General features: G+C 51.2%; 224 protein-coding genes, 3 tRNA genes and 2 pseudogenes (1 of these 229 running past the window's edge). 145 read left to right on the forward strand and 84 right to left on the reverse strand.

The window, feature by feature from the left end; genetic code table 11:
* Window positions 1-439 carry the 3' portion of an autoinducer synthase gene (locus RIN69_RS08635; RefSeq protein WP_313856845.1) on the forward strand. It extends 170 nt beyond the left edge of the window, so only the last 439 of its 609 coding nucleotides appear in the window; its start codon lies off the left edge, out of view; it ends in the stop codon at window positions 437-439.
* Between the two features lie 145 nt (window positions 440-584).
* Here the strand turns inward: RIN69_RS08635 and RIN69_RS08640 are convergent, their stop codons facing one another.
* The gene (locus RIN69_RS08640; protein WP_313856846.1) at window positions 585-809 is read right to left on the reverse strand and encodes a DUF2594 family protein; all 225 of its coding nucleotides are present in this window, start codon (window positions 807-809) and stop codon (window positions 585-587) included.
* A gap of 506 nt (window positions 810-1,315) precedes the next feature.
* On the opposite strand from RIN69_RS08640, the gene uvrY reads away from it, so the two are divergent.
* From uvrY to RIN69_RS08670, 6 genes are all read left to right on the forward strand, one after another.
* A complete protein-coding gene (uvrY, locus tag RIN69_RS08645; protein ID WP_313856847.1) occupies window positions 1,316-1,975 on the forward strand; it encodes a UvrY/SirA/GacA family response regulator transcription factor in 660 nt (219 codons plus the stop codon).
* A gap of 61 nt (window positions 1,976-2,036) precedes the next feature.
* A complete protein-coding gene (uvrC, locus tag RIN69_RS08650; RefSeq protein WP_313857658.1) occupies window positions 2,037-3,803 on the forward strand; it encodes an excinuclease ABC subunit UvrC in 1,767 nt (588 codons plus the stop codon).
* 71 nt (window positions 3,804-3,874) lie between these two features.
* Window positions 3,875-4,423 (forward strand): CDP-diacylglycerol--glycerol-3-phosphate 3-phosphatidyltransferase, encoded by a 549-nt coding sequence (gene pgsA / locus RIN69_RS08655; RefSeq protein WP_313856850.1) that lies wholly within the window; start codon window positions 3,875-3,877, stop codon window positions 4,421-4,423.
* A gap of 151 nt (window positions 4,424-4,574) precedes the next feature.
* Window positions 4,575-4,650: transfer RNA gene (locus RIN69_RS08660), tRNA-Gly, on the forward strand.
* Window positions 4,651-4,707: 57 nt separating this feature from the next.
* Window positions 4,708-4,781: transfer RNA gene (locus RIN69_RS08665), tRNA-Cys, on the forward strand.
* Between the two features lie 11 nt (window positions 4,782-4,792).
* Window positions 4,793-4,878: transfer RNA gene (locus tag RIN69_RS08670), tRNA-Leu, on the forward strand.
* A 195-nt stretch (window positions 4,879-5,073) separates the two neighbouring features.
* On the opposite strand, the pseudogene RIN69_RS08675 reads toward RIN69_RS08670, so the two are convergent.
* A pseudogene (locus RIN69_RS08675) lies at window positions 5,074-5,292 on the reverse strand (DNA-binding transcriptional regulator).
* A gap of 92 nt (window positions 5,293-5,384) precedes the next feature.
* On the opposite strand from RIN69_RS08675, the gene RIN69_RS08680 reads away from it, so the two are divergent.
* The 4 genes and pseudogenes from RIN69_RS08680 to RIN69_RS08695 all read left to right on the forward strand — a co-directional run.
* Window positions 5,385-5,957 carry a phage repressor protein CI gene (locus tag RIN69_RS08680; protein ID WP_313856852.1) on the forward strand — a complete coding sequence of 191 codons (573 nt, stop codon included), beginning with the start codon at window positions 5,385-5,387 and terminating at the stop codon, window positions 5,955-5,957.
* A 159-nt stretch (window positions 5,958-6,116) separates the two neighbouring features.
* On the forward strand, window positions 6,117-7,148 hold the full coding sequence (locus tag RIN69_RS08685; protein ID WP_313856853.1) for a phage integrase: 1,032 nt from the start codon (window positions 6,117-6,119) through the stop codon (window positions 7,146-7,148).
* Window positions 7,145-7,501 (forward strand): hypothetical protein, encoded by a 357-nt coding sequence (locus RIN69_RS08690; RefSeq protein WP_313856854.1) that lies wholly within the window; start codon window positions 7,145-7,147, stop codon window positions 7,499-7,501. The genes RIN69_RS08685 and RIN69_RS08690 overlap by 4 nt, the downstream gene beginning before the upstream one ends.
* Window positions 7,398-7,898, forward strand: a pseudogene (locus RIN69_RS08695) (ATP-binding protein); the annotation flags it as partial. The gene RIN69_RS08690 and the pseudogene RIN69_RS08695, both read left to right, overlap by 104 nt.
* Window positions 7,899-8,120: 222 nt before the next feature.
* Here RIN69_RS08695 and RIN69_RS08700 read toward each other — a convergent pair.
* Window positions 8,121-9,026 (reverse strand): LysR family transcriptional regulator, encoded by a 906-nt coding sequence (locus RIN69_RS08700; protein WP_313856855.1) that lies wholly within the window; start codon window positions 9,024-9,026, stop codon window positions 8,121-8,123.
* A gap of 121 nt (window positions 9,027-9,147) precedes the next feature.
* Here RIN69_RS08700 and RIN69_RS08705 point away from each other — a divergent pair, with 121 nt between their 5' ends.
* The 3 genes from RIN69_RS08705 (at window position 9,148) to RIN69_RS08715 (ending at window position 12,597) form a co-directional block, all read left to right on the forward strand.
* The gene (locus RIN69_RS08705; RefSeq protein ID WP_390902503.1) at window positions 9,148-10,470 is read left to right on the forward strand and encodes a serine hydrolase domain-containing protein; all 1,323 of its coding nucleotides are present in this window, start codon (window positions 9,148-9,150) and stop codon (window positions 10,468-10,470) included.
* 90 nt (window positions 10,471-10,560) lie between these two features.
* On the forward strand, window positions 10,561-11,457 hold the full coding sequence (locus RIN69_RS08710) for a LysR family transcriptional regulator (RefSeq protein ID WP_313856856.1): 897 nt from the start codon (window positions 10,561-10,563) through the stop codon (window positions 11,455-11,457).
* Between the two features lie 543 nt (window positions 11,458-12,000).
* The gene (locus RIN69_RS08715) at window positions 12,001-12,597 is read left to right on the forward strand and encodes an NAD(P)H-dependent oxidoreductase (RefSeq protein WP_313856857.1); all 597 of its coding nucleotides are present in this window, start codon (window positions 12,001-12,003) and stop codon (window positions 12,595-12,597) included.
* A 53-nt stretch (window positions 12,598-12,650) separates the two neighbouring features.
* Here the strand turns inward: RIN69_RS08715 and RIN69_RS08720 are convergent, their stop codons facing one another.
* A complete protein-coding gene (locus RIN69_RS08720; RefSeq protein ID WP_313856859.1) occupies window positions 12,651-13,523 on the reverse strand; it encodes a LysR family transcriptional regulator in 873 nt (290 codons plus the stop codon).
* 185 nt (window positions 13,524-13,708) lie between these two features.
* On the opposite strand from RIN69_RS08720, the gene RIN69_RS08725 reads away from it, so the two are divergent.
* Window positions 13,709-14,806, forward strand: coding sequence for an NADH:flavin oxidoreductase (locus RIN69_RS08725; protein WP_313856862.1), 1,098 nt, complete (start codon window positions 13,709-13,711; stop codon window positions 14,804-14,806).
* 94 nt (window positions 14,807-14,900) lie between these two features.
* Here the strand turns inward: RIN69_RS08725 and RIN69_RS08730 are convergent, their stop codons facing one another.
* On the reverse strand, window positions 14,901-15,914 hold the full coding sequence (locus RIN69_RS08730; protein WP_313857662.1) for an alpha/beta hydrolase: 1,014 nt from the start codon (window positions 15,912-15,914) through the stop codon (window positions 14,901-14,903).
* A gap of 279 nt (window positions 15,915-16,193) precedes the next feature.
* Window positions 16,194-16,601 (reverse strand): winged helix-turn-helix transcriptional regulator, encoded by a 408-nt coding sequence (locus tag RIN69_RS08735; protein ID WP_313856863.1) that lies wholly within the window; start codon window positions 16,599-16,601, stop codon window positions 16,194-16,196.
* 113 nt (window positions 16,602-16,714) lie between these two features.
* Here RIN69_RS08735 and namA point away from each other — a divergent pair, with 113 nt between their 5' ends.
* Entirely contained in the window at window positions 16,715-17,791 is a 1,077-nt protein-coding gene (namA, locus tag RIN69_RS08740; protein WP_313856864.1) for an NADPH dehydrogenase NamA, read from the forward strand.
* A gap of 209 nt (window positions 17,792-18,000) precedes the next feature.
* Here the strand turns inward: namA and RIN69_RS08745 are convergent, their stop codons facing one another.
* A complete protein-coding gene (locus RIN69_RS08745) occupies window positions 18,001-18,315 on the reverse strand; it encodes a LysR substrate-binding domain-containing protein (protein ID WP_313857664.1) in 315 nt (104 codons plus the stop codon).
* The gene (locus tag RIN69_RS08750; RefSeq protein WP_313856865.1) at window positions 18,204-18,872 is read right to left on the reverse strand and encodes a LysR family transcriptional regulator; all 669 of its coding nucleotides are present in this window, start codon (window positions 18,870-18,872) and stop codon (window positions 18,204-18,206) included. The genes RIN69_RS08745 and RIN69_RS08750 overlap by 112 nt, the downstream gene beginning before the upstream one ends.
* A 191-nt stretch (window positions 18,873-19,063) precedes the next feature.
* Here RIN69_RS08750 and RIN69_RS08755 point away from each other — a divergent pair, with 191 nt between their 5' ends.
* Entirely contained in the window at window positions 19,064-19,489 is a 426-nt protein-coding gene (locus RIN69_RS08755) for a VOC family protein (protein ID WP_313856866.1), read from the forward strand.
* An 87-nt stretch (window positions 19,490-19,576) separates the two neighbouring features.
* Here the strand turns inward: RIN69_RS08755 and RIN69_RS08760 are convergent, their stop codons facing one another.
* Together RIN69_RS08760 and RIN69_RS08765 are read right to left on the reverse strand one after the other, a co-directional pair.
* A complete protein-coding gene (locus RIN69_RS08760) occupies window positions 19,577-20,320 on the reverse strand; it encodes an SDR family oxidoreductase (protein WP_313856867.1) in 744 nt (247 codons plus the stop codon).
* A gap of 70 nt (window positions 20,321-20,390) precedes the next feature.
* The gene (locus RIN69_RS08765) at window positions 20,391-21,536 is read right to left on the reverse strand and encodes an NADH-dependent flavin oxidoreductase (RefSeq protein WP_313856868.1); all 1,146 of its coding nucleotides are present in this window, start codon (window positions 21,534-21,536) and stop codon (window positions 20,391-20,393) included.
* Window positions 21,537-22,291: 755 nt separating this feature from the next.
* Here RIN69_RS08765 and RIN69_RS08770 point away from each other — a divergent pair.
* Window positions 22,292-22,924, forward strand: a complete 633-nt coding sequence (locus RIN69_RS08770; protein WP_313856870.1) for a TetR/AcrR family transcriptional regulator — start codon at window positions 22,292-22,294, stop codon at window positions 22,922-22,924.
* 181 nt (window positions 22,925-23,105) lie between these two features.
* Here RIN69_RS08770 and RIN69_RS08775 read toward each other — a convergent pair whose 3' ends face one another.
* The 4 genes from RIN69_RS08775 to RIN69_RS08790 form a co-directional block, all read right to left on the reverse strand.
* Window positions 23,106-23,489 (reverse strand): nuclear transport factor 2 family protein, encoded by a 384-nt coding sequence (locus RIN69_RS08775; RefSeq protein ID WP_313856871.1) that lies wholly within the window; start codon window positions 23,487-23,489, stop codon window positions 23,106-23,108.
* 378 nt (window positions 23,490-23,867) lie between these two features.
* Window positions 23,868-25,268 carry a M24 family metallopeptidase gene (locus tag RIN69_RS08780; protein ID WP_313856874.1) on the reverse strand — a complete coding sequence of 467 codons (1,401 nt, stop codon included), beginning with the start codon at window positions 25,266-25,268 and terminating at the stop codon, window positions 23,868-23,870.
* Window positions 25,269-25,287: 19 nt separating this feature from the next.
* Window positions 25,288-26,037, reverse strand: coding sequence for a DeoR/GlpR family DNA-binding transcription regulator (locus tag RIN69_RS08785; protein ID WP_313857665.1), 750 nt, complete (start codon window positions 26,035-26,037; stop codon window positions 25,288-25,290).
* Window positions 26,038-26,303: 266 nt separating this feature from the next.
* A complete protein-coding gene (locus RIN69_RS08790) occupies window positions 26,304-26,939 on the reverse strand; it encodes a carbonic anhydrase (RefSeq protein WP_313856876.1) in 636 nt (211 codons plus the stop codon).
* Window positions 26,940-27,448: 509 nt separating this feature from the next.
* On the opposite strand from RIN69_RS08790, the gene RIN69_RS08795 reads away from it, so the two are divergent.
* Entirely contained in the window at window positions 27,449-27,994 is a 546-nt protein-coding gene (locus RIN69_RS08795) for a helix-turn-helix domain-containing protein (protein ID WP_313856877.1), read from the forward strand.
* 58 nt (window positions 27,995-28,052) lie between these two features.
* Here RIN69_RS08795 and RIN69_RS08800 read toward each other — a convergent pair whose 3' ends face one another.
* From RIN69_RS08800 to RIN69_RS08820, 5 genes are all read right to left on the reverse strand, one after another.
* A complete protein-coding gene (locus RIN69_RS08800) occupies window positions 28,053-29,666 on the reverse strand; it encodes a fimbrial protein (protein WP_313856878.1) in 1,614 nt (537 codons plus the stop codon).
* Window positions 29,656-32,196: a TcfC E-set like domain-containing protein gene (locus RIN69_RS08805; RefSeq protein WP_313856880.1), complete on the reverse strand. Its 2,541-nt coding sequence runs from the start codon at window positions 32,194-32,196 to the stop codon at window positions 29,656-29,658. Before RIN69_RS08805 ends, RIN69_RS08800 begins: the two co-directional genes overlap by 11 nt.
* Before the next feature lie 10 nt (window positions 32,197-32,206).
* Entirely contained in the window at window positions 32,207-32,884 is a 678-nt protein-coding gene (locus RIN69_RS08810) for an EcpB family pilus assembly chaperone (RefSeq protein WP_449361565.1), read from the reverse strand.
* Between the two features lie 61 nt (window positions 32,885-32,945).
* Window positions 32,946-33,536, reverse strand: coding sequence for a common pilus major fimbrillin subunit EcpA (gene ecpA, locus RIN69_RS08815; RefSeq protein WP_313856881.1), 591 nt, complete (start codon window positions 33,534-33,536; stop codon window positions 32,946-32,948).
* Window positions 33,537-33,611: 75 nt separating this feature from the next.
* Entirely contained in the window at window positions 33,612-34,226 is a 615-nt protein-coding gene (locus tag RIN69_RS08820) for a helix-turn-helix transcriptional regulator (protein ID WP_313856882.1), read from the reverse strand.
* Window positions 34,227-35,897: 1,671 nt separating this feature from the next.
* Here RIN69_RS08820 and RIN69_RS08825 point away from each other — a divergent pair.
* The 17 genes from RIN69_RS08825 (at window position 35,898) to RIN69_RS08905 (ending at window position 55,069) form a co-directional block, all read left to right on the forward strand.
* Complete coding sequence (locus tag RIN69_RS08825) at window positions 35,898-38,441, forward strand: two-partner secretion domain-containing protein (protein WP_313856884.1); 2,544 nt, start codon at window positions 35,898-35,900, stop codon at window positions 38,439-38,441.
* Between the two features lie 57 nt (window positions 38,442-38,498).
* Entirely contained in the window at window positions 38,499-40,157 is a 1,659-nt protein-coding gene (locus RIN69_RS08830; RefSeq protein ID WP_313856885.1) for a ShlB/FhaC/HecB family hemolysin secretion/activation protein, read from the forward strand.
* A 16-nt stretch (window positions 40,158-40,173) separates the two neighbouring features.
* Window positions 40,174-40,542, forward strand: coding sequence for a holo-ACP synthase (gene acpS / locus RIN69_RS08835; protein WP_313856886.1), 369 nt, complete (start codon window positions 40,174-40,176; stop codon window positions 40,540-40,542).
* 24 nt (window positions 40,543-40,566) lie between these two features.
* Window positions 40,567-41,322 (forward strand): SDR family oxidoreductase, encoded by a 756-nt coding sequence (locus tag RIN69_RS08840; RefSeq protein ID WP_313856887.1) that lies wholly within the window; start codon window positions 40,567-40,569, stop codon window positions 41,320-41,322.
* 3 nt (window positions 41,323-41,325) lie between these two features.
* Window positions 41,326-41,889, forward strand: a complete 564-nt coding sequence (locus RIN69_RS08845; RefSeq protein WP_313856888.1) for a 3-hydroxyacyl-ACP dehydratase FabZ family protein — start codon at window positions 41,326-41,328, stop codon at window positions 41,887-41,889.
* A gap of 5 nt (window positions 41,890-41,894) precedes the next feature.
* Window positions 41,895-42,179: a phosphopantetheine-binding protein gene (locus RIN69_RS08850; RefSeq protein ID WP_313856889.1), complete on the forward strand. Its 285-nt coding sequence runs from the start codon at window positions 41,895-41,897 to the stop codon at window positions 42,177-42,179.
* A 31-nt stretch (window positions 42,180-42,210) separates the two neighbouring features.
* Window positions 42,211-43,371: an aminomethyltransferase family protein gene (locus tag RIN69_RS08855; protein WP_313856890.1), complete on the forward strand. Its 1,161-nt coding sequence runs from the start codon at window positions 42,211-42,213 to the stop codon at window positions 43,369-43,371.
* A 133-nt stretch (window positions 43,372-43,504) separates the two neighbouring features.
* Entirely contained in the window at window positions 43,505-46,063 is a 2,559-nt protein-coding gene (locus RIN69_RS08860; protein WP_313856891.1) for a beta-ketoacyl-[acyl-carrier-protein] synthase family protein, read from the forward strand.
* Window positions 46,064-46,067: 4 nt separating this feature from the next.
* Window positions 46,068-47,285: a beta-ketoacyl synthase gene (locus RIN69_RS08865; RefSeq protein WP_313856892.1), complete on the forward strand. Its 1,218-nt coding sequence runs from the start codon at window positions 46,068-46,070 to the stop codon at window positions 47,283-47,285.
* A gap of 18 nt (window positions 47,286-47,303) precedes the next feature.
* Window positions 47,304-48,284, forward strand: coding sequence for an ATP-binding protein (locus RIN69_RS08870; RefSeq protein ID WP_313856893.1), 981 nt, complete (start codon window positions 47,304-47,306; stop codon window positions 48,282-48,284).
* A 22-nt stretch (window positions 48,285-48,306) separates the two neighbouring features.
* Window positions 48,307-49,014, forward strand: coding sequence for an ABC transporter ATP-binding protein (locus tag RIN69_RS08875; protein WP_313857667.1), 708 nt, complete (start codon window positions 48,307-48,309; stop codon window positions 49,012-49,014).
* Window positions 49,015-49,066: 52 nt separating this feature from the next.
* Window positions 49,067-49,651 carry a hypothetical protein gene (locus RIN69_RS08880; RefSeq protein WP_313856894.1) on the forward strand — a complete coding sequence of 195 codons (585 nt, stop codon included), beginning with the start codon at window positions 49,067-49,069 and terminating at the stop codon, window positions 49,649-49,651.
* Window positions 49,652-50,965, forward strand: coding sequence for an ABC transporter permease (locus RIN69_RS08885; protein ID WP_313856895.1), 1,314 nt, complete (start codon window positions 49,652-49,654; stop codon window positions 50,963-50,965).
* A gap of 10 nt (window positions 50,966-50,975) precedes the next feature.
* A complete protein-coding gene (locus RIN69_RS08890; protein WP_313856896.1) occupies window positions 50,976-51,758 on the forward strand; it encodes an outer membrane lipoprotein-sorting protein in 783 nt (260 codons plus the stop codon).
* Window positions 51,758-53,125: a hypothetical protein gene (locus RIN69_RS08895; RefSeq protein WP_313856897.1), complete on the forward strand. Its 1,368-nt coding sequence runs from the start codon at window positions 51,758-51,760 to the stop codon at window positions 53,123-53,125. The genes RIN69_RS08890 and RIN69_RS08895 overlap by 1 nt, the downstream gene beginning before the upstream one ends.
* A gap of 10 nt (window positions 53,126-53,135) precedes the next feature.
* Entirely contained in the window at window positions 53,136-54,056 is a 921-nt protein-coding gene (locus tag RIN69_RS08900; protein WP_313856898.1) for an ACP S-malonyltransferase, read from the forward strand.
* Window positions 54,057-54,073: 17 nt separating this feature from the next.
* On the forward strand, window positions 54,074-55,069 hold the full coding sequence (locus tag RIN69_RS08905; protein ID WP_313856900.1) for a hypothetical protein: 996 nt from the start codon (window positions 54,074-54,076) through the stop codon (window positions 55,067-55,069).
* A gap of 102 nt (window positions 55,070-55,171) precedes the next feature.
* Here RIN69_RS08905 and RIN69_RS08910 read toward each other — a convergent pair whose 3' ends face one another.
* On the reverse strand, window positions 55,172-55,855 hold the full coding sequence (locus tag RIN69_RS08910; protein WP_313856901.1) for a fimbrial biogenesis chaperone: 684 nt from the start codon (window positions 55,853-55,855) through the stop codon (window positions 55,172-55,174).
* Window positions 55,856-56,723: 868 nt separating this feature from the next.
* Between RIN69_RS08910 and RIN69_RS08915 the strand changes: the two genes are divergently transcribed.
* The 9 genes from RIN69_RS08915 (at window position 56,724) to RIN69_RS08955 (ending at window position 66,308) form a co-directional block, all read left to right on the forward strand.
* Window positions 56,724-57,536: a winged helix-turn-helix domain-containing protein gene (locus tag RIN69_RS08915; RefSeq protein ID WP_313856902.1), complete on the forward strand. Its 813-nt coding sequence runs from the start codon at window positions 56,724-56,726 to the stop codon at window positions 57,534-57,536.
* The gene (locus tag RIN69_RS08920) at window positions 57,533-58,036 is read left to right on the forward strand and encodes a hypothetical protein (RefSeq protein ID WP_313856904.1); all 504 of its coding nucleotides are present in this window, start codon (window positions 57,533-57,535) and stop codon (window positions 58,034-58,036) included. The genes RIN69_RS08915 and RIN69_RS08920 overlap by 4 nt, the downstream gene beginning before the upstream one ends.
* A 435-nt stretch (window positions 58,037-58,471) precedes the next feature.
* Window positions 58,472-59,020 (forward strand): fimbrial protein, encoded by a 549-nt coding sequence (locus tag RIN69_RS08925; RefSeq protein WP_313856905.1) that lies wholly within the window; start codon window positions 58,472-58,474, stop codon window positions 59,018-59,020.
* Between the two features lie 204 nt (window positions 59,021-59,224).
* Window positions 59,225-59,887, forward strand: coding sequence for a fimbria/pilus periplasmic chaperone (locus tag RIN69_RS08930; RefSeq protein WP_313857668.1), 663 nt, complete (start codon window positions 59,225-59,227; stop codon window positions 59,885-59,887).
* On the forward strand, window positions 59,871-62,441 hold the full coding sequence (locus RIN69_RS08935) for a fimbrial outer membrane usher protein (RefSeq protein WP_313856906.1): 2,571 nt from the start codon (window positions 59,871-59,873) through the stop codon (window positions 62,439-62,441). Before RIN69_RS08930 ends, RIN69_RS08935 begins: the two co-directional genes overlap by 17 nt.
* Window positions 62,442-62,451: 10 nt before the next feature.
* On the forward strand, window positions 62,452-63,780 hold the full coding sequence (gene stbD / locus RIN69_RS08940) for a fimbrial usher protein StbD (protein ID WP_313856907.1): 1,329 nt from the start codon (window positions 62,452-62,454) through the stop codon (window positions 63,778-63,780).
* A 22-nt stretch (window positions 63,781-63,802) separates the two neighbouring features.
* Window positions 63,803-64,480, forward strand: a complete 678-nt coding sequence (locus tag RIN69_RS08945; protein WP_313856909.1) for a fimbria/pilus periplasmic chaperone — start codon at window positions 63,803-63,805, stop codon at window positions 64,478-64,480.
* Between the two features lie 100 nt (window positions 64,481-64,580).
* Window positions 64,581-65,180: a helix-turn-helix transcriptional regulator gene (locus RIN69_RS08950; RefSeq protein ID WP_313856912.1), complete on the forward strand. Its 600-nt coding sequence runs from the start codon at window positions 64,581-64,583 to the stop codon at window positions 65,178-65,180.
* Window positions 65,181-65,411: 231 nt separating this feature from the next.
* The gene (locus RIN69_RS08955; RefSeq protein ID WP_313856913.1) at window positions 65,412-66,308 is read left to right on the forward strand and encodes a substrate-binding domain-containing protein; all 897 of its coding nucleotides are present in this window, start codon (window positions 65,412-65,414) and stop codon (window positions 66,306-66,308) included.
* Between the two features lie 95 nt (window positions 66,309-66,403).
* Here RIN69_RS08955 and RIN69_RS08960 read toward each other — a convergent pair whose 3' ends face one another.
* Complete coding sequence (locus RIN69_RS08960; protein WP_313856914.1) at window positions 66,404-67,618, reverse strand: sugar transporter; 1,215 nt, start codon at window positions 67,616-67,618, stop codon at window positions 66,404-66,406.
* 162 nt (window positions 67,619-67,780) lie between these two features.
* A complete protein-coding gene (locus tag RIN69_RS08965; protein WP_313856916.1) occupies window positions 67,781-68,230 on the reverse strand; it encodes a DUF4385 domain-containing protein in 450 nt (149 codons plus the stop codon).
* 290 nt (window positions 68,231-68,520) lie between these two features.
* Between RIN69_RS08965 and RIN69_RS08970 the strand changes: the two genes are divergently transcribed.
* The 3 genes from RIN69_RS08970 (at window position 68,521) to RIN69_RS08980 (ending at window position 71,298) form a co-directional block, all read left to right on the forward strand.
* Window positions 68,521-69,261: a YoaK family protein gene (locus RIN69_RS08970; RefSeq protein ID WP_313856917.1), complete on the forward strand. Its 741-nt coding sequence runs from the start codon at window positions 68,521-68,523 to the stop codon at window positions 69,259-69,261.
* 144 nt (window positions 69,262-69,405) lie between these two features.
* A complete protein-coding gene (locus RIN69_RS08975; protein WP_313856919.1) occupies window positions 69,406-70,218 on the forward strand; it encodes a hypothetical protein in 813 nt (270 codons plus the stop codon).
* Between the two features lie 84 nt (window positions 70,219-70,302).
* Window positions 70,303-71,298 carry a LacI family DNA-binding transcriptional regulator gene (locus tag RIN69_RS08980; RefSeq protein ID WP_313856921.1) on the forward strand — a complete coding sequence of 332 codons (996 nt, stop codon included), beginning with the start codon at window positions 70,303-70,305 and terminating at the stop codon, window positions 71,296-71,298.
* A gap of 3 nt (window positions 71,299-71,301) precedes the next feature.
* Here RIN69_RS08980 and RIN69_RS08985 read toward each other — a convergent pair whose 3' ends face one another.
* Window positions 71,302-72,741 carry a glycoside hydrolase family 32 protein gene (locus RIN69_RS08985; protein WP_313856923.1) on the reverse strand — a complete coding sequence of 480 codons (1,440 nt, stop codon included), beginning with the start codon at window positions 72,739-72,741 and terminating at the stop codon, window positions 71,302-71,304.
* Window positions 72,738-73,988 carry an MFS transporter gene (locus tag RIN69_RS08990; protein WP_313856926.1) on the reverse strand — a complete coding sequence of 417 codons (1,251 nt, stop codon included), beginning with the start codon at window positions 73,986-73,988 and terminating at the stop codon, window positions 72,738-72,740. The genes RIN69_RS08985 and RIN69_RS08990 overlap by 4 nt, the downstream gene beginning before the upstream one ends.
* Before the next feature lie 301 nt (window positions 73,989-74,289).
* Between RIN69_RS08990 and RIN69_RS08995 the strand changes: the two genes are divergently transcribed.
* Complete coding sequence (locus tag RIN69_RS08995) at window positions 74,290-75,018, forward strand: HPP family protein (protein WP_313856928.1); 729 nt, start codon at window positions 74,290-74,292, stop codon at window positions 75,016-75,018.
* A 55-nt stretch (window positions 75,019-75,073) separates the two neighbouring features.
* Here the strand turns inward: RIN69_RS08995 and RIN69_RS09000 are convergent, their stop codons facing one another.
* Together RIN69_RS09000 and RIN69_RS09005 are read right to left on the reverse strand one after the other, a co-directional pair.
* On the reverse strand, window positions 75,074-75,838 hold the full coding sequence (locus tag RIN69_RS09000) for an SDR family NAD(P)-dependent oxidoreductase (protein ID WP_313856929.1): 765 nt from the start codon (window positions 75,836-75,838) through the stop codon (window positions 75,074-75,076).
* A gap of 193 nt (window positions 75,839-76,031) precedes the next feature.
* Window positions 76,032-76,265 (reverse strand): hypothetical protein, encoded by a 234-nt coding sequence (locus RIN69_RS09005; protein ID WP_313856931.1) that lies wholly within the window; start codon window positions 76,263-76,265, stop codon window positions 76,032-76,034.
* Window positions 76,266-76,550: 285 nt separating this feature from the next.
* Between RIN69_RS09005 and RIN69_RS09010 the strand changes: the two genes are divergently transcribed.
* Window positions 76,551-76,676 carry a hypothetical protein gene (locus RIN69_RS09010; RefSeq protein WP_313856933.1) on the forward strand — a complete coding sequence of 42 codons (126 nt, stop codon included), beginning with the start codon at window positions 76,551-76,553 and terminating at the stop codon, window positions 76,674-76,676.
* A 35-nt stretch (window positions 76,677-76,711) separates the two neighbouring features.
* On the opposite strand, the gene RIN69_RS09015 is transcribed toward RIN69_RS09010, so the two are convergent.
* The gene (locus RIN69_RS09015; protein WP_313856934.1) at window positions 76,712-77,665 is read right to left on the reverse strand and encodes an MBL fold metallo-hydrolase; all 954 of its coding nucleotides are present in this window, start codon (window positions 77,663-77,665) and stop codon (window positions 76,712-76,714) included.
* 81 nt (window positions 77,666-77,746) lie between these two features.
* Here RIN69_RS09015 and RIN69_RS09020 point away from each other — a divergent pair, with 81 nt between their 5' ends.
* Window positions 77,747-78,679, forward strand: a complete 933-nt coding sequence (locus RIN69_RS09020; RefSeq protein ID WP_313856935.1) for a LysR family transcriptional regulator — start codon at window positions 77,747-77,749, stop codon at window positions 78,677-78,679.
* 495 nt (window positions 78,680-79,174) lie between these two features.
* Window positions 79,175-79,312 carry a hypothetical protein gene (locus tag RIN69_RS09025; RefSeq protein ID WP_313856936.1) on the forward strand — a complete coding sequence of 46 codons (138 nt, stop codon included), beginning with the start codon at window positions 79,175-79,177 and terminating at the stop codon, window positions 79,310-79,312.
* Between the two features lie 133 nt (window positions 79,313-79,445).
* Here the strand turns inward: RIN69_RS09025 and RIN69_RS09030 are convergent, their stop codons facing one another.
* Both RIN69_RS09030 and RIN69_RS09035 read right to left on the reverse strand, forming a co-directional pair.
* On the reverse strand, window positions 79,446-80,882 hold the full coding sequence (locus RIN69_RS09030) for an amidohydrolase family protein (RefSeq protein ID WP_313856937.1): 1,437 nt from the start codon (window positions 80,880-80,882) through the stop codon (window positions 79,446-79,448).
* Between the two features lie 75 nt (window positions 80,883-80,957).
* Window positions 80,958-81,812, reverse strand: coding sequence for a LysR family transcriptional regulator (locus RIN69_RS09035; protein ID WP_313857669.1), 855 nt, complete (start codon window positions 81,810-81,812; stop codon window positions 80,958-80,960).
* Between the two features lie 198 nt (window positions 81,813-82,010).
* Here RIN69_RS09035 and RIN69_RS09040 point away from each other — a divergent pair, with 198 nt between their 5' ends.
* The 26 genes from RIN69_RS09040 to RIN69_RS09165 all read left to right on the forward strand — a co-directional run bounded on the left by RIN69_RS09040 (window position 82,011) and on the right by RIN69_RS09165 (window position 108,011).
* Window positions 82,011-82,883 carry a lipid kinase gene (locus tag RIN69_RS09040; RefSeq protein WP_313856938.1) on the forward strand — a complete coding sequence of 291 codons (873 nt, stop codon included), beginning with the start codon at window positions 82,011-82,013 and terminating at the stop codon, window positions 82,881-82,883.
* A gap of 169 nt (window positions 82,884-83,052) precedes the next feature.
* Window positions 83,053-83,487, forward strand: a complete 435-nt coding sequence (locus RIN69_RS09045) for a MarR family winged helix-turn-helix transcriptional regulator (RefSeq protein ID WP_390902504.1) — start codon at window positions 83,053-83,055, stop codon at window positions 83,485-83,487.
* 55 nt (window positions 83,488-83,542) lie between these two features.
* The gene (locus RIN69_RS09050) at window positions 83,543-85,171 is read left to right on the forward strand and encodes an MFS transporter (protein ID WP_390902533.1); all 1,629 of its coding nucleotides are present in this window, start codon (window positions 83,543-83,545) and stop codon (window positions 85,169-85,171) included.
* A gap of 2 nt (window positions 85,172-85,173) precedes the next feature.
* Window positions 85,174-86,259, forward strand: coding sequence for an HlyD family secretion protein (locus RIN69_RS09055; RefSeq protein WP_313856940.1), 1,086 nt, complete (start codon window positions 85,174-85,176; stop codon window positions 86,257-86,259).
* Window positions 86,259-87,641, forward strand: a complete 1,383-nt coding sequence (locus RIN69_RS09060) for an efflux transporter outer membrane subunit (RefSeq protein WP_313857672.1) — start codon at window positions 86,259-86,261, stop codon at window positions 87,639-87,641. Before RIN69_RS09055 ends, RIN69_RS09060 begins: the two co-directional genes overlap by 1 nt.
* A gap of 178 nt (window positions 87,642-87,819) precedes the next feature.
* A complete protein-coding gene (locus tag RIN69_RS09065) occupies window positions 87,820-88,206 on the forward strand; it encodes a hypothetical protein (protein ID WP_313856941.1) in 387 nt (128 codons plus the stop codon).
* A gap of 142 nt (window positions 88,207-88,348) precedes the next feature.
* On the forward strand, window positions 88,349-89,077 hold the full coding sequence (locus RIN69_RS09070; protein ID WP_313856942.1) for a beta-ketoacyl synthase chain length factor: 729 nt from the start codon (window positions 88,349-88,351) through the stop codon (window positions 89,075-89,077).
* On the forward strand, window positions 89,070-89,900 hold the full coding sequence (locus RIN69_RS09075) for a lysophospholipid acyltransferase family protein (RefSeq protein ID WP_313856944.1): 831 nt from the start codon (window positions 89,070-89,072) through the stop codon (window positions 89,898-89,900). The genes RIN69_RS09070 and RIN69_RS09075 overlap by 8 nt, the downstream gene beginning before the upstream one ends.
* Window positions 89,875-90,135 carry a phosphopantetheine-binding protein gene (locus RIN69_RS09080; RefSeq protein ID WP_313856945.1) on the forward strand — a complete coding sequence of 87 codons (261 nt, stop codon included), beginning with the start codon at window positions 89,875-89,877 and terminating at the stop codon, window positions 90,133-90,135. The genes RIN69_RS09075 and RIN69_RS09080 overlap by 26 nt, the downstream gene beginning before the upstream one ends.
* Window positions 90,136-90,166: 31 nt before the next feature.
* Entirely contained in the window at window positions 90,167-90,415 is a 249-nt protein-coding gene (locus RIN69_RS09085; protein ID WP_313856946.1) for an acyl carrier protein, read from the forward strand.
* A gap of 15 nt (window positions 90,416-90,430) precedes the next feature.
* Window positions 90,431-90,994, forward strand: coding sequence for a COG4648 family protein (locus RIN69_RS09090; RefSeq protein WP_313856948.1), 564 nt, complete (start codon window positions 90,431-90,433; stop codon window positions 90,992-90,994).
* Window positions 90,994-92,340 (forward strand): AMP-binding protein, encoded by a 1,347-nt coding sequence (locus tag RIN69_RS09095; protein ID WP_313856949.1) that lies wholly within the window; start codon window positions 90,994-90,996, stop codon window positions 92,338-92,340. The genes RIN69_RS09090 and RIN69_RS09095 overlap by 1 nt, the downstream gene beginning before the upstream one ends.
* Window positions 92,327-92,674 carry a 3-hydroxyacyl-ACP dehydratase FabZ family protein gene (locus RIN69_RS09100; RefSeq protein ID WP_313856950.1) on the forward strand — a complete coding sequence of 116 codons (348 nt, stop codon included), beginning with the start codon at window positions 92,327-92,329 and terminating at the stop codon, window positions 92,672-92,674. The genes RIN69_RS09095 and RIN69_RS09100 overlap by 14 nt, the downstream gene beginning before the upstream one ends.
* A gap of 53 nt (window positions 92,675-92,727) precedes the next feature.
* Window positions 92,728-94,365 carry a glycosyltransferase family 2 protein gene (locus tag RIN69_RS09105; RefSeq protein WP_390902534.1) on the forward strand — a complete coding sequence of 546 codons (1,638 nt, stop codon included), beginning with the start codon at window positions 92,728-92,730 and terminating at the stop codon, window positions 94,363-94,365.
* A 2-nt stretch (window positions 94,366-94,367) separates the two neighbouring features.
* Window positions 94,368-94,790, forward strand: coding sequence for an acyl-CoA thioesterase (locus tag RIN69_RS09110; RefSeq protein WP_313856952.1), 423 nt, complete (start codon window positions 94,368-94,370; stop codon window positions 94,788-94,790).
* On the forward strand, window positions 94,787-95,392 hold the full coding sequence (locus RIN69_RS09115) for an outer membrane lipoprotein carrier protein LolA (RefSeq protein WP_313856953.1): 606 nt from the start codon (window positions 94,787-94,789) through the stop codon (window positions 95,390-95,392). Before RIN69_RS09110 ends, RIN69_RS09115 begins: the two co-directional genes overlap by 4 nt.
* Entirely contained in the window at window positions 95,367-97,685 is a 2,319-nt protein-coding gene (locus RIN69_RS09120; RefSeq protein WP_313856954.1) for an MMPL family transporter, read from the forward strand. The genes RIN69_RS09115 and RIN69_RS09120 overlap by 26 nt, the downstream gene beginning before the upstream one ends.
* Complete coding sequence (locus RIN69_RS09125; protein WP_313856955.1) at window positions 97,682-98,251, forward strand: DUF3261 domain-containing protein; 570 nt, start codon at window positions 97,682-97,684, stop codon at window positions 98,249-98,251. Before RIN69_RS09120 ends, RIN69_RS09125 begins: the two co-directional genes overlap by 4 nt.
* On the forward strand, window positions 98,248-99,420 hold the full coding sequence (locus RIN69_RS09130; RefSeq protein ID WP_313856957.1) for a beta-ketoacyl-[acyl-carrier-protein] synthase family protein: 1,173 nt from the start codon (window positions 98,248-98,250) through the stop codon (window positions 99,418-99,420). The genes RIN69_RS09125 and RIN69_RS09130 overlap by 4 nt, the downstream gene beginning before the upstream one ends.
* Entirely contained in the window at window positions 99,398-99,874 is a 477-nt protein-coding gene (locus RIN69_RS09135; RefSeq protein ID WP_313856958.1) for a hotdog family protein, read from the forward strand. The genes RIN69_RS09130 and RIN69_RS09135 overlap by 23 nt, the downstream gene beginning before the upstream one ends.
* Window positions 99,871-100,602 carry a 3-ketoacyl-ACP reductase FabG2 gene (locus RIN69_RS09140; protein ID WP_313856959.1) on the forward strand — a complete coding sequence of 244 codons (732 nt, stop codon included), beginning with the start codon at window positions 99,871-99,873 and terminating at the stop codon, window positions 100,600-100,602. Before RIN69_RS09135 ends, RIN69_RS09140 begins: the two co-directional genes overlap by 4 nt.
* Complete coding sequence (locus RIN69_RS09145) at window positions 100,602-101,828, forward strand: beta-ketoacyl-ACP synthase (RefSeq protein ID WP_313857673.1); 1,227 nt, start codon at window positions 100,602-100,604, stop codon at window positions 101,826-101,828. The genes RIN69_RS09140 and RIN69_RS09145 overlap by 1 nt, the downstream gene beginning before the upstream one ends.
* 153 nt (window positions 101,829-101,981) lie before the next feature.
* Window positions 101,982-102,875: a Fe(3+)-hydroxamate ABC transporter substrate-binding protein FhuD gene (gene fhuD, locus RIN69_RS09150; RefSeq protein ID WP_313856961.1), complete on the forward strand. Its 894-nt coding sequence runs from the start codon at window positions 101,982-101,984 to the stop codon at window positions 102,873-102,875.
* On the forward strand, window positions 102,872-104,812 hold the full coding sequence (gene fhuB / locus RIN69_RS09155) for a Fe(3+)-hydroxamate ABC transporter permease FhuB (RefSeq protein ID WP_313856964.1): 1,941 nt from the start codon (window positions 102,872-102,874) through the stop codon (window positions 104,810-104,812). The genes fhuD and fhuB overlap by 4 nt, the downstream gene beginning before the upstream one ends.
* A gap of 140 nt (window positions 104,813-104,952) precedes the next feature.
* Window positions 104,953-107,145, forward strand: a complete 2,193-nt coding sequence (locus tag RIN69_RS09160; RefSeq protein WP_313856965.1) for a TonB-dependent receptor — start codon at window positions 104,953-104,955, stop codon at window positions 107,143-107,145.
* A gap of 692 nt (window positions 107,146-107,837) precedes the next feature.
* Window positions 107,838-108,011: a hypothetical protein gene (locus tag RIN69_RS09165; protein ID WP_313857858.1), complete on the forward strand. Its 174-nt coding sequence runs from the start codon at window positions 107,838-107,840 to the stop codon at window positions 108,009-108,011.
* Here RIN69_RS09165 and RIN69_RS09170 read toward each other — a convergent pair.
* Complete coding sequence (locus tag RIN69_RS09170) at window positions 108,008-109,162, reverse strand: beta-glucosidase (RefSeq protein ID WP_313856966.1); 1,155 nt, start codon at window positions 109,160-109,162, stop codon at window positions 108,008-108,010. The genes RIN69_RS09165 and RIN69_RS09170 overlap by 4 nt on opposite strands.
* A 183-nt stretch (window positions 109,163-109,345) precedes the next feature.
* Between RIN69_RS09170 and RIN69_RS09175 the strand changes: the two genes are divergently transcribed.
* Window positions 109,346-110,818 carry a phospholipase D family protein gene (locus tag RIN69_RS09175; protein ID WP_313856967.1) on the forward strand — a complete coding sequence of 491 codons (1,473 nt, stop codon included), beginning with the start codon at window positions 109,346-109,348 and terminating at the stop codon, window positions 110,816-110,818.
* A 58-nt stretch (window positions 110,819-110,876) separates the two neighbouring features.
* Here the strand turns inward: RIN69_RS09175 and mdoC are convergent, their stop codons facing one another.
* Complete coding sequence (gene mdoC / locus RIN69_RS09180) at window positions 110,877-112,040, reverse strand: glucans biosynthesis protein MdoC (protein ID WP_313856968.1); 1,164 nt, start codon at window positions 112,038-112,040, stop codon at window positions 110,877-110,879.
* 270 nt (window positions 112,041-112,310) lie between these two features.
* On the opposite strand from mdoC, the gene mdoG reads away from it, so the two are divergent.
* The 3 genes from mdoG (at window position 112,311) to RIN69_RS09195 (ending at window position 116,715) form a co-directional block, all read left to right on the forward strand.
* Window positions 112,311-113,846, forward strand: a complete 1,536-nt coding sequence (gene mdoG, locus RIN69_RS09185; RefSeq protein WP_313857674.1) for a glucans biosynthesis protein MdoG — start codon at window positions 112,311-112,313, stop codon at window positions 113,844-113,846.
* On the forward strand, window positions 113,839-116,403 hold the full coding sequence (mdoH, locus tag RIN69_RS09190) for a glucans biosynthesis glucosyltransferase MdoH (RefSeq protein WP_313856970.1): 2,565 nt from the start codon (window positions 113,839-113,841) through the stop codon (window positions 116,401-116,403). The genes mdoG and mdoH overlap by 8 nt, the downstream gene beginning before the upstream one ends.
* 69 nt (window positions 116,404-116,472) lie before the next feature.
* Complete coding sequence (locus RIN69_RS09195) at window positions 116,473-116,715, forward strand: YceK/YidQ family lipoprotein (protein ID WP_313856972.1); 243 nt, start codon at window positions 116,473-116,475, stop codon at window positions 116,713-116,715.
* Here the strand turns inward: RIN69_RS09195 and RIN69_RS09200 are convergent, their stop codons facing one another.
* Entirely contained in the window at window positions 116,716-117,129 is a 414-nt protein-coding gene (locus RIN69_RS09200) for a MysB family protein (protein WP_313856974.1), read from the reverse strand.
* 365 nt (window positions 117,130-117,494) lie between these two features.
* Here RIN69_RS09200 and RIN69_RS09205 point away from each other — a divergent pair, with 365 nt between their 5' ends.
* Together RIN69_RS09205 and RIN69_RS09210 are read left to right on the forward strand one after the other, a co-directional pair.
* Window positions 117,495-118,451, forward strand: coding sequence for a hypothetical protein (locus RIN69_RS09205; RefSeq protein WP_313856975.1), 957 nt, complete (start codon window positions 117,495-117,497; stop codon window positions 118,449-118,451).
* 408 nt (window positions 118,452-118,859) lie between these two features.
* Window positions 118,860-119,054, forward strand: a complete 195-nt coding sequence (locus tag RIN69_RS09210) for a hypothetical protein (RefSeq protein WP_313856976.1) — start codon at window positions 118,860-118,862, stop codon at window positions 119,052-119,054.
* 279 nt (window positions 119,055-119,333) lie between these two features.
* Here the strand turns inward: RIN69_RS09210 and RIN69_RS09215 are convergent, their stop codons facing one another.
* Both RIN69_RS09215 and RIN69_RS09220 read right to left on the reverse strand, forming a co-directional pair.
* A complete protein-coding gene (locus tag RIN69_RS09215) occupies window positions 119,334-120,254 on the reverse strand; it encodes a Kdo(2)-lipid IV(A) acyltransferase (protein WP_313856977.1) in 921 nt (306 codons plus the stop codon).
* 187 nt (window positions 120,255-120,441) lie between these two features.
* Window positions 120,442-121,536 carry an NADH:flavin oxidoreductase/NADH oxidase gene (locus tag RIN69_RS09220; RefSeq protein WP_313856979.1) on the reverse strand — a complete coding sequence of 365 codons (1,095 nt, stop codon included), beginning with the start codon at window positions 121,534-121,536 and terminating at the stop codon, window positions 120,442-120,444.
* Window positions 121,537-121,742: 206 nt separating this feature from the next.
* Between RIN69_RS09220 and trhO the strand changes: the two genes are divergently transcribed.
* On the forward strand, window positions 121,743-122,801 hold the full coding sequence (gene trhO, locus RIN69_RS09225; protein WP_313856980.1) for an oxygen-dependent tRNA uridine(34) hydroxylase TrhO: 1,059 nt from the start codon (window positions 121,743-121,745) through the stop codon (window positions 122,799-122,801).
* A 58-nt stretch (window positions 122,802-122,859) separates the two neighbouring features.
* Here the strand turns inward: trhO and RIN69_RS09230 are convergent, their stop codons facing one another.
* Together RIN69_RS09230 and RIN69_RS09235 are read right to left on the reverse strand one after the other, a co-directional pair.
* A complete protein-coding gene (locus RIN69_RS09230) occupies window positions 122,860-123,432 on the reverse strand; it encodes a YceI family protein (protein WP_313857675.1) in 573 nt (190 codons plus the stop codon).
* A gap of 24 nt (window positions 123,433-123,456) precedes the next feature.
* A complete protein-coding gene (locus RIN69_RS09235) occupies window positions 123,457-124,011 on the reverse strand; it encodes a cytochrome b (RefSeq protein ID WP_313856982.1) in 555 nt (184 codons plus the stop codon).
* 701 nt (window positions 124,012-124,712) lie between these two features.
* Here RIN69_RS09235 and proP point away from each other — a divergent pair.
* Entirely contained in the window at window positions 124,713-126,188 is a 1,476-nt protein-coding gene (gene proP, locus RIN69_RS09240; protein WP_313856984.1) for a glycine betaine/L-proline transporter ProP, read from the forward strand.
* A gap of 139 nt (window positions 126,189-126,327) precedes the next feature.
* On the opposite strand, the gene solA is transcribed toward proP, so the two are convergent.
* The 7 genes from solA to grxB all read right to left on the reverse strand — a co-directional run bounded on the left by solA (window position 126,328) and on the right by grxB (window position 131,370).
* Entirely contained in the window at window positions 126,328-127,443 is a 1,116-nt protein-coding gene (solA, locus tag RIN69_RS09245) for an N-methyl-L-tryptophan oxidase (RefSeq protein WP_313856985.1), read from the reverse strand.
* A 104-nt stretch (window positions 127,444-127,547) separates the two neighbouring features.
* Complete coding sequence (gene bssS / locus RIN69_RS09250) at window positions 127,548-127,802, reverse strand: biofilm formation regulator BssS (protein ID WP_313856987.1); 255 nt, start codon at window positions 127,800-127,802, stop codon at window positions 127,548-127,550.
* 216 nt (window positions 127,803-128,018) lie between these two features.
* Complete coding sequence (locus RIN69_RS09255; RefSeq protein WP_313856989.1) at window positions 128,019-128,294, reverse strand: hypothetical protein; 276 nt, start codon at window positions 128,292-128,294, stop codon at window positions 128,019-128,021.
* Between the two features lie 174 nt (window positions 128,295-128,468).
* Window positions 128,469-128,714, reverse strand: coding sequence for a DNA damage-inducible protein I (gene dinI, locus RIN69_RS09260; protein ID WP_313856990.1), 246 nt, complete (start codon window positions 128,712-128,714; stop codon window positions 128,469-128,471).
* 92 nt (window positions 128,715-128,806) lie between these two features.
* Window positions 128,807-129,853 carry a dihydroorotase gene (pyrC, locus tag RIN69_RS09265; RefSeq protein ID WP_313856991.1) on the reverse strand — a complete coding sequence of 349 codons (1,047 nt, stop codon included), beginning with the start codon at window positions 129,851-129,853 and terminating at the stop codon, window positions 128,807-128,809.
* 137 nt (window positions 129,854-129,990) lie between these two features.
* The gene (locus tag RIN69_RS09270; RefSeq protein WP_313856992.1) at window positions 129,991-130,554 is read right to left on the reverse strand and encodes a lipoprotein; all 564 of its coding nucleotides are present in this window, start codon (window positions 130,552-130,554) and stop codon (window positions 129,991-129,993) included.
* Window positions 130,555-130,722: 168 nt separating this feature from the next.
* Window positions 130,723-131,370 carry a glutaredoxin 2 gene (grxB, locus tag RIN69_RS09275; protein ID WP_313856993.1) on the reverse strand — a complete coding sequence of 216 codons (648 nt, stop codon included), beginning with the start codon at window positions 131,368-131,370 and terminating at the stop codon, window positions 130,723-130,725.
* A gap of 382 nt (window positions 131,371-131,752) precedes the next feature.
* Here grxB and rimJ point away from each other — a divergent pair, with 382 nt between their 5' ends.
* From rimJ to murJ, 4 genes are all read left to right on the forward strand, one after another.
* The gene (gene rimJ / locus RIN69_RS09280; RefSeq protein WP_313856994.1) at window positions 131,753-132,346 is read left to right on the forward strand and encodes a ribosomal protein S5-alanine N-acetyltransferase; all 594 of its coding nucleotides are present in this window, start codon (window positions 131,753-131,755) and stop codon (window positions 132,344-132,346) included.
* A gap of 22 nt (window positions 132,347-132,368) precedes the next feature.
* A complete protein-coding gene (locus RIN69_RS09285) occupies window positions 132,369-133,022 on the forward strand; it encodes a YceH family protein (RefSeq protein WP_313856996.1) in 654 nt (217 codons plus the stop codon).
* A gap of 1 nt (window position 133,023) precedes the next feature.
* On the forward strand, window positions 133,024-133,950 hold the full coding sequence (locus RIN69_RS09290; protein WP_313856997.1) for a Gfo/Idh/MocA family protein: 927 nt from the start codon (window positions 133,024-133,026) through the stop codon (window positions 133,948-133,950).
* Window positions 133,951-134,080: 130 nt separating this feature from the next.
* Window positions 134,081-135,619, forward strand: a complete 1,539-nt coding sequence (gene murJ / locus RIN69_RS09295; RefSeq protein ID WP_313856998.1) for a murein biosynthesis integral membrane protein MurJ — start codon at window positions 134,081-134,083, stop codon at window positions 135,617-135,619.
* Between the two features lie 103 nt (window positions 135,620-135,722).
* Here murJ and flgN read toward each other — a convergent pair whose 3' ends face one another.
* From flgN to flgA, 3 genes are all read right to left on the reverse strand, one after another.
* A complete protein-coding gene (gene flgN, locus RIN69_RS09300) occupies window positions 135,723-136,151 on the reverse strand; it encodes a flagellar export chaperone FlgN (protein WP_313856999.1) in 429 nt (142 codons plus the stop codon).
* Between the two features lie 5 nt (window positions 136,152-136,156).
* A complete protein-coding gene (flgM, locus tag RIN69_RS09305) occupies window positions 136,157-136,456 on the reverse strand; it encodes a flagellar biosynthesis anti-sigma factor FlgM (RefSeq protein WP_313857000.1) in 300 nt (99 codons plus the stop codon).
* A 93-nt stretch (window positions 136,457-136,549) separates the two neighbouring features.
* Window positions 136,550-137,209, reverse strand: coding sequence for a flagellar basal body P-ring formation chaperone FlgA (gene flgA / locus RIN69_RS09310; RefSeq protein WP_313857001.1), 660 nt, complete (start codon window positions 137,207-137,209; stop codon window positions 136,550-136,552).
* 156 nt (window positions 137,210-137,365) lie between these two features.
* Between flgA and flgB the strand changes: the two genes are divergently transcribed.
* The 11 genes from flgB to flgL all read left to right on the forward strand — a co-directional run bounded on the left by flgB (window position 137,366) and on the right by flgL (window position 147,285).
* Window positions 137,366-137,779: a flagellar basal body rod protein FlgB gene (gene flgB / locus RIN69_RS09315; protein WP_313857002.1), complete on the forward strand. Its 414-nt coding sequence runs from the start codon at window positions 137,366-137,368 to the stop codon at window positions 137,777-137,779.
* 3 nt (window positions 137,780-137,782) lie between these two features.
* Window positions 137,783-138,187: a flagellar basal body rod protein FlgC gene (gene flgC, locus RIN69_RS09320; protein WP_313857003.1), complete on the forward strand. Its 405-nt coding sequence runs from the start codon at window positions 137,783-137,785 to the stop codon at window positions 138,185-138,187.
* A 12-nt stretch (window positions 138,188-138,199) separates the two neighbouring features.
* Window positions 138,200-138,865, forward strand: a complete 666-nt coding sequence (flgD, locus tag RIN69_RS09325; RefSeq protein ID WP_313857004.1) for a flagellar hook assembly protein FlgD — start codon at window positions 138,200-138,202, stop codon at window positions 138,863-138,865.
* Between the two features lie 34 nt (window positions 138,866-138,899).
* Window positions 138,900-140,105, forward strand: coding sequence for a flagellar hook protein FlgE (gene flgE, locus RIN69_RS09330; protein ID WP_313857006.1), 1,206 nt, complete (start codon window positions 138,900-138,902; stop codon window positions 140,103-140,105).
* A 20-nt stretch (window positions 140,106-140,125) separates the two neighbouring features.
* Complete coding sequence (locus RIN69_RS09335; protein ID WP_313857007.1) at window positions 140,126-140,884, forward strand: flagellar basal body rod protein FlgF; 759 nt, start codon at window positions 140,126-140,128, stop codon at window positions 140,882-140,884.
* A 17-nt stretch (window positions 140,885-140,901) separates the two neighbouring features.
* Complete coding sequence (gene flgG / locus RIN69_RS09340; protein WP_052897830.1) at window positions 140,902-141,684, forward strand: flagellar basal-body rod protein FlgG; 783 nt, start codon at window positions 140,902-140,904, stop codon at window positions 141,682-141,684.
* 71 nt (window positions 141,685-141,755) lie between these two features.
* Window positions 141,756-142,460, forward strand: coding sequence for a flagellar basal body L-ring protein FlgH (locus RIN69_RS09345; RefSeq protein ID WP_313857009.1), 705 nt, complete (start codon window positions 141,756-141,758; stop codon window positions 142,458-142,460).
* A 9-nt stretch (window positions 142,461-142,469) separates the two neighbouring features.
* On the forward strand, window positions 142,470-143,579 hold the full coding sequence (locus RIN69_RS09350; RefSeq protein WP_313857010.1) for a flagellar basal body P-ring protein FlgI: 1,110 nt from the start codon (window positions 142,470-142,472) through the stop codon (window positions 143,577-143,579).
* Complete coding sequence (gene flgJ, locus RIN69_RS09355) at window positions 143,579-144,517, forward strand: flagellar assembly peptidoglycan hydrolase FlgJ (protein WP_313857011.1); 939 nt, start codon at window positions 143,579-143,581, stop codon at window positions 144,515-144,517. Before RIN69_RS09350 ends, flgJ begins: the two co-directional genes overlap by 1 nt.
* A gap of 127 nt (window positions 144,518-144,644) precedes the next feature.
* The gene (flgK, locus tag RIN69_RS09360) at window positions 144,645-146,297 is read left to right on the forward strand and encodes a flagellar hook-associated protein FlgK (RefSeq protein WP_313857013.1); all 1,653 of its coding nucleotides are present in this window, start codon (window positions 144,645-144,647) and stop codon (window positions 146,295-146,297) included.
* 25 nt (window positions 146,298-146,322) lie between these two features.
* Complete coding sequence (flgL, locus tag RIN69_RS09365; protein ID WP_313857014.1) at window positions 146,323-147,285, forward strand: flagellar hook-associated protein FlgL; 963 nt, start codon at window positions 146,323-146,325, stop codon at window positions 147,283-147,285.
* A gap of 95 nt (window positions 147,286-147,380) precedes the next feature.
* On the opposite strand, the gene RIN69_RS09370 is transcribed toward flgL, so the two are convergent.
* The 6 genes from RIN69_RS09370 to rne form a co-directional block, all read right to left on the reverse strand.
* Window positions 147,381-149,180, reverse strand: coding sequence for a hypothetical protein (locus tag RIN69_RS09370; protein ID WP_313857015.1), 1,800 nt, complete (start codon window positions 149,178-149,180; stop codon window positions 147,381-147,383).
* A gap of 127 nt (window positions 149,181-149,307) precedes the next feature.
* Complete coding sequence (locus RIN69_RS09375; RefSeq protein WP_313857016.1) at window positions 149,308-149,625, reverse strand: phage holin, lambda family; 318 nt, start codon at window positions 149,623-149,625, stop codon at window positions 149,308-149,310.
* 32 nt (window positions 149,626-149,657) lie between these two features.
* A complete protein-coding gene (locus tag RIN69_RS09380) occupies window positions 149,658-150,068 on the reverse strand; it encodes a winged helix-turn-helix domain-containing protein (protein ID WP_313857017.1) in 411 nt (136 codons plus the stop codon).
* Window positions 150,069-150,200: 132 nt separating this feature from the next.
* Window positions 150,201-151,349, reverse strand: a complete 1,149-nt coding sequence (locus RIN69_RS09385) for a hypothetical protein (RefSeq protein ID WP_313857019.1) — start codon at window positions 151,347-151,349, stop codon at window positions 150,201-150,203.
* Window positions 151,350-151,433: 84 nt separating this feature from the next.
* On the reverse strand, window positions 151,434-157,079 hold the full coding sequence (locus RIN69_RS09390; protein WP_313857020.1) for a hypothetical protein: 5,646 nt from the start codon (window positions 157,077-157,079) through the stop codon (window positions 151,434-151,436).
* A gap of 495 nt (window positions 157,080-157,574) precedes the next feature.
* Window positions 157,575-161,009, reverse strand: coding sequence for a ribonuclease E (gene rne / locus RIN69_RS09395; protein WP_313857022.1), 3,435 nt, complete (start codon window positions 161,007-161,009; stop codon window positions 157,575-157,577).
* 572 nt (window positions 161,010-161,581) lie between these two features.
* Between rne and rluC the strand changes: the two genes are divergently transcribed.
* Window positions 161,582-162,532 (forward strand): 23S rRNA pseudouridine(955/2504/2580) synthase RluC, encoded by a 951-nt coding sequence (gene rluC / locus RIN69_RS09400; RefSeq protein WP_313857023.1) that lies wholly within the window; start codon window positions 161,582-161,584, stop codon window positions 162,530-162,532.
* Window positions 162,533-162,577: 45 nt separating this feature from the next.
* On the opposite strand, the gene RIN69_RS09405 is transcribed toward rluC, so the two are convergent.
* Window positions 162,578-163,168 (reverse strand): Maf family protein, encoded by a 591-nt coding sequence (locus RIN69_RS09405; protein ID WP_313857677.1) that lies wholly within the window; start codon window positions 163,166-163,168, stop codon window positions 162,578-162,580.
* A gap of 144 nt (window positions 163,169-163,312) precedes the next feature.
* On the opposite strand from RIN69_RS09405, the gene yceD reads away from it, so the two are divergent.
* From yceD to ptsG, 14 genes are all read left to right on the forward strand, one after another.
* Entirely contained in the window at window positions 163,313-163,834 is a 522-nt protein-coding gene (gene yceD / locus RIN69_RS09410; RefSeq protein WP_052897865.1) for a 23S rRNA accumulation protein YceD, read from the forward strand.
* Window positions 163,835-163,848: 14 nt separating this feature from the next.
* Window positions 163,849-164,019, forward strand: a complete 171-nt coding sequence (gene rpmF / locus RIN69_RS09415; RefSeq protein WP_072133164.1) for a 50S ribosomal protein L32 — start codon at window positions 163,849-163,851, stop codon at window positions 164,017-164,019.
* 26 nt (window positions 164,020-164,045) lie between these two features.
* Window positions 164,046-165,080 carry a phosphate acyltransferase PlsX gene (plsX, locus tag RIN69_RS09420; RefSeq protein ID WP_313857025.1) on the forward strand — a complete coding sequence of 345 codons (1,035 nt, stop codon included), beginning with the start codon at window positions 164,046-164,048 and terminating at the stop codon, window positions 165,078-165,080.
* A gap of 6 nt (window positions 165,081-165,086) precedes the next feature.
* Window positions 165,087-166,040 carry a beta-ketoacyl-ACP synthase III gene (locus RIN69_RS09425; RefSeq protein ID WP_313857026.1) on the forward strand — a complete coding sequence of 318 codons (954 nt, stop codon included), beginning with the start codon at window positions 165,087-165,089 and terminating at the stop codon, window positions 166,038-166,040.
* Window positions 166,041-166,056: 16 nt separating this feature from the next.
* Entirely contained in the window at window positions 166,057-166,986 is a 930-nt protein-coding gene (gene fabD, locus RIN69_RS09430) for an ACP S-malonyltransferase (RefSeq protein ID WP_313857027.1), read from the forward strand.
* Window positions 166,987-166,999: 13 nt separating this feature from the next.
* Window positions 167,000-167,734: a 3-oxoacyl-ACP reductase FabG gene (fabG, locus tag RIN69_RS09435; RefSeq protein WP_052897871.1), complete on the forward strand. Its 735-nt coding sequence runs from the start codon at window positions 167,000-167,002 to the stop codon at window positions 167,732-167,734.
* A 154-nt stretch (window positions 167,735-167,888) separates the two neighbouring features.
* Window positions 167,889-168,125, forward strand: a complete 237-nt coding sequence (gene acpP, locus RIN69_RS09440) for an acyl carrier protein (protein WP_052897872.1) — start codon at window positions 167,889-167,891, stop codon at window positions 168,123-168,125.
* Between the two features lie 87 nt (window positions 168,126-168,212).
* Window positions 168,213-169,454, forward strand: coding sequence for a beta-ketoacyl-ACP synthase II (fabF, locus tag RIN69_RS09445; protein ID WP_313857028.1), 1,242 nt, complete (start codon window positions 168,213-168,215; stop codon window positions 169,452-169,454).
* 137 nt (window positions 169,455-169,591) lie between these two features.
* Window positions 169,592-170,389: an aminodeoxychorismate lyase gene (gene pabC / locus RIN69_RS09450; protein ID WP_313857029.1), complete on the forward strand. Its 798-nt coding sequence runs from the start codon at window positions 169,592-169,594 to the stop codon at window positions 170,387-170,389.
* Between the two features lie 15 nt (window positions 170,390-170,404).
* Window positions 170,405-171,427, forward strand: a complete 1,023-nt coding sequence (gene yceG, locus RIN69_RS09455) for a cell division protein YceG (RefSeq protein WP_313857031.1) — start codon at window positions 170,405-170,407, stop codon at window positions 171,425-171,427.
* Window positions 171,417-172,049: a dTMP kinase gene (gene tmk / locus RIN69_RS09460; protein WP_313857032.1), complete on the forward strand. Its 633-nt coding sequence runs from the start codon at window positions 171,417-171,419 to the stop codon at window positions 172,047-172,049. The genes yceG and tmk overlap by 11 nt, the downstream gene beginning before the upstream one ends.
* A complete protein-coding gene (holB, locus tag RIN69_RS09465; RefSeq protein WP_313857033.1) occupies window positions 172,049-173,053 on the forward strand; it encodes a DNA polymerase III subunit delta' in 1,005 nt (334 codons plus the stop codon). Before tmk ends, holB begins: the two co-directional genes overlap by 1 nt.
* A 4-nt stretch (window positions 173,054-173,057) precedes the next feature.
* Window positions 173,058-173,861 (forward strand): metal-dependent hydrolase, encoded by an 804-nt coding sequence (locus RIN69_RS09470; protein ID WP_313857036.1) that lies wholly within the window; start codon window positions 173,058-173,060, stop codon window positions 173,859-173,861.
* A gap of 292 nt (window positions 173,862-174,153) precedes the next feature.
* On the forward strand, window positions 174,154-175,587 hold the full coding sequence (gene ptsG / locus RIN69_RS09475) for a PTS glucose transporter subunit IIBC (RefSeq protein ID WP_313857038.1): 1,434 nt from the start codon (window positions 174,154-174,156) through the stop codon (window positions 175,585-175,587).
* Window positions 175,588-175,661: 74 nt separating this feature from the next.
* Here the strand turns inward: ptsG and bglB are convergent, their stop codons facing one another.
* Complete coding sequence (gene bglB / locus RIN69_RS09480) at window positions 175,662-176,801, reverse strand: beta-galactosidase BglB (RefSeq protein WP_313857039.1); 1,140 nt, start codon at window positions 176,799-176,801, stop codon at window positions 175,662-175,664.
* Window positions 176,802-176,810: 9 nt separating this feature from the next.
* Window positions 176,811-178,403 (reverse strand): MFS transporter, encoded by a 1,593-nt coding sequence (locus RIN69_RS09485; RefSeq protein WP_313857040.1) that lies wholly within the window; start codon window positions 178,401-178,403, stop codon window positions 176,811-176,813.
* Window positions 178,404-178,770: 367 nt separating this feature from the next.
* On the opposite strand from RIN69_RS09485, the gene hinT reads away from it, so the two are divergent.
* From hinT to RIN69_RS09525, 8 genes are all read left to right on the forward strand, one after another.
* Window positions 178,771-179,121: a purine nucleoside phosphoramidase gene (gene hinT / locus RIN69_RS09490; protein WP_313857042.1), complete on the forward strand. Its 351-nt coding sequence runs from the start codon at window positions 178,771-178,773 to the stop codon at window positions 179,119-179,121.
* Window positions 179,122-179,141: 20 nt separating this feature from the next.
* Window positions 179,142-179,510, forward strand: coding sequence for a YcfL family protein (locus tag RIN69_RS09495; protein WP_313857043.1), 369 nt, complete (start codon window positions 179,142-179,144; stop codon window positions 179,508-179,510).
* A 43-nt stretch (window positions 179,511-179,553) separates the two neighbouring features.
* A complete protein-coding gene (lpoB, locus tag RIN69_RS09500; protein WP_390902535.1) occupies window positions 179,554-180,120 on the forward strand; it encodes a penicillin-binding protein activator LpoB in 567 nt (188 codons plus the stop codon).
* Window positions 180,104-180,931, forward strand: a complete 828-nt coding sequence (gene thiK / locus RIN69_RS09505) for a thiamine kinase (protein WP_313857045.1) — start codon at window positions 180,104-180,106, stop codon at window positions 180,929-180,931. Before lpoB ends, thiK begins: the two co-directional genes overlap by 17 nt.
* 87 nt (window positions 180,932-181,018) lie before the next feature.
* The gene (gene nagZ / locus RIN69_RS09510) at window positions 181,019-182,068 is read left to right on the forward strand and encodes a beta-N-acetylhexosaminidase (protein WP_313857679.1); all 1,050 of its coding nucleotides are present in this window, start codon (window positions 181,019-181,021) and stop codon (window positions 182,066-182,068) included.
* Window positions 182,069-182,164: 96 nt separating this feature from the next.
* Complete coding sequence (gene ycfP, locus RIN69_RS09515; protein WP_313857046.1) at window positions 182,165-182,707, forward strand: alpha/beta hydrolase YcfP; 543 nt, start codon at window positions 182,165-182,167, stop codon at window positions 182,705-182,707.
* Between the two features lie 221 nt (window positions 182,708-182,928).
* Window positions 182,929-184,233, forward strand: a complete 1,305-nt coding sequence (locus RIN69_RS09520) for an NAD(P)/FAD-dependent oxidoreductase (protein ID WP_313857048.1) — start codon at window positions 182,929-182,931, stop codon at window positions 184,231-184,233.
* A 261-nt stretch (window positions 184,234-184,494) separates the two neighbouring features.
* Window positions 184,495-185,034 carry a glycine zipper 2TM domain-containing protein gene (locus tag RIN69_RS09525; RefSeq protein WP_313857049.1) on the forward strand — a complete coding sequence of 180 codons (540 nt, stop codon included), beginning with the start codon at window positions 184,495-184,497 and terminating at the stop codon, window positions 185,032-185,034.
* Between the two features lie 88 nt (window positions 185,035-185,122).
* On the opposite strand, the gene RIN69_RS09530 is transcribed toward RIN69_RS09525, so the two are convergent.
* The 4 genes from RIN69_RS09530 to RIN69_RS09545 form a co-directional block, all read right to left on the reverse strand.
* A complete protein-coding gene (locus RIN69_RS09530) occupies window positions 185,123-185,368 on the reverse strand; it encodes a YmjA family protein (RefSeq protein WP_313857050.1) in 246 nt (81 codons plus the stop codon).
* Between the two features lie 115 nt (window positions 185,369-185,483).
* Window positions 185,484-185,966, reverse strand: a complete 483-nt coding sequence (locus tag RIN69_RS09535; protein ID WP_313857680.1) for a cold-shock protein — start codon at window positions 185,964-185,966, stop codon at window positions 185,484-185,486.
* 327 nt (window positions 185,967-186,293) lie between these two features.
* On the reverse strand, window positions 186,294-189,737 hold the full coding sequence (mfd, locus tag RIN69_RS09540; RefSeq protein ID WP_313857053.1) for a transcription-repair coupling factor: 3,444 nt from the start codon (window positions 189,735-189,737) through the stop codon (window positions 186,294-186,296).
* A gap of 136 nt (window positions 189,738-189,873) precedes the next feature.
* On the reverse strand, window positions 189,874-190,083 hold the full coding sequence (locus tag RIN69_RS09545) for a hypothetical protein (RefSeq protein ID WP_313857054.1): 210 nt from the start codon (window positions 190,081-190,083) through the stop codon (window positions 189,874-189,876).
* 254 nt (window positions 190,084-190,337) lie between these two features.
* Between RIN69_RS09545 and lolC the strand changes: the two genes are divergently transcribed.
* Genes lolC through cobB form a run of 5 tightly spaced genes read left to right on the forward strand, consistent with a single transcriptional unit; the run spans window position 190,338 to window position 195,259 of the window.
* A complete protein-coding gene (lolC, locus tag RIN69_RS09550) occupies window positions 190,338-191,537 on the forward strand; it encodes a lipoprotein-releasing ABC transporter permease subunit LolC (protein ID WP_313857056.1) in 1,200 nt (399 codons plus the stop codon).
* Window positions 191,530-192,234 carry a lipoprotein-releasing ABC transporter ATP-binding protein LolD gene (gene lolD / locus RIN69_RS09555; protein WP_313857059.1) on the forward strand — a complete coding sequence of 235 codons (705 nt, stop codon included), beginning with the start codon at window positions 191,530-191,532 and terminating at the stop codon, window positions 192,232-192,234. Before lolC ends, lolD begins: the two co-directional genes overlap by 8 nt.
* Window positions 192,234-193,478: a lipoprotein-releasing ABC transporter permease subunit LolE gene (lolE, locus tag RIN69_RS09560; protein WP_313857061.1), complete on the forward strand. Its 1,245-nt coding sequence runs from the start codon at window positions 192,234-192,236 to the stop codon at window positions 193,476-193,478. Before lolD ends, lolE begins: the two co-directional genes overlap by 1 nt.
* 24 nt (window positions 193,479-193,502) lie before the next feature.
* Entirely contained in the window at window positions 193,503-194,411 is a 909-nt protein-coding gene (nagK, locus tag RIN69_RS09565; RefSeq protein ID WP_313857063.1) for an N-acetylglucosamine kinase, read from the forward strand.
* A 14-nt stretch (window positions 194,412-194,425) separates the two neighbouring features.
* Entirely contained in the window at window positions 194,426-195,259 is an 834-nt protein-coding gene (gene cobB / locus RIN69_RS09570; protein ID WP_313857064.1) for a Sir2 family NAD+-dependent deacetylase, read from the forward strand.
* Window positions 195,260-195,360: 101 nt separating this feature from the next.
* Here cobB and potD read toward each other — a convergent pair whose 3' ends face one another.
* The 5 genes from potD to potA form a co-directional block, all read right to left on the reverse strand.
* On the reverse strand, window positions 195,361-196,404 hold the full coding sequence (gene potD / locus RIN69_RS09575) for a spermidine/putrescine ABC transporter substrate-binding protein PotD (RefSeq protein ID WP_313857066.1): 1,044 nt from the start codon (window positions 196,402-196,404) through the stop codon (window positions 195,361-195,363).
* Window positions 196,405-196,535: 131 nt separating this feature from the next.
* Window positions 196,536-197,177, reverse strand: coding sequence for a pentapeptide repeat-containing protein (locus RIN69_RS09580; protein ID WP_313857067.1), 642 nt, complete (start codon window positions 197,175-197,177; stop codon window positions 196,536-196,538).
* Between the two features lie 170 nt (window positions 197,178-197,347).
* Window positions 197,348-198,124, reverse strand: coding sequence for a spermidine/putrescine ABC transporter permease PotC (potC, locus tag RIN69_RS09585; RefSeq protein WP_313857068.1), 777 nt, complete (start codon window positions 198,122-198,124; stop codon window positions 197,348-197,350).
* A complete protein-coding gene (gene potB, locus RIN69_RS09590) occupies window positions 198,121-198,981 on the reverse strand; it encodes a spermidine/putrescine ABC transporter permease PotB (protein ID WP_313857069.1) in 861 nt (286 codons plus the stop codon). Before potB ends, potC begins: the two co-directional genes overlap by 4 nt.
* Window positions 198,965-200,080: a spermidine/putrescine ABC transporter ATP-binding protein PotA gene (gene potA, locus RIN69_RS09595; RefSeq protein ID WP_313857070.1), complete on the reverse strand. Its 1,116-nt coding sequence runs from the start codon at window positions 200,078-200,080 to the stop codon at window positions 198,965-198,967. Before potA ends, potB begins: the two co-directional genes overlap by 17 nt.
* 423 nt (window positions 200,081-200,503) lie before the next feature.
* On the opposite strand from potA, the gene pepT reads away from it, so the two are divergent.
* On the forward strand, window positions 200,504-201,730 hold the full coding sequence (gene pepT, locus RIN69_RS09600; RefSeq protein ID WP_313857071.1) for a peptidase T: 1,227 nt from the start codon (window positions 200,504-200,506) through the stop codon (window positions 201,728-201,730).
* A gap of 55 nt (window positions 201,731-201,785) precedes the next feature.
* Here the strand turns inward: pepT and RIN69_RS09605 are convergent, their stop codons facing one another.
* The 8 genes from RIN69_RS09605 to rluE all read right to left on the reverse strand — a co-directional run bounded on the left by RIN69_RS09605 (window position 201,786) and on the right by rluE (window position 209,682).
* Window positions 201,786-202,910, reverse strand: coding sequence for a ribosomal protein uL16 3-hydroxylase (locus RIN69_RS09605; RefSeq protein WP_313857073.1), 1,125 nt, complete (start codon window positions 202,908-202,910; stop codon window positions 201,786-201,788).
* Between the two features lie 68 nt (window positions 202,911-202,978).
* Window positions 202,979-204,439, reverse strand: coding sequence for a two-component system sensor histidine kinase PhoQ (gene phoQ / locus RIN69_RS09610; RefSeq protein ID WP_313857681.1), 1,461 nt, complete (start codon window positions 204,437-204,439; stop codon window positions 202,979-202,981).
* Window positions 204,440-204,442: 3 nt separating this feature from the next.
* Window positions 204,443-205,111 carry a two-component system response regulator PhoP gene (phoP, locus tag RIN69_RS09615; protein WP_313857075.1) on the reverse strand — a complete coding sequence of 223 codons (669 nt, stop codon included), beginning with the start codon at window positions 205,109-205,111 and terminating at the stop codon, window positions 204,443-204,445.
* 125 nt (window positions 205,112-205,236) lie between these two features.
* On the reverse strand, window positions 205,237-206,607 hold the full coding sequence (gene purB, locus RIN69_RS09620) for an adenylosuccinate lyase (RefSeq protein ID WP_313857077.1): 1,371 nt from the start codon (window positions 206,605-206,607) through the stop codon (window positions 205,237-205,239).
* Window positions 206,608-206,657: 50 nt separating this feature from the next.
* Complete coding sequence (gene hflD / locus RIN69_RS09625) at window positions 206,658-207,299, reverse strand: high frequency lysogenization protein HflD (RefSeq protein ID WP_313857078.1); 642 nt, start codon at window positions 207,297-207,299, stop codon at window positions 206,658-206,660.
* 83 nt (window positions 207,300-207,382) lie between these two features.
* The gene (gene mnmA, locus RIN69_RS09630; protein ID WP_313857080.1) at window positions 207,383-208,489 is read right to left on the reverse strand and encodes a tRNA 2-thiouridine(34) synthase MnmA; all 1,107 of its coding nucleotides are present in this window, start codon (window positions 208,487-208,489) and stop codon (window positions 207,383-207,385) included.
* A gap of 41 nt (window positions 208,490-208,530) precedes the next feature.
* The gene (locus RIN69_RS09635) at window positions 208,531-209,004 is read right to left on the reverse strand and encodes an NUDIX hydrolase (RefSeq protein ID WP_313857082.1); all 474 of its coding nucleotides are present in this window, start codon (window positions 209,002-209,004) and stop codon (window positions 208,531-208,533) included.
* A 51-nt stretch (window positions 209,005-209,055) separates the two neighbouring features.
* On the reverse strand, window positions 209,056-209,682 hold the full coding sequence (gene rluE / locus RIN69_RS09640) for a 23S rRNA pseudouridine(2457) synthase RluE (RefSeq protein ID WP_313857084.1): 627 nt from the start codon (window positions 209,680-209,682) through the stop codon (window positions 209,056-209,058).
* A 131-nt stretch (window positions 209,683-209,813) separates the two neighbouring features.
* Between rluE and icd the strand changes: the two genes are divergently transcribed.
* Window positions 209,814-211,064, forward strand: coding sequence for an NADP-dependent isocitrate dehydrogenase (gene icd, locus RIN69_RS09645; protein ID WP_313857085.1), 1,251 nt, complete (start codon window positions 209,814-209,816; stop codon window positions 211,062-211,064).
* 275 nt (window positions 211,065-211,339) lie between these two features.
* Window positions 211,340-211,465: a hypothetical protein gene (locus RIN69_RS09650; RefSeq protein ID WP_313857086.1), complete on the forward strand. Its 126-nt coding sequence runs from the start codon at window positions 211,340-211,342 to the stop codon at window positions 211,463-211,465.
* 50 nt (window positions 211,466-211,515) lie between these two features.
* On the opposite strand, the gene RIN69_RS09655 is transcribed toward RIN69_RS09650, so the two are convergent.
* Window positions 211,516-211,836, reverse strand: coding sequence for a hypothetical protein (locus RIN69_RS09655; RefSeq protein WP_313857088.1), 321 nt, complete (start codon window positions 211,834-211,836; stop codon window positions 211,516-211,518).
* A 208-nt stretch (window positions 211,837-212,044) separates the two neighbouring features.
* On the opposite strand from RIN69_RS09655, the gene RIN69_RS09660 reads away from it, so the two are divergent.
* Window positions 212,045-212,653: a hypothetical protein gene (locus RIN69_RS09660; protein WP_313857089.1), complete on the forward strand. Its 609-nt coding sequence runs from the start codon at window positions 212,045-212,047 to the stop codon at window positions 212,651-212,653.
* 43 nt (window positions 212,654-212,696) lie between these two features.
* Here the strand turns inward: RIN69_RS09660 and RIN69_RS09665 are convergent, their stop codons facing one another.
* Entirely contained in the window at window positions 212,697-213,971 is a 1,275-nt protein-coding gene (locus tag RIN69_RS09665; RefSeq protein WP_313857090.1) for a cytosine permease, read from the reverse strand.
* 290 nt (window positions 213,972-214,261) lie between these two features.
* Window positions 214,262-214,441, reverse strand: coding sequence for a DUF2158 domain-containing protein (locus RIN69_RS09670; RefSeq protein ID WP_313857091.1), 180 nt, complete (start codon window positions 214,439-214,441; stop codon window positions 214,262-214,264).
* A gap of 137 nt (window positions 214,442-214,578) precedes the next feature.
* Here RIN69_RS09670 and RIN69_RS09675 point away from each other — a divergent pair, with 137 nt between their 5' ends.
* Both RIN69_RS09675 and RIN69_RS09680 read left to right on the forward strand, forming a co-directional pair.
* Window positions 214,579-215,010, forward strand: a complete 432-nt coding sequence (locus tag RIN69_RS09675; protein ID WP_313857092.1) for an OsmC family protein — start codon at window positions 214,579-214,581, stop codon at window positions 215,008-215,010.
* Window positions 215,011-215,493: 483 nt separating this feature from the next.
* On the forward strand, window positions 215,494-215,670 hold the full coding sequence (locus RIN69_RS09680; protein ID WP_313857094.1) for a hypothetical protein: 177 nt from the start codon (window positions 215,494-215,496) through the stop codon (window positions 215,668-215,670).
* A gap of 59 nt (window positions 215,671-215,729) precedes the next feature.
* Here RIN69_RS09680 and RIN69_RS09685 read toward each other — a convergent pair whose 3' ends face one another.
* From RIN69_RS09685 to RIN69_RS09695, 3 genes are all read right to left on the reverse strand, one after another.
* On the reverse strand, window positions 215,730-215,987 hold the full coding sequence (locus RIN69_RS09685; RefSeq protein ID WP_313857095.1) for a biofilm development regulator YmgB/AriR family protein: 258 nt from the start codon (window positions 215,985-215,987) through the stop codon (window positions 215,730-215,732).
* A gap of 311 nt (window positions 215,988-216,298) precedes the next feature.
* Window positions 216,299-216,634 carry a hypothetical protein gene (locus RIN69_RS09690; RefSeq protein WP_313857097.1) on the reverse strand — a complete coding sequence of 112 codons (336 nt, stop codon included), beginning with the start codon at window positions 216,632-216,634 and terminating at the stop codon, window positions 216,299-216,301.
* A 103-nt stretch (window positions 216,635-216,737) separates the two neighbouring features.
* On the reverse strand, window positions 216,738-217,061 hold the full coding sequence (locus RIN69_RS09695; RefSeq protein ID WP_313857099.1) for a hypothetical protein: 324 nt from the start codon (window positions 217,059-217,061) through the stop codon (window positions 216,738-216,740).
* 248 nt (window positions 217,062-217,309) lie between these two features.
* Between RIN69_RS09695 and RIN69_RS09700 the strand changes: the two genes are divergently transcribed.
* The 3 genes from RIN69_RS09700 (at window position 217,310) to RIN69_RS09710 (ending at window position 219,051) form a co-directional block, all read left to right on the forward strand.
* Window positions 217,310-217,534 carry a YgdI/YgdR family lipoprotein gene (locus tag RIN69_RS09700; protein WP_313857100.1) on the forward strand — a complete coding sequence of 75 codons (225 nt, stop codon included), beginning with the start codon at window positions 217,310-217,312 and terminating at the stop codon, window positions 217,532-217,534.
* A 393-nt stretch (window positions 217,535-217,927) separates the two neighbouring features.
* The gene (locus RIN69_RS09705) at window positions 217,928-218,338 is read left to right on the forward strand and encodes a GNAT family N-acetyltransferase (RefSeq protein ID WP_313857101.1); all 411 of its coding nucleotides are present in this window, start codon (window positions 217,928-217,930) and stop codon (window positions 218,336-218,338) included.
* Between the two features lie 26 nt (window positions 218,339-218,364).
* Complete coding sequence (locus tag RIN69_RS09710; protein WP_313857102.1) at window positions 218,365-219,051, forward strand: helix-turn-helix transcriptional regulator; 687 nt, start codon at window positions 218,365-218,367, stop codon at window positions 219,049-219,051.
* 113 nt (window positions 219,052-219,164) lie between these two features.
* Here the strand turns inward: RIN69_RS09710 and dld are convergent, their stop codons facing one another.
* Window positions 219,165-220,859, reverse strand: a complete 1,695-nt coding sequence (dld, locus tag RIN69_RS09715) for a D-lactate dehydrogenase (protein WP_313857103.1) — start codon at window positions 220,857-220,859, stop codon at window positions 219,165-219,167.
* A 163-nt stretch (window positions 220,860-221,022) separates the two neighbouring features.
* Here dld and RIN69_RS09720 point away from each other — a divergent pair, with 163 nt between their 5' ends.
* Entirely contained in the window at window positions 221,023-222,045 is a 1,023-nt protein-coding gene (locus RIN69_RS09720; protein ID WP_313857105.1) for an alpha/beta fold hydrolase, read from the forward strand.
* Window positions 222,046-222,079: 34 nt separating this feature from the next.
* Here the strand turns inward: RIN69_RS09720 and RIN69_RS09725 are convergent, their stop codons facing one another.
* Together RIN69_RS09725 and RIN69_RS09730 are read right to left on the reverse strand one after the other, a co-directional pair.
* Entirely contained in the window at window positions 222,080-222,802 is a 723-nt protein-coding gene (locus RIN69_RS09725; protein WP_313857106.1) for a dienelactone hydrolase family protein, read from the reverse strand.
* Window positions 222,803-223,003: 201 nt separating this feature from the next.
* Window positions 223,004-223,216 (reverse strand): KTSC domain-containing protein, encoded by a 213-nt coding sequence (locus tag RIN69_RS09730; protein ID WP_313857107.1) that lies wholly within the window; start codon window positions 223,214-223,216, stop codon window positions 223,004-223,006.
* Window positions 223,217-223,425: 209 nt separating this feature from the next.
* Here RIN69_RS09730 and RIN69_RS09735 point away from each other — a divergent pair, with 209 nt between their 5' ends.
* Complete coding sequence (locus RIN69_RS09735; RefSeq protein WP_313857109.1) at window positions 223,426-223,809, forward strand: hypothetical protein; 384 nt, start codon at window positions 223,426-223,428, stop codon at window positions 223,807-223,809.
* A gap of 33 nt (window positions 223,810-223,842) precedes the next feature.
* Window positions 223,843-224,262: a GNAT family N-acetyltransferase gene (locus tag RIN69_RS09740; protein WP_313857110.1), complete on the forward strand. Its 420-nt coding sequence runs from the start codon at window positions 223,843-223,845 to the stop codon at window positions 224,260-224,262.
* Window positions 224,263-224,277: 15 nt separating this feature from the next.
* On the opposite strand, the gene RIN69_RS09745 is transcribed toward RIN69_RS09740, so the two are convergent.
* Window positions 224,278-224,940, reverse strand: coding sequence for an MBL fold metallo-hydrolase (locus RIN69_RS09745; protein ID WP_313857111.1), 663 nt, complete (start codon window positions 224,938-224,940; stop codon window positions 224,278-224,280).
* A 27-nt stretch (window positions 224,941-224,967) separates the two neighbouring features.
* The gene (gene ldcA / locus RIN69_RS09750; RefSeq protein ID WP_313857113.1) at window positions 224,968-225,894 is read right to left on the reverse strand and encodes a muramoyltetrapeptide carboxypeptidase; all 927 of its coding nucleotides are present in this window, start codon (window positions 225,892-225,894) and stop codon (window positions 224,968-224,970) included.
* 251 nt (window positions 225,895-226,145) lie between these two features.
* Between ldcA and emtA the strand changes: the two genes are divergently transcribed.
* From emtA to RIN69_RS09770, 4 genes are all read left to right on the forward strand, one after another.
* Window positions 226,146-226,754, forward strand: coding sequence for a membrane-bound lytic murein transglycosylase EmtA (gene emtA / locus RIN69_RS09755; RefSeq protein WP_313857682.1), 609 nt, complete (start codon window positions 226,146-226,148; stop codon window positions 226,752-226,754).
* A 230-nt stretch (window positions 226,755-226,984) separates the two neighbouring features.
* Window positions 226,985-228,214, forward strand: a complete 1,230-nt coding sequence (locus tag RIN69_RS09760) for an MFS transporter (protein WP_313857115.1) — start codon at window positions 226,985-226,987, stop codon at window positions 228,212-228,214.
* A gap of 23 nt (window positions 228,215-228,237) precedes the next feature.
* A complete protein-coding gene (locus tag RIN69_RS09765; RefSeq protein ID WP_313857117.1) occupies window positions 228,238-229,293 on the forward strand; it encodes a sugar phosphate isomerase/epimerase family protein in 1,056 nt (351 codons plus the stop codon).
* 63 nt (window positions 229,294-229,356) lie between these two features.
* Window positions 229,357-230,337 (forward strand): LacI family DNA-binding transcriptional regulator, encoded by a 981-nt coding sequence (locus RIN69_RS09770; protein ID WP_313857118.1) that lies wholly within the window; start codon window positions 229,357-229,359, stop codon window positions 230,335-230,337.
* 7 nt (window positions 230,338-230,344) lie between these two features.
* Here the strand turns inward: RIN69_RS09770 and RIN69_RS09775 are convergent, their stop codons facing one another.
* Complete coding sequence (locus RIN69_RS09775) at window positions 230,345-230,659, reverse strand: SelT/SelW/SelH family protein (protein ID WP_313857119.1); 315 nt, start codon at window positions 230,657-230,659, stop codon at window positions 230,345-230,347.
* Window positions 230,660-230,686 lie beyond the last annotated feature (27 nt).

Raw genomic sequence — 230,686 nt, forward strand, 5'->3', positions numbered from 1 at the left:
GATCGCCTGGAGCCAAAATCATGGCATTTGTGGTTGCGCGCGCCTGATGAAGTGGCCAGAAAGTGATCATCCTCAAGGTGCTTCATTGGCGGTTGATCGGCATATTACCTGGGAGATGTCGCGTTTTTCTGCGCGTCTGGATATCGACAATGAGCTGCCGCTGAAAATTCTCTGGCATGCATTGCGGATGGCGAAACAGGCTGGTATTCAGTATGTCGCCAGTGCCGCGACGCCGATGATGGAAAAAATGTTTGAACGTCACCAGATTATTTTTGAACCCTTAACGCCAGGATTGATCCAGTCGGAAGATAATCTGTTTGCGGTGAGACTGGCGGTCAGGCAACCGGCGCTGGTGGAAAAGTTTCAGGGATCGCGCCATTTCAGCCCGGAGGAGGTGTTGCCTTCGTTGGCGATGTCAGTTAACTGGGACGCCGGCTGATCGCGTCTGTCGTCCAGACACAGACATCATCCAATAGTGCGTTGCTATAAAAGCCCATTGCTTCTTTCTGTCTACCCTAAAGATAACACGTTGGGTTAATTCAGCTGGAAAATCAATGGGCTTACAAACTAAAGCAGTAAAACGCTTACTGACGGTAAGCGAACTTGATCTGTTTGATGGTATTACTGAAAACGTCCGCCTGCTGCTGGTCTTCCAGCTGCGCGATAAACCTTTCCATATTGATAATCACTTTACCGGCGTCTGCCTGACCCATGCCTTTCAGCATCAGAGTGACCATCGCCTTAAGACAGGCCACTTCATTGGCCAGCGCCTGAGTTTCTTCAGAGGTAGTAAAGTCAATCTGACTCATTGATGTCTCCTTGATAAGATTAATCCCCCACATATCGCTTGCGTTATGTGAATAAAAAAAGTGCTGTAAGTATATCACAACTCGTCCGGCCGCTAATGGCTGCAAGAGGAAACGCAGCGGATGAGCACGCCAGCCAGTTCAATGAAAGATAAACATTAACCAGAGATTTTACTGCCTGACGGCAATTTTCTGCTCGACGAGGAGGTAATTGACAGCTAATGATTGATAACAGATGTTACTAATTTAACTCGTTGAATTGTCATGTTTTGTCATTTTATGTGGCGCGACTGCCGCAACATTAAATTAGCTATATGCATAATTAACCGCACGTTACCTTAAAAAAAATATAACTTTTTAATCTCAATTATTTCTTCATGTAAATAGTATCGTTCAGCGGCCTCAGCCATATGATTTGTGTTCATTCCTGAACGAAAAAAGAGTAACATTACCCTCTAAATTTGCCGGTTTACTTTATTCCACCTTCGACTTTTCTGGAGAGATCTCTTTTGATCAGCGTTCTTCTTGTAGATGACCACGAACTGGTACGCGCAGGGATTCGTCGCATACTGGAAGATATCAAAGGCATTCTGGTTGCCGGGGAAGCAAGCTGCGGCGAGGATGCGGTTAAGTGGTGTCGTGCGAACAACGTTGATGTCGTGCTGATGGATATGAACATGCCGGGTATCGGCGGGCTGGAAGCCACACGTAAGATCGTGCGCTTTAATCCCGATATTAAAATAATCATGCTCACCATTCACACAGAAAATCCGTTGCCGGCTAAAGTGATGCAGGCGGGAGCCGCTGGCTACCTGAGCAAAGGTGCGGCACCGCAGGAAGTGATCAGTGCAATTCGTTCAGTTAATTCGGGCCAGCGCTATATCGCTTCTGATATCGCGCAGCAAATGGCGCTCAGCCAGATCGAACCACAAAAAGCAGAATCACCGTTCAGCTGTTTGTCGGAGCGCGAATTACAGATTATGCTGATGATTACCAAAGGGCAGAAGGTGACCGAGATTTCGGAGCAGCTTAATCTCAGCCCCAAGACGGTTAACAGCTATCGTTATCGCATGTTCAGCAAGCTGAATATCAGCGGTGACGTAGAGTTAACGCACTTAGCCATTCGTCACGGCATGTTTAATGCGGAGTCGTTGATAAGCAGTGAGTAGTGAAGCGTTTGACGCAACATCTTTCCTGAAGACCGTAACCAGCCAGCCGGGCGTCTATCGGATGTACGATGCTGGTGGTACGGTTATCTATGTGGGTAAAGCCAAAGATCTGAAAAAGCGCTTATCCAGCTATTTTCGCAGCAATGTTGGCAGTCGCAAAACCGAAGTGCTGGTCAGTAACATCCGGCAGATTGACGTGACCGTTACTCATACTGAAACCGAAGCGTTGCTGCTTGAACATAATTACATCAAGCTGTATCAGCCGCGCTACAACGTGCTGCTGCGTGATGATAAATCCTATCCTTATATTTTCCTGAGCGCGGACACGCATCCGCGTCTGGCGTCTCACCGTGGCGCCAAACACGCCAAAGGCGAGTACTTCGGACCTTTTCCAAATGGTTACGCGGTACGTGAGACGCTGGCGCTGCTGCAAAAAGTCTTTCCGGTACGGCAATGTGAAAACAGTGTCTATCGCAACCGCTCGCGTCCCTGCCTGCAATACCAGATTGGACGCTGTCTCGGGCCGTGTGTCGCCGGACTGGTCAGCGATGAAGAGTATGCGCAGCAGATTGACTATGTGCGGCTGTTTCTCGCCGGTAAAGACGACCAGGTGCTCAATCAGCTGGTCAGCCGCATGGAACAGGCCAGCATTGGGCTAAGGTTTGAGGAGGCTGCACGCCTGCGCGATCAAATTCAGGCGGTGCGCCGCGTCACTGAGAAGCAGTTTGTTTCCAATCAGGGTGACGATCTGGATGTGATTGGTGTCTCTTTTGATTCTGGTATGGCCTGCCTGCACGTGCTGTTTATTCGTCAGGGTAAAGTACTGGGCAGCCGCAGTTATTTCCCAAAAGTGCCGGGCGGCACCGATCTGGCGGAAGTGGTGCAGACCTTTGTCGGACAGTTTTATCTGCAAGGCAGTGAAGCACGTAGCTTGCCCTCAGAGATTCTGCTCGACTTCGCGCTACCCGAACGCCAGCTGCTGGCCGACTCGTTAACCGAGTTGGCGGGCCGTCGCGTCAATATCCAGAGCAAACCGCGTGGCGATCGCGCGCGTTACCTGAAACTGGCACGCACCAATGCCGCGACGGCGCTGGTCACGAAACTGGCGCAGCATTCGACGATACATCAGCGTCTGGCGGCACTGGCTGAATTGCTAAAACTGCCGGCGATTAATCGCATGGAGTGTTTTGATATCAGCCATACCATGGGTGAGCAAACCATCGCTTCCTGTGTGGTGTTTGACAGCAATGGGCCGCTGCGAGCGGAATATCGGCGTTATAATATCAGCGGTATTACTCCCGGCGATGATTATGCGGCAATGAACCAGGTGCTGCGACGTCGTTACGGTAAGGCGCTGGAAGAGAATAAAATCCCGGATGTAGTGTTAATCGATGGCGGCAAAGGGCAGCTGTCGCAGGCGAAAAGCGTCTTTGCTGAACTGGACGTGCCGTGGGATAAAAATCGACCGATATTATTAGGCGTGGCGAAAGGGACCGATCGTAAGGCAGGACTGGAAACGCTGTTTTTTGAACCAGAAGGTGAAGGTTTTTCTCTGCCGCCGGACTCTCCGGCGTTACATGTGATTCAACATATTCGTGACGACTCTCACAATCATGCAATTACGGGACATCGTAATAAAAGGGCGAAAGTGAAGAACACCAGCGCGCTGGAATTGATTGAAGGAATCGGCCCGAAGCGCCGCCAGCAGCTACTTAAGTACATGGGTGGACTGCAACCGCTGATGGCGGCAACAGTGGATGAAATTGCCAAAGTACCGGGCATTTCACATGCCCTCGCGGAAAAAATATTCTATTCGCTGAAACACTAGCATTGAATACCGGGGTGCAATGTAGGAACATACGGGTAAATCCTACTTCGGCCAGACAGTTACCGTAGCATATGCAATTTAATATTCCGACGTGGCTCACCCTGTTTCGTGTCATTCTTATCCCGTTCTTTGTGCTGGCATTTTATCTGCCATTTCATTGGGCGCCCCTGGCCTGCGCGCTGATTTTCATCGTCGCGGCCGTAACCGACTGGTTTGATGGCTTCCTGGCTCGACGCTGGAAGCAGACCACGCGCTTTGGTGCCTTCCTCGATCCGGTCGCGGATAAAGTGATGGTGGCAATGGCGCTGGTGCTGGTTGCCGAACATTTTCACTCCTGGTGGATCACCTTACCGGCTGCAACCATGATTGCTCGCGAAATCATTATCTCGGCGTTACGCGAGTGGATGGCGGAAATCGGCAAACGCAGCAGCGTGGCAGTATCCTGGATAGGCAAAGTGAAAACCACTGCACAGATGCTGGCGCTGTTCGCGCTGTTATGGCGTCCGGACAGTATGGTAGAAGGCGTTGGCGTGGTTGCACTGTACATTGCAGCGGTGCTGACGTTCTGGTCTATGTTCCAGTATTTAAGCGCAGCACGTGGCGATTTGTTTGAACGTTGATCGATACGATTTAAAAAGCAGCAAACAGACACGAAGTGAGGATAATTTTATTGACTCATTTCTACAGGTCAGTAGAATGCAACGCATCGAACGGCAGCTCAGTCGCCAGAAGATAAATTAAATCAGCAGGTTCGGTTGTTTGCTGATGACTGCGGGAATAGCTCAGTTGGTAGAGCACGACCTTGCCAAGGTCGGGGTCGCGAGTTCGAGTCTCGTTTCCCGCTCCAAATTTACGTTATCAGACCTTATCTGGTAACAGCCTGAAAAGGCTAAGCAAGAATTAAGGCGCGTTGGCAGAGTGGCCATGCAGCGGATTGCAAATCCGCCTACCTCGGTTCGACTCCGGGACGCGCCTCCAGTTTACACCTTGCCCGGGTGGTGAAATCGGTAGACACAAGGGATTTAAAATCCCTCGGCTTATGGCTGTGCGGGTTCAAGTCCCGCCCCGGGCACCATATTGAAGTAAGTACTTTTAAATCACAGCGTTAAGCCATGATTTCAGAACCGCCGAAAGGCGGTTTTTTTGTGCCTGTCTCCCAGCCGAATCAACTCGAATGACTACAAAATGACTACATCGAGACTACGGTGGATTTTGGGCATTAAAAAAAACCACCGAAGTGGGTCTGTAGGATAGGGCGCGGGTTAGGTTTCTAAAGCCACATCAGTTGCTGATTATCTCTGCCCGGATGAGGTGGCGCTTTATTAATGGCACCGGGTTACATAATTATTCCAGTAATGGTTTCATGTGATTTAAATGTGCAGCCACAATTAATATTCTGGCACTGGTGATAGCGCTATTTTGTTTCTTAAGATAAATAGCGGCTCGATCTGGCATGAGTAGCATTCTGGCAAAGCGGGCAGTACATCATCTTATAAGTACCTGTTTTAGAGTCGATTCAACTATGTGCAATTTACATTTCAAAATTGAATTTATCGGCGCTATTTTATTGGAAAAGTTGAAATGAAATTCATCGGCGGGCAGGTGGTTGTTGATAGGTTATTGAAAGCATACGGTTTTTCAACTCAGCGAGAGCTGGTTGAAAAGATTGGTGTGGGGCAGGGAACCGTAAGTACCTGGATCAGACGTGAATACTTTCCTGGCGAGGCGGTTGTGCAATGTGCTCTTGATACAGGCGTATCCCTAGAGTGGTTGGTGACGGGGAAAGGTGAGCTATCTATGCCTGATGCTGGTGACAATAGCGCTACGACAGAACTCCGCATTCCGCTGCATATTCTTGATGACGGTCAGCTGCTGCCCGCGCAGACAGTTTCTCTTGATCGCTCCTTGTTGCCTGAGGGAATTAACCAACCAGAGGTTGTTCGTTCTCGTACAGAAAACTGTAGCTATATAGTTGAAAAAGAATTTGTGAAAGCAGTAGATGGAGCCTGGATTATTCAACGATCTGATGTGTTTGATTATAAAAATATACAGAGAATACCGGGTAACTTGTGGCGAATTGATGGCATTGATTGGCCGCACGACGAAATTGAATTGATTGGAAAAGTTGTTGGTTTTATTAAATACAACAGCTGACTTGCGGTTGCTATGAGTAAGAGCTGGCACCGCCAAAGCCATTCAGGTCGCAAAATAATCGATTAATGGTGGTCATGTGTACTCTCCAAAAATCAAACACTGACCACTGTTTTTATATACAGCATTAAGTATCTCAATGAGTTATCAGTGAGATAGATTATGTCTGTACGTAAAGCGGAAAACGGCAAATGGGTATGTGATTTTTATTCTGATGGTCGTGGCAGTAAGCGCATTCGGAAAACCTTTGTCACACGCGGTGAGGCTTTACGCTTTGAGCGAGAACAGCTGGCTAAAGTGGGTGTTGATACCGTTGATACAGTAAATGCCGAAGCACAAACTGTACGGCTTAGCGAGCTTGTGACTGACTGGTATGAACTGCATGGACGAACCCTTAATGACGGGGAGGCGAGGTTGCAAAAGTTAAAGTCACTGTGTAGCCATCTGGGTGATCCCGATGCTTCCTTACTTTATCAGGAAATGTTTGCGGGTTATCGTAAGCAGCGTCTGGTGGGGGAGTTTACACCGAAGCCTAAAACTGGCCTCAAGAAGCTACCGAAGGAATCCACGGTTAACCGCGAACATGCATACCTTCGCGCGGTTTTTAATGAGCTGAAAAGGTTAGGGCGCTGGGAAAGTGAAAACCCTTTAAAGGGCGTTCGTCTGTTTCGCGAAAGTGAAAACGAACTGGCATTTCTCTATGAGGACGATATTAAACGACTGTTGCAGGAGTGCGATGCCTCCTCTAATAAAGATCTTGGCGTCATTGTTCGTATCTGTCTTGCGACCGGCGCACGCTGGAGCGAAGCCGAGCAGCTAAGGCAGTCGCAAGTGATGCCGTTCCACATCACTTATACCAATACGAAAAGTAAAAAGAATCGCACCATTCCGATATCAAAAGAGCTTTATTCGCTAATTCCCAAGCGCCGTGGGCGCTTGTTTGAAAATGCTTATGATGCGTTCAGCTTTGCCATAGAAAGAGCAAAGATTGAATTGCCGGATGGACAGCGCACACACGCGTTGAGGCATACTTTTGCCAGCCATTTTATGATGAATGGTGGCAATATATTGGTGTTGCTACAGATCTTAGGGCATTCAACGATACAGATGACGATGCGGTATAGCCACTTTTCGCCGGAGCATTTAGAAGCGGCTATACAGCTTAATCCTTATGATAGGATACTATTAAAATGATTAATGAAGCCACGGAATTATTAACTGCCTTTGTACAACAAGAGGAAAACAATCTTATTGGTGTTGATATACCGCATATGCCAACACTTGGAAAAGCATACGAAGAAATTACTAAGCATGCAATTAATAAAAAGTTTGTAATACCTGATGGTCTTGACTTAAATATTGTAAGCGGTTTTATTAAGGTTGGGGAGGAGCAAATACCTAATCAAATAGACTGTATGTTAGTTAAGGGCATGGGTCTAAGCCCAGCTGCTGCAACTGGCGCGGGTGGGGCAATCTTTTTCATCGGGAAACTATCAGCGCGTTTCACTGGTTACCGATGTGGTTCGCCCGATGGAAAGCGAGCTTAAAATGATGCTGTCCCAGCATCAGCAGCAGCTTGATCTGGAGATAACTGGCGATGTTATCGTGCGCGGCGATGCGACATTACTTAAAGCGCTATTACGAAATCTGGTTGAGAATGCCCATCGATACAGTCCGGAAAACACCACTATAACCCTTGGTGTCAGGGCGTTGCCCCAGCCTGTTCTTATGGTAGAGGACCAGGGCCCGGGAATAGATGAAAATAAAATCAGTGAGCTGAGTAAAGCCTTTGTCCGGATTGACCGGCGTTACGGCGGTATCGGCTTAGGCTTAAGCATCGTGACGCTTATTGTGCAGCTCCATGATGCGAAATTCTTTCTCGAAAATCGCCAGTCTGCACCAGGTTGTCGGGCATACGTCAGATTTAACCAATCTGACGTATAGCGCGGCGCGAATGATCAGGTTGTGAACCAGATAACCAGGAAGCTGAGGATAACGCAGATGCTCAGCATCACTGAGAGGATTTCAGAAACAGGGCGGGTTAATTTTAGTGTCATTGTCTTCTCCAGAAGTTGTCGGATAATTTTCGCCTGACAACCTTAAGAGAACCTTAAGCCCTGAGCTGGGTTCAAGAAAAAACCAGCGAGGATCTTCCTGCGCTGAGTATCAAAACGATGATTTATTCATTACTTTGCGCCAAATCATCGGTAGCTCTGCTATCAACTCTCCGGTCACGCGCTGTTTAGCCGCTCCCGGCTGCCAGATCGCGACCAGGGTGATATTCAGCCCTTGGTTGCCGACTTCACTGTCCAGCACCCGGACGTTTTTCCATTGGGCAGCCAGAAAATGTTTTGGCAAAAAACCCCAGCCTTGCGCATTCTCCAGCAGATAGCGCAGCGAGCTGCGCTCATTAACGTACAGCGTGCGTCCGGAAATCTGTAGACGACGGACAATCTGCTCATCGTGCGCGCGGTGCATCACTATTTGCGGCACCAGAGAGAGATTAAGCAGCGTAAGAGGTGTTTGCTGGTTGAGAAAGAGTTTTGATGACCCATAGAAATCAAGCTCGATATTACCCAGCGCGCACCACTCCATATCCATTCCCAGCGCGCGGTTGTTGGCCTGACATAGCGCAATTTGCGCTCTGCCGCTGGTTAACGCCGCTTCCGCTTCTTCTCTCGAGGCGCTCCACGCGCTAAAGCGAATGCCCCGGTCACTCATCGCTCTCGTCACCGCTTCAATAAACGAGGGCGCAATAAAAGGATCGTAAACCAGGACGATTTCCCGCTGATCATCTTCCGGCAGCGATTGCACGTAATGCTCGAATGCTCTGGCTTGACGTAACAGTAAATGCGCCTGGCGATGCAGCTGTTGTCCTTGCCCGGTCAGGATTAAGCTGCGGCCCTCGCGCAAAAACAGCTTATAGCCCAGCGCATCCTCAAGATAATCCAGCAGGTCTCTCAGCGTGGTACGGTCTTTACCGAGTGATTGTGCGGCTTTGGATAAACTACCCAATTCAGCAACGCGGGCAAAAGCCTCTATTTGCGCGAAAGAATATCGCAGAGCAGACATTTATTTCAGCTCCTGTATCAACAATTTATACGGGGGATTTTCCCCCGTATAGTGATTTTTTCAAGCGGTTTTTCCTTCTTATAATCTCGCCTGTTATCTAACTCAACAATAAGTGAAAAACATGCGAAATTCTGCTTTCCCAATAATCAAACCCCTGATGCTGGCTGCCACGGTCTGTGCAGCATTCTCTTCTGTGTCTGCTGTTGCTGCGCAATCGCTGCAAAACTGCGGCGGGGTGATGCTCAGTGCTTGCCCGACGCCCTTTGATAAGACGCTGCCTGAGGCGAAAGATATGCTGCAATGGGATCGGGCAGCGCGCGTTGTCGGTTTTCGTAATGATTATCGTAACTATGCTGGCGACGTATTCCAGCATGGCAAATCGACACCACTTCAATTGGCAGAAAAGCAGCTGAAGGGCGCAACTTACAGTGTGAAGGGGAAAACTTATACCCTGAAGGACTACCTGCAGCGTGAAAATGTGACCGGTATGCTGGTGCTGAAAAATGGCAAAGTGGCCTACAAATATCTCGGTGAAGGTAATACCGACAGTACGTTATGGACATCGCGCTCGGTTGGAAAATCGGTGGTTTCGACGCTGGTGGGCATTGCGATTAAGCAGGGTAAAATTCACTCGCTGGACGATCGGGTTACGGACTATGAACCTGACTTAACAGGAACCGCGTGGCAGGATGTTACTCTCAGGCAGCTCATTCAGCATACTTCCGGTGTAGAGTGGAATGAGGACTACACCAATCCTGACTCTGATTTCGCCCACCTGACGCAGTGTGAAGCCCAACCGGGAACCTATGATTGCGTGCGTAATATCATCACTGGCCTGAAACGCGCCCATCCGGCAGGACAGTCGTGGTCGTACTCCTCGGGTGGCGCATGGCTACTGGGTGATGTGTTAGAAAAAGCCACCGGAATGCCGCTGGCTCAGTACCTGGAAAAAACCATCTGGCAACCCTATGGTATGGCGCAGGACGGCGTCTGGCATGCTTACCAGCCAGGTAAACATGATGTTGGCGCGCACGGCTTTAATGCCACGCTGGAGGATTGGGGCCGTTTTGGCGAGTTTGTGTTAAGCGGTGGGCAACTGAAGGATGGGAAAAAGCTGTTGCCAGATAACTGGCTGAAACAGGCATCTGACTGGACCACGGCGAAAAATTCTGTCACAGCGGCGCATCCGGAGGGATCATATGGCTATCAATGGTGGAATAATGCGGTGCCCGCTGATGCGCAGCAGGTTACGCCGGCCGCTGCCGACTCACTGCAAGGTTCGATGTGGGCATTGGGAATTTACGGCCAGGTGATTATGATTAATCCCGCAGAACAGTTGGTGATTGTTCAATGGTCGACATGGCCACAGGCGGAACCTGATTTTAAAGCACAGCCACTTGAGGCTTCGCTGATGTACAGTGCGATTGCGCAGCAACTTCGTTAACTCACCGGGCGGGGAGACACGCTCCCCGTTTTTTGCCATAGCCGCGCCCTGGACGTCTGTATTGCCCAGGCCATTACCACAGGATGAGCAATGCGCCGTAAGAATGTGAACGATTACCTGGCTTTTATCGCGGTTGCACGCGAACAGAGTTTTACTAAAGCGGCGGCACAGCTCGGCGTTTCGCAATCGGCGCTGAGCTATACCATCCGCACGCTTGAATCACATCTGGGGCTGCGGTTACTCACCCGCACCACACGCAGCGTTTCGGTCACCGAGGCCGGTGAACAACTGCTCAACCGCATCGGGCCGCATTTTGACGAAATTGAAAGTGAGATCGCGGCACTCAGCAGTTTGCGAGATAAGCCAGCCGGCACCGTGCGTATCAATGCCGTTGAGCATGCAGCCGAGACGATTCTCTGGCCAAAACTGTCGCCGCTGTTACTCGACTATCCCGATATTAATATCGAAATCATCAGCGAGTATGGGCTTAAGGATATCGTCGCCGAACGCTACGATGCTGGCGTCCGACTGGGTGAACAGATTGATATGGATATGATTTCGATTCCGTTAGCGGCGAATTTTTGCTTCGCGGTTGTTGCGGCACCCGCGTATTTTCAGGATAAACCGCAGCCTGTAACCCCTTACGATCTGAGCAAGCACAGCTGTATCAAGCTGCGATTGCCAACCCATGGGGGTTTTTATGTCTGGGAGTTCAGTAAAGAGGGAAATGAACTAAAGGTTCGTATTGAGGGCCGCGGCGCGTTCAGCAGCATTTCGATGATGCGGCAGGCCGCGCTTGATGGCCTGGGTATCGCTTATCTGCCGAAGGACATTGTGGATACGGCGATAGCAGACGGCAGGCTGATACAGATCCTTGCCGACTGGTGTCCACCACGGCCCGCTTATCATCTCTATTATCCCAGCCGTCGCCAGCATTCACCGGCATTTTCCCTGGTTCTTGAGGCACTTCGCTATCGACGCGCGTGACCCTTGCCAAAAACAAGGCCATTCACCCGCGATTAAGAAAACTCCTTTCTAAGCCTATGCGGAATTAGCTATCTAATCTCTTAATGCAACGGGGATTATGATGGCAGTCTGAATCGGTCACTCTCTGGTTAGGCCAGGGATCGACATCCGATCATAATGGGGTGCTGGCACCTGCGCCGCAGACTACCGGTAAAACAAAACGGGTGGGTGAAGTCACTGTGCAGGGCGTTTCGTTCCGAAACAATGAAATAATATTAGCCGGTAATATTTATCGACCAAAAGATTTCAGCGAGCAGCGCAACTATGCCGCTATTGTGGCTTTTCATCCTGGCAGCCTCGACGCACAAGGAGCTGTTTATTATTTCCGGCGCAACGCATAGGGATCTCTATGATGGCGCGGGCGCAATGGCTGCCGCTAAAAAACTGACGCCGTTCTTTAAGTGTCAGCTGGTTTAGCAGGTAATCGCTTATTTTTCTTTAACCGTAATAAAAATTTAATATTAAAATAATCCGCATTCTGAAGATTAATCAAATAAGGTAATTATGAAAAACGTTTTAATTATCAATGCACATCAGTTTTACGACGGTATTTCATCGGGCGATTTAAATCGGGCTATGGTTAATGCAATTGCGGATAATCTTAACCGACTGGGTTACAATATCAAGCATACTGAAATCGAAAAAGGTTATGACATCGACGATGAAGTTGAAAAACATCTTTGGGCTGATTTGATTATTACGCAATCTCCGGTTTACTGGTTTAGTACGCCATGGATCTATAAAAAATATGTTGATGAAGTATTTACTGCTGGCATGCTGCAACAGCGTTTCCTGACGGGGGACGGACGTACGCGCCAGGACCCCGCGAAGCAATATGGCAGCGGTGGTAAGCTCACTGGTAAAAAATATATGCTCTCATTGACCTGGAATGCACCCGCTGCCGCATTCAATGATGAAGCTCAGCGGTTATTTTCCGGTAAATCTGTTGATGAGATTTTTGCCTATAATACCGCTAACTATAAATTCTGTGGTGTTGATATTTTGCCTTCATTCTCTTGTTTTGATGTGATGAAGTCACCGGATATTACCAATGACTTTCTTCGGCTGGAAACACATTTAAATGTTGTGTTAACTGTCTGAGTTCATTCAACTGTAACAAGTCTGGGCGGTATCTCCGCCCATTGATGACGTTATTATTTCAAAGAGTTTTTTAGCGCATCAATAAACATACTCACCCGCAGCGGAAGATAGCGGGTAGTGGGCAGTACTGCCCAGACGGACAGATCCTGTTGTGTTACATCGGATAACGCAATCGCCACCAGTGAGCCATCATTCAGCTCCTTTTTTACGTCCCAGAGCGTCAGTTGGGCAATTCCCAGCCCCTGAACGCAAAGCTCCCGGACGCTTTCCACATTACTTGAGCTAAAACGCCCATCGACATTGACGCTGATACTTTGGCCTTCTGCCTCAAAGGTCCACTGCAGCACATTGGTCAATTTCAGACAGTGATGGCCGGTTAAATCATTTAACGTTTCCGGCACACCAAACTTATGTAGATAAGCAGGCGACGCGCAGACGATGCGCGGATTGTGGATAATTTTTCGCGCAATAAGGCTGGAGTCCTTCAGTGGAGCAATGCGGATGGCGAGATCAATTCCCCGGCCGACGATGTCCACCACATCTTCAGTAAGCTGAATATCAATCCGTAATTGCGGATTGTCGTCAAGCAGGGCAGGCACCAGCGGCAGAATATTGCGTCGGCCAAATCCCGAAGGTGCCGTTATCCGCAATAAACCCGAAGCCTGTTTAGTTTCCGCAGAGAACAACGCCCTGGCTCCGGCCTCTGCTTCAATCAACGCACGGGCATAAGGCAAAAATTCGCTACCTTCCTGCGTCAGGGAAACAGATCGCGTTGTGCGCTGAAGCAATCGCGCACCCAGCATTTTTTCCAGCGCTGCCAGCCGCCGCGAAACCGCCATCGGCGATATATCGAGTCGTCTTGCCGCCTGCGTCAGGCTACTGGTTTCGGTAATCGTCAAAAAAAGGCGGACATCGTCGAGATTCATAGGTCAGGGTAGTTACTCAGTAAACTGAAGTCAGCGGCGGAAAATTTTCTGCCGTTAACAAGCGGCAGTTTCACGGCAATTATAACTCATTTTGATATACAGGCTTATCAGTTTGCCCTGTTTAAGCCCGCTGGCGCTGCGATTATATTGCCTTATGTTTTTAATCCTTAATAAGGCGGAGTTTAATGCGTTCATCATCGCTGTTCAGTTCAACCCAAATCGGTAATCTGTTGCTCAGTAACCGGCTGGCCGTGGCGCCAATGACCCGCGTGTCTGCCTCAGAAAATGGGCTTCCCGGTGAGCGAATGAGAGCTTATTACGAGGATTTTGCCCGTGGCGGTTTTGCCCTGACAATTACTGAAGGCATCTATATCGATAATGCATGGTCTCAAACCTATGCGTTCCAGGCCGGGCTGATCAATGCCGAACAGGCATCAGCATGGCGTAAAATTACTGATGCCATTCATGCGCAGGATGGCCGAATCTTTGCTCAAATCCAGCATTCTGGCGCGCTTTCTCAAGGAAATGAGTACCTTGATGGCACGGTAGCTCCCTCAGCGGTTCGTCCCAAAGGCCAACAGATGACCTTCTATCGCGGTGAAGGTCAGTATCCGCTTCCACGCGCGCTTACGGATAATGAAATTGTGAGCATTATCGAAAGCTTTGCTGACGCAGCGTCACGCGCGGTTATCGAAGCCGGATTTGATGGTGTGGAGATCCATGGTGCCAACGGCTATCTTCTGGATCAGTTTTTTACCGACTACACCAATCAGCGCAGCGATAAATGGGGTGGCGATATCGCCGGGCGACTCAGCCTAAGCCTGGAAGTGATAAAAGCCGTGCGCGCCCGGGTTGGCAGCGAAGTGCCGGTCGGTATCCGTATTTCTCAGGGGAAAGTGAATGATTTCTTTCACAAATGGGCAAATGGCGAAGAGGACGCACGCGTAGTGTTTACTTTGCTGGCAGAGTCAGGGATTGATTATCTGCACCTGACCGAATATGAAGCCTGGCAGCCCGCATTTTCTGACAATAGTCTTTCACTGGTCGCGCTGGCGCGAAAATATGCCCCGGCGTTGACCCTTATTGCTAACGGCAATTTGCATGAACCACACAGGGCGGAGGCGTTATTAGCCGATGGTGCGGATCTTATCGCACTGGGGCGCGGTGCGCTGGCAAATCACAACTGGCCACAGCGCGTCAGGGACGGGCAGCCACTGAATGAATTCGACAGCAGCATATTGGGCCCGCTGGCAGATATAAAAGATTGCGAAATACCGATGTGAATGAATATTGCTGACAACGAATCTGTTGTTGAGCCAGGTGGTGATTACCGGACGGCGGAGCATTGCGCCATACCGTCCGGTCAATCGCTAGCTGTCAGGTGTTATCATCAGGATTGGTACTCTGCTGGCCTGTCGGTTTCACCGAAGGTTTTCCCAAACTGGAGGCGAACCAGGAAACAACTTTATCGATAACCGGCTGTTGATACCATTGCGCGTCGCCATGCTCAGCGCCTTTAAGCAGAATATAGTCGGCCTGATTACCTTCTTTTTTTAGCGCACGATAAAGCTGAGCGCTTTGCTCTGGTGAAACCAGGGTGTCTGCGCTGCCGTGCATAATAAGAAATGGCGGTTTTTTACCGTTAATGTGCCCCAGCGGGCTGGCGAAAAGCGCTTTTTCTTTATCTGAGTCTATCGGTGCGCCGGCAAAATCACGGAAAGCGGCACCGTTAACCAGCAGCGCCTCTGTCACCGCAGGAGACTGATGAACTTTTTTCACCGACTCAGGAAAACCTTCGCCGATATTTAGCAGATTAGATATGCCATAAATAGTTGCCGCAGCCTGCACATCGGAAGATTGATCGAGGAAATCACCCTTATCGAATGTTTTCTCATCGGCGGTCATGGCGACCATTTGCGCAAGCCAGCCCCCGGCTGAATCACCCAGCACACCAATGCGGGTCGGGTCGATGCCATACTCGCTGGCATGCTGACGCAGATAGCGAACGGCAGCTTTTGCATCAACTAGCGGGGCTGGGAAGGTATCAGGAATAACGCGATATTCAACCGCGGCGACAACAAATCCGGCTTCAGCCAGCGCCATTCGCATCTGAATAAATTTATCCTGTTCGGCAGAGGTAAATCCGCCGCCAGGGAAGTAGAGAATAGCCGGTTTTTTACTGTCGTTTCTGGGAACCAGCAGCGACATAGACATCGGCCGGCTTGAACGGGTTTGTTTAATCTGGGCGTAAACAACATTATTTATCGCGTCAATTTGTCCGCGAGTCACCTCAACCTGCATAATGCTGGCTCCCTCGGTATTGCCCGCTAATTCAGCATCACCGGCAAAAGCCGATGTGGACATTAATCCAATTAAAGACAGGCACCCCATAAAAGCACCACTGCGAAACTTCAACATATCCAACACCTCTTATCTGATTATCAATATCATGGCACAACCGCAGGGGCTGAAATTGATACAACGCAAAGGGGTATCCAGATAATATGTCAGAATGGGTAAAGATGCATGGCCTGAATCCGGCTTGCCTCGCCAGCCTCTGCGAGGTGAGGTTTGATCGGATACCAGCCCAGCAGTGGCTGGTAGCGATAATCGTATATTTTCCTGAACTCAGTGACGGTGTTGGATAAAAGCTTAACGGCCGTTACTCGTTCAACGGCCATCAGAAAAAATATCGTTAACCGCATTGAAAGCATCGAGGTCTTCACCTTCAGCCGTACTCATTCCGCGTTTTTCTAACCATTTTCTGCCCCAGACGCTTAACCCCATAATCAGCGAATGCAACTCTCTTCCTTCATCACTAAGAGAATATTCAACTTTGGGAGGTACCACGGCATAAACCTGACGAGTAATGATTCCATCCTCTTCAAGTTCTCTTAATTGCTTAGTCAGCAGTCGTTGGTTAATCGTCGGCATATGACGATTAAGCTCACTGAACCTTAGGGTGCCATCCCTGAAAAGGTGATAGAGAATTACGCCTTTCCATTTACCCCCCATTATATGAAGCGCTGCTTCCATCGAACATCCTGGTGATGAGTCGTAATTACGCAGCTTTTTCATCAACTTCTCCTGAGTTACCTTTAGGTAACTATGGGCTTTTTCTTACCGTATAAACACATTTTGTTTATATGGTACTTTCTTTGATGTGAATATCAATCCATCCTGGAGAGTAAATGACTACCATGCTATTTGAACCTATCACCATTCGCGGTACCGAATTCCGTAACCGCATTGCCATGTCGCCGATGTGTATGCACTCGGCAACCGCTGATGGCCATACCAGCGATTTCCATGTGGTTCACTACGGCGCCAGAGCGTTGGGCGGGGCGGGGATTGTTATGCTTGAAACGGCCTCCGTACTGCCTAACGGCCCTATTGGCCCTGGCGACATCGGCATCTGGGATGACAGCCACATTGACGGATTATCGCGTGTGGTTAATGCCATTCAACGCTTTGGGGCAAAAGCCGGAGCTCAGATTGGTCATGCAGGCCGACAACTCGGTATTGATCTTGAGTCCATCGCACCTTCAGCAATCCCTTTTACCGCTGATTCGCGCGTACCTAAAGAAATGACGATTACTGAAATCAAAGAAGTGGTCGAAGCGTTTAAACAAGCAACGCGCCGGGCGCGTGAGGCTGGATTTGATGTTATCGAAATTCATGGCGCACATGGCTATTTGTTGAATGAATTCCTGTCTCCTGTGGCAAACCAACGCAATGACGAATACGGTGGCAATCACGAAAATCGCTACCGAATTGTCAGAGAAGTGATCGACGCCGTAAGAAGTGAATGGGATGGTCCACTATTCTTACGCATTTCCTCAACTGATTATGTTGACGGAGGGAATAAGCCGGAGGATTTCCTGATTTACGGCAAGTGGATGAAGGAACAAGGTATCGATTTGATTGATTGCTCCTCAGGCGGCATTGCGATGGTGAATGTGAATACCTACCCAAATTATCAGGTTCCTGCCGCTGAATTGCTGCGAAAAGAACTTGATATCAGGACTGGTGCTGTAGGCCTGATTGAAAGCGGTCGCCAGGCGGAGGAAATTCTACAGAATGGCCGGGCTGACATTGTGTTAATTGGACGTGAGATGCTAAAAGATCCGTTCTGGGCAAGAACAGCCGCTGATGATCTCAAAACCGAAATAGATGTACCTGCTCAGTACACGCGTTATGGTTCAGGATGGCAGCGCGCCTTACCAAGAAAAGATCCTGTTGCTCTTGAGATGACAGTGGAAAATTAAACCCTGCTTAATTGGTATCGGGATAGCGTATGTCAGCCAATAAAGTCACGGCAGACAAATAATACCTGATAAAGAGCCTTTGCCCAGGAGTGACAGACGACAGGCGAATACCGGCACGATCGCTGCCTCAGATGTTGACAATGGCTTCTGTCACTCAAGCGTCAGACGTGCCGGTTCTCTTCTGAACCGTCTTACTTGCCTTGAACTGGTTAATCCGCATCCGCGTTGCCGCACATCATCTCAGCTATTTGCCGCACCTGCTCATCAAGTCCCGACAGATGCCGGTGTATCAGTCCGACATCCCGGTAAAATGTCAGAGGCCCTAAATCAATGGCCCTGACTGCGGCCGGCCATTTTCGCCATGTCGCGGTCTCAGGCAGTAGTGACACGCCGACGCCGTTACTGACCAGCCTCATAATTGCTTCCAGCTCGTCAACTTCGCAGATTTCGCTGACAGATATATTTCTCTCCCTGAGAAAACGATCGACATGCCTGCCGCCAAAAGACGCGCGGTCGTAGCGGATAAATTGATGTTCTGCGAGCAGTGCCAAAATATTATCGCCACTGATGTGACGGGGACAACCAGCCGGAAGGGCTCATGCGTAAGCATGGTCCATTGCAGGCCATTCTGTAAGGGGAAGGGCGGGCACAGCACGGCAGCCATATCGAGCTCACCGGCATCCACCATATTCACCAGTTCCATTGAGAGACCGGGAATAACCCGGACCCGTCCGGCCGGATTCTGTTTAAAAAATCGCGTCAGCACATCTGGCAGTAAACTTCGCTGCACCGAAGCGATCGCGCCAATCGTCACCGGTTTCGCCACCACATTAACGCCGGTCCTCATTCCCAGAGTATCGTAAAGCGCCAGCAGTTCCTGCGCCTGACTGACGAGCTGCCGTCCTTTTAGGGTCAGGCGAGCAGTGCGCCCGGTTCGGTCAAAAAGCGTGACCCCGAGCTCGGATTCCAGGCGCTGCATCTGGGCGCTTACCGCAGCTTGCGTGAGACCCAGCTTATCTCCCGCTGCTGAGAATGTCCCGTTAGCTGAAATCACCATAAAGGTTTTGAGTTCGCGGATCATGGAAGCCCCATTGATAGAGATTATTTGTATAAAACAAAAATTATATTTGTTTTTAATAAATTATTATTGGATATAACCTCCATTGTGACGATTTAGTTAACAAAAATGGCAGGAAGGTTAACGCCTTTTCTGAATGTTAAACAGGCGATGTTTTGTGGCCTGACAGCCAGTCACAACAGGGGGAATTAAACATGGGGCTTTCACCTTTTCATCTTGCCATTCCGGTTTACGATCTGAAGGCCGCGCGACATTTTTATGCAGAAGTATTCGGTCTGAGTGAAGGTCGTTCCAGTGAACAGTGGGTGGACTTCGATTTTTATGGCCATCAACTGGTAATTCATGTGCATCCTAAAACGGCGTCGCAGGACAATGTTCACTCCAATCCGGTGGACGGCCACGACGTTCCGGTTCCTCATTTCGGGATTATCCTGAAATGGGACGAGTGGGAGGCGCTGGCCGAGCGTCTTCGATCGTTTAATACCGCGTTCGTGATTGAGCCCTATATCCGCTTTAAAGGGCAGACAGGAGAGCAGGCAACAATGTTTCTTTATGACCCTTGCGGTAATGCCCTTGAATTTAAAGCATTCAAGGATATGAGCCAGCTTTTCGCGAAATAACTTCCGGGCAATGAAGATAAAAAATAAGGGGAACACAATGTGTTCCCCTTATTTTGCATTTGCTGAACGAGCAGCTGCGATTGAAAATTACCAGTTCTGACGCGTAGGAGAAATAATCAGATCGTTTACCGTGACATTTTCCGGCTGGTTCAGCGCGTAAATCACCGCATTAGCGACATCTTCAGAGCTGATGGCGATCTTGTTCAGTTGCTGGGCGGCTTTGCGGCCTTCCGGATCGACAACTTTATCCGCCCAGCCGGTGTTGATGACGCCAGGGCTGACCGTATTGGCCCGAATGCCGTGATTCACGCCCAGATCCTTGCGCATGGACTCGGTCATCGCCTGAACAAAGAACTTGGTGGCACTGTAGATACCTGCTGCCGCATCAACCTGGTGGCCAGCAACAGAAGCCATGTTCAGGATGTGGCCCGATTTCTGCTTCAACATCAACGGCAATACCGCGGCAATAGCGTTAAGGTAGCCCTTGATATTGACGTCCACCATATTGTTCCAGTCGTTGACCGCCAGGTCTTCCCAGTATGAGAACAGCATCAGGCCCGCATTGTTCACCAGAATATCGACCGAACCGTAGGTTTTACTGGCGAATTCCGCTACGGCTTTCATGGCTTCTGCATCTGCGACGCTGGCGGCATAGCCGGAGATGTTATGGCCCTGTTTTTTCAGCGGCTCGACGAAGTGATTCAGTCGCTCCTCGTTTTGTGCCACCGCCACTACGTTAACATTATTTTCCAGTAGGGTTTTTACCGTTGCGGCACCTATTCCTGAAGAGGCACCCGTCACTATCGCGGTTTTATTTTGAATGTAATTCATATTCTGTTCCTCTCAATTATTCGCCCGGTGTGCGTACCCGGCGTGGAGATTATTTAAACTTGTCGAGTGATTAAATATCCGGAGACTGCCAGTTGGCGTCATCTTTGACCGGTGGCAGATACGACAGGCGCTGCATATTCTGATTCCACAGATTATCCGGGATGCGGTAGCGGTCCTCTTTATGCGGATCGATGGCCGTGACAATCCGCTCTTCCTGACCGGAAACGATAAGGCTGATAAGGTCCGGGTTCATCATTACCGTTTTGCCGGTGGCGATAAACTCAGCCCAGCCCGTCTGGTACGCTGCCAGAATTTGCTCCGCGGTAAACAGGTTGCCAACGCCAATCAGCGGCAGTTTGCCGTTAATACGCTCGTGAATTAACTGCATGCGGGTCAGTGACGTATCGGCCCCACGGCGCGCCTTTTTATAGAAATCCCACAGCGAAACGTGCAGGTACTGCAGCGGTTTTTCGACCAGGGCGTCAATCAGCGCAAAGGTATCCTGCATTGTCAGGCCGTGCTCGCCCGGCTCTTCCGGAGAGAAGCGGTAGCCGACAATAAACTTGTCGCTGGCGTACTGCTGTTTGACTGCCGTTACGGCATCAACGATCGCCAGCGGGAAGCGCAGCCTGTTCTCGATGCTGCCGCCCCAGATGTCGGTCCGGCGATTACTTTCCCCCGAGACAAACTGCTGGATCAGATAATTATTGGCCCCGTGAATTTCGACGCCGTCAAATCCCGCCTGAATGGCTAAATGTGCGGCATTGGCGAAGGCGGAAATCAGGTTGCGGATCTCTTCGTCGGTCAGGGCGCGGGCGCCTGACTTCTCATCTGCCGACGGAGCGACCATCTCACGGCCGTTCAGTAGTTCAGCAATTGACAGGTGGCCGCCGTGATGGATCTGCAGAACCGCCGTGGCGCCCTGTTTTTTAGCGATGCGGGCGACTTCACGCAGGCTGGGCAAGTCTTTCTCACCAATGGCCTCAGGCTGGCCGACAAAGGCTTTACCTTCCGCAGATACCAGCGTGGCGGCGGCAATAAACAGGCCAAAGCCGTCGAAGCGGTCGTTCAGAAAGTGGCGCTCTTCATCGCTGATGCTGCCATTTTCATGAGAGGCAAAATGCGTCATTGGCGCAACGGTAAATCGGTTTTTGATCGTGACACCGTTATTCAGGGTAAAGGGCTCGAATAATGGGGCGTATTTCGGGTTCATCATATTTTCTTCCTGGTAATAATCATCTCGCCGTTTTGCCGTTGGCACCAGCGATATGCTGTCGGTAAGCTTATAAATTCTCTGACCGAAACGGATGATGGAGCCTTATCGTTTCGTGATGTTGTTTGTTCCGCTGCGCGTCAGAAGAGGTTGCTTGCCTATTTATGTATCGATCACTAAGTATTTGTATATTTATAGCGATCGATACATAAAAAGGCAAGCTGATTTTCTTCAATTTTCTATAGAAAAATCTCTTATGGATTTTACGGCTGGATGAATTATTTATCAGGTGGCTGAATTTAAAGATAAAACTGCATTTATCCCCGGGGTGCATGCGGGCCGCGTATTCTACCGTTTCCTCCCGGTCAAGACTTCGCGGATGCCCTTTGAACGGCAGCAAGGCTGGCTGTTGCGTTCGAATTGTCATTGATTAGCTCAATAACAAAACACAAAGCTTATGTATCAATCGCTATATAATAATACTAATATGTAGTGTCCGATACAGTTTAAGGTGCTCCAGAGATTCTTCATGTTACAGGGATCGTTTTCTGTCGCCGATGTCATTGAGATCGATGTGACAGCATCTGCATGATAGACGTTCGGTAGCCAGCAACAGAGTCTGAGAATGAAGCATTGCGCCGTGAGATAATCCTGACCAGCGATGACGGATTACGCTCTTTTATGGAGCGGCGCGATAGCTCCCGTTAAAATCTTGTATAGTGAGCCATTAGTTTTTTCTTTTTTATCAGGCTGGATATATGACAGATTCAACGCACAACACGCCCTCACGACGAGGAAGACCGCGTAATTTCGATCGAGACAAAGCCCTGGTCAGCGCGCTGGGTCTGTTTTGGCGATGCGGATACGAACCGGCTTCGGTCGGTGAACTTTGCCGGATAATGAATATCAATCCGCCGAGCCTGTATGCGGCATTCGGCAGCAAAGCGGAGCTGTTTCTTGAAGCGGTAAACTTTTACGAAAGAACTTACTGGGATGCCCCGTGGGAAAGGATGCTGCAGAAAGCGAATGTGCATGACGCGATTCGTGACTTTTTTGAGGAGTCCGCCGTCATTCTGACGTCGCAGGATGCTCCTTGCGGCTGCCTGGTTGTTCTCGCCGCGATCAATGTTTCGCCAGAATCTAAAGATGTCTACGACGCGGTGAAGGCACTCAGAGAAGAGGGGCGTGTCTATTTCAGGCAGCGCCTGCAGGCAGGCATTGAGTCGGGTCAACTGCCGCCTGATACCGATGTTGATGGCATTGCCCTGACGCTGAATACGCTTCTGGAAGGGATGTCGATCCCGGCGCAGGATGGTATTACGCAGGAAGAACTGAAACGCGTCGCCAGTCAGGCCGTGCTGCTTTTACCTCGCCCGGTAAATCATCGCTGATAAAAGCCGTTCCCTTTGAAAGGGGAGACTGTTTCAGCCTCATGGGATGCCAGCGGGCGCTGATACGCGGCGATACACGTTGTAAATCAGCAAACGGCCTGATGACGGACGAAAATGTTGCCACCCCGGAGTGGACGCCGGGGGGCAACATTGAAGGGGTTACACCCTCAATATCAGAGCATTATGGCGCGACATGGGTGTGGTAGATTTTGCTGACTACCGTCCATTTTCCTTCGACCTTCAGCAGATTGAAAAAATCCGTGAAGCAGAAGCCAGAGATATCGTTGGTGTCAATGCGTGCGCTGGCCGCCGTTCCGACGATATCAATATTTACAATTACGCCCTGTGCCTCAGGCGACGGACGGAAAGCGGAGTCAATGGTGTCAAACAGCCCCTTGATCGCCCCACCGGTCAGTTTACCGTCACCGTCCACACCAAAAATGGTGGCTTGTGGGCTAAAAGCCGGTTTCATAATGCTGCTGTCAGCTTGCTTACCACCTTCATTGTACTTATTCAGTACCCTAACGATTTCGTTATATTCCTGCACATAAACGGGTTTGGTCATGATTCAATCCTCACATCAAAAAGATGTATTACGGTTTGCTGGCTGAACAAGAGGGCGGCCTGCCCCCGCGTTAATCATTCCTTGCTGACGTGTCCGACAGCGCAGAGGTTCATAATATGTAGTGATTGCTATTTAATTATATTTATAGTGATCACTAAATATTAAGTCAACCTGAAAGTGAAAATTTTGCGGCACGTTCAGCCCATTGGTTGTCATTAAAACAGCCGATAAAGGTGACAACGCGTTGATATATAGATGATCAGATGGGGGGGGTATCAGAGGGGGATGAGATTGATATCTCAGCTTTTAACGTGGTCAGGCTTGAGTGGTTAAGGCGCTATTTTTCGCCAGCCACCAATGAGGTAGCTGGCAGCGTTATTATGGCTGTCGAACCAGCGCTCTGTGCTTATCCAGCAGGAAAGGGCGCAGATATCCCACGGTATTAGACAGCAGGATAACGTCCTCTGACACGGTAATATTCAGCACATCATGCAGATAGGCTTTGCGCGTCTCCATGCGCTGCCAGACTTCCGGAAAGTGGCTTTGCAGCTCCTTTCTCAAGGTGGCATCAGCCAGCGCGACAGTATCTTCAATACTGCAGCCGCCATAACCTGGCAACGAAGGAATAATGTCGATCTGAAAAATCATGCCGCTCTCCAGCTTGATCGCTGAATCCGCAGATACCGGTGAGCAGAGCCACTCTTCATCTGCCACCAGATGACCGGGATTCAGATGCCAGTGCCATTTCTCTTTGGGCATGACGTTTTCGATGGTTTGATAAAGTTCACCGCCCGTCAGGCCGGGACGAAGGGTTTCCAGCCAGCTTGTTACCGCACGATAGTAAGGAATGGCCAGCGCTGAAAGATAATCGGCCACGGCTGGGGGCAGTTCATTCTCATCCGCCACGACATAGGCAGCACGGCTGGTCAGTCCGCCCTTAAAACCAACGGTCAGCGAGAATTTATCCCCGCGCTGAATCTGCTTATCCGAGGGATACAAACAGGCATCGGCAAAACGTTCGCCGGTTGCTGCAATCATCACTACGTTGCCCGGTTGCCCGTCGGCAGACAGCCAGTGCCCTATCTGCTTCTCCGTTTTACCCGGTTCAATCTGGTCCAGCGCCGCCATCACGTTGGTCGATGCCAGATTTGCACCAAACTCATAAAAGGCTATTTCGCTGGCGGTATTCAATCGACGCGCGCCATCAGCAGGAGAGATAAACAGTGAGGTCGCATTGACCACCTTTTTCCGGTCGCCAGCGGTTTCAATAATTGCCTCAAGAATAAAAGCAGGCACATCGAACTGATACTGAGTATCACTAAGCTTGCTGGTAAATAGCTTCCAGCCAACTACGCCAATCTGATTTCCGTTCTTCAGGCCCGCCTGAGCCAGCACGTCAGACAGCGGCGCATCGTTATCCATTGGCTGATTCGGCAGCGAGAAGGCCGGAGCATGAAGACACTTTCCGCTGTTTCGCGCATGCGGCACCAGTTTGAGGTTCTCATTCCCCATAACATAACTGAGTTGTCCGTCAGCCGTGAGAATCAACAATGCCTCTTCAAAGCGTGGAATAAAGCCAGCAAGGTATTCAAAATTTCCACCATGTTCTTTATCGGCATAGATAATCACAGCATCGAGTTTATGCTGATGCAGCGCGTTCAGAATTTTCTTCAGGCGCTGGGTCATAACCTCATCGCTAATCACCGGGGTTTTGACGTTGGGAAAGGTTTTGGGTGCCGGAACAGCGATCAGTTCAAAACGGGCTTCGGACGGATTCATGGTCATCCTCACTAAGTGATTAAATAACGGTAATTTGTCTTTTTTGCATTAGCTGGCTCATCTCGCTATCCAGCGTGCCATTGATCAGCAGCGTGCTGGCCAGCGTTAAGTCGCCGATGGTAAAAGGAGAAGCCGAATTTAACTTTTCCGGTGAAGCCATCACCATCGTTTCGGCAGCTCTTGCGCATAACGCCTGCTTTACACAGGCTTCTTCATAATTACCGGTGGTGAAGCCTGCGCTTTGATGAACACCGGTCACCCCCATGAAAAACAGATCGGCATTGATTCGCCTGATGCCTTCCAGCATCGAGGCGCCAACCGTCACCAGAGATTGCTTCATCAGCTGTCCGCCGATCACAATGACTTCTACCAGCGGATAATCGGCCAGTCCCACGGCAATGGCTGGGCTGTGAGTAACGGCGGTGAAGGCAAGATCGCCAGGCAACAGTTTAATCATCTCACCCGTGGTGGTGCCGCCATCAATAATCACGACCTGACCGGGTTGAATCAGGTTTACGGCTTTCTGCGCAATAATCCGCTTTGAGTCCATCTGCACGCTTTTTCTGGTTTCAAACGGCGCGTTTGCCGCTGAAACCGGAAGGGCACCGCCATGCACACGTTGTAATAGTCCTTCAGCGGCTAACTCTCTCAGGTCGCGACGGATTGAGTCTTCGGATATCGAAAATCGCTGGCTGAGCTCGGTTGATAATACCTGCTTATCCCGGGCGAGAAGCTCGAGAATCAGCTTTTTTCTCTGGCTGGAAAGCATAACGGCTCCATTCATGTTTAATCCTGATTTTGCACGATTATGCATGATAATTCGGTTTTGTCATCACAGTAATGTGCGAAATGTGCACCAGGCGTCACAGACTGGTCCGGTTGATGATAGCGTGTTGATCTGTATGCCGAGGGAAGGGACGAAATGGAGGGAATAGATACCTTCAGTCAGGTAATGATGGTGTGCAGCGATGTCGCAGTCATCTCATTGATTTGCTGCTGGTGGAAGTTACAGGGGCGTCCCGGCCCCAAAAAAAATTACTCGAAGCAAACATCCGGATTATCGGACAGAGTAACAAACTCTTTGCTGGTTTTATCCAGGGCACGGATTACGCCGCTTTCAATATCGTAGACCCAGCCATGCAGGCGTAATGTCTTGTCACGTAAACCGACGGCTACCGACGGATGGGTTTTGATATTGTTCAGCTGTGCAATGACGTTTTCCTGCACCATCGCATTAACTTTATCAATCTCACTGGCATAGCTTTTCTTCTCAACGACGGCTTTCGCTGCATCAGCATAATGCAACCAGTGGTCCACTGCCGGCATAGAATCAAGGCACTGGCAGGTAGCAATCGCCTTCATCGCTCCGCAGTTAGAGTGACCGCAAATAACGATATCGGTGACGCCCAGTGCCACAACGGCATATTCGATGGTCGCCGATACGCCACCCGGCTCGGGACCGAAAGATGGCACGATGTTACCCGCGTTGCGAATTACAAACAGCTGACCCGGATCCTGTTGAGTGACCAGTTCCGGCACCAGACGGCTGTCTGAACAGGAAATGAATAACGCTTTAGGATTTTGGCTGGAAGCCAGGCTGCGAAACAGGTCTTTCTGGTCGGGGAAAATGTCTTTCTGGAAGTTTAAAAAACCCTCAACAATATGTTTCATAGCGTTAACTTTTCCTCGTATCAGAGCATCAATTAAATTTCATTATGGCATCGTCATGCCGGGAGATCCAACTGTCGTGGCGTAAGGAAACTGGCCAACCGCGCAGAGTTTAGCCTGGTGGCGGCAGAGCACCTCCGGCATCCCCGATCGGCAGCAGCTATAAAATAGTTATTATTATGTGACAGATGAGGAATTTAACGGGCTGAGAAATAAATATACCTTTTAGATAACCATATTCTGATGCCACTAACTTTGACCTGATGCAATAAAATATGGCTTATTCCTGGATGAATTGTAAGTCATTTTAATGAATGTTTTAAAAGGTAAAGAACCGACGACAAGCAGATTTTTCTTAGGTGAAATCTTTAATGCTGGGTATGGTAAAACCTATTTAAAGATATTCGCGGTGAAACTCAGCTAAGGGGTGATGCCTGGTGACACACACTATAAAAAAAACGTTGAGTTGCATGGGATGCGGGCTCGGTTGTCGTATTAGTTACGATGAAAACATGAAGATAGATTTTTGCACGGATAAAAAACTCTTCGTCTGGCCTGAAGATAATCACTACTTCAGACTGGCATTAAATGAACTGATTTTTAAGCGTTGCCCCTGTTACCTCTCTGAAGGGGTGATTGTTATCGACTTTTCATTCAGGAATGTCGCACTACTTATCAATGATGAGTGGTTGAAGTTCCTCAGTAAAACGGACATGAGTATTGTACTCATTTCTGACAGAAGAATGATCGCAATTGCTAACTACTGGCTTAAACAGTCCAGTAGCATAAAAGCCATCATCAGAACGGACGATGGGATCGCAGGTTTTACCGAAGAGTTGAAAAAAATACTTTGTGGAAGAAGCTGTATACGCGTTAAAGCACCAGCCGCCACTGCGCGTGAGATGCACGTACTAAGCATGATATCTCTTGGCAGAAATACCCACGAGATTGCGACAAAGCTTAACTGCAGTCTGAAGAGCGTTTATGTTCATAAGTCAGCATTAAAGAAAAAAATGGGGAATGATATTACCTTCCATATGCTTTCTCATAAGTACTGAAGCAACATTTTTCCAGCCTTTAAAAAACCGCCCCGACGTGGGGCGGTATCAGTCAGATTTATTTATCCACTCCCACCCAGGTTGCCGTTACTTTGACCTCACCACTGGCGCTTACGGTACCCATCCAGTCATCACCGGCTACTGTCAGTCGTGAGCGGGAGTCATTCATTGGAAACAGCAATTTCAATGTGGTGGTGTAAAAGAAGCCATCATTAACTGCGGCATCCCAGGCAGTCTGTACCCAGTTAGCGGCGGTCATATCAATCGGCGCCTCTGCACAGCTGTTGCGCTCGGTGACGGTGGAGCCGGATTGCGCGGTATAGGATAAATAGGCCGGAATGGGCACGCTATATGTGCCGTCTGTCGAGGTAAACAGGCAGTAAGGTATTCCATTGATCGTGGTGCTGTCACCGGTCACCTGGGCGGTAATACTGTCTGCCTGACGCACGGCCGAGGTCGTGACTTTATATTCAAACTCCACCGGTTGGGCGCTACCAATATTGCCCGCGTTTTTCGGCTTGCTGCTGCCGTCACTCGATATAATACTAATGCCATATTCTCTTGGCGTGATGTTCACCTGATTGGATGCGGTAAACTGGTAGTAGCCGGAGGTTGGATAGGCGGTGTTATTAAATGCGAAGGTAAATAACGCATCGTTATTGGTAATATTATTGCCACTATTCAGCACGTTGCGGAAAAAGGTGTTTGACAGGAAAACATACACATATTGTCCTCCGGTGGTGAAAATATCGGAATAGACTGTATTAGTTGCGTTGTAAAGCTTCCAGTTGGCATTGTCACCGCTAAACTGAATATCACGGTTGCCAGGGGTAAAGCCCAAAGTCGCGGTATCGATAATCATGCTGATAAACAGCTGGTTGGTGACCTGCTGCGTCTGTTGATAGTTATAGGAAACCATTTTGCAGATGACACCGTTAACGTTTCCAACCACGCCAACGTTGCACAAGTCGCCACTGCCGGTGACGCTGGCGCTGCCATCACTGGCAACCATAATTTCAGACATTGAACCGGTGCTCAGCAAATTAAGATGGCCGACTTTGGTTACCGTTTGCGTGTAGTATCGCCAGGTTGCACCGCCGGTAGTGATATCTTTACAGCGTACCCCAGACTCATAATCGTAATTGGTGGTGGTATAGCAGAAATTCAGCTCAAAGGCATTGGTACTGCCAACCGGAAGCTGACGAAAATATTCGAAGGAGGAGGGGCTGAACGTGCCATAGCTGGAGTTACCATTATTAATGCTATTACCGTTCATCGTATGATATAAGCCCTGACTGTCGAGATAGGTCGCCGGAATATGACCAACCGACGGGCAGTTACCGCCATCCTGGCGACAGCGGAGACCGACGAAGGGCGTTGCAATCGGCGAGTCTGTTATCCAGAAATCCACATAGCGATTACTGGCCGCCAGAGCCCACCCCATATATCCCAGTGCTTCCTGGCCATTGTTATATCGCGTCCAGATGTTAGCTCCGCTAAAACGCGGAGTACGGGTATTTGAAGTAATAAAATACTCATTATCGACCGCATTTTCGATAAACAGGTAACTATTTGCACCGCTGCCAGCGTTGCCGGCGGTGGCCGCCAGTACGGACGGTGCCATCAACATACACGCTGAGGTCAGCAGTAGCGATTTAAGATTAATAGACATTATTTTGCTTTTCCTCTGTAAGCGATGCAGTTTGCTGCAATACCTGACACTGAATATCACCCACCCAGACCGCACCACGCGCTTCGCGCAGATCGAGATCGGCTTCACAAGTGCCACCTTTATTGTCAATCAGCGTGATCACCGGATAACGCTTATCAACATCCATCGCAAATTCACCGCGTTCATCGGTCTTACTTTTACCAATGTGGTTATGAATATCAGTGAAAGCGTAAACTCCCCCGGCAGGATTTTTAACCCGACCAAATACGGTGACTAACTGTTTAATCTCAGGATTAAGCACGCTGACGTTCCCAGGGTAGAGCACGACGTTATTAGTCCGTCCGCTAACGATATCGACGCTGTCCTCAGATTTTTTGTCATTCATCAACTCAACCTTGTACTGAGCATAAGGAGGCAGGCTGATAAAGTTTTTCTTACCGCTCAGGGGATATGCGCGGCCATTGATCTGTGCAATCATTTTTCCTGCTTCGCTGAAGTTGGTGTTAACCATCACTCCAGAGGTCTGGGTGCCCTTACCGAGGGCGACATTGTCTTTGGTCCAGGCCACGCTACCCTGTGAGCTAAGGCTGAAGTTACTGCTGTTATTCGAGGTTTGAGTGGCTGACAGCGTACCGGCATTGTATTTGGTGTCATACGAGAGGTAGCCATTGGCAGAGAAATCGTCAGAGCGATAACTGTTATCATTATTACTACTTTTTATACGCTTCGACAGTGAGGCGCCTGCCTGAGTAATCGGGCTGTTATCAAAGTTTTTACGCAGCGTAGCATTGGCCAGCATATTGCCATTTTCGCTGGAGACGCCGGCACTAAACCAGGTGGAAAGCGGCAGCGAGATATCGAGGTTGATGTATTTATCACTAACGCCATCGCGGTTATCATAATAGTAACGCTGGATACCGGCGCGCATTGAAATCGAAGCATAGCGGTTAGCTAACAATGACTGGCTATAATCCGCATTGGTGTATTTGTTACCGTTATACTTATTGTCTGTTCTACTAACGGTAAGTGACCCCAGATACTGTGTGAATTTGCTTAAATTGGCAGTAACACCGACAGAGAAATAATCTCCTTTTTGCATCGGCAAACGATCGCCAATCGAACTGAATTCGCGTGAGGTCCATACTGAGCCATAGCCATTCGGTATGCTCAGATTAAGCGTACTGATACTTTGCCAGCTGGAATCATTGGCCAGCAGCGTCTGTTGGTTGGCGGTCACTAACTCATTAAAGGCAACGTTAACTTCGCTCTCGTTCACCAAATTACGATCAAAACCATACAGCGTGGACTTAAAATTAACCCCGGATAGCCATGGCTGACTGAGCGATGCTGCCACACCGGAGATCCAGGTATCTTTGTCGCCATAATTGATGTTTTTGCGATCGCGATAATCCATTCGTGAATACTGGAGCATACCGCCAAAGAATTGCCATGATAAATCGCCGGTTACGCTGGAACTACGCGCAAAGGATTTATTGATTTGTGCGGTGCGGGAACTGACGATTCTGCCGTTCACCACCACTTCAACATTGACGTTATAAACACCGAAGGGCAGGCGGGACGTATCCACCTCATAACTTCCCATCGAGAAGTTTTGGATGCTAAGCAACCGCTCTTCGCGATAAATACGGACTTCGCCGGCTGCGGGTAAAAACACCGTTATCGGGATCAGAGAAAGCGTATTGTCTTCAATTTGCGTGCTGCTTTTATTACCGTAGCTGACGCCATAGATACGGCTCGAGTTGAGCGCACTCATGCTGGCAATCGACTGTAAGTTCCAGGTGTCGACCATGCCCATCGCCAGGCGACGACCCTGAAAATCGCGTTCATACATGCTGCGATACAGCTGACCGCTGGTACCCCCGGTAGAGCCGATACCATAAATACTGCCGTTTAGATTGAAATGATGTTCGCGCAGGGAAGTGGTGTTATCCAGGGTAATATAGCTGCTGGCATTATCAGAATTGTTGAATTTGCTGTAATAGCTACCGACTGAATAATTCAGTATATTTGAAACATTTTCTGCTGAAGATTCGCCGAGAATGTTAGTACGTGGAAGTACCGCAGCGGCCATTGCTTCCTTGTTTACCGTCATCTCCAGATAAAATGTTCGGGTATCAAGAGATATTGATGCATCTTTACTGATATGGATGATATTGCTTTCACCGAGGCTTCGATTTTTTAGCTCAGCAAGCCCTGATTTGAGGTTTTGCGCTAGCTCAGTGCGGTTGGGTAGTTCATTCAGCGTGATTTGATTAATTTGAAAAGCACCATCTTTGATGGAAATTATCGCGTCCGCAATTTTTTGATTGCTTCGCTGAGTGCCTTGCTCCTCTTCATACCGAATAAATACCGGCACGGTCATACCCTGATTAAGTGCATTAGCGAACACTGCCGGAATAACATAATTATTTATCCGTACTGGCGCATTAATGTTAGCTGAATATGCAGTGCTGGCAGTAAGCAGTATTCCAATGAAAAGCGTTCCCTTTGCCTGATCTAACTTATCCATAAAAGAATCTCTATTCTACGTTTATATACTTCCCGTCATGCCAGATGCCAATGCGGGTTTTTTTATTAGTAAGATCGGTATACTGAATCTTTGTGCTTATTCCTGGCATTAAGTAATATCTTTCACGACAGCCTTTACCGATATCTCTGCTGGCATCACGGCACGGTCCATAGGAAATCACACGAAAAGAAGAGTTGCCGGTATTGGTTATCTTTCCATCCTTGCTGACAAAGTCGAAGCGTTCCTTGCGAGGAGCGACTACCAGAATGGTACTAATAATTGCCGAGGTTGTGGCCTGACCAAGTTTGGCACTTTTACTGGCGTCCTGTTCAGTCACCGGTTCGTCAGTCCAGGAGAGACGGTAATAGCGTTCTTTATCATCTTCTGGCCCTTTATAAATAAACCTGAAGTTCTCACTGGCGTCAGCCGGCATAATCAGACTGGCCGGAGTAGAGAGTAATTCTGACTTGCTCTCCATCGGAATAACGACACCCCCAGCCATTGGGGAGGAAATACGTTCCACACTGAGACTGACATAGCGTGCGGTATCGGTGGTATTTGAGACCTCTTTAGCCAGAATACTGCTATCGGCAGACATCATTGACGTGATCTCTCCGACATTAATTGCCTCGGCTGAAAAGGACATCATGGCGGTAAGAGCCAGACTAATGGAGTATTTTTTTTTCACGGGGAATCCTTAAAAGGAGGCCAGAAGCCCCCTTTTTTTAATTTACTGAATTAAAACGGTATTACTCAGTAGCAGCGGGTACGGTCCAGACGGCAGTGAACTGAACTTTCACATCGCCACTCCAGTAACCGTCAGCCAGCTCGCTGAATGCAGTGGTCTGAGTGCCGTTTGAAGCAGATTCGATAGAGAAGTCAAAATTACCCTGGGTGCTTACGCGCTCAGAACCGGCATATGCGGAGGCAACTGCCAGTGCATCCAGACCTGAAGAAACACCTTCAGAGGTATCAATCAGAGTAACCGGAGCGGTTTTGCTCAGTTTTTCACCGTTCCATGCTACACCAACATCCAGGGTAGAAGCATCGGAAGTGCGTGCAAGGGTGTTAGAGACAATCTGAGAAGTCAGTTCAAAATCAGTTGCACCTGACTGACCTTCGATAGTGACATCAAAAGCACCTTTCTGAGTGTTAAACGCCTGCAGGCCCTGAGCATACTGGAAAGTCAGGGATTTCAGCGGAGTGACCACCAGAATGCTGTTGGTGTCTTTAGTTGCACTTGCATCCCAGCTTGCAGTTGCGCTGGCAGTAACGTCAGCCATGGCGTTGGCAGATAACAGAGCGGTTGCAACAGAAGCAGCTAATACTAATTTTTTCATTATTTAATCCTTAATTAAAATATAGATACATTCCATAGTAGGAATCTTTTCAATGATTTTACTTCGACTTACACTTCAAATAACGCTACAAGATAGAAAAAGTTTGTTTATCTCCCCGCTCAATTTTCTTTGTAAAGAATACTTAGTGTTGTATAACTTCTTTTTATCCAGACCAAGGCGCTCTGCAATATCTTTTACCGAGTGCTCTTTTATTAGCAGAGTTAGCACATCGGCTTCAAGAGAAGTCAGGCTGCGAGACTTGATATCTCTGCGCCAGCGCCCAATGAATACATCTTTTATTTTTCTTCTGATCGTGTATTTGCTGTCGCTGGAATAGATGACTGTTGCAATGCTATGATTTTTCTTCCACCAGTAAGAAGCAAAGTTATCCATCTTATAATCAGATAATAAGATTAAACCGGTGCCGGTTGTGGCTAACTTTTCAATCCACTGCGAATCTGTGAAAAGTTTGATGTTGTAGTGTGAAAAATCAACAAAGATTAAATTGCTATTCAGATGATTGTAATGCTTTTCAATTAGTTTTGAGTAAATCCCAACGCGCAGATAGAGATTGTTATCCGGCCATATAGAATATTTTTTATCTGAATAGTTATTGTTTTCTATTGACGGTTCGCCGCTCGTTTCGGGATTGAAATGATCCCCGTCAATTTCGATTTTTTCACTTTGCATTAGAATCAACATACCCTGTCAAATTTCCATTGAGACGCATAATACAAATCAATAAATAATGTGACAAGATGTGGATATGATATTAATGATTTTTTCCCAGGGGGAAAATTCTTAAAGATTATGTACATGGGGAGGGTAAAAAATTGATCATATTCAATCGGATATGGCATTGAAAAGAACTACATTTGTATAATTAGATAAGATTATTTCCTGCTGATATAAGAATAATTCCTATATTTTCATTGAATTGGTTAAAAAAAAACAGCACAAAAAGTCAAAAATGAGCTATAAAGCGAATTCAGGCGGAGATTTTGTAAATTTATGTTTCAAATTTGTTAATAGGTAAGCAGTTTAATTAACATTTACAATGTTACAAGCCAGACGCCCGTGTTAAGGCGATACCAAGAGGTGGACCAGGGTCTTTCTGATCTGATCACTAAGCGCATCGCAGATAAGATTGATGCCGGACGAAATAGTTCAAATTATTCTGACTGGCCTGAATCAGGATGTTGCGTTTCGATTTCCGTTCTGTCGATTGCAGCATGCAAATCTTTGGCATGACATGAGCAGATGTACTTATGTTGGAGGAGTGCATACGGCTCACGTACAGATGAAGTGCAGGTTGCAAATCCCTGACACGGTAGGATAAACGTTGAGTCGGCCGTGAAATCTGTATTCTCTGCAAGTAATCTCTCCTTTTCTGCCTTCTGTAACCGCATTCATCGCCGGAAATGGCTACCAGGAATATATAAAGCACTGGGCAAGGTAGTGAACCGATCCTCACTGACTTTATTACCGGATGATATAAATCTAGATTACGTAGCTACTAAGAGCCAATTTTATTACTACTCTATTTGCCAGCGCCTGATATAACGCCGATAAACAATTGAAATAAAATGCCAGCTGACTCCAATTAGAGAAATTTGAAGGAGGATGTTTTTTAGATTTACTCTTAGCATTACAAGTATAGTCTGATGTAGGTTAGCAATTGTCTGATTGCGATAACTAAACCTATTCTTAGTCTCAGGATGTCAACGATGGCCAGTATTTCCTGTGGAACGAGGAGAAGAGATTTTTCTCATGGAAATTATTTGTCATTTGCAGTTACCAATTACTTGACATTGGAACGGAAAACATGAAAAGTAATATTGAAAACAGCACAACAAAACAAACAAAAAGAAATCTCAACACATCTTCTGTCCACTGACTGTGCAAGGATGATACAACGACATGGAGTCGATAAATTTAAGCAAAATTCCTAATTTACCCGGCAGTAATCTTAAAAAAACTTATTTCAGTCGCAGTGTTTAGCTGGCTGTAAGAAACTTCTGTGAATATATCCATCATGGATTTCTGACGTGCTTGCTGGCTGTGTAAAACCTTATTTAAATGAAATGTCGATAGGCATAAAGCTATAGCCCGATAATGAGGGTTTATCATGGCAGGCCAGATTGAAGTCAAAAATAGTTTCTACAATTTGAAGCGCGCTTAACCGCACTTCAGCTTTGATGCCCTGACGCTTGCCGGGCATGCTGGCGTTTTAATATCAATTTGAAATTAGTGATTATGTTGAAAAATTAGATACTTAAATATAAGTTTTTCTAATTTTTCGACTGGAAATCACTATTTTAGCGTTAAAAAGTAAACACTAACTTATAAAGTAGGTAAAAAATGAAAAGTAAGCATGGCTTAATGAAATTTAATCCGTTAGCGGTATCGATTCTGCTGGCACTGCCAGTGGTCGTCAATGCTGCCGATCTCAGCATGACAAATGGCAGCACCACCATGGCAAACGGTGTGCCGGTAGTTAATATCAATGAAGCTAATGCCAATGGTATTTCACATAACATTTATGACAAGCTAAATGTCGGTAAAGAAGGCTTAATCTTCAACAACAGCCAGAATGGAGCTAATACTACCCTCGCTGGCCAGATTGCGGGTAACAGCAACTTAGCTTCAGGAACCGCCAAAGTTATCCTGAACGAAGTGACCTCGCGAAATAAAAGTACCCTGAGTGGCATGATGGAAGTGGCCGGTGATAAAGCGCACCTGATTATCGCCAACCCAAACGGTATTACCTGTGAAAGCTGCGGCTTTATCAACACGGATAGAGTGACTGTCACCACCGGTAAACCGGATCTGGATAATGGTGAGCTGAAAGGATATTCAGTTAACGGTGGCATTATTACAACCAATGGCTTAACCAGCGATTCACCAACCGCGATTCTGGCGCGTTCGATTGTGGTTAATGGCGACATCAATGTTTCTGGCGAAGAGCTCTCTCTGATTGCCGGCAATAATTATGTCGATATGGATAATCAGGTAACCGGCACCGTTTCCGCCACTGGTTCCAGAAATACTTATGCGGTTGATGTTGCCAAACTGGGTGGCATGTACGCAAATAAAATCAATTTGATCAGTACTGAAAGCGGTATCGGCGTGCGTAACGTCGGCGTGCTGGCTGCCGGTACCGGTGGCATTCAGATCGATACTAAGGGCCGTCTGATTAATAACGCTGCGCAGATTAAATCTACCGGTGCTATTGGCGTGAAAACGAATGGTGCGATTGATAATATCACCGGTAAGATTGTCAGCGATCAGACCGTTTCTATTGATACCAATAAAAACGCTATCAACAATAGCCGTGCGGGTAACATTATGTCCGGCGCCAATGTCTATATCAGTAGCGGAGCATTTAACAACACCAACGGTAAGGTGGCTGCCGGCAACACTCTGGCGCTTAATACCAATAATAATACGCTGACTAACTACGGCAAGGGAACCACCGTCGGTATGGAAGCGGCAATCGTGGCACTGGAAACCGGTACGCTGAACAACAGTAATGGTCAGATTAAGGGCTATTATGTTGGTTCTAAGTCAACCAGCGTTAACAACACCAGCGGCATTATCGAGTCTGCAGGTAACATTGATATGTCCAGCACCGGTGCAATTAATAATACCGGTGGACTGATCCGCGCCGCAGCGGGATATCTGAAAATTGATGCTTCGAAAAGTACTCTGACAAACAATCGTACCAAAACTGCTGATGCATCAAGTGCCGACTCGCTGGGGCTTGTTGCCGGTGAAGGTGGTATCGAAATTTCCGTAGCAAATCTGAACAACAGTAATGGACAGATAGCCTCTTCTGGCGATATCGGATTACTGGCGACCTCCAGCGTAAATAACGCCAATGGCAAAGTCGCGACTGTGAAGAATGTTTCTATCAAAGCAGCCTCGCTGAACAACAATGAGTCGAGCATTGTTGGCAAGACCGGTATCAACATCGATTTAAGCGGTGACGTTACTAACCGTATCGGTACCATCTCTTCTGAAGATGGTGATGTGAATATTCAGGCTCGTCGCATTAACAACACCGCTGGCCTGGTGTTAGGACAAAATATTAATCTTAATGCGGTTAATAATGTCGATAACAATACCGCGCTGATCGTTGCTAAAAAGAAACTGACCGTTAATGCTGGCGCTACGGTTACCAACCAGGATAGCAAAGGTTTCGCGACCTGGTATGGTCTGTACTTCGGTATGCCTGAACAGCAGGGTGGCATGATTGGTAACGGCGGCGTAGAGATTACTGCAAAAGAGCTGAATAATAATAACAGCCGTATTATTGCCCAATCTGCACCGTTAACTCTGGCTATTACCAATGCTTTATATAATGACCGTAGCATGCTGGTCGGTGCTGGCGAGTCAAGCATTAAGGCTGGAACCATGAGCAGCAACTACTCAACCGTCTACTCAACAGGTGACCTGTCGATTGATACCCGTACTCTGTCTTTATACAGCAGCGGCAATATGATCGATAATAATGCTACCGGTATTATTGCAGCCGATGGCGCACTGACGCTGAATGTCGGCAGCAACTTTACCAACTACGGCTGGATTACCGGTAAAGAAAAAGTGACCGTTAATTCAGAAGGAACGTTGTATAACCGTAATACTATCTACTCAGATAAAGAAACCAATGTTTACGGAAAAACCGCGATTTACAACTACAACGATATGGTTGGTGAAAATAAGTTAACCGTTAACTCCACTGGCACGGTGTATAACTCCGGTAATATGTTCACCGAAGGTACCGCAAGTGTTACGGGTAAAACTGTTAACAACACTGGCAGTTCAGCCGTGCTTGGCGGTCGCCAGGGACTGGAACTGATTGCAAATACCGTTACTGGTAACGGTAAAGTAGTTGGACTGTAATTAAATAGGATAATAAAGCAGCAGCTATGCTGCTGCTTTTATCCTGGCAAAGGCGTTATGAAAAGCACAATAAAACCGTTATTGATTTTTGTTGCTCTGGGTTTTAGCGAGCAATCTGTTGCTGACGTTGATTTAAACCGGCTGATTAAAGCGCAGCAGGACATTGACCGCAGCACGCGTCAGGAAAACAGGGTTGTTAAAAAGGATGTCTGGTCAAAAGTAGAGAGTTTTAAGATCAATAACATTGATTTTCCGATAGAGGAACATTGTATTGAGATCGATGAACTGATTTTAAACAATGATTTTCTGCATGACGCCAGTATTAAAAAAATTAAAGCGGATGTGGCCGGGCGTTGTCTGGGTTCGGTGGGTGTTGGCAAACTGGCGACTGAATTGCAGGATTACTTCATTAATTCTGGTTATGTCACCACGCGAATCGACGTACCCAGTCAGGATTTATCGACGAAGAAATTAATCCTCGATATTGTTCCTGGCCGAATTGAAAGCGTCATCATTGAGGGTAACGATGTTCGCGACTGGATTTTACCGTTTAAATCCGGCGAGATTCTGAACGTCAGGGATATCGAACAGGGGCTGGAAGTGCTGCAGAAAGTGCCTGGCCTTAACGTAAAAATAAATATCGAACCGGGCAGTCAGGGCGGCTACAGCAATGTGCTGATTAATACCGGTCGCACTAAAAACTGGAATGCACGCGCCTGGGTTAACAACTGGGGTGATAAAGGTACCGGTCGAAATTTAATGGGTGGTGCAGGTTATCTCTATAACCTGACCAAAATGAACGACGTATTTTACCTGTCTGGTACCACCAATGCCGAACATGAAAGCGGTCGTTACAACAGCGTCAGTGCTTATTACTCGATACCTTATGGTTACTGGGATTACGAGCTGTTCTACAGTAACAGTAAATCCCGACAGGTCATTAATATTGACCCTTACGCCTTCAACTACAACGGTAACAGTGAGTATTTAAGCCTGAAGGCAGCCAGAACCGTTTATCGTGACATGGACAAGAAGGTCACTCTCAGTGCAGAGTTATTGCGCAGAAAGGTCAATTATAAATTAGAAGACGTTGAGTTAGCGCTACAAAAACGTGATATGAACAACGTGCGCTTTGGTGTTAATTTTAAGAAGAATATGCCAGGTGCGCTGCTGGATACGACGCTTTCGTATCAGCGATTTTTACCCTGGCTTGGCGCTGAGTACACGCCGGACATGGACTCAGGTGACGTCAGTCGACAAAGTAACCTGTTTAACCTGGACGTGAACTACACAAAATTATTGAATTTGCCGTTGGTCGAGAGTTATTACGAACTCCGAATGGGCGGGCAGTATTCTCCTGATGCTTTGACGTTACAGGATCAGTTTACAATAGGTAACCGCTGGAACGTGCGCGGATTTGAGAACAGCGCCGGGCTTTATGGCGATAGCGGATTTTATGCGCAGAACACCGTTAATTTTATTACAGGGCTGAGCAATCTTGAATGGTACGTCGGTACCGATTATGGCGCTATTTTCAATGATCATAATTCGCAGGATAGCTATAATAATAAACAGTTGCTGGGCGCAACCACCGGTTTAAAAGGCAGCTTCAAGTCATTGGGTTATGATATTTCATTATCCAGGCCACTGATCTCTCCAGATGCTTTTAATACCGATAAGTTTACCGCTAATTTTAATATTTACTATCAACTGTAAACGTCAAGGAAAGATAATGTTTGTCGGTACGGATATCGTGGAAGTCGAACGTATTAAGCATGCGATTGTGCGCCTCGATATGGCATTTATGCAGCGAATATTCACCGAGGCGGAAATTGTTAAAATTGATGCTAAAAATCCTGATTATGAAAGGGCATCGGGTTTTTGGGCAGCCAAAGAGTCAATTGTCAAAGCGACAGGCTTAGGATTTCGTAACGGGATTCGTTTTCATGACGCTGAAATTTCTCACGATGAATTTGGCGCGCCATGCTTTCTGCTGCAGGGTCGGCTAAAGGAAATTATTCATGAAAAAGGCTTATCAAAAATATCGTTAAGTATTTCGCATTGTCGAACGCATGCTATTGCGGTCACGATTCTTTCTTAATTATTAACTATCTGAAGTGTAGCTATGTATAAATATAACGACCTTATTGACAAGAATGTCCTGGTGACCGGTGCCAGTGGTGATATTGGCCTGGGAATATGCGCCGAGTTTTTACAGCAGCAAAGCCATGTTTATGCGCTGTATAAATCAAATTCTGCGGATCTGGAGCAGCTGAAAGAGACGCATCCTCATGGTGATCGACTGCATATTCTGCAATGCGATCTGGCTGACAAAGATTCAGTGATTCAGTTATGTCAGCATCTGAGTCAGCAGGCTAAAAAGCTGGATGTTCTGGTTAATAATGCCGGTATCGTGCGCGACAGCTTGTTTGCCTCAATGAGTTTTGATGACTTCAATACGGTCATTGATACCAACCTGCTGAGTACTTTTGTTCTGACTAAAGAAGCGCTGTTGCTGTTAAGAGCATCTGAAAGTGCGGCAATTGTTAACGTGGCCTCTATCGCCGCCATTATCCCCAGTGTCGGCCAGTGTAATTACAGCGCATCCAAGGGCGCATTGCTGGGATTCACTCGTACGCTGGCGGCTGAACTGGCCCCTCGAGGGGTGCGGGTTAATGCGGTAGCGCCGGGAATGATCGAATCAAAGATGGTGAAGAAGGTGCCGCGTACCGTGGTGCGCGATGTGATCGCTTCCGTGCCATTACGACGCCTGGGAAAATGTGAGGAAGTCGCTAATACCATCGTTTATTTAAGCTCTTCAGCTTCCAGCTATATTGTTGGCCAGACCATCGTTATCGATGGTGGCCTGGTGATGCGGTGATTTATGTCTAAATATGCGATTCCTTCCAGAGTATTTCTGGAAATGGGCGGCTGGCGTCAGCCGCTGGTGATGGTCGACAGAATTGATGATTATAAATATGGCGATAATGGCTACATTAAGATTATAAAACATGTAACTTATAATGAACCCTATATGGCCGGGCACTTTCCTGAAGACCCAATTATGCCCGGCGTGCTTATCTCAGAAATATTTGGTCAGGCAAGTGAATATCTCTCTTTCCTGACGGATATCTGTGATATCTGGCAAGAAAAATATCAGCAAGAGATGAGAACGCTGCGCGATATTCATAGCAATATCTACGATGAAAATATGCGTTCGATTATCCGCACCCGACGTTCTCAGGTTCGCGGCGTGCTGGCATCACAAAATTTGAAGTTCAAAGAAATTGCCTGGCCGGGGGATACCATTGAGGTCGTCAGTAAGCTCTCCTTCGCAGACAGCAATGGCTTCAAGCATTATGCGGTATCTGCTCATGTGGGCAAAAAGCTGATTAGTCAGGGTGTAATCATTAATTTTCGAGAAACAAATAACCAAAGTACGGAGTAACAACCATGAATACCATGCAAGAAAATATTGATGAGCGTAAAGCCGTTTTACTAACCATTAAAACGGAAATTATTCAACGTCTGCATATCCAGAAAAATGAGTCGCAGATCGATGATGATACCGCACTGTTTGGTAACGGGCTGAAGCTGGACTCCGTTGACGCCACTGAAATTCTGGTACTGCTGGATAAAATCTTTGGTATCCAGGTCAGCGAAAGCGATGATCCTTCTTATATGAGAAGTATTAACAACCTGGCATCCTTTGTACTGAAAAACCGAACTCAACACTAATTATTTCAATTTAAATCTACAGGATTATTTTATGAGCGCTCTCTATAATATGCATTTAGAAAAGAACGTAAAAATGGGCGTTTACAACGGAAAATCTGTTCCGTCCTCTTATAACGCCCCGGACGTGACTTACAAAGCCGCCAGAGAAAATGCCGTACTGGTTGACTACTCACATATGTCGATCGTTAGCGTGGTCGGCGAAGATGCGTGGTCGCTGGTTAATCACATGGCTTCGGCCGATATTTCGATTATTCGCGACGAACAGGGTATTTATACGCTGATACTGAATGAAGATGGTTCGGTGTGGGGGGACGCTTACGTTCTTTGTACCGATGAAGGCTATTTCATTCTTTCCGAGTCGCTATCTTGCAGCGAAATTATTGAACGACTGAACTGTATTTTAGAAAACGGTCAGGACCTGGATATTCAGGAAACCCCTGAAATCAGTTCCATGGATGCCAAAGAGTGGGGCGCTATCCTGCTGGAAGGCCCGTACGCCTGGGAACTGCTGTCTGAGATTTATGGCTTCGACATTGTTGGCCTGCCGTACCACGAATATATGAATACTGACGATGGCCTGATTACTTTCCGCTGTGGTAAGCACGGTGAATTCGCTTATTTGCTGGCGGGTGAACAGCAGCAGCTGGTTGAGGTATGGAATCAGCTGCTTGATAAGGGTGAAAAGTATCAGCTGAAAACCGGCGGCCTGGATTATCAGGATGTACTGCGCGTTGAGAACCCGTGCTGGGATGCGTCAGTTTATCAAAACTACTCCCGCAATCCGGTTGAACTGCAATTGCAGTGGGCTGTTCAGTATGACAAAGAAGATTTTATTGGCAAATCTGCGGTTGAAGGGCTTTCCAGCGCCGGTGCTGCACGCAAATTAGTCGGCATCGTCCCGCTGACCGACTGCAACGGCATTACTGCCGATGACAAAGTGCTGGTTGATGGCGCTGAGGTCGGAGTGATTGTTAAGGGCGTTTATTCGCCGGCCATGCAGTCTTATATCGCGCTGGCGCTGATTGACAGCCAGTATGCCTGGTCCGACATCGCCGGTTTCGATATTCAGACCCGCAAGGGTGACGTTGCCGCTAAAACGCATAACGTACCGTTCCTGTACAACTTCAGTATGTTGGTTAACCCGACTGAACACAGTTATATCGACGCATCAAAGCCAAAAAGCGCGCTGTGATGTTAATTGCACCTTAAGTGTGTACCAGAGCAACGCTTTAATTTCCCTGGCAGCGTAAATTTTTGCGGCTGTGAGCCATAACAGATTTGCGCTGCCTGCGTGACGTCAGGAATAAAGGTTTAGTGGATTAGTTATGAAGACGAACAGAAAAAGAGTCGTAATTACCGGGATGGGAATTTTATCCTCCCTGGCGGACAATATCGCCGACTTCAGGCAGGCATTACTGAGTAAAAAATGCGGCGTGACTGACAGCGTGCGCTTTTCCCAATGGTTTGAAAATGCCCGCGCTGCAGAAATATTACATGAGATTGATTATTCAGATATTCCGGCAGATATTCTTGAATCACAGGATAATGCCGCGCTTTGGGCCTATAAAGTCAGCAAAGATGCCTTAAGCCAGGCGGGTCTGGTTAACGATCAGGCCAGCCTTGATAACACCGGTTTAGTGATTGGCGTCTCTTCCGCCGGTACCGAAGCATTCCTGCCGCTGTTTGAACAGCGTATTAAAGATTTCTCGCTGAAGAAAGCGATGTATTCCGGCGGCTTCTCTTCCTGCTGCTCCAGCGTATCGACGCTGCTGGGCCTGAAAGGCGGCACGGAGCTGGTCGCCACGGCCTGTACCGCCAGCCCGAACGCGATCGGTATCGCGTTTGACTTTATTCAGAATGGTAAGAGTAAAACCATGCTGGCAGTCGGCACCGAGCCGATCTATCTGCCGACCTTCGCCGGCTTTTATGCGCTGAACGTGATGCACTCTGAATCTTGCACCCCGTTCTCTGGCCGCTCCGGCATGTCAATCGGTGAAGGCGCGGGTGCCATTGTGCTGGAAGAGTATGAGCACGCGGTTGCCCGTGGCGCCACAATTTATGGCGAAATTCTCTCCTACGCGACCTCCTGCGATGCTTATCACGAGACCGGGCCAGACCCGCGTGCCAGCGGGGCGGTGCAGGTAATGAACAAAGCGATGCAGAATGCCGGCGTCACGCCGGATCAGATCGACTATGTCAACGTGCATGGCACCGGCACCGAAGCTAACGATCGTATCGAAACGCTGGCGATGAAAAAAGTGTTTCCGCAGGTGGAAAATCTGCCGGTCAGTTCAACCAAATCTTTCTTTGGCCATAACATTGGTGCCGCCGGTATTGTTGAGCTGATCGGTTGTCTGGTGACGCTGCCGGAAAACAACCTGTTGCCAACGCTGAATTTCACCGTACCGCGTTCAAATTGCGATCTGGACTATGTACCAAACGAGTTCAGAGAAAAAGAAGTTAATATCTTTATGAAAAACAATTATGCGTTCGGCGGTAATAACTGCTGCATGATTGTCAGTACCAAACCAGGCACCACGCCGGTTACCTCCTATAACGCGAAGCGCGTCGCAATTTCTGGTATCGGTGCGGTTTCAGCCATCGGCCACAGCATCAACGAAATCCTCGAACATATCTGGGCTAACGATAAAACCGTTGAGCTGGGTTCGGTGGCGTTCTATGAAGATACGCTGGAAGAGGCCAGAGAGTTACTCGATGTGCTTAACACCACCGGCCAGTTTGAAGCGCTGCTTGGGGCAGATTATGCCAGTGAAGCACACGCGCTGCCGGAAAATGAAGCGAACTTTAAAACCTTCCAGGTTCAGAACCTCGAGCCGCGTAAACACTTACGTCGTTTTGATCCGCGCAAAGCAACGCGTGGCGGTACCTTTGCATTGATCGCCCTGGCCGAAGCACTAAACAGCGCGAAGCGGAAGATCAAGCGCGATGGCGAAGAGCTGGGAATGGTTATGGGGATGTCACGTGGCCCGCAGGAGACAACCTACAAATATCTGCAAAGCCTGAAGCCGGACCCGCGTAAAGTGCGTACCTCCGAGTTTCCTGGATCGCTGATGAACTCGATCGCCACCTTCTGTGGTATCTCTGAAGGCATTAAAGGCTACACCACTACGCTGGCAACCGGCCAGAACGCGGCGCTTGGTGCATTGGCCTATGGCTATGAAATTGTGCGTCAGCAGTTGCAGTCTCAGGTGCTGGTCGGTGGCGCAGATGAATATTTCCCTTCAATGGCGCTGTATATGGATGCGGTAACGCAGAAAATCCAGATGACGTCGGATGCGCGTGAATACCAGGTGTACGGTAAAAATCCGAAAGGTTTTGTACCGGGCGAAGGTGCCTGCATGCTGCTGGTTGAAGACCTGGAAGCGGCTGAGGCGCGTAATGTCGAGGTGCAGGCGGAAATCATCGGCTACGGCAAATCTAACAGCAACAGCTATTTTGACGCGAAGCAGACAGAAGAGAAGGCCGATGCCATGGCACTGGCTATCCAACGGGCGTTTACTGACGCGGGTATCTCGGCGCGGGATATTGACCTGGTCTGCGGTACCACCAGCGGCGCAGATGAGAGCGTGCAAATTGAACTCGGCGCCATTCATCGGGCATTCCAGCAGGAAAATCCGCAGGTGCCGGTGGTTAACTATAACGCCTGCTTTGGTTTTGTAGAATCTTGCGCTGCGCTGATGAACCTTGCGGTGATCGTTGACTGTATTAAGAAACAAGCCGTTCCTGCTATCCCCTATACCGAAACCTTCTGTGACGATCGTATTAACTTTGTTCGTGAGCCTTTGAAGAAGGCCATCAGGCATGTCCTGCTGGTCGGCGCCAATGAAGGCGGGAACTACTATGCGTTTGTGATTAAGGGATAGTATTTTGGATAATGCCACTATCATCTCTGGCTACAGCGCGAGCCTGGCGTTTGCTAACGACTGTGAAGAATTAATCAATAACCTCAAGCAGGGTAGAACGGTTGCGAAGGATTATTGGTTTGAATCTGACAGAGCCGCAATTAAATGCGGAGTAAAAGAAAATAAGCTTGCAGCCAGGCTTGCGCCAGCGAAAGAAAGTTTTTTTGAACGGATATGTGGCCTGATTAATCAATCACTGAAACAAGCAATGCTCGATGAGCATTGCTTATCAGGTGAAAACGTCCGGGTATATCTTACCGGTCTTGGCCCCAGAGCGGACGTGATCGATTATCTGGCTTTTTATGATCACAATGATATTGAAGATGTCACGCTCAATAAGTCGATTACTCATTTACACGTTGGAGAAATGGGTCAGGATAAACTGGCACACCGTCTCACAAAAAAATATCGCCTGAAATACAGTCCTCCGAATTTGCAGTGCACCAGTAATTCGTCTCTGTCTGCGGTGCATCTGGCGATTCAGGCAATAGAGAGTGGTGACATTGACCTGGTTGTGGTGATTAACTGCTCGCAGATCACCACGCAGGATATTGCTTTTCTTGCCGGGCAATCGATGCTGGACAGTGAAGTGGTGCAACCCTTTGGCGAAGAGAGCAAAAGTGTGCTGTTTGCCGAAGGCCACTGCGCGATGGTGCTGGAAAGTGCCAGACATCGCCGTGCCAGAGGGCTGTCGCATGGCATCAGCTTAGCCTCCAGCTATGCACAAATTAGCTCTGGCAGAGGAAACGATGCGACGCAGCTGAGCGCTAATTGGCTAAAAGTGATCAATAAGGCTATCGACAAAGCCGGCATCAGTATTGACAGTCTGTGTGCCATAGTTCCACACGGTAATGGTTCAGAGGCCACAGATAAGGCAGAGGCGCAGGCGATTGCCGCGTTATTAACTGAACACTCTATTCCGGTGCTGGCCTATAAAGGGCAGATGGGCTATACCCCGACCGGATCTGGCATTGTTGATTTAATTATTGGTCACTATTCATTATGCAGCGGTGAATTAATTTCCCCGGTGGGAACCACGGCAATACGTGAAAATATGGCCCGGCATTTGTTGCTGAATAAAGGCATCGTCAAACACGATAAACATCATCTGCTGAAAGTGGGGCTGGGTGTTGATGGTTCGATTATTGCTGTGGTGATGTCTGATAATGACATTGGTCAGTAAACTGATTTAGGAAGTGTGATGTATTTATCTTCATTCTCGATGACGGAACCACAGGAAAGCATTTATTTATACCATCCCTGCTGGTTAAACGTCTGGGAGTCTCATCTGTATAAGAAGGCACTTAAGTCGACAGCGGCGCACGCGTGGGGCTTTAAACGTTTTGGCACCCATAAAGATGCCTATGCCAGAGAGATGATCAGAACTCCTCGCTATAAAGAGTATATCGATGCGATGGAACAAGTTTCTGACGCCGCTTTGCAGCAATTAACTGCTAAACAGCGTATGCAGCTGCTAAAGTCGCGCACCGCATTTATTTATGTTGATAGTTGGGGAGAATCCGGCCCGCTGGAAGATATCTCCAGTGCACTGCATACGGCAATCATCGATACACTACCGAAAAATTTAGTAAAGAAATTTTCGGTAAAAGATTTTACCTGCAAAATCAGAGGGGAAAAACAGTCTCTGGTGCAGGCGATGAGAGTAGCAGAGGACTACCTGAATTGGGGTGTTTTTGACTTTGTGGTGATATTAGCCGCTTATCGGGCGATACCGGTACTGGTTTTCTCTGAAGAAGATATTCCGATTAATAAGAAAGAAAAAATCAGAGACAAGGAATTCAAAATGAACTTGTCTGTTGAGCGAACGGGCTGTTTTATTTTTAGTCATCACGAAAGTGATCTTAAGATTAACTGCGGGCATTACTCGGCTGCTGACTCTGATAATAGCTTGAGCATGGAAATGATGGGAAGGGATTCTGATATTAATCTGATCACCTTCTCCGGTTTAAGAAAAAGCGCCACCGAGCGTGAGTTGCTGAGCAATACGGCTGGATCGGAAATTAAAACGATTAATCTCACTGAACTCTATGGCGGCAGCGGATGCCTTTCGCCTGCGCTGAGCTGGATCTATCTTGACCAGCAAACAGATTGTCACGGCAAAATGCGCACGGTGATACCCGATAATTTTGGCGGCTTTAGCTGGTTCGATACCCGCTATTAACGAATACTGGCAGGGATAAATGATGGCAAGCAGCATAAAAGCACTGCCGGCAATACTATTGATTGATATTTTCAAAAGTTATGGCGTCGGAGATAACAAAGTTGATGCGCTCAGGAATATTAACCTTGAGATTAACAAAGGGGAGTTTCTCGCATTATGCGGCCCATCAGGAAGTGGAAAGAGCACTTTGCTCAATATATTGTCAGGTATAGATAAACCAACGGCTGGATCGACACTGTTTCTGGACAAAGCGCTTAACGATTTAAATGAAAATCAGCTGTCAATAATCAGAAGTAAACACCTGGGCTTTATCTTCCAGTTTTTCAACCTGATTCCGGTACTGAGTGCCTTTGATAACGTTTATTACCCGTTGATTTTGAACGGAAATTACACCAAAAAAACAGCAAAAGAGCAGGCGCTGCATTACCTCGACAGCGTTGGCATTAGCACGCTGCGCGATCGTAAACCAGGCCAGCTATCGGGCGGTCAGCAACAGCGCGTAGCCATTGCCCGAGCGCTGGCAAATAATCCGCAAGTGGTGGTAGCCGATGAGCCAACCGGTAATCTTGATCTCGCAACCGGTGAAGCGATTCTCGACCTGCTAATGAAGATTAATCAGGACACCGGCACCACATTTATTATTTCAACACACTCAACCCAGCTTAAAGACCGGGCCAGACGTGTTATCGAAATTGAAGATGGAGAGTTAGTCCGTGACTCCGCTAAATAAACTTATGCTGTTTTTTTTGCTTGGCTTATTCATTGCTGCACAGAAGATAGCTGTGGCTGCACCGCTACCGGCAGTGGAGAAAGTAATACAACAAGGTTTTCCCAGCCAGGCTGACGCGTTGTTAAACACCAGCAATCAGCTGTTTGATGAATATCACAGCGAAAAAAATATCACCTCACTGATATTTTACTCCTACGCTATGCTGCGACTGGCAAATCACTTTGAAGCGGTTAACGACTACGTCAACGCTTCAGAGTACGCCAAATTGGGATTTTTTTACCTCGATGAAGCGGTGGATTCCCATGAAGAGAATCTGCGCGTTCGTTATTTACGTGCGCGTATCGATGCTTATTTACCGGCAGGTTTGGGGCGCTGCGTGGTTACGTTGAATGATACCGATATATTGTTAAAACAGAGCGATAAGTTTGATGCTGATATCCTTGCGCAGATTAACTATATGCGTTATCGCGCGTTGTCCAGTTGCAAGGAAAATGCACGCGCTGATGCATTGCTGAAACAGATGAAAAACGGCAGCGCGACGCAATTAAGATTATTGGCGCTGGAGGCTGACAGCACGCCTGCATGGGATTTGAATGAAGTCTCACAGATTCTGATGCCTTTGGTAAAAGGTGAGTAAATGAATATTGGAATGATATTAACCAGCATTGCTGTTTTAATGATTTTATGCTTTTTAATGTATAGCGTATTATTCACCGCGCAGGATACCAAATTTGCCTTTCTGAATTTGTTCCGACATAAAAGACGCTCATTTTCGACCATTTTTGCCATCATCCTTGGTGGCGTAGCGATATTCCTCTACGGCGGCTTTATCGACTACTCCTTCTGGATTCTGAAGCAGCAAACGGTACGCACCAATATCGGTCATATTCAGATCTATGATAAGTCATACTTTGAGACCTCGAACAAAAGTAAAAGCATCATTAATAATTATCAGGGGTTGAAAGCCGATATTATTCATGATCCGGAGTTATCGAAGTATATTTCGACCATCTCTGGCCAGCTTGAGTTCACCGGGGTAATTTCACAATATGAGCACGAAACCTCCAGCTATTTTTCCGCACTGGGAGTGGAGCCGTTACCGGCATTAAAACTCGGTTCTTTCGACAAACTGGTTTCCGGTAGCGATCTGTCACGTATTAAACATGACGAAATAACTCTGGGAAGTGGTCTGGCAAATACCCTCAGCGCACGCTATGCCGACTGGGTGGATCTGCTGGTGGTCAACAGTCACGGCGGACAGGGGGCATTATCGCTTAAGGTTCGCGGTATTTTTTCTTCAGGAATCAAAGATTACGATGATGTCGCAATGAAAATGCCGCTGCAAACCGCGCAGCGAGTGATGGCCACTGACGGCGTCAGCAAATTTGTTATTTTGCTGAAAGACGATCGGCAACTGGATGAATTTAGCATCAAGCTGGAAAAATTTATCGCTGATAAGCAGCTGCCGTTGATAGTGAAAAACTGGAAAGAGTTATCGATATTTTATCAGCAGGTAGAAGGTCTGCTGTCAGGTATCTACTTCTTTATCAAAGTGATCGTCGCGCTGATCGTGATCTTTATGATCGGTAATTCGATGAGCATGAACATTCTCGAAAGAACCCGTGAAATCACCACATTGAGGGCTATTGGTCTGCGACCTGCCCATGTCTCGCGACTGTTTCTGTTAGAGGGAATCTTTATTGGCGCGATTGGCGCGATCGGCAGTCTGATTATCGGTTTTGCTCTGGCCGGGATAATTAACCTGAAAGGCATTGCGATGCCGCCGTCACCGGGCCAGTCCCAGGGTTACAACGCCTTTATCAAAACCGATAACTTCGATTTGTACTGGATTACCCTGGTGCTGCCAATCCTGACGGCGTCACTGGCATCAATACTGCCGGCGCTTAAGGCATCCAGACTCAATATTTCAGATGCATTTAAATCAGTCTAGGAACAACCAAATGAAAGTTTGCGCATCTTTATCGTTATTCTCTTCTCTGCTGCTTTCGACGCTGGCATGGGCTGATTCTGCACAAACTACCGCGCTGGAAATTATTCGCCAGTCTGACGATGTACGTTCACCGAATCAACCCTTCCGCTACACCGTTACGGTGCTGGAGTATAAACCGGGCGCGGCCGATCCGACCAACAAGCAGGTTCTGGATGTTTCCATGCGCTTTCTTAAACCTGAGGCGAATAGCGAGGCCGATGCACGCTCGCTGGTACGCTTTATTTTCCCGCCAAGGGACAGGGGGAAAGTGATGTTATCCGACTGGTATGATTTGTGGTTTTACACGCCGGAATTGCGACGCCCAATTCCCATCTCCCGCCAGCAAAGACTGTTAGGTCAGATTTCCAATGGGGACGTCATTGTCACTAACTTTGAATATGCCTATAACGCTAAGCGGCTGGACGACCAACCTTGCGGTGACAATATCTGCTACCAGCTGGCGCTGGAGCGCAAGTCGCCGGATGTAACCTATCCAAAAGTAAACTATCTCGTTGAACAGGGTAGCTATCGTCCGTTTAAAGCCTCCTATTTTTCACTGGATGACAAACTTATGAAAGAGGTGCTGTATCAGGATTATCAGCCGCTGCTTGGTAAGCACAGGCCAGCGAAAATCGTGGTAACCGATGCGCGCCACGGCAGTGGTTATACCGTAATGGAATACAGCAATTTAAGATTTGAATCGCTGCCGCTGTCGCATTTTACTAAGGAGTATATTCAGCGGGGGGGCAATTAATGTCTGTTATTCGCTGGCTGATGCTGCCGATGCTGTTGCTGCCAGCGGAAAGGGTGGCGGCCTGCCTGTCTGACGCCGATCTGGAACTGTTTGGCCAGATCGCTTACGTGCGGAAAATGCCTTCAGCCTGGCAAATAGACGGGGATAATCCATACCGCGCCAATAATGGTTATAACGACCTGGCGGTTAAATACAGTAATCGCTGTCAGCTGATTGAAGATCGGCTGAGTTTCAGTGTTGCTCTGTATGGGCTGGCTTATTATCCGTTCCAGACAACCGGCGCATTTGAAAAAGATGATAACCGGATGAGAGTGCTGTTTGATCGGTTAAGTCTCTCTTACAACCTTTCCGATACTGTCAGGCTGGATGCTGGCAAAATCAGAAATAAGGGAGGGCTGTTTTACCTTAAATCCCCGGCTGGTCTGTTGAATAACGACTATGCAGGATTTAAACCGACGCGGATAAACCATCCCGCTATGAAGCAGGCCTATACCGAGTCCTTCTGGGGCGCAGTGCTGTCAGAGGATAGTGCGGTTCGCTCCCTGTCATTAACGGTAGCGCCAAAATTTACGCACATTGATAAGCGCTATGAGTCCTCCAGTAACTGGTCTGCGCTCGAACGTTCGAACAGCAGCGATCGTTATTTACTGACTTACACCGATTATCGCTTTGACAATTTTACGCCGTCAGCCAGCCTCATGCTGGGTGATTCAAAATCCCTGGCGCTGGCTAACAGTTATAACCTGTCTCCGCAGTTGATCTTCAATGCCGAATTAGCCTGGCATATGCAACAGCAGTGGCGTCATCTGGATAGGGATAGTGCTGAGAGAGTGCAGAATTACGCTTTTCCAGAGGAGCTGTACCGCACCAATGATAAACAGGGAATTGAGCTGGCGCTGGGAATGCAGTACACCACCGACCGCTTCAGCCAGTTTGGCGTAGAGTATTATTTTCAGAGCGAAGGCTATTCTGCTGCGCAATGGCGCAAACAGACCGATTTAATAAAATTTCTCAATCAGAGAACCCATTACGCGCCGCTGGATAACGCCTTCGATGCGTATAAATATTTAATGGCATCTGAAATCTACAACACATCCAGTAAAGGTAACTTGCTGGGCAGGCATTACCTTAACAGTTACGCCAGTATCCTGATGCAGGATCAGTCCAGCCTGAAACCCTGGGTTGTGATTAATATGCTTGATAAGAGTTCGATTGTGGGGATTACCTATACCAAACCGCTGGATAAATGGAGCAAGCAGCTGGAAATCTACACCGGCGTGTATGCCGCTTTTGGCAACAAGGATTCCGAATTCGGCCTGTTTGGCGAAACGCTCGGAAATTATTTAGGTTTTAATTATCATTTCTAAGGTTTTTGTTATGGAAATTAAGCAATCACAGCCGGTCGCCTTTATGTTTGCCGGTCAGGGCAATCCCGTCATCGGTATGGGTTCAGATTTATGGGATATTAATGATGTTACCCGGCAGATCTGGGATTGTGCCAGCGATATTTCTCAGACGGATATTCGCCGTCTTTGTCTGAAAGGGCCAATGAATAAACTGGTGCAAACCACCTGTCAACAGGTGGCGGTTACGGCGATTAATGCCACGCTGTTTACATTGTGTCGTGAGAAAATTGAGACGTCGAAGGTGGTGGGATTATGTGGCCACAGTGTAGGTGAATACGCTGCATTATATGCGGCCAATTCCGTCACGCTCGAAGACCTGTTTAAAATGATCCACTTTCGCTCAACGTTGATGAATGATCTGAGTAAAGTGAATAAAGGTGCAATGTACGCCGTAAAAGGTATTGATTATCAAACGATAATCGACCTGATTGCCCGATCTGACGCAGAAGTGGATGTCAGTTGTGATAATAGTCATCGGCAGCAGGTTATCGGCGGAACCAGTGCATCATTGACGGAATTTTCCCGCACTCTGACGGCTGGCAGCTATGAGACGGCAAAACTTGGTGTCAGCGGCGCCTGGCATACCCGACTGATGGCAGCGGGAGTGCAGCAGATGCGAGACTTTTTAGCCACGGTAGAGATTAAACGCCCACAGTACGACGTGCTGATGAATGTTACCGGCAGGCCAGAAGCCGATCCGGCGATGATTAAAGAGAATTTATCGCTGCACTTAACCCATACCGTTAAATGGACTGAGTCGATGGAGCATTTATTAAACAATCCTATGGCACCATTGCTGATTGAGGTGAGTAATAAAGCTTATCTCGGGCATATGCTGAATGATTTTGACGGCTTCGCGCCGGAAATGACGCTGCATTGCAGAAAGTTTTAAATATTTACTGGTGCGCTATGATTCCCGATTATCTTAAATTTATCCGTTTTCAGGATAAAAGGCTGGTTCTTTTTTTCTATTCTGTGCTGTTTGTTGTTCTGGGTTTTTACTGGAAGAATAATGACTACAAGGTGACACAGCACGATGTGTGGTTCATTAGTGGGCTACTGTCTATTATGCTGTTTAATTTTATTTATGAACTAAAAGCCTGGTGGGCATACAGTTATGTTATAGGTCGTGTCGATGTCGATGCTTTTACAGGGAAACACTGTAGTCCTGCGCTGATTTTTTTCTCACGGCCAACGATTATCAGTGCGCTGTCAATATTCGTCTTTTGGCTCATCGTTAAATGTTGCCTGATGCTACCCTCGATGATCTACAGCGTCATCTGTCTGTATGTCTTGTCACCGCTATATATCTTGTTGATATTTCGTTGGCTCAGGACCGTTTATATCAGGCAGTTGCTGACAACGGTTTCAACTGGAGTACGCTATAGAAATCTTTATCAATATCTGGGATGCTATATTTTACCGGTTGCCTTGATTAACCTGATATCTGTCAGTCCGTTGGCTGCTAATTCGGACTTTTCCTTAACTGAGGGATTCTTTTCAGCCAGGCTAATGATTGCCATGCTGATTTTATGTGCGGTGGTATTGGCGATTAACCTGATATTTTCTTTGTTATCAAAACGGTATGTTTTTCTCGGCCGAGTGTTCTTAAAGGAGATTGACTTTTTCTTCTCGAAATCAATCCCTTTCCATTCGCTGTATGCAAAGCCGTTTATCATCAGAGTTCTGCTATTGCTGCTGGTTGTGGCAGTGTGGATTATCTGTATCAGCAGCGCACTTAGCCTGTTACAGTGGCAGATCGGATTTCAAACCTACTTCATACTCTGTTTTATGCCTTGCCTGGCTTATTACTTCTTGCATACATACTGGCACTGGCATAACGAATTTATGATGTCGTGTGATATGTACTTCCGTTATGAAGAGTTTAATAAGCGTAATAACTGACGGCTAACGGATTTATGACGCAGTCGTAGCTGAAAACACCCCGTAGATGCGGGGCGTTTTTTTCAGCATTCTATCCTGCAACAAGGCTAAACAAGCCAAAAGTTAGCTTGCTGATTTAAAACAACCTTCACCCAGATTTTGATAACGTCCCATGGCGACAATAAACTTCTTATTATTGGCTTTGGCAATGGGGGAGCGGTACTCCTCACCGGGCAGCATATAAAATTGAGTAGAGCTTTCATCATCGCCATTACAGCCTTTTTGAATAATCACCCGAAAAAAGGTGTTGCCGGTGTTACGAATCGTGCCGTTGGCTTCATCAATCTTGAATTCCAGTTTCGCCTTACGCGGTCTGACCACGAGGAAGGTACTCATGGATACCACCGGAATAATATCGGTATTCTGGTTTTGATTCCTGAACGGGAAAATCTGAATGGGTGACTCTTTGAATACTACCCGGTAGTAACGCTCAATATCATCCTGCGGGCCGCGATAGTACAACTTGAAATACTCTTTGCCATCAGGCTGAACGGTAAATTTCAGCGGTGAGTACACCACTTCCATCTCTCCGCCGTCGATACGGTTTTCCCCGTGTTTACCGGGCTTATCGATTTTATACGCCGATACGGTGTACAGATTGGTACGTGATGTGTCATTGACCATCGGGCGAGAGATAAATTTTTCGTCCGGCTGCATATCGAAAACCAGAGAATTAAAGTATGCCGCACCGGCAGGAAATATAAAGCTGTTAAGGCACACCAGTAAGCAAGGCCGGCAGAGTTTCATGTTTTTCTTCTCCATTACAGGTCAACACCCATCCAGCTGGCAGTGACCTTGATCTCACCGCTGGCGCTCAGGGTATCCATCCAGTTAAGAGATGGTAAAATTTGAGCGTGAATAGGTTCAATCATAATATCCATTTGATTTTAGGTTGATATAGTACGAAGTGAAACTGTAATTGGCAAGCTATCAAGCAGATTCACGATATATTTATCAATTAGCAATATTCTTAATATCTCGCGACTAATAAGATCCGATTTATGTATAACTAAGCCGATTGCAGTAAGAAGATAATTTACTGACCAGGATTATCTCTTAGGGGATTAAGAATAATTCCTGAGCAGGAATGCACGTTTTGTGCGAGTGGCGGTAAAATAAACAGAGACTCGACTTCCGCGTTGAAAGAGGTCAGCAAACCTGCTCCGGGTTAAGAGGGCTGAAGAGTTGTCAGCATTTAACTAATTTACTTTAGCAGATTATCCCGTAGAGTGGTGGTATATTAAGGTAATCAACTGGTCGTCATTTTACGTATGGTAAAAAATGTTAGCTTTATCGCCTAATGCCAAACAAAATAGCATTTGCTGTATAGTTTAAAATTGGGAAAATTCCTATTATACTGGCCATGACCTGACTAACAGTTGTACTTAACTTAAATTCACCAATTCTTAAATATTGATTAACCTTTTGCATAAGTTTGCAACGATTCTGGCACATTCATGTTATGTAGTCTATATGTTTAGTTAATGTGACGGGATTGTGGTTGTGGATCTTCGCTATCGAAGAAAATTTAAAATCATTAAGTGCAGTTAACAAGTGAAATATTTATTAATAAATAGTAAATATTAAGTTATTAATTAATTTTAGCAGGTAGCTTGTGGCTATTTATACCATCAACTCTCGTGTTATTTTTAACGATCAAATGGGTTCTTTAAGCCTTACAGAAGGGCGTGAAGACCCAACTATCCTTGCTGCGCCAGCATCAAGGTTATTGACCCTGTTGATTAAGAACAACAATAAAGTCCTCACCCGTGATGAGATACTGACAGAGGTTTGGGAAAATCATGGACTGGTGGCGTCGAGTAATAATCTGTATCACTACATCTCGGTTATCAGGAAATCCCTGGCAAGCCTCGGAGAAGACAATATTATCGTTACACTGCCAAAAGTCGGATTTTCTATGAAGGCTTTATCAATAGTGACCGAAAGTGAAGAGAAAAAAAACGTATTGCCTTATGTGGAAGAGGTTCTTGATAAGCAGGACCTTCACAAGATTAAGTTAACAGAAAACAATACGCATATCAAAAAAAAGCCATTTAATTTTGTAAACTATAAGAGGAATATAGCTATTGCTGCAGGATTTTGTATATTGTTAGTAATCATTTTAGTGATTTTTCTAAGTTACTACAAAAGTAATCAGGTTTATTTTAATTATCCTCCAATTGATAAAATAAATAATTGCAACATTTATCCCTTAAAGAAAGCTTCACCGGGCCAGGATAATCTGACTGTCAATGAGGTGAAATCTAAACTGGAAAAATATAAATTGGATTGCAACAGAGATGCCAATGTATATTTTTCTAATGAGAGAGGATATAAGTTAATATACTACTGTACACTTCTGTCTGGCACCATCCCCAATCCGCAAGACTGCTTTAATATCATTGTCGATGATGAGGTTTCATTATGACATTTTTTAGCAGAAAACTTAAAATTGTAGTTTATATTTTACTTTTTATCTTTTTTGCTTTTTTATTGACTTTCAGTGAAAATAGAAAAGGGAGTGCACCTGGCGTTTTCCCATACAGGATTTGTAAGGCGGAGTTAAAATTAATTGATCTCACAAGTGATAATATAAAAACTGCTAATATCAGGATTTTTTTTCTCTTCAACAGCAATCAATCGGGAAATATGGAGTTCTCAGGTAAAATTTTTAATGAGCAACAGGAATATTTAACGCGCGGAAGGATAGATTTTAACTATCAGTATAATAAGAATATTATGGAAATAACCGGCATACACAGAACGCTCAGTGACCGGGACATGTCTTCATTGCTGGGGGCAACTTTACCCGAATATTTGTCTGTGGATAAAGGCAGCATGATATTCAGCACGCGGATAATAAGCTCTTCGCAAGTGGTAGTTACTCGCTACAACGAACCGATTTATGTTATGACATGTAATAAATAGTCGATACCCCCTGCTTCTGAATGATGCGGGGGTGTCACTGCTTACCGTTAAACCCTTCACAGCCTACACTCTGAACACCCCTTCATCTTGTAATGCTACCCAACCCGCCTGGCTGGTCTGCACCTGTTTATTTCCAGTACTCCCTCCTCTGAGCTGATAAAAAACGCTATTTATCAGCATGATCCGTCGAAAAGACAAGAATCCTCTTAATTAATTCCTTAATATTCTTAGTGTAAAATACTGCTTAAATACTTTTTTTGGTCATTTAAAACATGTATTAACCTTAAATGCAGTTAAATCTGTTGTGTTTTTCTTAATTGGCAATACATAGTTCCAAGCTTTTTTGGCAAAGATTAACATTATGCGGTCAGGTCAAACTAAGTAAATGTGACATTTTTTTATTAATAAGTGCTGGATCAAATTGAGGCGTAAGCAATGAAAGTTAGTCAAAAAGTGATGTGTTTAAGCAGTGTGCTGCTATCAGTTTACTCAGTGAGTGCTGCAGCAGTTTCGGACAACACCATCAGTTTTGAAGGTGAGGTGACGGCGCAAACGTGCACCGTACTGGTAAATGGTCAGGCGAGCCCGGTTGTTTTATTACCAACCGTATCGACTACTGATTTGACCGCGGCAGGCAGTACTGCTGGCACCACCAGTTTTGAATTTAATGTTAGTGGTTGCACAACCTCTGACGAGGCTTCCACTATCGGTGCGAAATTCACCGGTAATGCAGTTGATACTTCTACCGCAGGAGCGGGAACACTCGGTAATACGGGTACAGCAACCAATGTCAATATTCAGCTATTGGACAGTGCAAGTGCACCAATTGATCTCAATTCTACCTGGACAGGCAAAGGAGATATTGCGCTGCCAGCTGACTCTGCGGTCGCAACGCAAACCTATTATGCCCGCTATTTTGCAACGGGTGCCGCTGCTGCAGGTACGGTTAAAGCCTCTGTACAATATGCACTGAATTATCAATAAGCCGGTCTGAACCAGAATATGATGGCGGTTATCCTGCCATCATATTTTATCCAGTCTGAGATTTTTTATTCAGAGTCGACGTGGTGAAGAATAAATTAGGTTGTAAAAATGATTGCTGATACTACTGCGATAAACAGAATTAAGGGCATTGTACTGTTGGTCGCGTTGATGATTTTTTCCACACTGACCAATGCCAGCGTCACCATGATCGGTACACGTATAATTTATCCTGCTGAAAGCGCATCAGTGAATGTTGAGTTCGCTAATAAGGATATTATTCCTTATGCGGTGCAGGTGTGGATTGACAGTGGCGATGAAGAATCGACGCCAGCAACGGCGAAAGCTCCTTTTGTTGCGGCTCCTGCGTTGTTCCGCATTATGCCAGGCAGTGGTCAGGTTTTGCGTCTGGCGTACAGCGGTGGAAAAAACTTACCTCAGGATCGAGAATCGGTTTTTTACTTTAACTTTTTACAGATTCCACCCGCTAACCTGGATAAAGACAGCGAGCAAAAACGTAACTCAGTGCTGGTGATGTTAAAAAATCGCGTAAAGATTTTCTATCGTCCTCAGTCAATCGCTAAAAAAATCAGAAATAATAAAGACGATATTCAGATTGCTACCCGTCAGGCTGGTGATAAAACGATAGTGAAAATCAATAATACATCACCTTTTTTTGTTTCGCTGGTGAATGTTAATATCAAATCAGGAAATAAAAAATATAACCGCAGTGCCGATATGTTAGCACCTTTTTCCCAGACTGAAATTAAATTCGAAAAGTTGCCATCAATGAAGAATTTCAGCGTGGAGCTAACCTCTATTAACGATCAGGGTGCATATGTGAATCATGTATATGAAATCACTGGCTGATAGCTTATTGGCAAAACCTTATTCCTTGATAACGCTTTCAATCCTGGCTTGTTACCAGCCTGTGGCGTTGGCTGAGGACTTTTATTTTGATCCAGGGCTGCTGCAGGGGACCGGGTTATCGATTAATCTGGCGAAATTAAATGAAAAGGTGATAGAAACTGAAGCCGGGCGCTATCGGATTGATCTCTTTGTTAATAACAAGTTAATTAAGGAGAATCTGGAGATCGCTTTTGGTTCTAAGCCCGGTGACTCTGCGGCCGTAACACAGCCCTGTTTTAGCGCAGAGGATATTAAACTGATTCAGCTTAAGCCAGACTCAGTGGCGGCTAATCCTGTAGATGGACAATGTGCATGGTTTTCAGATTTATCAGCAGGTTCTTCATGGGAGCTTGAGCAGTCTACACTGAAATTAAAGTTACTGATTCCGCAAAGCTCGCTGTATCGGCAGCCGCGCGGGTTTATTCCTGTTTCGCAGTGGGACAGTGGCGCATTAGGTTTGTTCAGTAAACATAACACTAACTATTATGAAACCCACAGTAGCGGCGGCTATAAGACCAAGACCCTGTGGAGCAGTATTAATAGCGGTACCAATATCGGTCTGTGGCAACTGAGGAATCTGTCTAACCTACGTTACAGCGAAAATAACAGCGTCAGGAGCCATAGCTGGGATAGCGTGCGTACTTTTGCACAGCGACCGCTGCCCTCAATCAGTTCGTTGGTCACTTTGGGCGACAGTTATACTAAGAGTAGCCTTTTCGGCAGTCTGGCGTTTAATGGCGTTAAACTGGAAAATGATTTGCGCATGTATCCACAAAGTAAACGTGGTTATGCGCCGGAAGTACGCGGCAGTGCGGATACAACTGCGCGGGTGGTCGTGAAACAGTTTGGTAATACCATTTATGAAACCGTGGTTTCACCCGGCCCGTTTGTTATTGATGATTTATATAACACCAGCGGTCAGGGTGATCTTCAGGTAACCGTATTTGAAGCTAACGGCAAGACCTCAAGCTTTACTGTGCCTTACTCCGCGGTGCCGGATTCTGTGCGCCCGGGGATCTGGAACTATCAACTGGCTTTGGGTCGGGTCCGGCAGCATTACGAAGTTGATAACGAGTTCTTTGAAAGTGTTTTACAACACGGGTTAAGTAATCGCTTTACCGGTAATGCTGGCTTACGACTGGCAAAAGATTATCAGGCGTATCTGATTGGCGGTGTGATGGCCACACAGTTCGGTGCTGTCGGGATTAACGCCACTTACTCGCACGCTAAAGCGGAGGATGACCAGACGCAGTCCGGCTGGCGTGCCGAAACCAGTTACAGCCGTACATTTGACAGTGGAACCAACCTGACGCTGGCGGCTTATCGCTATTCGACCAGTGGCTTCAGGGATTTACAGGATGTGCTTGGGGTCAGACGTTACCAGAACGGGGATACACAATATTATTCCGATTCACTGAATCAAAAGAACCGCTTTAGCGCTACAGTAGTACAAAATTTTGATAGTTTGGGATCGCTGTCATTAAATGCCAGTACGTCGGACTATTACAGCAATAATTCACGGATTACCCAGTTTCAGCTGGGTTACAGTAACAGCTATAAAAAAATCAGTTACAGCATCAATGTTGGACGACAGAGAACCAGTTACAGCAGCAGAAATAATTATGTCAGTAATTATGAAGACGATCAAAGCCGACAGAAATATACGGAAAATACAATATCAGTAGGGTTTTCGATGCCGCTGGAATGGGGTGATAGCCGACCGAATATTTCAGTCAATATGAACAAAAATAAGTCTTCAGAGTCGCTAACCACTTCGATGTCAGGAACATTGACCGAAAACAGGAATTTGTCATATTCGCTTTACAGTGGCGTAGAGAATTATCAACAGAGTAGTAATACTATGACGTGGGGCGGATCGTTGCAGCAGAATACTGCGAAGGGGACATTCCGTGGCTCATACTCTCAGGGCAGCGATTATAAGCAATTAGGGCTGGGAACCTCTGGAACCTTGTTGATACATCCTGGTGGTGTCACCTATGGTCCATACGTCAGCGATACTTTTGCGTTGGTAAAAGCGAAAGGGGCTAAAGGAGCTGAAATTAAAAATGGCCAGGGTGCAAAAATAGACAGTTTTGGTTACGCGATTTTGCCTTCACTTTCGCCTTACCAATACAACACCGTCAGTCTGGATCCCAAAGGGCTTGATTCTCAGATTGAGATTCAGGGAGGAAGTCAGCAGGTGGTGCCGTATGCCGGTGCCTTTGTCCAGGTCAACTTTGAAACGTTATCCGGCCAGCAGGTATTAATTAATACCTTACTTGATCAGGGCCAGGTAATACCAATGGGGGCCGATGTTATGGATAAAGATGGCAATAATTTAGGCATGGTTGGACAGGCAGGGCAAATATATGCGCGCATCAGTGAACACTCTGGGGTTTTATTCATCTCATGGGGTGCGACTCAATCAGAGCAGTGCAAAATAAATTATCAATTACCTACAAAATCTGACGGTGAGCTAATTCAGTTGACGTTACCTTGTAAGTTTGAATTGTAGAGGATATATAGTGAATAAAATATTAAATTTTATATTAACTTCGATACTACTTTTACCTCTAACTGCTCAAGCGGCATGTAGTAAAGTGACGAGCACCACATCACTATCGGCTGACATGATTGCGGCGGGCTATACTGCCGCAAGCTGGGCCGGTGCATGCAGAAGTTGTAATGGTCCACTTGGCTTACCGCCAGTGATATCGGTGAGTTCCAGTGATAGTTTTATGCCTGGTGGCACATTACTGGCGAGTTCAGTCGCTAATTTTACTACAGCTGCGACAACGAATGGCTTCAGTGCAAATCAAATTCTGTTTCGTTGTGCACTGGCTGATGCTGATTCTCTGTATGAGGTCTATGCCACACAATCTTATTCTGCTCATGCGGGGGCTAATGAAACGAGTGATATCCCGGGAGCATATCATACTTATGTTAGAGGCGTGGCTATAAGATTAACCAATATGAAATCAGGTAACTACTTTACCGGTTACTGGCAATCAAGAAAAATGACTGCTGATGAATACATCCAGGATGAAACCTATATATATATTCCTGCCAGTGCTTTCAGTGATGTTTTTGTTGAGCTTTTTAAAACAGCATCAACCGTTTATACGGGTGGTAACTCTTCAAACTATTATGTATTCACCAATAATCTCGGAAACGGATTCAGTACCCTCAGAGGTCCAGGTATAAATGCCACCTTAGTTGACGGTGCATGGGAAGGAAATACCTATGGCGGATGGCCTGCTAGTTGGCCGGGAAAATTCGGCATGACTAATGATTTAACTTTTGTGCGGGGCGCAATGTGTTTGATTAAGGATTTTCCATCAGTTGTACTCATGCCGACTATTACCGAGTCTGAACTTAATTCCGGAAGTACAAGTCAACAAAACTTCTCGGTAAATTTAAGTTGTGAGGACAATGCCATATCCAGCGTCAGCAAATCAACTGCTTCAAGCGCCAATGTGGCGATGGGGTTTATGGTTAACCAGCCTGGTTCAGTTGCGGCGGCCACTAATTTAGGCCTGGTACAAACTGGCGGGGGTATAACCTATTTGTTGGATAACAATTATGGTGCTTCCGGCGTGGCCTCTGGAGTGGGTATCAGAATTTTCAATGAAAGTGGTACAGCACTGAATTTATTGCCCAGCAGGACAACCAATACCGGCAATGCCGGCGGTTGGTACGCTTATAAAGATCTAACTACCAGTCAGGGTGATTCTACCGACGGTGTCACAACGTATACCGGAAATTTCACTGCCTCTCTTGAGGCCATCAGTGGTCAAACAGCTACAGCAGGTACCGTCAATGCACAGCTTCAGGTGGTGGTCAGTTTTCAATAAAACCCTTTTTATAATGGGTTTTATGCTTTGCAGCACGGCGTTTAACGCCAATGCAGTGGTGAATGCGGAAAAAACTCGGGTGGTGTTTAACTCGGGTAGCCAGTCTGAATCACTTTCATTAGTGAACTCAGAGAAACAGCCAGTGGTGGTCCAGGTCTGGACTGATAAAGGTGACCCAACGGTCACACCGGATAAAGTGCAGACGCCGATTGTGATTGATCCTCCGGTTTTTAAAATGAAGCCGGGAGAGATACGTAACTTGAGACTGATATTACTGTCGTCGGGTAACTTGCCGCAGGATCGGGAAAGCGTATTTTGGCTTAATATTTTCCAGATTCCCCCTAATACCGCCAGCCAACAAGCCGGAGCGAGGCGGTTGGTGCTACCGCTGAAAATCAGGATGAAGGTATTTGTCAGGCCTGAAAGCATTGGTGAATTAAAAGAGGCCGATGTTAATAAAATGAAGTTTGAAGTGGTCGGCATCGGAGCAGAAAAAAAGCTCATTATTAATAATCCGACCCCCTGGCATATTTCGCTGGCTGGATTAAAACTGGGTAAGGCAGAGTTTTCGCCGCTGATGGTTGAGCCTTATTCAAAGGTTGCATTGCCGATAGCGGCGGGAGTCACGCTCTCTGATAGCGTTGCGTATGAGGCTTTAAATGATCTGGGAACTCGCTGGCAAGGCAGGCAGGCATTATAAGCGCTTAGGTAAATATATTTTTATTACCAATCAAACTTATTGTGGTTGAGATGAATATTGTATTGAATTCCTTATGTATCTTTTTTAAATGAGTTTTAATATGAATATTTCAATAAATACTAAAAATAATTTTTATGCTAATGCGTTACTCGAACTGATCAAAGACGTTTATCATGACACTGTCTGTGAAAGTCCGCTGATAATTTTTGGAGAACAGGGGCGTTTTGAATCTGATATTGTGCTCAGTGAGTCTGAACAGAGCTTAAATTTTCCTGGGATCAGGATTTGTGAAGTTAAAACTCAGGTTTTTGTTCTGCTTGCAAAGGAGAGTGATAGGGATTATTGCGCCGATACTTGTAACCATGCCTGCAATTTGATTATCTGGCGTGACGATGATCTCGCCAGAGCCAGAGCCAAGATATCCCGGGCCATCTCCTTATTTCATGAAGTTTCCGCCGCAGAGTTCTGCATTCCGGATAAAGGAATCATAGCCGACTATTCTGCCTTAAACCAACGAGAGATAAGCGTTATTAAGTATTTTGGTCAGGGACTGAATACCAATTCAATAGCCAAAAAATTATATTTAAATTTTAAAACCGTCAGTCATTATAAACGCTCGGCAATGCGTAAACTTGGCGTGTCAGATGAGGCTGGTTTTTACTTTCATGCGTTAAAAATTGTTGGTCGCTATACATTGTAAACGGTTGTTCTGACCAGAGCAGGGCTGTAACTCTGCTTGCTGATTATGCGGTGACTTAATGCGGTCAGAGAAAAAAATTTGTGACTTGTCACTGTAGTATGCTCCATTTCTGAGGGTTACTTGTGTCTGACTGATAACAGAGAGTCGACAGAGTAATCCCTCTATCCGCCAATCCGATAAATTTGCTATTGTGTTTTTATCAGTCAATTCTGCGAAGAAATCGGATAACGAATGATGAATCACACCCTACAACAGATGCCGCCAAAGCAGAGTAGCAGCCATATCATCGGAGTCGTCAGCGATCAATTCACGCATCCTGCCAGCCTAAAGCTGCTGAATGAGTTGACCCGGCAACTTGATAAGCGTGGCTTTATCACCCTGTTGCTGAACGTCGACTCGCCAGAGAACTATTCATCGCTACTGGTGAACGCGGGAAGGCTACAGATTGATGGGCTGGTTTTCCTCGCCACCGTTTGCAGTGAAGAACTGAATCTCGCTGCCGCTCAGTTACCCTCTGTTCCGGCTGTTTATCTTTGTCGCAGTGAAAACGCCGATGCGCAGGTCGTCAGCGCAGATGATTACTATGCTGGCGCGGAAATAGGCCGTTTGCTGGTTGGGCAGGGGTTTCAGCGCTTTGGCTATATGAAAGGGCGGGATGATTCCAGCCATCAACGGCGGATGGAGGGCTATGCCGCCAGTCTGGCGTCGGCCAACATCATCGTTGATCAGCTTCTGGTGGCGGGCAGCAATGACCGGGAGCTGGCTTATCAGGCGATGATGCGTTACCTGAAACAGGCGCGGGCATCCGAGCGTATCAACGCGCTATTTTGTGAAAATGATCTGCTGGCGTTTGGTGCGATGCAGGCCGTTCGCGATTTTGGCCAGGGTGCGCATATTGCGGTTGTGGGTTTTGATGATGTAGATGAAGCGCGTTCATCAACCTGGCATCTGACCAGCTGGGCGCAGCGACAAGATTTACAGATTACCGAGGCGTTAAACCGCTTGTTAGATAATCGTGCCGATCGCAGCGGCGCATGGCAGCAAGGGGAGTTGCAAATTCGTCATTCGCATCTGGGTAAAACCGTGCAGGGCGAAATGTCAAAATGTGGCTGTGCCAGTCGTCATTGATTGCTTACGGGATTACAGGCAAAGCCGTTAACCAGTGATACGGGTGTTGAGGCAGGCACAACACCCGTATTTTAGGCGATTGTACGCGATACTCGCTATTTAACTTCGCTTACCAGTGATTGTTCATCGTGGCGAGTCTGGCTGGTCGATTTTCGAAACATCAGGAAAGCCACTACCAGCGCCAGCAATGCAGGTACCGCCCCGATATAGCCCACTGAAGCCATTGAGATCTCAGTGCTGACTTTATTACCCAGCAGTGCGCCTGCGCCAATGCCGATATTGAAGATGCCTGAAAACATCGCCATCGCCACATCAGTGGCATCAGGTGCCAGCGTCAGCACTTTCATCTGCATACTCATGCCGATGATCATAAACGCCACTCCCCATAATAAGCAGAGGATCACCATGCCTGTTTCACTGACCGCCGCGCCAGATAACAACATCAGACAGAGCAATAACAGCGCGATCGATCCGGTGAGAATCCGGTTCAGATTAGCTTCGCCATATTTACTGAAAATATAGCTACCAGCGATGCCCGCTGCGCCCAGCACTAATAACAGCAGGGTGGCAAAATTCTCACTGAACCCCGCGACCTTCGCGACAAAAGGCTCAATATAGGTAAACGCGGTGAAATGCGCGGTGACGATGCTGACGGCAAGCAGATAAAGCCCCAGCAGCGCCGGACGGCGAAACAGCGCGTTCAGGCTTCTGATGGAGCCTGCATGTTCGGAAGACAAGTTCGGCATCACTTTTACTATCAGCCATAACAGCAGAAACGCCACGGCGGCGATCGCCAGAAACGTGACGCGCCAGCCGAAACCCTGGCCAATCATTCTGCCGAGCGGTAAGCCGAGTACCGACGCCAGTGCTGTAGCGGTGGCAATCAGTCCGAGCGCCTGCGCCCGCTTACCGGCTGGTGCCAGCCGTACTGCCAGCGAGGCGGTAATCGACCAGAATAATGCGTGAGCCAGAGCGACACCGGCGCGACTGACCAGCAAAATATTAAAACTGCTGGACCAAAATGACAGCAGATGGCTGCCGATAAACAAGCTGAATACCGTAATCAGCAGCGTGCGGCGATTGATATGGCTGGTCATCAGCATCAACGGCAAAGACATCAGCGCCACAATCCACGCATAGACGGTGAGCATAATTCCTGTTTGTGCTGATGCCATACCAAAGCTACTGCCAATGTCCGAGAGCAGCCCTACCGGGATATATTCGGTGGTATTGAAAATAAAGGCGGCCACAGCGAGAGTCAGTACGCGTGTCCAGGCGGTTTTACGTGAAACGGCGTTGATATCAGACATAGGCAATCAGCTCAGGTGGTGAAAAAGAAAGCGGGAGATTTTAGGCCCGCCTTAACAAATTTCAACCTAAATGTGATCTATGTCGCATTTTTCGCTTAGCTGAAGCATTGGCGATAAAAAATTTTTATTGCGCAGCTGCTGCTGTTCTACGGGGCGGCGTCTTCAACCATACTTAGCCTGATGATTTTTTTTACGCGCCAGGTAATCGTTATCCTGACGAATTTTATCCCAGTAAGCCTTAAAGATGGCGGCGGCTTCGGCTTTTTCCTCATTCAGTTGATAAGGCAAAACCTTACCGTCAGCATCATATTTGCGTCCGCCCTGATGATTGGCGTAACGCCGGGCGCGGGTATAGCCCATCTGGATAAACTTGCGCGCCATATCCATACCGACAAACTCCTCAGCCGCGCGATATTCTTCGTATAATTGAAAGATTTTTTTGGCTGATACCTCAGCAATCGCCGGAGTTTTGAACCGCCAGTGCGGCAAGATTTCACTTTTATACGGTTCCACCATCAGTACGCCTTGCTCGCCGCGACCGACCTGATAGCGTTCAGGCTGCTGACGAAAATTAATCGTTTTGAAATCCTGCTGATAGTCAAATTCTTTCACGGCTTATTCTCTGAAGGACAATAGTGGGCTGTTAAGCAACGAGGCCTGAAGCCGTTTTATTTCTGCTATTCCGATAAAAATAAAGCAGATATCAGGCAGGCGTTTTTCATCGTTACTTTGCTGGCTGGCTATTTTAAAAGTAGATGAGAAAGTTAATAAATATAATTTATATCAACACGCTGTCAGCATCGTTTCAGTTTATTCTGCTTCCGCTTCTGTTATCTGAGGCTAAGCTGAATAAGTTATGACTGGAGTACAGGCTTTTTCCCATAACCATAATGGTGAATAATTTGCTGATTAAAAAGAAGAAAGCAAGGTCTCATACTGAAGACCGCTCGCTGGCATTAGTGCTGGCGACAACAGCAGGTGTGCTTAATGCGATGGCCTTTGGTGCATTTGGCTTTTTCCCTTCCCATATGACCGGTAATGCCTCTCAAATCTCCACGGAAGTTTCGGGTTCCGATCTTGATGATCTGCTGTTTCTTGCGCTGCTGATCGGCGCATTTATCGTCGGCTCAACCACTGCCCGATTGAGTGTAGTTGCCGGCCTGAAGAAAAATTTGCGGACGATTTATTGTCTTATTCTGTTGGTTGAAGGGGTGGCATTAACCCTGACGTCAATTTTTGAGACCGCTTTCTACGCGCGAAAAAACAACAATGAAATTTTGATGCTGCTCGGTTTTCTGATGGGCGTGCATAACTCCACCTCGACCCAGCTTTCAAACGGCCGGGTGAGGTCAACACACGTTACCGGTACGCTGACCGATGCGGGTATTGCCTTAGGATCGTTTATCTCGTCACTGGTCACCCATGCAGCTTATGCCGAGCGACGATTGCATCAGAAACAGCTTTATACGCATCTGACGACAATTTTCTCTTTTCTCTCTGGCTGTATTGCCGGATTTTTGCTGTTCAGATGGTTTGGTTTTGTGGCGATGATTGCTCTCGGCGTGGTGCTGATGCTGGTGGCGGTATCAGCCATTGTCGCCACGCTGCATCGGGCAGGTTTACGTAAATCCTCTGATATTTAGTGGCGCGGCTCACCTGTTGTGCAATCAACGGCAGGTGGGCAACAGAATTCTCTGAGATCGCCCCCGCGCACGTTCATCTCATTCGCGATATCCGCTATATTGCTGCGCAGGATCACAAAAAGCCTCTCAGGAAGCACAAGCATCATGATTAACCGATTTACCTTGGCCGCGATTACGGCGGCTGTATCACTTAGCGGATGCGCAAAACATTCAGTAAATGAAACCGTGGCCGATTTTAGCCAGGGTGACACGCTGGTCGAAGTGACGCATCTTCCGGCGCGTACCGCTGATGGGGCAACGATATTTGTTACCGTCGACGGTAGCGAAGCGGGTGCTCTGCCGGTGGGTGAAAGTATGGCGCTCCATGTGCCCGCAGGCGCACATCAGGTAGGAGGCTATGCGCGGTCGCTGATTGGTCGTGTCACTATCCCCTCGGTAAAAATCACTACCGCGCCCGACAGTACTCGTTATGTTGCTTACACCGTGACCAAAAGCAAACCGTTGTTTACTGAACTGAGCGAAGATCCGCATCCAGAAACGCCGCCGGTTCCGGCAGCGACCAAAAGCGAGAGCGCAAAAATATCGCCAACTGTTCAGAAAACAGAGCCGGCGCCGGCGGCGGAAACCGTTCAGAAACCTGAGATAGCTCAGGCAACGTCAGCGGCGGAGACCACCGAAACCGCAGCAGCAGAACCGGCTCAGGCAACGGTAGCGACTCCGGCAGCAGAACCGACTCAGACAACCGAAGCCAGTCCGGCAGCGGAGGCAGCTCAGACCACCGAAACCGCAGCAGCAGAGCCAGCCCAGGCAGCAGAAGCCGCTGCGGCAACGCCAGTGGATCAGACCACCGAAACCATGCAGGCAACGGAGACCCGTCAGGCATCTGAAACTGCAAAAACCTCAGATTCAGCGCCAGTCTCAGAGTCCGCACCAGCCTCAGAGACGCCGCAGTCTTAATCAACGCGGAATGTCATTTTTCCAGGTGCAGCCAGGCGCTTTTTGTGTAGGATCAGGCTATTGGCATTGGTCCCTGGGAGAGTTATGGCTTCGCTGAAAGAAGTGGCAAAGCTGGCATCGGTTTCGCTGATGACGGTATCAAGAGCAATCAATCAACCGCAGCAGCTGAAGCCTGAAACGCTGGCGCGAGTCCAGCGTGCCATTGATGCGCTGAATTACGTGCCCGATTTCTCAGCGCGCAAAATTCGCGGCAAAAGCAGTAAAGTCTCTACTCTCGGCGTTCTGGCGCTGGAAACCGCCACTACGCCGTTTTCCGTTGAGATGCTGCTGTCAATTGAGATGACCGCCAGAGAGTTTGGCTGGAGCAGCTTTCTGGTCAGTATTACTTCGCAGCAGGACAGTGAGCGGGCGGTGAATCAGCTGCTCTCTCAGCGCCCCGACGGAATTATTTACACCAGTATGGGCCTGCGTGAGGTCGATATCCCTGACAATCTGCTGGATAAAAATCTGGTGCTGGCTAACTGCATTAACCGTGGCAAGCCGCTGCCGGGCTATATTCCGGATGATTTTGCTGGCCAGTATCAGGCGATGAAAACGGTTATTCAGCGTGGCTATCGTCATCCTTTGTGCTTTTGGTTACCGCAATGCACGCCCGCCAGCATCAGCCGCCGTGCTGGCGCTGAGCAGGCATGGCGCGAAACCGGGCTGCCTGAGACGCAGTTGCGCCAGGTCCATATGACGTGGGGAGACGAGCATTATCGTGATGTGGTGGCGATACTGGACGCGGCGATAGTGCAGGGCAAAGCGAATTTTGACGTGCTGATTTGTGGCAATGACCGCATCGCGTTTCTTGCCTATCAGGTGCTGCTGTCCAGAGGGATTGCGATACCGCAACAGGTGGCGGTGCTGGGTTATGACAATATGGTCGGAATCGGCGACCTGTTTCTGCCGCCGCTGACGACCGTACAGCTTCCACATGTCGAAATTGGCCGCGAAGCGGTATTGCATCTGATTGAGCAACGCGGCAGTCAGGGGTTAGTAAAAATAGCCTCGCCCCTGCTGGAGCGGGCTTCTTTATAAATCTTAGTTGGCGGCCAGCGTCCAGTGGTCGCCGCTCAGCAATTCAGCCTGACCATTGCGGGCAAACAGCGACAGTGCGCGCTGACCCTGCTGCGGCCAGATGCGGCTGGAGAGCGTCGCTTCACCATGATTAACAAATACCTCTACCGACGAGCTGTCGATAAAGACCCGCAGATGCAGGGTATCCGTCGCCGGTAAAGCCACGCTGCGATATCCCTGAATATCATGCTGCGGATAGTGACGTTGCAGAATCAGCCGCCGGGACTGGCTGTCAACCGCAATGGTCAGGCCATCGCCAAGTTGCAGGCCAAAGCTTTCGGCAGTCGATGCCGTGAGATCCCAGTGGGTAATCAATTCGACCGCATCTGCCTCAGCCACCAGCGGTTGGTCACAATTGCGCAACTGAGCGGCCGGAATGGCGTGATGAGTGCGGCGTAGCGTATCGACTTCAGCTACCGGTGACATTCGGATCTGATTGTGTTGCAGGGTCAGCTCACGCGGTAACGTCATGCAGCCCGCCCAGCCACCGGCTTTTGATGGCATGGTCGATTCCCACATATCCATCCACGCTATCACTATCCGCCGACCATCTGCGGCGATAAACGATTGTGGTGCATAGAAATCATGCCCGTGATCCAGTTCGGTAAATTGATGGCTGACGGTAAAATCACTGCCTGGCTGCCACTGGCCGCGCAGGCAGCCGCTCTGAAACAGGTTGCGATAATCATAACCCTGTGCGGCGATACCCTGCGGCGAGCAAAGTAAAATGTGTTCCTCACCGAGCGGGAAAAAATCCGGGCACTCCCACATATAGCCACACTGATCGTCGGCCTGCGCCAGCACGCGATCCAGCTGCCAGTCGCGCAGGCTGCTGCCGCGATAAAGCAGTACCTGGCCGCGATCGTCAGCGTCACGGGCACCAATAACCATCCACCAGTTGTCGTCTCCACGCCATACTTTCGGATCGCGAAAATGCATAATGCCCGGTGGCGGTGTCAGCACTACGCCCTGTTTGGTGAAATGAATGCCGTCTTCGCTGGTGGCCAGACACTGCACTTCACGAATTGCGCTGTCATTACCTTCACCGTTTAGCCAGACGTGACCGGTGTAAATCAGGCTGAGGATGCCGTGGTCGTCGACAGCGCTGCCGGAAAAGCAGCCGTCAGCATCGTACTCATCGCCTGGCGCCAGTGCGATCGGTTGATGCTGCCAGTGCACCATGTCATGGCTGGTGGCGTGTCCCCAGTGCATCGGCCCCCAGTTTTCACTGAACGGATGATGCTGATAAAACGCATGATACAGACCCTGATGATAGATCAAGCCATTCGGGTCGTTCATCCAGCCTGCTGGCGGAGCCAGATGATAATGGGGATAAAAAGCATCATCACGCTGCTTAACCGCGGTGCTCAGCGCCTGTTCGGCGCGTTCCAGTCGCTGTTTCATAAGGACTCACTCTGTTTCAATTGCAGGGAAGGGGGCATGCTGGCTTTGTCACCCAGCAGCAGGAAGCAGGAGATTAGGGTCAGGCCGAGTACCAGCGTGCCCATGATCATGTAGGTATTGGCAAAACCGATCAGGTCGTAGCCGTGTCCGGCGAGCGGTGACAGCACGCTGGCACAAACCTGAGTGACAAACTGGAAGCCGACCAGATACAGCGTGGCGGAGAGTCGCGCGTCGAAGCGGGTGGTAATGTACTTAAACATCGCGATAAGCAGAATTGGCAGCTCGACCGCATGCAGCAGCTTCATCAGCGAGATGGTCACTGCATCCGCCGCCAGTCCGGAACCAATCACCCGCAGCGCCATAATCATGCCGCTCAGCAGCAGGCCATTTTTGGCACCGATACGGTTGACCACCAGGGGGGCGAGAAACATGCCACCCGCCTCAAGCAACACCTGGAATGAGTTAAGGAAGCCGTACATCTCATTGCCGTTTTTAACGTCAGAAAATAGCGACGAGAAGTACACCGGGAATTGCTGATCGTAAACGTTATACACACTGACGCCGGAGACAAACACAATCAGCGCCCAGAAGCGGGGCAACCGAAACAGAGCGGCGACATCCGCCAGCGTCAGGCCGTCGGATTTGCCATATTCCAGCTGGCTCAGCGCCTCCGTTTTCACTTCGCGCAGGCAGGCTAACAGCAGCAGGAATACTACCGCCGCTGACGACGCCATCCAGAAGTTAAGATTGGGATCGATATTAAACAGAAAACCGGCGAAGAAAGTGGCGGTTGCCCAGCCAAGCGAACCCCACATCCGCGCCTTGCCAAACTCAAAGCCCAGAATGCGGCTGACGCGTTCGGTGTAGGATTCCAGCGCGCCGATACCGGCAAAAAAAGTCGCACCGACATACAGGCCGCCAGCAACCGCGCCCAGCAGAATATTAATTTGCAGCAGCGGCGCGAAGACAAAAATAAAGAATGGCCCGCTGATCAACAGCAACCCGCCGATCATCCACAGCAGGTTTTTGCGCAATCCCAGCTTATCCTGGATAAAACCATACAGCGGTTGGGCGCAGAGCGCCGTCAGTGCGGTGGCGGAAAATATCAGTCCGGTTTCGCTGCCGCGCAACCCAACTTTCTGACTCAGCCATAAGGAGATCAGTGAGAATGCCGAGGACCAGGTGTAAAAAAAGCAAAATAGCAGCCCGCTAAGCAATAGGTAGTGACTACGTTTACTGGTTTTCATGTTGCGCTTTTTTCCGCTTATCAACGAGGTTGGCCGTATTGTTAACGTTAACTTTGTGATTTTTGAAGCATCATAAGCTAAATTATGCGATGTCGATCACTATTGTTAACGTTAACATTAAAGCTTTGTGATCGATTTCACAATAAGCGACCAGGGCAGGGCGTTTATGCATGCTATCAGAGGGTTAAAGCAGGGTAAAAATTAATAACCACAAATTTATTCAGGTTGTTACTGCGCCGTCAATCAGGGAAAATCCTCGCTTTCTGAGATAAGATTTTGTTATGACCGAGCGAATTAAGTAATGGAACAACAATCCCCACCCCGCCTGGCGAAAAAAATGCGCATTTTCTTCGGGCGACTGTGGCCGCATCCGCTGGCGGTGGCACGCAAACAGATACTGCTGGCCAGCCTGGGTGCAGGCATTGGTCTGGCAATCACCAGTTTGTTTAGCCACTGGCTGCTGGGAGAGGTAAATCTCTGGTTTGTGGCACCGATGGGGGCATCTGCCGTACTGCTGTTTGGTGTACCGAACAGCCCGCTGGCGCAGCCATGGTCGGTGGTGGGGGGCAATTTTGTTTCTGCACTGTCGGGCGTCACTGTCAGTATGTGGATCAGCAATCCGGCGATTGCCTGTGGCGTTGCCGCCTGTCTTGCCATTGCGTTGATGTTCCAACTGCGCTGCCTGCATCCACCGGGTGGTGCGGTGGCATTAACCGTGATACTGGGCGGGTCAGCGACGCATCAGGCCGGTTATCTGTTTGCCTTTACGCCAATATTACTTAATTCTGTGTCCCTGGCGCTGTTGGCAATTGTGTTTAATAACCTGGCAGGCCGTCGCTATCCTCATCCGCTGGCCGCAGTTGAAGCCAAACCGCAGCCGGTAGCCATTGACGTACCAATCACGCGTCATGATTTGCATGAAGCGCTGATGCAGGGGCAGTTGATTGATATTGATGAAGATGATTTGCAGGAGCTGCTGCTGCAGGCGGAAAAAATTGCCTTAAGCCGCCAGATTAACCGCGCAGCATAAGTCGGACAGGGCAAAACGAAGGCGACACACTGTGTCGCCCGGGTCATTATGCCGGTTACGCCTGTTTAGGCTGCCCGTTTGAGGCCGTCAGGCCGCCATCAACCGGCAAATTAACACCGGTAATATAAGCGGCATCATCGCTGGCGATAAAGGCGACCGCAGCGGCAATATCGTCAGGCTGACCGGCACGAGCCAGTGGGATGCGCTCGTAAAACTTATTCAGTAGTTGCTGATTACTTTCCACTTCTTCAGTGAGTTCAGTCAGGGTAAAGCCAGGGCAGACGGCATTGATGCGCACGCCATCGGTACCGTAGTCCATGGCCAGCGCGCGGGTAAAGTTGGTTACTGCACCTTTAGCCGCATTGTAGATGCTCATTCCCCAGTCGCCACCTAAACCAGATACCGAAGAAATGTTTACCACGTTACCTTTGCTGCTAAGCAGTGCGGGCATAAAGTAGTGAATGCAGTGAAACACGCCGTCCAGATCCACTTTCATCAACTGCTTCCAGTCGTCGAGTGCCACTTCATGGATACGTCCCTGCACGATAACGCCCGCATTGTTCACCAGCACGTCAACCTGACCATATTTCTCCAGCACGCGGCGTGACAAGGTTTCAACCTGTTCAGCCTCACCGACATCGCAGGGGGCCACAAGGTGGTTGCCGGGAGTGAGTGTGGCAAGGGTTTTTTCCAGCTTTTGTTCAGTGCGGCCGACTAAAACGACTGCCGCTCCCTCACTGGCAAAGCGTTTGGCGGTAGCTGCTCCAATCCCAGAACCGGCACCGGTGACCACCACAACTTTTTGATTAAAACGTGCCATTTTGACTCCTTGTTCGCTGCTGTTATTGGCTAAATTACTGTATTAACCCTGGCAGTCACCTCAAAGAGTGCAAGTGCGGCAGACCGATTCTTCCATAACCTGTTGTTATAGATGATGGTTTCAGACGTTAGAAAATGTTAATGACAAACGGTGGCTATTTATTGCAGGACAAATGACTGGCGGCTGCGTAGCGTTACAACCGGCCATTAATACGCTGATTGTCTCTGAGCACATCAATCGCCGTCTGCATAGCAATCTTATCATCGCGGCGCTTTTGCTTAGCCTGAGCGACTTGCAGATATTCAAGCAGAGTTCGGGTATTGATCGGACGGCCAAGCTTGCAGACCTCAAGGATCGCGTTGCCAAGAATGAGTTTTACCGGTGGGAGCTGGGCTGGATACCAGTCAAGCGTGTCTTCTGATTTCATATGCAAAATTTCCGGGATGGGCAGTATAGCACAGAATATGCTGTATCACGGTAAGTGACTGCCGGATACCACCTTAAATACGGCACTTTTCGCATATTAATTTTGATGTTAGCGTTACATCATTTCAATGCGACTCCTTCGATAGCCGACTGCCGCGCTGGACACCAGGCAGCACGCACTGGCTGTGTCTGGTCATACGGAAAAAAGGTGATAATGAGCATTTTCACTGCCACATTTTCGCAAGTTAATCGCTAACGTTACCGCAGGCAACTGGCGTCAAAAGCGGTGCTGGAAAAAGCGGGATTAGTGCAGAAAGGTACGCTGCGTGAAAACTATTTTCTTTATGGCAAGTGGCAGGATGACTGGGTATTCGATCTATTCAAAGCCGATTTCAGACTGAAGAGTCCGTAATAATTCCCGTGCACCAGCTGATACACGGGAGAAAATCAGTGTGCCAGTTGGGTCGTATAATTCGACGCCACCCAGCGGTAGCCATCAGTTGCTTTCTTCACATGTCCCAGCCCCGGAAAGGCGATATGTGCGGCTGCCACCCAGTAACCTTGATCTGCCGCCTGCGCCAGCACTTTTTCACGGGTCAGCACCGCATCAGGCTGACTGACATCAAAATGAATCGCCACATGCGGGTCAGGCATCTGCACCGCTTTGGCATGGATAATATCACCCCACAGCACCAGTACCTGGCCTTCACTTTCTATCCGGTACAGCACGCTGCCCGGCGTATGTCCGGCGGCCGGAATCGCCTGAATACCGGCAACTACGCTGGCAGGTGCGGTAAAGGTGGAGAAGCGTCCGGCATCAATCACCGGGCGCAGCGTCTGTTCAGACTCGGCGAAGGTGTGCTGCTGGCTTACTTCCACTTTGTTGATATTGTTCTGGTTTAACCAAAAATCTGCATCTTTATTATCTACATAAACCTCGGCATTCGGAAAGGCCGGCTTGCCATCGCGTGACACCCCGCCGGAGTGGTCAGCATGAATATGGGTCAGTAATACCGCATTGATCGATTCCGCCGGGTAGCCTGCCGCGGCCAGATTCTCCAGCAGATGGCCGCCGCTGTGGCCAAAAAGATCGCCGGCACCGGCATCGATCAGAATTCGCTGCTGGCCGTTATCGATAACAAAGGCATTAATTGAGGTTTCTGCCTCTGGAGTCATCGCCTCATTCGCCATCCTTTCCCGCAGTTCTTCCGCAGTGATGTGGGTCAGCAGCTTCTCAAGTGGAATGGTTACCGTGCCGTCAGAGACGGCGGTAATACGCAGTTTGCCGAGCATCATGCGGTAGTATCCCGGAGCCTGGCGATCCAGCGGTGTCTGCGTCTCAGCCGCCAGCGTAGCGCTGGAAAACGTCAGGGTGGCGATCAGCGCCATCAGTAGTTTCATTATTTCCTCATTAACAGTTGTTGTTATCAGCTGACAGGCAGTATCCTGCGGCTATGAACATCATTCAAATCGATTAAAATAATGAACAACATCAGGGAAAGTGATTTTAGTCGCGTTGATCTTAATCTGCTGACGGTGCTGCTGGTGCTGCACCGCGAAGGCAGTGTATCGCGCACCGCAGACAAATTGCACCTTGGGCAGCCAGCGGTCAGCGGCGCGCTGAGCCGATTACGTGAAATGTTTAACGATCCACTGTTTGTTCGTAGCGCGCAGGGGATGATCGCCACGCCGCGTGCCGAGTCGCTGGTGGCTGCCCTGTTGCCGATGATGGAGCAGATGCAGCAGGTACTGTTTCAGCCCCCGAGGTTTTCACCGGCGACGGACAGCCACACTTTTCGCATGGGTATGAGCGACTGGGTAGAGAGCTGGCTGATGCCAGGTTTGCTGGCGCGTACCGCACGGGAAGCGCCGGGGATAACGTTGCAGGTCAGCGCCAGCGATCCTTTCCAGGATGTATTAAGCATCCAGCAGGATAAAATCGAGGTAGCGATTTCGGTCGCTGAAGAGACTCCCGCTGGCCTGATCAGAGAAAACATTCGCCAAATGCGTTTTTGCACTTTATGGCATCCACGCCAGTTAGCGTTGAGTACGCCAATAACTCTTGATGAGTTTGTCGCTGCCGATCATGTACTGGTTTCCTATCGGGGGGCCAGTCACAGCAAAGTGGATGAACAGCTGGCCTTACAGAGAAGGTCGCGCAGGATTCGCTACGTCACGCCGCATTTTTCTTCGCTGCCATTGATGCTTGAACAGATGCCGCTGCTGGCTACGGTACCGGAAGGGCTGGCCGCCAGCTGGAAAGAGCATTATGGCCTGATAAGCAGCCAGGTGCCGGTCAGCATTACTCCTTTCAGGCTTTCGTTACTGTGGCATAAGCGGCGTGATAACGACCCGGCGCTGCACTGGCTACTGGCGCAGCTGCGTTCGCGAATGTCACAAGGAACGGGTCAGTAAACCCATACTAAAGTTATTGAAAAAATACCGCCGGATGGTAGAATGCGCGTCATTATCCGATTGTGTTAACGTCGTGATTAGACAGAATAAATAAAAGCAATGTGTAGTAATGTCGTAACCGCCGAAAGGCGGTTTTTTTATGTCTGAAATTCTCTGTTGTACTATTCCTTCCTCGACGCTGCTTAAGCTATATCGATATAATTGCCCATGCTGATTTAGCTATTTACACCCAGATTAACGACCTGCCTTGATTTTGATTATGGAAAATTGTCAATATTTTCAGTTTAATATGATTTTAACTTACAAATATTTACATAACGCCGCGCGATTAAAACCCCGATATTTATAGTGATGATCTACCTTATACAGATAAGCAATATTTAACAATGTTGCTTATCTGTTAACGACGAAGGGTAAGGGAGCTTTTGGCGCAACAGGTGCCAGAAGGGAATTACTGAGCAGTATTCTCTGACTGAAATTTAGTGAGGTCACACTATGACGTATTCAGCTATCGAAAAATGGGTAACCGGGGCACTGGCGGCGCTTATTTCACTGTTTTTTGCTGCGGTATTTACGCTACTACTGTTACAGGCTTTTGGTATTCCGCATCGCTGGCCTTGCCCGCTGCATTGATCAATCGTCGTTGATGCCGAGGATTTATCCGAACGGGAGCCGAAAACGGCTCCACGATATGCAAAGGTGTTAACCGAACGCGGCGAAGAGTAACGTTGTTACCGCAGCGATGTTGCCGCCGCCCACTTCACTATTACGCTTTTGCCACGCCGCCAAAAACCAAACGGCCCTGGTGGAATGTGGCTTTCACTTCAGAAATACGTGCCACCGCTTCGGCAGAGCAGCTGGCATCCACCAGTATCATCTCCGCATCATCATTGACCGCAGGCCACTGGCGCTTACCGCTGCTATCCAGCGGCAGCACATCACCGGTGGCAATTGCCAGTGAGCGCGTCAGGCCAAACTCGTCAGAGTGGCCGTACAGCTGTGCATACAGGTTAGCTTTCTCCAGCATGCTGCCGCTGCCAAACGGCGACCAGTGATCGATCACGCTGTCGGTGCCGGTCATTACCGTCACGCCTTGCGCACTTAGCTGCGGTAATGGCATGGTCAGTTTGCCCAGTGGTATCGTTGAGGCGACGCTAAACTGCTGCTCAGCCATGTCACGAATCACCGTATCCAGTTCATTGCCAGACAAAGTCGCCAGCGCAAAGCCGTGACTAAGGGTCACTTTACCTTTCAGCGTGGGATTTTCTTTGACGGTCTTAATCATATATTTGATGGCGGCAACGCCAGCCGGGCTGGTTTCATGCAGATGAATATCCACGCCGGTATTAGTATCGAGTGCAATACGGAACATCGCGTCGAGTGATTTTTCCATATCACCATCGACATTGGTCGGATCAAGCCCGCCGACAAACTGCACGCCCATCTGCATCGCTTCACGCATCAGACCATCGACCTTTGAATGCAGTAAGCCATGCTGTGGAAAAGCAACGATTTCACAACTGAAATCATTACGGTGTTTTTCCAGCGCGATTTGCAGATGTTCAAGACTTTTCAGCCCGCTCACCGGATCGATATTACAGTGGCTGCGCGCCACCGTGGTGCCTTTGGCATGTAACAGATCGATGATCGCTTCAGCGCGCGCCACGGAGGTAGGCAGCAACTGTGGGATAAGTTGCTGCTCGCGGGCGATCATATCCATAATCGTCTTGCCTTTGCGCGGGCGCGGCGCCTGCCACGGGCCACCGTAAAAGGTCTTATCCAGATGGATATGCATATCGCGTGTGGCAGGTAACAGCAATAAGCCACCGGCATCAAACACTGGCAGATCGCTGGCTGCGGCAGTCGTCGCGGGCTGAACGGCGACGATTTTGCCGTGATTGATTTCCAGCGTCCACAGCCCGGTACGGGTGCCGATAATCATTTCACCCTCGCGTTCGAATCCCTCTTCGAGTCGCACATTGCGCAGCAGATAGTGACTGGCGTCAAACTGCTTAACGCTGCGCGCGTCATCGGCACATTTTATGCTGCTTGCCGTTGACGGCGCGGCTGCTGCCATACCGGATGCCAGTAACACGCCACCAGCGGTAACTCTGGCACTTTGTGAGAGAAAGTTTCTGCGACTCGGTTGTTGAGGGTTTTGCACATCGATTTCCTTAATCAGGCGAACGGAAAGGGTTTGCATTGCGTTACCACCCTAAAAGAATCGGCGCGTGCTGGCTGTGATATTTTCCACTGGTTATCAGTGGAAAAGACACTGCTAAGCCAGCTGACAAAATTGCCGCAGCTTTTCTGCCAGTTCCAGCTGCGCGGCAGAGGCGTTATCGCGATAAAACAGTGCCAGCTCAAAATTATCAACTGCCGGCAGGGCGCTTTCCGCGCCAAGCACCCGATGCTGGGGTAAACGGCAGCTGGCGGGCAGCAGCGTGACGCCCAGCCCGGCAGCGCTGGCGGCGACCAGTGCGGCAAGGCTGGCGCTGCTGTAACTGATGCGCCAGCGGCGGTCCAGCGCATCCATCGCCTGACACAGCTCATCACGATATAAACCATTTTGTGGAAACAGGACCAGCGGCACCGGCGACTGCTCAAACGTGGGCCATTCGGCGCTGTCCAGCCATAATAATGGCTCAGCGCGCGCCGCTTTCGGTTTGTCCCCTTTGGCTTGTTTAATCAGAATGATATCCAGCTCTTCCCGCTGCCAGGCACTGCGTAGCTCATTGCTTAATCCACTGGAGACATCCAGCCGCAACTGCGGGTGCGTGCGGCTGAATTCGGCCAGCAGGGCGGTAGTGGGGCCGGCAAAATCTTCCGGCATGCCGAGCCGTACCACGCCGTCGCGCCACAGATCCGTCAGCGCGTCATGAGCTTCACCATTCAGCGCAATAATTCGTCGCGCATAGCCCAGCAGCTTTTCACCCTCCTCGGTCAGTAACACCTGATGTGACGAGCGCTCAAGCAGCGCTTTACCCAGCATCTCTTCCAGTCGGCGCACTTGCTGACTGACGGTCGACTGTGAGAGAAAGACGCGCTCGGCGGCACGGGTGAAGCTGCCGCTCTCACAAACGGCAACAAAGCTCAGCAACTGCTGCGGACTGAACATCGGGTAGCGATTCATTTTCTCACTGTTATTTAGTCTGATATTCAATTTGATAATACTAACCGTTGTAATCTGGCTGGCAAGTGATGTCGATACGCGAGGCCATCTGCACGTTAACGTAATGAAATGTCAGCAATGTAAGGCAGTTAAAGCCCGCTTGAGCAGGTTGCGGCAGGAGAGTCTAATTGCGCTTCTGTTATCAGAAGGGCAAGTAACATGTCGCGTCGAGCGCTACTTTTAATTAACCGTCAGTCACGCAATGGCGCCCGTAGTTTCGAAATGGCGATTGCGGCGCTGGGTCGTCATGATATTGAGATTGTGTATCCCGATCCGTCACTGACCCTCAGCGAGGCGATTTATGCCTGCGCCGATCGCATCGATCTGGTGATCGTCGGCGGCGGTGACGGCTCGTTAAACACCGCTGCGGCTGCGTTAATGGCAACCGGTTTGCCGCTGGGGATTTTACCGCTGGGAACCGCAAACGATCTGGCGCGCACGCTGGCTATCCCGAAAGATCTGAACCGTGCGGTGGCGATAATTGCCGCCGGAAATCTGCGCCAGTTGGATGTGGGGATGGTTAATGAGCGACCATTCTTCAATGTTGCCAGCATCGGGTTCTCTGCCTCGCTGGCGAAAAACCTGACGGCTGCTTCAAAGAAGCGTTGGGGCGTGCTGGGTTACGCTTTTGCCGCGCTGAAGCTGTTTCGTCAAAGTCGTCCGTTTACCGTGCAGATTAACCACCATGGTCAGCAGGAAACGGTGAAAACCATGCAGATTTCAGTCGGTAATGGCCGTTTTTATGGCGGCGGTATGACGGTAGAGCAGAGCGCCACGCCCGACGACGGCCAGCTTGATGTTTACAGTCTGGAGCTGGATCACTGGTGGGAGATGCTGGCGCTGGCCCCTTATCTGCGGCGCGGCACCCACGGTAAATGGCGCAAAGTGCGCGCTTTCCCGGCGACCGCACTGACCATCACCACCCGCCGCCCACATGCGATTAATGCAGATGGTGAGATTGTCGGCACCACGCCCGCACAGTTTTCCATTCGCCCGCAGGCCATCAAGGTTTTTGCACCGCCCGCTAAGTGAAATGAGCAGCGAAGCGCTATTTTAGCTTTCGCTGCTAAACTACTTTTATCCACCTGAATTTTGCCACTTTGTGCACAACATCCAGCAACCAGGGACTTCACAACAGGATTTCTGCTTGCGTATAATTGCGGCTATTATTTAGTTAGATATCTAATCATCAGGCCTCTATATGTTGGACACTCAGCAGCATAATTTCTCGCGTTTACTTCATCTCACTGCCCATGCGTGGCGGCTGGCGATCGATCGGCGCTTAAAAGCTAATGGCCTGAGCATGAACAGCTGGTTTGCCGTGGCCACTATCGCCAGCGAAAATGAGCCGATGACGCAAAAGGCGCTGGCGCAGATACTCGGGCTGGAAGAAGCCAGCGTGGTGCCGCTAATCGATCGTCTGGTCAGGCAAAACCTGGTGCAGCGCGTTCAGCCGGAGGAGGATCGACGCAAGCGGCTGCTGCTGGTTACCGAACAGGGCAGTGAAGTGTTTCGTCGGGTGAAAATTGAAGCCGATACCCTACGCGGTGAACTGCTGGCGAACGTCGATGAGCAGGAACTGGCGATTACACAGAAAGTTTTGCAGCAATTGTTGACGGCAACCGGAGCAAGCTGACGTGGCGAAAAACAGTCCTTATGGGCCGCGTGACTGGCAGCCGCATGAAAAACCGATGCTGCCGGGATCGCCGTCAACGCCGATCCACCCGGGCCATAAACGCATTGCCTTTGGCCTGATTGGCCTGCTGATTTCGATTACCGGTGCGCTGAGTAACGCGCTGGTTACCGCCAATCTGACCAATTTACAGGGAACCTTTGGCGCCTATTCAAATGAGATTGCCTGGTTACCGGCGGTCTATGTCATGGGCAATATCTCAATTAACTTACTGTTGGTGAAGTTTCGCCAGCAGTTTGGCCTGCGTATTTTTACCGAAGCTTTTCTGGTGCTGTATGTGCTGGTGGCGTTTTTCCATCTGTTTGCCAACGATCTCAGCTCGGCGATTATCGTGCGCGCCGCGCATGGCATGGTCGGTGCGGCGCTCAGTTCGCTCGGTATTTATTATCAGATTCAGGCGTGGCCAGCGAAGCATCGACTGAAAGCATTGACCATCGGTATCTGCGCCTCGCAGCTGGCGATCCCACTGGCGCGGCTGTTTTCTACCGAGCTGTTGCAGCTTGATGAGTGGCGCGGGCTGTATCTGTTCGAGCTGGGGCTGGCGATGATTGCGCTCGGCTGCGTTTTTCTGCTGAAGTTGCCGCCCGGCGATCGCAATAAAGTGTTCGAAAAAACCGACTTTCTCACTTTTGTGCTGCTGGCACCGGGCATGGCGCTGCTGTGCGGCGTGCTGTCGCTGGGGCGCATTGAATGGTGGTTTACCACGCCGTGGCTGGGTGTCTGCCTGGCGCTGGCGCTGGTACTGATTGTCGCCGCGGTGGTGGTGGAGCATAACCGCACCAACCCGTTAATTAATACCCGCTGGCTCGGCAGCGGAGCGATAGTGCGGCTGGGCATTGTGATGATTATGATGCGCGTGGTGCTGGCCGAGCAGAATACCGGCGCGATAGGCTTTTTACAGCAGATTGGCCTGCAAAACGATCAGATGCGCGGTCTGGCGCTGGCGATTATTGCCGGAGTGATCGTCGGCATCATTGCCAGCGCGCTGACGATTAAGCCGACCCATCTTAGCTGGCCAATTGTCGTCTCGCTGCTGATTATGATGATCGCTTCGCTAATGGATGCTGATTCCAACCCGCTGACGCGCCCGGAAAATATGTATTTCAGCCAGTTTTTGCTTGGCTTCAGCAGCGCCTTTTTCCTTGCCCCGGCGATGCTGCTGGGCGTGGGCGGCGTGGTGACGCAGCCGAAAAATCTGGTCAGCTTTGTGGTGCTGTTCGGCATGAGCCAGAATCTTGGCGGGCTGATTGGCTCGGCGATCCTTGGCACCTTTCAGACCTGGCGGGAGAAGTACCACTCCAGTCTGCTGGGCGATCAGCTGTCGCTGCTTGACCCTAATGTTACGGAACGGCTTAGCCAGTATACCGCGCTGTATAACAGCCTGATTGGCGATGGCATTTTACGCAATGCCGAGGGCGTCGTGCAGCTGCAAAGCGTCGCCACATTGCAGGCCAATGTACTGGCATATAACGATACCTATTTACTGACTGCCGGTATGGCGCTGTGCACCCTGATGTGGGTGCTGTGGCGCTTAACCCGCCTGCGCTATCTCAACTGGCGTCAGGCAAAGCGTAACCAGCAAGCAGCACAACAAACACCAGCAATAACTGAATCTGGCAGGGATTAACAATGAGTCAACAGGAACAGGCGCAAGCCTCCGAGCGCGAGAGAACTAACAAGCTGCGTATTTTATCCATCGCCGTCGGCAGCGGTATCGCTATCGTCGGGGTTCTGGTGATTCTGTACGCCTGGCAGCTGTGGCCGTTTACCAGCAGCGCTCAGAGTACCGAAAATGCCTATGTGCGTGGCCAGATTACCTTTATCAGCCCTCAGGTTAACGGCTATGTCACCTCCGTCGAGGTGCAGGATTTCCAGCCGGTGAAGCAGGGGGAGCTGCTGATGACCATCGACGATCGCATTTATCGTCAGCGCGTTCACCAGGCACAGGCGCAGCTGGATATGAAACAAGCTGCACTGGCGAATAATATCCAGCAGCGGCGCAGCGCGGAGGCGGTGATTGCGCGTAATCAGGCGGCGTTGACCAATGCAAAAGCGCAGGCGGTGAAAAGCGGGCTGGATCTGAAGCGGGTAGAAAATCTGGTGTCAGACGGTTCGCTATCGGTGCGTGAGCGGGATGCGTCGCGTGCCAGTAACAGTCAGACCGAAGCCGACGTGCAGCAGGCCAAAGCCACCCTTGAGGTATCACGGCAGGATTTGCAGACGGTGATAGTCAATCGTGCCTCGATGGAAGCCGATGTTGCCAACGCGCAAGCGGCGCTGGAACTGGCGCAAATCGATCTTGATAACACCCGCATCATCGCGCCGCGTGACGGCCAGTTGGGACAGATTGCGGTGCGGCAGGGAGCTTACGTCACCGCCGGTACGCGCCTGACCTCTCTGGTGCCTGCACAGCTGTGGGTGATCGCCAATATGAAAGAGACGCAGATGGCGCGGGTTAAGCCAGGCCTGCCGGTGACGTTCCGTGTGGATGCACTGGATGGCGAGCGCTTTAGCGGGGAAGTGGAGTATATCTCTCCGGCGGCAGGTTCCGAGTTCAGTGCTATTTCACCGGATAACGCCACCGGTAACTTTGTTAAAATCGCCCAGCGTATTCCGGTGCGAATTAAAATCACCAGTGAAAATCATGCGCGGCTGCGTCCGGGAATGTCGGTGCAGCTGACGATTGAAACTGACGCGGCTAAGGAGAATCGGTGATGCGCTGGCAACCAAAGCTGTTGGCGTTGCTGATCCCGCTGGCGCTGGCGGCCTGCTCTACCAACGTTGAAAAAGCGCCGCAGTCGCTGCTGATTCCGGTCGAATGGCGCAACCAGGTGGGGCCGGCATCCACGCTGGAAGCCAACTGGTGGCGCGCCTTCGGCGACGATAATATGAATCATCTGGTCGAGCAGTCGCTGCGTAATAACCCGGATATTCTGACTGCACGTTCGCGCGTCGATCAGTATCGTGCCCAGTTGCGTGCCGCACAGGGCGATAACCTGCCGACGCTGGATGCTGGCGTCAGCGCCACCCGCGCCCGCACGCTTTCAGCGGCGACCGGGCTACCGGGCGATCACTCGGTGTTTCAGGGATTGCTTCAGGCCAATTATGATGTCGATATCTGGGGCGCGCGCAGCAGCAGCATTGATGCCGCGCAGTATTCACTGGCAGCCCAGCAGGCGGCCGCGTCGGCAGCGGAACTTACCGTCGCCAGCTCGGTAGCCTCAGGCTATCTGACGCTGTGCGCGCTGGATGAGCAACTGCGCGTTACCCGGGCGACGCTCGCTTCGCGCGAAAATTCGTTGCAGCTGGCGAAGCGCCAGTATGAAACCGGCTATACCTCGCGGCTGGAGTGGGTGCAGGCGGCGTCAGAGTATCAGAGCGCCAAAGCCCAGATACCGCAGTTGCAGCATCAGATTACCGAGCAGGAAAATGCCCTGAGCATTCTGACAGGGATGAATCCGCGTCAGATTGCCCGCACCCCAGACTTTAACCAGATTATGCCGCAGCAGTTACCGACGCTGCTGCCTTCGGAACTGTTGCAGCGGCGGCCGGATATTGTGCAGGCAGAACGCCTGTTGCTGGCGGCGGACAAGACGCTGCAATCCTCGCAGGCTAATCTGCTGCCATCGCTTAATCTGACGGCCTCCGGCACGCTGCAAAGTTCAGTGCTGCATCAGCTGGTGGATAATCCGTTCCGCTTATGGAGCGTGGGCGGCAGCGTGCTGGCCCCGCTGCTGAATCGCGAAGCCTTGACCGCGCAGGTGGATGTGTCGATGGCCTCACGTAATCAGGCGCTGTACAACTATGAGAAAGTGGTGCGCAACGCCTTTAGTGAGGTGAATAACGATATTGATGCGATCCAGCGCAACGGCGAACAGCTGCGGGAGTTAGAAAAACAGCAGGAGATCGTCAGCGAAGCGCTGCGCATTGCACGCAATCGCTATCAGAATGGTTATGCTTCTTATCTTGATGAGCTGGATGCACAGCGCACGCTGTTCAGTACCCAGCTCAGCGTGGTACAGCTGAAAAACAGCCTGCTGTTGGCGCAGATCGATCTGTATCGCGCACTGGGAGGAGGCTGGAAGCCAGCGTCATAATTATCAGGGGCGGTGAGAAAACCGCCCTTTGTTCAAATAAGGTTTATCTTTCCGCTTTAAAATGAGTTTTTCCGCCTTTCGTCCACACCGATCATCCCGCGCTTCACCTTTCTTTACATTTGGTGCTATTATGCGCGCGTTTTTTCGCTATATATGACGAATCACTTAAAGGGATATTATGAAAATCCATCACCTGCTGGCGATGGCGTTCGCCATTGCAACACTGACCGCCTGTTCACGCACTGCGCCAGTATTGAATGTTCAGCATCCGGTTAATGCAAAAGTCAGCCAGGATCAGGTCAGAACGGCGATTCTGGAGGCCGGAATGGCGCGGAAATGGGTGATGACGCCGGTGGCCCCCGGGGTAATTAACGGACATCTTGCGCAGCGCGGTCACAGTGCGGATATTCGCATTGATTACACTGCAACTCGTTACAATATCAATTATGTAGGTTCACATAATTTGATGGCCAGCGGCGGCATGATCCATCGAAATTACAATCGCTGGGTAAATAACCTCGATGAAGATATACAGCTGCGACTCTCCGCTCAGGCGCTGAAATAAACGTAATATCGCGATTAAATTCTGTCATTGCTCATTTTGATTAAAGTGCTGGCAAATACGGCGAATTCCGATCGTATTTGTTGCCTGCTGGCGTCATGCTGAGGCTTGCGGCAATCAACGACGTCTGAAGAAGAATAATGGTATGAATCTGCATTTTAATCTCATCGACTGGCAAGCCAGTGCGCCTGGCCTGTCTGAGTCAGCTGACTGGCAGCAGTGGGCGCAGCACGAGGCGATTATTGACGCCGCATTGCCGCTGGCAAAGTGTCGCCAGCTGCCAATGATGACAGCGCGCCGTCTGAGCAGCGGCAGCCGTCTCGCCGTCGATTGTGGTCTGGCGCTGATGCAGCGCCAGCAGGTTGATGCCATTGTCTTTACCAGCCGCCACGGCGAGCTGGAGCGCAACTTACGCATTCTGACTGCGCTGGCGGATCAGCAAAGCCCCTCGCCAACCGATTTTGCTATGTCGGTGCACAATGCGGCGGTTGGCAGCCTGACAATTGCCGCCAGCGCGCCGCGGGTTGCCACCTCGCTGGCTGCCGGAGTGGACTCATTCCAGCAGGGGATGGTAGAAGTGGCGGCGCTGCACGGTGCGGGCTACCAGCAGGTGCTGCTGGTCGATTTTGATGGCAGCGTGCCACAATGCTATCAGCGGTGGTTAGCCGCCGATGCGCCGCGCTGGCCGTATGCTGTTGCGCTGCTGCTGGCAACCGGCAAGCAGCTTAGCTGCACGACGGCGATCGCGGATGAGCCGGCTGACAGCGACTGGCCGCAAAGTTTGCAGTTTCTTCATGCGCGGCTGGCGTCACAGCGTCAGTTTACCCTGCGTGGTGCGCAGCTAAACTGGTGCTGGGAGTGCGATAATGTCTGATTCGGTGCTCAGTCTGGGCGGTGCTTCACGCCTTAACTACGGTTGGCGGCTGCTGATGACCGCCTGCAGTTTTACGCTGTTCAGCATCGGTGGTCTGCTTTTGTCGCTGGTAGGGTTTAATCTGCTGCTGCTTATTCAGCGCGACCGGCATCGCCGTCGCCAGCTGGCACGAAAAAGCATCTCATTTAGTTTTCGCTGCTTTTTGCGTTTTTGTCGGGCGGCGGGCGTCTTCGACTATCAGATTGAAGGTGCCGAAAAGTTACAAGCCGATCGCGGCTGCCTGGTGGTGGCGAACCATCCTTCATTAATCGATTACGTCCTGATCGCCTCGGTCATGCCGGATGTCGACTGCCTGGTAAAGGCTGAACTGCAACATAATATTTTCTTTCGCGGCGTGATTCGCGCGGCGGATTATTTGATAAACAGCCAGGCAGAAACGCTGTTGCCAGAGAGCCGCCAGCGTTTGCAGCGCGGTGACACACTGCTGATTTTTCCTGAGGGCACCCGCACCCGCTACGGCGAGCCATTAAAACTTCAGCGCGGCGCGGCAAATATTGCGGTGCGCTGCGGCTGTGAATTGCGCATTGTGCACATCACCTGCACGCAACGCATGCTGGATAAACAGAGTCGCTGGTATCAGATTCCGGCGGTAAAACCGCTGTTTACTGTCAGCGTGAAACAGCACATCGACAGTCAACACTTTATGGCGCAAAACGACGCAGCACAGCCGCTGGCCGCTCGTCGTCTGACCCGTCATTTGCAGCAAGTATTAACACCAGAACACGTGGAACCACGGCATGAACCCATTAAACCTCGAAATTAAACAGATGATTATCGATACGCTGAATCTTGAAGATATCAGCAGCGATGAGATTGACAGTGACGCGCCGCTGTTTGGTGACGGACTGGGTCTCGACTCTATCGATGCACTCGAATTAGGTCTGGCGGTAAAAAATCGCTACGGCGTGGTGTTATCTGCCGAAAGTGAAGCGATGCGACAGCATTTTTATTCCGTCGCCTCACTGGCAGCCTTTATCACTGCACAACGCAGCGCGTAGTGCGCCAGATACTTTACGATACGAGTGACCTATGAATAAGCAAGAAATCTATCAGGAAGTAAGCGGGCTGCTGGTAACCCTGTTTGAAGTGGATGCGGATGATATCCAGCCGGAGTCGCGTCTTTACGAAGACCTGGAGCTGGACAGCATTGATGCCGTCGATATGGTGGTGCATCTGCAAAAGCGCATTGGCCGTAAGATTAAGCCAGAAACGTTTAAAACGGTGCGTACCGTACAGGATGTGGTCGACGCGGTCGATCAGCTGATCCGCGAAGGCTAATCATCAACCCACTCAATGATGCCATTACTGATGCGTATCCTGCCGTGGCTGATTACGCTTGCCTGGCCGTTTCTGGTCTGGCTGGCGGTGAGCCGCCCACAACTGCACTGGCTGATACCGCTACTGGCACTGCTGTTTTTACTGCGCTGGCGGGGAATTCGCGGCAGCAGCGGGGCGTTTTCGCGCGCCGGACAACTGCTGGCGCTGGCCGGCGCGGCTTTATGCCTCGCCAGTTTTCTGCTGCGCAGCCATCAGCTGCTGCTGTGGTATCCGGTGGCGGTGAGCCTGGTGATGCTGCTGCTGTTTGGCGGATCGCTGTTCAGCAGCATGCCGCTGGTTGAGCGTCTGGCACGGCTGCGTGAGCCTCAACTTTCGCCAGCAGCGGTGCGCTGGACGCGCCGGGTGACGCAAATCTGGTGTCTGTTTTTTGTCTTTAACGGCAGTGTTGCCACTGCCACCTGTCTGGCGGGGAATCTGCACTGGTGGACGCTATGGAATGGCATGATCAGCTATCTGCTGATGGGAGTGTTAATGGCGAGTGAATGGCTGCTGCGTCAGCGCATCCGAGGTCATGCCTGATGACCGTGACTGCACTGGCGCTCAGCGACTGGCTGAGCCCGTCGCGTCCTGATGCTCTTGTCTGCTGGCATCAGCGGCAACCGCTGATGCTGCAACACCTGCGTCAGCAGGTGCAACAGTTGTGCGGCGTGCTGCTGGCGCGGCCGGAGCCGCGCTGGGCGCTCTGTTTTGACGACAGTTGGCAGTTTACCGTTGGCTTACTGGCAGCGCTGCATGCGGGTAAAACCCCGGTGATTCCCGGCCACTGCCGACCCTCATTGTTGCAGGAACAAGCCAGCGCTTTCGATGCCGTGCTGACGGACTGTGCGTTGCCGCCGTTCTGCCCGCAGTTAACCCTTGATGCAGCAGCACACACCTGCTGCGAGCCGTTACCGGCTATCGCGCCGGATGCACAGCTGGTGCTGTTTACCTCCGGTTCGACCGGTCAGCCGCGACAGGTGACTAAACCGCTGGCCTGTCTTGATACTGAAATACAGTGGCTGGCTGCGCTGTGGGGCGAGCGTTTGCAGGATTGTTGCGTGGTGGCATCGGTCAGCCATCAACATCTGTATGGCCTGACGTTTCGCATTATGCTGCCGATGGCGCTTGGCCTGCCGTTTGTCAGTTCTCAGCTGTTGTATAGCGAGCAGCTGAGCGCGCTGCCGGTCGATGGTCCGCTGGCTTTTATCAGCAGCCCGGCCTTTTTACGCCGCCTTGATTTCTCCCTGACGCCACCCGGTTGTCGCCTGATCGTTTCTGCGGGCGGGGTACTGAGCGATGAAACGGCAGCAGCCGTCGCCACCCGTTGGCAGCTGGCGGTCGACGAGATATACGGCAGCAGCGAAACCGGCGTGCTGGCATGGCGTTCACGCACTGATACCCACCCGCTGTGGCAGCCGTTTGACGGTGTTGAATTTAGCCGCCATGGGCAGCAGCGCTGGCTTGTCCGATCGCCGCTGATTGCCGAAAACGATGGACTGCTGCTGGACGATAAACTGGAATTTGCTGTATCTGGCGGTTTCCAGCTGTGCGGGCGTTACGACCGGGTGGTGAAAATTGAAGATAAACGCGTTTCACTGAGTGAAATCGAACGACGTCTGTTGGCGATCGCGGGTATCGCCGATGCGGTGGCACTGCCGATCAGCCGCTATGGCCGTCGGGCGATTGGCGTGGTGCTGGTGCTGCATAACGAGCAGGATAGCGACCGGCTGGCGCAGTTAAAGCCACAGTGGAAGCGGGAGTTGCAGCGCTGGCTGGAGCCGGTAGCAATGCCCCGTTTCTGGCGGGTGGTCAGGCTGATCCCGCATAACAGTCAGAGCAAACGTGCCTGGCCGCAAATAGAGGAGCTGTTTAATGTTGCCAGTTGAACTCTCACGGTGCCAACAACTGACGCAGCTGGCGTTGTTGCTGCGTATTGATGCCGACCTTTTCTGGTTCCGCGGACATTTTCCGCAGCAGCCGCTGTTGCCGGGTGTGGCACAGCTGGACTGGGTACTGCACTACGGCATCGGCTGTCTGGCTGTCGGTCAACAGTTCTCGTCAGTGGAAAATATTAAATTTCAGCAGCCGGTGCTGCCCGGCAGCCTGCTGGAGCTGAACCTGGAGTGGGATGAGTTGAAAAAACAGCTCAGCTTTAGCTATTACATGATTCGTAACGGCGATCGGTCGGTAGCCAGCAGCGGGAAGATTCGCCTGTGTTAAACGCTGAATTTAAGCCCTGTGTGGTGATCCCTTGCTATAACCACGGCGCGACAATGGCGGCGGTGCTGGCACGTCTGGCACCGTTTAATTTACCGCTGCTGATTGTCGACGATGGCAGTGATAAAACCACGCAAGCGCTGCTGGAAACGCTGGTTTGTGACGGTGTCACGCTGTTGCGGCTGGAAAAAAACAGCGGTAAAGGCGCGGCGGTAAAATATGGCCTCGAAGCGGCTGCAGCACAGGGCTACAGCCATGCTTTGCAGGTTGATGCTGATGGTCAGCATCAGATTGAAGACTGCCCGAAGCTGCTGGCTGAAGCGGCAGCCTGGCCTGAGTCACTGATCTCCGGTCAGCCAGTCTATGATGATTCGGTTCCCAAATCACGCCTGTACGGACGCTATGCGACTCACGTCTGGGTGTGGATCGAAACCCTTTCTCTGTCGCTGAAAGACAGCATGTGCGGTTTTCGCGTCTATCCGCTGGCGGCAACGCTTAAGCTGATGCGGCAGCGCAGCATTGGCAAACGGATGGATTTCGACAGCGAAATTATGGTGCGGCTCTATTGGGCCGGCACCCCCAGCCGCTTTATCCGCACCCGGGTCACTTACCCGCAGAACGGCCTGTCGCACTTCGATGCGCTGCACGATAACCTGCGGATTTCATGGATGCATACCCGCTTGTTTTTCGGCATGTTACCGCGCATTCCTTCACTGCTGGCGCGAAAACGCCGTCAGCAGCACTGGTCCGGCGTCAGCGAGCGCAAGGGGCTGCACGGCATGCGCGTGATGCTGGCGATCTACCGCCGGTTTGGCCGACGGGTATTTACGCTATTTCTCTGGCCGGTAATAGCCGTCTACTGGCTGACCGGGCGTAGCCAGCGGCAGGCATCACAGCAGTGGTTAGCTCAGATTGCCGGTTATGCCCGCCGACAGCAGGTGTCGTTACCGACGCCGCTCGGCAGCTACTTTCATTTCCTGCGCTTTGGCGAAGCGATGCTGGATAAAATTGCCAGCTGGCGCGGCGATCTGCGCTGGGGTAAAGATATTGATTTTGCCCCAGGCGCCGAGGCGGCGATCGCTGATGCGCGCCAGGGGGGAAAGCTGATTCTTGCTTCTCACCTCGGTGATATTGAAGCCTGCCGCGCAATGGCGCAGCAGGTCAGTGGGCTGGTGATTAATGCGCTGGTGTTTACCGATAACGCGCCGCGTTTTCGTCAGGTGCAGGAAGAGATTGCACCACTGTCTGGGGTGAATCTGATTCCGGTCAGCGAGATCGGCCCGGAAACGGCCATTATGCTGCAAGAGAAACTCGATGCCGGTGAATGGGTGGCGATCGTCGGCGATCGTACAGCGATAAACCGCCAACGCGGTGGCTCACGTCGGGTAGTATGGAGTGAGTTTCTCGGCCGTCCGGCACCGTTTCCGCAAGGGCCATTTATTCTTGCCGCCGCGTTACGCTGTCCGGTTTTGCTGATGTTTGCCCTAAAACAACGCGGCAAGCTGCGTATTTACTGCGAGTCCTTTGCCGATCCGCTGTTATTACCGCGTGCCGAACGTCAGCAGGCGTTACAGCAGGTGGTGGATCGCTATGCCGAACGGCTGGCGCATCATGCGCTGATCTCGCCGCTCGACTGGTTTAATTTTTTCGATTTCTGGACGCTGCCAGACACGCAGCCGGAGAATAAGGAGTGAGCGTGATTAACGATCCACGATTTTCCATCGAGCTGGAAATGACCGTGCCGTTCCACGATGTGGATGCGATGGGCGTGGTGTGGCACGGCAACTATTTCCGTTATTTTGAAGTCGCGCGAGAGGCGCTGCTGGCGAAATTTAACTATGGCTACCGCCAGATGGAGGCTTCCGGCTATGTCTGGCCGGTGGTCGATACGCGGGTGAAATATCGCGGCACGCTGAGTTTTGAGCAGCGTATTCGGGTGCAGGCGACGATAGAGGAATTTGAAAATCGCCTGCGCATCGCTTATCAAATTTTCGATAGTGTCAGCGGCAAACGCACCACCAGCGGCTACACCATTCAGGTGGCGGTGAGCATTGAATCGAAAGAGATCAGCTTTGTCTCGCCAGCGATACTGTTTGAGCGCCTGGGAGTGACACCATGATAAAGCTATTACTGACCGCACTGATGCTGTTCAGTCTGAGTGCTCAGGCGGTAACGCTGGATGAACTGCAACAGCGCTTTGCCAGCCAGCCGGTGGTGCGCGCCGATTTTACCCAGCAGCGCCAGATTAAAGGGATGGCTCAGCCACTGAAATCCAGCGGTGAACTGCTGATTGCCCAGGATAAAGGGTTGTGGTGGCAGCAGGCGAAGCCGTTTCCGTTAACGCTGGTGCTGGATGAAAAACGCATGGTGCAGGTGATGAACGGCCAGCCGCCGCAGATTATCACCGCCGACAGCAATCCACAGATGTTTCAGTTTAACCACTTGCTGCGGGCGCTGTTTCAGGCCGATCGCACGGTACTGGAGCAGAATTTCGCCATCGATTTTCGTCCTCTGGCGGGCGACAGCTGGCGCATCGTGCTGACGCCAACCAGCACTCCGCTGGATAAGCTGTTCAATACCATCACTTTGCAGGGAAAAAACCAGCTGGATGCCATTGAACTCAATGATAAGCAGGGCGATGTGACTGAGATCCGCTTCACCAATCAGCGGCTGACGCCACGGACGTTAAGCGCAGATGAAAAACAACGCTTTGTTTTCTAAGCGACTGCGCTTCGCCGCCTTCAGCTGGATCGCCGTCTGCCTGCTGCTGATCGCCACTTTAGCGCTGTTGCTGCCGCGCGCCACGATTAACAGTAGCGTGCTGGCGTTATTACCCAAGCAGGCGATGGGCGTCATTCCGGACGATTTACAGCAGGGGTTTATGCAGCGGCTCGATCGGCAAATGGTCTGGCTGATTAGCCCTGGCGAGCAGGGTAGTGCGGCGGTGGCAGAAGCGTTTCTGCATGCATTGCAGGCGATGCCGACGTTGAAAAATGTCAAAGGGCCGATAGATGCGCAACAGCAACAGCGGTGGGGGCAGTTTGCCTGGCAACATCGTAATGCGCTGATTGATGCTGCCACTCGCCAGCGGCTGGCCGACGGCGGCAGCGCGCAGGCAGACTGGATTCTGGCGCAGCTCTATTCGGCCTTTGCCGGTGTCAGTGGTCAGGAGCTGGCTAACGATCCGTTGCTGCTGGTGCGCGGCGCTCAGCTGGCAATGCAGCAGAACGCCAGCCAGCTGGCGCTGCGCGATGGCTGGCTGGTGGCGCGCGATAAACAGGGACGCCAGTGGTATTTTATCCACGGTGAACTGGCAAGCCATTCGTTTGATATGCAGCAGAGTCACGCGGTGGTGCAGCAGTTACAGTCACTGGCTTCGCGGCTGCAACAACAATATCCCGACACCCAACTGCTGACGCGCGGCACGGTGCTGTACAGCGATTTCGCCAGCCAGCAGGCGCGCCATGATGTCTCGACGCTGGGTGTGGCGACGGTGATTGGGGTGCTGCTGCTGATCTTTACGCTGTTTCGTTCACCGCGCCCGCTGCTGCTATGCGCACTGTCAGTGTCGATAGGCGCGCTGGCGGGTACGACCATTACGCTGCTGTGTTTTGGCGAGCTGCACCTGATGACGCTGGTGATGAGCATCAGTATTGTCGGCATCTCGGCGGATTATACTCTCTATTATCTTACCGAGCGCATGGTGCACGGTGCCGATGTCAGCGCGCAGCAGAGTTTACGCAAAGTGATGCCTGCGCTGCTGCTGGCGCTGGCGACCGCTGCAATCGCCTATCTGATTATGTTGTTAGCGCCGTTTCCCGGACTGCGTCAGCTGGCGGTCTTTGCTGCCAGTGGTTTAACCGCGTCCTGCCTGACGGTGATCTGCTGGTATCCGTGGCTGGTACGCGGTTTGCCGGTGCGTCCGGTGCCGGCGATGTTGTTAATGGCGCGCTGGCTGGCGGCCTGGCGGCGTCAGCGCTGGCTGAAGCTCGGGCTACCGCTGCTGGTGGCGCTGGTTTCTCTTTCGGGCCTGGCGATACTGAAGGTGGATGACGATATTTCACAGTTGCAGGCGCTGCCGCCGCAGCTGTTGCAGCAGGATGCGCAACTGACGCAGCTGACCGGGCAGCGTGCCGACCAGACCTGGTTTATGGTCTGGGGCGACAGCGCGGAACAGACGCTGCAACGGCTGGAAGCGCTGGCTCCCCAGCTGCAACACGCGCAGCAGCAGCACTGGCTGACCTCATGGCGTCAGCCGCCGCTGGCCTCGCAGGCGCAGCAGCAACGTGATTTAGCGCTGCTGAAACAGGCGACACCGACGGTGATGGCGCAGCTCAGACAGGCGGGCATTGAGATGGCTCAGCCCGATCTGCGTGCGATGCCGGTGACGCCGGAAACCTGGCTGCAAAGCCCCAATAGTGAAGGCTGGCGACTCTTGTGGCTGAGCCTGCCGAATGGCCGCAGTGGCGCACTGGTGCCGGTCAGCGGCGTGCATAACAGTGCGCAACTGGCAGAGCTGGCGCAGGCGCTGCCCGGTGTGGCATGGATCGATCGCAAAAGCACTTTTGACCAGCTGTTCAGTTTTTATCGCGTAATGCTGAGCTGGCTGTTACTGGCGGCGCTGGCGGTTATCGCCATCAGTTATATGCTGCGGCTCGGCGTCCGTCGCGGGCTGGTCAGCGTATTGCCGTCGGTGTTATCGCTCGGCGGCGGGCTGGCAGGGCTGGCGTTCAGCGGCCATTCGCTGAATCTGTTTTCACTGCTGGCGCTGGTGCTGGTGTTGGGGATTGGTATTAATTACACGCTGTTTTTCAGTAATCCGCGTGGCACACCGATCACCTCGCTGCTGGCGGTATCGCTGGCGATGACCACCACCTTACTGACGCTGGGAATGCTGGTGTTCAGCCAGACGCAGGCCATCAGCAGTTTTGGTATTGTGCTGTGCAGCGGTATTTTCACCGCCTTTTTGCTGGCTCCGCTGGCGTTACCTGAATCCAGAAGGAAAAGACGATGACATCCTGGTGGAAGGCGATAGCGATCGCTTTATTACTTAGCGGCTGCGTCAGTCACAGTGATCCGACGCGCCCGCAGGCGTGGCTCAAGCCTGGAGTGCAGGTGACGCTGCCCGCACCAGGCATTGAGCCACCGTTTAGCCAGCAGCAGTTATTAACCGGTAGCTTTAAAGGCAAACAGCAGTCACTGATGGTGATGCTGAGTGCCGACCAGCAGCAGCTGACGCTTATCGGGCTGTCGACGCTGGGGATCCGTTTGTTCCGCGTCAGCTACGACAGCCAGGGCATCAAAACTGAACAGTCGATAGCGCTGCCGGAAATGCCGCCAGCCAGCCAGGTGCTGGCGGATATTATGCTGAGCCACTGGCCACTGGCGGTGTGGCAGTCACAGCTGCCCGCGGGCTGGACGCTGCGTGATAGCGGCGACCGCCGCCAGCTGCGTGATGCTGACGGCAAGCTGATTACCGAGATTCGTTATCTGATGCGTGGTGAACAGCGTCAGCCGGTTAGCGTGCAACAATTTGCTTTTGGTTATCAGATCTTTATTCAACAACTGGATGCCTCATGATCTATTTTTCCGCCGTCGGCATGCTGAACGCACTGGGGCATTCGCTGGATGATATCGCCGCTAATCTGGTGCGGGGGGATGCGCCAGGTATGCGGCCTTCCAACGACTGGCTGACCGGCGGGCGTCACTGCTGGATTGGCCATGTTGATGCTGAACTGCCGCCGTTACCGGCCGAACTGGCTCAGCATAATAGCCGCAATAATCGCCTGTTGCTGGCGGCGCTGGCGCAGATTCGCCGCGAGGTTGATGACGCCATTGCCCGTTTTGGTCGCGGGCGAGTGGCGGTGATCTTAGCCACCAGCACTGCCGGAGTGGATGAAGCTGACCGCTTTATCAGCGGCGCTGATGAGGGCTATCACTATGCCCAACAGGAGCTGGGCGATCCGTCGCGCTTTCTGGCCAGCCTGCTCGGCCTTAGCGGCCCGGCTTATACCCTGTCGACCGCCTGTTCATCAAGCGCACGCGCCATTATTAGCGGCCAGCGTCTGATTGAAGCCGGTCTGGCCGATGTGGCGATTGTCGGCGGAGCCGACACCCTGAGCCGCATGCCGGTTAATGGTTTCGACAGTCTGGAGTCGCTGTCAGCTGCGCGTTGCGCACCGTTCAGTGCACAGCGCGACGGGATCTCGATTGGCGAAGGCGCGGCGCTGATGCTGTTAACGCGCGAGCCGCAGGCGGTAGCCTTACTCGGTGTGGGTGAGTCGTCCGACGCGTATCATATGTCGGCTCCCCATCCGCAGGGCGAAGGAGCAAAGCGGGCCATTGTGATGGCGCTGGAGCAGGCCGGGATACAGCCGCGCGATCTCGGCTATATCAACCTGCATGGCACTGCCACCCGCCTCAACGATCGGGTGGAAGCGCAGGTGATCCATGACATCTTTGCCGGGCAGGTGCCGTGCAGTTCAACCAAGCATCTGACCGGACATACCCTTGGGGCCGCCGGAGTGTGCGAAGTCGCGCTGTGCTGGCTGCTGTTGACGCGTGATTTGCCGCTGCCCGCGCAGGATTTTTCAATGGGTGAGATCGATAGCAGCCTGCCGCGCTGCGGATTACTCTCTGCCCCACAGGCGCTGGAAAAGCCGCTGATACTGTCTAATTCATTTGCCTTTGGCGGCAATAATGCCTGCCTGATTTTAGGAGTGACGGATGGCCGCATTGCTGAGTGCTGAACACTATTTACCGCATGCCACACCAATGGTGTTGCTGGAGCAGGTAGTGGCGGTGAGCGATGAAACCGCCCACTGCCGGGTGCGCGTCAGCGGTGATGGCGTGCTGGCACCGTTTCTCAATGCCGACGGGCAGCTGCCGGCGTGGTTTGGCATCGAGATTATCGCGCAAACCATCGGCGTATGGTCGGGCTGGCATGCCCGTCAGCGTGGTGATAATGAACTGCGGCCCGGAATGCTGCTCGGTGGGCGTGGCTATCGTTGTAGCCAGCCGGTATTTCCAGCCGACGGGCTGCTGGATGTGAAGGTCACGCTACTGATGCACGATGAAAAAATTGCCAGCTTTGAAGGTGAAATCACGGTTAACGGCGAACCCTGTGCCAGTGGCAGGCTGAATACTTACCAGCCAGATGACAAGGAATTGATTCAACTTATGCAACAGGACAGCAACTCATGACTCGCTCAGTATTAGTCACCGGTGCCAGTAAAGGAATTGGCCGCGCCATTGCGCTGCGGCTGGCGGCCGACGGATTTACCCTTATCGTCCATTACCACAGTGACCGGGCTGGCGCAGATCGGACCGTGGCGCAAATTGCAGCGGCCGGTGGCTCAGCGCGGGTGCTGGGATTTGATATTGCCGACCGTCAACAGTGTCGCGAACGGCTGGAGCAGGATATTGAGCAGCACGGCGCCTATTACGGCGTGGTCAGTAACGCCGGTATCACCCGCGATGGTGCCTTTCCGGCGCTGAGCGAGCAGGACTGGGACGGCGTGATTCATACGAATCTCGACAGCTTCTATAACGTGATTCATCCATGTGTGATGCCGATGATTGGTCTGCGGCAGGGGGGGCGGATTATTACCCTGTCGTCGGTCTCGGGTATCATGGGCAACCGCGGCCAGGTTAACTACAGCGCGGCCAAAGCCGGGATTATTGGTGCCAGCAAAGCGCTGGCGATTGAGCTGGCGAAACGCAAAATTACCGTTAACTGCATCGCGCCAGGGCTGATTGATACCGGCATGATTCAGATGGAACAGGCGGCGATCGACGAAGCGCTGAAAATGATCCCGATGAAGCGGATGGGCGCGGCGGATGAAGTCGCCGGACTGGCGAGTTATCTGATGTCGGATATCGCCGGGTATGTTACCCGTCAGGTGATTTCGGTTAACGGAGGCATGCTGTGATGCGGCGGGTCGTGGTCACCGGGATGGGAGGCGTCACGGCGTTCGGTGAGAACTGGCAAGATGTCGCTGCGGGCTTACGCGCCGGGCAGAACGCGGTGCGCAAGATGCCGGAGTGGCAGGTTTATCAGGGGCTGCATACGATGCTGGGCGCGCCAGTCGATAATTTCAGCGTGCCGGAACACTACACGCGCAAGCGCATTCGCTCGATGGGGCGGGTCTCACTGATGGCAACACGTGCCAGCGAACTGGCGCTGGAGCAGGCAAACCTGATTGGCCATCCGGTATTGACCCACGGCGAAACCGGAATAGCTTATGGCTCCTCCACCGGCAGTACTGGCCCGGTAAGTGAGTTCGCCACTATGCTGACCGAGAAACACACCAATAATATTACCGGTACTACCTATGTTCAGATGATGCCGCATACCACCGCCGTCAATGCCGGGCTATTTTTTGGCTTACGCGGCCGGGTAATTCCGACATCCAGCGCCTGTACTTCCGGCAGCCAGGCCATTGGCTATGCGTGGGAAGCGATTCGTCACGGTTACCAGACGGTGATGGTGGCAGGCGGTGCCGAAGAGCTTTGTCCGTCGGAAGCGGCGGTATTTGATACCCTGTTTGCCACCAGCCAGCGTAATGACGCGCCTAAAAGCACCCCGTCACCGTTTGATGTTAAGCGTGATGGGCTGGTGATTGGTGAGGGTGCTGGCAGTTTGGTTCTGGAAGAGCTGGAGCATGCTTTAGCGCGCGGGGCCACCATCTATGCTGAGCTGGTCGGTTTCCATACCAATTGCGATGCGGCGCACATTACTCAGCCGCAGCGCGAAACCATGCAAATCTGCATCGAAGGAGCATTGCGCAGCGCCGGGCTGCGGGCGCAGGATATTGGCTATATTAATGCACACGGGACGGCCACCGACCGTGGCGATGTGGCGGAAAGTCTGGCGACTGCGGCGGTATTTGGTCGCGACACGCCGATCTCTTCGTTGAAGAGTTACTTTGGTCATACGCTCGGCGCTTGCGGCGCGCTGGAAGCCTGGATGAGCATTGAGATGATGCGCGAAGGCTGGTTTGCGCCGACGCTGAATCTCACTCAGCCTGCGGATGATTGCGGTGAACTGGATTACATAACCGGCAGCGTGCGCCAGATTGATACTGACTATGTTCAGTCGAACAACTTTGCGTTCGGCGGCATTAATACGTCACTGATTTTCCGCCGCTGGAACTAATGCGCGGTACGTCGCTCAGAGCGGGAGCCGGAAACGGCTCCTGACATTGTTGGTGTCGTCCCGGCCGAATGGCAAAAACAGTGCCATTGGCATCCCTCCGCACGTTATTGCATACTGTGCCACCCAAATCAGAATAATAATCATTAAGTTTGCATGACTATTACGGTTAATGCGCCCAATCGGCGCCAGTTTCTTAAGCTGATGGCGCTGTCGCCGCTGCTTTTTTCCTCACTTAGCCAGGCAGAAAAGTTCGATCTGACGCGCATTATCGTGCTGGAGTGGCGGCCGGTTGAGCTGCTGATGGCGCTGGGTATCGCGCCAATGGCGATTGCTGATATTCCTAATTATCGACGCTGGCTGGCAGAGCCGGCGCTGCCTGATGGCGTACTGGATGTCGGATTGCGTACCGAACCCAATCTCGAAATGATGCAGCGGCTGAAACCTTCACTGATCGTTCGCTCCAACGGCTACGGACCGACAGCAGAGGCGCTGCACTCCATCGCACCGGTATGGGGCGGCGACTTTACCGACGGTAAATCAATGCCGCTAACCCTGATGCGCCGTGACCTGATTGCGCTCGGCGCACTGCTTGACCATCAGCAGCAGGCCGCAGCGCATCTGCAATGGATGGATAACCGCTTTCTGCAACATCGCCAGCGTCTCAGTGCTTACGCCAGCGAGCCGCTGTTAATCTTCTCTTTTCTCGACAGCCGTCGGGTGATGGTTTTCGGTAATAACAGTCTGTTCGCTGACGCGATGAATCAGATGGGTTTAAAAAATGGCTGGCAGGGTGGCAGCAGCTATTGGGGCAGTACCATTGTCGGTATTGAAGCGCTGGCGCAGGTGAAAAATGTGCGAGCGGTTGGCCTGATTCATGGCGACAACGATCCGGTACAGCAAATAGCCCACTCCGCACTGTGGCGCAGCATTCCGTTTGTACGCGAAGAAAAGTTGCATTTAATTCCGGCGGTATGGTTTTACGGAGCCGGTTTTTCGGCCATGCGTTTCTGCCAACTGCTTGAGAACGCGCTGCTGGAGAATGCATGAAAATCCTGATTTTTCCGCTGATATTATTGATGGCGCTGCTGCTGACTTTTAGTAACTTTCACAGCCAGCTGGCGCTGCCGCTGTGGCGTCAGGCGTTTTTCACCCCAGATGAGCTTGATATCAGTCAGATGCTGTTTCACTACAGCATGCTACCGCGCACCCTGTTATCGCTGCTGGTCGGTGCCGGGCTGGGGCTGGCCGGTGCGTTATTTCAGCAGATTTTACGTAATCCGCTGGCAGAACCTTCAACGCTTGGCGTCTCTGCGGGAGCGCAATTAGGTCTGACCCTGGCGACGCTGTATGCGGCCAGCTGGGGCGAGACCGGTCAGCAACTGGCGACGCTGGCAGGCGCTATCGTCATCGGCCTGTTGGTGATGCTGGTGGCCAGCGGCAAGCGGATGTCGCCGGTAACGCTGATTCTCGCCGGGCTGATGCTCGGCATGTACTGTGGCGCAGTGAAAAGCTTACTGGCGCTGTTTAACCACGACCGCTTGCAGAATCTGTTTATCTGGAGCAGCGGCATGCTGAATCAGAACGACTGGAGTCAGGTTAATTTCCTCTGGCCGCGCATGTTGCTGGCGATACTGCTGGTGGTGCTGATGATCAGGCCGCTGAATTTGCTGGGGCTGGAAGATGGCGTGGTGCGCAATCTCGGGATGCGGCTGGCGCTGGTGCGATTTTCCGGCCTGATGCTGGCGGTAATACTGAGTGCGATGCTGGTTAGCGTTGCCGGGGTGATAGGTTTTATCGGCCTGTTTGCGCCAGTGATTGCGCGATTGTTTGGTGCCCGACGGCTGCCCGCACGACTGGCGCTGTCGGCGTTGACCGGTGCCGTGCTGCTGTTAATCAGCGATCAGGCGGTAATGCTGCTGGCGCGGGTATGGATCGAGATTCCGACCGGTGCGGCAACGGCGCTGGTTGGCGCACCGGTGATGCTGTGGCTGCTGACGCGCCTGCGGCACCAGCAGGTTTCCGGCGAACACCGACATTCATCGCACAAGGAGAGGGCGCTGACGCCTGCGCTGCTGGCGGCAGTTTTTCTGTTGCTGGTGATGATGGTAATGCTGGCGTTGTTCAGTGGTGATGCGCTGAGCCGCTGGGTGGACAGCCAGGCGGTATGGCAATTCCGCTGGCCGCGTGTGGTCGCTGCGCTGGCGGCTGGCGCAATGCTGGCGGCCGCCGGCACCTTAATTCAGCGCATGACCGGGAATGCGATGGCCAGCCCGGAGGTATTGGGTGTCAGTGCCGGTGCCGCCTGCGCCATGGTATTGCTGATGTTTTTTGTGCCGGGTAATAACGTCATCTGGCAGTTTCCCGCCGGGTGTCTTGGGGCGGCGCTGACGCTGATGGTGATTCTACTGCTGGCGCAACGCGGTGGCTTGTCCCCGACGCGGATGTTGCTGACCGGGGTGGCGTTGAGTACCGTCTACGGCACTGTTTTGACGCTGTTCCTCGTCAGTGGCGATCCGCGCATCAGTTCGGTATTAAGCTGGCTGTCCGGCTCGACCTACCGGGTTACCGCCAGTCAGGCCAGCTGGACCGCTGCACTGGCGCTGCTGTTACTGCTGCTGACGCCGCTATTATCGCGCTGGTTAACGATTTTGCCGTTAGGCAGTTTTACCGCTCAGGCAATCGGCATACCGCTGAAGCGCTCAAGGATGCTGATCCTGCTACTGGCTTCAGCATTGATTGCGGCTGCAACCCTGTGCGTCGGGCCATTAAGCTTTGTCGGTTTAATGGCTCCGCATCTGGCACGAATGGCTGGTTTTCGCCGGGCAATGCCACAGTTACTGGTGGCAATAGTCGCGGGAGCGGGCTTGATGCTGCTGGCTGATGGCGTAGGTCGGATAATAATCTTTCCGTATCAGATACCTGCAGGATTGCTGGCGACCTTCATCGGCGCGCCCTGGTTTATCTGGTTGTTACGTCGTGCCTGACATGGAGTTAATGGATTGTAAAGGCCGGTAAAAGTTCCCGGGCATGAGTGTAATTTGTGCTTGCAATTGTAAGGTCGCTAAGGATAATCCCAATCGGAATAATAACGATTATCACTTCTTTTGCCATTAGGGAAATAACCATGCACAGCTCATTGTATACTGCCGGGCGATTCAACCGTACGTTGCTGGCAGTATTCATCAGCGCGGCCACCTTGCCGGCAGTTGCGGCGACACAGCCTGACGACAGTAATAACACCGAACAGACCATGACGGTGGTTGCCACTCCGGAGAGTAATTTCAATCCCGGTGGTGATGAATTAGTCCCGGCTTATCTGGATGGTCAGATTGCTAACGGTGGCCGTATGGGGATGCTCGGTCAGCAAAACGCCATGGATGTACCGTTTAACGTTATCGGTTTCACCTCCAAAATGATCGAAGATCAGCAGGCGAAAACCATTGCTGACGTGGTGCGCAATGACGCTACCGTCCAGACCGTGCAGGGTTACGGCAACTTTGGCGAAAGCTATCGCATTCGTGGTTTTCAGCTGGACGGCGATGATATGACCTTAGGCGGTCTGGCAGGCATTATGCCGCGTCAGGTTATCTCCGCCAGCATGGTCGATCGCGTTGAGGTGTTTAAAGGTGCCAATGCACTGATGAACGGCGCTGCTGCCACCGGCGTCGGCGGTATGATTAACCTTGAGCCAAAACATGCTGACGATCTGCCGCTGACGCGTCTCGGCCTCGATTACACGTCGTCTTCTCAGATTGGAACCTCGCTGGATGCTGGCCGTCGTTTTGGTGATGACAACCAGTTCGGTGCGCGGGTCAACCTGGTACAGCGCGAAGGCGATACCGCAGTACATGGCGAAAAACGCCGTACCACGGTAGCTTCCGTCGGGCTGGACTACCGCAGCGATCGCCTGCGCTCATCACTGGATATGGGTTATCAGAAACAGACGTTCCATGGCGGCCGTATCGGCGTTAACGTCAGCGGCGTTGATTTTATCCCTGCACCGCCTTCAGCGACCCATAATACCAGTCAGAAATGGGTCTACAGCGATCTGGAAAGCGAGTTTGCCATGCTGCGCGGCGAATTTGATATGACCGATAACTGGACGCTGTATGGCGGCGTCGGCACCCAGCACTCGCACGAGAGTGGCGCTTATGGCTCACCAACGCTAACCAGTGCTGACGGTTCTGCCACCATGGGCCGTATGGATGTCACCAATATCAATGATTCCTACAGCGGCATGTTTGGTGTTCGCGGTAAATTTGACACCGGCTTTGTCAGCCATAACGTTAACCTCGGTTACTCTGCCACCAGCCAGCGCCATAAAGCGGCTTACGATATGGCGCTGACGGGGGTGCCGACCAATATTTATAATACGCCGGCCATCACTTCACCGACGCTGAATTTCGCTGGTGGCGATCTGGATGATCCAGGCATGCGTGGCCGTACCCGCACCCAGGGGATTTTACTGACCGATACCCTTGGCGTGCTGGATGATAAAGTGCAGTTAACCCTCGGCACCCGTCATCAAAAAGTGATCACGCGCGAATACAATTACGGCACCGCGACTGAGAACACCGATGCGCGCTTCGGCGAGAGTCGCTGGACGCCGGCAGTGGGCGTGATGGTCAAACCGTGGGAGCATATTTCCCTGTATGCCAACCATATTGAATCACTGCAGCCGGGTTCTGCTGCACCGCGCGGTGCGGTTAACTACGGTAGTACCACCGATGTGATTCACTCTAAGCAGAATGAAGTCGGCGTGAAGTTTGATTATCAGCGCTTCGGTGGCTCACTGGCGCTGTATGAAATCAAGTTACCTTCCGCGGTGCTTAATGCCAATAATGCCTATGTTCTGGATGGTGAACAGCGTAACCGTGGCCTTGAACTGAACCTGTTTGGTGAGCCGGTACTGGGCCTGCGGATTAACGGCAGCGCCAGCTGGATTGATGCAACGCAGACCCAAACCGCCAGCGGCACCAACGATGGCAAGAAAGCGGTGGGTGTACCGAGCTACAATATGGTGCTGGGTGCGGAATATGATATCAAGCCAGTAGAGGGGCTGACCGCGATTGCACTGGTAAACCATAACGGTGCGCAGTATGCCAACAGCGGCAATACTAAAAAGCTCGACAGCTACACCACGCTGGATTTGGGCGTGCGCTACAGCATGAAAGTGCAGCAGAACGACCTGGTATGGCGCGTTGGTGTCGATAACGTTACCAACGAAAACTACTGGGCAAGCGTAGACAACAGCGGGACTTACATCTATCAGGGTGAACCACGTACCCTGAAAGTCTCCATGAGTTACGACTTCTGATAATCGGTGCGGCGTGGTAAGCCGCAGGCAGACGACAAAAGCGGGTGGAAGCAATTCCATCCGCTTTTTTTTTATCATCCGGGTGCATTTGTGTCGCTGTGATCACTTGCTGCTGGATCGGTAGTGTGAAGCTGATTTCAGTGGAAAATACTGCACTACGTTACAGTTAAGCCTGGTTGATAAACCTGAGGCAGTTCAGCGCTGAACCGACCGAAATTCACCTCGAAGCTGACTGGTATCGCTGCCTGAGGCCCGAGTGGCAAAAGCAGATTTCACGTTATTTCACTGATATTATATGGTAAGCTGCGAATAATGATTGTCATTTCACCAACATTGATCTGTTAGCAGATTATGACAATGATGATAATAATAGGTTAGTTATGTTTATGTTTATATGTGCATCAGGACATATATCGTGATTAAGTTTGCACACCAGAGATGTTCGCGGCTTTAAATCCATGCGTTCTGAAGTCTCTTTAAACATGTTTTGCACTTGTTAATTGTTAGCCAAAATGAAAAATCCGACTCCACCTGATTTAGAAAAAGAGCCACGCGTTCCTTTGGATGATGCGCAGTTTGCTATCGTGGTACTTGCAGTGACTTCTTTTACACTTATAATCTTCGTCCTGATGATTACGCTATGGATGACATAAGGCGCATTCCAGCGAATCAGCAGTGATAAAGGGGATAAAATGATGGAAAACAGAGACGACAAGCTAATTGCGCTTATTGGTTTACTCTCTGCCTGCCTGGTTTGCGTCATTGTCCTGTTCACCATGACCTGGCTCTCCGACGTGCGTCATCCTTCCAGTCAGATGGTCGATGCGCAATCTTGCTATCTCAAGAGCGACAATCCGCGGCCTTAATCAGCGCGCCTGATTTTAATCTGCTGGCTACGCAACTCTAAGGCTAACGGTTCATACACCGTGCGGTTACCATTGGCATCAGCTAATCCCAGCAGCGCGCCGGGTGAACGACGATCGTCTGCCCACGCCGGATACTCAACCAGCGGATAAAGCGACACGCCTTCCAGCGCGATGCCGTTATCCAGCGCGATGTTTACCTGATCCATGACGCTGCGCAGCCAGCCGACTCGCGCTTCGCCTTCCGCTCCGGTTTCGGCCAGCAGCAGCGGGCGCTGATAGCGCTGCCAGACCTCTTCCAGCAGCAGGTTAAGCGGTCGGTAGGCGGCATGCTCCGGCGTCAGCGTCTCTTCACGGGTGTTCCATTGATTATCCGGGTAGTAGTTTAGTCCGATAATGTCGAGATAGGCCGGCTTGCCTCCCAACTCAGGATGCAGGCGCCCGCACAGCATATCCCACGCCTCGAACTGCGCCTGATGCTGTCGACGGGCATCCGCTTGCGCTTGCGCCGTGTCGTCTGCCGCTGCCACGTGCACCAGCGGATCCGTCAGCACGAAGCGAGCCTGTGGCAGCACCTCACGGATCGCATCTGTGGCCGCAAGGGTGGCGCGAACCAGCTGCAACTTCAGTTCTTTACCCCGTCCGCTGGCGTTAGGATTCAGCCAGGCGACGTCGGCACCGGCCCATGACCAGAACGAGATTTGATTGATCGGGGTAAAAAATGGCCGACTAAAGCCCTCATCGCGCATCACTTCAGCCATCGCGCGGGCAAAGTGGGCAAAGCTGTCGACAAACGCCGGTTGCCAGATATCGACGTGTGACGGGTAGCCAAAATGCGCCAGTTCCCAGATGATTTCAATGCCGTGGCGCTCAGCGGCGTGCAGCATCGGCGTAAATGATGACCAGTCATACTCTCCGGGTTGCGGCTCAATCAGATGCCAGCGTGCGCCGTCGCGAGCGGTTAACAGTTGATGGTCAGCCAGCGCGGCATAGTCGCTGTTCAGCAACATATCGTGCCCGCTGCTGACGACCAGATCGACGCGCTTGCCTTCAGCGCGGCAGGCGGTTGAGCAGGCAAAGCTGCCCTGAAAAAAACTGCTGAACAGTTGAGGACGATGACGCGGTATCCGCGATGCATGGGTTAGAGCGGGCATGTGGCGTTTCTCCATGGCAAATAGCTACGCGTTAGCTTCCGCTAAGTCTAGACTAAATGCTGAAAGCAACTATTCGCCTGTAGCTGCCAGCAATCAGATGAGTCGCATGACAAAAAAGGGTGTTCAGGGGGATAATCAATCCAGAGTTGTCAGGCGCTGTTATGTTAAATAAAAGGAATCATTATGGTCGAAGCGTTTGCTGTCAACGCTGATACGGACAATGCGGCTGGCGAGATCCGACTGGCGCGTGCGGTTGCGCCACAGGTTGACGGTCATCCCCAGCACAGCGGTATACATCCGCTGGAAGATGGCATGGATGCATTTGCCGCACGCTATTTTCTGATATCAATGGCCGAACGCACCCTCGATATTCAGTATTACATCTGGCAAAACGATATGTCGGGGCGTTTACTGTTCAGTGCGCTGCTTGAGGCCGCCGCGCGCGGTGTGAAAGTGCGGCTGTTGCTCGACGATAACAACACCATGGGGCTGGATGAGACGCTAAGCGAGCTGAACCGGCATCAGAATATCCAGATTCGTCTGTTTAATCCCTTCTCCTTTCGTACCCTGCGTGCGCTCGGCTATCTCACCGACTTTGCTCGTCTTAACCGGCGGATGCATAACAAAAGCTTTACTGCCGACGGTACGGCAACCATTGTTGGCGGGCGTAATATCGGCGATGAGTATTTTGGCACCGGTGATGAACCGCTGTTTTCCGATCTTGACGTGATGGCGCTCGGCCCGGTGGTTAAAGAGGTCAGTGCTGATTTTGAGCGTTACTGGCACAGCCGGGCGGTCTCGGCACTGAACTCAGTCGTGGAGAGCAGCAGCGACGAACCGCTTTCTGCGGTGCAGCTGCCGGCCGCCTGGCGTGATAATCCGCAGGTACAGCAATACTTACAACGTCTGCACTCCTCACCGTTCGTTGCCCGGCTGGAGAGTGGAAGTCTGGAATTAATCTGGGCCAAAACCCGCTTGCTGAGCGACGATCCGCGCAAAGGGCTGGGCAAAGCGAAAGCCTCGACGCTGTTGCCGCAGCGCATGCTGGAGGTCATCGGTAAACCCCAGAGGCAGTTCGATATTATTTCGGCCTATTTCGTGCCGACGCGCGCGGGCGTGGCACAACTGCTGGCGCTAAAGCGTAAAGGGGTGAAAATCGCCATTCTTACCAATTCGCTGGCGGCTAATGATGTGTCGGTGGTTCATGCCGGCTATGCTAAATGGCGCAAAAAACTGCTGCGCCACGGCATTACGCTCTATGAGTTAAAACCTCACAATGATAACCGTGATGCGCCGCACGACCGGGGTTTGACCGGTAATTCCGGCTCCAGTCTGCATGCCAAAACCTTTAGCGTCGACGATGAGAAAGTGTTTATTGGCTCGTTTAATTTTGATCCGCGTTCGGCAGTGCTGAACACCGAAATGGGCTTTGTTATCGAGAGCGAAGCGCTGGCCACGTCGGTCCATCAGCGTTTTGTCAGCCGGATGCGCGATAAAGCCTGGAAGTTGCGCCTTGATAAGTGGGGCAGGGTAAACTGGGTTGAATATGAAGGCGAAGCGGGCGAGGTGGTGCACAAGCATGAACCGCGCACCCGTTTTATGCAGCGCCTGCTGGTGCGCCTGGTATGGCGGTTACCGGTGGAGTGGTTGTTGTAGCCTGAGGTATCGCAGCTAACGGCCTGCGTGAAACAGGCCGTTGGTTAAACAGGAAAAATCAGCTGTTTACCTGCTGTGATGATTTTTCGACGCGCTGCGGCTTACCGGAAAACAGGAAGCGCAGCAGCGGAATGCGCAGATGAATTTCATACAGTACGAAGGCGATTCCAAAAACAAAAGCCAGTCCGACAAAGAACCCCAGCGTATTACTGCTGATGTTCGGAGTGATAAAAATGCCGTACAGCAGGGTTAACGGGTGATGCACCAGATAGATAAACAGCGAAGCATTAACCAGATAGGTGATGCGCGGTGAGTGCGCGTTCAGCAGTTTATGGCCAAAGGCGAATACCACATTGACCATCCACAGCCCCATCAGCATGGTAATCACGGCATCAATTTCATATAACCAGCCTTCGCCAGTGCTGTAGCGCTGATTAAGCAGGTAGGCGATAAAGGCCGCCGTCGAACCCACCAGCGTCCACGGATTAAATTTGATAAACAGCGCTTTAATTGCCGGATGCTTCCACGCCATTGCGCCCAGCATAAAGAACGGCAGATAGAACAGCGTCTGCATGATGGCGAAATTAAACAGACCATCGCTGAGTAAAGCCGGCTGGAAAATAAACAGCAGCCGACGAATGCTGCCCCAGATTAAGCCAAATCCAATAAAACTCAGCGTCAGCTGTCGCCATTTTAGTTCGGAATAGTCTGCTTTTGGCCTTTTTTCTTCGCCGCCATCGCGCAATATTTTAAACAACATTATGCCGAGCGTGGTGAGGATCACCAGCACCAGCAAAAACCATAAATGCGACACCAGATGCCACACCAGGGAATTGTATTTTTGATACAGGTCGAAGCTGCTCCAGTCACCGATTGCCGGAGTCCAGTATTTAAGCAAAAAGAACTGCGGCAGGGTCACCAGGGGAATGGCCGTCAGCATCGGAATGCCGACGCGCTCGATACGCACCTTCAACCAGCGCTGGGGCTGGTAGCGCAGGTAAAGCATAAAAGAGAAATAGCCGGAAATAACGAAGAAAACCTGCATGCGAAAAGCGTGGATAAAGTCGTTAAATAGCGTCAGCCAGTCACTGGGTTCAACACTGTTTACCGCCCACTGATGACTGGAGTAAATCAGTGACATGTGAAAGGGGATTCCCAGTAACATCAAATAAGCGCGAATTGAATCAAGAAAATACTCACGTTGTGGTTTTTTTATACTCATAATTATCCATTCTTTGACCGTTTTAAACCCCTGGTTCGCCCTGAACCATGCTAAAGCACGGGCTTACTTTACTGCAGCAACAAAGAGTATACTATCAGCCAAATCCGTATCCTCTAAACGCTTGAGATATCGGCGCTTAGAGGCAAAAAACACGGGAACATAATCCCGCGCAGGCTGTCGGAAACCTGAATTATCCATTAAGATTGATGGGATTGATTTAAGCACACGAAAGGGGGGGATGTGCTGATTAAAATGAAAAATGAACCAAAACTGATGAAGATGCGCTGGATTGGCGCGGCAGTTTTGCTTTCAATGTACGCAAGTTCAGGTTGGGCTTTTGGCATTGATGATGTGGCAAAACAGGCGAAAGAGTTGGCCGGTAAAGGATTCGAAGCGCCAAAAAGCAATTTGCCTTCTCAGTTACGTGACATGAAATTTGCTGATTATCAGCAGATTCAGTTCAACCATGATAAAGCTTACTGGAGCAAGCTGAAAACCCCGTTCAAGCTTGAGTTCTATCACCAGGGTATGTATTTCGATACGCCGGTGAAACTGAACGAAGTCACCGCGACGACGGTGCGTGAGATTAAATATAATCCTGACTATTTTAATTTCGGTAACGTTAAACACGATCCGGAAACCGTGAAAAATCTTGGTTACGCCGGTTTTAAAGTGCTTTACCCGCTTAACAGCAAAGATAAAAATGACGAAATAGGCAGCTTCTTAGGCGCGAGCTACTTCCGCATTATCGGCGGCGATCAGGTTTATGGACTTTCGGCGCGTGGTCTGGCGATCGATACCGCCTTACCTTCCGGCGAAGAGTTCCCGCGTTTTAAAGAGTATTGGATTGAGCGTCCAAAACCGCAGGACAAACATCTGGTGATCTATGCATTGCTGGACTCCCCACGTGCGGCGGGCGCTTACCGTTTTGTCATCCATCCGGGTAAAGAGACCACTGTCGACGTGCAGTCGAAAGTCTATCTGCGCGATAAAGTCGGCAAACTGGGCGTAGCACCCCTGACCAGTATGTTCCTGTTTGGGCCAAATCAGCCTTCTCCGATGGTGAATTATCGTCCGGCGCTGCATGATTCTAATGGTCTCTCGATTCACGCCGGTAACGGTGAGTGGATCTGGCGTCCGCTGAACAATCCTAAGCATCTGGCGGTCAGTACTTTCACCGTTGAGAATCCTAAAGGCTTTGGACTGCTGCAGCGCGGTCGCGATTTCAGCCAGTTCCAGGATCTTGACGATCGCTACGATCAACGTCCAAGTGGCTGGGTTGAACCGCAGGGTGACTGGGGTAAAGGACGCGTTGAGCTGGTAGAGATCCCGACTGCGGACGAAACCAACGACAACATCGTCGCCTTCTGGACGCCGGAAACGCTGCCAGAAGCTGGCAAAGAGATGAACTTTAAATATCGTCTGCACTTCACTCGCGATGAAAGCCAGCTGCACTCGCCGGAAACTGCTTATGTGAAGAGCACACTGCGTTCTACTGGTGATGTGAAGCAGTCTAATCTGGTGCGTCAGCCGGACGGCACCGTTGCCTTCCTGGTTGATTTTGTTGGCCCGGAAATGAGCAAGCTGGCCGACAACACGCCGGTTACCCCGCAGGTTAGCGTCGGTGATAACGGTGAAGTGGTTGAGCAAAGCGTGCGCTATAACCCGGTGACCAAAGGCTGGCGTTTAGTCTTGCGTCTGCGAGTGAAAGACAACAAACAGCCGACCGAAATGCGTGCTGCACTGGTTAATGGTGACAAAACGCTGACGGAAACATGGAGCTATCAGTTGCCTGCCAATGAATAAGCCAATTGTAACACCCGCTGATTACATCGACTTGCTGCCTCTGTCCGCTGAGCGGAAAGAGGCGCTTCAGCACTCGCTGCCTGCTGAGGGCGAGAAAGCGGAAGTGTACAGCAAGCTTCATCATCAACTGGGCCAGAATGGCCCGGTTGAGGCGCGTCCTGACGATGCGCCTCTGGAATCGGTCAAGTCACGTATTGAAACCACGTGGCCAGATTCTGTTGCTGGTGGTGAGCAATTCGATAAAGATTATTTAGATCGTACCACGCTGAAAGCGATGCCGCCGGTAAAGCGCTCGCTTATGTTCCCGGAAGCCTGGCGCACCAACCCGGTGGCCCGAGCCTGGGATTCGTTGCGTGGCCGTAAAAGCACCCATCGCTATGCCAGTGCCGAAGAGCAGAAAAGGGAAGATAAATGGCGTCATGTTGGCTCCATACGCCGTTACATTCTGCTGCTGCTGACCCTGGCGCAGACGGTGGTTGCCACCTGGTATATGAAAACCATTCTGCCCTACCAGGGCTGGGCACTGATCGATCCGATGGAGATGATCAACCAGAACTGGCAGCAGTCGGTATTGCAGATCCTGCCTTACGTGTTGCAGACCGGGATACTGTTCCTGTTTGCCATTCTGTTCTGCTGGGTTTCGGCCGGTTTCTGGACCGCGCTGATGGGCTTTTTACAGCTGTTGATTGGTCGCGATAAGTACAGCATATCGTATTCAACCACGGGTGATGAGCCGATCAATCCTGAGCACCGCACCGCGTTGATCATGCCGATCTGTAACGAAGACGTTGAACGCGTGTTTGCCGGGCTGCGTGCCACCTGGGAATCCGTGGTGCGTACCGGTCAGCAACAGCACTTTGACGTTTACATCCTCAGCGACAGCTATGATGCCGATATCGCCATGGCCGAGCAAAAAGCGTGGATGGAGTTGGTGCGTGATGTCGGTGGGGAAGGGAAGATCTTCTATCGCCGCCGTCGCCGTCGTGTGAAGCGTAAAAGCGGTAATATCGATGACTTCTGCCGTCGCTGGGGCAGCCAGTACAGCTATATGGTAGTGCTGGATGCGGACAGCGTGATGAGCGGCGAGTGTCTGACGGGACTGGTGCGCATGATGGAAGCCAATCCTAACGCCGGTATTATCCAGTCTTCGCCGAAAGCATCCGGTATGGACACGCTGTATGCGCGCTGTCAGCAGTTTGCTACTCGCGTGTACGGTCCGCTGTTTACCGCCGGTCTGCACTTCTGGCAGTTGGGTGAGTCACACTACTGGGGCCATAACGCCATCATTCGTGTGAAACCGTTTATTGAGCACTGTGCGCTGGCTCCGCTGCCGGGCGAAGGTTCGTTTGCCGGTTCGATACTCTCCCATGACTTCGTCGAAGCCGCGTTGATGCGTCGTGCCGGCTGGGGAGTATGGATTGCTTACGATCTGCCGGGTTCTTATGAAGAGTTGCCGCCAAACCTGCTGGATGAGCTGAAACGCGACCGCCGCTGGTGTCACGGTAACCTGATGAACTTCCGACTGTTCCTGGTTAAAGGCATGCACCCGGTGCACCGTGCGGTGTTCCTGACCGGTGTGATGTCCTACCTCTCGGCACCGCTGTGGTTTATGTTCCTTGCGTTATCCACCGCCTTGCAGGTGGTGCATACTCTGATGGAACCGCAGTACTTCCTGCAGCCGAGGCAGTTGTTCCCGGTGTGGCCGCAGTGGCGTCCGGAGCTGGCGATAGCGCTGTTCTCGACCACGCTGGTGTTGCTGTTCCTGCCGAAGCTGCTGAGCGTGGTGTTGATCTGGTGTAAGGGTGCCAAACCTTATGGTGGTGCAATTCGCCTGTTCTTCTCGCTGCTGCTGGAAATGCTGTTCTCGGTACTGCTGGCACCGGTGCGCATGCTGTTCCACACGGTGTTTGTCGTCAGTGCCTTCCTCGGCTGGGAAGTGGTATGGAACTCACCACAGCGTGATGACGATGCGACCCCGTGGAGCGAAGCGTTTGCCCGACATGGTTCGCAGCTGTTATTGGGTGTGGTATGGGCCGTCGGTATGGGTTGGCTGGATCTTAACTTCCTGTGGTGGCTGTCACCGATAGTCTTCTCGTTGATTCTGTCACCCTTTGTTTCGGTATTTTCCAGCCGGGCAACATTGGGACTCGGCTCGAAACGTGCCAAGCTGTTCCTGATACCGGAAGAGTACGATCCGCCGAAAGAGCTGCTGGATACCGATGCCTATCTGCATCTGAATCGCGACCGCGCGTTGAAGAATGGCTTTATGCATGCATTATTCCATCCTTCATTTAATGCGCTGGCGAGCGCGATGGCGACTTCACGTCACCTGAAAAGCGATCTGCTGGAGTATGCACGTGACCGTCGGGTTGAACAGGCATTAAGTGATTCGCCGGAAAAACTCAGCCGCGATCAGCGACTGAATTTGCTTAGCGATCCGGTGACGTTATCGCGCCTCCACTACCGTTTGTGGCAGGATGCTGATAAGTATCATGACTGGTTTGAAAAATATCAGACATTGAAGCTTAATCCGCTGGCGATTCAGTCAGCGAAATAGTAAAAAGGCGGCAGAAATGCCGCCTTTTTTTTTACCAATGGTTCACAGATGATTACCGAGAGAATATGCATGACTGGCAAATTTGGCCGAGTGGCTGTTATTGCTGTAAGCCTGCTGACCTTAACCGGGTGTGGCAGTATTATCAGCAGAACCGTGCCCGGACAGGGACACGGTAATCAGTACTATCCTGGCGTGCAGTGGGACGTGCGTGATACGCCGTGGCGTGTTCTCACCATCATCGATCTGCCACTGTCATTAGTGGTCGATACGCTGCTGCTGCCGGTCGATGCGCAACATGGCCCCTACGAGTAATTAACGATCATCATCCGCGTAGAGATTATCGGCGTCAGTATTGTCGTCTTCCCACTCTTCAGCGGCCGCTCTGCCTTCTTCAGTATCGACGGACGGTTCCAGCTGGAACTCTCCTTCATCCCACTCATGCAGCGTGTTTTCTGCCTGCCACTCCTGGCGCAGCTCAATTTCATCGAAATCACCATCAAAGATCGACTGTGCCGCTTCACCGCTGCGGATCGGCAGGCATTCGCCTTCGTCACCTTCATCAGTGAAGAACTCTGCCTGCCACATGATATCGCCATCCTGCATCACGTATTTTTGCAGATTAAACTGGGCGATTGAGGCTTCATCCTCAGTCAGCTCCGGGTTATTGGCCAGATACTCTTCACGCGCGTTATCAATAGCTTCTTCCAGTGTTGAGAACATGCTCATCAGTTTTTCTCCCTGATCAAGTTAGGCTTAATCTGACAAGGATAGTCGAAGATCTGGCAGGGTAACTGCGATGATGAAAAAAAAATTAAGGTCAATTTATACCCAGCTATCATGGGGTTAGCCGGAGGACCGGTTGGTGACTGATTTTTTCGTCGGAAAGTGCATAAACTCAGCGGTTGAAAAGCTAATTGATAATGATGAGATTATTATTTTAATTAAAATTAATATTATTAAGCATAATTAAATCTGCATATTTAATTTTTTATCTGAGGCTCTGTTAAATATCACAACAGATCGTATATTATCAGCCAGCAGTACCGAGAAGAATATGAATTAATATCGACTCACTACATGGAGATCAGGATATGGATATCACCACAATGGATTTGCCTGCGCGGCTGGAAGCCTCAATAATTAAAGCAGCCCGTTTACTTCCTGAAGATATCGGCAGTCAGCTACTGGCGTTAACATCACCGGCTGCACTGGCTACCATGGCGGCGACGGTGGTTTTATGGGCAGGATCGCATTTTATCGGCACCGGTGAAATTGCAGATATTATCTTATTGGTCGTGGGCTGGGCAGCAGTTGGCGGCGTTGCCATAGACGCTGGCAGCAAACTCTGCGATTTTGCGACTAAAACCTACAATGCCAACCATGAGGCCGATCTTGACGCCGCCGCCAGCGATCTGGCGCAGGCCATAACGCTGATCGGGGTAAATACGGTAATGGCGTTATTGCTGAAGAAGGGGCCGAGGGATACGTTCCGCACCACCTATAGAAATTCCATCGTGCCGCGCTACAGCTTAGAGGTCAATAGTGATCTGGCCAGGATAGCCGCAATGCAAAATCATAAGGGATGGCGCTATCGACCCACATTAAAATTCACTAATGAATTACACGCTGGAAGTGGGAGCGCAGATTTTTGGGGAGATATTAAAATTGGTCGCAGATATGATCATCATCAGAAAACATCCGCTGAGGCTGCTGAAGATATATTGATTACGATTTATCACGAAAAAGTCCATCAATTTCTCACACCGAAATTTTACTTGTTGAGAGAACTAAGGTGTTTTTTAAACCACAGTGGGTATCAACGATCTTTTATTCTGCGCTATATGGAAGAAATGTTGGCTGAAACTATCGCATTGATGAGAGTGAAAGGCATATCTAAAGAAAATATCCTGGCGGGATTAAAGTTTCCACTGAGAGACACTTATGAAATTACTTTCACCAATATTCGACAAGAAATAATCGGTATCTTTCTTGGACCAGTAATTGTGAGTGGTCTGACATACTATGTTTATTATGGAAAACAGCAATGATCAATAGGGCAGAGGCGATGCGTAACGCACGGGAATTTTCAGTTAGTCGTAACCTTGGCTGGAGCGAAAGCGGAACAGCGGTTAAAAGAAAAAACATAAAGACTGAGCCATGCTGGGCTATTCACACAGCTGACAGAGAATTATCCACGCTGCACTGGACTGAGGGCCGGATGGTTACGTACTTTATCGTTTACATCAGTATGGTGACCGGAAAATGTATTGCCTGGCAGTTTCTAAATCGTGGGCTGAACATCGTTGTCCAACATCAAATCGTTCATACTGATCTGACGTGATTGAAGTGGAGTTAATCCACTGATACCGCTAATTTTTCGGATTTTATCCAAAGGATTTTTCCCATACAATCTGTAAGAGTACTATCATTAGAGAAAACTCCAGAGGGTTTACAAGATGGACTACATGCAGGACTCCGCTTACCACCATGTTGAAGAGACACAGTCGACAATCACCATCACCAGAAAGCAAGGTGCCCGCTGCGAGCACTTCAACAAAATCGTTGAGCTGGTGATGAACGATTATCGGGATGCCAAAACCCATATTGACAGTGAAAGCGGCGGTTATGATAAGCTGATTATTCTTAAATAGTTTGCGGGCGTTAAGCTCCCCGACATTGCTATGCTAGATTTTATTAATCTCGACTCAATGTTGTAAAAATATCCATAATTAATTAATTCGATTAAATCATTACGGCAGAATTTAATTATTTTAGAGATGAATAATGGATAGGTTTAATTAATCGCAGTGAAGCGATGTGTAACGGGTTGATCAGTCAGTGGGCGGATAAATGACCCTGAATGCCATTACTACAGGAGCCGAAAGCGGCTCCTGTACATTTTCAATTAATTATAGGGCGGCGTTCTGCACTCAGTACAGTGACGGTTCCCCTTCCGGGCGCGTTTTAAAGCGGCGATGCAGCCACATATACTGTTCCGGAGCCATTAATACTCCTTCTTCAACCACGCGATTCATATGCGCAGCGGTCGCCATTTCATCATCCAGCGGCATATCGTCGACGTCCGGCAGGATAATCATCTCATAACCTTTACCATGCGGCAGGCGACGTGGCACAAAAGGGATGATCGCTGGTTTACCACTGCGAATCAGAAGATAGCTGCCTTTAGTGGTAGCCGCTTTATCAACGCCAAAGAACGGCACAAATACACTACTACGCGGGCCATAGTCGTGATCCGGTGCATACCAGATAATATCGCCGTTTTTCAACGCGCGGATCATGCCCTTCAGGTCTTTACGATCGAGCATGCTTTTATTTGAGCGCATGCGTCCCCATGTTTGCAGCCAGTCGAGCAGTTTATTGTCATTTGGACGATAAACACCAATTCCTGGGTTATAGATACCAAAAATACGTGCGCCCAGTTCCAGCGTCAGAAAGTGCATACCGATTAGCAATACACCCTTACCCTGCTGATGCGCGTGGTCGATATGTTCCAGGCCACTGACGGCAAACCAGCGTTTGATGCGCCAGTCGGGCCAGAACCAAGCCATTCCGGTTTCCAGCAAACCCATGCCGACTGATTCAAAGTTGCGAACCACCATTGCCTCTCGCTCTGCGGCTGGCATCGTCGGGAAACTCAGTTCCAGATTGCGGCGCGCCACAAACACACGTTGTTTCAGAAAGCGCATCGATAAGCGGCCCAGACCGCAGCCCAGCCGGTAGAGCACCGGGTAAGGCAGCAAGACAATAAGGTAAAGCAGACCAATCCCTATCCAGGTAAACCAGTAGCGCGGATGTAACAATTCGCGAGAAAAGTGTGGCAACTGTGTCATATTCTTCCAGTTTCGATGTTATGAGCCAGTATTATGGCGTTTAACTATTCTGTTGATTATGGCCTATTGTGCCATTTTTTTTGCTCAGGCTAAAATAACTGGCTGGTAATGTGAGGTTTGTTAAAGAAATATATACTTGTCGGTGGCCTGGAAACGGCCTGCGGAGTGCTCCGCAGGCAAAAAATGCTTACTGTTTGAACAATCCTTTTACTTCATGTGGCTCACAGCGCCAGTACTGCTCCGGCGCGTTTACTTTAGCCCCCAGTTTTGCCGCCGCATGCCATGGCCAGCGCGGATCGTAAAGCATGCCGCGCGCCAGCGCGATAGCATCAGACTTTCCTTCACTGAGAATGGCTTCTGCCTGTTCCGGCTCAGTAATCAAACCCACCGCGATAACCGGAATGCTCACCGCCTGTTTAATCCCCTGTGAGAACGGAACCTGATAGCCGGGACCGACAGCGATCTGTTGCTGTGGAGACAGGCCACCGCTGGAAACGTGAATATAATCACAGCCGATGGCTTCCAGCGCCTGGCTCAGGGCAATCGATTGTTGCAGATCCCAGCCGCCTTCAATCCAGTCTGTGGCAGAAATACGCACGCCAACCGGCTTACTGGCAGGGAAGGCCTGGCGCACTGCGCTGAAAATCTCCAGCACGATGCGCATCCGGTTTTCCAGCGAACCGCCGTATTGATCATCACGCTGATTGGACAGCGGTGACAGGAACTGATGCAGCAGATAACCGTGCGCGGCGTGAACTTCAATCAGATCCAGACCGAGGCGATCGGCGCGGACAGCACTGTCGACAAAAGCCTGTTTAACGTCTTCAATGCGCGCGAGTGACATCGCCTGCGGGGCTTCGTGACTGTCATTAAACGGCACCGCCGAAGGTGCCGAGGTCTGCCAGCCGCCATCGCTGGCTGGCAGAAAACCGCCGCCACGCCATGGCACGTCAGTGGATGCTTTACGCCCGGCGTGCCCCAGCTGAATCCCCAGCGGCATAGCAGAGTATTTACGCACATCATTGATCACCTCAGCCAGCGCCTGCTCGGTAACCTCGTCCCACAGCCCTAAATCCTGCGGCGTGATACGGCCAGCGGCTTCGATGGCGGCGGCTTCAAGGATCATTAATCCGGCTCCCGACAGCGCCAGGTGGCCCAAATGGATACGGTGCCAGGCTGTCGCTTTCCCCTGTTCAGCAGAGTACTGACACATTGGCGCAATGATAATGCGGTTATCCAGTGACAATTTGCCGATTTTCATGGGGGTAAACAGTAGACTCATGGGTGACTCCATTTTATTCACGATAGTGATAGTAAGTGCGCTAATTTGATGCTCGGTGTTTTCGTCACCAGGGTCAAGTCAGTATGTGCGGTGGTGAAAAGAGTAGCAGCAGGGTAGAAAAATGCCGTCACCGCTATCATTCAGCGATGATTCAGGTATCATGTCGCCGCTAAAATTTCTCTCTATTGCTCACAGGAACGTACACCATGCCAGTGTTACATAACCTTGTTTCCAATGAAGAGCTGAAGGCGCGCATGCTGGCTGAAACTGAGCCGCGCACCACAGTCTCTTTCTATAAATACTTCACCATCAACGATCCAAAAGCCTTTCGTGATTCGCTGTATCAGACGTTTACCCGGCTGAAAGTGTTTGGCCGCGTCTATGTTGCAGCTGAAGGCATCAACGCGCAAATTAGTGTGCCTGAGAGCCTCTATCAGCAGATGAAAGAGACGCTTTATGCTTTCGATCCGGCGCTGGATAATCTGCGTATGAACATCGCACTTGACGATGATGGTAAATCTTTCTGGGTTCTGCGGCTGAAAGTGCGCGATCGTATCGTGGCTGACGGCATTACCGATGACAGTTTTGATGCCAGTGACGTGGGCGCCTATCTGAAAGCGGCAGAAGTCAACGCGATGCTGGACGATCCTGACGCGGTGTTTGTCGATATGCGCAACCACTACGAATATGAGGTGGGTCACTTCGAACAGGCGATGGAAATCCCGGCGGATACTTTCCGCGATCAGCTGCCAATGGCGGTTGATATGCTGCAGGAAGACAAAGATAAGAAAATTGTGATGTACTGCACCGGAGGAATTCGCTGCGAAAAAGCCAGCGCCTGGATGCGTCATAACGGTTTTGAAAATGTGTATCATATCGAAGGCGGCATTATTGAGTATGCCCGTCGTGCGCGTGAGCAGGGTTTACCGGTTCGTTTTAAAGGTAAAAACTTTGTCTTTGATGAGCGGATGGGGGAGCGCATCTCTGATGATGTGATTGCTCATTGCCACCAGTGCGGCACGGTCTGCGATACCCATGTCAACTGTAAGAATGACGGTTGCCATCTGCTGTTTATTCAGTGTCCTGACTGCGCCGAGAAGTTTAAAAACTGCTGCAGCCCACTCTGTATGGAAGAGCTGGCTCTGACACCGGAGGAGCAGCGTGCGCGTCGTGCCGGTCGTGAGAATGGAAATAAGATATTTAATAAGTCGCGTGGCTTGCTGAATACTACCCTGCATATCCCTGTGCCTGACGGCAATAAGTAACGGCTAATGCAACAGGGCGGCCGCAGCCGCCCTGGTTATTCTCCGTAATCCGGCAGGATTACTGGCGAACGCCTTCCACCGAAATAATCAGCTCAACTTCTTGTGAAGCTGGGCCCAGATCCTTGGTGATATTGAAATCCTTCAGTGCGATTTTACCTTCTGCTTCAAAGCCAGCGCGGTAGCCGCCCCATGGATCTTTACCTTCACCCAGCAGTTTCGCTTCCAGCGTAACCGGTTTGGTCACGCCATTCAGCGTCAGATTACCGGTGATATCCAGATCGTCGCCGTCTTTCTTCACGCTGGTCGACACAAAAGTCGCCTGCCCGAATTTAGCGGTGTTCAGGAAGTCAGCACTGCGCAGGTGTTTGTCACGCTCAGCATGATTGGTATCGACGCTGTTGGTGTTAATGGTGACGTTAACCTTGTCGGCTGACGGATCTTTCTCATCAAAGGTAAAGCTACCGTCGAAGTCTTTAAAAGTACCGTACAGCCAGCTATAGCCAAGATGCTTGATGCGGAACTGCACAAATGCATGCTGTCCCTCTTTGTCGATTTTGTAGTCTGCCGCGACGGCAGAACCGGCGCTCATCAGCATGGCAGCAGCGGCTAATCCCAGTACGCTTTTCTTCAACATTATGTTTCTCCGTTAACAAGGTTAATCGATGCGGTGACCCAGCATCCGTTTCAAAGTGATATCACGATCAATAAAGTGATGCTTTAACGCGGCCAGTCCATGAAGAACCGAAATAATAACCACGCTCCAGGCGAGATACAGATGAATATCGCCGGACAGATCGGCTTGCTCTGCGCCACCCGCCAGCAGGGCAGGGACCGGAACAACGCCAAACACCTCAATCGGTTTGCCTTCAGCGGTTGAGATCAGATATCCGGTAATTAAAATGGCGAACAGCACCAGATACAGTAGCAGATGTGCGGCAATCGCACTGATGCGCACCAGCGGCGTATAACTGCTCAGTGGTTTCGGTGGCGGTGAAATAAAGCGCCACAGCAGTCGCAGGATCATCACGGCAAACAGCACCATACCGATGCTTTTATGCAGTTCGGGTGCCTGGTGATACCAGTTATCGTAATAACCCAACGTCACCATCCACAAACCAAGCGCAAACATGCCATAAACAGTCAGTGCGACCAGCCAGTGTAAGGTAATTGACAGGGAGCCAAATCGGGTTGGCGTATTTTTTAACTGCACGTGGTGCATCCTCAAATTTACGAATAGAAATGAGACTGAACAACTGGAAATAAAAAATCAAGACAATGTTTATTGTAGGGTTAAATTAAATAATTTCATTCAAATATTTTGAATGAAATTACCTGAATGAATTCAATTTAATCGTAAAACTGTCATCTCAAACTGTGGGTGGAGTAGTTATTTGGCGCAGCATAACGGCTGAAGAAAAGCGGTGAGAGTTTTCTGGTATTCTAAAAATTTGAATCTAATATAAATTTACGTCAGCATTTTGTTATTTTATGTAAATAAGCCTGCTCCCGAAAGGCGATATTTATCTTAGTTTTATCGGGTAAAGGCGCCAGGTGAGAAACGAAAAATACAGAATTATTTTCTTCTGCCAGGCTAAGTCAGAACCTTTTTTCAGAGTCTGTTAGAGAAAAATATTTACCTGCGCGATGTGATTTTTTCAGTGCCATTATTATGGCAATACCGACTTGAATTGTGTGAAATAACAGCGCTTACCGCTGAAAACTTGAAAAAATACGCTATTTTGTATAAATTAAAGAAATGTAAATTAATCTCAGGTTTTGTTGTGCCACACTGACAGCCTGGCTTTTACTGCTGCGTTATAGCTTTCTTCCCCTCAATTTACAGGTCTTTATGACAGGCGAAGAAAGCTATGGTGCTGTAAAAATTGATCGCGTCATTTTCGAGAGAACGGTATGAACGACTCAACAGCAACAGAAAAACAGAAGAAGCATTTTTGGAATAAACGTCCGAAAAAAGAGCTGACGGTGGATGATATCACCATCGTCGACAAAGACATGCTGAAGCGGGCGGTGGGCGCCGCAGCGCTGGGTAACGCCATGGAATGGTTCGACTTCGGCGTTTACAGCTATCTGGCCGTGACCATCGGTAAGGTATTCTTCCCGGGTGGCAGCCCGGCGGCACAGCTGCTGGCAGCCTTCGGTGCTTTTGCCGCCGCCTTCCTGGTCAGGCCACTGGGTGGCCTGGTATTTGGCCCGCTGGGCGACCGAATCGGCCGCCAGAAGGTACTGGCAATCACCATGATCATGATGTCGATTGGTACTTTCTGTATCGGCATCATTCCCAGTTACGAAAGCATTGGCATAATGGCCCCGGTACTGTTACTGGTGGCGCGTATGGTGCAAGGCTTCTCGACCGGCGGTGAGTATGGCGGTGCAGCAACCTTTATCGCCGAATACTCTACCGATAAACGCCGTGGCTTTATGGGAAGCTGGCTGGAGTTCGGTACTCTGGCAGGCTATCTGCTGGGTGCCGGACTGGTTACCGGCATGACTGCCGCCATGTCGACTGAGCATCTGCTGAGCTGGGGCTGGCGCATCCCATTCTTTATCGCAGCACCACTCGGTCTGTTCGGTCTGTATATCCGTCTGAAACTGGAAGAGACACCAGCGTTCCAGAAGCATATGGAGAAGCAGGAGCAGCTGGAGCACAGCAAACCGCGACTGGGCGTATTGCAGATGCTGAGCAAGTATCGAGCGCAGATGCTGAAATGTATCGGTCTGGTACTGCTGTTTAATGTCTCGAACTATATGCTGACCTCTTATATGCCAAGCTACCTGACCGGTATTCTTGGCCTGAGTGAGTTAAGTGGTCTGATGCTGGTGCTGGTGGTGATGTTTGTTATGATGCCGCTGACCCTGTTCTGGGGGCACTGGAACGACCGTCTCGGCCGTCGTCCGGTGATTGCGCTGGGTGCGGCGGGGCTTATTTTGCTGGCGATCCCTTGTCTGATGCTGATTGGCAGCGGCAACCTTGGTCTGGTGTTCCTTGGCCTGATGATCCTCGGCGTACTGCATACCTGCTTTAGCGGCACCATGCCTTCAGCGCTACCGGCGCTGTTTGCCACTGATATTCGTTATAGTGCGCTGGCAATCGGCTTTAACCTGTCGGTGTCATTATTTGGTGGTACTACACCGTTGATCACCACCTGGCTGGTCGATACCACTAACAATCTGATGATGCCTGCGTATTATCTGATGGGCGCTGCGGTTATTGGTCTGATTACCGTCTGGTTTACCCGTGAAACAGCCAATAAGCCGTTAAGTGGTTCAGCACCGGCGGTCGGCACGAAAGCCGAAGCGCACAAGCTGATTAATAAGCTGAAACTGCGTCGTCAGAAAGAGAGGGATGCCGCAAAAGCCGCGAAGTAATCATTCGATGGATGATATAACCAGGCAGCAAAGAGCTGCCTGGTTCGCAAATAAATGATTAACACCTGAATCTCTTCAGCGGCACAGTTTCTTGTGCCGCTGCGTTATTTTTCAGGAATAACGGTCAGCGAGTCATTTTTTATTGAAAGCGCGATAAAGCAAACGGCGCTAAATCAAATTCTGATTCTTTTCCGGCGGCAAACTGCGCGGCGATTTCGCCGAGCACGCTGGCGAATTTAAATCCATGTCCACTTAAACCGGTAATCACTAATCGATCAGGATGGCCGGGCAGAGTATCGATAATAAAGTCTTCGTCCGGGGAATTATCATAAGTACAGGCGGCACCGTGCAGGCAGACACCTACGCCAGGCAGGAACTGACGCATAAAGTTAAACACTTCACTGCCATCTTCGGCAAAGGCACCAAAGGCTTTACGCTGTTCCGGACGATCAATCGGCTGACCACCTTCATGTTTGCCAACCTTTAACGCGTTATTATCAGCCGGAAAACCGTAATAATGGATGCCATCGACCATTTCGACGGCAAATGCCGGAAACTTGTTGTTTTCACTATAACGTCCGTCGGCCTGATGCCAGGAAAACACTTTACGTACCGGCGTCATCGGCAGGTCAGCATACAGCGCTTTGACCCAGGTTCCGGCACTGAGCAGCAGCTTGCGGCCGCGATAACTGCCATCGAGGGTATTCACCACCTCAAAATCGCCATCTTTCTCAATACTTTGTACCGGGCAGTTAAACAGCTGCGCGCAGCCGGCTTCTTTAGCCAGACGAATCCAGCTTTTGATGGCAACTTCTGACTTCAGGTAGCCAGACTGTGGCTCAAACACGCCAATATAGTCATCCGGAACCGCGAACTGCGGCCAACGCTGACGAACCTCATCAGCCTGTAAAATCTGTACATCAAGGCCATATTGCTGCGCGCTGTCGATGACATTATTGATAAATTCAGAGTTAACCGGTGCCAGATTAATCAGGCCGCTGCGCTGCATAATGCGCTCGCCGCTCAGCTGTTCCAGCTGATCCCACAACGTTTGTGCGCGCAGCACCAGCGGTACATAGCGTGCGCCTTCACCGTATGCATGGCGAATCAAACGAGTTTCGCCATGATGGCTGCCTTGCTGATGCGGCGGATGCGCGCCGTCTATCATTAATACTTTCAGCCCCGCTTGCGTGGCATAAAAGCCGGCAGCCGCGCCAACGGAGCCACTCCCAACCACGATTAAATCGTAAACCATCTGTGTTACTCCTGACTCATGCAATCGTTTTCCGCAGAATAGCAAAAACTTACCGGCAATAAAAAGGCACCCATATTGGGTGCCCCGAAGCAACAAGTGAAAAGTTAATGCTTTTTGTAATCACGATCCTGGTATTCAGTTGCTTCTATCTTCGCAATGCCAGCTTCTAAAATCGATATAAACTGCCTGGCAACATCAGTGGTTAACCAGTAGGTCTGTCCCACTTCAGCCTCATCGGCTGGTTGCTCGCCAGATGAGAGCGAATGCAGACGAATCATCATGGCGTCATAGCTGTCTACCGTACTGATATCCCATCCGACCAGGGGATGTGTTTGGATTACGTCTTTGTTACTGTCCATTATAACCCCCTTTATTACTCGTCAAAACGAAGTGATTTATCGAGGTTCCAATGCGGCCTTTTTTACATAGAGCGAATTGATTATAACAGCATATTTAACACAGATAGCATGAAAAGTGTGCAGATAGTGAAATGCATTGCTGGTTGATGAATATTTAAGCGTAAAAGATAAGCAATATGGAAAATAAAAAACTCCCGCAGCAGCGGGAGTTAATCATCAGACGGTAGCATCCGGCTGGACTTTGAGGATGCCATTGCGTTTTTCCAGTTCATCGGCGAGACGCGTAAAATGCTGTTGCATAGTCTCATCGCGATTCTGGTTTTGCGCTTCCAGACGCAGACTGTGAATCATTAGCTGATTCGACTTCTCGTCCAGACAAAAGGAAAGATATGAAAAGGCATTTTCCAGCACCGACAAGCGACGCTGTTGATCGCTGATCAAAGCCAGCAATTCACCGAATGTCATTGCCTCTTCGGGTTTATCTGCAGTCATGGGTAACACCTCCTGTAAAACATGACAAGCGCAAGGTAGGTCATCGTTTAGCAATAGTTTATACAGGTGGTGGGTGTTTAAGCAAGGTGAAGCGAGGAGAGCGGTAAAAACAAAAAAACCGGATGGCGACACCCGGCAAACAACAGCATTTCATGGTTACAGCTGGCGGTGTGGTTAATCAGTGATAAACCAGTCATCCGCGCTTTCCCAGGTCTCTTGCAGAATGTCACTGATGAGATCTTTTTGTTCTTTTCCGGCACCCAGCACGCTCAAATTATTGGCGCTGGCATAGCGTACCGATACGCGGTTGTCCGATTCAGGAAACTGCTTATCGATACGTTTGGTAAGTTCCTGCGTAAGTGCTTCAAGCGCACCCGCGGGCAGGGTGGTGGTTTTTGCTACAGTGACTTCTACACGCATGAGAGCCTCCGATAAGTATACTGTACATTTATACAGTCAATTAATCGCGGAAGCAACATAAAAATGGGAAGCGGCGGCTTCCCAGTTTTTTATCAGAGTTCTACCGACCAGTTAAGCGTCTCGCCAGCGAGGAATGGCACCAGCGTATCGTCGCCCAGCGGAATGCTGTCGGTGACGGTAAACGGCTTGCGCACCAGCTTGATGGTGCCTTCATTAAGCGGCAGGCCATAGAAGCGCGGGCCGTTTTCCGAGCAAAACGCCTCCAGATGTTGCAGGGCGTTCATCTCTTCAAATACCGTTGCGTATGCCGGTAGCGCAGTCGGCGCATTAAACACCCCGGCACAGCCACAGCTGGCTTCTTTGCGCTGGCGACTATGCGGGGCAGTATCGGTGCCGAGGAAGAAGCGGTCATTGCCGCTGGCGATAACCTGGCGCAGTGCTTCCTGATGTACATTACGTTTCAGAATCGGCAAGCAGTAAAGATGCGGGCGCACGCCGCCGACCAGCATATGGTTGCGGTTAAACATCAGGTGTTGTGGAGTGATGGTGGCAGCAATAAAGCGATTGCCTTCCTGCACATAGGCGGCGGCTTCTTTCGTGGTGATATGCTCAAATACCACTTTCAGCTGTGGGAACTGCCGGCGCAGCGGCTCCATCACCGTGTCGATAAAGCGCGCTTCGCGATCAAAAATATCAATATGGGCATCGGTCACTTCGCCATGAATCAGTAACGGCATACCGATTTTCTGCATCCGGTCCAGTACCGTCGCGATGGCGGCAATATTGGTAACGCCGTGGCTCGAATTGGTCGTGGCATGCGCCGGATAAAGTTTCGCGGCGGTAAATACGCCTTCGCTAAAACCCTTTTCCACTTCATCAGCATCAAGGGAATCCGTCAGATAACAGGTCATCAGCGGCGTGAAATCATGCCCGGCGGGTACGGCCGCGCGAATACGATCGCGATAGGCTATCGCGCTGGCGACGCTGGTAACCGGCGGAACCAGATTCGGCATCACGATTGCCCGACCGCACACCTCGCTGGTAAACGGCACCACGGTCTGCAGCATTTCATCATCACGCAGATGGATATGCCAGTCGTCAGGGCGGCGAATGAGTAATTGCTGGGGTTGTGCAGTCATCAGTTATGCTCCGGCTAAGAAGGGAATTCGTATGGCGGTTTTGAGCCGGGGTCTAAGCATAGGGATAAAGGCAACCGATTGCACTTGCTTTGTGCTGCCAGATAAAAAAAAGCCCCCGTTTTCACGAGGGCGGCGAGTTACTGAGTAAAGGGTATCACCAGTTCTCCGGGTTTAACCTCAATACCCTGAGCAAATCGCTTCGCCAGCGACTCCGCTTTACTGCGGTCGCTGCTGAGGACATAAGCTGGTTTTTGGTTAAAGTAGCTCTTCAGCGACTGATCGAGATACGGCGTCAGGGTTTTCATCACCGACTGCATTTTCTCCGGTTGCACCTGAGCATCAACGATCTGCATATCCTTCAGATAGATAGCGCCTTCTTCTTTGTTAAATACCGGCTGCGCTTTCATCGTCAGTTTCATATCGGCCTTTTGTGGGCCAAACAGCGAAGTGATATCCACTTTTGCATTGCCGGTGAGGGTAATTTTATTCGGTTCTTCACGGCCAATCTGGCTGCTGAGATCGCTCAGCACAATATGCGCATCAACCAGCCCGGCAACACCCAATTGTTTCTCATAATTGTTGTGCTTTTGCAGTGCCTGATTAATCTCTTGCTCGCTGATGGTGTATTGAGTTAGCTGGTTACAGCCGGCAAGCAAACCGGCAAAAATCAGGGCAATTAGCCCAGGAAAAATTTTATTCATCACTGTCCTCGATATTTTCGTCGCGCAAACTGCGGTAATACTGGCGCATAGCTTGCCCTGGCGGGCAGCAAGAGTCACCAGGATATCACTTAAATCGGATAAGAAATTAGCAGAGAGAGCAGTGCAGAGAACTGAGCCTTTGGCGGCTCAGTTCTCTGACCGAGGGGATTAAATCGCTACTGAAGACAGCAGATTTATCTGTGTCTGTTTCGCCATATTGTCACGGTATTCTGCCACCCGCGTCGGATATTCCACGCCGGCCACCAGCGACAGTGAACGCAGTAATGGGAACAGGTGAATATCATCTTCCGACAGCTCGCCGTTGACCGCATTGGGTTTAACGATAAGTTTATCCAGCTGACGCAGATCGTCGCTGATCTTTTTGATCAAGCCGGGTGAGTGCTGCTTCAGTTCTTCAAAGTTGCCGATGCTGGCCTGTTTTTTGTTTTTAAAATATGCCCGTGCTTCAGGCGTAGCAAACTCAGCAAAAGGCGCTTCGGCAATACGTGGCAACAGCAGTTTATTCACGTATTCATTAACCTGACGCAGCCAGCTGGAGATGGCCGGATTAGTTTGTCCGGTGATCAACGGTTCACGATCTTTATTATCGATAAAGTGCACGATATCCATGCTTTCCGGCATGCAGCTGCCATCCTCTTTTTGCAGGATGGGGGCCATTTTTTGCCCAATCAGACGTTTGGGCGTCTCTTCATCGTCATTGAGCATTACCACCAGTTCAATCGGCAGATTTTTAAGGCCAAAAATCATGCGTGCTTTAACGCAGAATGGACAGTGCTCATAGATATACAGTTTCATCAGACCCTCTCCTAAGAACATTGACCGCAGCGTCTGCCGTTATCAATGTTTTGAATGTATTGAAGAAGTATGGGTCAGATTGCCGGAGAGGGCAAACCGGAGGCTGGCCGCCACTCAGTCAGGTATCCCGGCCTTGCCACAGCGTTAAACAGCACTTGCCAATCGATGTTTTTCATCTTAATTGTGCAATTAGTGTCATGATTTCAGTGATTTCCACTGAAAAGTCATCACAATTGTCGTCAACAATTTACCATGAACAGAGATGGCGGTTATAGTGAAAGCAGGCTGGCAAAAATGGCGGATAGCTTGCGCTCTGTCTGAGGGTTTAGCCGTAGTGTGATTTTCAATCAATTTTTTATCGGCCATGGGTTTGGGAGATAAGATGTTTGGCTATCGTTCTGCTGCGCCGAAAGTGCGCCTGACAACTGACCGCTTAGTGGTACGTCTGGTCCACGAGCGGGATGCCTGGCGGCTGGCGGATTATTACGCGGAAAACCGCGCCTTTTTAAAACCCTGGGAGCCGGTTCGCGATGACAGCCACTGCTATCCTTCCGGCTGGCAAGCGCGACTGGGGCTGATTGCCGAAATGCATAAGCAGGGCAGCGCCTTCTATTTCATTATTTTAGATCCTGACGAGAATGAAGTGCGGGGTGTTGCCAATTTCAGTAATGTACTGCGCGGCTCATTTTACGCCTGCTATCTCGGTTATTCGCTGGGTGAGAAGTGGCAGGGGCAGGGAATGATGTTTGAGGCACTGCAGGCGGCGATACGCTATATGCAGCGCCAGCAGCGCATGCATCGTATTATGGCCAATTATATGCCGCACAATGCACGCAGCGGCGATTTACTGGCACGGCTTGGCTTCCAGAAAGAGGGCTATGCCAAAGATTACCTGCTGATTGACGGTCGCTGGCAGGATCATGTGCTGACGTCGTTAACCGCGCCTGACTGGACAGTCGAGCGTCGCGGCCAATAACAAACAGAGGTTGAACCCTGATATGAAAATCGTGCTGACGCCCGTCGAGGCTCGCGTGGTCGGTTGTCTGCTGGAAAAGCAGGTCACCACACCGGAACAATATCCGATGTCGCTGAACGGCGTGGTAAGCGCCTGTAATCAAAAGTCCAATCGCGAACCGGTGATGTCGCTAAGCGAAAATGCGGTGCAGGACACGCTGGATCTGCTGGTGAAAAAACATCAGCTCAGTACGCTAAGCGGCTTTGGCAATCGGGTAGTGAAATATGAACAGCGCTTCTGCAACTCTGCCTTCGGCGATCTAAAACTGAGCAGTGCGGAAGTGGCGGTGGTTGCGACTTTATTGCTGCGCGGTGCCCAGACGCCGGGCGAATTACGTACCCGCAGTGGGCGTCTGCATGAGTTCGCCGATATGGCAGAAGTCGAGCAGACACTGGAGAAGTTACTCAGCCGGGAAGATGGCCCGTTTGTGGTGCGGCTGGCACGCGAGCCTGGCAAGCGTGAAAGTCGTTATATGCACCTGTTCAGCGGCGAAGTGAGCGAAACTGAACTGGCAGAAGCCGGTTTGCCAGAGAGTGCTTACAGCGATGAGCTGGCCGCGCGCGTTGGGGTGCTGGAAAGCGAGGTGGCCACGCTGAAACTGCAGCTTGCCTCACTGTTGGCAGAAAAAGGAGCCTGATATGACATCGCAACTGCGGGTTGGCATCGTCGGGCTGGGCGGCATTGCTCAGAAGGCATGGTTGCCGGTGGTGACCAAAACCGACGGCTGGGCGTTAGCCGGGGCTTTCTCGCCGAATCAGCAAAAAGCCACGGCGATCTGTGACAGTTATCGCATGCCCTGTTATTCCAGCCTTGAACAACTGGCGGCGCAGTCAGATGCGGTGTTTGTTCACAGCAGTACGCCAACGCATTTTCATATTGTTGGTGAGTTACTGCGTGCCGGAGTGGATGTCTGCGTTGATAAACCGCTGGCGGAGACGTTAAGCGAGGCTGAACAGCTGGTGGAACTGGCGCAAAAGCGCGGCCGTAAGCTAATGGTGGCGTTTAATCGTCGTTTTGCGCCGCGTTATCTGCAACTGAAAGCACAGCTATCCGGCTGCGCATCGATTCGCATCGATAAACATCGCAGCAACAGTGTCGGGCCGCATGATTTACGTTTCACCCTGCTGGACGACTATCTGCACGTGGTGGATACCGCGTTGTGGCTTGGCGGCGGCGTGGGGAGTCTGCGCGACGGCATTTTACAAACCAATGATGCTGGCGAGATGCTGTATGCCGAGCACCATTTTGCAGTGGGTGACTGCCAGCTGACCACCAGCATGCATCGCCGTGCCGGTAGCCAGCGCGAATCGGTCATGGCGGTATGCGACGGCAGCGTTTACCAGATCAACGATATGCGTGACTGGCAGCAGGAAACTGACGGCAAGCTGCTGATCGATCCGATTCCGGGCTGGCAAACGACGCTGGCGCAGCGCGGATTCGAAGGCGCGGCGCGACATTTTATCGACTGCGCGAAAAATCAGACTATGCCGCAAACTTCCGGCGAACAGGCTTTAATGGCGCAGCGGGTGGTGGAAAAACTGTGGCGTGAAGCAGACAAAGAATAATCCGTTGTAACAAACGTTTGTGGTTATTTCCCTGCGTACCAGTAGACTAGCCGCTGTTTATCGGGCGAGGGCCTCTCGCTCAGGCGGTTACTTACCGGACTTTCTTTATTTTCAGGAATTGCAGTAAACCATGAACCTGTTGAAATCGCTGGCTGCGGTCAGCTCGATGACTATGTTTTCGCGCGTATTAGGTTTTGCCCGCGATGCGATTGTGGCGCGGGTATTTGGTGCCGGAATGGCCACCGATGCCTTTTTTGTCGCGTTTAAACTGCCCAATCTGTTACGGCGTATTTTTGCCGAAGGGGCATTCTCGCAGGCGTTTGTGCCGATCCTCGCTGAATACAAAAGCAAGCAGGGTGAAGAGGCTACCCGGGTGTTTGTCGCGTATGTCGCGGGATTACTGACGCTGGTACTGGCGGTGGTGACCTTTATCGGCATGATTGCTGCGCCCTGGGTGATTCTGGTCACGGCCCCCGGTTTTGCCGATACCGCCGATAAATTTAACTTAACGTCCTCGTTACTGCGGATTACGTTTCCCTATATCTTACTCATTTCGCTGGCGTCACTTGCCGGGGCGATTCTCAATACCTGGAACCGTTTTTCAGTGCCGGCGTTTGCGCCGACGTTACTTAACGTCAGTATGATTGGGTTTGCCGTATTTGCTGCGCCTCACTTTAATCCGCCGGTGCTGGCACTGGCGTGGGCGGTGGTGGTGGGCGGCGTGTTGCAGCTGGGATATCAGCTGCCGCATCTGAAGAAAATTGGCATGCTGGTGATGCCGCGCCTTAATCTGAAAGACGCTGGCGTCTGGCGGGTGATGCGTCAAATGGGACCGGCAATTCTTGGCGTTTCCGTCAGCCAGATCTCGCTGATTATCAACACCATTTTTGCTTCCTTCCTGGTATCAGGTTCGGTGTCGTGGATGTATTACGCCGACCGCCTGATGGAGTTTCCTTCTGGGGTGCTGGGCGTGGCGTTAGGCACTATTCTGTTGCCATCGCTGGCGAAAAGCTTCTCCAGTGGTAATCACGATGAGTATTCACGCCTGATGGACTGGGGCTTGCGCCTCTGCTTTCTGCTGGCGCTGCCAAGCGCAGTGGCCCTCGGCATTCTGGCGAAACCGCTAACGGTTGCGCTGTTCCAGTACGGTAAATTCACCGCCTTTGATGCTTTGATGACCCAGCAGGCACTGATTGCTTATTCCGTCGGCCTGATGGGATTAATTGTCGTTAAGGTGCTGGCACCGGGTTTCTACTCGCGGCAGGATATCAAGACGCCGGTTAAGATTGCCATTGTTACGCTGGTGATCACCCAGCTGATGAACCTGGCGTTTATCGGCCCGCTTAAACATGCGGGCCTGGCGCTGTCGATTGGCCTGGCGGCCTGTCTGAATGCGTCTCTGCTCTACTGGCAGTTGCGCAAGCAAAAGATCTTCCACCCGCAGCCGGGCTGGTTTAGCTTTTTACTGCGGTTGTTAATTGCCGTGCTGGTGATGGCGGCGGCGCTGGTCGGGATGAACCTGCTGATGCCGGCATGGGATATTGGCAATATGGCCTGGCGGCTGGCGCGGCTGGCGGCAGTGTGTGCCGTCGGTGGTGGTGTTTACTTCCTGATGCTCGGACTGATGGGCTTTCGCCCGCGTGATTTTGCCCGCCGGACGGTGGCCTGATCACGCCAGAGGCAAATTGCCGGCAGGCGCGGTGAGGTCGCCGCGCCTGCATAGCGGAATTTTTTTACGGGAGCTGTTATCGGCTTTCGTGCTGGCTGGGGGTTCAGATTTTACGGCGGCCAAAAGGGCTCAACGTCTGTCCATCCGGGCCATAAAACGCCTGTGACTGGTGAGGTTTCAACAGCGCGAGCGCCTGCTCATTGTAGGCTATTTGCTGGTTGAGCAGCAGGCCGCTGTGCTGATTGGTGTTATGCAATTTCACGGTGCGCTGCTGGATGGTCTCCCAGCGCTCGGCCAGTGCCGCCTGAGCAGGATAGGGCGCAGATAAGTCAGCCTGTTTTTCTGCCTGACGCCGCATTTCATCAAGGTAGCTCAGGGTGTTCAGTAACGAACTTTTATCTTCGGTAATTTGCTGAAGTAGGTTGCTGTTGAGCTGACCGGCAGAGAGCTGCTGCTGCTCGGCGTCCATGACTTTCGCCAGTGACGAAAGCACTTCCAGCATTTTATCCAGTGCGGTCAGTAATGCGTTCATAACGGTTATTTTCTCTGCAGATCGTCTTTGGTTTGCTGGATCAGCGCATCGGCAATTTTACTGCTGTCCATTTTCAGTTCGCCGTTGCGAATGGCCGTTTTCAACTGCTCAACGCGGGCAACGTTAATGTCTTCGCTGCCTGGCTTCATCAGTTGAGACTGGGCGTCGCTGAGTTTCACCTGAGTGCCGGCTTCGCTGGTTTTGACCATTTCGCTTGGGCGCAGTTTGCTGATGCCAGCGTCGTGAGTTTCACGTGGCTGGACAGTGCTGACCGGGTTAACTGCTTGCGTTCTGTCGATGCTCATAATCTGACTCCTGTGGGTTCAGGCGAAATATTTTCTAATAATACTCTGTATGTTAATTTTATTATCGGCAGATAAAGCACCGGCTTTAGGGGTTTATAACGTTATCAGAACATTCCCATCAGCAGCGACTTTCCCGTTAACTATCTGACCATTTCCCATCCTGACGCGTACCGACTGCGCAACGACAGCATTATTGAGCGCGCGTCCTTCGCCGCTGGCATTAAAGCCTTCTCCCTGCGCAATGACCATCACATTCTGCCCGGCTTTAACTCGCCATGGCTGGCGCACCATCGATAGCGTAACCGCTTGTCCCGGCGGGATATCGCGCACGCTGATGGCGTTAATCGCTTGCTGTGGATTGAGCACTGCACGTGCTGGCAGGGTATCAAGACGGCCGCGCATTAACTGAAGATCGGCACTGGCTAACGTGGTTCCCCGCGTGACCTGACGTGCTGCCACTACGTACTGGCCGCTGACCTGCACCTGCACCTGTAAATAACGGCGCTGCTGGCCACAATTGGCCGCCACGCTGATATTGCCCCACGGGCGGCTGTTGCCCGGCAACGAAAAGTGCGGGGTTTCACAGGGTGGCCACTGTGCGGCAGGGGTGCGAAGCACCACTTGCATACTGTCAGCATGTTGTGCATCGCGTGCTTTGAAAAACTGATTTAGCTGCGCGGTTAAATCCGCAGCCGGTGTCTGAAGGCTGAACAGGCCGAACAAGCCCACCAGCAGAGGCGTTGCGCTACGCATTATCCGCTCCCCATTTCCCAATATGGCACTGATTCTACTCGCCTGCGCATTAGCCCAAGCCGGAATATAGCGACGCTTTTTAGCGCTATTCATTCGATAGCCCTTCCCCTTGCGCGCTTATCCTGTCCGCTCGAAATTCTCACTTGCGGAGGAAACATGCTCGACAAACTGGACGCGGCTCTGCGTTTTGGCACCGAAGCGTTAAACCTGCGGGCCCAGCGTCAGGAGATCCTGGCGTCCAACATCGCCAACGCCGACACGCCTGGCTATCAGGCGCGTGATATTGATTTTTCCAGCGAACTGAAACGTGCGCTTGAACAGGGTCGTGCGCAGGGTTCAGGACTGTCGCTGGCGCTGACGTCGGCACGTCATATTCCGGTGCAGAATCTGCAACCGCCTTCACTCGATCTGATGTACCGCATTCCTGACCAGCCCGCGATGGATGGCAATACGGTGGATATGGACCGTGAACGTACACAGTTTGCAGACAACAGCCTGAAATACCAGACCGATCTGACGCTTATCAGCGGCCAGATTAAAGGGATGATGAACGTCCTTCAGGGGCAATAAGTTATGGCACTTCTCAATATTTTTGATATCGCCGGTTCGGCGATGGCGGCACAGTCACAGCGCATGAACGTCAGTGCCAGCAACCTTGCCAACGCCGATAGCGTTACCGGTCCGGATGGACAGCCCTATGTGGCGAAGCAGGTGGTTTTTCAGGTTAACGCGGCACCCGGTCAGGCGACCGGCGGTGTGAAAGTGGCGCAGGTGATTGACGATCCGACGCCAGCCAAACTGGTGTATCAGCCCGGCAACCCGATGGCTGATGCCAGGGGCTACGTCAGGATGCCCAACGTCGACGTGGTAGGCGAAACGGTTAATACCTTGTCTGCCTCGCGCAGCTACCAGGCCAATGTCGAAGTCCTCAACACCGTCAAATCGATGATGATGAAAACGCTGACCATGGGTCAATAACGGAGAAGCGCAGTGGGCATTGCAGTTAACGTTAATCAGTCACTGGATAATACCAGTATCAGCAGCAGTTCGACCGCCAGCAGTGCGTCCGACCTGCAAAGCAACTTCCTGACGCTGCTGGTCACCCAGCTTAAAAATCAGGATCCGACCAACCCGATGGAAAATAACGAGCTGACCACTCAGCTGGCGCAGATCAATACCGTCAGCGGGATTGAGAAGCTGAACACCACCCTCGGTTCTATCTCTGGCCAGATTAACAGCAACCAGTCATTACAGGCTTCGGCGCTGATTGGCCACGGCGTAATGGTGACCGGATCGCAGATTCTGGCAGGCAGCGGACAGACCACGCCATTTGGATTTGAGCTGGCAAACGCGGCGGATAAAACCACCGTCACCATCAGAGATGCCAGTGGCAGCGTAGTGCGCACCCTCGATTTAGGCAGCCAGACCGCAGGTGTTCATACCTTTAGCTGGGACGGCACGCTGACCGATGGCACCACCGCGCCGGACGGCAAATACAGCTTTACGCTGGCGGCCAGCAATGGCGCGGATCAGCTGGTGGCCCAGCCACTCAATTATGCCTTAGTAAACGGTGTCACAGCCGATGCCAGCGGGGCAATTTTAGATCTGGGCACCATGGGCACCACCAGGCTCGATGCGATCCGCCAGATTATTTAATCATCATAATTATTATCCTTCTCAGGAGTGACACATGGCATTTTCCCAGGCGGTCAGCGGCTTAAATGCGGCGGCCAGCAATCTCGACGTCATCGGTAACAATATCGCTAACTCCGCTACCTCAGGTTTTAAATCCAGCACCGTCGCTTTTGCCGATATGTTTGCCGGTTCGAAGGTCGGTATGGGCGTGAAAGTTGCCGGTGTTATCCAGGACTTTAATGACGGCACGCCAACCACCACCAGCCGTGGCCTTGATGTGGCCATCAACCAGCAGGGTTTCTTCCGCATGGCGGACAGCAGCGGCGCGGTTTATTACAGTCGTAATGGTCAGTTCACGCTGGATGCCCAGCGTAATATCGTCAATATGCAGGGACTGGCACTGACCGGTTATCCGGCAGCAGGCAGCCCGCCAACCATTCAGACCGGTGCCGATCCGGTTACGCTAAGCGTGCCGACGACGCAGATGACGGCGAAAGCGACCCAGACAGCTTCACTGGTCGCGAACCTGAATTCCACGTCCACCGCGCCAGGCGTAACGCCTTTTAATGCCGCTGACAGTGCCAGTTTCAATGCAAAAAGCACGGTAACCACCTTCGATTCGCTCGGCAATGCGCACACCATTGACCTCTACTTCGTCAAGAGCAGCACTGCAGATAATAGCTGGTCAGTTCATCCGGTTGACAGCAGCACCGGCACTGAAACTACCGCGTTTAACATGACCTTTAATTCTAACGGCGTGATGACTTCTGACGCGGTTCATCAAATCAATATGGGCGAATTAAGCGGTTCTGACGCGCAGACATTTAATCTCAGTTTTCTGAACAGTATGCAGCAGAACACCGGCGCAAATACCTTTGGTAATCCGTCTCAGGATGGTTACAAACCTGGCGAGCTGACCAGTTATCAGATTAACGATGATGGCACCGTGGTTGGCAATTACTCCAACGAAAAAAGCCAGCTGCTTGGTCAGATCGCACTGGCTAACTTCGCCAATCCGGAAGGCCTCTCTTCAAAAGGCGATAACGTCTGGGCATCCAGTGACGCATCGGGCCAGCCACTGCTGGGCCTCGCCGGTACCGGTAATCTCGGCACCCTGACTGCGGGCGCACTGGAGTCTTCCAACGTCGATTTGAGTAAAGAGCTGGTGAACATGATTGTCGCCCAGCGTAACTACCAGTCTAATGCCCAGACAATTAAAACGCAGGATCAGATCCTGAATACGCTGGTTAACCTGCGTTAATGTGCTAACGGGATTGCCTTATGGATCACGCGATATATACCGCGATGGGCGCTGCCAGTCAGACGCTCAATCAGCAGGCGGTTACCGCCAGCAACCTCGCCAACGCCGCGACGCCGGGTTTTCGTGCACAGCTCAATGCGCTGCGCGCCGTGCCGGTCGAAGGGATGTCGTTACCCACCCGTACGCTGGTCACGGCATCAACGCCGGGTGCTGATATGTCACAGGGCAGCATGGATTACACCGAACGCCCGCTGGATGTTGCGGTGCAGCAGGATGGCTGGCTGGCGGTGCAGGCCGCTGACGGCAGCGAAGCCTATACCCGCAACGGCAATATGCAGATCAGTCCGACCGGCGAGCTGACTATTCAGGGCAACCTGGTAATGGGTGACGGCGGGCCAATTGCTATTCCACAAAATGCCGAAATCACGATTGCGGCCGACGGTTCGATTACCGCGCTGAATCCGGGCGATCCGCCTAACGCCACGGTACAGCTCGGGCGACTGAAGCTGGTAAAAGCCGATGCGCAGGAAGTAACGCGCGGTGACGACGGGATGTTTCGTCTCACCGCCAGCGCCCAGCAGCAGCGTGGCGCGGTGCTGCAAAACGACCCGACGGTGAAAGTGATGCCTGGAGTGCTGGAGGGCAGTAACGTCAAACCGGTGGAAACTATGGTCGATATGATCGCCAACGCACGCCGTTTCGAGATGCAAATGAAGGTGATTTCCAGCGTCGACGAAAACGAACAGCGCGCGAACCAGATCCTTAACATGAGCAGTTAAGGACAGAGGAAAAAAACATGATTCGTTCTTTATGGATAGCCAAAACCGGCCTCGATGCCCAGCAGACCAATATGGACGTCATCGCCAACAACCTGGCGAACGTCAGCACCAACGGCTTTAAACGCCAGCGTGCGGTATTTGAAGATCTGATGTACCAGACGTTGCGTCAGCCTGGGGCGCAGTCCTCCGAACAGACCACGCTGCCGTCCGGTTTACAGATCGGTACTGGCGTGCGTCCGGTCGCCACCGAGCGTCTGCACAGCCAGGGCAACCTGTCGCAGACCGATTCGTCGAAAGATGTGGCGATTAATGGCCAGGGCTTTTTCCAGGTGCAGATGCCGGACGGTTCGCTGGCTTATACCCGCGATGGTTCATTCCAGACTGACCAGAATGGTCAGCTGGTGACGAACGGCGGTTTTCCGATCCAGCCTGCCATTACCATTCCGGCCAATGCCCTGAGCATGACCATTGGTCGCGACGGCACCGTCAGTGTAACTCAGCAAGGGCAAACCCAGCCGGTACAGGTCGGGCAGTTAACCCTGAGTACCTTTATCAATGATGCCGGCCTGGAAAGCGTCGGTGAGAACCTGTATCAGGAGACTCAGGCATCAGGCGCGCCAACCGACAGTACTCCTGGCCTGAACGGTGCTGGTTTGCTGTATCAGGGCTATGTGGAAACCTCTAACGTCAATGTTGCTGAAGAGCTGGTCAGCATGATTCAGACCCAGCGCGCCTATGAAATTAACAGCAAGGCGATCAGCACCTCCGATCAGATGTTGCAGAAACTGACGCAGCTGTAACGCCGCTGAAGATGTAGTAAGGGCGGGCGTCAGTCCGCCTTCATAACCGACTTTTAAAAGGTAGTGATTCCGTGGCGAAGCAATCAGATAACAAGCCTGGACGTTGGTTAGTGGCAACTGTGCTGCTGACCCTCAACGGTTGTGCCTTAGTTCCGCGCACGCCTCTGGTGGAAGGCTCGACAACGGCGCAGCCGCTGCCCGCATCGCCACCGACGGTTAACGGTTCGATTTTTCAGGGCGTCATGCCAATGAACTACGGCTACCAGCCGCTGTTCGAGGATCGCCGCCCGCGCAATATTGGCGATACCCTGACCATTACGTTACAGGAAAACGTCAGCGCCAGTAAAAGTTCTTCGGCTAACGCCAGCCGCGATGGCAGTTCAGCCGTCGGCCTGACCGCGGTGCCGCGCGCACTGACCGGGCTGCTGGGCGGGGATAAAACCGCGCTGGCCGGTGAAGGCAAAAATGACTTTGCCGGGAAAGGCGGCGCGTCTGCCAATAACACATTTACCGGCACCATTACGGTGACCGTCAATCAGCTGCTGCCTAACGGCAATCTGAAAGTGGTGGGTGAGAAGCAAATTGCCATTAACCAGGGCACGGAATTTATTCGTTTCTCCGGTGTGGTTAACCCGCGCACCATTAGCGGCAGTAACTCGGTAGTCTCTACCCAGGTTGCCGATGCGCGAATTGAGTATGTCGGTAACGGCTATATCAATGAGGCGCAGAATATGGGCTGGCTGCAACGATTCTTCCTGAATGCGTCACCGATGTAAGAGGTAGTAATGCGTAAATCACTTATTCTTCGCGCGGCATTTTTCCTGCTGCTTGCCGTCAGTTCGCTGGCGTCTGCCGATCGAATCCGCGATCTGACCAGCGTGCAGGGCGTGCGCGATAACTCACTGATCGGTTATGGCCTGGTGGTCGGGCTGGATGGCACCGGCGATCAGACCATGCAGACGCCGTTCACCACTCAGTCGCTGAATAACATGCTGTCACAGCTTGGAATTACCGTGCCACCGGGCACCAATATGCAGCTGAAAAACGTCGCGGCGGTGATGATCACCGCCAAACTGCCGGCGTTTGGCCGCCAGGGGCAGCAGATCGACGTGGTGGTTTCATCAATGGGGAATGCGAAAAGCCTGCGCGGCGGCACGCTGCTGATGACGCCGCTGAAAGGGGTCGATAACCAGGTGTATGCGCTGGCGCAGGGCAATATCCTGGTCGGCGGTGCCGGTGTCGCGGCCGGAGGCAGCAGCGTTCAGGTGAATCAGCTCAACGGCGGACGCATTAGCGGTGGCGCGACCATTGAACGTGAACTGCCAACCAATTTTGGCACCGCCAACGTGATCAATCTGCAACTGAATGAAGAAGACTTCAGTATGGCGCAGCGCATTACCGATGCGATAAACAGCCGCAGTGGTTACGCGGCGGCGCAAGCGCTGGATGCGCGTACCGTGCAGATCAGAACCTCGGCGAATAACAGCTCACAGGTACGCCTGCTGGCGGATATCCAAAATATTGAGGTGTCTGTTCCGATTCAGGATGCCAAAGTGATCATCAACTCACGCACCGGTTCGGTAGTAATGAACCGCGAAGTGACGCTCAGCACCTGTGCCATCGCGCAGGGTAATCTGTCGGTCACGGTGAACCGGTCGCTGGACGTTAATCAGCCGGATACGCCGTTTGGTGGCGGCCAGACGGTGGTGACGCCACAAACCCAGATCGATCTGCGTCAGGAAGGTGGCGCATTACAGCGGGTGAGTGCCAGCGCCAATCTGAATAATGTTGTGCGGGCGCTGAATGCGCTGGGGGCAACGCCAATGGAGCTGATGTCGATTCTGCAATCGATGCAGAGCGCCGGCTGTTTACGCGCCAGACTGGAAATTGACTGATGAATCAATCGCAATCGCTGATGAGCGCGGCGTATGACAGCCAGTCGCTTAACGATCTGAAACGCCAGGCGAGTCACGATCCGAAGGGAAAAGCGTTACAGGTGGCGAAACAGGTGGAAGGGATGTTTGTGCAGATGATGATGAAAAGTATGCGGCAGGCGCTGCCGCAGGATGGCATGCTCAGTACTGAACAAACGCGGATGTACACCTCAATGTACGATCAGCAGATTGCGCAGCAGATTGGCGCGAAAGGGCTCGGCCTCGCCGACACCATCGTCAGGCAGATGAGTCCGGCAGCAAAGCCGGACGAGTCTGCCGGTACGCTGCCGATGCCGCTGGATAAGAGCTTTATCAATACGCTGCCGGCCGTCGAACTGGAACAGAGGGTGCGCCGCGCGCTGCCGAAAATACCGACAACGGCAGTGCCGCTAAGTGGTGACAGCAGCGAATTTATTGCCCGACTGGCACAACCGGCGCAGCAGGCCAGCGCTGAAAGTGGTATTCCACACCATCTGATTCTGGCGCAGGCGGCACTGGAGTCTGGCTGGGGCCAGCGTCAGATCCTGACCCGTGACGGCAAGCCAAGCTTCAACCTGTTTGGTATCAAAGCCAACAGCAGCTGGCAGGGCGATAAAACCGAGATTACCACCACCGAATATGAGCATGGCGTAGCGAAAAAAGTGAAGGCCAGCTTTCGCGTCTACAACTCTTACGCCGAAGCATTAAACGATTATGTCAAATTGATCACTAATAATCCCCGCTATGCCGCCGTTGCCAGCGCGCAAACTGCCGAACAGGGCGCGCAGGCCTTGCAGGCCGCAGGCTACGCTACCGATCCGAAATATGCGCAAAAACTGACAGGAATGATTCAGCAATTCAGGAGCATGGGCGAAAAAGTGGTTAAAGCTTACAGCAGCGATTTAACGAAATTGTTCTGAATTTCTACTCAAGTTTTGCGGTAAAACGCCGATAACCCTGACAGGCCGGGTGCTGTGAAATACGCACTCCGGCAATCGTTTTATTCAATGCCGGCCCGAAGATTGCGCGGGATAATAAGGAACCGACATGTCCAGTTTAATTAACTCCGCCATGAGCGGTTTGAGCGCTGCGCAGGCGGCGTTAAGCACTACCGGTAATAATATCAGTAACTACAACGTTGCCGGTTATTCGCGTCAGACAGCGATTCTGGCACAGGCACAAAGCACTCTTAATGGCGGCAGTTATTACGGCAACGGCGTAACGGTGACCGGCGTCAATCGCGAGTATGATGCGTTTATTACCGCGCAGTTGCGCGGTGCCAGCGCACAAAGTAGTGCCACCAGTACTCAGTATCAGCAAATATCGAATATAGATAATATGCTGTCGACATCGTCCAGTAATCTGTCCAGTACCCTGCAAGACTTTTTCACCAATCTGCAGAATGTGGTCAGTAACGCAGACGATCCTTCTGCGCGTCAGACGCTGTTGGGTAAGGCCGATGGGCTGGTGAATCAGTTTCAGGTGACCGATCAGTACCTGCGCAGTATGGACAGCAGCGTCAATACCTCGATCTCAGCCAGCGTTGACCAGATTAATGGCTATGCCAGACAGATTGCCAACCTTAATCAGCAAATCAGTAAGCTGACCGGCGCAGGTGCCGGTGCTGAACCCAACGGTATGCTCGATCAGCGCGATCAGCTGGTTAACGAGCTGAATAAGCTGGTGGGTGTGACGGTATCGCAGCAGGATGGCAGCTATAACCTGTCATTAGCGAACGGTACTTCGCTGGTCAACGGCGCTAACGCCAGTCAGTTGGTGGCAATGGCATCCAGCAGCGATCCCTCCCGCACCACGGTCGGCTACGTTGATGCAAAGGCGGGTAATGTCGAGATCCCGGAAAAATTGATCGCCAGTGGTTCACTGGGCGGCCTGTTGAGTTTCCGCAGTGAGAATCTGGATGCGGCGCGCAATCGTCTGGGCCAGCTGGCAATGACATTTGCTGACAGCTTTAACAGTCAGCACAAAGCCGGCGTCGACAGCAATGGCGATGCGGGTAAAGACTTCTTCAGCTTCGGTGGTCCGACGGTCATCAGTAACAGCAAAAATAGCTCGGCGACCACGCTCAGCGCGCAGCTGAAGGACAGCAGTGCGGTGCAGGCCACTGATTACAATGTCAGTTACGACGGATCAAACTGGAACGTTACGCGCCTGTCAGATAACACCAGCGTCAAGGCGACCGCAGGTACGGACCCGGACAGTGGTCAGCCAACGCTCAGTTTTGATGGACTGCAGGTCAATATCAGTGGTACGCCTGGCGCGAAAGACAGTTTTACCGTGAAGCCGGTCGCCAATGCGGTGGTGAATATGGATGTGGTCATTACCGATGAGGCCAAAATTGCCGCCGCCGCAGAAGCGGGCGGTGCCAGTGATAACCGTAATGCCCAGAAGCTGCTGGATTTACAGACCAAAAAAGTGGTGAACGGTAACAGCACCCTGAGCCAGGCGTATGCCAGTCTGGTGAGTGAAGTGGGTAACAACACCAGCGCGCTGAAAACCACCAGTACTACCCAGGATAATCTGGTGACGCAGTTGAGTAATCGTCAGCAGTCGGTTTCAGGCGTCAACCTCGATGAAGAATATGGCGCGCTGCAGCAGTTTCAACAGTATTACATGGCGAATGCGCAGGTTCTGCAAACCGCCTCAGCGATTTTTAACGCGCTGATTGGCATTCGTGGTTGATTGAATTGAATAAGGATTAACGACCGTGCGACTCAGTACCAGCATGATGTACAGCCAGCAAATGAAGGGCATTTCGGATGCCCAGTCATCCTGGATGAAGGCGGGCGAACAGCTCTCTACGGGCAAACGCGTGATTAACCCCTCGGACGATCCGATTGCTGCGTCGCGTGCGGTAGTGCTGGCGCAGTCTCAGGCGCAAAACAGCCAGTATTCACTGGCGCGCACCTTTGCTACGCAGAATATCTCGCTGGAAGAGAATACACTTTCCAGCGTTACCAGTAGCATTCAGGATGCCCAGCAGCTGGTGGTTAATGCTGGCACCGGCACGCTTAGCGACGATGATCGCGGCTCACTGGCTACTCAGCTGGAAGGTATTCGTGCGCAGTTGCTGAATATGGCCAATACCACCGATGGTAATGGCCGCTATATTTTTGCTGGCTATAAAAGCGATACGCCACCCTTTGACGACAGCAACGGTAGCGTCAGCTATGCCGGCGGCAATGATGCCATCACGCAAAAAGTCGATGCCAGCCGCACCATGACGGTAAGTCATACCGGGAATAGCGTTTTTATGGCGATAACCGGTAACTCGGTGAAAGAACCTGACGGCAGCAGCAGCGAGACCAGCCTGTTCAACATGCTTGATAGCGCCATTACCGCTTTGCGTACGCCACAGGAAGGGGCAGATGAAGCGACAAAGGCCGACTTTAGCGCAGCAATTGATAAAACTAACCGCGGCCTGCGGAACTCGCTGAACAATGTACTGACGGTTCGCTCGGAGCTGGGCACGCAACTCAGTGAACTGGATAATCTTGATTCACTGGGTGATGACCGCAGTCTGATTTACAGCACCCAGATGAGCGACCTGGTGGATGTGGATTACAACAGCACTATTTCCACATACATGATGCAACAAACTGCGCTGCAGGCCTCGTATAAGACCTTTAGCGATATGTCCGGAATGTCGCTGTTCCAGCTTAATAAATAATCCCTCATCCCGTTAGTCGTTGTTTTGCGGCTAACGGGATATTTTTACCTTCAGAGAAGAGTGAGGCTGCCTGAGCAAAGCACGCTCGGCTGAGTTTATTCCGTTACCGGAAAGATCGGTTCCCAGTTATCTGGTTTATATCGCACGGTAATTTTACCGTAATTACCATAGAGATCTCTGACTTCAATCACGGAGTCATTATTGTGCGCTCCCCAGCGGTAACTTTCGGTTGCGGCATAGGTTTTATAGTAAGTCAGCTGAGAGCGATGCACGGAGATCCAAGTAAAAGGAGGTATTGCAGGATCGGTCACAAAGTAGGACCCCGCCACTTCAAAATAAGAGACCAGTTCAACATCCAGATCTTTCGTTTCCCAGCTGGTCGGAGAGTCATATCCCGGCATAAAGCCATAATATTCCCCGTTATTCATTACTGACCAGGTGTTAATATTAAACGCGCCGTCTAACGTTTGCCAGGGCAGTAAGGCACTGACATCATTGTTGTAATTGAACACGGTTTTATCTGAAAGCGGTAATCTTGGTGCCAAAACACCGATGTTATTAATTGATAAGAAAGCAGGATGCGATGGAGTAAACTCAAAGCGAAACTCTTGATCGCAAAAATAAGTGTCATCTTCTCCGGTCCACGGACGTTGAGTTTCAAAATACTGCTTAGTTGATGTTGGCATGGCAATCACATTCCAGTTAGTGGTGTCGGAATAGTTGATGCTCTGCAGTGTCTCAATTTCCAGCTGTTCATGATCTTTGGTTTTATCTGATACTTCGGGTAAATCCAGCTGAGCATAGATCTCATAGTCCATACTGTTTTCCGCAGTAGAGAAATAGACTATAGCGAACGATTCATTATCATCTTCTGCGTGATGCGCAGCCGGTGATAAATCAGAGGGGAGATTGAGATTTTGGCTCTCATCACGATTATAAATGAAACAGCTGAATTGTTTTTGATTGCCCAGTTTAGCCTTGACCGTCGTGTATGCGCTATCCGCCATGGTGAATTGATGCTGTTTTTCAAAGAAAGTCCCATCGACACCCTGGCTAACGACTTTCTTATCGTCGACAAATAATTCAATAAAATTGATATCGTCATCTTCGATAGTCTGAAAGGCTACGCTTACCGGAACAATATCGCCTGGGCGCGCGTGGGCTGAACTGGGGTTAGGTAAATTATTTGGCCGGTTGAAGATGATGCTGGATTCCTGCTCTGGAAAAGGGACCACTATGTTGTGAGTGGCTACGGCGGTATTATCCAGTTGATCCGTCACGCTGGCTTTTAAGACAATGTTCCCGGCTGGCAGGGTATGGTATTTTGACCATGTGACGGTGTTGCTGGCATAGTCTGTGGCTTCGATAACGGTTTCTTTATTTCGATAAATATAACTTACCGTCAATTTTTTTATATTAATATCAGAACCGGTCTGCGCGGCTACCTTGATAAAGACAAAATCATATTCTGACAATGAATCTGGCGTGTCGGGTTTGATAAAATTTACGGCCGGTGGCTTGACTACCTGTTTGTACTCAACCGCAGTGGCGTAATCGTCGGCGATATTCCAGTAAGTTAATTCGCTATTTTTATCTGACAGCGGCTTCATTGCTACGGGAGTGCCATCGTTAAGAAAAAATTTCAGCCTGTTATCTTTCAGCAACTGCCCCTGAGACAGTTTTACGGGTTTTTGATCCGCATCCAATAATAACAGGCGCACTTTTACCGGTAGCTGGTTCCAGCCATTACTGTAAATGACCGCTGAGCGATCGGTGCTGTCACGATATTCCAGGTGGAATTCAGCAATATATTTAATTTTATCCGCGTCATCCTGAAGGCACTCGGCTATCTCTCGAAAAAAACCGTTAGTGTTCGTTTTTTTAGATAATGTCATTTTAACTCCTTTTAAATGATATCTGTCGTTATTCTGATCTTGATGGTGTAATTTTTCACTGGCTATTTTTATTCATTTTTTTTATCCCGTTAGTCGCAAACAGCACTAACGGGATGTTTTAATTTTGCTAACTCTTTTTATCCCAGTAGTTGCGGAAAAAAGATTTAAACCCTTTACGAATATCTTCGGCTCCTAACAGGCCGATAAATACACTGCTGAGGGTTTCCCAGTCGCGTGAAATATTAAGCAGCATTAACAGGTCCACCACAAACCACGCCAGCATGGCGCAGATGATTCCCTCGGAAATTCTTCGTTTCCATGAGCAATCCTTATAAATGTTAAACAATATCGACAGACTGGCTGCAATCAAAGCATTGAACAGCTGATGGACATGTTCATCGCTGAGAATATTTAAAGTCAAATACCAGGGTGTTGTTGGCAGCATAACAACTCCTTAAGTAATGGTCACATTCAGGGCTATGCTCTTAACAGAATGCTGATTTTATCAAACATCTCATAGATAAAACCCTTGCGCGGCGTTTCTGTTTTACTGAATCGTATCTCTCTGGCATGTTTTTCATTTATCTGATATCCAAAGCGCGGAATAGTGATAATAATATCATTAAGGCCAATAGAGGAGAGGGCTTTTCGTAACAGATATATCTTCTGAATCAATGCAGGTTCGTAATTAAAATGCCGGTTGCACTTGCCCCATAGCAGAGAGATTAATTCATCCTTATGCATCGGTTGCCACGACTCTGTTTGCAGCAACGCTTCAAAACAACGGCTTTGAGTATGAGTGAGTGTAAGATCATCATGATGGCGACAAATAAACGTCCTGCTGTTCATGTCGTATTCAATGTTAGTAGTTATATGCACCTTAGTCATATCTCTCTCCATTTAAATATGCATTTGTTGCTTTTCCTCGGATTTAACCTGGGAAAGAACTCATTTTTCAGGTGGGGATACCGGGTCGAAAGAGTCACTCTTATATTATTAAGTAATAATTTTACGTTTATCTCAGAAATTAATGCTTTCGATGGTTTCGATTTTTAGGTCCTCCTTATCTTTAGTTGTATCAGATACATTAGCCAGTTCAAGTACGGCATAAAACTCCCAGGTTGAGGTGCTTTCTGCGGTGGAAAAATACAGTACCGCAACCGATTCATTATCGGTATCCTCTTTCAGTGAGGAGGTCTCAGATAGTGAAATTTCCTCGAGGCTATGTTGATTTTCTTTTGGGTAAACCCACATTCGCTGGCTGGCAATTTTGCTATCAGAGGCGATTCCGGTCGCGATCATCAAAAATCTCTCGCTGTCGTCCATGGTTAAAATTTGCTCTGATATCGCATAGGTGTTACCGCTAAGATTATTTCCCTCGCCGTTAACTGATACTCGGGTTAAGGTTTTATCATCATGTGCCTGATAAACAATATTGGTTTTTATTTTTTCACCGGGGGAAAAGGTATCAGTCTCGCCAGGATAGTTGATATTTACCCATGGGTAGTCTTTCGGTTTTGGGATAGCAAGATCGTGCGTAGTCACAAACTCCTTATTCTGGTCGTCAATAACTTTAGCCTGAAGTAAGAAATCCTCTGCAATAAACAACCAGCGTTTAGACACTTTTAACGATTTTGTGTCATAAGGCATATCATGAATTTTCCATTCACCTTGCCATTTCTTATAGCTGATAATTAATCTTTTGATTGATGTTCCGGATCGCGCTGCGGCCGACACCTCTATATCAACGACTTTATACTCGTCTAAGGCATGAGTTGTTGGTTTAATAAATTTCACCGTCGATTTATAGGTTACTGCCTTATCGTTATTTCCTGCCTGATGCCAGTAAGTGAGGCCTTTATTTTGATCCGAGAGTGGTTTCATTTCAATCCGGGTTCCATCAAGATGATAAAACTTTAGACGCCCATCTTTCAGAAGCTCGCTTTGACTGATTTTTACCGGATTTTTTTGTTCATCAAGTAATAACAAGCGAACGCGCGCTGCTACCTGATTTTTGCCATTACTGTAAATTACTGCCGAACGAGCAGAATCATCGCGATATTCTAAATGGAATTCAGAAATATATTTAACTTTATCTGCGTTATCCTGAATGCATTCAGGTATATCGCGAAAAAAAATATTCTTATTCTTTTTATTTGATGTTTTCATATTAATTTCCTTAAGTTGCAGGCGTGATGATTATCATTGCTGACTTCCTCCCCTCTGTTCTGTCAGAGGGGGGAAGTGATTTAATTACGGAAAGAGCGGGATAAATGAGTCAGCTTTATACTTTATGGTGATTGTGCCATGGTTGCCATAAACATCGATCACTTCAACAACAGAGTTGTTATTGATATTGTTCCAGTCCATCTGATCAAAATCCGAACCCAACTCAGGGCTGCATATCTGCATGCGATAGATCGAGAAATACTGATATGGCGGTATGGTTTTATCAGTAAAGTTATAAGTCGCATCCATTTCATACTCAAATGTTACCCCCTGATAAACATATTCATGTAAATTCCAGCGGGTATCGAAAGCTAACCCCATCTGCCAAGGATCGCTATATGGCTTCGGTACAACTGTCCAGAAGTTAATATTATAGTCGGCCCCTTTTTGGCCGAGTAAAGCACTAACCGGTTTAAAAAGAGGGAAGTTTGACCATTCACCCATAGAACCACCGCTATAGGTAGTGCCGGTATTTTTGACAGAAACCAGCGCCTGAGGTGTCGAGGTATAAATAAATCTGAACTCCTGGTAGAAGATATAACACTGTTTACGATTAGGGTAGCCATCAAAATACTGTTTATCTGCAGCAGGAATGGTGGTCATTTCCCAGTTGCTGGTATTGGAGTAGTTAATAGCTTGCAAGGTTTCAATCGTTAATTCTTCATGATCCTTAGAGGTTTCCGATACATGCGGTAAATCCAGCTGAGCATAAATCTGGTACATATTACCTGTCTCAGCGGTAGCAAAATAGATTACGGCTGTCGATTCATTGTCATCCTGCCCGGATGAACTGTTAACCTGGCGGGATTCCTGTAGGGCAGAAAGATAAATATTGTGACGTTGTTCCTCACCATTTTCATTACTCCACAGAGCCGCCGTTAATTGTGCCGTGTAGTCTGGCATGGTGATGGTATAGTTTTTATTAATAAAACTCTGATCAACGTTGATATTTTCAATGGTATCACCGTCGAAGGATAATGCGACGCCGGTTAACTTTTTGCCTTCTTTAGCCTGGAATGAGACGTTGACCGCGACCTTTTCAGCGGCGGTAAACTCAGCATTGTTTGATGGAGTATTGATAATTACCCACGATTTATCCTTAGGAGCAGGAATGGTTAACGGGTGGGTGGTGACAATTGACTGATCTTCACTGTCGGTGGTCGTGGCCTTCAGCGTGACTTCACCAGCAGGCAAACACCAGTTTGCTTTCCAGTTCACTCTCGCAGCGTTGTAAGACTCGCTGGCGATTAATGTTTCTTTACCATCGATAACATAACTGACCACCAGTTTTTTAATTGGCTTAGCCGTTGGTGACCAGGCATCTACCTCTAATTCTACTGTGTTAAAGGTCGCTATTGAGCGCGTAATCGGTTTGGTAAATTGCACCGAGCCTTTATATTCGACGACTTTGTCGTAATCTCCGGCGACATTCCAGTAAGTCAGCCCGCTATTACCATCAGAAATCGGCTTCATTGCCAGCTGCGTACCGTCATGCAGGAAAAACTTCAGGCGATTATCCTGCAACAGTTGCTGCTGACTCAGTTTAACGGGTTTGTTATCTTTGTCCCATAACAGTAATCGTACCTGAACCGGTGCCTGATTCCAGCCATTGCTGTAAATTACCGCAGAGCGCGCGGAATCATCGCGGTATTCAAAGTGGAATTCTGCTATTGAAGTGACTTTGTCGGCATCGTCTTCCAGTTGATTACCGTTATCACTGACGCCATAGGCGGAATAGGTAATTACCCGATCATCGTTTACCGTCACCACGCTTTGTTTGGCATCGGTAGTGATCATGTTAACTTCTGTATCACCTTTATCATGATGTACTTCCGCTACGTTGCCACCCGCGGCATAGCGCAGCGAAATATTTTTGTCTTTGGCCGCGTCCTGTTGTCCATCGCCAGCCGTGATCCATTCGTTGACCAGCTGGCTGGCCTGATAGTAAAGACGATGATTTTCACCCGACGCGGTGATCTTCTGGCTGACGAGGGTATTGTGCGCGTCGTAGCTGTAATCACTGGCTCCCTCAATGCCCTGTAATCGGCCAAGCGCATCATAACTGAGAATACGCTTAGCCTGGTCCTGCGTCATGCGGCCACAGGCGTCGTATTTCAGTTTGATAACCGTCGGATCAGCGCTACCGACGGTAGTTTGCAACCCGGTTAACTGGCAGGGATCATCCGGATTCTCAAACAGGTAGGTGGTAGTGTGCAGATCGCCGCTGGTTAGCTTAGTGACGCAGCTGACAATATTACTCAATGCATCAAAGCTGAAGGTCTGTTGCGTAAAGGTTTCGCCACTCTCCAGCTGTGGCAGACGAGTGCCTTCGCAGCGGAAAACCACCAGGCGGTTACGATTGTCGTAGGTAAAATATTCTGCCAGTTCGGTGTGGATGCCCAGTTCATGCTGGCGAGCGCTGAGCTGATGATTTACACCCCAGAACTGTTTAATAGTGCGCACCTCGCCACTGCTGTACTTCATTGAGCGCTGGGATTCGCGCCCCTGTTCGTCACGCGTCACGCTTGTGGTTACCGTGTCGTTGGAGATCAAATCGGTGGCGGTCCATGAAGACAAGCGCTTCAAATCATCATATTGCAGAACAATAGTCAGTTGGTCCGTAGTGATACTGGAGAGATAACCCTGCGGGCTGTAATGGCGCAGCTGCTGTTCGCCGCCGATGTCTTCAGAACTTTGCAGCGAACCCAGCAGTGAATACTTAAAACTACTGGATTTATCACCGCCACCTAAGATATCAATGGTTTTCTCTTCGACCCGGCCAGACGGAAAGTATGACCATTGGCTTTCGGTGTTGCTACCTTCGCTGCTGCTGTTAAGCTGGCCAGTATTGGTGTTGTAGCTGAATGTCTGCGTCACGCTACCGCTGCAGGTATTGTGGTTAGCAAAAATTCGTGTTGGCGCCTCGCCCAGTGCCGGATCGCTGGTGAAGTTTTGTACGGCACCATCCGGTGCGGTGACGCTGGAAGGATGTTGCTGCCAGTCGTTGACGTAGACATAACGATATTTTCTGCCGCCGTTTTGGGTCTCAAGCAGGCGGCCGAGCCCGTCAAATTTTTGGGTGCCGAGCGTGGTGGCCTCTTTGTCTCCCGGAGCAGTGATGCTAATCAGCACTGGCAGCGCTGAAGATGAAAATGGCACATACTGCTTTTCAATCATTGATCCGTCAGGCAGGGTAGTTTTGATGACCCGACCATAAATATCATAGTCATAACGCGTTACACGCCCGTTTTCGTCAGTATGCTGGCGCAAACGGCGGCCTGCATCCCAGTCCTGGTAGGTAGAGCTGTAAACCTGTTCTTCAAGCGTCAGCAAATCAGCCCTGATCGGCAGTTTTGACGTGGCGTCGTGATAAGTCACCTGCTTCGTGCTTTGCGCCTTATTGTCGCCAGTTGTCCAGTGAGTGGCAGTGAGCAGCACCGGGTCGGTTACATGATGGCCGGCTATGTTTTCGTCTTTACTCGCTTCTGCTGCCAGCTGACCCCAGTCATCCCAGCTACGGGTTATTGTCTGAGTAATCATTGCCGCGTCATCCTCTTCATCATCATGAGAGGGCAGGGTATCGGCATACAGAGACTGAAAACAGCGCCCCTGAATATCGTAGTTATGCTGCTGGAATGGCGTCCAGCCCAGGCTGTTGTCGCGGTCAAACAGTTCATCGATCAGCTTACGGCCAAGCGGGTCGCTGGTCGTGCGTTTTTGATTACCAAGAGTATCGGTGTGCACCACCTGAGGTAATCCCTCAGCGCAGGGGTTAAGCAGATATTGCCAGCTCTCCCTGGCGGTGTAGGCCGGTAAATCCGGATGATGTATCTGGCTAATCAGTCGGCCCGCCGGATCGTATTCCAGTTTGACAGTATTACCCGCCGCATCGGTTGTTGACAGCAGCTGCCCCGAGTGGACTGACTGAACGCGCTTATGGATGAGGGATAATTTATCATGGGTGTCAATCTGGACCTGCTGAGCAAGGGTGCCGGCGGTATAGTCAGCGCTAAAAGTGAAGGCTTTGCTGTGCGTATAGACTTTGCCGTCGCTGCCGTGAACGTCAACAACCTGACTTTTCATGCGGCCAGTTTCAAGAGCCGCAGCGGTGGCATAAGTAAATTTCTCGACTGACAATACGAGGTTATCAGCACTGTGCGTTACCTGTGACTGGAGTACCGCATAGCCCGGAGCGGTGTTGTTCCAGCTGTCCAGCCGAAGATACTGGTAATCGGTTTTCAATACCGGAGTGTCGTGATATTTATCGGCTGGCGGCGTTACCTGCTGCTGACGCATAAAGCGGGTAAATCCGTTGGGTTCTGCCGGACAGAGGTTTTCCACGCCGGTGGCAGGAAACCATGTATAGCGGGTCTCTGTGCCATCGGAGGCCACTTTATTGGTGATATTGCCGAAGGCGTCATAAGTAAAGCGGGTAGTCTCTGTCCGCGAGGTGCCTGCAGCATTGGTCCAGCTGGAAGATTGCTGTTTAGGCAATTGAAAGGTATTGGGTTGATCGTCAAAGTCTTCGCCGATGACGGCGTAATATTCTGTTTCGCTCAATACCACATTGCTGCTGCCAGCCTGGGTGTGTTTTTCTGAAACCAGCAGATGATAATTATTATAGTGACGCTCGATAACCCGATCGGCAATCGTCTTGCCGTCACCCTTCAGAGTCTGTACCGAAGAGTAGTCGTAAGGGTTAAGAATGCCGTAAAGGTTATCATCGTCTTCAGCAAAAGAAGAATAGGACTCCCCGTAGCCGAGATAATTAGTTTCCGTTGAGTAACTGAACGTCTGGACAATCTGTTCCATATGAGAACTGTCTGCCGTGGACTGGAGATAGGTAGTGACGGCCGGATAAGAACCGCTGACATCGTCAATGGAATATTTCATCAGGCCATTGGTATATTCAACTTGTTGGATCAATTTGGTTGGGCTGATGACCTGGTTCAGCACATTTTTTTCATGGATCTGGGTGTCATTGTCCCATGCCAGATCCCATTGCAGCACCGGAGTGACACTGGTATTGCGAATGGTGGTCAGATAATCATTTTTTAGCGCCAGTTCAATAATTTGTTCTTCGGCGGTATCAGGCCATAACGTTATTTCGACGTTTTCAGCCGCATAGGTAAAAATGCAGACTGTTTTTCCTCTACTGTCGCTGATATCCAGCAGTCTGTTATGCCATGGACTAATTTCCCAATTCAGCTCAACGTAATAACCCATCGGGCTATGAATTGTTACCGGCAGATAAATGCCACTGCGTTTTTGCTCTAATACTTCGATGAGACCTGATTTGTGAGTGATGGTATATCCATCATCTTTTTTGTTGAAATGAACACTGTCGATTTTTTGTTGGCGAATAATTGGCTGGCTTTCTTCATCATCATCTTCAACTATTTTAAAGCGCTCGCCGGAGCTGAGGATCAGGCTACGACTATTGCTATTATAGCAACTCACCCCGAGAGTCATGCCAATACCCAGCTGATAATCGTTATCGCTGTCCAGTGGGCAATAGCTTAATGCCAGCGGAAATACAGGCCCGAGTGTATTATTACCGTGAAAATTATTAACGGGAAAGTTAAACATAAAAAGCCCGGTACGGGGATCGACGCCGCCGGATACGGCGCTAAAGAAATTGTGCGCCTGAGTATAAGGCTGAGTTGTCATTTTAAGCTCCTTTTTAAATGAAATGCATTAAGCCAGCTGGCTTAATATTATTGCTCCTGGGTTTTATTAAAAATAACAACGGTAATTAATCGAGTAAAGAAAATTCGCAATAAACAACATCTATTTTAAATTATTGTTTTTAACCATGTAATTTGTGATCTTATTTGTTTAATTTATTTTTGTGAGATTCTAAAATAATCACTTTGTTTTTTGTGATGTTCAATTTAGTGAGTTAATTGAGTGATTCAGGCTAATCTTATATTAATGCCCAAGTTTTTTGAGTGGTTTATTTATTTTTTACTGTTATGGATATCATATTTTGATGATATTTGCGCTGAAAATGGAAGTGAGAAGAAAAGAGGCAGTATTGCGAATCATTAATCGCGTTATAGCGAAAAAGTTAAAAAAACACCCTGACAGCGGATAGCTGGCAGGGTGTCAGATAGTGCCTCGGAAACTGCCCGACGCTGAAGCCGGGCGTTTTAACCTGAGCGACTAGGGTTTGGTCGCCGGTGCTGTTGCATGATGACTGGCAGCATGGCCGCCTGCTGCACCTTTACCGTCAAAGTCGAAGCCAGGACGAACCCAGTCACTGTGACGCGCAGGCTCTGGCTGCCAGACCGGTGCCGGCGCTTTAGTCATCGGCGCGCTGGCATGGTGTTTCCAGTTAACCTGAGCGTTAGCATCGGCAATAACTGGCGCAACAACCGCTTCGTCGCGAGCCGGAACCGGAGCATGTGGCTCATTAAACGCAACGGCAGGAGCTTCATCAGCCACTTTCGGCGCGCTGGTCACTTCAGCTGCTGGCTCAGCGACTTCTGCAGCATGGGTGATTTCTTCAACCTGCGCTTCGAGCGTTTCACTGACCTCAGCCACACTGTTGCTGGCAATTTCACTGGCCACTTCTGCAGTGACTTGTGGCGCAGCTTCTTCAACTGTCGGAGCAACTTCCGCTGCTGCTTTGCTGGCTTCGTCAGCTGGCTCGGCGGCGGCAGCAATCTGCTCTGCAACCGGCTCGTCAGCGGCTACGATCACCGCTGGCTGCTGGTCAACCGGCACTTCAATGGCGGCGGTTTCTTCTGTCTCAACCAGCGTGACTTCGGGTTCCGGCAGTTGCTTTGGTTCCACTTCGGTAACCGAGTTATCGACAGCGGGCTGCTCAGCAACGGCTGGCGCTGCATCATGCTGCGGCAGGGCAACGGCAGCAGCGCCTGGCTGTTGCTGTTCCTCAACGGCAGTGTTCTGCAATTCAACCGGGGCGTGATCTTCCGTAGCCTGGGTAACCGGATAGCTAACCCACACTTTACCGGAAGCCATTTCTGGTGATGCCGCAGCAAAACCTAAAGGCATCGGTGACTGTGCCGGGTAACGCTCGTCACGATAACGGCGACGACGCTGACCGCTTACGCGCAGGTGACGAGGTGAGCGACGTGAACGGCGCGGCATATTGTTGCTGTCGCGGTTGTCCACTTCATCCTGCTCATCAGTCGCAACGGTTGCTTCGACCGGTGCCGGTAAGGCAACTGCCGCTGGTGGCGCTTCTGGCTGCGCAACAGCATCGACGGGCTCTTTTGCAACCGGAGTGGATTCCGACTCATAGCGCACTTTCTGGCTCAGCTGACGCGGTTTACGACGCGGCATAACCTGCACATTTTCTTCGCTCTCAACGGCGTTCTGAACAACGGTTTCTTCTGTTACCGGCTGTTCAGCTTTCGCTGCATCTTGCTGCTGCTGGCGTTTCTCTTCCTGACGACGACGCTGGCGCTCGGCACGCTGATCACGACGCTGTTGCTGCTGCTCATCACGTTGTTGCGTGCGTGCTTCTTCGCTCTGTGGTTGACGGTCGTCACGTGGCTCAGCGGATGCAGCAACCGGGCGCTTGTTACGACGATTGTCTTCACGATTCTCACGCGGCTCACGATTTTCGCGGTTATCACGATTGTCGTTATTGCGATCGCGGTTATCACGATTATCACGGTTATCACGGTTATCATTATTACGATCGCGGTTATCGCGGTTATTGCGTTCACCACGCTCACCATTGCGATCGCGACGGTTATTATTGTTGCGGCGGTTGTTGCGACGGTCATTGCGCTGCGGAGCCGCTTCACTGTTGCTGTCTGCTTTCTGCTCAGTGCTTGCCTGCGGAGCCTGCTCTTTGCTGGTTTCTTCAGCGGCGAACAGTTTCTTCAGGCCGCTAATCAGGCGGCTAATAAAGCCAGGTTGCGCCGTAGCTGCGGCTGTTGCGCTGGTTTTAGGCTGGGCGACAGGAGTGACGTTAACATCCGGAGCTGCGACTTTTTCCTGCGGTGCAGGTGGCGCATCAGGCATCACGAAAGCAGCCAGTGCCGGTTGCTCAGGACGCTTACGCTCGGCGTGTTCTTCTTCCGAAGGCAGCGCCATTTCAGCTTCATGCAGTTTTGGCAGATGGTAGCTGAGCGTCTGCGTCTCTTCGCCATTGCGTACCCGCAGTACCGAGTAGTGCGGAGTCTGCATTTGATCGTTAGGTACGATAATGGCACGCACACCGCCCTGACGTTTTTCGATGGCACTGACCGCATCACGTTTTTCGTTCAGCAGGTAAGAGGCGACCTGAACCGGCACAATCGCGTGGACTTCTTTAGTGTTCTCTTTCAGCGATTCTTCTTCAATCAGACGCAGAATAGAGAGTGACAGTGATTCGTTATCACGAATAGTGCCGGTGCCGCTACAGCGCGGACAAACGTGATGGCTGGATTCACCCAGCGACGGGCTGAGGCGCTGACGCGACATCTCCAGCAGGCCGAAGCGTGAAATGTGGCTGATCTGGATACGTGCGCGATCCTGACGTACCGCTTCGCGCAGACGGTTTTCTACCGCGCGCTGATGGCGCACCGGGGTCATATCGATAAAGTCGATAACGATCAGGCCGCCCAGGTCACGCAGACGCAGCTGACGGGCAATCTCATCGGCAGCTTCCAGGTTAGTGTTGAACGCCGTCTCTTCAATGTCACCACCGCGCGTGGCGCGTGCGGAGTTGATGTCGATAGCGGTCAGCGCTTCGGTAGTATCAATAACAATCGAGCCGCCAGAAGGCAGGCGCACTTCGCGCTGGAAGGCAGATTCAATCTGCGATTCGATTTGATAGTGGCTGAACAGCGGAATTTCACCGGTGTACAATTTAATTTTGCTGCTGAAATCGGGACGACCCAGGGCAGCGATATGCTGGCGAGCCAGCTCCAGCACTTTCGGGTTATCAATCAGGATTTCACCGATGTCCTGGCGCAGATAGTCACGGAAGGCACGCACGATGACGTTGCTTTCCTGATGAATCAGGAACGGAGCAGGGCGGCTGTCGGCGGCTTTTTTGATCGCTTCCCAGTGCTTCATGCGGAAGCTGAGATCCCACTGTAAGGCTTCAGCAGATTTACCAACGCCAGCGGTGCGCACGATCAGGCCCATGCCATCCGGCAGTTCCAGCGAAGAGAGCGCTTCTTTCAGTTCAGTGCGGTCATCACCTTCGATACGACGTGAGATACCACCGGCTCGCGGGTTATTAGGCATCAGAACCAGATAGCTACCCGCCAGGCTGATAAAGGTGGTTAATGCTGCGCCTTTATTACCGCGCTCTTCTTTATCAATCTGAACAATGACTTCCTGGCCTTCACGCAGCACATCTTTAATATTCGGGCGGCCGTGTGAATTGTAATTCGCTGGGAAGTATTCGCGGGAAATTTCTTTCAGAGGTAGGAAACCGTGTCTTTCAGCACCGTAATCAACAAATGCCGCTTCCAGACTGGGTTCAATGCGGGTGATCTTACCTTTATAGATGTTGGCTTTTTTCTGTTCGTGTCCTGGACTTTCTATGTCCAGATCGTACAGGCGTTGTCCATCAACAAGGGCAACACGCAGCTCTTCCTGTTGAGTTGCGTTTATCAACATTCTTTTCATCGTAACTTACTCATTATTCTTACATTAGTGACAAAGCTACGGGCATGGTAACGCTGGACGAGGAACAACCGATGGCCCCGTGTCTCATCGCAAAGCCGTCAACCTCACGGTTGTCGCCTGCTAAGGGGCGCAAAATCTCGGTAGCCTGTTTTTCATACGGAAAAAACAGCGCTTTTACGAGGGGGAACCACTACTGAATAACCAGAGAAAGTCTATCCCGTCTTGTCGTCCAGGCTGCAACCCGCAGCCCGCTAAATGCCTGATTTCACAATACGTCTTACGCCATTGCTGCGTGTGTATGCTATCCGGCAAAATTCCTTTATATCGCTATTAACTTGTATCACAAGATTTAGCGTGAAAAAACGCTAGCATTATTCCATTGCTAACCTTGTTATAGCAAGGTGACTTTTACCGCCTTGAGAAGTTTATTCCAGCTTTAATGCGTGTTTTTTTTAGGTTGCCAAAAAACCGCATAAAAAGTGCTCATAAACCGTGCTTTACAAGACAGACTGTCAGTTAAGCACATAAAAAGAGGTGGCGCTATTACCCCTCACTAATTAGAATCGCCGACCATGAAAACCAATACGCCATCCGTTAAAATGATCGCTATTTCCGCCGATGAAGCGGGACAACGCATCGACAATTTTTTACGCACGCAGCTGAAAGGCGTGCCCAAGAGCATGATCTACCGCATTTTGCGCAAGGGTGAAGTGCGCGTGAATAAAAAGCGCATAAAACCGGAATATAAGCTGGAAGCGGGTGATGAAGTGCGTATCCCGCCGGTGCGCGTTGCCGAGCGAGAAGAGGACGCGGTTTCACCCAAGCTGGCAAAAGTGGCCTCGCTGGCCGATGCCATCCTGTATGAAGATGATCATATTCTGGTGATGAACAAGCCGTCAGGCACTGCGGTACACGGCGGTAGCGGCCTGAGCTTTGGGGTAATCGAAGGGCTGCGCGCCCTGCGACCGGATGCCCGTTTCCTTGAGCTGGTGCATCGCCTCGATCGCGATACCTCAGGAATTTTGCTGGTGGCTAAGAAGCGCTCCGCGTTGCGTTCGCTGCATGAGCAGCTGCGTGAAAAAAATATGCAGAAAGATTATCTGGCGCTGGTGCGCGGGCAGTGGCCGTCGCATCTGAAAGTGGTGCAGGCGCCGCTGCTGAAAAATATTTTGCAGAGCGGTGAGCGTATTGTACGCGTCAGCAGCGAAGGTAAGCCGTCTGAAACCCGCTTCAAGGTAGAAGAGCGCTATCAGCACGCGACGCTGGTAAAGGCCAGTCCGGTAACCGGTCGCACCCACCAGATTCGTGTGCATACTTTGCATGGTGGTCATCCTATCGCCTTTGACGATCGCTATGGCGACCGCGAGTTTGATCGCCAGCTGGCCGGTACCGGGCTTAACCGTCTGTTCCTGCACGCGGCGGCCTTACGCTTTACCCATCCCAACACCGGTGAAGTGATGCGGGTGGAAGCGCCGCTGGATGAAAGTCTGAAACGCTGTCTGGCGATATTACGTCAGAAATAACGGCACGCTAGCACGGGAGCCGTTTTCGGCTCCCGTTGTCAGGGCTTATACCGCATTTAACAACGGGTCCATACCCGCCTGCCGTAACATTTCACACAGCGCTATCAGCGGTAATCCAATCAGCGTATTGGGGTCACGCCCCTCGAGCCTGTCGAATAGCGTGATGCCCAATCCTTCACTTTTAAAGCTGCCAGCGCAGTTAAGCGGCTGCTCTCTGGCGACATAAGCGCGAATTTCTTCATCCGTTAAGTGACGAAAGTGAACGGTAAAAGTTTCACATATCGTCTTTATCTGATGATTACTGCTCGAATAAAGTGCAAGACCGGTATAAAAAATAACAGACTGACCGCTCGCCTGGCGTAATTGCGCGCAGGCATTTTGTTCGGTATGCGGCTTACCCGTTATTTGATTCATTAGTACACAAACCTGATCGCTGCCGATTATCAGGTGGTCAGGGTAGTGGTTGCCCAGCGCCTGTGCTTTGGCTGCTGCCAGCCGCGAGACCAGCTGTGGCGCGGTTTCGTGCGCCAGTGGCGTCTCGTCAACCTGCGGTGCAGCGGTTATAAAAGGTAAGCCAAGTTTATTTAACAGCGCCTGGCGGAACGGCGATGTGGAGGCTAAAACTAAATTAGTCATCATTTTTTGCGGAATATATATAGCGAATCGGATAAAGGCATTTTAAACTATGCGCCGCACTGGATGCGAATAATGGGTGAAAGATGCTGTTAAACGGCCTTTTTCTTTGACTCTACGTCGTTACAAAGTTAATATGCGCGCCCTATGCAAAAGGTAAAATTACCCCTGACTCTTGATCCGGTACGTACGGCTCAAAAACGCCTTGATTATCAAGGCATTTACACACCTGAACAGGTGGAGCGCGTTGCCGAGTCTGTAGTCAGCGTGGATAGTGATGTGGAATGTACCATGTCGTTCGCTATCGACAACCAGCGTCTCGCTGTGCTGAATGGCACCGCTGAGGTTGCTGTAACCCTGTCGTGTCAGCGTTGCGGTAAGTCTTTCCCTCACCAGGTCCACATAACGTATTGTTTTAGTCCGGTGGTCAATGACGATCAGGCTGAAGCACTGCCGGAAGCGTACGAGCCGATCAACGTCAACGAGTTTGGCGAAATTGATCTGCTGGCAGTTGTCGAAGATGAAATCATCCTCGCATTGCCGGTCGTTCCGGTTCATGATTCTGAACACTGTGAAGTGTCCGAGGCGGACATGGTTTTTGGGAAGTTGCCTGAAGAGGCAGAAAAACCAAATCCATTTGCCGTATTAGCCAGTTTAAAGCGTAAGTAATAGGAGTAAGGTCCATGGCCGTACAACAGAATAAACCAACCCGTTCCAAGCGTGGCATGCGTCGCTCTCACGATGCTCTGACCACTTCCACTCTTTCCGTAGACAAAGTTTCTGGCGAAACTCATCTGCGTCACCACATCACTGCGGATGGTTACTACCGCGGTCGCAAGGTCATCGCTAAGTAATTCTTGCGAATACGCAAGGCGATACTTTGACACGTTTGACCCTGGCGATAGATGCCATGGGCGGGGACTTCGGTCCCTGCGTGACAGTGCCTGCCGCAATGCAGGCACTGGCCTCTAACTCGCAGCTGCATCTTCTTCTGGTCGGCGATCCCGACAAAATCTCGTCATCACTTGCCAAAGCTGATTCCGCGTTACAAGGGCGTCTGCAGGTTATCCCTGCCGAATCGGTTATTGCCAGTGATGCCAGACCGTCCCAGGCCATCCGCAACAGTCGCGGAAGCTCAATGCGCGTCGCGCTGGAGCTGGTCAAAGAGGGTAAGGCGCAGGCTTGTATCAGTGCCGGTAATACCGGAGCGCTGATGGGGCTGGCCAAGATGTTATTAAAACCGCTGGACGGTATCGATCGTCCGGCGCTGATGACGGTGCTGCCGAATCAGCAACAGGGTAAAACCGTGGTGCTGGATTTGGGTGCCAATGTAGAGTGCGATAGCGCGATGCTGGTGCAGTTTGCCATCATGGGCGCGGTGATGGCCGAGCAGGTGCTTGAGATAGCGCAACCCCGTGTTGCTTTACTCAATATCGGCCAGGAAGAGACCAAAGGGCTCGACACCATTCGCGATGCCGCAGCAATTCTGCGGGAGTCGTCGGATATCAACTATATTGGTTACGTCGAGGGCAATGACCTTCTGACCGGTAAAACGGATGTTTTAGTCTGCGACGGTTTCGTGGGCAACGTCACGCTGAAGACTATGGAAGGCGTGGTAAGAATGTTTCTTTCGCTGTTGAAACCCTCCGGCGAAGGAAAAAAACGGGCGTGGTGGATGACATTGCTCGGGCGTTTTTTAAAAAAACGCCTGGCGAAACGCTTTGGTCACCTCAACCCCGACCAGTACAATGGCGCTTGTCTGTTAGGATTGCGTGGCACCGTAATTAAGAGCCACGGCGCGGCAAATCAGCAAGCATTTGCTGTGGCGATACAACAGGCAGAGCAGGCGGTGCGGCGGCAAGTTCCTGAGCGAATTGCTGCCCGCCTTGAGGCTGTATTACCTAAGAGTGACTGAGCGTACATGTATACGAAGATTATCGGTACGGGCAGCTATTTGCCCGAACAGGTGCGGACTAACGCCGATCTGGAAAAAATGGTCGAAACGACGGACGAGTGGATTGTCACCCGCACCGGAATTCGTGAACGCCGCATTGCCGGTCCGGATGAGACCGTTGCCACGATGGGCTTCCACGCCGCTGAGCGCGCGCTGGAGATGGCGGGCGTTGATAAAGATGATATCGGGCTGATTGTCGTCGCGACAACCTCCTCAAGCCATGCTTTCCCAAGCTCGGCTTGTATGATTCAGCAAATGCTGGGCATCAAGGATGCAGCAGCATTCGACCTCGCTGCCGCCTGTGCAGGGTTTACCTATGCACTGAGCGTAGCCGATCAATACATTAAGAACGGCGCGGTTAAGCATGCGCTGGTGATTGGCGCAGACGTGCTGGCGCGTACGCTGGATCCGGAAGATCGTGGCACCATCATTCTGTTTGGTGATGGCGCAGGCGCAGTGGTGCTGGGTGCCAGCGAAGAGCAGGGCATCATTTCCACGCATCTGCATGCCGATGGCCGTTACGGTCAACTGCTGACGCTGGCGAATCAGGATCGGGCAAATCCGCAAGAAGTACCCTATCTTACAATGGCCGGCAACGAAGTCTTTAAAGTGGCGGTGACTGAACTGGCCCATATCGTTGAAGAAACGCTGCAAGCGAACAACCTTGATCGTGAAGCGCTTGACTGGCTGGTGCCGCATCAGGCCAACCTGCGTATTATCAACGCAACCGCCCGTAAGCTGGGTATGGGAATGGAAAAAGTGGTGGTGACGCTTGATCGTCATGGTAATACCTCTGCCGCTTCCGTACCGGCAGCGCTTGATGAAGCGGTGCGTGATGGACGTATTCAACGCGGTCAGCTGATTCTGCTGGAGGCCTTTGGTGGCGGTTTCACCTGGGGCTCGGCGCTGGTTCGTTTTTGATTAACAGGAACTTATAATGACGCAATTTGCAATGGTATTCCCGGGACAGGGATCTCAGGTTGTTGGCATGCTTGCTGACCTGGCGGCAGAAAATTCTGTCGTTGAGAGCACGTTCCGTGAAGCTTCCGCTGCGCTGGGTTATGACCTGTGGCAGTTAACGCAGCAGGGTCCGGCTGAAGAGCTGAATAAAACCTGGCAAACCCAGCCGGCACTGCTGGCTGCTTCTGTCGCCATCTACCGTGTATGGCAGGAAAAGGGTGGCAAAGCGCCAGCGATGATGGCAGGCCACAGCCTGGGCGAATATTCTGCTCTGGTCTGTGCTGGCGTGCTGGATTTCGCTGAAGCGATCAAATTAGTTGAACTGCGTGGCAAGCTGATGCAGGAAGCGGTTCCGGCGGGAACCGGTGCAATGCAGGCGATTATTGGTCTCGACGATGCGTCGATTCAAAAAGCCTGTGAAGAGTCTGCTCAGGGTCAGGTTGTTTCACCGGTGAACTTCAATTCACCGGGTCAGGTGGTGATTGCTGGTAACAAAGAAGCGGTTGAACGTGCTGGCGCAGCCTGTAAAGCGGCTGGCGCAAAACGTGCGCTGCCGTTGCCGGTAAGCGTGCCGTCGCACTGTGCGCTGATGAAACCCGCAGCGGATAAACTGGCGGTAGCGCTGGAAAATATTACCTTTAATGCGCCAAAATTCCCGGTAGTGAATAACGTTGATGTAAAATGCGAAACGTCGCCTGAAGCGATTCGCAGTGCCTTAGTGCGCCAGCTTTACAGCCCGGTTCGCTGGACTGGCTGTGTCGAATTAATGGCGGCGCAGGGCGTGACTTCGCTGCTGGAAGTGGGTCCGGGTAAAGTTCTTACCGGGCTGACTAAACGTATTGTTGACACCCTGACGGCGGCGGCGGTTAATGACCCGGCCAGCCTGTCAGCGGCTATTGAACAATAACACGAGGAAAAACATGAGCTTCGAAGGAAAAATTGCGCTGGTAACCGGTGCAAGTCGCGGCATTGGTCGTGCTATTGCGGAAACGCTGGTGGCACGTGGTGCTAAAGTGATTGGTACTGCGACCAGCCAAAGTGGCGCAGATGCGATTAGCGCTTATCTGGGTGATAACGGTAAGGGCTTGCTCCTGAACGTTACCGACTCTGCTTCCATTGAAAGCGTGTTGGAAAATATTCGTGCTGAATTTGGCGAAGTGGATATTTTAGTCAATAATGCTGGCATTACGCGTGATAATCTTCTGATGCGTATGAAGGACGATGAGTGGCAGGATATCCTGGACACCAATCTGACTTCTGTGTTCCGCCTTTCCAAGGCGGTAATGCGCGCGATGATGAAAAAACGCGTGGGTCGTATCATTACCATCGGTTCTGTTGTTGGAACTATGGGTAATGCGGGCCAGGCAAACTACGCTGCAGCAAAAGCGGGTTTGATCGGCTTCAGCAAGTCACTGGCGCGCGAAATCGCGTCACGTGGCATTACCGTTAACGTTGTGGCTCCGGGCTTTATTGAGACGGACATGACGCGTGCGTTGAGCGAAGATCAGCGTACGGGCATTCTGGCGGAAGTGCCTGCGGGTCGCCTCGGCGACGCTCAGGAAATCGCCAATGCCGTTGCATTTTTAGCCTCTGACGAGGCAGCGTACATCACTGGTGAAACGCTGCACGTCAATGGCGGAATGTATATGGTCTGATAATCACGAAAACTATTTGCGTTATTTGGGGCAAAAGCCGCAAAATAGCGTAAAATCGTGGTTTGACCAGCCGGGATTTAGTTGCATCTTTTTCAACATTTTATACACTACGAAAACCATCGCGAAAGCGAGTTTTGATAGGAAATTTAATAGTATGAGCACTATCGAAGAACGCGTTAAGAAAATCATTGGCGAGCAGCTTGGCGTTAAGCAGGAAGAAGTTGTTAACACTGCCTCTTTTGTAGAAGATCTGGGCGCTGATTCTCTTGATACCGTTGAGCTGGTAATGGCTCTGGAAGAAGAGTTCGACACCGAGATTCCGGATGAAGAAGCCGAGAAGATCACGACTGTTCAGGCTGCAATTGATTATATCAATAATCATCAGAGCTAATTGAACATCATCAGGCGGTCGCTCGACCGCCTGAGTTTTTTTTTCCTTTCACACAGTGTCAATTTTTTCCCTCCCTGGAGGACGAACGTGTCTAAGCGTCGTGTAGTTGTGACTGGTCTTGGCATGTTGTCTCCTGTCGGCAATACCGTAGAGTCCACCTGGAGTGCTCTCCTTGCCGGTCAGAGTGGCATCAGCCTGATCGACCATTTTGATACTAGTGCCTACGCAACGCGTTTTGCTGGCTTAGTAAAGGATTTTAATTGTGAAGAATTTATCTCGCGCAAAGATCAGCGCAAGATGGATGCCTTCATTCAATATGGAATTGTCGCTGGCATTCAGGCCATGCAGGATTCCGGCCTGGAAGTAACGGAAGAAAATGCTGGCCGTGTCGGCGCAGCAATTGGTTCCGGGATTGGCGGTTTAGGTTTGATCGAAGAAAACCACAGCGCACTGGTTAACGGTGGACCGCGTAAAATCAGCCCATTCTTTGTTCCTTCTACCATCGTCAACATGATTGCCGGTCACCTGACAATTATGTATGGCCTGAAAGGCCCAAGTATTTCTATTGCTACCGCCTGTACATCTGGCGTGCATAACATCGGCCAAGCTGCGCGTATTATCGCTTATAACGATGCCGATGTGATGGTCGCAGGGGGCGCTGAGAAAGCCAGCACCCCACTGGGTATCGGTGGTTTCGGTGCGGCACGTGCGTTGTCTACGCGCAACGACAATCCTCAGGCGGCAAGCCGTCCATGGGATAAAGATCGCGATGGCTTTGTGCTGGGCGATGGTGCTGGCATGGTTGTACTCGAAGAGTACGAACATGCGAAAAAACGCGGCGCGAAAATCTATGCGGAAGTGGTTGGCTTTGGTATGAGCAGCGATGCCTATCATATGACGTCACCACCTGAGAATGGCGCAGGCGCTGCGCTGGCGATGGAAAACGCACTGAAAGATGCGCAACTGTCTCCGGAGCAAATCGCTTACGTTAACGCGCACGGTACGTCGACGCCGGCAGGTGATAAAGCTGAAACCCAGGCCGTGAAATCGGTATTTGGTGCGGCAGCGAAAACCGTGATGGTGAGTTCGACTAAATCCATGACCGGTCATCTGTTAGGTGCAGCTGGCGCCGTTGAGTCTATTTACTCAATTCTGGCGTTGCGCGATCAGGTCGTGCCACCAACCATCAACCTGGATAATCCGGATGAAGGTTGCGATCTCGACTTCGTACCACACACAGCTCGTCAGGTTAAGGGCATGGAATACACCTTGTGTAACTCTTTCGGGTTTGGCGGCACCAACGGGTCGCTGATTTTCCGCAAAGTTTAATTCTGTGATAATTGACCTCTGAGGCCCGCATTGGCGGGCCTTTTTTTTATCTTTATCATGTCGCTGCGACATTCGGAGAATTCTCGCGCCGCAGGCGGGTAAATTAAAAGCAAACAATGGTCACACAGGGGCAGGGCATGGTCTGGATCAATGGTGAACGGCAGGACAAACTGGCAGTCAGCGATCGCGCAGTGCAGTTTGGCGATGGCTGCTTTACCACCGCGCGGGTGCGTGCGGGTAAAGTCGACTGGCTGCCCGACCATCTGCAGCGCCTGCAACAGGGTGCCAGCCGGTTATTGATTGACGGCGTTGACTGGTGCGCGCTGGAAGCTGAAATGGTTTATGCGGCGCAACAGCAACATGACGGCGTACTGAAGGCGCTGATTACCCGCGGCAGTGGCGGGCGAGGTTACAGTGCGGCGGGCTGTCAGTTACCGACGCGCATTGTCTCAATCTCGGCTTATCCGGCGCATTATCACCGGCTACGCGAAAGTGGCGCGCGGCTGGTACTCAGCCCGGTGCGGCTGGGACAAAATCCGCTGCTGGCCGGCATCAAGCATCTTAACCGCCTTGAGCAGGTGCTGATCCGTACGCAACTTGAGCAGACTGGTGCTGACGAGGCGCTGGTGCTTGACACCGCAGGTAAGCTGGTGGAATGCTGTGCGGCCAATTTGTTCTGGCGTGAAGGGCAGCAGGTTTTCACTCCGCTGCTGACGCAATCCGGCGTCAGTGGCACAATGCGCCAGCGTATTATTAGCCTGCTGGAGCAACAGGGTTTTCACTGGCAGGAAGTCAGCGTGGAGATGAGTGCACTCGCCCGTGCTGATGAAGTGCTGATTTGTAATGCACTGATGCCCGTTTTGCCGGTTTATCAGATTGAAGAATGGCGTTACTCATCGCGTCTGCTGTTTGATCGGGTAAGCCCTCATTGCTAATTAGATGGATATTGCATGATTAATAAGCGAAAAGTTATCGCCGGGGCGATAGTTATTCTGGCGCTGATTGTCGCCTTCTGTTACTGGCAAATTCGCCAGTTTGCTGCATCGCCACTGGCGATTAACCAGGAAACCATTTTCACTCTGCCTGCGGGAACCGGTCGCGTCGCGCTGGAAGCGCAGTTGGAGCATGATAACATCACTCAACACAGCATCTGGTTCGGCGCACTGCTGAAGCTGGAGCCAGAGCTGGCGAAGTTTAAAGCCGGTACCTATCGTTTGCAGCCGCAGATGACAGTGCGTGAGATGCTGGCGCTGCTGGCCAGCGGCAAAGAAGCGCAATTTCCGATTCGCTTTGTTGAAGGTACGCGTCTGCAGGAGTGGATGGCAGAATTGCGCGCTGCGCCTTACATTAAGCACACGCTGAAAGATGACCAGTTTGCCACGCTGGCAGAGGCGCTGAAGCTCGACAGCGCCGATGGCGTCGAAGGTTGGTTCTATCCTGATACTTACCTGTATACCGCGAATACCACCGACGTTGCGCTACTGAAGCGCGCCAATCAGCGGATGGTAACGCTGGTGGACACTATCTGGCAGGACAGAATGCGCGATCTGCCGTACAAGACCCAAAACGATCTGGTTACCATGGCATCGATTATCGAGAAAGAGACGGCGGTTAACGATGAGCGGAGCAAAGTCGCGTCGGTGTTTATCAATCGCTTACGCCTCGGCATGCGGCTGCAAACCGATCCGACGGTGATCTATGGCATGGGCGAAAAGTATAACGGTAATCTGACGCGCAAAGATCTGGAGACGCCGACAGCGTACAATACCTATGTGATTAGCGGTATGCCGCCTGGGCCGATTGCGATGCCGGGTAAGGCGTCACTTGAAGCGGCTGCGCATCCGTTAAAAACCAGTTACCTCTATTTTGTTGCCGATGGTAAGGGGGGACATACCTTTACCACTAATCTGGCCAGCCATAATCGGGCGGTGCAGGTTTATCGTCAGGCACTGAAGGAAAAGAATGAACAGTAAATTTATCGTCATTGAAGGTCTCGAAGGTGCCGGTAAAACCACGGCGCGTGATGCGGTGGTTGCGGTATTAACGCAGCATGGCATCAGCGATGTGGTATTTACCCGTGAGCCGGGCGGAACGCCGCTGGCTGAGAAACTGCGTGATTTGATAAAGCAAGGTATTGAAGGCGAACAGGTAACCGATAAAGCGGAACTGTTGATGCTGTATGCCGCGCGGGTTCAGCTGGTGGACACGGTGATCAAACCGGCGCTGGCGCGGGGTGCCTGGGTATTGGGCGATCGTCACGATCTCTCTTCGCAAGCCTATCAGGGCGGGGGCCGCGGCCTCGATCGCCAGCTGATGGATGCGCTGCGTGATACCGCGCTGGCTGATTTTGCGCCAGATTTAACCCTGTATCTTGATGTTACGCCGGAAATCGGGTTACAACGCGCCCGTGCGCGGGGAGCGCTGGACCGTATCGAGCAAGAGTCGCTGAATTTCTTTGAGCGCACCCGCCAGCGTTATCTGGAACTGGCAGCTGCCGATCCACGGATTAAAACCATTGATGCGACGCAAAATATTGAGCAAGTGACAGCGTCACTTCAGTCGGTATTGCAGCAGTGGCTGACGGAGCAGGCATAATGAACTGGTATCCGTGGCTGAATCAACCTTACCGACAAATTGTTGAGCAGCATCAGGGCGATCGTGGTCATCACGCGTTGCTGATTCAGGCGCTGCCGGGTATGGGGGATGATGCACTGGTATGGGCGTTAAGCCGCTGGTTGATGTGTCTGCAACGCGACGGGCTGAAAAGCTGCGGACGCTGCCACGGCTGCCAGCTGATGCAGGCGGGTACGCATCCTGACTGGTATAAGCTTGAAGCGGAAAAGGGCAAAAGTTCGCTGGGTATTGATGCGGTACGTAGCGTCAGCGAAAAGCTTTATCACCATGCCCAGCAGGGCGGCGCGAAAGTGGTCTGGCTGCCTGATGCGGCGCAGTTAACCGAGGCCGCGGCCAATGCGCTGTTGAAGACGCTGGAAGAACCGCCGAAAAATACCTGGTTCTTTCTCAGCAGCCGCGAGCCGCAACGCCTGCTGGCGACACTGCGCAGCCGCTGCTTTAGCTGGCATCTCTCTCCGCCACTCGAGGCGCAGAGTCTTGGCTGGTTGCAAAAACAGACGCCGGCTTCCAGCGAGGCCTGCACCACCGCCTTGCGTCTGAGCAGCGGCGCGCCGGCTGCGGCGCTGGCGCTGCTGGACGAAAAGCATTGGGCGCAGCGTCAGCTGCTGTGCAGCCAGCTCTCCACCGCGTTGCAACAGGATTTGCTGAGCTTACTGCCCGTGCTTAATCATGAGGATGCCGCGGCACGTATTGGCTGGCTGTGCGCATTGCTGATTGATGCCATGAAGTGGCAGCAGGGCGGTGGTCAGTATATTGCCAATGTCGATCAACAGGTGCTGATTGCACACATAGCCCAGCAGCTGCCCTCATCGGCGCTCGACAGCAGCCTGCGAAGCTGGATGACCTGCCGCGATCGGCTGCTGCATGTGGTAGCGGTTAATCGCGAACTGTTGTTAACCGAACAGCTGTTAAGCTGGGAACAAATTTTTAAACCGATGTCGTCGGTTCAACGCTTCAGAGAGTAATTTTATGTTTTTAGTTGATTCCCACTGTCATCTTGATGGCCTGAACTACGAAACTGTGCACCAGAATCTCGATGATGTTCTGGCCAAAGCGGCGGCGCGCGACGTTAAATTTATGCTGGCTGTTGCCACTACTCTGCCGGGTTATAAAGCGATGCAGCAGCTGATTGGCGAGCGTCATAATGTGGCTTACTCGTGCGGTGTACACCCGCTAAACCAGGCTGAAGAGTATGATTTCGCCGAGTTACGCCAGCTGGCTGCCGATCCTCGTGTGGTGGCTATGGGGGAAACCGGGCTGGATTACTATTATCAGCCAGAAACCAAAGCGCGCCAGCAGGCATCCTTTCGCGAGCATATCCGCGTTGGCCGCGATATGAATAAACCGGTGATCGTCCACACCCGCGATGCACGCGAAGATACGCTGGCGATCCTGCGCGAAGAACAGGTTGAAGGCTGTGGCGGCGTGCTGCACTGCTTTACCGAAGATCGTGAAACTGCCGGTAAGCTGCTGGATATGGGCTTTTATATCTCGTTTTCCGGCATTGTCACCTTCCGTAATGCCGAAGCGCTGCGTGAGGCGGCGCGCTTTGTGCCGCTGGATCGTATGCTGGTCGAGACCGATTCGCCGTATCTGGCACCAGTACCGCATCGAGGTAAAGAGAATCAGCCTGCTTACACCCGCGACGTAGCGGAATATATGGCGGTGCTGAAGGGCGTTGATGTGGATACGCTGGCGGCGGCGACGACACAAAACTTCTCTGATCTGTTTCATATTCCGATGTCGCGTCTCGGAGCTGAACAATCCGCCTGAATTCTTTTATAGCTCGTAATTAATAGTGAAAAGTCGTAAAGTGCAGCGCCATAAAATAGCGCATGCACTTTTTTTTTGGCTAAAATATTAGCGTTATTTGCTATAAATTTTCTGGTTTGCGCTGATTGGTTCCACGAAACGTGATAACCATCAAACAAAATAATGCCGATTTATTTTACTCTTCGTAATAAATCCAGAGAGCGCTCAGACGCTCCATCAGCAAAGGGAACTCCCCCCTTTGCAACGCGCACTGCGCGATAAAAAAAGCAATCATACTCAGGAGCACCACAATATGTTTAAGAATGCCTTTGCAAACCTGCAAAAGGTTGGTAAATCGCTAATGCTGCCGGTATCGGTTCTGCCGATTGCCGGTATTTTGCTGGGTGTCGGGTCAGCAAACTTCAGCTGGCTGCCCGCCGTTGTCTCCCACGTTATGGCGGAAGCCGGCGGGTCGGTTTTTGCCAACATGCCGTTAATTTTCGCCATCGGTGTGGCGTTAGGCTTTACCAATAACGACGGTGTTTCGGCACTGGCGGCGGTAGTGGCTTACGGCATTATGGTGAAAACCATGGCCGTGGTAGCGCCACTGGTGCTGAACCTTCCGCCAGAAGAGATAGCGTCGCAACACCTTGCCGATACCGGTGTGCTCGGCGGTATTATCGCCGGTTCCATCGCGGCGTATATGTTTAATCGCTTCTATCGCATTAAGTTGCCTGAATATCTGGGCTTCTTTGCCGGTAAACGTTTTGTGCCGATTATTTCCGGTATGACGGCGATTTTCCTTGGTGTGGTGCTGTCATTTATCTGGCCACCAGTGGGTACGGCGATTCAGAAATTCTCCCAGTGGGCGGCTTATCAGAATCCAGTGATGGCATTCGGCATCTACGGGGTGGTTGAACGTGCTCTGGTGCCGTTTGGTCTGCATCATATCTGGAACGTACCTTTCCAGATGCAGATTGGTGAATACACCAACGCAGCGGGCCAGGTGTTCCACGGCGATATCCCACGTTATATGGCGGGTGACCCAACGGCAGGTAAACTGTCTGGTGGCTTCCTGTTTAAAATGTTCGGACTGCCCGCTGCTGCGATTGCCATCTGGCATTCTGCGAAGCCGGAAAACCGTGCCAAAGTGGGCGGTATCATGATTTCCGCTGCGCTGACATCGTTCCTGACCGGTATCACTGAACCGATCGAATTCGCCTTTATGTTCGTGGCGCCGATTCTGTATGTGATCCATGCGCTGCTGGCTGGCCTGGCGTTTACGCTCTGTATTCTGTTGGGTATGCGTAACGGCACCAGCTTCTCGCACGGTCTGATTGACTTTATCGTACTGAGCGGTAACAGCAGCAAAATCTGGCTGTTCCCGATTATCGGCATCCTGTACGGTCTGGTTTACTACACCGTCTTCCGGGTACTGATTGCCAAACTGAATCTGAAAACGCCGGGTCGTGAAGATGCGACTACCGAGCAGAGCACCACTGCTGCCAACGAAATGGCGGCTAACCTGGTGAATGCCTTCGGTGGTAAAGATAACATCACTAACCTGGATGCCTGTATTACCCGTCTGCGCGTCAGCGTCGCCGACGTGGCGAAAGTGGATCAGGCTGGCCTGAAGAAACTGGGCGCTGCTGGTGTGGTGGTCGCAGGTTCAGGTGTGCAGGCTATTTTCGGCACCAAATCTGACAACCTGAAAACGGAAATGGACGACTATATCCGTAGTCACTAAGCCAGATTCCGCAGGTAAAAAGGGGAGCGAAAGCTCCCCTTTTTTATGGCTGAGAATGCGCGCAGCGATAACCGTCAGAGATAAACACGCAGATATTCTGTCAGGCACAGCAGTGCCATCGCCTGACCATAAGGCATTGAGGTAAGGGGGATTTGGCGATAGTAATCCAAATCTTTGCCCATTGCAGTGCCAAACGAGACCTGCGTCAGCTCGCCGTCGGCATTGATATGACGAATCACGCCCTGCAGCGCTTTTTCCGCCATCGGCAGATAATCCCGCGATATATAGCGTTTACGCACTGCTTTCAGAATGCCATAGGCAAAACCGGCGGTCGCAGAGGCTTCCGGATAGCTGTCACGATCGTCAATCAGCGTGTGCCAAAGCCCGTTTTCATGCTGATACTGTTGCAGCGCAGCAATTTGCGTCTCCAGCACTTGCAGCAGGAAGCGGCGGGTGGCGTGATTTTCCGGCCAGTCCATCAGTTCGATAAACTCCGGGATCACAATCGTCAACCAGCTGTTGCCACGCGCCCAGCGGGCATTGGCAAAATTATGCTGGCCGTCAAACGTCCAGCCGTGGAACCACAGGCCGCTCTGTCGATCCATCAGATACTGCACATGCAGCAGGAACTGATAGCTGGCTTCTTCTGTGTAATCCTGACGATTCAGCAGCTTGCCAATTTTCGCCAGCGGCAGCACGCTCATCATTAGCGTGTCGTCCCACAGTTGCTGGTGGTTTTCATTATTATAAACAATGTGTTGCAGGCCGTTGCACTTGGTGCGTGGCATTTCGTACATTACCCATTCTGCCCAGCGCTCCAGAACTGGCAACAGCGCTGGATTACCGGTCTCTTCATAGCGATAGGCCAGCGTCAGAAACGGGCAGACGGTGTTGACGTTTTTGGTCGGTGTGCCTTCGGCGAGGCGGGCGGCAAACCAATCGTCGATAATCGCCAGCGTCTTTGGGTCACCGGTTTGCTGATAGTAGTGATACATACCATACAGGCCAATGCCGTGGGTCCATTCCCAGCCCGCCCAGCCTTTGGTGTCGATCACCCGTCCATCATCCAGCCGCAGCAGAAACTCGCCGCTGGTATCAGTGATATTCACCAGGTTGTCAGTCAGCCGGGCGATCAACTGGGTCAGCTCTTCACGTGGCAGCAGAAATTCGGGCTGGCGAAGTAACGCGCTCTGTTTTACAGGGAATACCGTCATCGTTCGATCCTATCTTTTCAACGTGTGAGTGATGGGCACTGCGCCCGTGTCTGCGCCTGGCAGTGCGGGGGCAGGTGCTTTGTTGCGATTAAGGAAACCAATATTGTTGTTACCCCACAGATTCTCGTAAGGCATTCCGGCCAGCACTTCCACCGTGGCGCGAGCCTGCGGCGTGATGCGATCCGGCACTGCACGACCCGCCTCGCGCATTTTTAACGTCTCTTCGCGCAGGGTGCTGTGGGTTTGCAGATTCAGTTTGAAGCGCAGTGAGATAAAGAAGCCAATGGCCAGCACGCAGACGGTGCCAACGCTGAGGATCAGCAGGATGGTATGGGTAACGGCTTCGCTCTGCACCGACTGGCCGGAGACAAAACCGGAAAGCTGCAATACGATGCCGACAAACATCACTGCGCCAGCCTGTGAGGCTTTACGCGTCAGCGTCATAATTCCGGCGAAAATGCCTTCACGGCGCTGACCGGTGATCACCTCATCGACATCGGCGATGTACGTGTAGATATTCCACGGTACATAGTTGATTCCGCCACGACCCAGCCCGGCGATTGCGGAAATCACCAGCAGTAGCGACAGATTGTCGTTCATTCCGGCATACCACAGTCCGGCGTAGGAGAGGGCCGCGCGGCCAAACAGTATTACCACCAGGCGGTAGGACGGTGCAGGCCCAAGGCGAATACACAGCGGGATCATGCCCATCACCGCGACAAACTGCAGAATCGCCATCGTGCCCATCAGATTCGAGGCGATCTGGGCGCTTTGCATCAGCACAAACACCACGTACCAGGTAAACACTGCGTTAAACACGTCCTGCGCGATATAGCCGCCGAGATACATGCCCAGGTGCTGGCGGAAAATACGAATGCGGAAAGTGGAGGCCAGCTCGACATACAGCCGCTTCAGGCTCTGCATTAGGGTCAGCTGACTTTTTTCCTCTTCGGCCCGGCGTGACTCCGCAGAAAAATCCTCCGGCGCACGTTCCCAGCTATAAAACCACACCAGCGTCAGCACCACGGCGCAAATCACCGAGAACACCAGGCTGGAGTAAAAGAACGAAATGGCGTTATCTTTACCAAAAATGCCTAACAGTACGCCCGGCAGGAAGGCGGCAAGGATCGCTGATAGCTGCGCCAGCGCGATGCGCGCCCCTGAGAATTTGGTTTTCTTCTTAAAGTCATCGGTCATCTCCGGCACCAGGGTTTCATACGGCACCAGAATCATGGTGTAGACGATGTCGAACAGCAGGTAGGTCAGCAAATAATAAAGATAGCTCATATCGCCAACCCACATCAGGCTGTAGCTAAACACGCAAGGAATGCCGAGCAGGATAAAGAATTTGCGCCGACCGAAGCGTTTTCCCAGCCGGGTAGATCCAAAGTTGTCGGTCAGGAAGCCCATCAGCGGGCTGATGACCGCATCCAGCACGCGCGCCGCCGCGAAGATAAATGTGGCCTCAATCGGCGTCAGTCCACAGAACGTGGTATAGAAGTAGAGTAGCCAGGCTGCCGTCAGCGCAGTGGTGCCTGCGCCGAGGAAGTCGCCGGAGCCATAAGCGAGATAATGAGCTAATCCAATCTTACGAGAGGGCATGTGAGAGACTCCCTGGTCAGCGCTTAGTGAATAATTGGGGTGGCCGAAAACGCATACGGCCTGGCATGAAAGTAGAGCGAGAGCGGCGGCTAAACCTTCGCGATTCTGCAAGCCCGACGGCAAAAGTGGCAAAAATACAAAGAGCAGGCTGACCAGAGTCTAAATTTATAAAACAGTGTTTTATTTTTATTTGATGCGGACGATAAATTTGCGAGCTGGCGCACAAAAAGAGTCGAGTGGAGACGGTGAGTGCGGGAAATGATGTAAAGCCGTGCAGTTGGCGAAAGAAAAGTGACTTGAAGGTTGAAAGAAAACGAATTTCTCGCTCATACTGCGTTAACTTATCTCTCTGCTAAGGATTTGCACTATGGCTGAAGAAACTATTTTCAGTAAAATCATTCGCCGTGAAATTCCGGCTGATATTGTTTATCAGGACGAGCTGGTCACTGCCTTTCGTGATATTTCGCCACAGGCACCGACTCACGTATTGATTATTCCCAATGTGCTGATTGCCACTGCTAATGATGCCAGCGAAGCCCATGAGCAGGCGCTGGGTCGGATGATCACCGTGGCGGGCAAAATCGCCAAAGAAGAAGGGATTGCGGAAGATGGCTACCGTCTGATTATCAACTGCAACCGGCATGGTGGTCAGGAGGTCTATCATATCCATATGCACCTGGTCGGCGGTCGTCCTCTCGGTCCGATGCTTTCACATTGATTACTCAGCGGAACACCATTATGCGGCCTTTGCTTGCCGGTATACCCCTGTTGCTGGCCCTGAGCGGTTGCAGCAGCGAACAGTCAATGATCAATACTTCACAGTCACTGGTGATGGAGTCTGCGGTTTTGTCAGCAGGGATCATTACTGATGAGCCTGATATCAGTGAACGGGACGGTCAACAGCGTGCCAGCACCGTGCTGTTTAATCAGCAGGAAAAACCGGTAACGGTTAATTATCGCTTTTACTGGTATGACGACAAAGGACTGGAAATCCGGCCTTTTGAGCGCCCGCGGACGATTGTGGTGCCTGCACATGCTAAAGTCGAAATCGCTTCGCAACTGGGTAACCTAACCGCCAGCAAAGTGCGACTTTATCTCTATCTCTAAGGGGAAAATTGTGACCAGCAGTATTTATAAACTTTCCGGCGTGATGTTACTGGCGCTGATTCTCAGCGGTTGTATCAATGGTGATCAATCACAGCAGCAGCCAGCGCCGGTTGAACCGGTACAGCCGACGCAACCGGTCGAACAGCCACCGGCACAGCCTGAGCCGGGTGAAACCGTGCAGCCACCGCCGAAGATTGTCACCATCAACTGGGATGCCAGCGTGCAGCCACTGGTGGCAAAAATGTTGCAGGCCGAAGGCGTTACGCCAGGCAGCGTGTTGTTAGTCGACCGGATTAAAAACAGCACCAACGGTAGCCTGCAGACGGCAAAAGCCACCAGCGCACTGCAAAATTCGCTGGCTAATAACGGCAAATTTACCCTGATCACCCCGCAGCAGCTGAATACCGCGAAACAGACGCTGGGCCTGTCGGCGGAAGACAGCCTGACGTCGCGTAGTAAGGCGATTGGACTGGCGCGTTATGTCGGTGCGCAATACGTGCTTTACAGCAATGCGCAGGGCGATGTGAAATCTCCTGAGCTGCAAATGCAGCTGATGCTGGTACAGACTGGCGAAATCATCTGGTCTGGAAACGGTGACGTACAGCACTGATGCTGCACTGCAACGGTTAATCGACCAGCAGTTCCCGGCGGCTAAGGCCGCCGGTTGCTTTTCACCGCTGGCCGGGCTGACCGGTTTAACCGGCGTCGTGATGATTGGTCAGCAACGGATACTGGCGCGCCGGGAAGCGCCGCAGCCGATTCCGTTCGTCAGCCGTCGTCGCGAGTATCAGCTGCTTAAACGTTTTGCTGCCAGTGGCCTGGTGCCGCAGGTGATTGGCCGTAATCAGCACTGGTTACTGCTGGAATGGCTGGACGGCGAAGTGCTGGATGAAAAGCAGTTCGCCGCGCGGATTGATCAACTGGTAAGGCTACTCAGCCAGCTGCATCACCAACCGCTGAGCGGTTACCGACTGCAACTGCTGCCGCTGCTGGAAAGCTACTGGCAGCAATGCCAGCAGCGTAACTGCCAATGGTTACGCGCCCTGCGCCGTTTACAGCAACGCGGTGAGCCCCGGCCACTGCGTATTGCGCCGCTGCATATGGATGTCCATGCCGGTAATTTGTTGCAGTGCGGGTCGCGCTTACGCCTGATTGACTGGGAGTATGCCGCTGACGGCGATATCGCGTTAGAGCTGGCGGCAATCACCGCGGCTAATCCGCTAAATGCGGCGCAATGCGCGACGCTGGTGAGGCAGTATGCCGCTGATAATCAGATTGATGCGGATGTACTGCACAGGCAGATGCGGCGCTGGCAGCCGTGGTTGCGCTTGCTGATGGCCAGCTGGTATCAGTTACGTGCCGAACAAAGTGGCGATCCTCATTTGTATCAGGCTGCCGCTGACGCCTGGCTGGCGGTTTAACCGCCGCTGTTGCCATTTTTCCATCTGTAACTACTTTGGCGATCGTCTGGCATGATCGCCTGCTTTTAAACGGGAATCTCAAATATGATGGAGTTGACCACGCCTGGCCCGGTAATGCTGGATGTACAGGGTTATGAACTGGATGCGGAAGAGCGCGAAATATTACAGCATCCGCTGGTGGGCGGTTTGATTCTGTTTACCCGCAACTACCACGATCCGCAACAGCTACGTGAACTGGTTCGCCAGATTCGTGCCGCTTCGCGCAATCGGCTGGTGATCGCGGTCGATCAGGAAGGCGGACGCGTGCAGCGTTTCCGTGAGGGTTTTACTTCATTACCGGCGATGCAGTCCTTTGCCGCGTTGCACGACAGTGCCACCGCAGGTGAGCTGGCGCAGCAGGCCGGCTGGTTGATGGCGTCGGAAATGATCGCGATGGATATCGATATCAGCTTTGCGCCGGTACTGGATATTGGACATATCAGCGCGGCAATTGGCGAGCGCTCGTTTCATCAGGATCCGGCGATTGCCCTGGCCGTGGCGCGCCGTTTTATTGATGGCATGCATGAAGCCGGAATGAAAACCACTGGCAAACACTTCCCCGGACACGGTGCAGTCAGTGCCGACTCGCATAAAGAGACGCCGCGTGACGGGCGTGACGAAGCTGAGATTCGTCAGCATGATATGCAAATCTTCCGACAGTTAATTGATGAGCAAGCACTGGATGCGATTATGCCGGCGCACGTTATTTACACGGAAGTTGATCCGCGCCCGGCCAGCGGTTCGCCACACTGGCTGAAAACCGTGCTGCGCGGTGAGCTGGGTTTTGATGGCGTGATTTTCTCTGACGATTTGTCGATGGAAGGCGCGGCCATTATGGGCAGCTATGCCGAGCGTGGGCAGGCGTCGCTGGATGCCGGTTGCGATATGATTCTGGTCTGCAATAACCGTGAAGGTGCGGTTAGCGTACTGGACAATCTGGCACCGCGCAGGGCGGAGCGCGTCAGTCAGCTGTATCATCGGGGAACCTTTACCCGCCAGCAGTTGCTGGCCTCGTCACGCTGGAAAACGGCGAATAATCAGTTAAGCCAGCTGCACGATCAGTGGCTGGCCCACAAAGCTGAACTCAGCCAGCGCTAGCCGCGGTATCATGCAAAACCTGTCAGCGATCAATTTCGTCAGCGCTGGCAGGTTATACTATCAAAGTTGGTTTGCATCTCATCGGCGAGGATTACAATGATCATCTATCTGCACGGTTTTGATTCAAATAGTCCGGGTAATCATGAAAAAGTGCTGCAACTGCAGTTTATCGATCCTGATGTCCGCTTGCTGAGCTACAGTACGCTGCATCCGAAACATGATATGCAGCATTTACTCAAAGAGACTGACAAGATGCTGCGGCTTAATTCCGACGATCGCCCGTTAATATGCGGTGTCGGTCTGGGGGGATACTGGGCGGAGAGAATCGGCTTTCTCTGTGATATTCGCCAGGTGATAGTCAATCCCAACCTGTTTCCCGGCGAGAACATGACGGGCAAAATCGACCGGCCGGAAGAGTATCTGGATATCGCGACAAAATGCGTCAGTAACTTCCGCGAAAAGAACCGCGATCGCTGCCTGACAGTGCTGTCGCGTCATGATGAAGCGCTGGATAATCAGCGTAGCGCACAATTATTGCAGAGCTTTTATGAGATCGTCTGGGATGAAGAGCAAAGCCATAAGTTCAAGAATATTTCCCCGCATTTACAACGAATTAAAGCGTTCAAAACCCTCGGCTAACATCGGCTTTTGGCCGACTGGCAATCGGCCATCATAAGTTTTATGAGTAATAATCTGAGTTTTAATCAATAAAATTGACCACGATCAATTTTGGTATGACCAAGTAACCCGCCCATGTTATCCTGCCTTCAGATAGCGATTTAAGTTCGCCAACCCTATGTTAATTAAGGATATTATTTTAACTTTTAATTAACGATTGGTTCACATTTTGAGGGGGTCGTTTGACTACACCAATGAAGAAAATTGTCATCGTCGGTGGTGGTGCCGGTGGACTGGAGCTGGCAACCCAGCTTGGTCGCAAACTGGGCCGCAAGAACAAAGCCGAAATCACGCTGGTCGATCGTAATCACAGCCATTTGTGGAAGCCGCTGTTACATGAAGTTGCGACCGGTTCTCTTGATGAAGGCATTGATGCGCTGAGTTATCTGGCACATGCGCGCAACCATCATTTCCAGTTCCAGCTGGGAACGGTGACCGATCTCAATCGTGAAACTAAACGTCTGCACCTCGCCGAAATTCGCGATGCGCAGGGCGAACTGCTGGTGCCCGAGCGTGAACTGGCGTATGACACGCTGGTAATGGCGCTGGGCAGTACCTCCAATGATTTTGGTACTCCGGGCGTTAAAGACCACTGTATCTTCCTCGATAACCCGCAGCAGGCCCGTCGTTTCCATAATGAAATGCTGAACCTGTTCCTGAAATTCTCATCGAATGAAGGCGTGCAGGAGAAGGTGAATATCGCCATCGTTGGTGGCGGAGCGACCGGGGTTGAGCTGTCTGCTGAATTGCATAATGCGGTCAAACAGCTGCACAGCTACGGCTATAAAGGCCTGGATAATCAGGCATTAAACGTGACGCTGGTCGAAGCGGGTGAGCGTATCCTGCCAGCGTTACCGCCGCGTATCTCGACTGCTGCCCATCAGGAACTGACCAAGCTTGGCGTGCGCGTATTGACGCAAACTATGGTGACCAGTGCCGATGCTAAAGGGCTGAACACCAAGTCCGGAGAATTTATTGAAGCGGATTTGATGGTATGGGCCGCCGGTATCAAGGCGCCAGACTTTATGAAAGATCTCGGTGGTCTGGAAACCAACCGCATCAATCAGCTGGTGGTCAATGAGACCTTGCAGACCACGCGCGATGAAAACATTTATGCCATTGGTGACTGCGCATCCTGTGCATTGCCCGGCGGCGGTTTTGTGCCGCCACGCGCCCAGTCGGCGCACCAGATGGCGTCACGCGCGCTGGAAAATATTCTGGCACAGATGAAAGGGCAGACGCTGAAACCTTACGTTTATAAAGATCATGGTTCACTGGTTTCACTGTCCCGTTTCACTACCGTTGGAAGTCTGATGGGTAATCTTATGCGTGGCTCGATGATGGTGGAAGGGCGCATTGCGCGTTTCGTCTACATCTCGCTGTATCGTATGCATCAGATTGCACTGCATGGTTATTTCAAAACCGGCCTGATGATGCTGGTAGGCAGTATTAACCGGGTGATTCGCCCGCGCCTGAAACTGCACTAAGTAATATGGCGGGATTATTCCCGCCATTTCAGAACATAATTAAGCTGCCGCCAACGTTGTTACCAAATACCTGCTTCCAGGAACACTCCTAAAAGACTTTCCTTATTACATTCGTCCATTTGTCTGATTGTTCCGCTGCCGCAGTTTCTGCAAAATCCACCGTATGTACCACGGCGCGTCGCGCACGCCGAGTCGGCCAAAATTGCAAGGGAACGCGCAATGGCAAAACAATGCGCGGTAACAATGTCAGGAGGATTTCCTGTGAATAAATCAATGTTGGCGGGTATTGGAATTGGTGTTGCAGCTGCTCTGGGTGTTGCTGCGGTCGCCGGAATGAATATGTTTGACAGTGGCCCGCAATATGCTCAGGTGCTCTCGGCAACGCCGATTAAAGAAACCATTAAAAATCCGCGTCAGGAGTGCCGTAACGTCACCTTAACGCACCGTCGCCCGGTGCAGGATGAAAACCGTATTGCCGGTTCAGTATTAGGTGCCGTCGCCGGTGGGGTGTTAGGCCATCAGTTTGGCGGAGGACGTGGTCGTGATGTTGCCACGGTTGCTGGCGCACTGGCCGGTGGCTACGGTGGTAATCAGGTTCAGGGCGCTATGCAGGATCGTGATACCTACACCACCACCGAGCAGCGCTGCAAAACGGTCTACGATAAGCATGATAAAATGCTGGGTTACGATGTCACTTACAAAATCGGCGACCAGCAGGGCAAAGTCCGGATGGAAAACGATCCGGGGACCCGTATTCCGCTGGACAGTAAAGGCCAGCTGATGCTGAATAATAAGGCGTAAACTGGCGCGCATTAACGCTGGTTTATTCTGATAAAAAATCCGTAAACTTTCTGGTTTGCGGATTTTTTTTGTGATGTGTCAACCGCAGCTACTCATTACCCCATTGATTAAGGAACGTGGCGATATCATCGATACGCCGTTCATTGATACCGGCTTCACTGGCCATCTCTTTCTGCGCATCCTCGCTGATTTCTTCATTATTCATTAAGCGAGTGATGAGCAGCTGGAAATAGTGTGCCAGCGGGTCACGTTCTGACTCGCTTACCGGTTCAGCGGATTCCGTCGTATACTCATCCACGATGTCATAATATTTAATCGGTACTTCATTGCTCATAATAGCCTCTACGGGTCAATGTCTGTATCAGTTGCTGCATGCGCCATCTGGTCTGAATAGTAAATTCTTACTTCGTTTTTTCAGCGAAGCAACCGGAAAAACGAAAAATAATGCTTTAGACCTTAAGCATTTTCACCGTGTCATCCACGTCTATCTCATCTTCCGAGAAAATTAACGTCGTTCCCTGGAAGGTGGTGATCGCCAGTTTTTTCAGCGAGCGCATTTCACCGGGCTTGGCGGATGATTTCGGCCTGATGCTGTTCATCAGTAGACCCACAGACAGCACTGCATTTTCTTTATCGATGCCGGTATCGGCAGGCACTTCTTCGCTGTAAACCAGATAAGACTTAATCGATGTGAGCTTAATGCGCTCGCCGGCGATATAGATGTATTTGCTTTCTGGTGCAACTTTTACAGCATAAGCTGACAAGCCCTTGTTATTGGTGGTGGGTTCGAACGTCACCGCCGCATCTTTTTTAATCAACTCCGGGTTAGCGACCTTAATCACATGAAAATAACGGTTATCACCGTTTTCATCTTTGATAAATCCAAAACCTTTATCTTGAAACCAGGTTGTGATCGTTCCGTTCATCGCTATTACCGCCTGTTTAATCGTTTATCTACTCAGTTTTTGCTGCGCGCAGTGTAAAACACAATGCCTGCATAGACCACGTCTTTGCTCTCAGTCCGGACGATAAATTTCAGTCAGGCGAGGGTGCTGCGGGCAGGTTGAGGTGTCAGCTTTAGCCAGATGATCCCCGACATCCTCTGATAACGATCGCGTGAGGCAAAACCCCGTTGGATTAGCGGCCATGCCATTGGAAAGAAAATTCAGAAATGCTTTGGTTAACCGTTTTATCCGCCGATAAAAAATGCCTGACTCTTCAGCCAGGCATTGAATTTAAGTCCGGTTAGCATCGGCCAGTCAAGCCGCATTCTCCAGCAGCTGCGTCATAAAATCGCGCATCCACTTCATGCGTAATTTTCGCTCGCTGAGATCGCGAATAAACTTCAGTCGCGTTGGGCCATCCAGACGCCAGTGCTGCGGCTCTTTTTGTAGCAGACCAATCAGCCAGCCGGGATCAACTTTGTTCTTCTCAGCGAATTCAATAAAGCCACCTTTTTCATTGCCTTCAATGCGGCGCACGCCGAGCTTCTGCGCGGTTAAGCGTAACGCCGCGATATCCAGCAGATTACGCGCCGCATCCGGCAGCAGGCCGAAACGGTCGATCAGTTCGACTTTCAGATCCTCCAGCTCGCTGTCGGTCTGGGCGCTGGCAATACGTTTATAAAAGGACAGGCGGGTGCTGACGTCCGGAATAAAATCGTCCGGCAGCAGCGATGGCATACGCAGTTCGATTTCTGTCTGATTGCTGGTGAGATCCTCAAGCGACGGTTCGCGGCCCTCTTTCAGGGCATCGACCGCATTTTCCAGCAGTTCCATATACAGTGAGAAACCGATAGTTTCCATCTGGCCGCTCTGGTCTTCACCCAGCAATTCTCCGGCACCGCGAATCTCCAGGTCGTGAGTCGCCAGCGCAAAGCCTGCGCCAAGATCCTCCAGCGAGGCAATGGCTTCCAGCCGCTTGTGGGCATCGGTGGTCATTGCTTTCGGATGCGGCGTCAGCAGCCAGGCGTAAGCCTGGTGGTGCGAACGCCCGACGCGACCGCGTAACTGGTGCAGCTGCGCCAGGCCGAAGTGGTCCGCACGCTCAATAATAATGGTATTGGCGCTGGCGATATCAATGCCGGTTTCAATAATGGTGGTACACACCAGTACGTTAAAGCGCTGATGATGGAAGTCGTTCATGACCCGTTCCAGATCGCGTTCGCGCATCTGGCCGTGCCCAATGGCAATGCGCGCTTCCGGCACCAGCTCCGCCAGCCGCTGTGAGGCTTTCTCAATATTCTCAACGTCGTTGTACAGGTAGTAAACCTGGCCGCCACGCAGGATTTCGCGCAGAATCGCTTCACGCACCACCAGATCGTCATACTCGCGCACAAAGGTTTTCACTGCCAGACGGCGCGCCGGCGGGGTCGCAATAATCGACAGATCGCGCATGCCGCTCATCGCCATATTTAGCGTACGCGGAATGGGCGTGGCGGTCAGCGTCAGGATATCCACGTCAGCACGCATCGCTTTAATGCGCTCTTTATGACGTACACCGAAGCGGTGCTCTTCATCGACAATCAGTAATCCCAGATCGCGCCACTTAATCTCGCTTTGCAGCAACTTATGGGTGCCAATCAGAATATCAATCTTGCCTTCGCTCGCCTGTTCAAGAATCTGCGCCTGTTCTTTGGCGGTACGGAAACGCGACAGCATCTCAATGCGCACTGGCCAGTTGGCAAAGCGATCGCGGAAGTTATCGTAATGCTGTTGCGCCAGCAGGGTGGTTGGCACCAGCACGGCTACCTGTTTATGGTTTTCAATCGCCAGGAAGGCGGCGCGCATCGCCACTTCAGTCTTACCAAAGCCGACGTCACCACACACCAGGCGATCCATCGCCAGCGGCTGACACATATCACTGAGCACGGCATTGATTGCCTGCGCCTGATCCGGTGTGGTTTCAAACGGGAAAGTTTCGCAAAACAGTTGATACTGCTCGCGATCGTGTTTAAAGGCGAATCCGGTTTTGGCAGCTCGCTGCGCGTAGATATCCAGCAGTTCTGCCGCAACATCACGCACTTTCTCGGCGGCTTTCTGGCGCGCGCGTGACCAGGCATCGCTACCCAATTTATGCAGCGGCGCATTTTCATCAGCGCCGCCAGCGTATCGGCTGATTAAATGCAGCGAGGAGACCGGCACATATAATTTGGCGTCACCGGCGTAAGCCAGCATCAGATATTCCGCCTTGATGCCACCGGTCTCCAGCGTGGTCATCCCCAGATAGCGTCCGACACCGTGTTCCAGATGGACCACCGGCTGGCCCTCATGCAGTTCGGCGAGGTTGCGGATTAACACGTCCGGGTTGATGGTGCGGCGGCTGTCCTGACGGCGACGCGTGACGCGTTCGCCCAGCAGATCGCTTTCACAGATTAAGGCTCGCTGGCGCAGGCCATCAATAAAACCGCGTTCGCTCGCACCTATCATCAGATAGTGACCCGACTGGCCAGCCTCATCGAGACGGTGAAGGGTTTTTGGCAGTACTTTAATACGCGCCAGCAGCTCAAGTAATGCTTCGCGGCGGCCTTCACTTTCAACCGAGAAGATGACCGATCCGGTAAATGTTTCAAGGAAACGGCGCAGATTATCCAGTGGCGCTTTTGCCTGCGCCTGGACCGCAAGATCCGGTAAAGGCTGATAATCCAGATTGGTATTGGCGGCTTTGGCTGGCAATATTTCACTGCTGAGCTGAACCCGTGGCCAGTTCTTTAGCTCGCTGAACAGCTGGTCAGTGCGTAACCACAGGTTTTCCGGCGCTAACAGCGGACGCATCGGGTCGACGCGGCGATTTTCATAGCGCGCATTCACATCAAGCAGAAAACGGTCAGCGCTGCTTTCCAGATCGCCGGTATTCACGATCAGTGTGTTGTCCGGCAGATAGCTAAACAGCGGCGGCAGGGGTTGATCAAAAAACAGCGGCTGCCAGTATTCGATACCGGAAGGCAGCGTACCTTTGCTGACCTGCTGATAGATATGTTCGGCTTCACGTTTTACATCAAACTTCTCGCGCCACTGGCTGCGAAACAGTTCGATAGCGGCTTTATCGGTGGGAAATTCATGCGCCGGCAGTAAATTAATCGCTTCAACTTCTTGCAGCGTGCGCTGCGAATCGACGTCAAATACCCGCAGGCTGTCGATTTCATCATCAAAGAAGTCAATACGGTAAGGCTGTTCGCTGCCCATCGGATAGAGATCGAGCAGTGCGCCACGCGTGGCGTACTCGCCGTGTTCCATAACCTGATCAACACTGCGATAGCCTGCCTGCTCCAGCTGGCTGCGCAGCGTATCACGCGATAACAGCTGTCCTTTTTGCATGACCAGCGCGTGACCATGTAAAAAGCTGTGCGGACAAACGCGCTGCATCAGCGTGTTAACCGGCAGGATCAGCACACCGCGTTGCAGTGTCGGTAACTGATACAGTGTCGAAAGGCGCGATGAGATGATTTCCTGATGCGGCGAGAAGCTGTCGAACGGCAGCGTTTCCCAGTCGGCGAGGCTAATCACCGGCTGGTCAGTAAACTGCTGGATTTCATCCTGCAGGCGCAGCGCATTCTGCATATCAGGGGCGATTAACATTACCGGCCCGTGATGACGTTCAATAATTTCAGCACATTCAACGGCACAAGCCGCACCGGTCAGCTGCCCAAGCAGGGAGCGATCGCCGGCTTTCTCAGGCAGGGAATAGCGAGTCTGTTCTGGCATAGTCGGTTCGACGTTCTCTTGATTAATTCTATGGCGGTAATGATTTCACAGAACGCGCCAGGGATCACCTGATCGCGAGCGGAATTTTATTCATACGAATCATGCGCGAAGACCTGATGAAACCAGCAAGCGGTCGCTATTTCGTTGACTGCTGAGTGTAGTGCATTTTGGGCCGATCGATATTCGCCCAGCACAACTCGGCTTCCAGATGGTAACTGTGGTTGCCATCATCCCATCTGACGTAATAGCCGGTGGGAGAATCCCCCTGATCGAAGATGTTAACCACCATACCGTTGATATGGCCGGTTTTATGTTTGACGATACTGCCTTTGGGATACCTGAACATGGTACAACTCCGGTGCCTGAATAGCGCAAGAAAACCTCTCTGACTGACACTGATTATAGTTTATCGCTTATACCCCTGAAGGGAAAAGGGGCATTAAAACCGCGATACTGTCGATTATTTCAGCATTCAGTCGCTCGCCTGCACTATCTTTACAGGGTTTCCAGCATACTCAGAGGCTTAGTGGTTCCATAAAGCGGGCTGCTCCTTTATCATCCTTAACACTTTACATTAGCAACCGCCACAAGACGGATTACATGTATCAACCTGTTGCGTTATTTATCGGTCTGCGCTACATGCGCGGACGAGCGTCAGACCGCTTTGGTCGGTTTGTCTCATGGCTTTCCACTATCGGCATCACGCTGGGCGTGATGGCGTTGGTTACCGTTATGTCGGTGATGAACGGTTTCGAGCGCGAACTGGAAAACAATATTCTTGGCCTGATGCCGCAGGCGCTGATTACCAGCGACAAAGGGTCGGTCAATCCTCAACAATTACCGGCAGAGAGCCTGAAACTTCAGGGAGTCAGCCGCGTTGCGCCGTTAACCACCGGTGATGTGGTGCTGCAAAGCGCGCGAAGCGTGGCGGTCGGCGTGATGCTTGGCATCCAGCCTGATGAGCAGGATCCGCTGACGCCGTATCTGGTTAATGTTAAGCAGCAGGATCTGCAGGCGGGGCAGTACAACGTCATTCTCGGTGAGCAACTGGCCGGGCAACTCGGGGTTAAACGCGGCGACTCAATTCGTCTGATGGTGCCGTCTGCCAGCCAGTTTACCCCGATGGGCCGTCTGCCAAGCCAGCGCCTGTTCAATATTATCGGCACCTTTGCCGCCAACAGTGAAGTGGATGGTTATCAGATTCTGGTCAACCAGCAGGATGCTTCACGCCTGATGCGCTATCCGGCGGGCAATATCACCGGCTGGCGTTTATGGCTTGATAAGCCGCTGAGTGTCGATACCCTCAGTCAGCAAAAACTGCCTGACGGCATGGTGTGGAAAGACTGGCGCGAACGCAAAGGCGAGCTTTTCCAGGCGGTGCGCATGGAGAAAAATATGATGGGCCTGCTGCTGAGCCTGATTGTGGCGGTAGCCGCATTTAACATTATTACCTCGCTGGGCCTGCTGATTATGGAGAAGCAGGGTGAAGTGGCGATCTTGCAAACCCAGGGCCTGACGCGCCGTCAGATTATGATGGTGTTTATGGTGCAGGGTGCCAGCGCCGGGATTATCGGCGCGTTGCTCGGCGCGTTGCTCGGCGTATTGCTGGCCAGCCAGCTTAATAATCTGATGCCGGTGATTGGCATGTTCCTCGATGGTGCCGCGCTGCCGGTGGCGATTTCGCCGTGGCAGGTAGTCGCCATTGCGCTGACCGCAATGGTGGTGGCGCTGCTTTCGACGCTTTATCCTTCCTGGCGCGCTGCCGCCGTACAACCCGCTGAGGCTTTACGCTATGAGTAATTCGATCCTGTTGCAGTGTAACGATCTGTGCAAACGCTATCAGGAAGGCAGCGTCCAGACCGATGTGCTGCGCAATGTGTCATTCAGCATTGAGCCGGGTGAAATGATGGCGATTGTCGGTAGCTCGGGTTCCGGCAAAAGTACCCTGATGCACCTGCTTGGCGGTCTGGACTCACCCACTTCCGGTGAGGTGGTGTTTGATGGCAAGTCGCTGAACAGTCTCTCTTCATCGGCCAAAGCCGAACTGCGTAACCGCGAGCTCGGTTTTATCTATCAGTTTCACCATCTGCTGCCGGACTTTACCGCGCTGGAAAACGTGGCGATGCCGCTGCTGATCGGTAAAGTGAATAAAGTTGAGGCGCAGGAAAAAGCCCGGGCGATGTTAAGCGCGGTAGGCCTGGAAAAACGCGCCGCGCATCGTCCCTCTGAACTGTCGGGCGGCGAACGTCAGCGCGTGGCGATTGCCCGTGCGCTGGTAAACAATCCGCGTCTGGTGCTGGCCGATGAACCGACCGGTAATCTTGATGCACGTAACGCGGATGCCATCTTCGATCTGCTGGGTGAACTGAACGTGCGTCAGGGCACTGCTTTTCTGGTCGTGACCCACGATCTGCATCTTGCCAAACGTCTGAAGCGTCAGATGGAGATGCGTGACGGTCAGCTGAGTGGTGAACTGACGCTGGCAGGAGCGTTGTAATGGCTGCTTCGTTATCGCTGCTGCTGGGTTTACGTTTCAGCCGTGGCCGTCGGCGTGGCGGCATGGTGTCGCTGATTTCGGTAATTTCCACCGTCGGTATTGCACTGGGCGTGGCGGTATTGATCGTCGGCCTGAGCGCAATGAACGGTTTTGAACGTGAGCTGAATAACCGCATTCTGGCGGTGGTTCCGCACGGTGAAATCGAACCGGTTAATCAGCCATTTAGCGGCTGGCAGCAGATGATCCCGCGGATTGAAAAAGTGCCAGGTATTGCCGCCGCTGCACCGTATATTAATTTCACCGGTCTGATCGAAAGCGGAGCCAAGCTGCAGGCAATTCAGGTTAAGGGTGTTGATCCTCAACAGGAAATGCAGCTCAGTGCGCTGCCAAAATTTGTGCAGAATAACGCCTGGTCCAGCTTTGCCGCCGGCAAGCAGCAGGTGATTATTGGTAGTGGGGTCGCAAAATCGCTCGGCCTGAAGCAGGGCGACTGGCTGACGATTATGATTCCCAACAGTGATACCGAACATAAACTGCTGCAGCCGAAGCGGGTGCGCTTGCAGGTGAGCGGCATTTTGCAGCTTAGCGGCATGCTCGATCACAGTCTGGCAATGGTGCCACTGGCGGATGCCCAGCAGTATCTGGCGATGGGCGACAACGTCACCGGAATTGCCATCAAAGTTAACGATCCGTTTAGCGCGAATAAACTGGTGCGCGATGCCGGTGAAGTCACCCAGTCCTATGTCTATCTGCGCAGCTGGGTAGGAACATACGGCTATATGTACCGTGATATTCAGATGATCCGCGCCATTATGTATCTGGCGATGGTGCTGGTGATCGGGGTGGCCTGCTTTAATATCGTGTCGACGCTGGTCATGGCGGTGAAAGATAAAAGCAGCGATATTGCGGTGCTGCGTACGCTGGGCGCCAAAGATGGGTTGATCCGCGCCATCTTTGTCTGGTATGGCCTGATGGCGGGCCTGCTGGGCAGCGTCACTGGGGTAGTGGTCGGCGTGCTGGCCGCGCTTAATCTGACCAGCGTCATCAACGGTATTGAAAAGCTGATTGGCCATCAGTTCCTCTCCGGTGATATCTACTTTATCGACTTTTTGCCGTCAGAACTGCACTGGACCGACGTGATATCAGTGCTGGCAACGGCGATTGTGCTGAGCCTGCTGGCCAGTTGGTATCCGGCGCGTCGCGCCAGCCGTATTGATCCGGCCCGGGTGTTAAGCGGACAATAATACCGATACCGAAGGGGATAGCGCATGTATTACGGCCTCGATATGGGCGGCAGCAAAATCGCCATTGGTGTTTACGATGCTCAACGCCAGCAGCGGTGGAGCAAACGCGTGGCGACGCCGCGCGATGATTATCAGCAGCTGCTGGCGACGCTGGAACAATTAGTGCTGGAGGCCGACAGCGTCTGCGGTCAGCGCGGTAGCGTCGGTATCGGCGTACCGGGTTTGCCGGTTCCGGACGATGGCACGCTGTTTACCGCTAACGTGCCGGCCGCGCGTGGTAAAACGCTTGGGGCCGATCTGTCGCAACGGCTACAGCGCGAGGTACGCATCGATAATGATGCCAACTGCTTTGCGCTCTCCGAAGCCTGGGACGATGAGTTTCAGGCCTGTCCGGTGGTGTTCGGGCTGATTCTCGGCACCGGCGTTGGCGGGGGATTGATCGTTGACGGTAAACCGGTGACCGGGCGTAACTACATTACCGGCGAGTACGGGCATATGCGTTTGCCAGTTGATGCCCTTGAGGTGCTCGGTCACGATATTCCGCTACAAATGTGCGGCTGCGGTAAACGCGGCTGTATTGAACCCTATCTCTCCGGGCCGGGTTTTTCCTGGCTCTGGCAGCATCATTATCAGCAGACTCTCAGTGCACCTGAAATTATCACCCGCTATTATCAGGGTGATACACTGGCGCAGGCCCATACCGAGCGATATTGTGAACTGTTGGCCGTTTGCCTTGGCAATTTGCTGACGCTGCTCGATCCGCACCTGGTAGTATTGGGCGGGGGATTGTCTAATTTTGATGCGCTCTATGACGGGCTGGAACAGCGGGTAGCGAAGTACCTGTTACCGGTGGCTAAACCACCGCGTTTTGCGAAAGCCCGACATGGCGATGCAGGAGGAATGCGCGGCGCCGCATTCCTTCATCTTAAGTAATTAAAGGAGCTTTTATGCGCACACCCCGTCGCCGACTGCGACTCGCACGCTACAAAAAGACCAAGCGTCAGATTCATCAACGCTTTCGTCAGCGCATTTTCGAGCGTGATCGTAGCGCTGAGCTGGCAGCACATCCGCTGCCGCGCGTGGTAGTTCTGACGGGAGCCGGGATATCTGCTGAGTCGGGTATTCGTACCTTTCGCGCCAGTGACGGCCTGTGGGAAGAGCATCGGGTTGAGGATGTGGCAACGCCGGAAGGTTTTGCCCGCGATCCGGCGCTGGTGCAGGCATTTTACAACGCCCGCCGTCAGCAGTTGCAGCAGCCGGAAATCCAGCCCAATGCCGCGCATCAGGCGCTGGCAGAGCTGGAATCGGTACTGGGTGACGGTTTTCTGCTGGTGACGCAAAATATTGATAACCTGCACGAGCGAGCCGGCAGCGAGCGGGTGATTCATATGCACGGCGAATTGCTGAAAGTGCGCTGTTCGATGAGTGGGCAGATTCTTGACTGGACTGAAGATGTTAAGCCAGGCGATCGCTGCCACTGCTGCCAGTTTCCTGCGGTGCTGCGCCCGCATGTGGTGTGGTTTGGAGAAATGCCGCTGCAAATGGATGAGATTTATCAGGCGATTGAACAGGCTGATTATTTTGTCGCTATCGGCACCTCGGGCCATGTCTATCCGGCGGCGGGTTTTGTCCACGAGGCAAAATTACAGGGCGCGCATACCGTAGAGCTGAATCTGGAGCCAAGCCAGGTGGGTAGCGAGTTCGAAGAGAAAAAATACGGTCCGGCCAGTCAGGTAGTACCGCTGTACGTGCGCACATTTTTGCTGGGGCTGTATAAGTAATCATTCTGTTCGGGAGCCGCTTTAGCTTCGGTACAGAGGATCTGCAGGGCAGAGATTAACGGCACGGGCGGCGAGAACCACGCCCGTGCCGAATCTGCGTTTTAACGCCCGGCTTTTAACTTCTGGAACAGGGTTTCGTACTGCATACTGGCTTCGCCGACATCATCCTGCCATTCGCCGTTTTTGATCACCTCATCGCTCGGATACAGTGACGGATCGCCGGACATCGCTTTCGGCAGCAGTTTTTTCGCCGCCAGGTTTGGCGTCGGATAACCGATGGTTTCGGCTACTTTTGCCGCGACGTCAGGGCGGAGCAGAAAGTTAATCAGCTTCAACGCACCCTCTACATTTTTCGCGTTAGCCGGTATCGACAGACTGTCCATCCAGAAAATGCCGCCTTCCTGCGGCCAGATAACGTCCAGCGGCGTACCGGCCTGACGTGCGACGTAAGCCGAACCGTTCCACACCATGCCCAGATTAACTTCACCCTCCATATAAGGGCTGCCTGGATTGTCTGAGTTAAAAGTCAGCACATTAGGCATCAGCTTTTTCAGCTCTTCATAGGCGGCATTAATCTGTTCAGGATCGGTGGTATTGCCGGAGTAACCGAGTTTACGTAAAGCTACCTGGAAAACATCGCGGGCATCGTCAGTTAACAGCAGGCTCTGCTTAAATTCCGGCTTCCACAGATCGGCCCAGCGGGTAACGGTTTTGGTATCAATAACATCCGTATTTGCGCCAATCGCGGTCGCCCCCCAGATATAGGGGATCGAGTAGTCGTTATTCGGATCAAACGATTTGTTCAGCAGCACCGGATCGAGATTAGTAAAGTTCGACAGTTTGCTTTTGTCTATTTTTTGTATCATGCCTTCATTGCGCATTTTGGCAACGAAGTAAGTGGAAGGCACCACCAGATCGTAGGCACCGTCTTTATACGTTTTCAGCTTGGCATACATACTCTCGTTAGATTCATACGTCGAGTAAATGACTTTAATGCCGGTCTCTTTAGTAAATTGTTCCAACAGTCCCGGCGGAACATATTCCGTCCAGTTGTAGAAGTAGAGCGTTTTGCTGTCGTCTGCCTGTGCGCTGTGTAATCCGAACGCCAGCGCGCCGGCTGCCAGCCAGTGTGACCACTTTTTCATGATAATTTCTCCCAGAGGCAGGCTGCCAATATGGATACCTGACCCGATGTCGTTTGTTCGGGATTATATGCCAGAGAGCGGCGAGGTCAAGGTTGCAGCCGCGATGCCAACCGGCAAACAGATTATTAAGATTATGCATAGCTGGAGGCCGGCAGACGGGTTTCAGAATAATCCGCGTCAGTCAGATCAACATTACGCATCGAGGCATTTTCGAGATTGGATCTTTGCAGCTGGGCTCCGCGCATTGTTGCATCATCAAAGTCTGCAAATTGCTCAATATCAATATCTTGCAGACTGGCATGAGTAAGATCAGCCCTCGTCAATATGGCTTCTTCCAGATTAGCTTCATTCAGCGTGGCATGCTGCAAATTACTGTCACTGAGATTAATGGCGTACATTTCTGCATGCGTAAAATCGCAGCCTGCGGCCTCGACATGTTGCATATTGACACAGCAGAGTGAGGCTTCGCGGAATGGACAACCAGTAATAATCGAGTGACTCAAGTCGCTGCTTTCCAGCTGTACCCAGTTAAAGTTATGCGCGGTTAAGTCCATGCCACTAAGATCCAAATTTGTTAAGTTCACCGGGTTAGCGGAGGTATGCTCAGACAGCATTACGGTCAGCGCGTGATTTTTTCTGTTTTTAAGATCGATCGCTTCATCCTGTTTCATGCCCGACGATAGCGGCTGCCTGAGGATAGCTAAATTATTATTACTTACCGAGGCATCTGCGGAAAAATTGTTTATTACTGAGGTATTACTATTAATTTCCATATTGATTCCTGATTTGTATTCTGGATGAGAAAGCCACCGGCTTTGTGCCGTCCAGAATTATCTATCCGATAAAAGAAATCTTCTGCTTTTCGCCTGAATGGCGGAGTCAATTAATAGAATATTTTTCAATCAGGCCGTTATTGCGGGGCAAAAAATTGCCCCGCAACGGTTTAACGGCGAGTTTTATCGCGCAGTAATAACTGACTGAGGGCGACCATCACCAGCGACAACAGCATCAGAATCGTCGCCAGCGCATTAACCTCTGGAGAGACGCCGACTTTTACCATTGAATAGATCTTCAGCGGTAATATTTCGTAGCTGGGACCGGTAACAAATGATGAGACCACCACGTCATCCATCGACAGAGTAAAGCTCAGCAGCCAGCCCGCCGCGACTGCTGGCAGCGCCAGCGGCAGAATGATCTTACGCAAAATGGTGATTTCACTGGCACCGAGATCTTTTGCCGCTTCCAGCATGCGCACATCAAAGCCCTTTAAGCGTGAAAAGACGGTAATAACGACAAAAGGCAGACAGAAGGTAATATGCGAGAACAGCAGTGACCAGAAGCCGAGTGAAATACCCAGCAGCATAAACAGCACCAGCAGAGAAATCGCCATAACGATATCCGGCGACATCATCACCACAAACAGCATGCCGCCGACAAACGGCTTACCGCGAAAACGATAGCGATAGAGCGCTACGGCGGTCAGCGAGCCGATCAACGTGGCAAAGCTGGCCGACAGCACAGCCATAATCAGCGAGTGCTTCGCCGCATCAATCAGGCTGTCGTTATTCAGCAGCAGGCTGTACCACTGAGTGCTGAATCCCTGCCAGTTTATGCCGAATCGGGACTGATTAAACGAGTTGATAATCAGAATCACAATCGGAATATACAGCCAGGCGTATATGACGGTCATAAAGCCGCCACGTAACCAGCGCGCCATCATTCCAGCACCACCTTATTATTCAGCAGACGTGCAGCACGCCAGTATATCAACAACATCAGCCCCATGATCAGCGTCAGCACCACGCTGGTGGCCGCGCCAAACGGCCAGTCACGAATATTAAGGAACTGACTTTTAATCACATTACCGATTAACAGGTTTTTCGCCCCACCCATTAAATCGGAAACAAAGAACAGCCCCATCGCCGGCAGCAGAACCAGCAGACATCCGGCAACGATTCCCGGCATGGTGAGCGGTAGAATAATCCGGATAAAGGTTTGCAGCTTGCTGGCACCCAGATCGCGCGCGGCTTCCAGCACCGGCTTATCCAGTTTTTCCAGGCTGGAGTAGAGCGGCATCACCATAAACGGCAGCAGGATATACACCAGTCCGAGGATCACCGCCTGTGAGCTGTACATAATGCTGAACGGCTTATCGATCACGCCAAGCCACAGCAGAAAATCATTGAGCCAGCCGCGAGTGCTGAGGAAGATTTTCAGACCGTAAATGCGGATCAGCGAATTGGTCCAGAACGGCACAATCAGTAAAAACAGCATCAGCGGGCGCAGGCGCTCCGGCAGCTTTGTCAGGCACCAGGCGAAAGGATAGCCGAGCAGCAGGCAGCTCAGGGTGGCGATCAGCGCCATATTCAGCGAGTGCAGCAGCACTTCGGCATACAGCGGATCGGCCAGACGGCTGTAGTTATCCAGAGTGAATACCAGCTTGACGAAGTTGGCATCATCACGGGTCAGAAAGCTGGTGACGAAAATCATCAGGTTGGGCAAGAACACAAACAGCACCAGCCAGCTGACAATGGTCAATATCACTATTTTCTGAAAGCGTTTACGCGTCGTTTTCATCTTTGAGCACCACTTCCCAGCTTTCAACCCAGTTCACCGCCATTTTCTGATTCAGCGAGTGATCGAAATCAGGATCGTCTTCGTTAAAGAATTCGCTTACCGTCACCAGCTTGCCGTTTTCCAGCTCGACGGTGGACTCCAGCGTCATTCCCTTATAGTTACGCTCGCGAACATAGCCGATCAGCCCGTCGATATTGTTACCGTCATTGATCTCTTCTACTCGCAGATCTTCCGGACGCAGCAGCACATTGAGTCGTTGTCCGGGCTGCACGGTAAACGGCACCAGGATATCGCATTCGCGACCTTCAACCCGCGCGCGCACCCGCTGATTATCCAGCGTGTGCAGCACTTCCGCACTGAACACGTTAATTTCACCGATAAACCGCGCGACAAACAGGTTACGTGGCTCTTCGTAAATTTCGCGCGGCGTGCCGTCCTGTTCAATCTGGCCTTCACGCATCACCACGATACGATCGGACATGGTCAGCGCTTCTTCCTGATCGTGGGTCACAAAGATAAAGGTAATACCGAGCTTACGCTGTAATGCTTTCAGCTCATTCTGCATCTGTTTACGCAGCTTGTAGTCCAGCGCCGACAGTGATTCATCCAGCAGCAGCACTTTGGGCCGGTTCACTACCGCGCGGGCAATGGCCACGCGCTGCTGCTGGCCACCGGAAAGCTGGTGCGGACGGCGTTGCGCAAAGTCGTTCAGCTGCACCATCGCCAGGGCATCCGTCACCCGGCTGGTGATTTCATCTGCCGGGGTTTTCTGCATTCGCAGGCCGAAAGCAACGTTTTCAAATACCGTCATATGAGGGAACAGTGCGTAGCTCTGAAACACCGTATTAATATGGCGATTCTCAGCCGGAGTATCCGTAATCGATTCGCCATCCAGCACGATATCGCCACGGTCGGCGACTTCCAGCCCGGCAATCAGGCGCAGGATAGTGGTTTTACCGCAGCCGGAAGGGCCGAGCAGGGTAATAAATTCACCGTGATTAATGGTGAGGTTAAAATTGGCAATTATGTCCTTACCGTCAAACGCTTTATTGATGCCTGAAAGCGTGACCAGCGGCTTGCGCGCGTGTTTTTGCATCATATTCGCTGCCTGAATCAAAGGGTTAGGTTTAAAATTGGGGAGCGATGATACCTGAAAAACTCGCAGCCCGCCTGGTTAAAGCCGCTATTTTTTGCTTACCGGCAGTGCGAACAAACTAAGAGACAACCCTGGCGACAGCGTGACATTCATCAGGCTGAAGAATCATCCGTGGCCGACTAACGATAGATATAACTGAGTGCCCGCATCGAGATAATGACCGGTATCACAATCGAAAGATAAATAAATACCGAAATCGGCGTGCCGTGCAGAACCTGACAGCGCGCTGCTCTCAATGCGGCAAAGTTGCATGCCTGCTAAATAAGCGGCAATTAATTGCGCGAACGCTCAAAACCTATGACCTTAAGCAATACTTTAACCGATCAAGCTTTCCATAATAGCGGCAGGCATTCAGAGGGACGAAAGATGAACAGATTACTCGATCGCTTTTTACACTACGTTTCTTTCGATACGCAATCTAAGAGTCATGCTCGTCAGGTTCCCAGTACCGAGGGGCAATGGCGGCTGGCAGAAGAATTGCAAAGCGAGCTAAAGGAACTCGGATTTAAAGACGTCACGCTGACTGACAATTGCTGTGTGATGGGGACTTTACCGTCCACTGTCGACTGGCCAACACCGGTTATCGGCTTTATTTCCCACATAGACACGTCGCCTGACTTCACCGCAAAAAATGTGAATCCGCAGGTTGTCGAAAATTATCGCGGCGGGGATATCGCGCTGGGGATTGGGGATGAGGTGCTGTCGCCGGTGATGTTTCCGGTATTGCATCAGCTGATCGGCCATACGTTGATTACCACTGATGGCAAGACTTTGCTGGGGGCTGACGATAAAGCCGGTATCGCCGAGATTATCACTGCCATGGCGCGCCTGGCACAAAGTGATATTCCTCATGGTGAAATTCGCGTGGCCTTTACGCCGGACGAAGAGATTGGCAGAGGTGCGGCACATTTTGATGTTGCCGCCTTTGCCGCTGACTGGGCGTATACCATTGATGGCAGCGGCCTGGGCGAGTTTGAATTTGAAAATTTTAACGCCGCCTCGGCAACGGTAAAAATTACCGGCAATAATGTGCATCCTGGCTCTGCCAAAGGCGTGATGATCAATGCGCTGGATGTGGCAACGCGTTTTCATGCCGCGCTGCCGCCGCAGGAAGTACCGGAGCATACTTCAGGCTATGAGGGTTTTTACCATCTGCATCAGATTAAAGGCAGCGTCGAACGTGCCGAGCTGCACTATATTGTGCGCGATTTTGATGCCGACGGCTTCGCTGCGCGCAAAAAACTGCTGCAGGATATTGCCCGCGACCTCAGCAAAGCGCTGCCGGCGAAGGGCGCTATTGAAGTGACAATTGAAGACAGTTATTACAATATGCGGGAAAAGGTCGAGGCTCATCCGCATATTATTGAGCTGGCACTGCAGGCAATGCGCGATTGTGAAATTGAACCGCAGGTGAAACCCATCCGCGGCGGTACTGATGGCGCCTCGTTATCTTATATGGGATTACCGTGTCCCAACATCTTTACTGGCGGTTATAACTATCATGGCAAACATGAGTTTGCTTCGCTGGAAAATATGGAGAAAACGGTGGCGGTAATCATGCGTATTGCGCAGTTAGCGGCGGAACGTAAATAGCAGCAACATTCTGGGCGGCAACCAGGCCGCCCAGAATGTTTTTCAAAAGATTCGGTTATTCTTCGCCAAAATACCAGTAGCCGCTGTTGACCAGCGCTGCCAGTTGAGCGAGGAACGACGGGTCGTCAAGCGCATCACCAAAGTCTTCCTGCCCCAGCGTCAGCTGATTTGCCAGCACCATCAGTGCGTCACGATGTGCGCTTTCCAGCTGCTCACCGTTAATAAATACGGCGTCACCGATGCTCAGAACGCGCAGACCGCCGAGGCGTGTCAGCTTGTCGCCCTGTTGCAGCGAATCATAAATCTCATCCGGCTGGTAAGGCGGTTCTGGCGGGGCGATATCCAGCTCATGACGTGATTGCGAAATAAACTCGCCAAACCACTGATTAAACTGGTGCGGCTGATTGATCACTTCCAGCATCATCTGGCGAATGCCATCGATTTCCTGTGGCAAAATCTCTGCCGGACGATCGCGCGCCGCAACATCCGGGTCGCTGAAGCGATGGCTACCCAGCTCACGTTGCAGTACGTAATCGGCAAAACCACTGATCAGTTCACGCCCGCTTGGCGCACGGAAACCAACGGAATAGTTGATGGCGTTTTCCAGCGAGTAACCTTCGTGCGGGAAACCTGGTGGGATATAGAGAATGTCGCCCGGCTCCATCTCTTCATCAATAATCGCGTCGAAAGGTTCAACCTGCAGCAGATCGGGATGCGGGCAATGCTGCTTAAGCGGCACTTTGTCACCCACGCGCCAACGGCGGCGGCCGGTGCCCTGCACGATAAACACGTCATACTGATCGAAGTGGGGACCAACGCCACCGCCGGGTACCGAGAAGGAGATCATCAGATCGTCAGTACGCCAGTCAGGCAAAAAGCGGAAAGGGCGCATCAGCGCAGCAGAAGGCTCATGCCAGTGGTCTACCGCTTGTACCAGCAGTGACCAGTTGCTTTCACCCAGATGATCATAGCTCTCGAAAGGCCCGTGGCTGACCTGCCATTTCCCATCATTATGGCTGACCAGGCGGCTGTCGACTTCGTTCTCCATCGCCAGGCCTGCCAGTTCATCAGGGGTAATAGGGTCGACGAAATTTTTAAAGCCGCGTTTAAGCACCACCGGGCGTTTTTGCCAGTAGCGTTGCACAAATTCGGGCCAGTTGATATCGAGCTGATAATCCATATAACGTTCCAGTTCAGGCAGTAATTGCAGGAAGTATATACCCTTCGCCTGTGAAGTGCAGTGGCTTGCTACTCGCCGTTATGTGACACTTCTTGTCGCTGGAACACCACTTCCATTCTTGCTCCGCCTAACTCACTGGTTCCGGTGAGGATATCCCCTTCGTATTGCTCGAGAATATCGCGCGCTACCGCCAGGCCAATACCCTGACCAGGGCGCATGGTATCAGCACGCTGACCGCGCACGAAAATCAGGTCGTGCTTACTTTCCGGAATGCCTGGGCCATCATCTTCCACAATCAGATACAGCACGTTATCAGTCTGGCGCGATGAGATTTCGACAAACTCCAGGCAATATTTACAGGCGTTATCCAGCACATTCCCCATCACTTCCATAAAATCGTTAGGATCGCCAACGAAGGTGATCTCCGGCGAAACGTCGAGTGACAGCGAAACGCCTTTACGCTGATAGACTTTATTCAGTGCGGAGCAGAGGCTGTCGAGCAGTGCGGAGACCGAATGCAGCTCGCGCTTCAGCGGATTATGATCGGCCTGCATACTGGCGCGGTGCAGATAGTAGCCGATCTGCTGCGAGATACGACTGATCTGCTCCAGCATAATCGGCTCAGCTTGCTCAATGGTGAAGGTTTTGCTGCCGCGCAGCGAGCGCAGGGTACTTTGCAGAACCGCCAGCGGCGTTTTCAGACTGTGGGTTAGATCTGACAGCGTGGTGCTGTAGCGGGTGTAGCGCTGGCGTTCATTATCCAGTAACAGATTGAGATTACGGACCAGGCTGCGAAGCTCTTGCGGCGGATAAGGATCGAGGGTTTCACGGGTACCGCCTTCCAGTTCGCGCACCTGGCTGGCCAGCGAGCCGATAGGCCGTAAACTCCAGTGCGCTGCCAGCCACAGTAACGGAATGACCAGCAGTAAATTAACCAGCAAGACATAGTTAAACCATACCCAGACCATATCAGACTGCTGTAATTCCTGTGGAATTGAGTCGACCACCACAATGGTCAGCGCGGGCAGATTGGTGGTGGCATCATAGCGATTAACCGCCACCGAGTGGGTAAATGAGCTGTTGCCATCGTCGTCGTATGCGTGCAGTTTACTTTGCGCATCGGCGTTATTACCCAGTGCTTCGCGGCTGGTGCTGGTGTTGGTATCGATCTCGTAGAAGTCCGGCTTTTTCAGCCATTCCGGCTTAATCTTATCGCGAATCTCCGGTACATCACGCTGCTGCCACAGCAAATGGCCGCGCTCGTCATAAATAAACACCAGCGTCGGGAAATTAAGCGTCATGCGCTCAGGCTGGGCGATAGTCAGCTTGCCGTTGCGCCACTGAGCCAGCGTAAAGAATAAATTGCTTTCACCGCGCATTACCCGATAGGTGTTTTTGTCAAAGCTGACGACATAGCCGACGACTGCCACCATCCCGTAGGAAAGCGACAGCACCAGCACCACCGCAGCGGTTGCCAGCAGGAAGCGCGCTCGCAGTGAGTAAGGGATAAAACGACGCAGCAGTGACATCAATCAGAGATCGAAGCGGTAGCCCTGACCGCGAACCGTAGTAATGACATCTTTGCTGTACTCAGCAAGAATTTTCTTGCGTAAGCGGCCCATCAGGACATCGATGGTATGGCTTTCGCGCAGTTCTGCATCGGGATAAAGTTGCAGCATCAGCGAATCTTTACTTACCACTTTGCCGGTGTTGCGAATCAGGGTTTCGATAATAGTATATTCAAATGCCGTCAGTTTGATTTGCTGCTCGTTAATGGTCAGCTCACGACGTGACAAGTCGATCTGGAAGGGCGGCAGTGAGATAATTTGCGACGCCAGGCCGCTGTTACGACGCATCAGCGCCTGCATCCGGGCGACGATTTCTTCAATATGAAACGGCTTGGTGACATAGTCATCGGCACCGGCTTCCAGTGCTTCAACTTTAGCCTGCCAGCCATCTCGTGCGGTTAACACCAGAATCGGCTGCTTAACTTCCTGAGTGCGCCAGCGGCGGATCAGCGACATACCGTCTTCATCAGGCAGACCGAGGTCAACCAGAGTGATGTCCGGGGTATGTTCATTAAGGAAATAATCCGCTTCTTTAGCATCTTCAGCGGCATCAACCTGATGTCCCATATCCCGCAGCTGCACCGTCAGGTGATGACGCAACAGGGCATTATCTTCGACAACCAAAACGCGCATAGGCCGTTCCTTTCTCGCAAACTGAGTGAACCGGTATTATTCACTCTCTTTATATGCTGAGATTATAGGATAAAGCAAGTAAACCAAAGATTAACGCGGGTCGACTTGCATCGACCCGCCGGACATTATTTCAGATCGTCAACCATTTGAATCGCACGGCCAATGTAGTTAGCCGGTGTCATTTGCTTCAGACGGGTTTTCTCCTCTTCCGGCAGCGCCAGGCTGTCGATAAAGGTCTGCATGCCCGCAGCGTCGACCCGCTTACCGCGCGTCAGCTCTTTCAGTTTCTCATAAGGCTTCTCGATGCCATAGCGACGCATCACGGTCTGGATTGGCTCTGCCAGCACTTCCCAGTTGTGATCCAGCTCGTCCAGTAAACGGTCGCGGTTCACTTCCAGTTTAGAGATTCCTTTCAGCGTCGCCTGATAAGCGATCAGCGCATAACCGACGCCGACGCCAAGGTTTCGCAGCACCGTTGAGTCGGTCAGATCGCGCTGCCAGCGTGATACCGGCAGTTTGCTGGCCAGATGCTGCATAACGGCATTCGCCAGGCCGAGATTACCTTCGGAGTTTTCGAAGTCAATCGGGTTAACTTTATGCGGCATGGTGGAAGAGCCGATTTCGCCAGCAATGGTTTTCTGCTTGAAATGGTTCAGCGCAATATAGCCCCAGATATCACGATCGAAATCGATCAGGATGGTATTAAAGCGCGCCATGCAGTCAAACATCTCAGCGATATAGTCGTGTGGCTCAATCTGCGTGGTGTACGGGTTCCAGGTGATGCCCAATGAGGTGACAAAGGCTTCACTCAGCTGATGCCAGTCAACTTCCGGATAGGCGGCGATGTGCGCATTGTAATTACCAACGGCACCGTTGATCTTGCCCAGCACTTCGATACGCTCCAGCTGACGCAGCTGACGTTCCATGCGGTAAGCGACGTTTGCCATCTCTTTACCAAGGGTAGAAGGTGTCGCTGGCTGGCCGTGGGTACGGGACAGCAGGGGAATATCGCGATACTGTTGCGCCAGATCTTTTACCGCGCCAATAATCTGCTGCCAGTAAGGCATAACCACGTCACGACGGGCAGTTTCCAGCATCAGCGCGTGTGACAGATTATTGATATCTTCAGAAGTACAGGCGAAGTGAATAAACTCAGAAACGGCGTGCAGTGCTGCAACCGGCTCTACTTTTTCTTTCAGGAAGTACTCTACCGCTTTAACGTCGTGGTTGGTGGTGCGTTCAATGGTTTTGATACGCGCGGCATCTTCTTCGTTGAAGTTAGCGACAATAGCATCAAGGTAAGCGTTTGCGTCGGCATCAAATGCAGGAACTTCCTTGATCTCTGCGGTCGCGGCCAGTTTCTGTAACCAGCGAACTTCAACCTCAACGCGGAACTTCAGCAAACCGTACTCGCTGAAAATAGCGCGCAGTGGGCTGACTTTGTCGCCGTAACGACCATCTACAGGTGAGACGGCGGTCAGAGAGGATAATTCCATCAGTGCAACTCCTGGATCGTTTTACAAGGTATTGGGCTGAACACCCGGCGTTACTCTGCCGGGCTGAGGTTTGCTAAAATTCGTTTCGCTTCGCTGGTCAGGCGATTGCGGGAAAACATTAACTGCAGGCGGCCACCGCCGACCTGATGCCACAGCACCGCGGAACGAATTCCGGCCAGCAGGGTGGCGCGCACTTTGCTCTGCAACTGAGCATTCTGTAACACCGCGGGTGAACCTGTTACCTGAATACGCGGCCCAAGCGGACTGATCACGTCAACGTAAATCGCTGCCATTGCGCTTAGCAGCGTATCGGATTCCAGATCGTAGTGCGCCAGCTGACGGTCAAGCTGGGAGATGCGGCGTGCCAGTTCGTCCATCGCCTGCTTATTGCCGTGCAGCTTGCGCTCAAGCACCATCAGGCTCAGCGTGTAGCGCGTCAGTTCGGCACCGACGCCCTGGCGGCTGCTGGTATTCAGAATCGCCAGCAAGGTTTCGAGGCCAAAGCGCAGATTGGCCTCATCACCGCCGTAAACCGCCAGCGTCGACGATGGATTTAAATCCAGCAAGCTCTTCAGCGAGACCTGCATGACTTCGCCGTCGCAATGGCCCTGATGTGCCAGTTGCTGTACCAGATGCGCCGACTGGCAGATGCCAGCCATCGCTAAGGTAATATCATAATAATTCTTGGCCACGGTTACTCCTGTCTACGCGTCGGCGATGACGCCGTCATTACATCACGTGCAAAACATTGAGAAGGGCGACGATAACGCCCGCCTTACAACAGCGGTAAGCGCTCTTCAATAATGCCGCCACCGAGGCAAACTTCCCCGAGATAAAACACCGCTGACTGGCCTGGGGTTACCGCAGCAACCGGCTGGTCAAAGCGCACTTCGATACGCTGGTCGTCGAGCGGAGTAATAACACAATCAATATCGGCCTGACGATAACGTGTCTTCACCACGCAGCGTAATGGCTCGCGCAGCGTTTCACGATCGACCCAGTGCAGTTGCTGAGCGATCAGACCAACCGACATCAGGCGTGGATGATCGGCACCCTGCGCCACCACCAGCAGATTATTGGCGACATCTTTGTCAACCACATACCACGGATCGTCGTTACTCTCTTTCAGACCACCAATGCCTAAGCCTTTACGCTGGCCCAGGGTGTGATACATCAGCCCCTGATGTTCGCCAACGACCTGGCCATCAACGTTAATAATTTTGCCCGGCTGAGCTGGCAGGTAGCGGCCCAAAAAGTCACGGAATTTGCGCTCGCCGATAAAACAGATGCCGGTCGAGTCTTTTTTCTTCGCGGTAATCAGCTCCAGCTGTTCAGCGATGCGGCGCACTTCTGGCTTGGCCAGTTCGCCAACCGGGAACAGGCTCTGGGCAATCTGCTGATGGCTGAGGGTATAGAGGAAGTAACTCTGATCTTTATTATCGTCGAGGCCGCGCAGCAGGCGGCTCTTGCCGTCAACATCCTGGCGACGCACGTAGTGGCCGGTGGCGATAAAGTCCGCGCCAAGATCTTCCGCAGCAAATTCGAGGAAGGCTTTAAATTTGATCTCTTTATTGCACAGGATATCCGGGTTCGGCGTGCGGCCAGCTTTGTACTCTTCAAGGAAATGCTCAAACACGTTATCCCAGTACTCGGCGGCAAAGTTAACTTTGTGCAGGCGGATACCCAGTTTGTCACAAACCGCTTGTGCATCAGCCAGATCTTCGGCAGCGGTGCAGTACTCCTCACCATCATCTTCTTCCCAGTTCTTCATAAACAGGCCTTCGACCTGATAGCCCTGTTGTTGCAGTAACCATGCGGAAACGGAAGAGTCGACGCCGCCGGACATTCCGACGATCACTTTTTTCTGGCTGTTGTCAGACATGACACACTCACGATAAGGAATAAAACAGGCGGCATATTCTATCACGCGTCGCCGACTGGCGCACCCTCGCAAAACGGCCATTGAAACGCCTGCAATAACGTCAACGGATAACGCTCGCCCGTTTGCCAGATTCGTACGCTCTCCGCCACCAGTGGTGAACGAAGATTATCGGCCAGCAGAATTTGCTGTGGCGTCAGCCACCAGCAGCGATCAATATCATCATCCTGCGGCGCGGTTGCCAGCCGGGAGGGCAAATCGAGGGTAAAAAGAAAACGTAAAAACGGCGTGTTATCGGGTGCAATCCATTGATGTACCCGCAGCAGCGCCGCGGGCGACGCCTGAATACCGGTCTCTTCGAACAGTTCGCGTTCAGCGGCCTCAATCAGAGTTTCATTCGCCTCAAGATGGCCGGCAGGTTGGTTCCAGGTAGCGACACCGTTAATCGTCTCTTCCACCACCAATAATTGACCCTCGGCGTGTACCAGGCAGGCGACGGTAACATTAGGTTTAAACATAGGATTCTCCGCAATTGTTAACCGCAGGTTATGAGATTATCGACGTCAACACTAAAGTTTCGCGCTGATATCGCGCCATTCACCGCAGGCTAAATTATCCAGCTGAATCGAGCCGATGGCGAAGCGAATCAGCCGCAAGGTCGGGAAGCCAATATGAGCCGTCATTCGCCGCACCTGACGGTTGCGCCCTTCATGCAGCGTCACTTTTAACCAGCTGGTGGGAATGGCTTTTCGTTCGCGAATCGGGGGGTGACGCGGCCATAACCAGTCGGGCTGATCGACCAATTCGATGTCAGCGGGCAATGTCGGGCCATCTTTCAAAGTAACCCCTGCGCGCAGCGGCTGTAGATCGCTCTCCTGCGGTGCGCCCTCGACCTGAACATAATAAATTTTTCCGGTGCGTTTGCCCGGCTGCGTCAGCTTTGCTTGCAGCGCGCCATCGTTGGTCAGCACCATCAGTCCTTCGCTGTCGCGGTCGAGACGCCCGGCTGCGTAGACATCAGTGACCGGCACGTAATCTTTCAGCGTGGCGCGGCCTGCTTCGTCAGTAAACTGAGGCAACACGTCATAGGGTTTGTTGAACACAATGACGCGGCGCGGGCCTTTAGCGGCGTTTTTCGCCGCAGCAGGGCGGCTGAATCGTTTAACGCGGTGATTCTTAACGGGAGTTTTCAGCATGGTCTTTGCAGTTTGTGGCAATAAGCGCATTATAACGCAAAGCTGTGGTGATTGGCGCGGAGTTAATATTCAAGTAGTATTGACGCGCATCTTACAAATCATTAACAAAAAAGCGCTCGAAGGAGAGGTTAATGGAAAGCAAAGTAGTTGTTCCGGCGGAAGGTCAAAAAATCACCCTGGATCAGGGAAAACTGGTGGTTCCAAACAACCCTATCATTCCTTTTATCGAAGGTGATGGTATTGGGGTTGATGTTTCACCAGTGATGATCAAAGTGGTTGATGCCGCTGTGCAGAAAGCCTACAACGGCGAGCGAAAAATCTCCTGGATGGAAATCTATACCGGTGAGAAATCTACCGAGCTGTATGGTCCGGATGTCTGGTTGCCAGAAGAAACTCTCGACCTGATTAAAGAGTACCGCGTTGCCATTAAAGGCCCGCTGACCACCCCGGTCGGTGGCGGTATTCGTTCTCTGAACGTTGCCCTGCGTCAACAGCTCGATCTTTATATCTGTCTGCGTCCGGTACGCTACTATCAGGGCACACCAAGCCCGGTTAAGCGTCCAGAAGATACCGATATGGTGATCTTCCGCGAAAACTCTGAAGATATCTATGCGGGTATCGAATGGAAAGCGGGCTCTGCTGAAGCAGACAAAGTGATCAAGTTCCTGAAAGACGAAATGGGCGTGAAGAAAATTCGCTTCCCTGAGCAGTGTGGTATCGGTATTAAGCCGTGCTCAGAAGAGGGAACTAAACGTCTGGTGCGTGCGGCGATTGAGTATGCGATCACTAACGATCGTGACTCGGTTACCCTGGTGCACAAAGGCAACATCATGAAATTCACCGAAGGTGCATTTAAAGATTGGGGTTACCAGCTGGCTCGTGACGAGTTTGGTGGTGAGCTGATCGACGGCGGCCCGTGGGTGAAAATCAAGAACCCTAACAACGGTAAAGAGATCGTCATCAAAGACGTGATCGCCGATGCATTCCTGCAGCAGATTCTGCTGCGTCCGGCTGAGTATGACGTTATTGCCTGTATGAACCTGAACGGTGACTACATTTCTGATGCGCTGGCCGCTCAGGTTGGTGGTATCGGTATCGCACCGGGAGCCAATATCGGTGACGAATGTGCGCTGTTCGAAGCGACGCACGGTACTGCACCTAAGTATGCGGGCCAGGACAAAGTGAACCCAGGTTCAGTTATCCTGTCGGCAGAAATGATGCTGCGTCATATGGAATGGTTCGAAGCGGCCGACCTGATCGTTAAAGGTATGGAAGGCGCCATCGCGGCGAAAACCGTAACTTACGATTTCGAACGTCTGATGGACGGCGCTAAACTACTGAAATCCTCAGAGTTTGGCGATGCAATGATTAAACATATGTAATCACGCATCATCCGAAATATTTCACGGCAGTTAACGCTGCCGTGAATTTTATCCCTGCCAACTATTTCTTCTGCAAATCTGCAGCAAAACGATTCATAAACTCACCGCGTTAAATTCTTAAGGCAAGCCATTTATTGCAAGGCACTGTCATTCTTCGCTTTACTCCTGACAGCAGAATAAGAACAGATCGACAAAGCCTGCCAGAGACATTAATAACAATCTGGTTATTCTTTTCTATACTTTATTGACACCCTACAAAGTTAATGGAGTCAGACATGAGCCAACAGCACAAAGATAAAGACGATTTACCGGCAGGCGGAGCGCCGAACGAAGAGGGCGAAATTCCCAGAAAGCGCGATGACAGCGAAGACGATAAAAAAGATCCGTTTAAAGCCGACTAAATTTTCGTCGCCAGACGCAGCAGAGCGGGCGTCTGGCGATGATGCTAATCCTACGAAATATTTACTACCGCGCCTGGCGTATTCAGTAATCCGAACAGCTGCTCCTGGCTGGCATGCGTAGCCTCCGTTGTCACGGCAGCACTACTGTAATGCAGTGCATGAATTCTTCCCAGTTGTCGCCAGACAAGGATTGCTGAAACTATTAGTGAGCAATTCTTATCGCCGGGTATACACAGCAAGGTGTAGTGCCATTGTTCATCGAGTTCATTGGAAAAAAACTGGATACTTTCAGCAGGCAGCAGCGCGCGCAGATCGGGAAGCAGAAACTCGCTGACAGGCCAAGAGAGCCGCAATGTTAATCTGTTCTGCATATTAAAAGGAGTCTCCGACTGCCGATAATAAATGATGGATTTTAAGCTGCACTATCACTCTGTCTTAAATGAAAGGCTGGAAATCTACGGTGTCGTGCCAGCCGATTTCTGCCGTTGCGTAAAATCCGAAATTTGAGCTTTTTTTAAAAGTTAAACGCCTGGCGTGATGCTAGTTTATCAGTATTTAAACAGCAGAGCAGGTATGACTATGCCAATTAGTTCAGTCAATAATTACTCAAATCCAAATGTGTTACTTAATGTATACAGTATGAGCAATCGTCAGGAAACAGGCAACAAAGGTTTTCCCTGGCCAAACAACGTGAAAAATGTACCGGTGGATTTACAGGTTATGCAAAAAGAGTCCTTGCTTAACCGTGAGATCAGAAAGACGCCAACGCTGCTTATTACCAGTAATATCGAGCATATGCCCAGCCGAAATCATCGTTTTATGGCGATTGGTGCGGCCGTCACCGCGGTGGTTAATTTTGCCGGATGGCAGAATATAGCGGATAAATGTCATGCTATACCCTTTGCGGCAAACAAAATGGAGGCGATTTGTACAAATAATTCGACGGGCCATGATAAATCAGTGGTCAATATTAAGCGCGGAATGGAATTTGTTAAAGGATTGACGGATATAACCAAAGAGGGCGATGCTAAATTGTACAACGCCGGACTCAGCGCAGGGCTTGAAATATTAAAAGTCGAACCGGATATGTCGAAACTCAATGAATTCTCGCGACTTTTTTTGAATCGCGAACAGGCTAAAGCTCTGGCCGATAGAGGAGGCAGTGCGGAACCAGTAGTGACGTCATAATCTGCTCAAGGTGCTGTCCGCCATTGGCGGACAGCAGCGGTTCTCAATGCATTAATGTTTTCAGTTTACTTAATAAATAATAGAGTGCCCCTGCAATTACCAGCGAGTTGAGTGTCGGTACTCCAGCCGTAATCATTATTCCTGCAGCGCTTCCTGCTGCACATGAAATCACCGCCAGCCAGCCAATAACCGGAGTTGAATCCGGTAAGATACCGTTTTCCCGGCTGCGATCCAGCACGCTACGGTGGTTACGCAAAATATAGTAGTCAACCATCATTACGCTGATAATCGGTGGAATAATAACCCCCAGCAAACTGAGAAAATCAGCAAAGTGCTCCAGTATTCCCAAAACCGACAGCAACGTTCCGACAGACCCGATAACCAGGGTGGTGGTTGAGTATTTCAGTTTCTTACCGAAAACCCCTTCGACGGCATTGGTGATACCCAATGACGATGAGTAAAGATTAATATCATTAACGCGCAGGGTAGAAAATACCACCACTAACAGGCCAATGCCGCCGGCGGTTTGTGCCATCATGGTGACGACATCAGCCGTCCCCAGCGTTTTGGCAATCAGTATTGCCAGCCCATTGACGATATACTGGCTGACAAGAATGGTCAGCAGCGTAATATTAAACACCTGTTTTTTATTGCGTGAATAGCGCGTCAGATCCGGCGTGATCAGGCTGGCGATTATCGCGCCGCCGACCACCATCGTAATACCTTCACTGAGAGAAAGCGGCTCTCCAACTGGCGGCTGGGCGATGATTTCAGTGGTATTGATTCCGCTTAAGGTAGTAAATGAAATAAAGGCCACCAGCATAATAAACATCGGCACCGCGATGCGCGCGGTAAAGCGTAATGCCCGAAAGCCAAATGCCACCAGGATTGTCAGAAAAATACCGGTCAGGCTGGCAGACAGAATAAACCCAAGCTTGCCTTGTAGCGCAAAATCAAGTGAGCGGGCAAATATCGCATTCTGGATACCAAACCAGCCGAGTAAACAGATGGCGATGACCAGCCCAACCAACACTGAACCGATGCGACCAAAGCCGCACCAGCGAGCCAGCAGGCTACCGGATACGCCCTCGCGCATTCCGGCCAGCCCCAGACCCAAAGTGGCGACAGCGAAGATCAAGCTACCTGCTGATATGGCAATAAACGCTTCGCCAAGGGTCATTCTGTGGCCCAGTACTGCGCCCAGCATAAATTGGTCCAGTGCGGTCAGCATACCAAGATGAATTATCGCCACGCTTAAAAATGAAACTCTTTTATTCTGAGGCACACGACTTAACGGATAATCTTCAATTTTTACCATCGTACTCTTCCTTGAGTGAGTTCAGATTGTCAGGAAAAACATCCTAATAAGGCTAATTATTTCCGTGCATTTAATTAAATTGACAGCAGAGTAGATAAAAGCATATTGATTAAATCTACTAATGCTTATATATACCGATAATGTTGCGAGGCAACAACACTTTTCCCCTGGCGGGGGCGTTAAATAATAAAAAACCTGAACGCGTTCAGAAAAAACTGGCTGCCTGCTAATGCGCCAGCGCTACCAGGGCCATTCTGAAAAATTGATTTTTCAGATGGCCCATCTGTTAATCAGCAGACGCCAAAGTCGCCATCTTCTTGATAATGATTGACTGAGTCGGCCGCGACCTTGATTTCTTTCTTCGTTGCATCATCGATACGCGCGCACCACAGGCTATCTCCCTCAACTTGCAGCACCACCATTTTCGGACCACCGGTTTTAGACTGAACGATATCTTCGGGTTTAAACATCACTTTTCTCCACAGGTTGACTGTTTTATTAACGGCCAGCTATGGCCGTTTTGCAAGTTCAACTGGTTAAATATTCACCAGCGCATCACTGAAAGTTTTCTATACTGGTTGTTCATGCAGAAAAACCGGAGGACAACATGACCATTCATAAAAAAGGACAGGCTCACTGGGAAGGTAATATCAAGCAAGGTAAGGGTTACATTTCCACCGAGAGCGGAGCGCTTGAACAGCAGCCGTATGGCTTTAACACCCGCTTTGAGGGCAAGGCTGGCACCAATCCCGAGGAACTGATCGCCGCGGCACACTCTGCCTGTTTTTCAATGGCGTTATCTCTGATGCTGGGTGAAGAAGGTTTCGTGCCGGAAAGTATCGACACGACAGCTGATGTGTCGCTCGATAAGGTCGACGGTGGCTTTGCTATCAGCAAAGTGGCGTTAAAAAGCCAGGTTAAATTACCCGGAATCGATGACGCAACCTTCGATAAAATTATCAACCAGGCGAAAGCCGGTTGCCCGGTCTCTAAGCTGCTTAAGGCTGAGATAACGCTTGAGTATCAGCTGGATAATTAATTGACTCAGTGGCTTTGATGGCAAAGGATTACCGTTGCCAGTCAGGTCTCATGCTCCGGCGATAGTTTCCGCTGCCGGAGCGTGCATTGAGCGGAAATTGATATCGGCAACATGCAGCGACTGATAATATCGTTGATAACTCTTCACTCTGCTAATCCGGTCAAAATTGATGAAAATTATTCCGGAATTTATTAAACATCATTACTGTAATAATGTTTATTCATGCCGTACTGCGGCATATCTTGCAAAACTCACCAATGAGAATATTCTGACACTGACAGGAGAGTGACAGCATTGCAGGCAATGCGCTTCTGAATCAACCTCCGTCGGCACCGTATTCAGCGATTAAGGTTGAATTTTTACTCTGACGGATGGGGAAAAGAGTGCTGAGCGGTATCAGGCATTGTCCTGGCCAGGCGTCTACTGCATGATCGCCAGGTTATTGATCGGCAGGGACGTTATTAATAACAAATGGAGCTTGTTATGTCGAAAATAGATAATAATCCTCTTATTTCGCCGGTTTTTCGCGCATTCGATAATGACGCGAACAGCATTAAAGGCGAGGTTTACAACGCCATTCGTCGCACCGCCAATCGCCCCTTTACCATTAGTTTGAGTCCGGCGGAGCCACCTCCCTCTACCAACACCAAACCTGGTTGATTCAAAACTGATAACTGTACAAGCCAGGCGGATGATATCCAGCCTGGCGTCCGGCAACATCAGGCCAGAATATCGTCTGGCGTGCGCTGTACCACGATCTCCAAAGCCTGACGATAGATATCAAGCATCACTCTATCCTGTTCGGTTTCCAGTTTTTCCCGTAATTTCAGGATAACCACTTTATTATTGGCTGAGTGCTGGCTCACGGCATACTCATCCCTATTTCCGGCGGTAACCTTTGATTTACTGTGATGCAGATCGTCTGACTGGATAAAATTTCCGGCGATATTTGCAGGGCTGACGTCTTTTTTGTGCATGTGTAGAGCCTCTTGAATATTGTTTTTGGCCGATAAGCTGCAGGATAAAACCGGAACGAGTTATTCGAACTGCATAATGACAAATAAAAAATATCGCCGGGCAATCCTTGTGCTGACAAGGCGGGAAGTAATCAGAAAAATTAGCGTGCGTTAAATAAGTTAATGCGCACTAAACTTATACAGGGAAGTGAATTTTGTACAACTGTGGTTTGATCATTTCGTGCGGTAAAAGATGCAGCAGGGGAGGTCTCAAGAAGTAATCCGGGTTGCCGCCACTCATCAGCGAGCCGACGGCAGCGGCACTCATCCGGTCACTTACAGGTGTAAGTGACCATCTGATTTTTGGGTGAATCGATCAGGCAGAAGCGATTGTCTGACAGCCGTTGTGCCAGATAGCCTTCGCGCGTCACTGCGGCGGGCAGATAAAGTGTGCGATCGCTGGTTTTAAGCGTACCACTATCAATTTTGGTCTGTGAGGTGGTGACGGTAAAAGAGTTAAACCGGTCTATCACTAACGCCTGCGTCTGGCCCAATGGCTGACCGGATAAACTTTCCACCTTACCGACACACTGCTTGCCCTGATAGTCCGTCGAGCAGCCTGCCAGTGCGATTGCGCCAGCCAAAACAGTTAACCGAAACAGCCTCATGATTACATTCCTTATTAAATCAGAACCTCACAAGGTAAAGCGTAGCGGATAAATGGCGCCTTATCTAAACCGTTTGAGGCCAGAGTACGGCAAAGCTGCGTGTTTAACCCGTCAACGGGCATTTGATCGTTTTCAGTGCCTCAAGCTGACTCAGTCTCTCGTTAGCTGAATGACTGGCGTGATTTTTAGCGATCCCGTTGCCGATACCAAAATCCAGCATAAAACCGACCACCGTTAGCGTACTGAACGCCCCGGTATGCGCTATTTCCTGTTGGGTGCTGTGCATTTTGGCGATTTCAGCCTCGGTGGCAGGGCAGTCCAGCGCAGCCGATTCCTGTGTCGTGAGCGGTGTCGATTTCGGATAGTGTTTTAATGCGCAGCCGGACAATAGGATGGTGATAATGACCATTTTTATTGCTTGATTCATCTTTAACATCGTTCTGCTACTTATGCCAGTGAGGGCCAGGTTATCGGCAGTTATGTCCGTAACGTATATCCGCATAATAGCGCGAGACGCTTAGCGTCAAACCCAATATTTGATACTGGTGCGAGACAATCACTGTTCTCGGAATTATCTGTAAAACAAAGTGTTGCGCATCAATACCTAAACCAAAGTTGTGTGACAGGCTACCCTTAACAGGAACCTAAAGACGGACCCACGACATGGAGTTATAGATGAAAAAGACAATTTTAGCCGCTTCAGCCATTGCTATCGGCCTGTTCCTTAGCGGCTGTGCCAATGATCATATCATGCACACCAATGATGGCCGCACGATTGTTGCTGACGGTAAACCACAGGTGGACAGCGATACCGGTATGATTACCTATAAAGATGCCCAGGGTAAAGAGCAGCAGATTAATCGTTCAGAAATCAAAGAGATGTCTGAGTTCGGCGGATAATCCCGCAATAAAACAGACTACCTGGCATTGTCGGGTAGTCTGCTCCCGATCTGACTTCCTGCCTGATAATGTTCCCTTTGTTACGCGTTTTCCTACTGACAAGCCGGGTTCAATCACCCCTGTCTGACCTTATAAACGCTATTAAAAAAGAGGATTCCCTGGTGAGCCTCTGGTGTGGCGTAATATTGTAATAATTAGACTGATAAGCTTTTCTTATGAAAAGGGTTGTAGCTTTTGCCCAATCCCTGTATATCTTTAAGCATAATCACTGCTGACCAATTCTGGAAGGGGTGGTATTCCCTCTTGAAAATCTGCTAAAAAAAAACCAAGTGAATTAAATGCTTATAAAATAGTTTGTTCCCTAAAAGCTAACTTAACCAGTATGGTACGGAAATGAAAATTAACATTACCGACATGCCTGATCCTAAAGACGAAGTGTTTGTTATCTCCAGCCTTTGGGCGCATAACGATACCATTGATAAAGTTGATATTCGTCCGCTGTTCCTGACCTTCACTGACGACACTCAACACATTATAGCGGGTTTGGTGGCGCGCACCTGGTGGGGTGGGCTTGAGGTGCAATATTTGTGGGTTGATAAAGCATACCGGCAAAGTGGGCTGGGTCATCAGCTGATGAAACAGGCCGAAGCTGAAGCCATTAAACGCGATTGCCACATGGCGTATGTCGATACTTTCAGTTTTCAGGCCAAAGGGTTTTATGAAAAGTTGGGATATCAGGCTTACGGAAAATTAGCTGAATATGCTCATAAACATACGCGTCATTATTTAGCGAAAAATTTGTAATCAGTCTTCGATACTGCGAGGTGGGAATGGACTCTTCTCAAAAGAACACGATCTATTTTAATACGCTGATTGCCATGACTGAACATCTTGATGAGCCATGGGGAATAAAGGATTTAGCATCGCGTCATCTCTATATGAATCAGGCCGCTTTTCGTTATACCCACACGCCTGTCAGCTTTGAAATAGAGGGCAGGCTTGATGAAGAGTTTCCAGCCGACTGGACTGACTGCGCGGAAGCGATGATTGAGCACGATAAGAAAACTGAGCTGATGCAGAGCAGGGTGACGGTAATTGAGACACATTACTGGTATGGCAGAGATTCGCTGATGCCATTTATCTGTGAGAAATTACCAATATTTAATGATGAAAAACAAGTTATTGGCGTATTGTGGAATGCGAAACCTCTCAACACATTATCACCGCTGATTTATATCAATCAGCAAAAACCGAGCGTGCTGACCACCGAAGTCCCTGACAGCATTTTTACGCGTGCAGAGCTGGATATCATCTTTCTTATGCTGCAACGGTTATCGACAAAAGAGATGGCAATTATTTACAATATCAGCCCAAAAACCATCGAAAATCGCGTCTATAGCATTTATCAAAAAGCGGAAGTTCACACCCTGCGCCAGTTTGAGGAATACTGCAAAGAAGCCAGCTTAAATAATTACATTCCCGATCGCCTGATGGAAAAAGGCGTGCTGTTTATTTAATTAACGCTCAGGCAACGAAAATAGCGCTAAAAATTAAGCTTAATCGCGGGGCTTATCGCTGATGCCTGCCCCTCCTCTGAGCGCCGTGCGCCGCAGGGGAGGGGGTGATATGATTATTGCCAGAATTTCTTCTTACTGGTTTTACCAATGCCGGGGTTGCAGCTGTTGGTTGGATCGAGATGGCGCATATGCTGCTCATACTCTCCCGATGCATGATACAGGTGGCCGACATTGTGCTCGGCAGGGTAGCGAGCGCCGCGCTGATCAAGATACTCCAGCACCTGATGCTTAAACTGTTGTGCATCGACGCCTGGTTTCAGAATGTAGTCCTGATGATTCACAAAGCAGAAAAAATGGCCGCAGCAGGAGTCTTCCAGCACCTGCGCCTGTAGTTCTGGCGGCAAAGTGATGCGCCACTGGCTGTCATTGCGGCGCAGCGCCACATCAAAGGCGATCAGCCGTTGATCGGCACTGATGCCATGATAGTCGCAGTATGAGATGGTGCAGCCACCGACGCCAAAACGCACCAGAAACGCATCTTTTTCCTCGCGGGGGTCACACCGGAAAAACTGTCCCGACTTTGTAGCGAAGAACTGACTGAGCAGGTTTTGCAGTTCAGCTGCGTGACGTGCATCCGCTTTAATCATCAGATGATGTTCGAAGCGGTCACGATAATCGAGGATCCGTTTCGCCACCATTTTCGGCGTAAGGTTATTCGCCAGTTGCAGCACTTTGTCGACAAAATTAGCAGGCAAAATGCGCAGCTTTTTCACCCGCACATCCCACTTCGCTTTATTGGCCATCAGCGACGGTAACGCTTCCGGGCCGAGCCGGTTTATCGCCCAGTACATATGCTTGGCATAGCGCACGGTAAGATCAAAGGCGTTGCGGTGGATATACTCCGCCTGCAACGGCAGTTCACTGAGGTTTTCCAGCAAATAGCGGCGAAGTTCGACCAGTTCGCTCTCATTATTCGTACCAATATAGAAACTGTCGGTGTTATCGCTGGCCTCGAAGGTGGACAATCGCACGGCAAAAACCGCCACTTTACCGGCGCTGCCAGCGCTGTCGTGCAGATACTGCGGGTTACCGTTGTAGCGCGTCGGGGTATCCGCCGCGGTATCGCGCAGAATTGCGGCGTAATCATCGGCCCAGATTTTGCCCTCCCAGTCAGCGGCGGTGCCGGTGGTATACTGCTGTTGCTCCAGCCGACGAATCATCTCTTCAGCGCCCGCGCCGAGATCGATGCCGAGGTGGTTTACCAACGATAAACTGCCATCGGGATTAATTTGCGCAAACAGCGATTTTTCGGTGAACGCCGGGCCACGGCGAATCAATGAACCGCCGGAGTTATTACATACGCCGCCGATTACCGACGCGCCAATGCACGAAGAACCAATCACTGAATGTGGCTCTTTATGATGCGGTTTGAGCGCATTTTCCAGCTCGGTCAGAGTACTGCCGGGAAAGGCAATAATCTGCCGGGCATTATCAATCACCTGCACCCCTTTAATACGGCGGGTACTGACAATAATAACCTCTCGATCGTAGTCATTGCCGTCCGGCGTCGAGCCGCCGGTCACTCCGGTATTTGATGCCTGCATCAGGATGATTTTATCGCAGCGGACACACGCCTGCAGCACTTGCCACAGCTGCATCAGCGACTGCGGGATCGCCACTGCCAGCGCCTGACCTTTGCCAACGCGAAAACCCTTGGTGTAATAGGCTTTATCATCTTCACGGGTCAACAGCTGGTCATCTGCCAGGATACTGTGCAACTGAGTGAGTATTTCTGAATCCTTCGCCATCAAAACTGCTCCTGAATGAATTAACTATCACTGTTGTTATTTGCTGCCTTCATCTGAGGGCAGTTCAGTTGCTGCCTGACCTATTGTAACAACGGTGTAACAAGAAAAATGTCGATTAGATGCTAAAATTGCCAGTAACGGCTATTCAAACAAGGGCTTAAACATGCTGAAATTGCGCCACCTGTTGCTGACGGCAACGCTGATAACCTCTGCTGTCGCCGCGCAGTCCACGCCGCAATACGGTGAAGAATTACAAGGTTTCAGCTGGCCCTGGCCACTTCAGCATTTCAGTTTTAGCTCGCAAGCTCAGCAGTTGACGATGGGTTATATGGACGTCGCGCCGTCAGGTAAGGCCAACGGCCATACGGTAGTGCTGATGCATGGCAAAAACTTTTGCGGTGCGACCTGGCAGCAGACAATTACCGCGTTGATCCGCGTCGGTTATCGGGTAATAGCGCCAGATCAGATTGGTTTTTGTAGTTCGAGCAAACCGGCTTCCTATCAGTACAGCTTTCAACAGCTGGCGGAGAATACCCATGCGCTGTTGGCCCAGCTGAATATCCCTAAAGCTATTATTATCGGTCATTCCACCGGCGGCATGCTGGCCACGCGATACAGCCTGATGTATCCGGAAAACGTCGAACAATTGGTGCTGGTCAATCCGATTGGGCTGGAAGACTGGAAAGCGAAAGGCGTGCCGTGGCGCAGTGTTGATCAGTGGTATCAACGCGAGCTTAAGGTCAGTGCGGAAAGTATTAAACAGTATGAGCTGAAAACCTATTACGGCGGCAAGTGGAAGCCGGAGTATGACAAGTGGGTAGATATGCTGGCGGGTCTGAACAACGGCCCAGGCAAACAGCGGGTGGCCTGGAATTCGGCGCTGATCTACGACATGATTTTTACACAGCCGGTCTGGTATGAATTTAAAGATTTAGTGACGCCAACCACGCTGATGATCGGCACCGCAGATACTACCGCTATCGGCAGCGATATTGCGTCGGCAGAGGTTAAGGCGCGCCTGGGTCATTATAATCTGTTAGGTAAAGAGGTCGCCGGGATGATTCCCCATGCAAAGCTGATCGCTTTTCCTGGCATGGGACATGCACCGCAGATGGAAGATCCACCGGCATTTCACCACAAGCTGATTGAGGCGTTAGCAAATCCGCCGCATAAGGAGTGGTTTTAGGCGCGCTCTGACAAAGCTGGCGCGCCCGGTACTATCAGGACATCACTTCATCCAGTAGGTTATACATCGCCTGAAACGCGCGCTGGCTGACTTTAGGATGATACATACTGACGCCTGCCACATTAGCATGCGGATCGGTGAACGAGTGTACTGCGCCACCAAAGCTCAGTAGTTGCCAGTCGACGCCAGCGGCAGTCATCTCGGCCGCGAAAGCCGGCAGTTGTTCACGCGGTACCAGCGGATCTGCTGCGCCATCAAGTACCAGCACCGCAGCGCGGATGTTTTTCGCACCATCCGGGTCGGTAGTATCCAGCGTGCCGTGGAATGACAGCGCCGCTTTCAAGGGGGCACCGCTGCGCGCCAGTTCCAGCACGCAGTGTCCGCCAAAGCAGAAGCCGAAGGCGGCGACGTTTTGCGAATCTACCGGCGCATCACTCTGCGCAATCAGCGCATCCAGCGCGGCCTGCATACGCGCACGTTCCTGCGGCTGATCTTTTACCGACTGCATTGCCGCACCCGCCTGTTCGGCATTGGTCGGGCGGACATCAGCGCCGTATAAGTCAGCGATCAGCACGACATAACCTTGTTCCACCACCTGTTTGACCAGCTCAACCGCGTTATCACTGACGCCCATCCAGTTGGGAGCCATCACCAGACCGGGTTGTGACGCCTGCTGGCCGCGCTGATAGACCAGACGCCCCTGAAATGCTTTACCTTGCGCCTGGTAATCAATGTTTTTAACTTCAATATTGCTCATAATGGCCTCTTATTTCGGGCAATGGTTGTGGAATACACTGTTTAACTGCCGCTGATTTTAAACTGCGGGAAAGATAACAACACCTTGATATTGTTATTAAGACGATTAAATTGTTATCAGGCATGTCGTCAGGGCGGGCGAAGCAATTGGCAGAGTAGCGGAGAGGCCAGGCGGCGCTTTCCGCTACTGATTAAATCGACATCAGACTATGCGGTTTGCGGGATAGTGATGCCGGATATTTTCAGCGTAAAATTGTCCTTTTGACTCGGCAGCCATTAGCAGATGGAATACCGTCAGCGGGACCTGCTGGTAACGATAAATATCGCGCTGTTGAAATTCAATTTCCAGTAGCTTGTTTTCCATATCATAAGCAACAGTATGAATTTTTGATGAATTAACACTACGTCGTTTCATAAATAACCCCCTCCTGGCAACCCGACATGGTTATCCTGTGACGCCAGGCTGCTTGACGTCGGAATGTTGGTTGAATTTTGCTCAGTAATAATAGCTCATTTTTTCGCCATCGGATTTTTCCGGAAGCATTTTTTTGGCTGTGCTAAGCTGGAATGGCAAAATAATGCGTAAATTCAGAGAGAAAACATCGGCAGCGGAGAATAAAAAACATGTCTTTTAAATCACTGGCAGCCTGTCTGTTGGTATTCAGTGCATTTCCTGCCCATAGCGACACTGAATTTCAGATAACCTGCCCGGGGCGTGCCACTATGACCATCTCACGTGCGCAGTATGGTCTGACGACAGCGATGTGGCCGAACCATCATTTTCAGGTGGCCTCCGGTAAACAGCTTTCACAAATCGACGGCGGCGATAAAGTCACTATCACCCGCTTTCGCAATGGCGACCAGTTGATTGTCGATAAAAGTTCCGGTGAAACCTTTTTTGCTTTTAGCGGCAGCAGTGAATTAGTGTCATGTTCACGCACCCGCGATCGCGAGACCGATGCAATTTCGCTGGAGCGCTATGATGGTTCGCTACAGAGCCACTCCTGAAACGACGATTAAAGTGCTGAAAGGAGCAAGAAGATGAAATTGACGGTTACCGCCACCCCCAGCCAACAGGATCTGGATGAGGTGAAAGCCGGGCTGGTGAGTTATAACTCGCAGTATATCAATATGGATGAAATTAAGCCGATTGCGCTGTTTTTTACCAATGAGAAGCATAACAAACTGGCGGGATTGACCGGTTCGACGGCGGGAAACTGGTTGCGCATTGATATGTTGTGGGTCAGTGATACGCTACGCGGGCAGGGGATTGGCCGCCAGCTGATTCAGGCCGCCGAGCAGGAGGCACGCGCGCGCGGTTGCCTTTATGCGCAGGTGGATACCGCCAGTTTTCAGGCGCGTCCCTTCTATGAAAAGCAGGGCTACCAGTTGCGTTTAACCCTCGAAAACTATCCGCGCGTGCATCAGCGTTACTACCTGACTAAATCACTGCTGGCCTGAGGCCAGCAGAAATTATCAGTAGATCGGGTCGTCACGCATATCCAGTGGCGACCGCTCCGCCTCTTCTATTGCCTGCTGCCACTGTTGCGGATTGACTTCCTGCCATGAAAGATGTGCCCGGGTAGAACTCATCAGCACCACATCCGGCTGTAAGCTGCGATAGTGCTTCAGCGTATTCTGCAGATCAAGCCAATTGCTTTCCGCCACGATTAACGTCCTCCAACCGCTATTATCCTGAGTGAGGGTATCGCCGACAAACAAATACCGTTTGCCATAAGGCGATTGATAGTAGTAGCTACAGCTACCGGGAGTATGGCCGGGTGAGGGCAGTATATGAAAATCACCGAAATGACTCTCTTGCGTCGAGAAGGTGGCGTCCGGTTCCACGATCCGACTGACCTGACCGAGCGATCGCACATGGCAATACAGTGGATTGTTAAAGCGCTGCTGAATCGCCAGCGCGCCGGGTGACGCTTCGTGCCAGTGGGTCAGATAGTGGCGCATCACGCCGCCGAGATCGGCTAAGGCAGTATGATCCTGCGGATGCTCGACGCGCGAAATCAGCAGATTGCCGCGCGGATGTCGCAGTAAAAAGCCGTGCATCATCAGTTCGGGTTGCAGGTCTGCCGCCGGAAATTCCGGGGTTGAAATCCACAGATCTTCGTAAAGCGGCTTCATCGTTTTTTTCCTGATGGGGTAAACGGCTTATCGCAGCGTTGGATGCCCGCTGATAGTCAGCTGGCTGACACCACGGCTGACCTGCACTGTCGCCCGCGCGCCCAGCGGCAGCGTAACGGTATTATAGTCGTGACCATACGCCAGACCACTAATTACCGGCAGGCCGGTTAGCTGACGAATTCCGTCCCAGACGCTGGGAAAATCAAAGCCCTGATCGTATTCAGTGAGAGTTGCCCCGGTAAAGCTACCGGTAATAATTGCGCGCTGGCGCGCCAGAATACCGCTCTGATGCAGCTGCAATAACATGCGCTCGGTACGGAACGGATGCTCATTAACATCCTCGATCACCAGTATTCCGTCGTCAAAGGTGGGTAGCCACGGCGTGCCGACCAGGGAAGCGATCATCGCCAGGTTGCCGCCCCAAAGCGTGCCGCTGGCCCGGGTATCCGGTGCGTCGGTTGCCCATTCAATATCAAATTGCGCTGACGTCATCGCCTGCCAGAAATGGCGTTCGGTGAAGGGGGAGAGTGTCCCGGCTCCGAAATTACCGGTCAGCATCGGCCCGCTAAAGGTGATCAATCCGCTGCGGCTTAGCAGTGCAAGTTGCAGCGCAGTAAAATCGCTGTGGCCACAGATGGCCAGCGGTTGCCCGCTCAGACGCTGTTCCAGCGCCGGATAATCGACGTAATCCAGCAGGCGGCTGATGCCATAGCCGCCGCGCACCGCCAGCACAATATCGGGCAGCACAGGCAGGCTGGCCAGCGAATTAATATCATTCAGTCGTTGCTGGTCATCACCAGCAAAGCGCTGAAAACGACGCATAATCGCGGCGCTATTTTCTATCTGATGCCCCTGGGCGCTGAGTCGTTCAACTGCCAGCCAGGCAGCATCCTGATTCTGACAATAACCGCTGGGTGCGATCAGTCGAATGCTGCGAGAAGTTGCAGAGATCATGCTCGGTTTTCTCCCTCTAAGTGAACAATCATGGCGAACGGTCTAAAAATTAATGACAGGCCGCGAATCATTTGCCACTATTTACTGTCTCATTCGCTTGATGATGACGAAAAGCGGGCGTGAAGTCACCACTGGCCACTGTTTTCAAAGCAATTCAGATAAACGGCAATATTTAATACTAAGCCAGTCAGTATGATTGAGCGCGATTAAGTGGCTCCGAGGAAGAGAATAGCGTGAAAACCCGATCGCTGATGTTATGTGCACTGTTACTGGCAGGATGCGCCAGTGAAAAACCGCAGCATGCGCCTGCGGAGCGACAAACAGCCTTAACCAAAGCCCCACCGCAAAAGGTTTCACAGGCCTGGTCAATCTTTACCGAAAACGCAGCCAGCCACTATGGCGTTGATGAGCGGCTGATTACTGCCATTATCAGCGTAGAGTCCGGCGGCAATCCAACGGCGGTAAGCCGTTCGAATGCCGTTGGTTTAATGCAGATTAAAGCCTCTACCGCCGGGCGCGAAGTTTACCGCCATCAGGGACGGCACGGGCAACCGAGTGGTTCAGAGCTGCGCGATCCGGCTAAAAATATCGACATCGGCACCGCTTATCTGCGTATTTTACAGTCGAAGCAGCTGGCCGGGATCCGCGATCCGGAGACCTTACGCTATGCCACGATTGTCTCTTATGCCAATGGGGCCGGCGCGTTGTTACGAACTTTCTCGTCCGATCGTCAGCGCGCGATTGCGATGATCAATGATATGACGCCGCAGGAGTTTTACCAGCACGTGCAGGACAAGCACCCGGCGGCACAGGCACCGCGCTATCTGTGGAAAGTCACCACAGCTTACCGCACCATCTAAATTTGCCGGTCTTCACGCATCAAGCGGTGGCGACCGGCATTTTGCCTGTTTCCTTCGGCGAATCGCTGGCTCGATCCTATTTAGCCAGATAACCCCCGCAGCTGAAAAATCCTGATGATCAACAATCGGTGACATTGCCGAAATGTGATCGGTACAAAAGAACGGCATTTTGTAATCGATTACTTTACTTGCAGGCTCAATGTAATCGATTACTTTTTGGCGAGGATAATATGGTATTCACAACGCAATGCTCAGATAACCCGACTGTGCAGCAGCGGATGCTTATCCCGCGCCTGTCATTGATGATGTTTATGCAGTTTTTTATCTGGGGCAGCTGGTCTGTAACCCTGGGTCTGGTAATGACGCAGCACAATATGGCGTTGCTGATTGGTGATGCTTTCTCTGCCGGGCCAATTGCCTCGATCCTGTCGCCGTTTGTGCTGGGTATGCTGGTGGATCGCTTTTTCCCCTCGCAGAAAGTCCTGGCGGTGATGCACCTGGCGGGCGCGGTGATTTTGTGGTTCGTACCGCAGGCGCTGATTGCGGAAAATGGCGCGCTGCTGATCGGCTTGCTGTTTGGCTACACGCTTTGCTATATGCCAACGCTGGCGCTGACCAATAATATCGCGTTTCACAGCCTTGCCAGCAGCGAAAAAAGTTTTCCCATTGTGCGCGTATTCGGCACCATCGGCTGGATCGTGGCGGGCATTTTTATCGGCTTCACCGGTATCGCCGCCAGTGTGTCAATTTTCTCGCTCGCTGCCATCTGCTCAGTGGTGCTGGCGGTGTACAGCCTGACGCTGCCACATACCCCGGCACCGGCAAAAGGGCTGCCGTTGAAACTGCGCGATCTGTTTTGTGCTGATGCCTTCGCGCTATTGAAAACCCGCCACTTCTTTATTTTCGCGCTGTGCGCCACGCTGATCTCCATTCCTCTTGGCACTTATTACGCTTTTACCGCATCGTGGTTAGCAGATGCAGGAATTGAAAATGTCAGCAGCCTGATGTCACTCGGCCAGATGTCGGAAATCTTCTTTATGCTGGTAATTCCGCTGCTGTTTCGCCGTCTCGGCGTCAAATACATGCTGTTTATTGGCATGTGCGCCTGGTTTGTGCGATATGCGCTGTTTGCTATGGGGATGAACGATGAAACCCGCGCCCTGATCTATCTCGGCATCCTGCTGCACGGTGTCTGTTACGACTTTTTCTTTGTGGTGGGGTTTATCTACACCGATCGCATTGCCGGCGAAAAAGTGAAGGGGCAGGCGCAGAGCATGGTGGTGATGTTTACCTATGGCATTGGCATGTTGCTCGGCTCACAGATTTCCGGCGCGCTATACAACAGGGTGGTTGCCGGTCAGGTCTCAGCGGAAAACTGGGCGTTGTTCTGGTGGATCCCGGCGGTTGCAGCAGCGGTAATCGCTATTATTTTCCTCTTCTCGTTCAAGTATCGGGATTGAGAGGTTTTTTATTGGAGGTGGAGATGAAAACGTTAAAAGGTCCGGGTATATTTTTGTCACAGTTTATTGGTCAGCAGGCTCCCTACAATTCGCTGGATGGGCTGGCGAAGTGGGCGTCAGCGCTGGGGTATAAAGCGCTACAGATACCCTGTAACCATCCGGCAATATTCGACCTGGAAAAAGCGGCAACCAGTCAGACTTATTGTGATGAAGTCACAGGGCTACTGGCGGGATACGGACTGGTAGTGAGCGAGCTGTCGACCCATCTTGAGGGCCAACTGATTGCGGTGCATCCGGCGCATGATGTGGCGTTCGATAGCTTTGCCCCCGCAGCGGTGCGCGGCAACAGTGCCCGCCGAACGGAATGGGCCATCGACAGCGTGAAAAAGGCGGCGTCGGCATCGGCGAAACTTGGCCTGCGCGCGCATGCAACTTTTTCCGGTTCCCTTGCCTGGCCCTATCTTTATCCCTGGCCGCCTCACAATCCGCAGCTGCTGAGCGAAGCTTTTGCCGAGCTGGCGCGCCGCTGGCTGCCGGTGCTGAACCAGTTTGACCACCATGGTGTGGACGTCTGTTATGAAATTCATCCAGGTGAAGATTTGCATGATGGCGTGACGTGGGAGCGTTTTCAGGCCGCAGTGAACCATCATCCGCGCTGCAATATACTTTTCGATCCCAGTCATCTTCATCTGCAACATATTGATTATTTGCAGTTTATTGATATCTATCATGCACATATTAAAGCCTTCCACGTGAAGGACGCAGAGTTTCTGCCCAACGGACGCAGTGGCGTGTATGGCGGCTACCAGCGCTGGATCGATCGTGCCGGGCGTTTCCGTTCGCCGGGTGACGGGCAGATCGATTTCAACGGTATTTTCAGCAAACTGGCGCAGTATGATTATGACGGCTGGGCTGTTCTGGAATGGGAGTGCTGCCTGAAAGATGCCGACAGCGGCGCGCGTGAAGGTGCTGAATTTATTCAGCGTCATATTATTCCGGTCGCCGATCGCGCCTTTGATGATTTTGCGGCGCAGGAAGATTGCTCAGCCAGCGTGCGTGCGCAACTTGGGCTGATTTAGAGCGCCTGATGAATTTATGGTAGCCTGTGTAACATCAGGTTCCTTGCAGGAAGTGCTTCCCTCATGTCCATTCAAAAAATCGCCCGGCTGGCGGGCGTTTCTGTCGCTACGGTTTCGCGGGTGCTGAATAACAGTGATTCCGTAAAGGAACAAAATCGCGCCAGGGTCCTGCAGGCCATCAGCGAGAGTAACTATCAGCCGAACCTGCTGGCACGCCAGCTGCGCACCGCACGCAGTTCGATGATTCTGGTGATGGTCTCTGATATTTCAAATCCTTTTTGCGCCGAGGTGGTGAAGGGGATTGAGGAGCAGGCGGAGAAAAATGGTTATCGCATACTGCTGAGTAATTCTGGCTCTGATATTGAACGCTCGCGTTCCAGCCTGCAACTGCTGGCCGGTAAAATGGTCGACGGCATTATCACCATGGACGCCTTCAGCAAACTGCCGGAACTGACACAATTAATCGGCACCACGCCCTGGGTTCAGTGCGCGGAATATGCCGATGCGGGCGACATCTCCTGCGTAGGAATCAGTGATATCGACGCTGCGCAGCAGGTTGTGCGCTATCTGGTGGGTAAGGGGCACCGACGCATTGCGCTGATTAACCACGATCTCAGTTACAAATATGCTCAGCTGCGCCAGCAGGGCTATCAAAACCAGTTACAGGCCAGTCAACGACAGTGGCAAGCGATCGCCTATGCCAGCGAATTGAGTTTCAACGCCGGCAAGCGTGCGATGCAACAATTGCTGGCAGGCGAGCAGCGGCCTGATGCGGTGTTTGCGGTGTCGGACACTCTGGCGGCCGGAGCAATGTCGGCGATCATTCAGTTCGGGCTGCGGGTGCCGCAGGATGTCGCGGTAGCCGGTTTTGATGGCAGCGAGTTAGCAGAAATGGTGTCACCGCCGTTAACCACCATTGCCCAACCTTCGCGGGATATTGGCCGCAAAGCCTTTACGCTGCTGCTGCAAAAGATCGATTCGCCGCTTTCACCCGCCGAACGCGTTATGATGGACTGGCAGTTAATCGTCCGCGGTAGCGCGTAGTAAATCTTCAGCCGTTGCCATTACGCTCAGGCCCGCTGTCGCTCTTTTTATCGATATGTCCCAGCTCGCGCTCCGGGAAGCATTGCGCGCGCAGTCGGCGCTTAATCTCTGCCGCATCCGGAAAGCCGCCCATGGTTTTGCGATCCCAAATCAGTTGGTCATCCACGGTAATCTGATAAATTCCACCGGTCGCCGGAATCAGTGTTACCTGCGCCAGGTCGGTACTGAAGGTACTTAACAGTTCCTGCGACATCCACGCCGCGCGCAGCAGCCAGTTGCATTGTGAACAGTAGGTTATCGTCACCACCGGCAGAATTTTCATCGTTTATTTCCTGATTTCTAACGTTTT

Source organism: Winslowiella toletana (assembly GCF_032164335.1).
In the GTDB taxonomy this organism is placed as follows: domain Bacteria; phylum Pseudomonadota; class Gammaproteobacteria; order Enterobacterales; family Enterobacteriaceae; genus Erwinia; species Erwinia toletana_A.

Coding starts and splice junctions, on each gene's coding strand:
- RIN69_RS08640 (WP_313856846.1), bottom strand. CDS start 809: ATGAGTCAGATTGACTTTACTACCTCTGAAGAAACTCAGGCGCTGGCC.
- uvrC (WP_313857658.1), top strand. CDS start 2,037: ATGTACGATGCTGGTGGTACGGTTATCTATGTGGGTAAAGCCAAAGAT.
- pgsA (WP_313856850.1), top strand. CDS start 3,875: ATGCAATTTAATATTCCGACGTGGCTCACCCTGTTTCGTGTCATTCTT.
- RIN69_RS08680 (WP_313856852.1), top strand. CDS start 5,385: ATGAAATTCATCGGCGGGCAGGTGGTTGTTGATAGGTTATTGAAAGCA.
- RIN69_RS08685 (WP_313856853.1), top strand. CDS start 6,117: ATGTCTGTACGTAAAGCGGAAAACGGCAAATGGGTATGTGATTTTTAT.
- RIN69_RS08690 (WP_313856854.1), top strand. CDS start 7,145: ATGATTAATGAAGCCACGGAATTATTAACTGCCTTTGTACAACAAGAG.
- RIN69_RS08700 (WP_313856855.1), bottom strand. CDS start 9,026: ATGTCTGCTCTGCGATATTCTTTCGCGCAAATAGAGGCTTTTGCCCGC.
- RIN69_RS08705 (WP_390902503.1), top strand. CDS start 9,148: ATGCGAAATTCTGCTTTCCCAATAATCAAACCCCTGATGCTGGCTGCC.
- RIN69_RS08710 (WP_313856856.1), top strand. CDS start 10,561: ATGCGCCGTAAGAATGTGAACGATTACCTGGCTTTTATCGCGGTTGCA.
- RIN69_RS08715 (WP_313856857.1), top strand. CDS start 12,001: ATGAAAAACGTTTTAATTATCAATGCACATCAGTTTTACGACGGTATT.
- RIN69_RS08720 (WP_313856859.1), bottom strand. CDS start 13,523: ATGAATCTCGACGATGTCCGCCTTTTTTTGACGATTACCGAAACCAGT.
- RIN69_RS08725 (WP_313856862.1), top strand. CDS start 13,709: ATGCGTTCATCATCGCTGTTCAGTTCAACCCAAATCGGTAATCTGTTG.
- RIN69_RS08730 (WP_313857662.1), bottom strand. CDS start 15,914: ATGGGGTGCCTGTCTTTAATTGGATTAATGTCCACATCGGCTTTTGCC.
- RIN69_RS08735 (WP_313856863.1), bottom strand. CDS start 16,601: ATGAAAAAGCTGCGTAATTACGACTCATCACCAGGATGTTCGATGGAA.
- namA (WP_313856864.1), top strand. CDS start 16,715: ATGACTACCATGCTATTTGAACCTATCACCATTCGCGGTACCGAATTC.
- RIN69_RS08750 (WP_313856865.1), bottom strand. CDS start 18,872: ATGATCCGCGAACTCAAAACCTTTATGGTGATTTCAGCTAACGGGACA.
- RIN69_RS08755 (WP_313856866.1), top strand. CDS start 19,064: ATGGGGCTTTCACCTTTTCATCTTGCCATTCCGGTTTACGATCTGAAG.
- RIN69_RS08760 (WP_313856867.1), bottom strand. CDS start 20,320: ATGAATTACATTCAAAATAAAACCGCGATAGTGACGGGTGCCTCTTCA.
- RIN69_RS08765 (WP_313856868.1), bottom strand. CDS start 21,536: ATGATGAACCCGAAATACGCCCCATTATTCGAGCCCTTTACCCTGAAT.
- RIN69_RS08770 (WP_313856870.1), top strand. CDS start 22,292: ATGACAGATTCAACGCACAACACGCCCTCACGACGAGGAAGACCGCGT.
- RIN69_RS08775 (WP_313856871.1), bottom strand. CDS start 23,489: ATGACCAAACCCGTTTATGTGCAGGAATATAACGAAATCGTTAGGGTA.
- RIN69_RS08780 (WP_313856874.1), bottom strand. CDS start 25,268: ATGAATCCGTCCGAAGCCCGTTTTGAACTGATCGCTGTTCCGGCACCC.
- RIN69_RS08785 (WP_313857665.1), bottom strand. CDS start 26,037: ATGCTTTCCAGCCAGAGAAAAAAGCTGATTCTCGAGCTTCTCGCCCGG.
- RIN69_RS08790 (WP_313856876.1), bottom strand. CDS start 26,939: ATGAAACATATTGTTGAGGGTTTTTTAAACTTCCAGAAAGACATTTTC.
- RIN69_RS08795 (WP_313856877.1), top strand. CDS start 27,449: ATGAAGATAGATTTTTGCACGGATAAAAAACTCTTCGTCTGGCCTGAA.
- RIN69_RS08800 (WP_313856878.1), bottom strand. CDS start 29,666: ATGTCTATTAATCTTAAATCGCTACTGCTGACCTCAGCGTGTATGTTG.
- RIN69_RS08805 (WP_313856880.1), bottom strand. CDS start 32,196: ATGGATAAGTTAGATCAGGCAAAGGGAACGCTTTTCATTGGAATACTG.
- ecpA (WP_313856881.1), bottom strand. CDS start 33,536: ATGAAAAAATTAGTATTAGCTGCTTCTGTTGCAACCGCTCTGTTATCT.
- RIN69_RS08820 (WP_313856882.1), bottom strand. CDS start 34,226: ATGCAAAGTGAAAAAATCGAAATTGACGGGGATCATTTCAATCCCGAA.
- RIN69_RS08825 (WP_313856884.1), top strand. CDS start 35,898: ATGAAAAGTAAGCATGGCTTAATGAAATTTAATCCGTTAGCGGTATCG.
- RIN69_RS08830 (WP_313856885.1), top strand. CDS start 38,499: ATGAAAAGCACAATAAAACCGTTATTGATTTTTGTTGCTCTGGGTTTT.
- acpS (WP_313856886.1), top strand. CDS start 40,174: ATGTTTGTCGGTACGGATATCGTGGAAGTCGAACGTATTAAGCATGCG.
- RIN69_RS08840 (WP_313856887.1), top strand. CDS start 40,567: ATGTATAAATATAACGACCTTATTGACAAGAATGTCCTGGTGACCGGT.
- RIN69_RS08845 (WP_313856888.1), top strand. CDS start 41,326: ATGTCTAAATATGCGATTCCTTCCAGAGTATTTCTGGAAATGGGCGGC.
- RIN69_RS08850 (WP_313856889.1), top strand. CDS start 41,895: ATGAATACCATGCAAGAAAATATTGATGAGCGTAAAGCCGTTTTACTA.
- RIN69_RS08855 (WP_313856890.1), top strand. CDS start 42,211: ATGAGCGCTCTCTATAATATGCATTTAGAAAAGAACGTAAAAATGGGC.
- RIN69_RS08860 (WP_313856891.1), top strand. CDS start 43,505: ATGAAGACGAACAGAAAAAGAGTCGTAATTACCGGGATGGGAATTTTA.
- RIN69_RS08870 (WP_313856893.1), top strand. CDS start 47,304: ATGTATTTATCTTCATTCTCGATGACGGAACCACAGGAAAGCATTTAT.
- RIN69_RS08875 (WP_313857667.1), top strand. CDS start 48,307: ATGGCAAGCAGCATAAAAGCACTGCCGGCAATACTATTGATTGATATT.
- RIN69_RS08885 (WP_313856895.1), top strand. CDS start 49,652: ATGAATATTGGAATGATATTAACCAGCATTGCTGTTTTAATGATTTTA.
- RIN69_RS08890 (WP_313856896.1), top strand. CDS start 50,976: ATGAAAGTTTGCGCATCTTTATCGTTATTCTCTTCTCTGCTGCTTTCG.
- RIN69_RS08895 (WP_313856897.1), top strand. CDS start 51,758: ATGTCTGTTATTCGCTGGCTGATGCTGCCGATGCTGTTGCTGCCAGCG.
- RIN69_RS08900 (WP_313856898.1), top strand. CDS start 53,136: ATGGAAATTAAGCAATCACAGCCGGTCGCCTTTATGTTTGCCGGTCAG.
- RIN69_RS08905 (WP_313856900.1), top strand. CDS start 54,074: ATGATTCCCGATTATCTTAAATTTATCCGTTTTCAGGATAAAAGGCTG.
- RIN69_RS08910 (WP_313856901.1), bottom strand. CDS start 55,855: ATGAAACTCTGCCGGCCTTGCTTACTGGTGTGCCTTAACAGCTTTATA.
- RIN69_RS08920 (WP_313856904.1), top strand. CDS start 57,533: ATGACATTTTTTAGCAGAAAACTTAAAATTGTAGTTTATATTTTACTT.
- RIN69_RS08925 (WP_313856905.1), top strand. CDS start 58,472: ATGAAAGTTAGTCAAAAAGTGATGTGTTTAAGCAGTGTGCTGCTATCA.
- RIN69_RS08930 (WP_313857668.1), top strand. CDS start 59,225: ATGATCGGTACACGTATAATTTATCCTGCTGAAAGCGCATCAGTGAAT.
- RIN69_RS08935 (WP_313856906.1), top strand. CDS start 59,871: ATGAAATCACTGGCTGATAGCTTATTGGCAAAACCTTATTCCTTGATA.
- RIN69_RS08945 (WP_313856909.1), top strand. CDS start 63,803: ATGCTTTGCAGCACGGCGTTTAACGCCAATGCAGTGGTGAATGCGGAA.
- RIN69_RS08950 (WP_313856912.1), top strand. CDS start 64,581: ATGAATATTTCAATAAATACTAAAAATAATTTTTATGCTAATGCGTTA.
- RIN69_RS08955 (WP_313856913.1), top strand. CDS start 65,412: ATGATGAATCACACCCTACAACAGATGCCGCCAAAGCAGAGTAGCAGC.
- RIN69_RS08960 (WP_313856914.1), bottom strand. CDS start 67,618: ATGTCTGATATCAACGCCGTTTCACGTAAAACCGCCTGGACACGCGTA.
- RIN69_RS08975 (WP_313856919.1), top strand. CDS start 69,406: ATGATTAACCGATTTACCTTGGCCGCGATTACGGCGGCTGTATCACTT.
- RIN69_RS08980 (WP_313856921.1), top strand. CDS start 70,303: ATGGCTTCGCTGAAAGAAGTGGCAAAGCTGGCATCGGTTTCGCTGATG.
- RIN69_RS08985 (WP_313856923.1), bottom strand. CDS start 72,741: ATGAAACAGCGACTGGAACGCGCCGAACAGGCGCTGAGCACCGCGGTT.
- RIN69_RS08990 (WP_313856926.1), bottom strand. CDS start 73,988: ATGAAAACCAGTAAACGTAGTCACTACCTATTGCTTAGCGGGCTGCTA.
- RIN69_RS08995 (WP_313856928.1), top strand. CDS start 74,290: ATGGAACAACAATCCCCACCCCGCCTGGCGAAAAAAATGCGCATTTTC.
- RIN69_RS09000 (WP_313856929.1), bottom strand. CDS start 75,838: ATGGCACGTTTTAATCAAAAAGTTGTGGTGGTCACCGGTGCCGGTTCT.
- RIN69_RS09005 (WP_313856931.1), bottom strand. CDS start 76,265: ATGAAATCAGAAGACACGCTTGACTGGTATCCAGCCCAGCTCCCACCG.
- RIN69_RS09015 (WP_313856934.1), bottom strand. CDS start 77,665: ATGAAACTACTGATGGCGCTGATCGCCACCCTGACGTTTTCCAGCGCT.
- RIN69_RS09020 (WP_313856935.1), top strand. CDS start 77,747: ATGAACAACATCAGGGAAAGTGATTTTAGTCGCGTTGATCTTAATCTG.
- RIN69_RS09025 (WP_313856936.1), top strand. CDS start 79,175: ATGACGTATTCAGCTATCGAAAAATGGGTAACCGGGGCACTGGCGGCG.
- RIN69_RS09030 (WP_313856937.1), bottom strand. CDS start 80,882: ATGCAAACCCTTTCCGTTCGCCTGATTAAGGAAATCGATGTGCAAAAC.
- RIN69_RS09035 (WP_313857669.1), bottom strand. CDS start 81,812: ATGAATCGCTACCCGATGTTCAGTCCGCAGCAGTTGCTGAGCTTTGTT.
- RIN69_RS09040 (WP_313856938.1), top strand. CDS start 82,011: ATGTCGCGTCGAGCGCTACTTTTAATTAACCGTCAGTCACGCAATGGC.
- RIN69_RS09045 (WP_390902504.1), top strand. CDS start 83,053: ATGTTGGACACTCAGCAGCATAATTTCTCGCGTTTACTTCATCTCACT.
- RIN69_RS09050 (WP_390902533.1), top strand. CDS start 83,543: ATGCTGCCGGGATCGCCGTCAACGCCGATCCACCCGGGCCATAAACGC.
- RIN69_RS09055 (WP_313856940.1), top strand. CDS start 85,174: ATGAGTCAACAGGAACAGGCGCAAGCCTCCGAGCGCGAGAGAACTAAC.
- RIN69_RS09060 (WP_313857672.1), top strand. CDS start 86,259: ATGCGCTGGCAACCAAAGCTGTTGGCGTTGCTGATCCCGCTGGCGCTG.
- RIN69_RS09065 (WP_313856941.1), top strand. CDS start 87,820: ATGAAAATCCATCACCTGCTGGCGATGGCGTTCGCCATTGCAACACTG.
- RIN69_RS09070 (WP_313856942.1), top strand. CDS start 88,349: ATGAATCTGCATTTTAATCTCATCGACTGGCAAGCCAGTGCGCCTGGC.
- RIN69_RS09075 (WP_313856944.1), top strand. CDS start 89,070: ATGTCTGATTCGGTGCTCAGTCTGGGCGGTGCTTCACGCCTTAACTAC.
- RIN69_RS09080 (WP_313856945.1), top strand. CDS start 89,875: ATGAACCCATTAAACCTCGAAATTAAACAGATGATTATCGATACGCTG.
- RIN69_RS09085 (WP_313856946.1), top strand. CDS start 90,167: ATGAATAAGCAAGAAATCTATCAGGAAGTAAGCGGGCTGCTGGTAACC.
- RIN69_RS09090 (WP_313856948.1), top strand. CDS start 90,431: ATGATGCCATTACTGATGCGTATCCTGCCGTGGCTGATTACGCTTGCC.
- RIN69_RS09095 (WP_313856949.1), top strand. CDS start 90,994: ATGACCGTGACTGCACTGGCGCTCAGCGACTGGCTGAGCCCGTCGCGT.
- RIN69_RS09100 (WP_313856950.1), top strand. CDS start 92,327: ATGTTGCCAGTTGAACTCTCACGGTGCCAACAACTGACGCAGCTGGCG.
- RIN69_RS09105 (WP_390902534.1), top strand. CDS start 92,728: ATGGCGGCGGTGCTGGCACGTCTGGCACCGTTTAATTTACCGCTGCTG.
- RIN69_RS09115 (WP_313856953.1), top strand. CDS start 94,787: ATGATAAAGCTATTACTGACCGCACTGATGCTGTTCAGTCTGAGTGCT.
- RIN69_RS09120 (WP_313856954.1), top strand. CDS start 95,367: ATGAAAAACAACGCTTTGTTTTCTAAGCGACTGCGCTTCGCCGCCTTC.
- RIN69_RS09125 (WP_313856955.1), top strand. CDS start 97,682: ATGACATCCTGGTGGAAGGCGATAGCGATCGCTTTATTACTTAGCGGC.
- RIN69_RS09130 (WP_313856957.1), top strand. CDS start 98,248: ATGATCTATTTTTCCGCCGTCGGCATGCTGAACGCACTGGGGCATTCG.
- RIN69_RS09135 (WP_313856958.1), top strand. CDS start 99,398: ATGGCCGCATTGCTGAGTGCTGAACACTATTTACCGCATGCCACACCA.
- RIN69_RS09140 (WP_313856959.1), top strand. CDS start 99,871: ATGACTCGCTCAGTATTAGTCACCGGTGCCAGTAAAGGAATTGGCCGC.
- RIN69_RS09145 (WP_313857673.1), top strand. CDS start 100,602: ATGCGGCGGGTCGTGGTCACCGGGATGGGAGGCGTCACGGCGTTCGGT.
- fhuD (WP_313856961.1), top strand. CDS start 101,982: ATGACTATTACGGTTAATGCGCCCAATCGGCGCCAGTTTCTTAAGCTG.
- fhuB (WP_313856964.1), top strand. CDS start 102,872: ATGAAAATCCTGATTTTTCCGCTGATATTATTGATGGCGCTGCTGCTG.
- RIN69_RS09160 (WP_313856965.1), top strand. CDS start 104,953: ATGCACAGCTCATTGTATACTGCCGGGCGATTCAACCGTACGTTGCTG.
- RIN69_RS09165 (WP_313857858.1), top strand. CDS start 107,838: ATGATGGAAAACAGAGACGACAAGCTAATTGCGCTTATTGGTTTACTC.
- RIN69_RS09170 (WP_313856966.1), bottom strand. CDS start 109,162: ATGCCCGCTCTAACCCATGCATCGCGGATACCGCGTCATCGTCCTCAA.
- RIN69_RS09175 (WP_313856967.1), top strand. CDS start 109,346: ATGGTCGAAGCGTTTGCTGTCAACGCTGATACGGACAATGCGGCTGGC.
- mdoC (WP_313856968.1), bottom strand. CDS start 112,040: ATGAGTATAAAAAAACCACAACGTGAGTATTTTCTTGATTCAATTCGC.
- mdoH (WP_313856970.1), top strand. CDS start 113,839: ATGAATAAGCCAATTGTAACACCCGCTGATTACATCGACTTGCTGCCT.
- RIN69_RS09195 (WP_313856972.1), top strand. CDS start 116,473: ATGACTGGCAAATTTGGCCGAGTGGCTGTTATTGCTGTAAGCCTGCTG.
- RIN69_RS09200 (WP_313856974.1), bottom strand. CDS start 117,129: ATGAGCATGTTCTCAACACTGGAAGAAGCTATTGATAACGCGCGTGAA.
- RIN69_RS09205 (WP_313856975.1), top strand. CDS start 117,495: ATGGATATCACCACAATGGATTTGCCTGCGCGGCTGGAAGCCTCAATA.
- RIN69_RS09210 (WP_313856976.1), top strand. CDS start 118,860: ATGGACTACATGCAGGACTCCGCTTACCACCATGTTGAAGAGACACAG.
- RIN69_RS09215 (WP_313856977.1), bottom strand. CDS start 120,254: ATGACACAGTTGCCACACTTTTCTCGCGAATTGTTACATCCGCGCTAC.
- RIN69_RS09220 (WP_313856979.1), bottom strand. CDS start 121,536: ATGAGTCTACTGTTTACCCCCATGAAAATCGGCAAATTGTCACTGGAT.
- trhO (WP_313856980.1), top strand. CDS start 121,743: ATGCCAGTGTTACATAACCTTGTTTCCAATGAAGAGCTGAAGGCGCGC.
- proP (WP_313856984.1), top strand. CDS start 124,713: ATGAACGACTCAACAGCAACAGAAAAACAGAAGAAGCATTTTTGGAAT.
- solA (WP_313856985.1), bottom strand. CDS start 127,443: ATGGTTTACGATTTAATCGTGGTTGGGAGTGGCTCCGTTGGCGCGGCT.
- bssS (WP_313856987.1), bottom strand. CDS start 127,802: ATGGACAGTAACAAAGACGTAATCCAAACACATCCCCTGGTCGGATGG.
- RIN69_RS09255 (WP_313856989.1), bottom strand. CDS start 128,294: ATGACTGCAGATAAACCCGAAGAGGCAATGACATTCGGTGAATTGCTG.
- dinI (WP_313856990.1), bottom strand. CDS start 128,714: ATGCGTGTAGAAGTCACTGTAGCAAAAACCACCACCCTGCCCGCGGGT.
- pyrC (WP_313856991.1), bottom strand. CDS start 129,853: ATGACTGCACAACCCCAGCAATTACTCATTCGCCGCCCTGACGACTGG.
- RIN69_RS09270 (WP_313856992.1), bottom strand. CDS start 130,554: ATGAATAAAATTTTTCCTGGGCTAATTGCCCTGATTTTTGCCGGTTTG.
- grxB (WP_313856993.1), bottom strand. CDS start 131,370: ATGAAACTGTATATCTATGAGCACTGTCCATTCTGCGTTAAAGCACGC.
- rimJ (WP_313856994.1), top strand. CDS start 131,753: ATGTTTGGCTATCGTTCTGCTGCGCCGAAAGTGCGCCTGACAACTGAC.
- RIN69_RS09285 (WP_313856996.1), top strand. CDS start 132,369: ATGAAAATCGTGCTGACGCCCGTCGAGGCTCGCGTGGTCGGTTGTCTG.
- RIN69_RS09290 (WP_313856997.1), top strand. CDS start 133,024: ATGACATCGCAACTGCGGGTTGGCATCGTCGGGCTGGGCGGCATTGCT.
- murJ (WP_313856998.1), top strand. CDS start 134,081: ATGAACCTGTTGAAATCGCTGGCTGCGGTCAGCTCGATGACTATGTTT.
- flgN (WP_313856999.1), bottom strand. CDS start 136,151: ATGAACGCATTACTGACCGCACTGGATAAAATGCTGGAAGTGCTTTCG.
- flgM (WP_313857000.1), bottom strand. CDS start 136,456: ATGAGCATCGACAGAACGCAAGCAGTTAACCCGGTCAGCACTGTCCAG.
- flgA (WP_313857001.1), bottom strand. CDS start 137,209: ATGCGTAGCGCAACGCCTCTGCTGGTGGGCTTGTTCGGCCTGTTCAGC.
- flgB (WP_313857002.1), top strand. CDS start 137,366: ATGCTCGACAAACTGGACGCGGCTCTGCGTTTTGGCACCGAAGCGTTA.
- flgC (WP_313857003.1), top strand. CDS start 137,783: ATGGCACTTCTCAATATTTTTGATATCGCCGGTTCGGCGATGGCGGCA.
- flgE (WP_313857006.1), top strand. CDS start 138,900: ATGGCATTTTCCCAGGCGGTCAGCGGCTTAAATGCGGCGGCCAGCAAT.
- RIN69_RS09335 (WP_313857007.1), top strand. CDS start 140,126: ATGGATCACGCGATATATACCGCGATGGGCGCTGCCAGTCAGACGCTC.
- flgG (WP_052897830.1), top strand. CDS start 140,902: ATGATTCGTTCTTTATGGATAGCCAAAACCGGCCTCGATGCCCAGCAG.
- RIN69_RS09350 (WP_313857010.1), top strand. CDS start 142,470: ATGCGTAAATCACTTATTCTTCGCGCGGCATTTTTCCTGCTGCTTGCC.
- flgJ (WP_313857011.1), top strand. CDS start 143,579: ATGAATCAATCGCAATCGCTGATGAGCGCGGCGTATGACAGCCAGTCG.
- flgK (WP_313857013.1), top strand. CDS start 144,645: ATGTCCAGTTTAATTAACTCCGCCATGAGCGGTTTGAGCGCTGCGCAG.
- RIN69_RS09370 (WP_313857015.1), bottom strand. CDS start 149,180: ATGACATTATCTAAAAAAACGAACACTAACGGTTTTTTTCGAGAGATA.
- RIN69_RS09375 (WP_313857016.1), bottom strand. CDS start 149,625: ATGCTGCCAACAACACCCTGGTATTTGACTTTAAATATTCTCAGCGAT.
- RIN69_RS09380 (WP_313857017.1), bottom strand. CDS start 150,068: ATGACTAAGGTGCATATAACTACTAACATTGAATACGACATGAACAGC.
- RIN69_RS09385 (WP_313857019.1), bottom strand. CDS start 151,349: ATGAAAACATCAAATAAAAAGAATAAGAATATTTTTTTTCGCGATATA.
- RIN69_RS09390 (WP_313857020.1), bottom strand. CDS start 157,079: ATGACAACTCAGCCTTATACTCAGGCGCACAATTTCTTTAGCGCCGTA.
- rne (WP_313857022.1), bottom strand. CDS start 161,009: ATGAAAAGAATGTTGATAAACGCAACTCAACAGGAAGAGCTGCGTGTT.
- rluC (WP_313857023.1), top strand. CDS start 161,582: ATGAAAACCAATACGCCATCCGTTAAAATGATCGCTATTTCCGCCGAT.
- RIN69_RS09405 (WP_313857677.1), bottom strand. CDS start 163,168: ATGACTAATTTAGTTTTAGCCTCCACATCGCCGTTCCGCCAGGCGCTG.
- yceD (WP_052897865.1), top strand. CDS start 163,313: ATGCAAAAGGTAAAATTACCCCTGACTCTTGATCCGGTACGTACGGCT.
- rpmF (WP_072133164.1), top strand. CDS start 163,849: ATGGCCGTACAACAGAATAAACCAACCCGTTCCAAGCGTGGCATGCGT.
- RIN69_RS09425 (WP_313857026.1), top strand. CDS start 165,087: ATGTATACGAAGATTATCGGTACGGGCAGCTATTTGCCCGAACAGGTG.
- fabD (WP_313857027.1), top strand. CDS start 166,057: ATGACGCAATTTGCAATGGTATTCCCGGGACAGGGATCTCAGGTTGTT.
- fabG (WP_052897871.1), top strand. CDS start 167,000: ATGAGCTTCGAAGGAAAAATTGCGCTGGTAACCGGTGCAAGTCGCGGC.
- acpP (WP_052897872.1), top strand. CDS start 167,889: ATGAGCACTATCGAAGAACGCGTTAAGAAAATCATTGGCGAGCAGCTT.
- pabC (WP_313857029.1), top strand. CDS start 169,592: ATGGTCTGGATCAATGGTGAACGGCAGGACAAACTGGCAGTCAGCGAT.
- yceG (WP_313857031.1), top strand. CDS start 170,405: ATGATTAATAAGCGAAAAGTTATCGCCGGGGCGATAGTTATTCTGGCG.
- tmk (WP_313857032.1), top strand. CDS start 171,417: ATGAACAGTAAATTTATCGTCATTGAAGGTCTCGAAGGTGCCGGTAAA.
- holB (WP_313857033.1), top strand. CDS start 172,049: ATGAACTGGTATCCGTGGCTGAATCAACCTTACCGACAAATTGTTGAG.
- RIN69_RS09470 (WP_313857036.1), top strand. CDS start 173,058: ATGTTTTTAGTTGATTCCCACTGTCATCTTGATGGCCTGAACTACGAA.
- ptsG (WP_313857038.1), top strand. CDS start 174,154: ATGTTTAAGAATGCCTTTGCAAACCTGCAAAAGGTTGGTAAATCGCTA.
- bglB (WP_313857039.1), bottom strand. CDS start 176,801: ATGACGGTATTCCCTGTAAAACAGAGCGCGTTACTTCGCCAGCCCGAA.
- RIN69_RS09485 (WP_313857040.1), bottom strand. CDS start 178,403: ATGCCCTCTCGTAAGATTGGATTAGCTCATTATCTCGCTTATGGCTCC.
- hinT (WP_313857042.1), top strand. CDS start 178,771: ATGGCTGAAGAAACTATTTTCAGTAAAATCATTCGCCGTGAAATTCCG.
- RIN69_RS09495 (WP_313857043.1), top strand. CDS start 179,142: ATGCGGCCTTTGCTTGCCGGTATACCCCTGTTGCTGGCCCTGAGCGGT.
- lpoB (WP_390902535.1), top strand. CDS start 179,554: ATGTTACTGGCGCTGATTCTCAGCGGTTGTATCAATGGTGATCAATCA.
- nagZ (WP_313857679.1), top strand. CDS start 181,019: ATGGAGTTGACCACGCCTGGCCCGGTAATGCTGGATGTACAGGGTTAT.
- ycfP (WP_313857046.1), top strand. CDS start 182,165: ATGATCATCTATCTGCACGGTTTTGATTCAAATAGTCCGGGTAATCAT.
- RIN69_RS09530 (WP_313857050.1), bottom strand. CDS start 185,368: ATGAGCAATGAAGTACCGATTAAATATTATGACATCGTGGATGAGTAT.
- mfd (WP_313857053.1), bottom strand. CDS start 189,737: ATGCCAGAACAGACTCGCTATTCCCTGCCTGAGAAAGCCGGCGATCGC.
- RIN69_RS09545 (WP_313857054.1), bottom strand. CDS start 190,083: ATGTTCAGGTATCCCAAAGGCAGTATCGTCAAACATAAAACCGGCCAT.
- lolC (WP_313857056.1), top strand. CDS start 190,338: ATGTATCAACCTGTTGCGTTATTTATCGGTCTGCGCTACATGCGCGGA.
- lolD (WP_313857059.1), top strand. CDS start 191,530: ATGAGTAATTCGATCCTGTTGCAGTGTAACGATCTGTGCAAACGCTAT.
- lolE (WP_313857061.1), top strand. CDS start 192,234: ATGGCTGCTTCGTTATCGCTGCTGCTGGGTTTACGTTTCAGCCGTGGC.
- nagK (WP_313857063.1), top strand. CDS start 193,503: ATGTATTACGGCCTCGATATGGGCGGCAGCAAAATCGCCATTGGTGTT.
- cobB (WP_313857064.1), top strand. CDS start 194,426: ATGCGCACACCCCGTCGCCGACTGCGACTCGCACGCTACAAAAAGACC.
- potD (WP_313857066.1), bottom strand. CDS start 196,404: ATGAAAAAGTGGTCACACTGGCTGGCAGCCGGCGCGCTGGCGTTCGGA.
- RIN69_RS09580 (WP_313857067.1), bottom strand. CDS start 197,177: ATGGAAATTAATAGTAATACCTCAGTAATAAACAATTTTTCCGCAGAT.
- potC (WP_313857068.1), bottom strand. CDS start 198,124: ATGATGGCGCGCTGGTTACGTGGCGGCTTTATGACCGTCATATACGCC.
- potB (WP_313857069.1), bottom strand. CDS start 198,981: ATGAAAACGACGCGTAAACGCTTTCAGAAAATAGTGATATTGACCATT.
- potA (WP_313857070.1), bottom strand. CDS start 200,080: ATGATGCAAAAACACGCGCGCAAGCCGCTGGTCACGCTTTCAGGCATC.
- pepT (WP_313857071.1), top strand. CDS start 200,504: ATGAACAGATTACTCGATCGCTTTTTACACTACGTTTCTTTCGATACG.
- RIN69_RS09605 (WP_313857073.1), bottom strand. CDS start 202,910: ATGGATTATCAGCTCGATATCAACTGGCCCGAATTTGTGCAACGCTAC.
- phoQ (WP_313857681.1), bottom strand. CDS start 204,439: ATGTCACTGCTGCGTCGTTTTATCCCTTACTCACTGCGAGCGCGCTTC.
- phoP (WP_313857075.1), bottom strand. CDS start 205,111: ATGCGCGTTTTGGTTGTCGAAGATAATGCCCTGTTGCGTCATCACCTG.
- purB (WP_313857077.1), bottom strand. CDS start 206,607: ATGGAATTATCCTCTCTGACCGCCGTCTCACCTGTAGATGGTCGTTAC.
- mnmA (WP_313857080.1), bottom strand. CDS start 208,489: ATGTCTGACAACAGCCAGAAAAAAGTGATCGTCGGAATGTCCGGCGGC.
- RIN69_RS09635 (WP_313857082.1), bottom strand. CDS start 209,004: ATGTTTAAACCTAATGTTACCGTCGCCTGCCTGGTACACGCCGAGGGT.
- rluE (WP_313857084.1), bottom strand. CDS start 209,682: ATGCTGAAAACTCCCGTTAAGAATCACCGCGTTAAACGATTCAGCCGC.
- icd (WP_313857085.1), top strand. CDS start 209,814: ATGGAAAGCAAAGTAGTTGTTCCGGCGGAAGGTCAAAAAATCACCCTG.
- RIN69_RS09650 (WP_313857086.1), top strand. CDS start 211,340: ATGAGCCAACAGCACAAAGATAAAGACGATTTACCGGCAGGCGGAGCG.
- RIN69_RS09655 (WP_313857088.1), bottom strand. CDS start 211,836: ATGCAGAACAGATTAACATTGCGGCTCTCTTGGCCTGTCAGCGAGTTT.
- RIN69_RS09660 (WP_313857089.1), top strand. CDS start 212,045: ATGCCAATTAGTTCAGTCAATAATTACTCAAATCCAAATGTGTTACTT.
- RIN69_RS09665 (WP_313857090.1), bottom strand. CDS start 213,971: ATGGTAAAAATTGAAGATTATCCGTTAAGTCGTGTGCCTCAGAATAAA.
- RIN69_RS09670 (WP_313857091.1), bottom strand. CDS start 214,441: ATGTTTAAACCCGAAGATATCGTTCAGTCTAAAACCGGTGGTCCGAAA.
- RIN69_RS09675 (WP_313857092.1), top strand. CDS start 214,579: ATGACCATTCATAAAAAAGGACAGGCTCACTGGGAAGGTAATATCAAG.
- RIN69_RS09680 (WP_313857094.1), top strand. CDS start 215,494: ATGTCGAAAATAGATAATAATCCTCTTATTTCGCCGGTTTTTCGCGCA.
- RIN69_RS09685 (WP_313857095.1), bottom strand. CDS start 215,987: ATGCACAAAAAAGACGTCAGCCCTGCAAATATCGCCGGAAATTTTATC.
- RIN69_RS09690 (WP_313857097.1), bottom strand. CDS start 216,634: ATGAGGCTGTTTCGGTTAACTGTTTTGGCTGGCGCAATCGCACTGGCA.
- RIN69_RS09695 (WP_313857099.1), bottom strand. CDS start 217,061: ATGAATCAAGCAATAAAAATGGTCATTATCACCATCCTATTGTCCGGC.
- RIN69_RS09700 (WP_313857100.1), top strand. CDS start 217,310: ATGAAAAAGACAATTTTAGCCGCTTCAGCCATTGCTATCGGCCTGTTC.
- RIN69_RS09705 (WP_313857101.1), top strand. CDS start 217,928: ATGAAAATTAACATTACCGACATGCCTGATCCTAAAGACGAAGTGTTT.
- RIN69_RS09710 (WP_313857102.1), top strand. CDS start 218,365: ATGGACTCTTCTCAAAAGAACACGATCTATTTTAATACGCTGATTGCC.
- dld (WP_313857103.1), bottom strand. CDS start 220,859: ATGGCGAAGGATTCAGAAATACTCACTCAGTTGCACAGTATCCTGGCA.
- RIN69_RS09720 (WP_313857105.1), top strand. CDS start 221,023: ATGCTGAAATTGCGCCACCTGTTGCTGACGGCAACGCTGATAACCTCT.
- RIN69_RS09725 (WP_313857106.1), bottom strand. CDS start 222,802: ATGAGCAATATTGAAGTTAAAAACATTGATTACCAGGCGCAAGGTAAA.
- RIN69_RS09730 (WP_313857107.1), bottom strand. CDS start 223,216: ATGAAACGACGTAGTGTTAATTCATCAAAAATTCATACTGTTGCTTAT.
- RIN69_RS09735 (WP_313857109.1), top strand. CDS start 223,426: ATGTCTTTTAAATCACTGGCAGCCTGTCTGTTGGTATTCAGTGCATTT.
- RIN69_RS09740 (WP_313857110.1), top strand. CDS start 223,843: ATGAAATTGACGGTTACCGCCACCCCCAGCCAACAGGATCTGGATGAG.
- RIN69_RS09745 (WP_313857111.1), bottom strand. CDS start 224,940: ATGAAGCCGCTTTACGAAGATCTGTGGATTTCAACCCCGGAATTTCCG.
- ldcA (WP_313857113.1), bottom strand. CDS start 225,894: ATGATCTCTGCAACTTCTCGCAGCATTCGACTGATCGCACCCAGCGGT.
- emtA (WP_313857682.1), top strand. CDS start 226,146: ATGTTATGTGCACTGTTACTGGCAGGATGCGCCAGTGAAAAACCGCAG.
- RIN69_RS09760 (WP_313857115.1), top strand. CDS start 226,985: ATGGTATTCACAACGCAATGCTCAGATAACCCGACTGTGCAGCAGCGG.
- RIN69_RS09765 (WP_313857117.1), top strand. CDS start 228,238: ATGAAAACGTTAAAAGGTCCGGGTATATTTTTGTCACAGTTTATTGGT.
- RIN69_RS09770 (WP_313857118.1), top strand. CDS start 229,357: ATGTCCATTCAAAAAATCGCCCGGCTGGCGGGCGTTTCTGTCGCTACG.
- RIN69_RS09775 (WP_313857119.1), bottom strand. CDS start 230,659: ATGAAAATTCTGCCGGTGGTGACGATAACCTACTGTTCACAATGCAAC.